Origin of the sequence: Streptomyces sp. NPDC028635 (assembly GCF_040637635.1) — a bacterium.
GTDB lineage: Bacteria > Actinomycetota > Actinomycetes > Streptomycetales > Streptomycetaceae > Streptomyces.
Map to the genome: position 1 here is coordinate 110,907 of NZ_JBEZWX010000005.1, position 192,417 is coordinate 303,323.

The following is a 192,417-nucleotide window of genomic DNA, read 5'->3' on the forward strand; positions in this document are numbered from 1 at the left end:
CCGCGAAGCCGCCCGCGAGCTCGACTACCGGCCCAACCTCGCCGCCCGCAACCTGCGCCTCGGCCGCACCCGCACCGTCCTGCTCGTCGTCCCCGCCCTCACCACCGAATTCTTCGCCGGCGTCTACACCGGCGCCGCCCGCGTCGCCGCCGACCACGGCTTCGGCGTCGTCCTCTACCCCTCCCCCGAAGGCATCGGCCCCGCCCGCGACCCCTTCGCCTCCGCCCAGGCCGCCCTCGACGGCGTCCTCGCCTCCTCCATGGCCGCCGACGCCCTCACCGCCATCCGCGGCGACCAACTGCCCCTCGTCATGCTCGACAGCGACCCCGCCGGCAGCCTCGGTGCCGCCACCGTCAACCTCGACATCGCCGACGGCGTCCGCCAGGTCGCCCGCCACCTGACCGGCCTCGGCCACCGCCGCTTCCTGCACCTCGCCGCCGACGTGCCGTCCTGGACCTTCGACGTGCGCGCACGCGAACTCGCCCGGCACATCGCCGCCACCCCCGGCGCGACCCTGCGCACCGCCCCCGCGGCAGCGCCCATCTCCATCGACGCCGGACTGCTCGCCACCGAGGCCGCGCTGGGCCCGGCGCACCCCCGTCCCACCGCGATCGTCTGCGACGACGACATGCTCGCCGCCGGCGCCTACAAAGCGCTGCGCCGGCTCGGCCTGCGCGTCCCCGAGGACGTCTCCGTCACCGGCGTCGACGACCTCGGCCTCGCCACCGCCGTCGACCCCGAGCTGACCACCGTCCGCCTCGACGCCGAACGCTTCGGAGAACACGGCATGCGCGCCCTCCTCGCCGTCCTCCAGGGCCGCACACCCGACGCCGGGGACATCCCCGTCGAACTCGTCGTACGCGGCTCCACGGCCCCGCCGAAGGCCCCCTGAGCACCACTGCGCCCCGGCCGTGGGCCGGCCGGGGCGCAGTGGTGCACGCGGGTGCTAGTCCTCGTCGCTGCTCTCGGCCTCCGTGGCCGTGCTGCCGGCCTGCAGCAACCGCCCGAGCTGCGCACCGACGATCCGCTTGAACTTGCGCTGCTGCGGCCGCGTACGGTCCAGCACCGCCACCTCCAGGCGCTCCGCGGGAATCTCCCGCTCCGTGCCGTTGGTGTCCCGCGACAGCGCCCGCACCGCCAGCTGGAGGGCCTCCGCCAGGCTCATGCCGTCGCGGTGATGCTGGTCCAGGAAGCCGCTGATCTGCTCGGCGTTGCCGCCGACCGCCACCGAACCGTGCTCGTCCACGATCGAACCGTCGTGCGGCAGCCGGTAGATCTGGTCGCCGTCCGGGGTCTCCCCCACCTCGGCCACCACCAGCTCCACCTCGTACGGCTTCTCCGCCGCGGACGAGAAGATCGTGCCCAGCGTCTGCGCGTACACGTTGGCCAGACCCCGCGCCGTGACATCGTCCCGGTCGTAGGTGTAGCCACGCAGGTCGGCGTAGCGGACACCGCCGATGCGCAGGTTCTCGTACTCGTTGTACTTGCCGGCCGCGGCGAAGCCGATCCGGTCGTAGATCTCGCTGAACTTGTGCAGCGCACGGGACGGGTTCTCACCGACGAACACGATGCCGTCGGCGTACTGCATGACGACCAGGCTGCGGCCACGCGCGATGCCCTTGCGGGCGTACTCGGCGCGGTCGGCCATCGCCTGCTGAGGTGAGACATAGAACGGCGTCGACACCGGTTATCCGTCCCTTTCTGTGGAAGTCACTCGATCACCTGACAACAAATCCGGGCCCGGCCCTCAGAGCAGGGCGGCCCGCGGGCCGTCCGGCTGCTCCAGGCGGCGCTGCAGCACCGAGCGGGCGATCTCGGAGGACTCGTCGTCGGTGAGCCGGCGGAAACCGTCCTCGGTGATCACGGTGACGATCGGGTAGATCCGGCGGGCGACATCGGGACCACCGGTCGCCGAGTCGTCGTCGGCCGCGTCGTACAGAGCCTGCACCACCAGCGTCGTGGCGTCGGACTCGGTGAGGTCGTCGCGGTACAGCTTCTTCATCGCGCCCCGGGCGAACACCGAACCCGAGCCGGTCGCGGCGAAGCCACGCTCCTCGGTACGGCCGCCGGTGACGTCGTAGGAGAAGATGCGGCCCTTGGCGCGGTCCACGTCGTACCCCGCGAACAGGGGCACCACGGCCAGGCCCTGCATGGCCATGCCCAGGTTGGAGCGGATCATCGTCGACAGGCGGTTCGCCTTGCCCTCCAGCGACAGCTGGGCACCCTCGACCTTCTCGAAGTGCTCCAGCTCCAGCTGGAAGAGCTTGACCATCTCGACCGCGAGACCGGCGGTGCCGGCGATGCCGACGGCCGAGTACTCGTCCGCCGGGAACACCTTCTCGATGTCGCGCTGCGCGATGACGTTGCCCATGGTGGCCCGGCGGTCACCGGCCAGCACCACGCCGCCCGGGAACGTCACGGACACGATGGTCGTCCCGTGCGGCGCCTCGATCACACCCTGCACCGGAGGCAGCGAGCGCTTGCCCGGCAGCAGCTCCGGCTGGTGCTCGGCGAGGAAGTCCATGAAGGAGGAGGATCCTGGCGTCAGGAAGGCAGCAGGTAGACGCCCGGTGCCACGAGAATTGGCTTCCACGAGGTTCCTTCCACGTATGCAGCAGCCCGCCTTATGACGTCGGGCCGATCCTTGAACTGCCCCAGTGCTGCATTGCAGCTGAAGCACAGTACGCCACGGACCCTACCCGTCTCGTGACAGTGATCCACATGAGCGGGCGGAGCGGCTAGACATATGCAGCAGACCCGGCACTGAGCGGCGATCAAGGCGTCTCGCTCGGCTTCGGTGATGCCGTACTGACGCTTCAGATGCTGCTCACGCCCCAGCGCCGCTCGGCACGCCTTGCACCGTGTGGCCAAACCGTCGGAGGCGGTGGCGTTGCGATGCCAGTCGCTGTGCGGCTTGATCTCCCCGCATGCCCGGCAGAGCTTGTGCCCTTGCGGGACGTCCGCCTTTTCCCGTACGGGGCTGCCCATGGCCTCCCGGCGCAGTCGGTAGCGGATGGCGCTGTATTCCGCCACGCACTCCCGGCAGTCGACCTGGAGGCCGTCACGCCGATTCTTGTCCCGAGCGAATGCGGCAAGAGGAAGGAGCCGCCGGCATTTCCGACACGGCTTCGCATCCGGTACGCCGGCCACTCCCATTCCCCCCGCCACCTTCGCTTCGAAGCTAGAAGACCAATGCGGCCTTCACTCTCCACCTTTTTGCACGAAGCTCCGCACGAAATCCTCGGCGTTCTCCTCAAGTACGTCGTCGATTTCGTCCAGGACGGAGTCCACGTCGTCGCTCAGCTTCTCGTGGCGCTCCTTGAGCTCCTCGGAGGCCTGCGCGTCCTGCGCCTGCTCCTCGACCTCCTCCGTGGAGCGCGTGGCCTTCTGCTGGCCGCCACCGGTGTCCTTGGTTGCCATAACCCTCACCCCGCTCTTTCGCCCGACATGGGTCGACAGGTCGGCATTCCTGCCGATCGGTGATGATCAGACCCTACAAGCCGGGTCCGACATCGGCCCCGCACTTTCCACAACGTGCGGGGGCCACCTCGATGATTCCCGGCCGGGGCCATTTCCACCCTGTTCCGGCCGGGGAGGCCGACGAGTACCCTCAGCTCCCCGAGAGCACCCTGACCAGGTCTTCCGCTGTGCGGCAGCGGTCCAGCAGCTCCTTGACGTGATTTCGCGTTCCGCGAAGCGGTTCGAGGGTTGGGACCCGCTGGAGGGAGTCCCGGCCCGGCAGGTCGAAGATGACCGAGTCCCAGGAGGCCGCGGCGACGTCGTCGGCGTACTGCTCCAGGCAGCGGCCGCGGAAGTACGCGCGGGTGTCCTCCGGGGGCTTGTGCATGGCCCGCTCGACCTCCGCCTCGTCCAGCAGCCGCTTGATGCGTCCGCGGGCCGCGAGGCGGTTGTAGAGGCCCTTCTCGGGGCGTACGTCGGCGTACTGGAGGTCGACGAGGTGCAGGCGCGCCGCGTCCCAGTCGAGGCCGTCACGGCGCCGGTAGCCCTCCATGAGTTCCCGCTTGGCGACCCAGTCGAGTTCGCCGGCCAGGCTCATGGGGTCGTTCTCCAGGCGCGTGAGGGTGTCCTCCCAGCGCGAGAGCACGTCCTTGGTCTGTTCGTCGGCGTCCGCCCCGAAGCGTTCCTCGACGTATTTGCGGGACAGCTCGAAGTACTCCATCTGGAGTTGCACGGCGGTGAGCGTGCGGCCGCTGCGCAGGGTGACCAGGCGCTTGAGGGTGGGGTCGTGGGAGACCTGGTGGAGGGTGCGGACCGGCTGGTCCACGGCGAGGTCGACCGCGATGAAGCCGTCTTCGATCATGGACAGGACGAGGGCCGTCGTGCCGAGCTTGAGGTAGGTGGAGATCTCCGAGAGGTTGGCGTCGCCGATGATCACGTGGAGGCGGCGGTACTTCTCGGCGTCGGCGTGCGGCTCGTCGCGGGTGTTGATGATGGGGCGCTTGAGGGTGGTCTCGAGGCCGACCTCGACCTCGAAGTAGTCCGCGCGCTGGCTGAGCTGGAAGCCGTGTTCGTGGCCGTCCTGGCCGATGCCGACGCGACCGGCGCCGGCGAAGACCTGGCGGGAGATGAAGAAGGGGGTCAGGTGGCGCACGATGTCCGAGAAGGGGGTCTCCCGCTTCATCAGGTAGTTCTCGTGCGTGCCGTAGGAGGCGCCCTTGTTGTCGGTGTTGTTCTTGTAGAGATGGATGGGCTGGGCTCCGGGGAGCTGTGCGGCCCGTTCGGCGGCCTCCGCCATGATCCGTTCGCCGGCCTTGTCCCAGAGGACGGCGTCGCGGGGGTTGGTGACCTCGGGGGCGCTGTACTCGGGGTGCGCGTGGTCGACGTAGAGGCGGGCGCCGTTGGTGAGGATGACGTTGGCCAGACCGATGTCCTCGTCGGTGAGCTGGCTGGAGTCGGCGGCTTCCCGGGCGAGGTCGAAGCCCCGCGCGTCGCGCAGCGGGTTCTCCTCCTCGAAGTCCCACCGGGCACGGCGGGCCCGGTGCATCGCCGCCGCGTAGGCGTTGACGATCTGGGACGAGGTGAGCATGGCATTGGCATTGGGGTGGCCGGGGACGGAGATTCCGTACTCCGTCTCGATGCCCATTACTCGCCGTACGGTCATGCGGCCCTCCTTGCCCGGCGGCACCCTCGGTCGTAGGCGCCGCTCAAGTACCGCGAATGCTCCGGTGCGTGTGCGGTGCCCCTCCCCGCACTGCGCGTTCGGGCGGTACGGAAGAGCCTAGAACGCCTTTGCGCTGGTGGGGAGATCATTTGCGTCTTTGCCTTGTGTGCTGTGCCCCGGATGTGCCCGGAAAAAACAGCGGGCTGCGGGTACCCGGTGAGGGCACCCGCAGCCGCCCTGTTTTTACAGGTACTGTCCGGTGTTCGCCACCGTGTCGATGGAGCGTCCGGTGTCCGCGCCCTGCTTTCCGGTGATGAGGGTGCGGATGTAGACGATCCGCTCGCCCTTCTTTCCGGAGATCCGGGCCCAGTCGTCCGGGTTGGTGGTGTTCGGAAGGTCCTCGTTCTCCTTGAACTCGTCCACGCATGCCTGGAGGAGGTGGGAGACGCGCAGGCCCTTCTGGTTCTTTTCCAGGAAGTCCTTGATCGCCATCTTCTTGGCCCGGCCCACGATGTTCTCGATCATGGCTCCGGAGTTGAAGTCCTTGAAGTACAGGACTTCCTTGTCACCGTTGGCGTAGGTGACCTCCAGGAAGCGGTTCTCCTCGGATTCCGCGTACATGTGCTCGACCGCGGTCTGGATCATGGCCTGGACCGTGGCGGACTTGTCGCTGCCGTGTTCGGCGAGGTCGTCGCCGTGCAGCGGGAGGCGCTCGGTGAGGTACTTGCCGAAGATGTCCTTGGCGGCTTCGGCGTCCGGGCGCTCGATCTTGATCTTCACGTCGAGCCGGCCGGGCCGCAGGATGGCGGGGTCGATCATGTCCTCGCGGTTGGAGGCGCCGATGACGACCACGTTCTGCAGGCCTTCCACGCCGTCGATCTCGGCGAGCAGCTGCGGGACGATGGTGTTCTCCACGTCCGAGCTGACGCCGGAGCCCCGGGTGCGGAAGAGGGACTCCATCTCGTCGAAGAAGACGATCACGGGGGTGCCCTCGGAGGCCTTCTCCCGGGCCCGCTGGAAGACCAGGCGGATCTGCCGCTCGGTCTCACCGACGTACTTGTTCAGCAGCTCGGGGCCCTTGATGTTGAGGAAGAAGCTCTTGCCGGCGGCCTGGCCGGTGACCTCGGCGACCTTCTTGGCCAGCGAGTTCGCGACGGCCTTGGCGATCAGCGTCTTACCACATCCGGGGGGACCGTAGAGCAGCACGCCCTTGGGCGGCCGCAGTTCGTGCTCCTTGAACAGGTCGGGGTACAGGTAGGGAAGCTCGACGGCGTCGCGGATGGCCTCGATCTGGCCGCCGAGGCCGCCGATGGCCTCGTAGCCGATGTCGGGGACCTCTTCGAGGACGAGTTCCTCGACCTCGCTCTTGGGCACGACCTCGTAGACGTAGCCGGAGCGGGGCTCGAGCAGGAGCGCGTCGCCGGGGCGGATGGTGACGTCCAGCAGCGGCTCGGCGAGCCGCACCACCCGTTCCTCGTCGGTGTGCCCGAGCACCAGGGCGCGCTCGCCGTCCTCGAGGATTTCCTTGAGGGTGACGATGTCGCCGACGCTCTCGTACTCCATGGCCTCGACCACGTTGAGCGCCTCGTTGAGCATGACCTCCTGGCCACGCCTGAGGTCGTCGAGTTCGACGTTGGGGCTGACGTTCACGCGGAGCTTGCGGCCGCCGGTGAAGATGTCGGCGGTGCCGTCCTCGTTGGCCTGCAGGAAGACGCCGAAGCCGGCGGGCGGCTGGGCGAGCCGGTCGACTTCCTCCTTGAGGGCCACGATCTGGTCGCGGGCCTCTCGCAGTGTGTTCGCGAGCCGCTCGTTCTGGGCGGACACGCCGGCCAGGTTGGTCTGCAGCTCGACGATCCGCTCTTCGAGAATCCTCGTGTGCCGCGGAGAGTCGGCGAGCTTGCGCCGCAGGACGGCGATCTCCTGCTCAAGGTAGGCAACCTGCCCGGTCGGGTCGTCGGACCCGCGTCCCGGGCGGATGCCGCGGTCAATGTCGTCGTCGTGGGCTGCCACGGTCCTCACCTCCTCCAAGGGGAGCTGGACGCTTCCAGACCCTACCTGGGCGGGTGTCGATTGAAACCCCTAGATCACAAAGACGGTCGGGGTGTGTCCGATCTTCACCCTTGCGCTCTCCCTCACGCCAGGGGAATACCCACCGAACATGATTGGAAAGCGGGCCCAGGTAGGGTCGAAGTGTTCAACACCCGTCAGAGCCTGCATCGTTCCCGTGCGGCTCGACCGTAAACGGCAGGAGAGGTGAGTCGTGCAGCAGGAGGCCGCGTCCGCGGACGAGGCGCTGGAGGTCTGGATCGATCAGGACCTGTGTACCGGCGACGGCATCTGCGCCCAGTACGCGCCGGAGGTGTTCGAGCTGGACATCGACGGTCTGGCCTACGTCAAGGGTGCGGGAGACGAGCTGCTGCAGGCGCCGGGGGCGACGACGCCGGTGCCGTTGCCGTTGCTGACGGACGTGGTGGATTCGGCCCGTGAGTGCCCGGGTGAGTGCATCCATGTGCGCCGGGTCGGCGACGGGGTCGAGGTCTACGGCCCCGACGCGGAGTGACCGTCCGGGCGCCGGGGGTTAAGTCGTCTTCAAGACGCTTTCGAGGGCGGTCTCGCGCGACGCGCGCGTGACCGCCCTGCGGTGTGTCTGGTTTCTCACAGCACAGTGACGTGGATCACACGCTGTGCGCCTGGGCCGGGGTGGAGCGGACGAACGTCCCGTCCTTCCACTGCCACTTCACGCTCCGGCGGACGTCGGGGCAGCAGGCGGGCACGTCGTCGGAGGAGTAGCCGAGCAGCGTGGCGTGCACGGCCCGGTCGTGTACGGCGATGTCGCTGACGTCGGTGCGGTCCTTGGGGTCGGCCAGGGTCGCGACGATGCGGGGCCGGCCGGTGCCGGACGCGTGCGTGAGGACGTAGACGCCGTCGGGCGGGGTGCCCATGGGGGCGTCGCAGTGCACGACGGCGACGGTCTCGGGCCGGTGGTCGCCGTCGAGGTCGCCGGTGGCCTGCTTGACGACGACGGCCTTGACGGGGCCGCAGTCCAGGGGGAAGGCCACACCGGTGGTGGCGGGGGCGGCGACGGTGGTGGTTTCCGCGCCCGGCGTCGGGGCAGCCGTGGCCGTGCGGGGTTGCAGCAGGGAGGACAGCGCGACGACGCCGGCGAGGGCGGTGGCGGTCGCGAGCCAGTGGATGGGACGGGTGTGCGTGTGGGCCAGTTCCGGGACGGCGGAGTGCTGCACTAGGAGTGTCTCCTGTGAGGGCTGTGCCGGTGGGGGTGGCCTGCATGGTGCCACACGTCACAGTGAGGCGGAACGGCGGGGTGCGCCCGGGTTCCCGCCGGTGTGACGCGGGCGCAAGACGACGGCGCCGTGGCCGAGTTCCGCGCGGGGTGCGGGAACTGGGCCACGGCGCCGGTGCGTTGCCGTGGTGGGGCGTGCCTCAGCGGCCGAGGCCGCCGTCGGCGTTGGGGCCGCTGTAGTCCTCGCCGTAGGCGCCCTTGGCGGGGCGGCGGCGGCGCATGGGCGGCTCGACGCCGTCGGCGAGGCGGCGGGCGGTGAGGAGGAAGCCGGTGTGGCCGATCATCCGGTGGTCCGGGCGTACGGCCAGGCCCTCGATGTGCCAGTTGCGGATCATGGTCTCCCAGGCGGTCGGCTCGTTGAAGCCGCCGAGCTCCCGGATGGATTCCACGGTCCGGGCGAGCTGGGTGGTGGTGGCGACGTAGCAGCAGAGGATGCCGCCGGGCACCAGCGCCTTGGAGACGGCCTCGAGGCACTCCCAGGGGGCGAGCATGTCGAGGATGACGCGGTCGACGTCGGTGTCGGACAGGTTGTCCTGGAGGTCGCCGACGGTGAGCTGCCAGGCCGGGTGCGGGCCGCCGAAGTAGCGTTCCACGTTCTGCTGGGCGATCTCCGCGAAGTCCTCGCGGCGCTCGTAGCTGTGCAGCATGCCCTGGTCGCCGATGGCCCGCAGCAGGAAGCTGCTGAGGGAGCCCGAGCCGACGCCGGCCTCCACGACGCGGGCGCCGGGGAAGATGTCGGCGAAGGCGAGGATCTGACCCGCGTCCTTCGGGTAGACGACGGCTGCCCCGCGGGGCATGGACAGGACGTAGTCGGGGAGCAGGGGGCGCAGCGCGAGGTAGGCGACGTTGCCGGTGGTGCGGACAACGCTGCCCTCGGGAGCGCCGATCAGTTCGTCGTGCGGGAAGCTCCCCTTGTGGGTGTGGAAGTTCTTCCCGGCCTCGAGCGTGAACGTGTAGTGGCGGCCCTTGGGGTCGGTCAGCTGTACCTGGTCCCCGACCTTGAAGGGCCCGCGTCGGCGGGCGGCACCGGTCGGTTCGGACATGTGACCAGCCTACCGGGGTTTGCGGGGGCCGAGGACCACACCCCGGCCGGGGTGCGCGGGGCTCAGCTGGGGCGGGCCATGGCCTTGACGAAGGCGCGCTCGACGTCGGCGGCGGACAGGACGCCGTAGATCTCGCCGGTGTCCTCGACCACGAGGTATTCGGTGGCGGGGGTGGCGCGCAGGACTTCCAGGAGGTCCTCGCCGGCCAGTTCGGCGGAGACGCGCATGCCGTCGGTGAGGTCCTGGGCGAGGTTGCCGGCCGTGACCCAGGGGCGGCGGTGTTCGGGTACGCCGACGATGGCGGCCTCGCGGACGAGGGAGAGGGGTTCGCCGTCGGTGTCGACGACGACGAGGGCGCGGGCGCCGGCCTCGTTGGCGCGGCGCAGGGCCTCGGAGAGCGGGGTGTCGGTGTGGACGGGGACCGCGCGGCGGGTGAGGTTGCGGGCACGCAGCTCGGGCAGGTGCTCGCGCAGGCGGGCGACGCGCAGGCTGTTGCCGGCGCCGGTCCAGATGATCGCGGCGAGGATGGCGGCGAGCAGGGCGTCGGTGACGGTGTCCATGCCGACGCTGTCCTCGGCGGTGGAGCCGAGGGCGCCGGACTGGGTGAGCAGCGGCAGGCCGATCAGGACGGAGACGGCGAGGGCGCGGCCGACCCAGGCGGCGGCGATGGTGCCGCTCATGGGCCTGCCGGTGATCTTCCAGACGACGGCGCGGAGCATGCGGCCGCCGTCGAGGGGCAGGCCGGGCAGGAAGTTGAAGATCGCCACGATGAGGTTGGAGACCATCAGGCCGGCGAGCAGGACGCCGGGGACGGTGCCGGGTTCGACGGGCTGCATGGCGAGGTAGAACACGCCGGCGAGGACGAGGGAGAGCAGCGGGCCGACGAAGGCCAGGACGAACTCCCGTCCGGGGCTCTCGGCCTCCTTCTCGATCTCGCTGACGCCGCCGAAGAACTGCAGCCGGATGCGGCGCACCGGGAGCTTGAAGCGCAGGGCGGCGACGGTGTGGGCCAGCTCGTGCACGAGCACGGAGGCGTAGAAGGCGACGGCGAAGAAGAGGGAGACGAGGTAGCGGGCGGCGCCGAGGTCGGGCAGCACGCGGTCGAGCTGGCCGCCGAAGACCCAGGTGATCAGCGCGGCGACGAGGAACCAGCTGGGCGCGACGTACACGGGCACGCCGAAGGGGCGGCCCATGAGCAGCCCGCTGCGCGGCTCCGGCGGCCGCGGGGGGCGTCCGCCGGGTCCCGCGTGGGCGTGGCTGCGGTCGGGGTGCTGATCCTGACCGGCGATGTGGTGGGCCCGCTCGGCATTGCGGGGGGTGTGCGGGTCGCGCCCGGGCGCGGCGGCCTCGCCGGGGGCGGGCGTCACGGGGGCGTCGGGGACCGGGGCCGCGCCGGAGGGCGCGTCGTCGCCGGCCGGCGCGGCGTGGGGCCGGGCCGGTGCCGGTTCGTCGCCGGAGGGCGCGGGCCGGGCCGGTTTCGTGGAGCCGTCCCGGGCGGGAGGCTCCCCGGGGGTCGGCTCGTCGCCGGAGTGGGTGGCGGAGGGGCCGGGGGCCGGGGCGTCGGCGGGGGTGGCGTCCTCCGGGCCGGCCTGGCCGGACGACCCGGGGGGATCGGCGGGGTCGGGGTGTGCGGGGGCGGCGGGCGGGGTGGGCAGGCCGGTGTGGGGCTCGGCCGCCTCGTCGTCGCCCGACCGCGGCTGCGCGCTCCGGCCGCTCTCGTCCACGTGGTCCCCTCGATCGCAGCGTCTTCCGAGCCGGCCGGCCGGAAGCGGTCTCGGGTCGATGGTATGCGTCCGTCGCGGCGTGTTCCGCCCCGGCACCCCCTGTGTTCGCCGTGCCGTACGCCACCGGCGGCGCCGCGGGTTGGGTCACTGTCAGTGGCGGGCCTTAAGGTCTTGGGGCATGGAGACGAGCAGCGAGGACACGGCCGGGCAGGGCGGCGGCGACACCGGTACGGTGGCGCCGCGCCCGGACGCGCCAGGCGTGGCGGGGGCGCACGGGCCCCTCGCCGCGACGGTGCCGGGCCAGGAGACGGGGCGCGGGGTCGCGGCGGCGGACATGCCGTCGATACGACCGGCAGCCGACGCGTCCCCGGAACCCGCAGCCGACGCGTCCTCGCAGCCCGACGCCCCGGCCGCTGCGCCCTCGGGCCCCGCAGAGGCGTCCGGCCCGGAGCCCACGGAGGTCGCGCCCTCGGGCCCCGCAGACACCGCCGACCCGGAGCCCACCGAGATCGCGCCCTCGGAGGCAGCTGCCCCCGTCGCGCCCTCGGAACCCGCAGAGGCCGCCGGCCCGGAGCCCACCGCCGTCGCGCCCTCGGAAGCCGCTGCCCCCGTGACGCCCTCGGAACCCGCAGACACCGCCGGCCCGGAGCCCACCGCCACCGCGTGCTCGGAGGCCGTTGCCGCCGGCGGGTCCTCGGAAGCCGCTGTCCCCTCCATCGCGTCCCCGGGAACCGTCGGCTCCGCCGCCGAGCCCGCCGTGCTCACGGCCGGTGATGACGTGCTGGCCGTGGCGGCTCTTCCCTCGTCCTCGGCGGAGGACGGGCATCCGGAGGCCGTCGCCCCCGTCGCACCGCGGCCGGACCGCACGGCGCCCGTCAGCCTGTCGCCCTCCCGCGCGGGTGACTTCATGCGGTGCCCGCTGCTGTACCGGTTCCGGGTGATCGACCGGCTGCCGGAGAAGCCGAGCGCGGCGGCCACGCGGGGCACGCTGGTGCACGCGGTGCTGGAGCGGCTGTTCGACGCCCCTGCGGCCGAGCGGACCGCGCCGCGCGCCAAGTCACTGATCCCGGGCCAGTGGGAGCGGCTGCGGGAGAGCCGCCCGGAGGTCACCGAGCTGTTCGCCGACGATCCGGACGGTGAGCGCCTGGCGCGGTGGCTGGCGGAGGCCGAACAGCTCGTGGAGCGCTGGTTCACGCTGGAGGATCCGACGCGTCTGGAGCCGGCGGAGCGTGAGCTGTTCGTCGAGGCGGAGCTGGAGTCGGGGCTGACCCTGCGCGGCATCATCGACCGGGTGGACGTCGCGCCCACCGGTGAGGTGCGGATCGTCGACTACAAGACCGGCAAGGCGCCGCGGCCCGAGTACGCCGAGGGCGCGCTGTTCCAGATGAAGTTCTACGCCCTCGTCGTGTGGCGGCTGAAGAACGTCGTTCCCCGGCGGTTGCAGCTGGTGTACCTCGGCAGTGGTGACGTCCTGACCTACGATCCGGTCCTCGCCGACCTGGAGCGGGTGGAGCGCAAGCTGCTGGCGCTGTGGGACGCGATCCGGCGGGCCACCGAGACCGGTGAGTGGCGGCCGCGGCCGACGAAGCTGTGCGGCTGGTGCGACCACCAGGCGCACTGTCCGGAGTTCGGCGGCACTCCCCCGCCGTATCCGCTGCCGGTGCGTACGGCCGGCTCCGGCGGCGCCTGAGCCGCCGGTCCGCCCCGCACGGCGCGGCGCGACCCCGGAGGATCGGCGCCGGCTGCCCCGGGGGCGGTCCGGGTGGCGGGTGCAGGGCAGAATGGGCCCGGACGAGCGAAGGAGACTTACGTGGCCATCCGTGTCCTACTGGTCGACGACCAGCCGCTGCTGCGTACGGGCTTCCGGATGATCCTGGAGGCCGAGCAGGACATCGCGGTCGTCGGCGAGGCCGGGGACGGCCTCCAGGCACTCGACCAGGTGCGCGCCCTGCAGCCCGACGTGGTGCTGATGGACATCCGCATGCCCCGCATGGACGGCGTGGAGGCGACCCGGCAGATCACCGGACCGGAGCGCAACGGTCCGGCGAAGGTGCTGGTGCTGACGACCTTCGACCTCGACGAGTACGTGGTGGAGGCGCTGCGTGCGGGGGCGAGCGGCTTCCTGCTGAAGGACGCGCCGGCGAACGAGCTGGTGCAGGCGATCCGTGTGGTGGCCGGCGGCGAGGCGATGCTCGCGCCGAGCATCACCCGGCGGCTGCTCGACAAGTACGCCACCCACCTGCCGTCCGGCGAGGAGCCGGTGCCGGACACGCTGCACACGCTGACCGACCGTGAGGTCGAGGTGCTGAAGCTGGTGGCGCGGGGGCTGTCGAACGCCGAGATCGCCGCCGACCTGTTCGTCAGCGAGACCACCGTCAAGACGCATGTGGGCCACGTGCTGACGAAGCTGGGCCTGCGCGACCGCGTGCAGGCCGCGGTGTACGCCTACGAGAGCGGCCTGGTGCGCCCCGGCGCCCAGTAGAACGCCCCTTCTCTCCACGCCTCGTGAGGGCGCCCCTCCCCCGGATGTCCGGGGCAAGGGGCGCTCTTTCGTTCGTGGCCGGGCGGCCGGCGCGGGGGCCGGCGCTCGGCGGGGGAGCCGGCGGTCAGCCCTTGTGCAGCTCCCAGAAGCGGAACACGGTCGAGGCGTCGAGGCAGGACTCGAGGCCGTAGACGCCGTCGCGCACCACCGCGTACTGCTTGCCCTGCCACACGGGCAGGACCGGCACGTCGTCGGCGACGATGTCCTGCAGCTCGCCGTACTCCTTGCCGGTGGAGGCGCGGTCGCTCTGGGCCGCGGTGCGCGGGATGAGCGTGCCGGTGATGGTCTTGTTGCCGTAGTTGTTGCCCAGCACGTTGCCCTTGCCGAAGAAGGGAGCGGTGAAGTTGTCGGCGTCCGGGTAGTCGGGCACCCAGCCCTTGACGTAGACGCCGTACTTGCCGGCCGCGATGTCCTTCTCGTACTGGTCGAAGGCCACCGACTTCACGTCGGCCTCGAACAGTCCGCTGGCGTTGAGCTGGCCGGCTATCGCCTTCAGTTCCGCGTCGGTGGCGGGGCCGTAGCGCGCCGGCGTGGACCACAGGGTGAGCTTGACCTTGTCGGTGATGCCCGCGGCGCGCAGTGCCTGCTTGGCCTTGGCCTGGGAGGGGCGGGCGCCGTAGGTGTTGAAGAACGATGTGGTGTGGCCCGCGATTCCGGCCGGGATGATCGAGTACAGCGGGGTCGCGGTGCCCTGGTAGACGTCCCGGATGAGGGCGTCGCGGTCGATGAGGTGGGCGATGGCCTTGCGCACGCCGGCCTTTCCGGCGACCGGGTCGTTCATGTTGAAGACCAGGTGCTGGACCTCGGCGCTGCTGCCCTCGACCACCTCGACGCCCGAACTGCCGCCGCTCTTCTGGATGTCGGCGATGTCGGTCGCGCTCAGGCCTCGGTAGGCGGCGTCGACCTTGCCGTCGAGGAGGGCCTGCTTCAGGGCCTTCTGGTCGCCGTGGAAGAACTTCAGCGTGACGCCGGAGTTCTTCACCTTGGCGGTGCCCTCGTAGTTGCCGTTGACCGAGAAGACGGCCTCTTCATCGTTGAAGGAGTCCAGCTTGTACGGGCCGGAGCCGACGGCCTTGCCGTCCTTGCGCAGACCGTTGGCGTCGTACTGGCTGTGGTCGACGATGGATCCGGCACCCGAGGCGATCTTGCTGGGGAAGGTCGCGTCGGAGGTCTTGAGCTGGAAGACGACCGTCTTGTCGTCCGGCGTCTCCACCGAGGCGAGCGAGGGGAACATGACCGCCGGGCCGGCCGCGTCGTTGATCTTCAGCATGCGGTCGAAGGAGAACTTCACGTCCTTCGAGGTGAGCGCGTCACCGTTGCTGAACTTCAGGTCGTCCTTGAGGGTGCACCGGTAGACCTGGGCCTGGGTGTCGGTGAAGCCGCACTGCTTCGCCGCCTCGGGCTGCGGCTCGGTGGCTCCCTCCGGGAAGCTGAGCAGCGACTGGAAGACGTTGTTGAACAACAGCCAGGAACCGGGGTCGTAGCCCGAGGCGGGGTCCGTGGCCAGGACGTCGTCGGACATCCCCATGACCACGGCGGACCCGGTGCCCCCGGAATCGCCGTTCTCCGTTCCGCATCCGGTCAACAGGCCGGAGGCCAGCCCGGCCACGATGGGCAGGACCGGCCACTGGTTGCGCATGTTCACGTACGTGTGCCTTGTCTTCGGTTCTCCGTCAACCCGGGGCCCTTCGACGGGCCCCGGGCACGGGGTGCGTCAGCCGCTCACACCGCGGCCGAGCTCCCACAGCTGCAGGGTCGAGGTGTTGTTGAGGGCGTAGGCGGTGCCCGTGATGTCGTCGCGCGCTGCGACGTACTGCTTACCCTGCCACAGCGGCAGAACGGGCACGTCGTCGGCCACGATGTCCTGGATGTCCGTCAGGCTCCGCCCGGCGGCGAGGCGGTCGGCCTCGCGCCGGGACTGCGGGATCAGGTGGTTGATGATCTCGCTGTTGCGGTACGGCGACTTGAGGAAGTTGTCCTTGTCGAGGAACGGCGCGAGGTAGTTGTCGGCGTCCGGGAAGTCCGGGAACCAGCCCATGCCCCACACGTCGTAGGCGCCCTTGCGCTCGGCGGGGACGAAGGCTTCCCAGGGCGTGCCCTGGAGCTGGACGTCGAACAGGCCGCTGGAGTTGAGCTGCTGCTGGAGCACCTCGAACTCCCGCTTGGTGACCGCGCCGTAGTGGTCGGTGGTGTAGTGCAGGGTCAGCTTGACCGGGGTGGAGATGCCGGCCTTCGCCAGCAGCGACTTGGCCTTGGTGGCGCTGGGCTCCCCGTACTTGTTGAAGAACGAGTTGGAGTGGCCGGTGACGGTCGCCGGGACCAGCGAGTACAGGGCCTCGGCCTGGGTGCCGTACACCTGGGAGACCAGGGCGCTGCGGTCGACGACCTGGGCGACGGCCTGGCGTACCGCCTTGTCCTTGACGGACGGGGCGTCGGTGTTGAAGGCGAGGTAGCGGATCTCCAGGCCGGGCATGTCGAGCAGGTCGATGTTCTTTCCGGAGCCGCCCTGCAGCTTGCGCACCTGGTCCGGGGACATGGTGCGGCTCATGAGGTCGATGTCGCCCTTCTCGAGGGCCGCGCCCATGGCGTCGGCGCTGTCGAAGGAGTCCAGTTCGACCTTGTCGTTGTTCACGGTCAAGGACCCCTTGTAGTCGGGGTTCTTGGTGAAGACGGCCTTGGTCATGGAGTCGCCGCTGGTCTCGGCCTTCAGGGTGTACGGCCCGGAGCCGTCCACCGTGAACCCTTCGCGCAGCTTGTCCTTGGGGTAGTCGGCGGGGTCGACGATGCCCGCGACGGGGGTGGACAGCTTGTAGGGGAAGGTCGCGTCGGCGGTCTTCAGGTGGAAGACGACCTCCTTGTCGCCCTGCGTCTCGACGGTGTCGATGGTGGACAGCAGGGCCGCGACGCCGGAGTCGGCCTGGATGGCGCGGGCCCGGTCGATGGAGTACTTCACGGCGTTCGCGGTGACGGCGTCGCCGCCCGCGAATGTCAGTCCGTCGCGCAGCTTGCAGGCGAAGCGCTCGTTGCCGCTGTCGGTGAAGCCGCAGCTCTGGGCCGCCTCGGGTACCGGCTGCCCGCCCCCCTTGGGCAGCGTCATCAGGGTCTGCACGGTCTGGCGCAGGATGTTCCAACTGCCGACGTCGTAGGCGTAGGCCGGGTCGAGCGGTGCCGGGGCGTCCTTCGTGGCGGTGAACCGGTCCGTGGTGCCGACGACGATGGCCTTCCCGCCGCTGCTGCTGCCGTCGGTGCTGCCGCACGCGGCGAGCACGGGAGCGAGCAGTCCGGCCACGGCCGGCAGCACCAAAGTCTTGCGGTTCATGCTCGAGTTTCTCCAGAGCGTCTGACTCCGTGTATCCGGCATGCAGGGGTGGCGCAGCGGAGCACGGGGGTAAGGGGCGATGTTCTCGCGATGAGATTAGTCCGCGCCCGCGAGGCGGTCCGCCGGCCGTGCAGCCGAGGCCCCATCACGCTGCGAAACCGGGCGGGGACACAACGAAAACCCGACAGGGGAAGGATTCGTGCAGGGTTTCATCAATCGGGACACAAGGGTGCGCCCTGCGGCCGCCGTTGGGGGTGAACGGCGGCGGGTCCACCCCTGTCCGCCGCTGTCGGGCGTGGGGAACGTCACACGCGCGCGGGGTGTGCGGGGGGTGCAATTCACCCGGCCGCGCGCCGTGAATTTCCGCCGGCGCGCCCCTGTCGTCCCCGAGTGGAATTTCCCGCCAATGGGGCGGGACACGCTGGGTGAACGGTTATCGCATTTCCGTCATCAGGCCGCGCAGAAAAGCGAGATCGACTTCTTCCAGCGAGGTCACGACGGTGCGCCGGGCGGCCGGGCCGATGGGGGCCACGGAGGGCACCGCGACGACGTGGCAGCCCGCGGCCTCGGCTGCCGCGACGCCGGTCGCGGTGTCCTCGACGACGGCGCAGCGCGTCGGATCGACGCCCAGGCCGGCTGCGGCGAGCAGGTAGGGGTCGGGGTGCGGTTTGGTGCGGGAGACCTCGTCCCCGGCGATGCTCAGCGAGAAGTGGTGGGGGCCGAGCGTGGTCAGCACGCGGTCGATGATGCGGCGGTGCGAGGCGGAGACCAGGGCCGTCGGCACGCCCTGCTCGTGGAGCTCCGCCAGCAGCCGGGCGGCGCCCGGCATCAGCGGCAGCGCCTCGCCGATACGGTCCTCGAAGCCCTGGTTGAGCAGGACGGTCAGCTCGGCGAGGGGGATGTCGGCGCCCGTCGCCTCGATCAGGAACCCCGCGCTGCGGGTCATGGGACCGCCGACCACGACATGGCGCCATGCGTCGTCGAGGGTGTGGCCGAGGGCGGCGAAGACCTCGACCTCGACGTCCCACCAGAAGCCCTCGGTGTCCACCAGAGTGCCGTCCATGTCCAGGAGCACGGCCTGCAGTGCGGAGCCTTCGGCCGTCTTGGTACCGGGTGCGGGGACCGTCGTCGTCATCCGGCGTACCTCCTTGGGGACGATCAGGCCGGTTCCCGACGGGAACCGGCCTGCGGTGGACCGACCAGTGTACGACGTTTTCGATCGACGTGCCCGAGATGCCGGTCACGGGCCGTCGAGCGGGGTCACCGTGCGTTGAAGTACTTCGCCTCCGGGTGGTGGATCACGATGGCGTCCGTGGACTGCTCGGGGTGGAGCTGGAACTCCTCGGACAGGTGCACGCCGATGCGCTCCGGCTGGAGCAGATCGGCGATCTTGGCGCGGTCCTCCAGGTCGGGGCAGGCGCCGTAGCCCAGCGAGAAACGGGCACCGCGGTACTTCAGCTCGAACATGCCCTCGATCTCGGCCGGGTCCTCCCCGGCGAAACCGAGTTCGGAGCGCACGCGTGCGTGCCAGTACTCGGCGAGGGCCTCCGCCAGCTGCACGGACAGGCCGTGCAGCTCCAGGTAGTCCCGGTAGGCGTTGGCCTCGAACATGCGCGCGGTTTCCTCGCCGATGCGCGAGCCCACGGTGACGACCTGGAAGCCGACGACGTCGGTCTCCCCCGACTCCTCCGGGCGGAAGAAGTCGGCCAGGCACAGCCGGCGGCCGCGGCGCTGGCGCGGGAAGGTGAACCGGGTCCGCTCGTTGCCGGCGTCGTCTAGGACGATCAGGTCATCGTCCTTGGACACGCACGGGAAGTAGCCGTAGACGACGGCCGCCTCCAGCAGGTTCTCCGTCTGCAGCCGCTCCAGCAGGCCGCGCAGCCGGGGCTGGCCCTCGGACTCGACCAGCTCCTCGTACGTGGGGCCCTCGCCGGTGCGGGCCTGCTTCAGCCCCCACTGGCCCTTGAACAGGGCGCCCTCGTCGAGCCAGGTGGCGTACTCCTTGAGCTGGATGCCCTTGATCACGCGGGTGCCCCAGAACGGCGGGGCGGGCACCGGGTTGTCGACGGCCACGTCGGAGCGCACATGCCCCTCCTGCGGCCGCTCCTCGACCTGCACGGTGGCCGCCTTGACCCGGCGCTGCTTCAGCTCCGGCAGCTTCGCCCCGGGCACCCCCCGCTTGATGCCGATCAGCGCGTCCATCAGACGCAGCCCCTCGAAGGCGTCCCGGGCGTAGCGGACCTCGCCCTGGTAGATCTCGTGCAGGTCCTGCTCGACATACGCCCGGGTCAGCGCGGCCCCGCCGAGGATGACCGGATACTTCCCGGCCAGCTCACGCTGGTTGAGCTCCTCCAGGTTCTCCTTCATGATCACCGTCGACTTCACCAGCAGCCCGGACATGCCGATCACATCGGCCCGGTGCTCCTCGGCGGCCTCCAGGATCGCGGAGACGGGCTGCTTGATGCCCAGGTTGACCACGTTGTAGCCGTTGTTGGACAGGATGATGTCGACGAGGTTCTTACCGATGTCGTGCACGTCCCCGCGCACCGTGGCCAGCACGATCGTGCCCTTGCCCGCCTCGTCCGTCTTCTCCATGTGCGGCTCCAGATGCGCCACCGCAGTCTTCATCACCTCGGCCGACTGGAGCACGAACGGCAGCTGCATCTGGCCCGAGCCGAACAGCTCACCGACCACCTTCATGCCGTCCAGCAGCGTCTCGTTGACGATGTCGAGGGCGGAACGGGAGGCCAGCGCCTCGTCGAGGTCGGCCTCCAGGCCGTTGCGTTCGCCGTCGATGATGCGCCGCTTGAGACGCTCCTCCAGCGGCAGCGCGGCCAGCTCCTGCGCCTTGGACGCCTTCAGCGACTTCGCCGTCGCACCCTCGAACAGCTGCATCAGCTTCTGCAGCGGGTCATACCCCTCGGCACGCCGGTCATGGATCAGATCCAGCGCCGTGCGCACCTGCTCCTCGTCGAACCGGGCGATCGGCAGGATCTTCGAGGCGTGCACGATCGCCGAGTCCAGCCCCGCCTTCACACACTCGTCCAGGAACACACTGTTCAGCAGGATCCGCGCGGCCGGGTTCAACCCGAAGCTGATGTTGGACAGGCCCAGGGTGGTCTGCACGTTGGGGTGGCGGCGCTTGAGCTCGCGGATGCCCTCGATGGTGGCGATGCCGTCCTTGCGGGACTCCTCCTGACCGGTACAGATCGTGAAGGTCAGGCAGTCGATGAGGATGTCCTCCTCACGGATGCCCCAGTTCCCCGTCAGGTCGGCGATCAGCCGTTCGGCGATCTCCACCTTCTTCTCCGCCGTGCGCGCCTGGCCCTCCTCGTCGATGGTCAGCGCGATCAGCGCCGCACCGTGCTCCTTCGCCAGAGCCGTGACCTTCGCGAAGCGGGACTCGGGACCGTCACCGTCCTCGTAGTTCACCGAGTTGATCACCGCACGGCCGCCCAGCTTCTCCAGCCCGGCCCGGATCACCGGCACCTCCGTGGAGTCCAGCACGACCGGCAGCGTCGAAGCCGTCGCGAACCGCCCCGCCAGCTCCTCCATGTCCGCCACGCCGTCCCGGCCGACGTAGTCCACGCACAGGTCGAGCATGTGCGCGCCCTCACGGATCTGCTCGCGGGCCATCTCCACACAGTCGTCCCAGCGGCCCTCCAGCATCGCCTCACGGAACTTCTTCGACCCGTTGGCGTTCGTGCGCTCACCGATCGCGAGGTAGGCGGTGTCCTGCCGGAACGGCACCGTCTGATACAGCGACGCCGCGCCCGGCTCCGGACGCGGATCACGCTCACCCGGCGCCAGCCCCCGCACCCGCTCCACGACCTGCCGCAGATGCTCCGGAGTCGTACCGCAGCAGCCACCCACCAGGGACAGCCCGTAGTCCCGGACGAAGTTCTCCTGCGCGTCCGCCAGACCCTCCGGCCCCAACGGGAAGTGCGCGCCGTCCTTGGTCAGGATCGGCAGACCCGCGTTCGGCATGCAGAGCAGCGGGATACGGGAGTGGCGGGTCAGATAGCGCAGGTGCTCGCTCATCTCCGCCGGGCCGGTCGAGCAGTTCAAACCGATCATGTCGATGCCCAGTGGCTCCAGCGCGGTCAGCGCCGCACCGATCTCCGAGCCCAGCAGCATCGTGCCGGTCGTCTCGAACGCCATCGACACCAGCAGCGGCACGTCGAGACCGGCCGTCTCGATGGCGCGGCGGGCGGCGACGACGGAAGCCTTGGTCTGCAGCAGGTCCTGCGTGGTCTCCACGATCAGGGCGTCGGCGCCGCCCGCGAGCAGGCCCTCGGCGTTCGCCTGGTAGCCGTCGCGGATGGTCGTGTAGCCGACGTGGCCGAGCGTGGGCAGCTTGGTGCCGGGTCCGACCGAGCCGAGCACCCAGCGGGGGCGGCCGTCGCGGGCGGCGAACTCGTCGGCCACCTCACGGGCGATGCGCGCACCGGCCTCGGACAGCTCGAAGACACGGTCGGAGATCTCGTACTCGGCGGCGGCCGTGTGGTTGGCGCCGAAGGTGTTGGTCTCCACGCAGTCCACGCCGGCCGCGAAGTACTCCTCGTGGACCGAGCGCACGATGTCCGGGCGGGTGACGTTCAGGATCTCGTTGCAGCCCTCGAGCTGCTGGAAGTCGTCCAGGGTGGGGTCCTGCGCCTGGAGCATGGTGCCCATCGCACCGTCGGCGACCACCACACGGGTGGCGAGCGCCTCTCGGAGCGCGGACACACGGGTCCGGCTGTCGGCGGAAGGGGTCAGCGGCGACGAGGCCATGAAGGGGCTCCCTTGGATGCGACGGCTGTCGGCTATGCGGCTTCGCGGCGGTTTTCAGGCGAGGCGCACGGCGCCAGCGTAACCGGGACGCATCAAGGATGGGCAGAGCGTCCACGAGGCGGACGGGCGGAGCCGGGAGACGCACGGCCGTGAGCAGCCGCGCGGGCGGGTCCGGGGGAGCGCGGCGAACGGGTGAAGAGGGGCCGGGCGGATGAAGTGAAGAGGGCCCGGGCGGCCGAGGTCAAAGGGGCCGCGCGGGCGAGGGGACGTGCACACCCGGCCCGGGTGGGCGCGGTGCGGGGCGCTCGAAGGGGGATGATGCGAGGCGTCCCGGGGACACCCCGTTGTGGCCGACACGCCGCGCATGGCGTAACAAGTACCGTCCGACCATTGGCGGGAGGTCGGCATGGACCGGTAGTGTTCGACATTGCCGAACGCCGGTGGGAGCACCGCGCGTGAGCGGTCGATGGGGACGGAGGCAGGACGGCGATGGCACGGAACATCCAGTCGCTCGAGCGGGCGGCCGCGATGCTGCGGCTGCTCGGGGGTGGCGAGCGGCGCCTGGGCCTGTCGGACATCGCCTCCGCGCTCGGCCTCGCCAAGGGCACCGCGCACGGCATCCTGCGCACCCTCCAGCAGGAGGGGTTCGTGGAGCAGGACGAGGCTTCCGGGCGCTACCAGCTGGGCGCGGAGCTGCTGCGCCTGGGCACGACGTATCTGGATGTGCACGAGCTGCGGGCGCGGGCCCTGGTCTGGACGGACGATCTGGCCCGTTCCAGCGGGGAGAGCGTCTACCTGGGCGTGCTGCACCAGCAGGGCGTGCTGATCGTGCACCACGTCTTCCGGCCCGACGACAGCCGGCAAGTGCTGGAGATCGGGGCGATGCAGCCGCTGCACTCCACGGCCCTGGGCAAGGTGCTGTCCGCGTACGACCCGGTGGCGCACAGCGAGGCACTGGAGTCCGACCGCAAGGCCTTCACGGACCGCACGGTGTGCGATCTGGAGAGCTTCGAGCGCCTCCTCGACGTCACCCGCGCGCGTGGCTACGCGGCCGATGTGGAGGAGACCTGGGAGGGCGTCGCGTCCATCGCCGCGCCCATCCACGACCGGCGGCGCATGCCGGTGGGCGCGGTGGGCATCACCGGCGCCGTGGAGCGGCTGCGCCGGGACGGGGAGCTACGGCCCGAGCTGATCGCGGCCGTGCGGGACTGCGCCCGCGCGGTGTCGCGGGATCTGGGCGCCGGGCGCTTCTGAGGCGCCGGGCTGCCCTGAGGCGCCGTACCGCCATGGACGCCGTGCCCCCATGAAGGGCGCACCGCCATGGACGCCGTACCCCCATGAAGGGCGCACCGCCATGGACGCCGTACCCCCATGAAGGGCGCACCGCCATGGACGCCGTACCCCATGGACGTCGCACCGCCATGGACGCCGTATCACCATGAGGGCCGGAGCGCCGGGAACGCGCTCCGGCCCTCGGTCGTGCCCTCGCGCGGCGGCGTCCGCGCGAGGCGATCAGTAACGATCAGGCTTTCGAACCCAGACCTCTCGCCCAGACCTCTTGACGCACCTGTGAAGGCGAAGCAAGACTCCCGTCCATCGGTCGGCATTGTCGAACACCTACCGGCAATACGCGCTAGAGTGTGACAACGCCAAGGGCCGGATTTCGCTCTCACCCCCGAGGGCGCCGCAACCCCGGCGGGACCCGGGAGTTCGGCTTCCCCCCTGGACGAAGGACAAAGGAGTCGCGGGTGTCCAGCTCCGACATCTTCATCGGCGAGACCATAGGTACCGCCGTTCTCATCCTCCTCGGCGGCGGCGTCTGCGCCGCCGTGACCCTGAAGGCCTCCAAGGCCCGCAACGCCGGCTGGCTCGCCATCGCCTTCGGCTGGGGTTTCGCCGTGATGACGGCGGTGTACATCTCCGGCCCGCTCTCCGGTGCCCACCTCAACCCGGCCGTGACGGTCGCCCTGGCGATCAAGGACAGTGACTGGACGAACGTCCCGCTGTACTTCGCCGGCCAGCTGCTCGGCGCCATGATCGGTGCCGCACTGGTCTGGGTGGCCTACTACGGCCAGTTCCAGGCGCACCTGACCGACAAGGAGATCGTCGGCGGTCCGGGCGCGCAGGCCACCACGGCCAAGGCCGTCGAGGCGCAGGAGAAGGGCGCCGGCCCCGTCCTGGGCGTCTTCTCCACCGGTCCGGAGATCCGGAACACGGTGCAGAACCTGCTGACGGAGATCATCGGCACCGTCGTGCTGATCCTCGCGGTCCTCACCCAGGGCCTCAACGACAAGGGCAACGGCCTCGGCATCCTGGGCGGTCTGATCACCGCGCTGGTGGTCGTCTCGATCGGTCTGTCCCTCGGCGGCCCGACCGGCTACGCCATCAACCCGGCCCGCGACCTCGGCCCGCGCATCGTGCACGCCCTGCTGCCGCTGCCCAACAAGGGCGGCTCGGACTGGGCCTACGCGTGGATCCCGGTGGTCGGTCCGCTGATCGGCGGCGCGATCGCCGCAGGCCTCTACAACGTCGCATTCGCGTAGGAGCCAGCTCAGGATGTCCGTGAGGAACAGCGAGACCTCCCCGCGGACCACCGAGCACCGCACGCGCCGTACCCATCAGCCCCCCAACGACGGATCCTCCAGGAGCACACAGTGACCGACGCGCACACCGCCGGCCCCTTCATCGCCGCCATCGACCAGGGCACCACCTCCAGCCGCTGCATCGTCTTCGACCGGGACGGCCGGATTGTCTCCGTCGACCAGAAGGAGCACGAGCAGATCTTCCCGAAGCCGGGCTGGGTCGAGCACAACGCCACCGAGATCTGGACCAACGTCCAGGAGGTCGTCGCCGGCGCGGTCGCCAAGGCCGGCATCACCCGCGACGACATCAAGGCCATCGGCATCACCAACCAGCGCGAGACGACCGTGCTGTGGGACAAGAACACCGGCGAGCCGGTGCACAACGCCATCGTCTGGCAGGACACCCGCACCGACGGCCTGTGCCGCGAGCTGGGCCGCAACGTCGGCCAGGACCGCTTCCGCCGCGAGACCGGTCTGCCCCTCGCCTCCTACTTCGCCGGGCCCAAGGCCCGCTGGCTGCTCGACAACGTCGAGGGCCTCAAGGAGCGCGCCGAGGCCGGGGACATCCTCTTCGGCACCATGGACACCTGGGTCATCTGGAACCTGACCGGTGGTGTCAACGGCGGCAAGCACGTCACCGACGTCACCAACGCATCCCGCACCATGCTGATGAACCTCCACACCATGGAGTGGGACGACAAGATCTGCGAGTCGATCGGCGTCCCGAAGCAGATCCTGCCCGAGATCCGCTCCTCCGCCGAGGTCTACGGCGAGATCACGGGCGGCAAGCTGGGCGACCTGCTCGGCGGCATCCCGGTCGCCTCGGCGCTCGGCGACCAGCAGGCGGCCCTGTTCGGCCAGACCTGCTTCTCCGAGGGCGAGACCAAGTCGACCTACGGCACCGGCACCTTCATGGTGATGAACACCGGCGACAAGATCATCAACTCCTACGCCGGTCTGCTCACCACCGTCGGCTACAAGATCGGCGACCAGGACACGGTCTACGCCCTGGAGGGCTCGATCGCCGTCACCGGCTCGCTGGTGCAGTGGATGCGCGACCAGATGGGCCTGATCTCCACGGCCGCCGAGATCGAGACCCTCGCGCTGTCCGTGGAGGACAACGGCGGCGCGTACTTCGTGCCGGCCTTCTCCGGTCTGTTCGCCCCGCACTGGCGCTCCGACGCCCGTGGTGTGATCGCCGGCCTGACCCGGTACGTCACCAAGGCGCACCTGGCGCGCGCCGTCCTGGAGGCCACCGCCTGGCAGACGCGGGAGATCGCCGACGCCATGGTGAAGGACTCCGGCGTCGAGCTGGTGACCCTCAAGGTCGACGGCGGCATGACCGCCAACAACCTGCTGATGCAGACGCTCTCCGACGTGCTGGACGCCCCCGTCGTGCGCCCGATGGTCGCCGAGACCACCTGCCTCGGCGCCGCCTACGCCGCCGGTCTCGCCGTCGGCTTCTGGAACAGCACCGACGACCTGCGCGCCAACTGGCGCCGGGCCGCCGAGTGGACCCCCCGCATGGACGCGGAGACCCGCGACCGTGAGTACAAGAACTGGCTCAAGGCCGTCGAGCGGACCATGGGCTGGCTCGAGGACGAGGAGTAATACCCGCTATGACCACGCAGTCCACCCTGAGTTCCGTACCTGCCCTGGGCACCCACCCGGCCACCGGCTCGAACCCGAGCCGAGCCGAGACCCGGGAGCAGCTCTCCAAGGCGTCGTACGACCTGCTCGTCATCGGCGGCGGCATCCTCGGCATCTCGACGGCCTGGCACGCCGCGCAGTCCGGCCTCAGGGTGGCTCTGGTCGACGCCGGCGACTTCGCCGGCGCCACCTCCTCCGCCTCCTCCAAGCTGCTCCACGGCGGCCTGCGCTACCTGCAGACCGGTGCGGTGAAGCTGGTGGCGGAGAACCACTTCGAGCGCCGTGCGGTCTCCCGTCAGGTGGCGCCCCACCTGGCGAACCCGCTCACGTTCTACCTCCCCGTGTACAAGGGCGGGCCGCACGGCGCGGCTAAGCTCGGCGCGGGCGTCTTCGCCTACTCCGCGCTCTCCGCGTTCGGTGACGGTGTCGGCCACCTGCTCTCCCCCGCCAAGGCGGCGCAGGACGTGCCGGAGCTGCGCACCGACAACCTCAAGGCCGTGGCCGTCTACGGCGACGACCAGATGAACGACGCGCGCATGGCGCTGATGACGGTCCGCGCGGCCGTGGACGCGGGCGCGGTCGTCCTGAACCACGCCGAGGTGACCGGTCTGCGCTTCACCAAGGGCCGGGTGACCGGTGCGGAGCTGCGCGACCGTCTCTCCGGCGACGAGTTCGGGGTCAGTGCCCGCCTGGTGCTGAATGCGACCGGCCCGTGGGTCGACCACCTGCGCCGGATGGAGGACCCGAACGCTGCGCCCTCCATCCGCCTGTCCAAGGGTGCGCACCTGGTCCTGAAGCGGACCTCGCCGTGGAAGGCGGCGCTGGCCACCCCGATCGACAAGTACCGCATCACCTTCGCCCTCCCCTGGGAGGACATGCTGCTGCTCGGCACCACCGACGAGGAGTACGAGGGCGACCCGGCGGACGTCGCGGTCAACGAGAAGGACATAGCGCAGATCCTGGACGAGGCGGCCTTCTCGATCCGTGACCAGCAGCTGAGCCGTGACCTGATCACGTACTCCTTCGCGGGGCTGCGGGTGCTGCCGGGCGGTCCCGGTGACACCGCCAAGGCCAAGCGCGAGACGGTCGTGACGGAGGGCAAGGGCGGCATGCTGTCCGTCGCGGGCGGCAAGTGGACCACGTTCCGCCACATCGGCCGGACCGTCATGCAGAAGCTGGAGTCGCTGCCGGGCCACCCGCTGGGCGACGACTTCGAGCCGATCGCCTCGCTGCCGAAGAAGCTGCCGCTGCCCGGTGTCGCCAACCCGCGCGCGGTCGCGCACCGGCTGCTGGTGGACCGTCCGGCGCCGGGCCCGCGCATGGCGGCGGACACCGCCAGGCACCTGGCGACGCACTACGGCTCGCTGGCGTTCGACATCGCCCGCCTGGCCAACGAGCACCCGGAGCTGGGCGAGCGGGTCCACCCCGACGCCCCGGAGATCTGGGCGCAGGTCGTCTACGCCCGTGACCACGAGTGGGCCGAGACCGCGGACGACGTGCTGCGCCGCCGCACCACCCTGACGATCCGCGGCCTGGCCACGGACGAGGTGCGGGGCAAGGTCCAGGACCTGCTCGACAAGAAGTAGGGCCGGCTCAGGTTCGACGGCCGGACGGCCCTGCGCCACGCAAGGGGCGGCTCCCCGCACGGGGCCGCCCCTTGAGGGCGTTCGGCAGATGACGGGTGATCAGGCGGCCGGGTACGGCGCCTTGATCGACGCGGGGTGTTCCGGGGTGGCGATCGGGGCAGTGTTCCGTTCACTCCCCCGTGCAAGGGGGCTGCGGGCGCCCCCGCCGCACGCCGTAAGGTTGGGTGGTCAAGCGAGGGCACGTCGGAAGGAGGCACTGGGTGATCGAGCTCGAGGGGGTTCCCGAGCTGATCGACCCGGTCATGGTGGCCGCGTTCGAGGGCTGGAACGATGCCGGCGACGCCGCCTCCACCGCGGTCGCGCATCTGGAGAAGGAGTGGAAGGGCGAGGTGTTCGCGGCGCTGGACGCCGAGGACTACTACGACTTCCAGGTGAACCGCCCCACGGTCTTCATGGACGGCGGCGTCCGCAAGATCACGTGGCCGACGACAAGGTTGTCCGTGGTCCGTGTCGGCGGTGACAAGCCCCGGGACCTGGTCCTGGTCCGCGGCATCGAACCGTCGATGCGCTGGCGCTCGTTCTGCAACGAGCTGCTGGGCTTCGCGCACGAGCTGGGTGTGGAGCTGGTGGTGATCCTGGGCGCCCTGCTCGGCGACACCCCGCACACGCGTCCGGTCCCGATCAGCGGGACGACGTCCGACGCGGACCTGGCACGCCGGATGGATCTGGAGGAGACCAAGTACGAGGGTCCCACCGGCATCGTGGGTGTGCTGCAGGAGGCGTGCACGCACGCGGGCGTGCCGGCCGTGTCGCTGTGGGCGGCCGTGCCGCACTACGTGTCGCAGCCGCCCAACCCGAAGGCGACGCTGGCGCTGCTGAACCGCCTGGAAGACCTGATCGACGTGCGGATCCCGCTGGGCGAGCTGCCCGAGGACGCGCGTGCCTGGCAGGTGGGCGTGGACCAGCTGGCCGCGGAGGACAGCGAGGTGGCCGAGTACGTCCAGACGCTGGAGGAGGCCCGGGACACCGCGGAGCTTCCGGAGGCGTCGGGCGAGGCGATCGCGCGGGAGTTCGAGCGGTATCTGCGACGCCGTGACGTGAGCCCTCCGGGCGGGAAGCCGAAGCCGCCGACCGCCGGGGGCGGCCCCAAGGGTGACGAGGACGACGCGGAGGACTGAGGCTCCACGAGGGCCGAGGACAAAGGCTCCGCGAAGAAGGGGCGCTTCCCGAGCCGGGAAGCGCCCCTTCTCTTCACGGGGCGCAGCCCCGCGTGAAGCTCACAGAGCCACCCCGAGCAGCGCGTCCACCGCGCGGGAGACGACGCCGGGTGCGCCGGCGTCCGTGCCGCCCTGCTCCTCCTGGAGCGCGACCCAGCGGTCGACGGCGGCCAGTGCGGCCGGGGCGTCGAGGTCGTGGGCGAGGGCGTCGCGAATCTCCTCGACGAGCGCGTCGGCGGACGGGCCGTCGGGCCGGGAGACCGCCGCGCGCCACCGGCCGAGCCGGGCGACGGCGTCGGCGAGGACCTGGTCGGTCCACTCCCAGTCGGCGCGGTAGTGGTGGGCGAGCAGCGACAGCCGGATGGCGGCGGGGTCGACGCCGTCGCGGCGCAGCTGGGAGACGAAGACCAGGTTGCCCTTGGACTTGGACATCTTCTCGCCGTGCAGGGCCACCATGCCGGCGTGGACGTAGGCCTGGGCCATGGGGAACTCGCCGGTGAGCACCTGGGCGTGCGAGGCGCCCATCTCGTGGTGCGGGAAGGCGAGGTCGGAGCCGCCGCCCTGGACGTCGAAGCCCATGCCGAGGTGGTCCAAGGCGATGGCGACGCACTCGATGTGCCAGCCGGGGCGTCCCCGGCCGAGGGAGGCGCCGTCCCAGCTGGGCTCGCCCTCACGGGCGGCCATCCACAGCATCGGGTCGAGCGGGTTCTTCTTGCCCGGGCGGTCCGGGTCGCCGCCGCGCTCGGCGGACAGCAGCCGCATGGCGGCGGCGTCCAGGTTGGAGACCTTGCCGAAGTGCGGGTCGGACTCGACGGAGAAGTAGATGTCGCCTTCCAGCTCGTAGGCCGCGCCGAGATCGCGCAGGCGCTCCACGAGCGGGACGATGCCGGGTATGGCCTCGACGGCGCCTATGTACTGCCGGGGCGGCAGCATGCGCAGGGCCGTCATGTCCTCACGGAAGAGGGCCGTCTCCTTCTCGGCGAGGGCGACCCAGTCGAGGCCGTCCCGCTCCGCGCGCTCCAGCAGCGGATCGTCGACGTCCGTGACGTTCTGGACGTAGTGAACCTGCCGCTTGGTGTCGAGCCACACGCGCTGCACGAGGTCGAACGCGTTGTAGGTCGCCGCGTGCCCCAGGTGGGTGGCGTCGTACGGGGTGATGCCGCAGACGTAGATACGGGCGACGGGACCGGGCTGGAGGGTGACCAGCTGGCCGGTCGCGGTGTCGTGGATCCTCAGGTCGCGGCCCTGACCGTGCAGGGCGGGGACTTCGGAAGCGGGCCAGGCATGCATGTCATGAGCCTAACCGGACCGGGGTTTCACATACGAACCGGAGCGGGCCGGATGGCCGGGAAGGCGCTCTTGTGTCTTCCCGGCGGATGTGCAGTCGACCGGAGCCGGACGCGACGGGCTGTGCCGGACGGCTGGCCGGCACGGCGGGACGGGCCGTGCCGGACGGACTGTGCCGGACGGGACGGGCCGTCGTGGACGGCCTGGGCCGCCGGACGGGCGGTGTCGGACGGGACGGGCCGCAGCGGACGGGCCGTGTCAGACGGGTGGCCAGGGAATCGCCGGCCATTCCCCGCTCGGCTCGGGATGTTTCCCCGAGGCGAGCAGCGCCTCGACACGCGCGCGTGTGGCGTCGGTCTCGGCGGGGCTGATCAGGCCCGCGAGCCGCTCGGCGAGGGGCCCGCCCTCCTTCAGCTCGGCGCACAGCCGGGTCAGGACCTGGGCGGCCTCCTCGGTCAGCGGCTCGCCCGCCCATCCCCACAGCAGGGTGCGCAGCTTGTTCTCGACGTGGAAGGTGACGCCGTGGTCGATGCCGTACAGCCGTCCTCCGGCGGCGGGCAGCAGGTGGCCGCCCTTGCGGTCGGCGTTGTTGATCACGGCGTCCATGACGGCGAGCCGCCGCAGCCGGGGGTCGTCGGCGTGCACGAGCAGGGCGGTACGGTCCTCGCCGACGTCCGCGAAGCCGATCGCCTTCCAGCCCGCCTCCGGCTCCTCGCCGTCGACGAGGGCGAGCAGCTCGGCGCCCTCGGGCTCGACGTCGATCCAGAGCTGGCACATGCCCTCGCCGTAGGGCCCGTCGCGCAGGACGGTCGGCGGGACCAGGTGCCAGCCGGTCGCCTCGGACACCTCGTACGCGGCGACCTCGCGGCGGGCCAGGGCGCCGTCGGGGAAGTCCCACAGGGGACGCTCACCGGCGACCGGCTTGTAGATGCAGGCGGCCTCCTGGCCGTCGAGGGCCACCGTGCAGTACAGGGCGGCGTTGGAGGCCTCGCGGATGCGCCCGCGGACGGTCAGCTCCCCCTCGGCGAGGAGCTGCGCCGCGGTCACGCTCCGCGGCGGTATCCGTTCTGGCGCGGACATACGTGTCCCTCCGGGTCGAGCGGCAGGCTGCACAGCGGGCAGGGCGGCCGGCCGGCGTTGACGACGTCGAGGGCGCGTTTGGCGAAGGCTCTGGCCTGGGCGCCGCTGAGGCGGACCCGCAGCATCGGAGGCCCGTTCTCCTCGTCCTGCAGCAGCCGTTCCTCGGCCTCGGCGAGGTCTTCGTCGGACTCGGCGTCGAGTTCCACGAGGGCCTGCGCCTCGACGATCATGCACTGCTCCTCGCCGTCCCAGGCGAGGGCCATGGTGCCCACCCGGAACTCCTCCTCGATGGGAGTCTCCAGCGGGGCGCTGTCGGCGATCTCGGCGGGCGCGACGGCCGGGACGGCGGCGTTGCCGCCGCTGCGGCGCACCACCTCGTCGAGGAGCTCGTCCATGCGCTCCGCGAGCGCGGCGACCTGGGTCTTCTCCAGCGCCACACTGGTCACCCGGGCGCCGGCGCTGGCTTGCAGAAAGAAGGTACGGCGCCCGGGCAGTCCGACCGTACCGGCCACGAAGCGGTCCGGTTGGTCGTAGAGGAACACCTGACGGGACACGTCCAGCTCCAAGAATCGTTAAGGGGCGATCGCTGCGCTACTGCGACCGCTTCACCCTACTGCGGCCGACGATCACGGTGCGCCCGCACCACCCCCCACGGTCGCGTCGTCGCCCGGCGGCTGCTCGCGGGGGGCCAGGGAGGCGAGGTCGCCGGTGTCGCCGAGGCGCACGAGGAAGGGACGCAGCCGGGTGTAGCGGATCGCGGTGATGGAACACGGTTCGACGGAGATCCGCTGGAAGAGGTCGAGATGCAGGCCGAGGGCGTCGGCCACGAGCGACTTGATGATGTCGCCGTGGGAGCACATCAGGTACACCGCGTCCGCGCCGTGGTCGCGCTCCACGCGCGCGTTCCACTCGCGGACCGCTTCGGCGGCGCGGGTCTGCATGGCGCGCATGGACTCCCCGCCGGGGAAGGCGGCCGCGGAGGGGTGGGACTGGACGACCTCCATCAGGGGCTCGTCGCTCAGCTCGGCGAGCTTGCGGCCCGACCAGTCGCCGTAGTGGCACTCGCCGATGCGGTCGTCGGTGTGCGGTGTCAGACCGGGGCGGGCCGCCAGCAGCGGCGCCACGGTCTCCTGGCAGCGCTGCAGCGGGCTGGTGACGATCTCGGCGAGCGGCAGCGCGGCGAGCCGGCCGGGCAGCTCCGCCGCCTGCGCGCTGCCGCGCTCGTCGAGGGCGACGCCGGGGGTCCAGCCGGCGAGGAGGCCCTCGCTGTTGGCGGTGGAACGTCCGTGCCTTACGAGGATCAACGTGGGCATGCGCCCCAGGGTAGGCGTACGCAGGGCTGCGCTGTCGGCCCGCAGGAAGGAGAATGCGCTCCGTGATCGTCGATTGCGCCATCTACAGCGAGGGCAGGCGGACCGAGGGGCCCGGGGACTTCTCCGACGCCCTGGAGGAGGCACGGGCCGCGGGCGGGTTCGTGTGGGTGGGCCTGTACGAGCCGTCCGAGGACGAGTTCGAGCACGTCACCCAGGAGTTCGCGCTGCATCCGCTGGCGGTGGAGGACGCCCTGAAGGCGCACCAGCGGCCCAAGCTGGAGGTGTACGACGACTCGCTGTTCCTGGTGCTCAAGCCGGTGGTGTACGAGCCGGAGAGCGACACCGTCTCGGCCGGCGAGGTCATGGTCTTCCTCGGTGACGGCTTCGTGGTGACCGTGCGGCACGGCGAGGGGTCGCCGCTGGGGGCGGTGCGCAAGCGGCTGGAGCACGAGCCGGAGCTGCTCGGCAAGGGACCGACGTCGGTGGTGTACGCCATCGCCGACGCCGTCGTGGACCACTATCTGGACGTGGCGACGGAGCTGCAGACCGATCTGGAGGAGCTGGAGACCGAGGTGTTCTCGCCGTCCAGCGGCGGCACCCGGCACACGGCGTCGCGGATATACACCTTCAAGCGGCAGGTGCTGGAGTTCCGGCGCGCGACGGGACCGCTGGCGAAGCCGCTGAGCCGGATGGCGGGCGCGGGCGAGTACGGCGGGAAGGTGCCGTTCGTGGACGACAAGGCGCGGCCCTTCTTCCGTGACGTCAGCGACCACCTCACGCGCGTGAACGAGTCCGTGGAGGGGCTGGACCGGCTGGTGTCGGACATACTCTCGGCGCACCTGGCGCAGATGAGCGTCCGGCAGAACGACGACATGCGGAAGATCTCCGCGTGGGCGGCCATGGCGGCGGTGCCCACGATGATCGCGGGGATCTACGGGATGAACTTCGACCACATGCCCGAGCTGCACTGGGTGTGGTCGTACCCGGCGGTGATCATCGTGATGGTGGGCCTAGTGGTGCTGCTGTACCGGCTGTTCAAGCGGCGGGGCTGGATGTGACACCGGCGCGGTGAGCGGGTGCCGGGGGCGGTCAGGCGAATTCGGGGGCCGTGGTGGGGGCGCCGCCGAGCGCGTCGCGGCGTTCGGGCATGCGCAGGGACACCATGCGGTGCCAGCCCGCGAACCGTTCCCAGGCATACACCGCGTGGATGCCGGCGGCGAGCAGCGCCGACCTGGCCCGGGACCAGCCCAGGATGCGTCCCATGTGCGCCATGACGGCGAGGCTGACGTCGCGGTAGACGCGGATCTCGGCTAGGGCGCACGCGCGCAGGGTGCGCTGGATGAGCCGGCCGTGTCCGGCGGCCGCGAGGCGCAGCAGTTCCTCGTGCGTGTACGCCAGGTGGTTGTCCTCGTCGGCGGAGATCATCCGGACGGCCTTGCCGAGGTCCGGGTGGTCGGCGAAGTACGCGCGGAGCATGAGCATCTGCTCCGCGGCGCGCTGCTCGGTGACCCGGCTGTGCGCGAGGTAGACGACGATGTCCTCCGTCGTGAGGGGCCGGTCGGCCTTGAGCTTGTCGTGCGACAGACCGATGCCGCGCTGCTCCAGGAGCATCGTGTAGTCGGTCTCGTCGGGCACCGGCACCGGTCGCAGGCCGCGCTTGCGCATGAGGGCGTTGAAGATGCGGCCGTGCTTGTCCTCGTCGGCTCCGTGCCGGGCGATCTTGGGAGCCATGGCGCGTTCGCCCGGCGGCACGAGCGCGGCGATACGGCCGTTCTCCCAGCCCCCCTGTGACTCCCCGCCGGCGGCGATGGAGCAGAACAGCGCGAAGGACTCGTCGTTGTCGAGGATCTCCTGGAACAGATTCTTCGCCGAAAGCATCTGGGGCACCTCTCTGAAGGCCTGCGCCAAGAACGAGTCAAGTGCGGTGCGAGAGGTGCTGCAACACGGGTGTCGGAACGCTGCTCCGGACGGGCGACGGTTCCGGGTCGGGAAAGGCCGTAACCCGGGGGCGCCGGGCGCGTTGTTCCGGATGACGGCCGTGGCGGGGAAGACCCCCGAGCCCCCACCACGGCCGTAGTGCTTGTCCGGACCCTGCCGGCTACGCCAGGCCGGCGCGCTCCAGGGCCTCCACACCGGCGCGCAGCGCGGCGACGCGCTCGTCCAGGGTGAAGCCGGCCGGGTTGAGGTTCAGGGTGGTGACACCGGCGGCCGCGTAGGCCTTCATGCGGTCGGCGATCCGGTCCACGGAACCGAGCAGCGTGGTGGCGTCGATGAGGTCGTGCGGTACGGCGGCCGCGGCGCCCTGCTTGTCGCCGGAGAGGTACTTCTGCTGGACCTCGTCGGCGGCCTGCTCGTAGCCCATGCGCCGGGCGAGCTGGTTGTAGAAGTTCTGCTTGGCGCTGCCCATGCCGCCGACGTACAGGGCGGTGTAGGGCCGGAAGGCGTCGGCGAGACCGGTCACGTCCTTGTCGTCGCCGAGGTGGAGCGGCAGGGTGGGCGCGACGTCGAAGCCGTCCATGGTCAGGCCGGCCTTCTCGCGTCCGGCGCGCAGATGCCGGATCGCGGTGTCCTCCAAGTGGTCGGCGGAGGGAAAGATCAGCAGGGCGCCGTCGGCGATCTCGCCGGTCTGCTCCAGGTTCCTCGGGCCGATCGCGGCGATGTACAGCGGGATGTGCTCGCGCTCGGGGTGCACGGTCAGCTTGATCGGCTTGCCCGGGCCGCCGGGCAGCGGCAGCGTCCAGTGCTCGCCCTCGAACGACAGGCGCTCGCGGCTCATCGCCCGGCGCACGATCTCGACGTACTCGCGGGTGCGGGACAGCGGCTTGTCGAACTTGACGCCGTACCAGCCCTCGGAGACCTGCGGGCCGGAGACGCCGAGACCGAGCCGGAAACGGCCGCCGGACAGGGAGTCCAGGGTCGCGGCGGTCATGGCGGTCATCGCCGGCTGGCGGGCCGGGATCTGGAAGATGGCCGAGCCGACGTCGATGCGCTCGGTCTGGGCGGCGACCCAGCTGAGCACGGTGGCCGCGTCGGAGCCGTAGGCCTCGGCGGCCCAGCAGACCGCGTAGCCGAGCCGGTCGGCCTCCTGGGCGACGGCGAGGTTGTCCGCGTCCATCCCGGCGCCCCAGTAGCCGAGGTTGATCCCGAGCTGCATCTGCGCTCCCCTTACCGATCAGTAATGTCCCGTGTGGGCCGACCTTAGCGCGGGGCCCGCCGCGGGGGCAGGGTGGTGTGGCGAGCGTCGCGCCCGCGTGCCGCGCCACCCCTGGGGAAAGCCGGGATTCTCGTTGTCCACAGGCAACCCACGGCGCATCCCTGGCCAGTAATCTCGGCGTTCATGGAGCAGAGGCATCTCGGCCGCACCGGCCTGCGTGTGTCCCGCGTCGGGCTCGGCACCCTGACCTGGGGCCGGGACACCGACGAGCACGACGCCGCGGACCTGCTGAAGACGTTCTGGGAGGCCGGCGGCACCCTCGTCGACACCGCGGACGTGTACGGCGACGGGGAGGCCGAATATCTGCTCGGGCGGCTCATGGAGGGGCTTATCCCGCGCCGGGATCTGGTCATCTCCACGAAGGCGGGCGGTGTGCCGGACCCGGACCGCCGGTTCGACGGCTCACGCGGGCACCTGCTGGCGGCGCTGGACGCCTCGCTGGCCCGGCTCGGCACGGACTACGTCGACCTGTGGCACCTGCACGCCTACGACCCCCACACACCGCTGGAGGAGACCCTCCAGGCCCTCGACATCGCCGTGAGCAGCGGGCGGGCCCGCTATGCCGGGGTGTCGAACTTCTGCGGCTGGCAGCTCGCCAAGGCGGGCACCTGGCAGCTGGCGGCGCCGGGCACGCGGACCCGGCTGGCCGGAACGCAGATGGAGTACTCGCTGCTGCAGCGCGGGGTGGAGCGGGAGGTGCTGCCTGCCGCGCTGGACCTGGGGATCGGGCTGCTGCCGTCCTCGCCGCTGGGCCGCGGGGTGCTGACCGGCAAGTACCGGGGCGACGCCCTGCCGCCGGACTCCCGCGCGGCCTCCGAGCATCTGGCGCCCTTCGTCGCGCCGTACCTCGACGACACCGCGAGCCGGATCGTGGACGCGGTGGCGACGGCCGCCGACGGGCTCGCCGTGACGCCGCTCCAGGTGGCCCTCGCCTGGGTCCGCGACCGGCCCGGCGTGACCGCGCCGATCGTCGGCGCGCGCACGGCGCAGCAGCTCACGGCCGCGTTGTCAGTGGAGGCCCTTAGTCTTCCTGACGAGATCTGCCGGGCGCTCGACGATGTGTCGGCGCCCGTGCACCGCTATCCCGATCACGACTGGAGCACGCTGTGAGCACGGAGCCGGAGACCACGGAGGACGCCGGGCCGGGGACGCCGGACACCGGGGCGGAGCCCGGCACTCCGCAGGAGGAGCCGGCCCGGGACACGCAGGAGGAGCCGGCCCCGGACACCCCGACCGCGGGCGCGGAGGACGCCGCCGGGGGCTCGGTGGGCGAGGGCGCTGCGGAGGCCGACGGAGAGGGCGCGGACGGCGCCGGGGGCTCGGTGGGCGAGGGCGCGGACGGCCCCGGGGGCAGCAGTGGCACCGGCGACGCCGAGGGCACCTCCGGGGAGGGCACCGCGGGGCTGTCGGAGGCGGAGGCCGAGCTGCGGGCGCAGCAGATCGAGCGGGAGCGGATCGAGCGGCGCAAGGCAGAGAAGCAGGGGCCGATCGAGAGCGGTACGAAGCTCAGCGGGACGGCGGCCGACCTGCTCGCCGCCGTACGGGCCGTGGAGAGCGGCCAGAAGCCCCCGAGGACCGTGTTCAGCGAACCGGCCGCACCCCGCCGTCCGGCCCCGGAGCCGGTACGGCGGCCGGAGCCGGCACGGCCCACGCCCGCGGCTCCGGCGGCCTCCTCCGCTTCCGTTTCCGCTTCCCCGGAGAGCGTCGCCGCCGTGGGACGCGTGCTGGCCGAAGGCGGCGCCCCGGAGGCGCTGGCCGCGCAGGCCGCCGCGGTACTCGGCGAGGGCGCGGCCGATGTGCTGCGCGACGACCCCTGGCAGCTGCTGCGGGTCACCGGGGTGCGCCCCGAGCAGGCCGACGGCTTCGCCCGGGCGCTGCTCGGCCCGGACTGCGGTCCGGACGACGAGCGGCGGGGCCGCGCGCTGACCGGCTGGCTGCTGGAGCAGGCCGCCGTCGCGGGGCACACGGCGCTGGAGCTGTCCGCGCTGACCGCCGCGCTGGGGCAGCGCGGGGTGCCCGACCCGGACGCCGCCGTGCAGGACGCCCTCGCCGAGGGTGAGGCGCTGGCCTTCCAGGACGCCCTCGACGAGCAGCCGTCCACGGCCGGGGAGGACGGCGACGAGGAGGAGACCGAGCGCCCGGTGCGCGTCCTGATCGGCCTGGAGCGGTACGCGCTCGCCGAGGAGAGCCTCGCGGACTCTCTGGCCCGCGTGGCCAACTCCCTGGCCAAGGAGGACGGCACCGACTGGACGTCGGCCGCCGCGTCGGCGTCCGGGAGCGCGGCGGAGCTGATCCGCGCCGTCGCCGGGCACGGACTGGTGCTGCACACCGGTGGGGAGGCGGCCCGCGCGGAGCCGGCGGCCCTCGTCGCCGCGGCCCGCACGCTGGGTCTGCGAGCCGTCGCCGCCTGCCACACGCCGGACGGCCGGCGCCGCTTCACCGCGCTGCTCCCCGGCGCCGACGCCGCGGCCGGTGCGGGCGTCGTCACCGTCGCCGGGCTGCTGTCCGGTACCGAGGGCCCCGGCCGGGACGCCGACGGTGCGCTCGCTCTCGATCTGCTGGTGGTGCTGGACGCTCCTCAACTGGACGTGGAGAGCGCGGCGATGGTGGCGGAGTCGCTGCCGGACGGGGCCCGGCTGGTGCTCAGCGGCGATCCCGCGGTGCTGTGGTCGGCCGGTCCCGGGCGGGTCTTCGCCGACCTGCTGGCCGCGCGGGTGTGCCCGCAGATCGCCTCCCGCGTCCCCGACCCCGGGCCCATCGGCGAGCTGGTGTCCGGGATCGGCGTCGGCGAGCTGAGCGAGGTCGAGGCGCCCGGCAAGGAGGTCGTGATCGTGCCGGTGCGGGACGCCGGTGAGGCCGTGCACCGTACCGTGCAGCTGGTCGCCGACTCGGTGCCGCGCGCCCTCGGCGTTCCCCCGGAGCAGACGGTCGTGATCACCCCGGGCCATGGCGGCGCCGCCGGTACGCGGGCGCTGAACGCCGCGCTCAAGGAGCGTCTGAACCCCGGTCCCGGCCGGTTCGGCGGCTTCGACGCGGGCGACCGGATCGCCTACTCCCCCGCGCCGGGGCGCACGGTGCCGGGTCAGGTGACGGGCGCCGACGCCGAGGGACTGCACCTGACCTGCGCGGGTGAGCCCGTCGTCGTACCGCGTGAGCGGGTGGAGCGCACTGTGCGGCACGGCTGGGCGCTGACCGCGCACCAGGCGGTGGGCAGCCGGTGGCCGGCGGCCGTCGTGGTGCTGCCGGGCGACGCCGCGCAGACCCTGAGCCGGCCGTGGGTCTACACGGCGTTCGGCCGGGGTGAGCGGCATCTGTCCGTGGTGCACGGCGTGGAGCAGGCACTGCCCAGAGCGGTCGCCGAGGTCCCGGCCAAGCCCCGCACGACCCGCCTGCCCCTTCTGCTGCGCACCCAGGTCCCGACCGCGGGCTGACCGGCCACCGGCCGCTGCCGCCCAGGGGGCGTCGCTGCGGAGGGCGGCCGGGAACGCGTGCGGCCCGGGACGTGTCGTCCCGGGCCGGTTGCGGGGGGGTGCGGGTCCGGTCGGCTGACGGTGGTCAGCGGTCGGCGTCCAGGGGTTCCAGGTCGTCGTCCTCGTCCGCGGTGAGATCCGGGTGCGGGTCGTCGTCCTCGTCGTCGAGGTCGTCGTCGAAGACGGCGCTGACGTCGAAGCGGCAGACCACCCGCTGCGGATCGATCTGCTCGAACGGCGCCTCCAGCCATTCGCCGGGATCAGCCGGTTCGTCGGCGGCGACCACCCACAGGGTGGAGTCGCCCTCCTCCAGGCCGAACTCCTTGTGCCGGGAGGCGATCTCGTCCGGTTCGAACTCGCCGAACAGGATGCCCAGCGCCCCGTGCACCGTGCCCGAGATCCCCTCGCCCGTGCGCTCCCCGTCCGCCGCCTCGATGCGCTGGGCGTGCGCCCGCAGCCGCTGCGGCTGCGCGACCGCGTAGTCGCGGCGGATCAGCACGCTGAGCGCGTTCGGCTCCTCGGGGCCCGTGTACGGCGGCAGGGAGTCGTCGGCTCCCGGGATCTCGAAGGGCGTGACCTCGTCGTAGCGGTCGTAGAGCAGCTCGTCGTACGCCTCGGCGGCCGCGGCCAGCTGGTTGAAGGCCTCGTAGACGTCCGGGTCGTCCTCGCCGGACCTGCGTTCGACCGCGGCCAGGTGGCGGTCGAGCGCGGTCTTGACCGCCTCGGCGGCGGCGCGTACCTCGGCAGCGGTGGGCTGCGCAGCATCAGACATAGTGCAGACGCTATCCGTACCGGGCCCCAGCCCGCACAATAGATGCGATGCCGGAATACGAATTTGTCGACGTGTATCTACCGCGCGGGGTCTCCCGCAAGGAGACGACACGTCTGCTGACCGACCATGCCGAGTACGGACACTGGGAGTTGTACCGTCTGAGTCTGCTGCGCGACGGCAGCCGCAGGGTGCGGCTGCGGCGGCGGATCATCCGCCAGGTGCGCGCCACGTGGTGACGTGAGGCAGACGGAGCGGGCCCCGCTGATGCGGGGCCCGCTCCGTTCGTGTGCCGCCGTGGCACCGCGCCGCTCAGACCGAGGCGCGCGCCTTGCGATACATCACCGCGCCTGCGAGCAGCGCGCCCGCGCCCACCGGCAGGACGACGCCCATGGGCAGGTCACTGCCGGTGTGGGCGAGCTGGTCCGAGCCCCCGGCCGGGCTGACCGACCGGGTGCCGGGGTGGTGGGAGTGGCCGGGTGCACCGGGCGTCTCGTGCCCCGGAGTGGTCGGGGTGGCCGGTGTGCCGGGGTGACCAGGGGTGCCGGGGTGACCCGGGGTGCCGGGGTGACCCGGGTGGCCAGGGGTACCCGGGTTGCCCGGAGTTCCGGGGTTTCCGGGCGTCCCCGGGTTGCCGGGCGGGGTGTCTCCGCCGCCCGGAGGCGTGGTGTGACCGCCCCCGTTGTTGGCGCAGTTGTTGCCCATGGCCGGATTGAGCGCCCCGACGACGTCGACGCTGTTGCCGCACACGTTGACCGGGACGTCGACCGGGGCCTCGACGTGGTTGCCGGAGCCGACACCGGGCGATCCGCTGGTGTGTCCGCCGGCGTGCGCGCCTCCCGAGCCACCGGAGCCGCCGGAGCCCGAGGAACCGCTGTGGCCGCCGGAGCCGCCGTGCCCGCCGGAGCCGCCGTGCGCGCCGTTGTTGGCGCAGGAGTTGCCCATCGCCGGGTTGAGCGCCCCGACGACGTCGACCGTGTTGCCGCACACGTTCACCGGGACGTGCACCGGCGCCTGGACCGAGTTGCCGGACAGCACGCCCGGCGAGTTGGTGGCGGCGCCGCTCGCGCCCGAGTCGGCGTGGGCGTAGCCGCCGGCGGCGGCGAGCACGCCGGTCGCGGCCGCCACCGTCATGAGGCCTTTGCGGGTGACCTGTCGCATTGCTGAATTCCTGCCTTCCGCGATGTCTCGCACATCAACTCGCAGATCAAGTCGCATTGTGAAACGCGCAAAAGACCGAACGGCCCCGGAGCGCATGGCGCGCGCTCCGGGGCCGACGGTGTGGACGACCCTCAGAGGACCGACCCGCGAAGGACCAACCCCCGGAAAGGGGACGTCAGTCGTTGACGCAGGTGTTGCCGAAGGCGGGGTTCAGGAGCCCGATCACGTTGATCGTGTTGCCGCACACGTTCACCGGGACGTGCACGGGCACCTGGATGACGTTGCCGGAGACGACGCCCGGGGAGTTCACGGCGGCACCCTGGGCACCGGCGTCGGCGACGGCGAGGCCCGCGCCCGCGAGAACCAGTCCACCGGTGGCAGCCGCAGCAGCGACGACCTTCTTGATCATTATTCCTCCTTGTTGGCAAAAGCGGTCCCAGTGTTGCGGACCGCATCACCTGTAACGAGGAGGGTGTAATGAGGCTACGAGCGTATCGTCGCATTCACTCTTCTCAGTGCTTGCCGCACGTACGCCCGAATTCAACGGCCTGATTCGGCAGGGTTTTTCAGGACGCGTCGATGAAGCGGTCGAGCACCCGTACACCGAACTTCAGCCCGTCCACCGGCACTCGCTCGTCGACGCCGTGGAACATCCCGGCGAAGTCCAGCTCCGGCGGCAGCTTGAGCGGCGCGAAGCCGAACCCGCGGATGCCGAGGTCGTCGAAGGACTTGGCGTCGGTGCCGCCGGAGAGCATGTACGGGATCGCCTTGGCGGCCGGGTCCTCGGCGACCAGCGCGGACTGCATGGCCTCCACCAGCGCGCCGTCGAAGGAGGTTTCGACGGCCTTGTCGGCGTGCACGTCCTCGCGGCGGACGTTCGGGCCGAGAAGCCGGTCCAGGTCGGTGAGGAACTCCTCCTCGTGACCGGGCAGGAAACGGCCGTCGATGTGCGCGGTGGCCTCGCCGGGGATGACGTTGACCTTGTAACCGGCGTTCAGCTGGGTCGGGTTGGCCGTGTTGCTCAGGGTCGCGCCGATCAGCTTGGCGATGCCTCCGAGCCGGGCGAGCGTGGACTCCATGTCCTCCGGGTCCAGCTCGGTGCCGAGGGCGTCGCCCAGCTCGTCCAGGAAGGCGCGGGTCGTCTTGGTCACCCGCACCGGGAACCTGTGGCGGCCGACGCGGGCGACGGCCTCGCTCAGCTCGGTGATCGCGTTGTCCCGGTGGATCATCGAGCCGTGCCCGGCGGTGCCGGCCACGGTGAGCTTCATCCAGTGCATGCCCTTCTCGGCCGTCTGGATCAGATACAGCCGCCGCTGCTCGCTGACGGTGAAGGAGAAACCGCCGACCTCGCTGATCGCCTCGGTGACGCCCTCGAAGAGGTCCGGGTGGTGGTCGACCAGGTGACGGGCGCCGTAGGTGCCGCCCGCCTCCTCGTCGGCGAGGAAGGCGACCACGATGTCGCGCGGGGGGCGGCGCCCGGAGCGCAGCCGGTCGCGCACGACGGCGAGCGTCATCGCGTCCATGTCCTTCATGTCGACCGCCCCGCGGCCCCAGACGCAGCCGTCGGCGACCTCTCCCGAGAAGGGGTCGTGGGTCCAGTCGGCGGCGTTGGCCGGTACGACGTCGAGGTGGCCGTGGATGAGCAGCGCGGGCCGGGACGGGTCCTCGCCCTCGATGCGGGCCACCGTGGAGGCGCGGCCGGGGTGGGACTCGAAGATCTTCGGCTCGAGGCCGACCTCGGCGAGCTTCTCGGCGACGTACTCGGCCGCCTTGCGTTCACCGGGGCCGGAGTGGTCGCCGTAGTTGCTGGTGTCGAACCGGATCAGCTCGCGGCAGAGGTCCACGACCTCGTCCTCGCCGGTGACGCCCCTGGCGGTGTCCGTCTCGCTCACGCTGCTTCCTCCCGGTGTCACTGCGGTGTCGTTGCTGGTGGTCCCCCTCATCCTCCCCCCGCCCCCCGCCGTGGCCCAAGACCGGTCCCGGCCCGTCACACCCCGTTCACGTGACGACGGCCGCACCGGGGGGTGATCGGCCACCCCGGAAAGCCTGGTAATGTTTATGTCGTCGCCGCGAGGGAAACCCCGCACGACAGACACCTTGTCCGGGTGGCGGAATGGCAGACGCGCTAGCTTGAGGTGCTAGTGCCCTTTATCGGGCGTGGGGGTTCAAGTCCCCCCTCGGACACAGCGAGAAGGCCCCTGCTCAGCAGGGGCCTTCGGCGTTCTCCCGCCCCTCGGCGACCGGGCACAATGGCGGACATGACGACGCGTTCCTGCCCCTGCGGTCTGCCGGAGCCGTACGCCGCGTGCTGCGGCCGCTACCACCGCGGCGAGGCGGCCGCGCCGACGGCCGAGGCGCTGATGCGCTCGCGCTACAGCGCCTTCGTGCAGGGCGATCCCGGCTATCTGCTGCGCACCTGGCATCCGCGGACCCGGCCCGGGCGGCTCGATCTGGATCCCGGGATGCGCTGGACGGGGCTGGAGATCCTCGCCACGAGCGACGGCTCGGCCTTCCACTCCACCGGGACCGTGACGTTCCGCGCCTCCTACCGGGGCGGTTCCCTGACGGAGCACAGCCGTTTCGAACGGGTCGACGGGGCGTGGGTGTACGTCGACGGGGACTTCCCCGACGTCTGACCTTCAGGGCGCCAGGATGTCCAGTTCCTGCAGCGCGCCCACTGTGATCTCCCGGGTCAGCTGTTCGGCGCGTTCGGCGTCGCGCGCGCGGACCGCCTCCGCGACCCGGACGTGGAGCGTGACGGCGGCCGGGTCCGGGTCCTCGAACATCACCTCGTGCTCGGTGCGGCCGGTGAGGACCTCGGCGACGACGTCGCCGAGGCGGGCGAACATCTCGTTGCCGGAGGCGGTGAGGATCACCCGGTGGAAGGCCACGTCGTGGAGGAGGTAGCCCTCCAGCCGGTGGCCGCGGGAGTTGGCGACCATACCGAGGGCGCACTCGGTGAGTTCGGCGCACTGCTCGGGGGTGGCGTTGCGGGCGGCGAGGCCGGCCGCGACCGGTTCGACGGCCGAGCGCAGCACGGTCAGTGAGCGCAGCTGGTGGGGCCGGTCGGCGCCGGCCAGTCGCCAGCGGATGACCTGCGGGTCGTAGACGTTCCACTCGGCCTTCGGGCGGACGGTCACGCCCACCCGCCGGCGTGACTCCACCAGGTGCATCGACTCCAGCACCCGTACCGCCTCGCGCATCACGGAGCGTGACACGTCGAAGCGCTGCGCGAGCTCGTCGGTGCGCAGGACGCTGCCCGGCGGGTACTCACCCGCGGTGATGGCGGGGCCGAGGGTGTCCAGTACATGGCCGTGCAGACCCCGGCCCGGAGTGGTCATGCACACAGAGTACGGGCCGGATCACGGGAACAAAAAGTCAGACTTATTTGTCACAGACTCTTGAATTCGTCGTACCTAATGGGTTTCAGTAGCCCGGCATCAACGTGTCGACGAAGACAGCGAGGCAGCGATGAACACCCCCCACGTCGTCGTGGTCATGGGCGTGGCAGGCACCGGCAAGACCACCATCGGTCCCCTGCTGGCCGCCCGGCTCGGCGTCCCGTACGCCGAAGGCGACGACTTCCACCCCGCGGCCAACATCGCCAAGATGTCGGCCGGCGTTCCGCTCACCGACACCGACCGGTGGCCGTGGCTGGACGCCATCGGCGACTGGGCGGACGGCCGGGCAGGGCTCGGCGGGGTGGTCAGCTGCTCGGCGCTGAAGCGGTCGTACCGCGACCGGCTGCGGGCCGCCGCGCCCGGGCTGGTGTTCGTGCACCTGACCGGTGACCGCACCCTCATCGCCGACCGGATGGCGCACCGCCAGGGTCACTTCATGCCCACGGCACTGCTCGACTCCCAGTTCGCCACGCTGCAGCAGCTCGGGGCGGACGAGGCGGGCGTCGAGGTGGACGTCGAGGGCAGCCCGGAGCAGATCACCGAGCGGGCCGTGTCCGCTCTGGCCGCGCTGCCCGAGCCGACGGCCCGGTAACCCCCCAACCCCCCTCCCCCGGGGTCCCGTCCCGGCCCTTCCACCGGAAGGGCCGCCGGCACCCGTTCCCTCCCCCATCCCCGTAACCGCAAGGGAAACCCCCGTGACCAGACTCAGCGTCGAGATGCTGGCAGCGGACAAAGTCGAGCCGATCACCTCGGCCGGCCACGCCCAGCTGGGCATCGCCGTGCTGGCGGGCATCGCCGTCATCGTCCTGCTGATCACCAAGTTCAAGCTCCACGCGTTCCTGTCCCTGACGCTCGGCACGCTCGTCCTCGGCGCGGTCGCCGGGGCGCCGCTCGACAAGGCCATCGCCAGCTTCACCACCGGGCTCGGATCCACGGTGGCCGGTGTGGGCGTACTGATCGCCCTCGGCGCGATCCTCGGCAAGATGCTCGCCGACTCCGGCGGCGCCGATCAGATCGTGGACACGATCCTGGCCAAGGCCGGCGGGCGGGCGATGCCGTGGGCGATGGTGCTGATCGCCTCCGTGATCGGACTGCCGCTGTTCTTCGAGGTCGGCGTCGTGCTGCTGATCCCGGTCGTGCTGATGGTCGCCAAGCGCGGCAACTACTCCCTGATGCGGATCGGCATCCCCGCCCTGGCCGGTCTGTCGGTGATGCACGGTCTGGTCCCGCCGCACCCCGGTCCGCTCGTCGCGATCGACGCGGTGAAGGCCAACCTCGGCGTCACGCTGGCGCTCGGCGTGCTGATCGCCATCCCGACGGTGATCATCGCCGGTCCGCTGTTCTCCAAGGTCGCGGCCCGCTGGGTGGACGTCCAGGCGCCGGAGCGGATGATCCCGCAGCGCGCCTCGGAGGACCTCGAGACGCGGCCGGGCTTCGGCCCGACGCTGGCCACGATCCTGCTGCCGGTCGTCCTGATGCTCTCCAAGGCGCTGGTCGACATCACCGTCGACGACCCCGACAAGACCGTGCAGCGGATCTTCGACGTCGTCGGCTCGCCGCTGATCGCCCTGCTCGCCGCCGTCCTGGTGGGCATCTTCACGCTGCTGCGGCCCGCCGGGTTCGGCAAGGACCGTGTCTCGCCGCTGGTCGAGAAGGGTCTCGCGCCCATCGCCGGCATCCTGCTGATCGTGGGCGCGGGCGGCGGCTTCAAGCAGACGCTGATCGACACCGGCGTGGGCCAGATGATCCTCGACATCTCCAAGGACTGGAACATCCCGGCGCTGCTGCTGGCCTGGCTGATCGCCGTGGCGATCCGGCTGGCGACCGGCTCGGCGACCGTCGCCACGGTCTCGGCGGCCGGCCTGGTCGCGCCGCTGGCTGCCGACATGTCGACCACGCACGCGGCCCTGCTCGTCCTGGCCGTCGGCGCGGGCTCCCTCTTCTTCAGCCATGTCAACGACGCCGGCTTCTGGCTGGTGAAGGAGTACTTCGGGCTGAACGTCGGCCAGACCATCAAGACCTGGTCGATCATGGAGACGATCATCTCGGTGGTCGCGGGCGGCCTGGTCCTGCTGCTCTCCCTGGTCATATAGGGGCCCACAGGGGTCGTACAGGCGTCCTACCGGGCTCCAGCACTACCGATGACGACACACCCGCTGTGGCCTACGGGCGCCACAGCGGGTGTTCGCGTTCCGCCCACCACCGGCCGACCAGACCCGTGCGCAGCCCGCGGCGGGCCTCCGGATCGCCCAGGGCCATACCGATGTGGCCGGCCAGGACGACGCCGATGGTCAGCGCCAGCCAGTCGTGCACGAAGGTCGCGCTGGTACGCCACTTCAGCGGGGTGAGATGCGTGAACCACATCAGCAGCCCGGTGCCGAGCATGACCAGCGTCGCCCCGGCGATCCAGGCGGCGTAGATCTTCTGGCCGGCGTTGAACTTGCCCGCCGGGCGCGACGCGTGCCGCTTGTCGCGCCGCAGGGCGGCGCGCAGCCAGCGGCGGTCGTGCGGGCCGAAGCGGTTGAGCCGGCCGAGGTCGGCGCGGAAGGCCCGGGAGGCGAGGCCGAGCAGCACCGGCACCGGCAGGGCGAGGCCGGCGCACTCGTGGACCCGGACCACCAGCTCGCGGCGGCCGACGACTTCGGCGAGCTGCGGGACGTACAGGAAGGCCGCGGTCACCACGCAGACGCCCATCAGGGCGGCCGTCGTGCGGTGGATCCAGCGTTCGGCTGGGCTGAAGCGCCGCACCTGCCCCGTGGCCGGGGCCGCCGGGGCGTCAGCTCGTAGGCTCATCGTCACGTCCGTTCGAGCGGCCCACCCAGGCGTCGACGTCGTAGCCGCGCTCCTCCCAGTAGCCGGGCCGGACCTCGTCGGTGACGGTGATGCCGGAGAGCCACTTGGCGGACTTGTAGAAGTACATGGGGGCGACGTAGAGGCGGACCGGGCCGCCGTGGGCGTGGACCAGGTCCTTGTCCTGCATGCGCAGCGCCACCAGCACGTCGGGGCGGCGGGCCTGGGCGAGGGTGAGGGACTCGCTGTAGGTGCCGTCGAAGCAGGTGAAGCGGACCGCCCGGGCGGTGGGGCGCACTCCGGCGGCGTCCAGCAGCCGGGACAGCGGGACGCCCTGGAAGGCGGTGCCGGGGACCCGCCAGCCGGTGACGCACTGGACGTCCTTGACGAGCCGGGTCTGCGGCAGGGCCCGCAGCTCGGCCAGGGTGTAGCTGCGGGGGCGGTCGACCAGCCCGTTCACGGTGAGGCGGTAGTCCCGGGCGCCGAGGTGCGGCACCGACGCGGCGACGGAGTAGTACCGGAAGCCGCCGCCGTTGGGCAGCAGTCCGGTCAGGCCGGTGGGGTCGCCGCTGGACAGGGACTCCAGGCCGCTCTGCAGCGCCGGCGCGGTGAGCAGGCCCAGCGCGCCCAGGCCCAGGGTGCCGAGCAGGACGCGGCGGCCGATCGGGCGGCCCTCCTCGTCGGGCGTCCCGGGCGGTCGTGGTTCGGGGTTCACCTCTTCATTCGAGCACCCGCGGCCCCTGAGGTGAAGGGTTCACGGGTGCTCGTCAGTCTTCCGTAATCACTGCTCGCCGGGTGCGGCCGTGGCGGCCGCCTTGTCCAGCTGGAACGCCTCGTTGCCGAGGCCGATGCGGGCGTGCGCCCGCGGGTTGCGCGAGCGCAGCAGCAGGCCCTGCGCCAGCCCGGCGACCAGGGCGAGGCCGATCACGGCGGGCAGCGCCCAGCTGAGGGCGGAGCCGGGGCCGGCACCGACCAGGACGTCGAAGTCCTTGACGGTGTACCCGGCGAGCACCAGCAGGGCGAGCCCGGCCAGCGCGGAGGTGAGCAGCCGCCAGCCCTGGGCGCGGGCGGCGCCGCGCCGGACGAAGAAGACGATCACGGACAGCGACGCGGCGGCCATCAGCAGGATCACCCCGAGGGCGCCGAGGTTGCCGCACCAGGTGAACAGGTGCAGCACCGGCGCGGTGGGGTCGCCCGCCGGCTTGCCGTCGGTGGCGGCGAAGAGGATCACGACGGCCGCGGACACGGCGGTCTGGAGCAGCGAGCCGGTGCCGGGTGCGCCGCTCGCGCCGGTCGTACGGCCGAAGGCGCGCGGCAGCAGGCCCTCGCGGCCCATGGCGAAGGCGTAGCGGGCGACCACGTTGTGGAAGCTGAGGGTGGCGGCGAACATGCCGGTCACGAACAGCACGTGCAGGACGTCGGTGAAGGTGGCGCCGAGCCGGGACTCGGTGAGCGTGAACAGCAGTCCGGCGCTCTCCTTCTGAGCGGTGCCCACGATCGCGGAGGGGCCGGTGGCGACGGTGAGCGCCCAGGAGCTGATGGCGAAGAACACGGCGACGGAGCCGACGGCGAGGAACATCACGCGCGGCACCAGGACGTGCGGGCGGCTGGTCTCCTCGGCGTAGACGGGCGCCTGTTCGAAGCCGGTGAAGGCGGCGATGCAGAAGCACAGGGCGGTCGAGACGCCGGCGCCGGTGAGGGTGCCGGGGTCGAAGGCGTGCAGGGACAGACCCTCCTTGCCGGGGTCGGAGATCGCCGCGACGTCGAAGATCACGACGAGGGCCACCTCGATGACCAGGAGGACGCCGAGCACGCGCGCGTTGACGTCGATCTTCAGCCAGCCGAGCGCTCCGACGACGGCGACCGCCAGCAGCGCCGGTATCCACCAGGCGACGGTGACGTCGGCGTAGGTGGCGAGCAGCCCGGAGACCTCGAAGCCGAAGATGCCGTAGATGCCGACCTGGAGGGCGCTGTAGGCGACGAGGGCGACCAGGGCCGCGCCGGCGCCGGCGGTGCCGCCGAGGCCGCGGGCGATGTAGGCGTAGAAGGCGCCCGCGTTGTGGACGTGCCGGCTCATCTCGGCGTAGCCGACGCTGAACAGGATCAGGACCGCGCCGAGCGCGACGAACAGCAGCGGCTGGCCGACGATGCCCATCACCGCGTACGTCGTCGGCATGACACCGGCGACGACCATGAGCGGGCCGGTCGCGGCGAGCACGGAGAGCAGCAGACCGGCGGTGCCCAGGCGGTCGGCGCGCAGGGCCCGGTCCGGGCCGAGGTAGGTGCTGATGCCGTCGGCGGCGGGTCTGGTGGTGCGGGGACTGCCGGTCGTCATGCGGGGTCCTTTCGGGGGCGGGGGCCTCGCGGGGCGGGGGCCCCGGGGGGCCGTGCGGGGACGTGTCAGCCGGTTCCGAGGGCGCGGTCGCGGGCGGCGCGGAAGGCTGCGTAGGGGTCGCGGTCGGGGTAGGACCAGGGCGCGGGGGTGGCGTGCTCGCCGATGCGGTGGAAGAGGGCGGCGGCCTCGGCGCCGCGGCCCTCGCAGACCTTGGCGTGGGCGAGGTGGTTGAGGTCGACCAGGCGCCGTGGGTGGCCCTCGTGCTCCCATTCCAGCCACCAGTCGAAGGCGGCCTTCATCACCTGCCGGGCGCGGCGGTCGGTCCAGTGGCCGGAGGCCGGCGGGTCGGCGGAGACGCGGCCGGCGGTGGCGAGCACCCGGTAGCGCTCGGCGTGGGCGATGACGGGGAGCATCGCGAGCGGGGAGTCGGCGGGTGCCTGTTCGGCGGCCCAGGCGGCGAAGTCGTACACCTCGTGCAGCGGGTCGGGGCCGAGGTCGGCGCGGCGCTCGGCGAGCCGGGCGACCATCAGGTGGTGGGCGTGGTGGTGGTCGGAGTGGCGGGCGCGCACGTGCTCGAACGTGCGGACGACCGCGGTGTCGTCCCCGTGGGTGCGTTCCAGCAGGAGCAGGGCCAGCCAGGGCGTGGGGTCGGCCGGGGCGAGCGCGGCGGCGGTGTGGCAGGCCTCGCGGGCGGCGTCGGGCTTGTCCTTGCCGCGCAGGGCGCGCTGGACGCGGGCGGCGGCGAGCAGTACGGCGGCGTCGACGGAGTCGGGTTCGGCGAGGAGCCAGTCCTTCGCCCAGGCGGCACTGTAGGACTCGGCGGCCAGGACGACGACGCGGTGGCCGCGGCGGTCGTGGTCGTCACCGGTGAGGGCCAGCAGCGAGCGCGCGGACTGCCACCGGCCCTGCGCCAGCGCGGCGCGGGTGGCGACGAGTTCGGCGTCGTCGAGGGCGGCGTCGAAGGCGTGGGCGGCGCGCCTGCGGGCGCGGCCCAGGGGAGGCGGGGGTGGGGGCACCGCGGGGCTACCTCGTGTTCCGTGTTTCCTGGTGCGTGATGGCGGTCCGCTGTCGGAGGGCTGGTCGGGCTCCTCCACGGACGGGCATGCACCTGCCACCGTGCGATCACGCACAGCCAACCGTCCACGGGTGAGGCGCGTCAAGGGCCGACGGGCCGATGACACGCGTCAACTGACCGGTGGTTGGCGGGATTTGAGCGGTGGGGCGGCGCCGGCGCGCGTAGGCCGGGCGCACGCCGCGCCCGCTTGTGCCGTTGTGCCGCCGTGACCGGCCGGGGGGGGCGCCCGGGTGGTACGGCCGGACGGCGCGCCGGGTCCGGACTGGAACGCCCTGGCGGGGGCATACGCAAGGGACCGTTCCGCGTACTCCGGGGGCGCCGTGAGTCCCGGGACGTTAGAGTCGGGCCTCACGACCCCGTGACCCGGCCGGACGATCGAGGGACGCAGCGTGTCGGTTCTGGTTCTTGTTCTCGCCGTGAGTGCCGCGTGCTGTCTGGGTTTTGGTTTCGTCCTTCAGCAGAGCGCCGCGCAACGGGCTCCGCTCGGTGACTTCCTCTCGCCCCGGCTGCTGCTGAACCTGATGCGGGTGCCCAGCTGGCTGGGCGGGCTCGCGCTGATGGTGGCCGGGATGGTCCTCGGCGCGATCGCGCTCGGCCGGGGCGAGGTGTCCCTGGTCGAGCCGCTGCTGGCGACCAATCTGCTCTTCGCGCTCGCCCTGTCCCGGCGCCGCACCCGGCAGCCGCTCGGCCGCCAGGGGTGGGCGGGTCTGGCCCTGCTGGCGGGCGGGGTCAGCGCGTTCATCCTGGCGGGTCAGCCGCGCGGCGGCAGCGCGGTGACCGATCCGGTGCGCCACTGGGTGATCATCGGCGTGATGACCGGTGCGGCGCTGCTGCTGGCCGCCTGCGCCAAACGCTCCCGGCTGAGCTGGGGTCCGGTCCTGCTCGCCCTCGCGGCCGGTCTGCTCTACGGCGTCCAGGACGCCCTGACCCGGGTCAGCGGGCAGCGCTTCGCCGACGGCGGCCTCGCCGCACTGCTCACCGGCTGGCAGCCGTACGCGGTGCTGGCGCTCGGGATCACCGGACTGGTCCTGGTCCAGAGCGCCTTCGAGACGGCTCCCCTGCGCATGTCGCTGCCCGCGCTCACCGCCGCCCAGCCGCTGGCCGGGATCGCCTGCGGCGTCGGCTTCCTCGGCGACCGGCTGCACACCGACACAGGGGCGCTGGCCTGGGAGGCGGCGGGCCTCGCGGCGATCGTCGCGGGCATCGTCCTGCTGGGCCTGCACCCGTGCCTGCCGCAGGGCACGGCGGGCGAGGAACGGGTGGACGCGCTCCAGGGACGCTGAGTCCCCGCGGGGCTGACGGTCCCTCACGCGGAGCCCGCGGCCGGGGTCGGCCGCGGGCTCGGCGCGTGGCCGGGCCGCGACACACGCAGGGACCCGTCAGACCTGGGCGAGCCCGGCGAGCATCCTCATGGCGGCCCCCTTCACACCACGAGCTGCGCCAGGTCCGTGCGCGCGCTCCATGACGTGGCGCGCCGGGAAGGGCCGCCCGCCAAGGTCCCCGGGGAGTGCGAGGGCCGGCCGCTTTGCCGGTGGCCCACCCGGGTGGGGACCGGGTGCCACTGGGGCCGGGGCCGGGTGCCGCCGGGAGCCCGGAGGGCCTGCTTGGATGGCTCCATGAACCCTGCTGACGAGATCCTCGACATCGTCGACGAGAACGACCAGGTCATCGGGCAGTCGCCGCGCGGCGAGGCGTACGCGGGAGGGCTGCGCCACCGGTGCGTCTTCATCCAGGCCCGGGACGCGGACGGCCGCGTCTTCGTCCACCGCCGTACCCCGACCAAGCTGGTCTTCCCCTCCCGGTACGACATGTTCGTCGGCGGAGTCGTCGGCGCGGGCGAGTCCTACGACGACGCCGCGCTGCGCGAGGCCGAGGAGGAACTGGGCGTGACGGGGCTCCCCCGCCCCACGTACCTGTTCAAGTTCCTCTACGACGACGGGGCCGGGTGCACCTGGTGGTCGGCGGTGTACGAGGTCCGCTGCGAGCTGCCGGTGCGGCCGCAGGTGGAGGAGGTCGCCTGGTACGCCTTCCTCACCGAGGACGAGCTGCGCGGGCGGCTCACCGAGTGGGAGTGGGTGCCGGACGGCATGGCGGCGTACGAGCGGCTCACGGAGCATCGCTCAGCGCACTGAGCGGGTGGCGCCGGCCGTGGGGATAGGGTCCTGCACGTGATCGAACTCGTACGGAACGTCCGGTTGTGGTTCGCACCGGAGCGGGTGCGGGAGGAGGGCGGGACGCCCGACTACCGGTTCTCGCTGGCCAACGAGCGCACCTTCCTGGCGTGGCTGCGCACCGCGCTCGCGCTGATCGGCGGCGGGTTCGCGGTGGACCAGTTCCTGCCCGACCTGCGCTGGGGCTGGCGCGTGGGGCTCGCGCTCGCGCTGCTCGGGGCGGGTGTGCTGTGCGCGCTGCGGGCCGTCAACCACTGGGTGCGCTGCGAGCGGGCCATGCGCCGCGGGGACGACCTGCCGGTGTCCCGGTTCCCCGTGGTGCTGAGCCTCGTTGTCGCCGTGGTCGCGGTGGCGATGGTCGTCGTCGTGCTCATCGGGTGGGCGGGGTGAGCGGTGCCCGTCCGGCGGCCGACGCGAGCGACGAGCGGGACCCCGGGCTGCAACCCGAGCGGACCCGCCTCGCCTGGCGTCGTACGACGCTGGCGTGCACGGTCGCGGCCGTGCTCGCCGTGAGGGCCACGCTGCACGGCGGCGCGACGGCGGGCGGTGTCGTCGCGGGGGCGCTGTGCTGTGTGCTGTGGGTGGGCTTCCTGCTCGTCGCCCATCACCGCATCCGTCTGCTGGCGGCGACGGGCCGCCCCCGGCCGATGCCGGCCCGGCTGGCGTCGGCGGCGGTGCTGTGCACGGTGGCGATGGCGGCGTGCGCGACGGCGCTGGTGCTCTGAGCCGGGCGCCAGCCGTCCACGCCGGTGCCGGTGCTCTGATGCTCAGAGCCGGGCGGCAGCCATCCACGCCGGTGCCGGTGCTCTGAGCCGGGCATCAGCCATCCACGCCGGTGCCGATGCCGATGCCGATGCTCTGAGCCGGGCGGCAGCCTCCCTCGCCGGTGCCGGAGCTCTGACGCCTGCGTCCGCCGTGCTTGCCGGCGGCGGCGCCGGTGGCCGGGAGGCCGCTTCGAGCCCCGGTACCTCAGGCGTCCTCGGCCACCGTCACCACGATCTTGCCGCGGGTGCGGCCCTCCTGACTGTGGCGGTGGGCGTCCGCCGCGCGCTCCAGCGGGTAGGCCGCGTCGACGTGCACGGAGAGCACGCCCTGGTCGGCCAGGTCCGACAGCTTGCGCAGGTCGTCGGCGTCGGGACGCACCCACGCGTAGCGGCCGCCGTAGGTCAGCACGTCCGGGTCGGCGATCGAGGCGAGCCGGCCGCCGGCGCTCAGGAGGGCCACGGAGGCCTGGAGGGCGTCGCCGCCGACGGTGTCGAAGGCCGCGTCCACGCCCTCGGGGGCCAGCCCCCGCACCCGGTCGGCCAGCCCCTCGCCGTAGCTCACCGGTTCGCCGCCCAGCGCCCGCACGAAGTCGTGGTTGCGTTCGCTCGCCGTGCCGATCACCCGGGCGCCGAAGTGCCGGGCGAGCTGGACGGCGATCGAGCCGACGCCGCCGGCCGCGGCGTGCACCAGCACCGTCTCGCCGCGCTTGACGCCGAGCGCCTTGACCAGCACCTGATAGGCGGTCAGCCCGGCCAACGGCAGCCCGGCGGCCTCCTCGAAGGAGAGGCCGCGGGGCTTGCGGGCGAGGGTGCGCACGGGCGCGGCCACGTACTCGGCGAAGGTGCCGCGGCACAGGAAGTCCTCACGGACGTACCCGATGACCTCGTCGCCCTCCGCGTACTCCGTGACGGACACACCGGGCCTGACGACCACGCCGGAGACGTCCCAGCCGGGCACCACCGGGAAGACGGTGTCGAACATGCCGTCGAGATAGCCTTCGCGGCACTTCCAGTCCACCGGGTTCACCGCCGCCGCCCGCACCTTCACCAGCACGGAGTCGGGGCCGAGCTTGGGCTCGCGCACCTCCCCGTACTCCAGCACCTCGGGTCCGCCGTACCGGCTGTAGCTGATCGCCTTCATGGCACCGACCCTCCGGGGTCCCCGGGCGCCGCGCAAGCCCGGCTGGACCACGCGTGCGGGGGGTGCGCGGCGGGGGCGGTTGGCTATCGTGGCACCGGTCACGTTCGGCCCGGGCACTGGACGACATACCGACCGGTCAGCATGATGGGGATGTCACGTTCACCTGCCTGTAGGAGCGACGATGAGCCCCGACCACCCGCCCGGACTCGATCTCGACCGGCTGCGCGGTCTGCTGGAGCGCGAGCGGCCCGGCCTGGTGACCGGTGCCCTGACCGGCCGGCTGGTCGAGGGCGGGCGGTCGAACCTCACCTATCTGGTCGGCGACGGCACGCGGCAGTGGGTCGTGCGCCGGCCCCCGCTCGGCCATGTCCTGGCCACCGCGCACGACATGAGGCGCGAGCACCGGGTGATCAGCGCCCTGCACCCGACGAAGGTGCCGGTGCCCGAGCCGCTGCTGCTGTGCGAGGACGAGGAGGTGCTCGGCGCGCCCTTCTACGTCATGGAGTTCGTCGAGGGCACCCCGTACCGCACCGCCGAACAGCTCGCGCCGCTCGGTCCGGAGCGCACCCGGCAGGTGGTGCTCTCGCTCGTCGACACCCTCGTCGACCTGCACGCCGTGGACCCCGAGGAGGTCGGCCTCAGCGACTTCGGCCGCCCGGAGGGCTTCCTCGACCGGCAGCTGCGCCGCTGGGGCAAGCAGCTGGACGCCTCCCGCAACCGCGAGCTGCCCGGCATCGACGAGCTCCACGCCGCACTCGGCCGGGAGCTGCCCCGCTCCCCCGCGCCGACGGTCGTGCACGGCGACTTCCGGCTGGACAACGTCCTGGTCGGCGCCGCGAGCGAGCCGGAACAAGGTGCCGACGAGATCAGGGCGGTGCTCGACTGGGAGATGTCCACGCTCGGCGACCCGCTCACCGACCTGGGCCTGCTGGTGATGTACAGCCAGCCGCTGGGGATGCCGGACTCCCCCGTCTCCACCACCGCGCAGGCCCCGGGCCACCCGGCGCCACGGGAACTGATCGAGCGGTACGCCGCGCGCTCGGGGCGCGACGTGTCGGAGGTGGACTGGTACACGGCGTTCGCGTGGTTCAAGCTCGCCGTCATCCTCGAGGGGATCCACTACCGCTACACCCTGGGCCAGACGGTCGGCCGCGGCTTCGACCGCATCGGCGAACTGGTCCCGGTCTTCATCGAGCACGGACTGACGACTCTACAGAAGGGCGAGTAGGCCATGGACTTCGCGTTCGACGCACGCACCGAGGAACTGCGCGCGAAACTGCTCGCCTTCATGGACGAGTACGTGTACCCGGCCGAGGCGGTGGCCGAGGAGCAGCGGGCCGCGCTCGCCTCGCCGTGGGACACCCCGCGGGTCGTCGAGGACCTCAAGGCCGAGGCCCGCCGCCAGGGCCTGTGGAACCTCTTCCTGCCGGACGGGGAGCACGGCGCCGGCCTGACCAACCTCCAGTACGCGCCGCTCGCCGAGATCACCGGCCGCTCCCCGCATCTCGCGCCCCCCGCGACGAACTGCGCCGCGCCGGACACCGGCAACATGGAGGTGCTCGCGCAGTTCGGAGACGAGCAGCAGAAGAAGCAGTGGCTGGAGCCGCTGCTCGCCGGGGAGATCCGCTCGGCGTTCGCGATGACCGAGCCGGAGGTGGCCTCCTCCGACGCCACCAACATCACCACGCACATCGAGCGGGACGGCGACGAGTACGTCGTCACGGGCCGCAAGTGGTACATCTCCGGGGCGATGAACCCGGACTGCAAGATCTTCATCGTGATGGGCAAGACCGACCCGGACGGCGCCGACATCCGCCGCCAGCAGTCCATGGTGCTGGTCCCGCGCGACACCCCGGGCGTCACCGTCAAGCGTGCGATGCAGGTATTCGGGTACGAGGACCACTCGCACGGCGGCCACGCCGAGGTGATCTTCGACCACGCGCGGGTGCCGGTGGCCAACCTGATCGGCGAGGAGGGCGGCGGCTTCGCCATCGCCCAGGCCCGGCTCGGCCCCGGCCGTATCCATCACTGCATGCGCCTGATCGGCATGGCCGAGCGGGCCATCGAGCTGATGTGCAAGCGGGCCGTGGGCCGCACCGCCTTCGGCAAGCCGCTGGCGCAGCAGGGTGTGGTCCAGAACTGGATCGCCGACGCCCGGGTGACCGTGGAGCAGCTGCGGCTGCTGGTGCTGAAGACGGCCTGGCTGATGGACACCGTCGGCAACCGGGGCGCCCACACGGAGATCCAGGCCATCAAGATCGCCACGCCGCGCGCGGTGGTCGGCATCCTGGACCGGGCGATCCAGCTCCACGGCGCGGGCGGCGTGAGCCAGGACTTCCCGCTGGCCGAGCTGTACGCGAGCGCCCGCACCCTGATGCTCGCGGACGGCCCGGACGAGGTCCACCAGCGCTCACTGGCACGGCGGGAGCTGAAGAAGTACGCCTGAGCTGCGCGGGCTCACAGCCGGCCGAGGGCCCAGCGGTACGGCGCCCTGATGACCGCCGGTTCCCCGCACCCCTCGAGGGGCGCGGGGAACTGCGCGACCAGCCACGAACGACCTGCGGACGGCGTCGACGGGCACCCGGTGTATCGGCGCCGCTCCCGCATGGCACCGGCGCGCTGCGGGCGGGGGAGCTGGATCCGGCCTTCCTCGCGTCGGACGCGTCCTCGCGCCGGACGCGCGGGAGTTGCCTGAGGGCCTCGTCGCGTACGCCGCCCGGCAGGAGGAGCTGGCGCTGATCACCGCGCCGGGGCATCCGCTCGCCCACCGGCGACGGCCGGCCCGCTGTCGGACGCGGTTCCCGACGGGGCCGGTCGTCAGGTCATGGGCGCAGGGCGCGCAGCAGCAGGTCGGCCAGGTGGTCGGCGACCTCCTGCGGGGTGAGCGGGCCGTCGGGGCGGTACCAGGTCGACAGGTGGTGGACCGAGCCGAAGTGGTAGTCCACGACGAGGTCGGCCGGGGTCGCCGTGGAGAAGACGCCCTCGCGCTGGCCCTCCTCGATGAGCGCGCGGAAGCGTTCGTGGTAGCGGCGGCGCTCGACGCGCACCTGCTTGTTCTTCTCCGGGCTGAGGTGGTGCATGGACCGGAAGAAGATCGACGCGTCGTCGAGGTTCTCGATGGTGGTCACGACGACGTCCGCCGCCGCGCCGCGCAGACGCTCGTCCACCGGCGCGTCCAGCCCGGCGAAGTGGTCGAGCCGCTCCTGCTGCACGCGCAGCACGCGCGCGTACACCTCGTGCAGCAGGTCGTCCTTGGAGCCGAAGTAGTGGTACAGCGCCCCCTTGGTGACGCCGGCCGCCTCCACGATCTCCTGCACCGAGGTGCGGTCGTATCCCTGCTCGGCGAAGAGCCGGGTGGCGGCGGCCAGGAGCCGCTGCGGCACCGGGGTGCCGTCTTTGTCCGTCGTCCTGGGCACTGCCGCCACCTGCCTTTCGGTGTGTCTACTGGCTGTCTCGCGCGCGGGAACGCAGTTCCCGACGGAGGATCTTGCCACTTGCCGTCTTCGGCAAGTCGGGCAGGATCTCGACCTGCCGAGGGTATTTGTAGGCGGCCAGTCTCTCCTTGCAGTACGCGGCGAGTTCACCCGGGTCGGTCTCGGCGCCCGGGCGCAGGCTGATGTAGGCCCGCACGGTCTCGCCGCGGTAGCCGTCCGGCACACCGACCACGGCGGCCTCACGGACGGCCGGGTGGGTGTAGAGCACGTCCTCGACCTCGCGCGGCCACACCTTGAAACCGGACGCGTTGATCATGTCCTTCTTGCGGTCGACGACGTACAGCCAGCCCTGCTCGTCCATGAAGCCGATGTCGCCGGTGCGCAGCTCGCCGCCGGGGAAGGTCTCGGCGGTGGCGTCGGGGCGGCGCCAGTAGCCGGGCACGACCTGCGGCCCGCGGACGGCGATCTCGCCCTGCTCGCCGAACGGCACGTCCTCGCCGCGCTCGTCGACGATCCGCACGACGGTGTCGGGGCCGGGCAGGCCGACCGCGAGGGTCCCGGAAGCCGGGTCGACGGGCGCCTGGAGGCCCGGCGGGACGGAGGCGCAGGGGGCGGTGCACTCGGTGAGGCCGTAGCCGTTGCGGATGTACGGGCCGAAGCCCGCCCGGAACTTCTCCACCAGCGCCGGCGGCAGCGGGGCACCGCCGGAGGAGATGACGGTGAAGGACGCGAAGTGCTCACGCGTGCAGGAGGGGTGGGCGGCCAGCGCCATGAACGCCGTCGACGGGCCGACGGTGTAGTGCGGGCGGTGCGCGGCGAACGCGTCGAGGACGACGCCCGCCTCGAAGCGGTAGGCCAGCACCAGCGTGCCCCCGCTGTTCAGGCAGGCGCCGAACTCGCAGACCATGCCGGTGATGTGGAACAGCGGCGCCAGCGCGAAGTACACGGGCTCCTCGGGCAGGCCGAGCCCGGTGCTCTGCCGCTCGGCGTTGTACATGATGTTGCCGTGCGTGTTGGTGGCGCCCTTGGGGGTGCCGCTGGTGCCGGAGGTGTAGCTGATCAGGGCGATGCCGTCGGGTGCGGGATCGCGGCCGTCGGGGGCGCGGTGGCCGGCGCGGGCGACGGCGGTCAGGTCGTCGGCGTCCGGGGCCTTCGGCAGCCGTTCGAAGGACAGCACGCGCGCGTCGTTCTCGGTCTGGAAGTCCAGCTCGCACGCCGTCAGCGCGATCCGCACCGGCGAGTCCGCGGCCGTGTCGCGCAGATACGCCTCCCACGCCCGGTCGGCGCACACCAGCGCCGCCACCTCGGCGTCCCGCAGGATGTGGGACACCTCGCCGGACTTGTACATCGGGTTGACGGGGACGACGACCGCGCCGGCCTTCCAGGCGCCCAGCACGGCGAGCACGAAGTGCGGCGAGTTCTGCAGCAGGACCGCCACCCGCTCCCCCGGCTCCAGGCCGCGCGCGGCGAGGTGCCCGGCGACGGAGTCGCTGAGCGCGTCCGCCTCGCGGTAGGAGAGCCGGCCGTCGAAGTAGGCGAGGAAGGTGCGTTCCGGGGTCTCGGCGACGGCCCGGCGCAGGGCGTGCACCAGGGAGTCGGCCGGCTCGACCGGGGCCTTCTGGGCATCGCTGAGGAGGGCCAGCCAGGGCTTGGCCGCGTAGCGCGCATCGGTCACTGGGCCGCCTCCCACTTGCGCTGGAGGTGGTTCATGTTCGCCAGCCAGCGGTCGGGGTCGGCGGCCCGTGCCTGGTAGTACCCGGCGACCTCGGCGTGCGGAAGGACGAGGAAGCGGTCCTCCTCGATGCCCTTGAACAGCGCGTCGGCGACGTCGTCCGGTTCGATCGCGGTGGGCTTCAGGACCAGGTCGCCGGCGCTTCCGGTGGCGGAGAGCATGTCGGTGCGCACGCCCTGCGGGCAGATGGCGTGCACCTTGACGCCGCGGTGGCGGTAGGTCAGCGACAGCCATTCGGCGAAGGCGTAGGCGCCGTGCTTGGTGACGCTGTAGGGGGCGGCGCCGATCATGGTGAGCAGTCCGGCGGCGGAGACGGTGGAGACGAAGCGGCCGCTGCCGCGCTCCAGCCAGCCCGGCAGGAGGGCGCGGGCCGCACGCACGTGCGCCATGACGTTGACGTCCCAGGCGAGCTCCCAGACGCTCTCCTCGGCCGCCTCCGAGCCGCCGGAGCCGACGCCGGCGTTGGCGCAGTAGACGTCGACCGTGCCGAGCGCGTCCAGGGCCGCCTCGACGATCGCGGAGGCGTCGCCGGGGACGGCGGTGCCGCCGATCTCGTCGGCGACGGCCCGCGCCTTCGCGGCGTCCAGGTCGTTGACGACGACCCGGGCCCCCTCGGCGGCGAAGCGGCGGGCCAGCGCGGCCCCGATTCCGCCTCCGGCCCCCGTGACGACCACTCCAGCTCCCTGAACGGCTTGCACCATCGGTCTCCTTCGACGCGGCTCGGCTCCCCCGGTGCGGCCACACTAACCGGTCGGTATGTCGAGGGGAAGGGCACGGCGGGTCACCCGGGCGACGCGGGCGGCCCGCCGCCGCCCGCACTCTCCCCACGAGCGGCCGGAGCGCCTACCGTGCACCCCATGCGCCTCTCCAGACGAGCCCTCCTAGCAGCAACGACCGCGGCGACGTCACTGGCCGCCGCTCCCCCTGCCGCCGCGGCCTCGGGCCGCAGGCGGTTACGGACCGGCTTCGAGCGCCTCGCCGACGACGGCTACGCGCCGCTGGCCGGACAGCGCGTCGGGATCGTCACCAACCCGACCGGCGTCACCCGGGACGCCCGCCACATCGTCGACGTCCTGCACGCCGACCCCCGCGTCGACCTGCGGGCCGTCTTCGGGCCCGAGCACGGCTTCCGGGGCACCGCCCAGGCCGGCGGCTCCGAGGGCCGCTACGACGACCCGGCGACCGGGCTGCCGGTGTACGACACCTACCTCAAGAGCGGCCGGCCGCTCGCCGACGTGTTCATCGCCTCAGGCGTGGACACGGTCGTCTTCGACATCCAGGACGTGGGCGCCCGCTTCTACACGTACATCTGGACGCTCTACGACTGCATGGAGGCCGCCCGGTTCGCGGAGAAGCGGTTCGTGGTGCTGGACCGGCCCAACCCGGTCACCGGGCGCGCCGCGCTCGGCCCGGTGCTGCACAGGGAGTTCGCGACCTTCGTCGGCCGGCAGCCGATCGCGCAGGCCCACGGCATGACGGTCGCGGAGCTGGCCCGGCTGTTCAACGGCGAGTTCCTGACCGCGCCGGTGCCCCTGGAGACGGTGACGATGACCGGCTGGAAACGGACGGAGTTCTACGACACCTCGGGGCTGCCGTGGGTGCCGCCGAGCCCGAACATGCCGACGCCGGACACGGCGCTCGTCTACTCCGGCACCTGTCTGTTCGAGGGCACCAACCTCTCCGAGGGACGCGGCACGACCCGCCCCTTCGAACTGCTGGGCGCCGAGGGCGTCGACGGGCGCTGGGCGGCGGCCGCGAACGACCTCGGTCTGCCGGGGGTGCGCTTCCGGGAGGCGTACTTCGCGCCGACGTTCTCCAAGTTCCAGGGGAAGACGATCGGCGGCGTGCAGATCCATGTGCACGACCGGGCGGCCTTCGACCCGGTGCGCACCGGCATCGCCCTGCTGGTGACCGCCAAGCAGGTCTTCGGCGGCTTCGCCTGGCGCTCCGACAACTGGATCGACAAGCTGACCGGTTCCACCGCGGTGCGCACGGCGATCGACGCGGGCGCCGACACGGACACGGTGGTGGCGGGCTGGCAGGACGAGCTGGCCGCCTTCCGGCGGGTGCGGGAGCGGTATCTGCTGTACCGGTGAGACGGCCGTTCCGGTGGCCGGGCCGGACCGGTGGCCGAGCCGTTCCGGTGGCCGAGCCGTTCCGGTGGCCGGGCCGGACCGGTGGCCGAGCCGTTCCGGTGGCCGAGCCGTTCCGGTGGCCGGGCCGGACCGGTGACGAAGGCGCGGCGGTGAACCACCCGTACCCGGGGAAAACCCGTCGAACGGGTGGTGCCGTGACGTATGGCCAATCTGCCCCTTTCGCAGGACGATGCGCCACAACGCGCAGCGCATGGGGGGACGAAGGAGTCCGTCATGGCAGAGCCGGCGATGAGTGTGACGCCGTACTGGGAGCTGACCTTCGACGCGGACGGCGACGTCGACCGCGCGGAGCGGGACCGGCTGCTGGCCCAGGTGGCCGAGCGCCGGGTGCGGGACCTGGTGGTCTTCGCGCACGGCTGGAACAGCGACCGCACCGGCGCCACCCGGCTCTACAGCCACTTCTTCGCGCCCTTTCCGGAGCTGACGCCGGGCGCGCGGACCGGCTACGTGGGTGTGATCTGGCCGTCGATGCGGTTCTCCGACGAGCCGATCCCGAACTTCCCGCGGGCACTCGCCGCCGAGCCGCCGCGCCGCCCGGCGCTCGACAAGGACACCCGGCACGCGCTGCTGGAGAGCTTCCCCGGGCGGGCGCCCATCGTCGAGCAGATCGGCAGGCTGCTGGAACAGCAGCCGGGCGACGAGGCCGAACTCGCGGAGTTCGGACGGCTGGTGCGGCTGCTGGTGGAGGTCGTGGCGCCCGGCCCGCAGGCGCTGTTCGCCGCCGACACGGTGGCGGAGGGGGTGCCGCAGGACGAGCCGGTGATGTTCACGCGGCCGGCCGCCGAGGTGTGCGCCGAGTTCGCGGGAGCGCTGGCGGGCGCGGAGGGGTTCTCGCTGCCCAACCCCTGGGACGGGGCCCATGAGCTGCTGCGGCAGGCGGCGTACTACGCGATGAAGCGGCGCGCGGGGACCGTCGGCGAGCGCGGGCTCGGGCGGGTCGTCGGGGAGCTGGCCGCCGCCGTGCCCGGGGTGCGGGTGCATCTGGTGGGGCACAGCTTCGGCGGGCGTCTGGTGTCGTTCGCGCTGCGCGGGCTGCCGGAGGGGGTGCGCACGGTGGCCTCGGTGACCCTGCTGCAGGGCGCCTTCTCGCACTACGCGTTCGCCTCCCGGCTGCCCTACGACCCGCGCGCGGGAGGGGTGCTGCAGGGCCAGCAGCACCGGGTGGACGGCCCCGTGGTGTGCTGTCACTCCCGGCACGACACGGCGCTCGGCACGTTCTACCCGCTGGCGTCGAGGATGGCGGGCGACGCGCAAGGCGCGGTGGAGGAGTCCGGCGTGGGGCAGCTGCTCGGCGTGAAGTGGGGCGCGATGGGCTACGACGGGGTCCAGGCGGTGCCCGGCACGCGCGCGATGCCGCTCGCCGAGGCGCTGTCCGGGCCGCTGCCCGCGTCGGGCTGTGTGAACGTGGACGCGGCGGCGGTGGTCTGCCACGGCGGCCCGCCGGCCGGGGCGCACGGCGACATCCTGCACCCCGAGCTGGCGCGGGTCGTGGTGGCGGCGGGCCGGATCGCCCGGCCCGCCGCCTGAGGACGTCACCTGTGTGAGGTGAACTCCACGACCTGCTGGTAGGTCGGCCGGTTCTGCCAGCCGATCTTCCCGTGCTTGATGCCGCCCAGGGTGCGCTGGACGATCGCGTCCGCGCACCACTGGTCGCCCGCGGAGCACTGGTCGTCGCCCGGGTAGACCTGGGCGGCGGTCTTGCCGGCTGCCTCCTTCAGCGTGCTGACGAGCAGGTCACGGCAGGCGCCGAAGTCGCCGCCGCCGCAGTACTTCCGCGCCAGCGGGCCGCGCACCGGCTCCCCGAGGACCGCGCGGACGTCCTTGTCGACGTAGCTCCACCAGCCGTACTGGAAGGAGCTTCCGGCGTGCGCCCCCGTGGGGCCGTGGCCGGCCGAGGGAGCCTCGTCGATCGGCAGGTTGCGGCTGAGGGCGCTGTACAGGTCCGCGCCGAGGCCCGGTTCGAACTCGGCCTTCACCAGCAGTGGCCACCAGGCGTCCAGGACGCGGATCGCGTCGGCGTCGGCGTACGTCTTCGACCCGGCGGAGGTCTCGGTGCGCCGGGCGCCCGAGGAGAGCCAGTTGCGCAGCTTCTCGACGGCCGCGGCGGCCGCCGGGTCGCTCACCGGGGCGCTGCCGATCACCTTCAGCAGGTCCGGTACGACGTCCTCGGCGCGCAGGTCGGTCAGGCCCGCCTCGGCCATCGCCCGGGTCAGGGACGCGCGGGTGACGCCGCCGGCCGCGACCAGCTTCTTCACCCGGTCGTCGAGCAGGTCGCCGCGGTGCACGGACCCCTCGCCCCAGGGCGCGGCGGCGTAGTCGGCGGCCTGCTTGTTGTTCCAGGAGATGTAGTAGTCCTGGTCGAGCGAGTTGGGGTGCGCGGAGGGCGGGGTGTAGGCGGCGGTGTTGCTCGCCGGGTCCCAGTCGCGCCACTCGTAGGCGGCCTGCGCCCACACCGGGAAGTCGGCGTCGACGCCGTTCGCGCGGACCGGGTTGTCGCCGCTGTTGTAGTACGCGGTGTGCGCGGCGTCGGCGTAGAACCAGTTGAAGGTGTAGTTGATGTGCTGCACGGCGCTCTGGAAGTCCTTCGGCCCCTTGACGTAGTCGGGGTCGTTGAGCATCTGGAAGCCGATGATGGAGTCGGCCTCGTGCAGATAGGACGAGCGCAGGGTGGTGTAGGCGACCTTCTTGCCGCCCACGGTGGCCCGGTACTGCACCGGCCCGTACTTGGTGCGCCACACCCGCATGGTGTAGGAGCCGGCCGCGGTGCCGTCGGCGACGGTCGGCTTCCAGGCGTTCTTCTGCTCGACCTGGTCCATCGGCGTGCAGGTGCCGCGGTAGAGGTAGTGGTGGTCGTCCTGGCACAGCTCGACGGCGTAGGTGTCGATGATGTCCTGGCCGGACGTGGTGGCGCTCCAGGCGTAGTCCTGGCCGCGGCCGAGTTCGACGTACATGCTCAGACCGGCGAAGGAGGCGCCGCGGGCGCTCAGGCCCGGGCCCTGGATCTCCTGGAGCATGAGCAGCTGGGGCGCGAAGTAGCCGGTCTGCGGGCCGAACACGGCGACGGGGTGACCGCTCGCGGTGTGCGCGCCGCTGACGACGAGGGCGTTCGACATGCCCCGGCGGGCCGAGGACAGGGCGTTGTTCACGGCCGTCCTCGAGGCGGTGCTCGCACCGGCCGTGGCGGCGCTGCCGGTGCGGTCGAAGACGAGCGGCTCCTCGGTGACCGAGCCGGCGTCGGGCAGGGCCTCGCCCTGCGGGTCGTCGGGCCGGGTGGCGTAGGGGAAGCTCTCGCCGTTGTGGAGGGTGAGGACGGCCTCGGGGTCGTTGCGTTCGCGGAAGGACTCCCACACCCGGGTGCCCTCCGCGGCGCCGTACTTCTCCTGTGCGGCGAGCAGGGAGAGCGCGTTGTTCACCTCACCGCCGCCGCCGGAGCCGAACAGCGCGCCGATCACGGAGGCCAGCGCGACCATGTCGGTGACCTTGAAGTGCTCGATGGTGCCGGCGTTGGTGATGGAGTCCTTGTGGCCGGTCAGGACGTACTCGCCGGGGAAGTACCGGCCGCTGTCGGAGGCGTCGATGTAGGCGTTGACGCCCGCCAGGTAGGCGTCGACGTCGGCGAGGGCCTGCCGGCCTCGGGTCCCCGCGGCGGCGACGGCCCGGTCGATCTGGGCCTGCAGCTCCGCCTCGGTGTACGGGGCGTTGCGCCAGAACTGCTGCTCCAGGCCCTGGTTGGAGGGGGCGCCGCCCGCGAAGGAGGTCAGCTGCCCTCGTCCGACGTGGCGGAAGACGTCCATCAGCCACAGCCGGTCCTGGGCCGCGGCGTAACCGGCGCCGAACTCGGTGCCGTAGCGGGTGGTGCCGGTGATGTGCGGCACGCCCGTCTTCTTGTCGCGGACGATGGTGACGTCCGTGCGGCCGGCCGGCTGGAGGGTGGAGGCGACCTGGTCGGCGGGGACGCCGAAGGAGCCGTCGTTGAAGAACGTGTTGATCTTGTCGGTGGTGAGGGACGGGTAGCCGGTGGCCAGGTTGGCGTAGGGGCCCAGCTGGTCCTCGGCATGGCTCGGCTGGGTGCCGAAGGCCTGGTTGAGCAGGATCTGGGCGAGGGTGGCGTTGCCGTTCTCGCCGGGCGGCAGGATGTCCGAACACTGGCCGCCGCAGTGGTCGTTGGCCGCCGTTGCGCCGGGGGCCGCCACCGCGGTTTGGGAAAAGGGTGACAAAAGCCCGGCAACGAGGACGCATACCGAGGCCGTCTTCAGGAACCCGGGGAATCTGCGGGGAGTTCTCAGTCTGTCCAGCGTGCTTCGTGGGGTGCGCCAAGACATGGGCGGCTCCTACCGACGTGGGGGTTGGCCGGATGTTACCGGCGGTATCCCCGCGTTTGAAGATGAACATGCGTCAAGTTTGGAGGTCAACTCCCGTGAGTCCGGGGGAAGTAGAGGGACCGACGGGAGGCGCTTATGGGAGGCATCGGAAAACGGATGGAGCCGAATCGCGTGTCGATACGTCTATTCGGCGACGTCCGCACGACGACGCCGACGTGACCGAAGTACAGGTGCAGGTGTGACGGAGGTGCAAGGCGATGGCCGGTTTCCGGAGTCTGGCGAGACAGGTACGTGATCCGCGGAGCGATCTGGCGCTACGCCGCTACTCGTTGCGCAAGTGCCTCGAGCGGTTCGCGCCCTACGGGCACAGGGCGACGTGGGACCACTTGTGCACCCGGTGGGGGTTCGGGCCCGAGGACAGGTCGGCCGACCCGGCGCGGCTCGTGGCCGCGCTGGGCGAGCTGGAGGAGGCGCGGTCGGTGTGGCTCGCCTACGAGGTGGAGTTCGCCGAGCGGCGCAGGAAGGAGAAGCACGACGGGCTGCGCAGGCCGGGCAGCGTGGACGACTGGCACCGGATGACCTGGGGCGGTTTCGGGGTCGCCTGGTGCGACGACCCGCGGGTGCACCCGCACGAGCCGCTGGCGGAGGTGCTGCGCCGGCTGATCGCGGCGCTGGAGCGTGAGCCGGGTGCGACGTGCCCGGTGTGCGACGGTTCCCGGCTGGTGTGGCGGTACGGCCTGGACCACGAGCCCTCGGCGGGACCGGTCTGTGTGCACTGCGGGATCCTGGTGCCGCGGCCGGTGCTCACGCAGGAGGCGCTGACCCAGGCCCGGTTCGGCCGGGTGCTCGTGTCCGCGTGAGTGGAGTGACTCCGTCGAGGGCGGATGACTCCGCAGGGGGCGGGTGACTGCGTCGGGCAGCGGGCGTGGGGGCCTGTGCGGCCTGCGCGGGTTCGTCGTGGCTGGTCGCGCAGCTCCCCGCGCCCCTTGAACGCCTGCGGCGACCCGTGCGGGTGTGCGGGCGGTTGCTCGCAGTTCCCCGCGCCCCTGAAACGCCTGCGGCGGGCGGACCCTCGGCGCCGGACGCTAGCAGGTGGTAATTCGTTCGATCCAGTGGTTTCGCTCGTGGAGAGTCGGAGGTGATGAACACCGCTGATCGAGCTGGGAGTTACGGATGTCGACGCTTCGCGTCACTGCTGAGGTGCTGACCGTTCACCCGCATCCCGACGCCGACGCGCTGGAGCTGGCCCAGGTGGGGCTGTACCGCGCGGTCGTCGCCAAGGGCGCGTACCGCACGGGAGAGGCCGCCGTGTACATCCCCGAGCAGGCCGTGCTGCCCGCCGGGCTGGTCGAGGAGCTGGGGCTGACCGGGCGGCTGGCGGGCGGCGCGGCGAACCGGGTCAAGGCGGTGCGGCTGCGCGGCGAGCTGTCGCAGGGCATCGTGTGCCGGCCGAAGGCCCTGGCCGGGGTCGACCTGGCGCGGGCCGCGAAGGACGGCACGGACTTCGCTGAGCTGCTCGGCATCACCAAGTGGGTGCCGCCGGTGCCGCCGACGATGAACGGCGAGGTGGAGTCCGCGCCCGAGCTGCTGCCGTGGGTCGACATCGAGAACATCCAGCGGTATCCGGACGTCTTCGCGCCGGGCGAGCCGGTGGTGCTCACCGAGAAGCTGCACGGGACCGCGTGCCTGGTGACCCATGTGGCCGACGAGGAGCGGGTGTACGTGTCCTCCAAGGGGTTCGGTGCCAAGTCGCTGGCCCTGAAGGAGGACGCGCGCAACCTGTACTGGCGGGCGGTGCGGGCGCACGGGGTCGCCGAGGCGGCGGCCCGGCTCGCGCGGCGGCTCGGGGCGCGCCGGGTCGGGATCTTCGGCGAGGTCTACGGCGAGGGCGTCCAGGACCTGTCGTACGGGGCCGACGGGCGGCGCGACCAGGCGCTCGGGTACGCCGTGTTCGACGTGTCCGCGGAGATCGACGGGGCGGTGCGGTGGCTGGACCCGGCCGGGCTGCTCGACGGGGAGCTGCCGCTGGTCCCACGGCTGTACGAGGGGCCGTTCGCCATCGAGCGGGTGCTGGAGTGGGCCAGTGGACGGGAGACCGTCTCCGGGAAGGGGCTGCACCTGCGGGAGGGCGTGGTCGTACGGCCCGCCCGCGAGCGGTACAGCCCGGTGACCGGGGGCCGGGCGATCGCCAAGGCGGTGAGCCCGGCGTACCTGACCCGCAAGGGCGGCACCGAGTTCGAGTAGGGGCTTCAGCGCTTCGGCTCCGCCATCAGGCGGGATCCGGTCAGTCGCTCGCCGAACACGTCGTCGGGGTTGGACAGCACGCAGTTCTCCAGGGACAGGCAGCCGCAGCCGATGCAGTCGGTGAGGTGGTCGCGCAGCCGGTTGAGCTGCTTGATGCGCTCGTCCAGTTCCGTACGCCAGGTCTCCGAGAGCCGCGCCCAGTCCTCACGGGTCGGGGTGCGCTCCTCGGGGAGCTGGGCGAGGGCGTCGCGGATCGTGGCCAGCGGGATGCCGACGCGCTGCGCGGCGCGGATGAAGGCGACCCGGCGCAGGGTGTCACGGGTGTAGCGGCGCTGGTTGCCCGAAGTGCGGCGGCTGCTGATCAGCCCCTTGGCCTCGTAGAAGTGCAGGGCGGAGACGGCGGCGCCGCTGCGGGCGGACAGCTGCCCGACGGTCAGCTCGTGGATCTTCTCGGGAATCTGTGGCACTCCTCGAAGCCTACCGACCGCGGCGGGCGGCCCGGCTGTCGTTGACAGCGGCCGCCCGCGCGACCATGCTAAGCAGTTGCTTAGAGATATGGGGTCGATTCCCCGACAGGCGACGCGAGAGGCCGGGACCATGGCAGAGCCGAGGATCTTCACGTCCACCGACGAGCTGAAGGCGGCGGTGGGCGAACAGCTGGGGTACACCGACTGGCTGGAGGTCGACCAGAAGCGGATCGACCTGTTCGCGGACGCCACCGGCGACCACCAGTGGATTCACGTCGACCCGGAGAAGGCCGCGTCCGGCCCGTTCGGGACGACCATCGCGCACGGCTACCTCACGCTGTCGCTGCTGCCGCTGTTCGGCCCCCAGCTGATCGCGGTCGAGGGCGTGAAGATGGGTGTCAACTACGGCACCAACAAGGTCCGCTTCCCCGCCCCCGTCCCGGTCGGCTCCCGGCTGCGCGCCACGGCGACGATCACGGGCGTCGAGGACGTGCCGGGCGGGGTGCAGGTGAGCGTCGCCTTCACCGTCGAGCGCGAGGGCGGCGACAAGCCGGTGTGCGTCGCCGAGTCGGTGTCCCGGTACTACGTGTAGGCCCGGGGCCCCCGGTACCGCGGGTAGGTCCGGGGCCTCACTTGGCCCCCACCATCCGGAGCACGAGGTCGGCGTAGAGCGCGCCGACCTCCTCCGGCGTGCGGGGCCCGTCCACGTTGAACCAGCGGGCGACGTCGATGCAGAGGGAGAGCACCGCCAGGGTGGTGCCGTGCACGTCGAGGACGTCGAACTCGCCGCTCGCGACGCCCTCTTCGATGATGCCCCGGACCTCGGCGTCGACCTGGCGGCGCAGCGCGAGGATCTCGGCCCGGGCCTCGGGGCCGAGCGCGTCCAGTTCGTACTGCACGACCCGCGCCGTGGTGCGCCGGCCCGCGTGCCAGCGGACGAAGGAGCTGACGCCCTCGGCCAGCCGCTCGGTGGCGGTGCCCTCTCCGCGGGCCGCCGTGCGCAGGATGCTCAGCGCGCGGTCGTGACCGATGCGGCTGATGCGGTGGAGGAGCTCCTCCTTGGTCTTGTAGTGGATGTAGAGCGCGGCCGGGCTCATCCCGGCGCGGCCCGCGATGTCGCGGGTGGTCGTCGCGTGGTAGCCCCGCTCGGCGAAGGCCTCCACGGCGGCGACCAGCAATCGCCGGGCCGCCTCAGGGGTGACCTCGTCCCACGGCTCGTTCTCGCCGCCGGCCGTCTCCTCCGCCGTACTCATCTGCTGTTCGCCCCTTCCGGTGACAGGGACACCACCATACCGCCGAAGCTGAGCGGCCGCTTAGAGCAGCCGGTCGCGCGGCGCCATGGTCAGAGCTTCTCGAACGGGTCGTGCTCGGCGAGCAGCTTCTCCAGCCGGGCCTGGTCGACACGACTGTGGATCTGCCCGGCCTCCTGCCGGTCGCGGATCACCTTGGCGAGGGTGAAGGCGGAGGTGACGAGGTACAGGACGGCGATGGCGAGGAAGCCGCGCACCCAGGCGTCGGCCTGGAGCCGGACGATGCCGATGGCGGTGGCCGCCATGGCCACGGCGAAGGAGGCCACGGCCTGACCGTGGAAGGCGGCCGTGCTCTGCTGCTTGACCGGTGTGTCACTCATGGGGACAAGCCTCGGCGGACGTGGCGCCCGCCACATCCGCCGGGATACTCAGGACGTACTCAAAAGCGTCTCAGAACGCCGACACACCGGTCAGCGCCCGCCCGATCACCAGCTTCTGGATCTGGCTGGTGCCCTCGTAGAGGGTCATCACCCGGGCGTCGCGCAGCAGCTTGCCCGCGGGGTACTCGTCGATGTAGCCGTATCCGCCGAAGACCTGCAGGGCGTTGTTGGCGGCGCGGACGGCGGCCTCGGAGGCGAACAGCTTGGCCTTGGAGGACTCGACGGCGAACGGCTGCCCGCGGTCGATCAGGCCGGCGACGCGCCAGGTCAGCAGCCGGGCCGCGTCGACGTCGACGGCGATGTCGCTGATCAGCTCCTGCACCAGCTGGTGGTGGGCGATGGTCTTGCCGAACTGCTCGCGCTCACCGGCGTAGCGCACGGCGACGTCCAGCGCGGCCTGGGCGATGCCGACGCAGCCGGCCGCCACCGACATCCGCCCCTTGGCCAGCGCGGACATCGCGACCTTGAAGCCCTTCCCCTCCTCGCCGAGCATGGCCGAGGCGGGCACCCGCACGCCTTCCAGGACCAGCTCGGCCGTGGCCTGGCCGCGCAGACCGAGCTTGCCGTGGATGGTGCGGCGGGTCAGGCCGGGCGTGTCGGTGGGTACGAGGAAGGCGGTCACGCCCTGGTGGCCGGGGGCGTCGGTGGAGCGCGCGAAGAGCAGCACGACGTCGGCCCAGGTGCCGTTGGTGATGAACATCTTGGTGCCGTCGAGGACGTAGTCGTCGCCGTCGCGCACCGCCCGGGTGGCGAGGCTGCCCGCGTCGGAGCCGGTACCGGGCTCGGTGAGGCCGAAGCAGCCGACCAGCTCGCCGGCGGTCACTCCGGGCAGCCACCGCCGCTTCTGCTCCTCGCTCCCCCAGGCCGCGATCGTCTTGGCGACCAGCCCCAGGGAGACGGAGACGATGCCGCGCACGGAGGAATCCCCGCGCCCCAGCTCCTCGGTGACCAGGCAGTACGTGAGGTGGTCGCCGCCGGAGCCGCCGTACTCCTCGTCGATCGTCAGGCCCAGGAAGCCGACCTCGCCGAGCTTCTTCACGATCGCCCGGTCGACCTCCTCGGCGCGGTCCCAGACGACGACGTGAGGGGCGATCTCCCGCTCCACGAAGTCCCGGGCGAGCCGGCGGACGGCCACCTGCTCCTCGCTCAGCTCCAGGTTCACCACGCGACCACCCCACAGACTAAGGACCTTGAAAGCTGCACATTTAAATTAGCACTGCTAGTTTCGATGCGCAGCCCTACTATGTGCGCCATGGCCCGACCGCGCAAGCCCCTGCTGAGCACCGACCGCATCGTTCGGACGGCGCGGGAACTCGTCGACACCGAGGGCCTCGCGGCCGTCTCCACCCGGCGCCTGGCGGCCGAACTGGGCGTGAGCGGACCGTCGCTGTACAACCACTTCCGCACCAAGGACGAGATCCTCGAGGCGGTCGCGGACTCGGTGAGCGCCCAGGTCGACCTGGCGATGTTCGAGGACGGCCGGGACTGGCGGACCGCGCTGCACGACTGGGCCGTCTCCTACCGGGCCGCCCTGCGCGACCACCCGAACATCGTCCCGGTCCTGGCCCGCGGCCCCGGCCGCCGGCCTGCGGGCCTGCGACTGGCCGACGCGGTCTACGGCGCGATGGTCGACGCGGGCTGGCCACCGGCCCAGGCGACCAGCATCGGCGCCTTGATGCGGTACTTCATCATGGGCTCCGCGCTCGGCTCGTTCGCCGCGGGCTTCGTCGAGGACCCGAGCGCCTACGACCCCGCCGACTACCCGCACCTGGGCCAGGCCCACCTCCTCGCCGAGCAGCAGGAGAAGATCGACCAACGGGCCTTCGAGACCGGCCTGACGGCCCTGCTGGACGGGCTGGCCCAGCAGTACGCGCTGCTGCCCTAGGGGGTGTCCCGCCGGTCGCGATACTTCGGTGGGAGCCGAAGCGTCGGTGCCGCATGCTGGAGCGCATGACCACCAGGGACCGCGCAACCACCCGGGATCCCCAGGCCCCGGCCCTGGCCCGGCTGGCCGCGCTGATCGCCGACGAGACCCGGGCCGCCTGCCTGCTCGCCCTGCTCGACGGACGGGCGTGGACCGCGGGCGAGCTGGCCCGGCACGCCGGTGTCGCCGCCTCCACGCTCAGCGAGCACCTCGGCAAACTCGTCGCCGGCGGCCTGCTCACCGAGGAACGCCAGGGCCGCCACCGGTACGTCCGGCTCGCCGACGCCCGGGTCGCCCAGCTCGTGGAGGACCTGGCGGCGCAGGTCGCGCAGGACGCCCTCGTACGGCCGCGGTCGCTGCGCGCGGCGAGTGCCGGGTCGGCCATGGCCCGCGGGCGCACCTGCTACGACCATCTCGCCGGACGGCTCGGCATCGCGGTCACGGACGCGCTCACCGCGCGCGGACTGCTGCGCCAGGACACCGGGTTCGCGCTCACGGACGCGGGGGTGGCCTGGTTCGAGAGCGCCGGCATCGGTCTGCGGCGCTCCGCCCGCCGCCCGCTCGCCCGGGCCTGCCTGGACTGGACCGAACGCCGGCCGCACCTGGCCGGGGTCGCGGGCGCCGCGCTGTGCCGGCACGCCCTGGACGCCGGCTGGTGTGTGCGGATCGGTTCCGAGCGTGCGGTGAAGGTGACGGCGAGCGGCGAACGCGCGCTGTCGGAACTGCTCGGCATCGAGCCCGCCACGCTGCACTGACCGTCCCTGCGGTCCACCCCCGCTGTCAGGTCCGAAAAGCGCGAGACTCCTGACCTTCCGTCCCCTAGTCTCGGGAGCATGATGAGCACCTCCTCGCCCCGCCGCCCCGAACTGCTCGCCGCGGCCGCGGCCACGGTGAGCGTCGTGCTGTGGGCCTCCGCCTTCGTCTCCATCCGCAGTGCGGGCGCCGCGTACTCCCCCGGAGCGCTGGCGCTCGGGCGTCTGCTGTCGGGGGCGCTGACGCTCGGCCTGATCTGCCTGATACGGCGGGAGGGGTGGCCGCCGCGGGCGGCCTGGCCCGGCATCGCGGTCTCCGGGGTGCTCTGGTTCGGTTTCTACATGGTCGTCCTGAACTGGGGCGAGCAGCAGGTGGACGCCGGTACGGCCGCCCTGGTGGTCAACATCGGCCCGATCCTGATGGCGCTGCTCGGCTCCCGGCTGCTCGGCGATCCGATGCCGCCGCGGTTGCTGGCGGGGATGGCGGTGTCGTTCGCGGGCGCGGTGACGGTGGGCCTGTCGATGTCCGGCGAGGGCGGCGCCTCGGCCCTCGGTGTCGTGTTGTGCCTGCTGGCCGCGATCGCCTACGCGGGCGGTGTCGTCGCGCAGAAGCCGGCGCTGGGGACGGCGACCCCGCTGCAGGCGACCACCTTCGGTTGTCTGATCGGTGCGGTGGCGTGCCTGCCGTTCGCCGGGCAGCTGGTGCACGAGGTGGCCGGCGCCCCGGTGCCGGCCACGCTCAACATGGTCTACCTGGGTGTCTTCCCGACCGCGCTGGCCTTCACGACGTGGGCGTACGCGCTGGCCCGGACGACGGCGAGCCGGATGGGCGCGACGACGTACGCGGTGCCCGCGCTGGTGGTGGGGATGTCGTGGCTGGCGCTGGGTGAGGTGCCGGGGCTGCTCACGCTGGCGGGCGGTGTGCTGTGCCTGGCCGGCGTGGCGGTGTCCCGCTCCCGGTCGCGGGCCGCCCGGGTCGTGGCGGCGGGGTCGTCACGACCCGAGAAGGCCCGCGAGTCAGCGTGAACGCGCGCGGGAGGCGAGCACCTTGATGGACAGCAGGGCGATGACCGACAGGCCGATGATGTAGCCGGCGACGGACATCGAGGTGCCGGTCGCCTCCAGCAGCAGCACCATCAGGAACGGCGCCAGGCCACCGCCGGCCACCGCGGCGATCTGGTAGCCGAGGGAGGCGCCGGTGTAGCGCATCTCCGGCGTGAACAGCTCGGCGAACAGGGCGGCCTGCGGGCCGTACATGATGCTGAGGAAGCAGCTGGCGACGAAGGAGCCGACGGCGAGCCACAGCAGCGAGCCGGTGTCGATGAGCAGGAACAGCGGGACCGCCCACAGGGCGATGCCGGCGGCGCCGAGGGCGTAGATCCGGATGCGGCCGACCCGGTCGGACAGCGCGGCGGAGGCGGGGATCAGCGCCAGCTGGGTGAGGCTGACGCACAGCGAGACGGTGAGCACGGCGCCGCGGTTCATGTGCAGTTCGCGGGTCGTGTAGTCGAGGACGCCGGTGATGAGGATGTAGAACGTCGCGGTGTTCACGGCGAAGGAGCCGCCGGCCAGCAGGACCGTGCCGAGGTGGTGGCGCAGGATCGTGCGCAGCGGTGATGCCGCGTCGGTCTTCTCCCGCTGCGCGAGCGCGTGTTCGGCCCGCTTGAACTCGGGAGTCTCCTCGACGCGGGTGTGGATGTACCAGGCGAGGACCAGCACGAGCAGGCCGGCCAGGAACGGCACGCGCCAGGCCCAGGACGCGAAGGCCGCGTCGGTCGTGAAGGCTCCGGCCAGCAGGAAGACGGTGTTGGCGGTCACCACGCCGATCGGGACGCCGAGTTGGACGACGCTGCCGTAGATCCCCCGCTTGCCCGCGGGGGCGTACTCGGTGGCCAGCAGCATGGCGCCGCCCCACTGCGCGCCCACGGCGACGCCCTGCACGACGCGCAGGACGACCAGCAGGACCGGGGCGGCGACGCCGATGGTGTCGTACGTCGGGAGCAGGCCGATGCCGGTCGTGGCCAGGCCCATCAGGGTGAGTGCGAGGACCAGCATGGGCTTGCGGCCCCGCTTGTCGCCCAGGTGCCCGGCGACGATGCCGCCGAGGGGGCGGGCGAGGAAGCCGACGGCGAAGGTGGCGAAGGAGGCGAGGACGCCGGCGGAGGAGCTGCCGGCGGGGAAGTAGAGATCGCCGAGCACGAGGGCCGCGGCGATGCCGAAGACGAAGTAGTCGTACCACTCGACCGCCGAGGCGAGGGCCGCGGCGGTGGCGACACGGCGGCGGTTGCCGGCGGGCGGTGCGGTGGTCGTGAGCGGCTGAGCGGAAGGTGCCGTGTCCATGCGTGCACACTCCGGTGGGTGCGGGGGACGGAACGGGGGGCGGCTCGAGTTCCCGGGACCGTACTGACCGGACGGTATGGCCGTCAACGGGTCGCGCACCCCGACTTTTACCTGTACGTGGCACTCGTTCCGGCCACGGGCACGCCGACGCCCCCGGCCGCCGCTCACGGCCGGGGACGGGGTGTCGGCGCCGGCGGACGACCGGCGCGCGGGCGGCGCTAGAAGACCACCAGGGCGCGGCCGCCCTTGCCCGCGAGCATGTTCTCGAAGGCCGCCGGGATGCCGTCCAGCGCGATGCGTTCGGTCACCAACGCGGACAGGTCCAGGCGGCCGGCCCGCACGTGCTCGGCCAGCACCGGCAGGTCGGCGGCGGGGTCGCAGTTGCCGTAGACGCAGCCGGACAGGGTGCGGCCCCAGTGGAAGATCTCCAGCGCGTTGAACGTGACCTGCTGGTCCTTGCCGCCGATGCCGACCACCGTGGTGCGCCCGCCGCGCCGGGTGGAGTCCCAGGCGGCCCGGATCGACACGGCGCGCCCCACGCACTCCACGGCCACGTCGACGCCCTGCTTGCCGGTGAGGGCGCGGATCTCGCGGCTGGTGTCCTCGGAGGCGACGACGTAGTGCGTGGCGCCCGCGGCGCGGGCCAGCTCCTCCTTCTCGGGGGAGACGTCCACGGCGACGATCGTCGACGCCCCGGCGATCCTTGCGGACTGGAGGGTGGCCAGCCCCACTCCCCCGACGCCGAACACGGCGACGCTCTCGCCCTGCCGCACCCGCGCGGAGTGGTGGACGGCGCCGTAGCCGGTGAGGACCGCGCAGCCGAGCAGGGCCGCGTCGGCGAGCGGGACACCGGCCGGCAGCGGCAGCACACAGGGAGCGGCGACCACGGTCTCCTCGGCGAAGGCGGCGACGTTGAGGCCGGGGTGCAGCTCGGTGCCGTCGGCCGTACGGGCGTGGACGTCCGCGGCGCCGTTGAGGGCGTTGGCGCACAGCCACACCTCTCCGCGAGCGCACGCGGGGCAGTGTCCGCAGGCCGGAGCCCAGTTGAGGACGACTCCGTCGCCGGGCGCCACATGCGTGACGCCCTCACCGACGGCGACGACCGTGCCGGCGCCCTCGTGGCCGAGCACGGCGGGCACCGGGACCCGCATGGTGCCGTTGGACAGCGACAGGTCGGAGTGGCAGACACCGGCGGCGGCGAGACGGACCCGGACCTGGCCGGGCCCGGGATCGGGCAGCTGGATCTCCGTGATCTCCAGCGGGGCGCCCACAGCGGGCAGGACGGCAGCGCGAACCACGTGAACTCTCCTAGAACTGCAGGGACTTGGTCTGGAGGTACTCGGTCAGGCCGTGGGCGCCCAGCTCGCGGCCGACGCCGGACTGCTTGTAGCCGCCGAAGGGGGCGAGCGGGTTGAAGCGGCCGCCGTTGATGTCGACCTGGCCGGTGTCCATGCGGCGTGCGAAGGCCACGGCCTCCGCCTCGTCGCCCGCCCACACCGCGCCGGCCAGGCCGTAGACCGTGCCGTTGGCGATGCGCAGGGCGTCGTCCTCGTCGTCGTAGCGCAGGATCGACAGGACCGGCCCGAAGATCTCCTCCTGCGCGATCGTCATCTCGGGGGTGACGTCGGCGAAGACCGTCGGGCTGACGAAGTAGCCGCGCTCGCGCGGGGCTTCGGGACCGCCGGCGACGAGGCGGGCGCCCTCGGCGATGCCCTTCTCGATGTAGCCGAGCACCCGCTCCTGCTGCTTGGCGTTGACGACCGGGCCGATGCGGTCGCCGTACTTGGCGGCGGCCGCCGCGGCGAGGGCGACGGCCTCGTCATACCGGTCGCGGTGGACCAGCATGCGCGTCCAGGCGCTGCACGTCTGCCCGGAGTTGGACATCACGTTGGCCACGCCCACGTTGACCGCCTTGGCGAGGTCGGCGGAGGGCAGGATCACGTTGGCGGACTTGCCGCCGAGCTCCAGGGCGACCTTCTTGATCGCGGCACCGGCCAGCGCGCCGATACGGCGGCCGACGGCGGTGGAGCCGGTGAAGGACACCATGTCGACGCCGGGGTGCTCGGCGAGGGCCTGGCCGGCGACCGGGCCGAGGCCCGTGACGAGGTTGAACACACCGGCCGGGACGCCCGCCTCGTGCACCGCCTCGGCGAAGAGCCGAGCGGTCAGCGGCGTGTCCTCGGCCGGCTTCAGCACGACCGTGCAGCCGGCGGCGAGGGCCGGGGCGACCTTGGCGACGATCTGGTGCAGCGGGTAGTTCCACGGTGTGATCGCGCCGACGACGCCGATCGGCTCGTGGTACACGGTGGAGTTGCCGGCCTTCTCCTCGAAGGGGTACGTCGCGGCCAGCTCCGCGTAGGAGCCGGCGACGGCGATCGGGACGGCCGCGTGCACGTTCTGCGAGAACGGCAGCGGGGAACCGAGTTCGGCGGTGACCGTCTCGGCGATCTCGTCCTTGCGCGCGGCGAGCGCGTCCCGCAGGGCGGCCAGGCGTGCGGCGCGCTCGGCGGGCGCTGTGGCGGCCCAGGCCGGCAGGGCGGCGCGGGCCGCTCGTACGGCGTTGTCCACGTCCGCGGCGTCGCCGGCCGGGACCTGGGCGATGACCTGCTCGTCGGCCGGGTCGACCACCTCGATCACGCCCTCGCCCGTGGCGGGGCGCCAGGCGCCGTCGAGGTACATGCCGTCGTGTGCCTTCATGGTGCTCCTCCGGGCGGGGGCTGTCGTCCGGCACACAAACTAGCGGCGATAGTTTTACTGCGCCAGACGCCGCCTCATGACATCACGTCGCGGGGAGCGCCCCGGCGCCGGGTGCGTGGCCGGGCACGGGCGCGTCGGGGCGGGTCGCGCCGTTCCCCGCGCCCCTTGTCCGCCTGCGGGGGTCCGTCGCGGTGGGCGAGGGCGCGGGAGGAGCCACGGGGCGGGTCGCTACTCGTCCAGGTCCGGGAGGTGGGACGGGGACGGGCAGATGCGTTCGCCGTGGTGGTCGAAGACGAAGAGGTGGGCCAGGTCGACCAGGAGCGGGACCTGCATACCGTGGCGCAGCCGCAGGTCGGGGGTGGTGCGGACGACCAGGTCGCCAGGGACGCGGGCGGTCGGCGCGGGGTCGGCCCCGGGCTCGGCGGGGCGGTCCAGGACCACGACCGGGCCGGCCCGCAGCGCCCCGGCCCGCTCGCGCAGCCGTTCCAGGACGGACCCGTCACGCCGGCGCCGGCGCGCCGGGCGCGTCACCGGGCGCGGGGCCTCGAGCTCCGGTACGACGGCGGGGCGGGACCCCGTGTTGAAGTGGACCAGGCTCTCGTGGCCCTGGAACTCGACGTGCTCGACGAGCCCGGTGAGCGCCACCTCGCCGGGGCGGGCCGCGCTGTGCTGGGCGACACGGACGGCCTCCGAGCGCAGGCCCACGATGACCTCGCGGCCCTGCTGGACGCGGAGCAACTGGTGGTCCAGGGAGAGCGGTTCGGGCAGGCGCAGGAACTGCTTGCCCAGGCTGATGGTCATCGCGCCGTCGAGCGGGGCGCGCACCAGGCCGCGCAGCAGGTTGATGCGCGGGGTGCCGATGAACGCGGCGACGAAGACGTTGCGCGGCAGGGCGTACACCTCGCGCGGGGTGCCGACCTGCTGGAGCACGCCGCCGCGCAGGACGGCGACCCGGTCGCCGAGGGACATGGCCTCGCCCTGGTCGTGGGTGACGTACACCGTGGTGACGCCCAGTTCGCGGGTGAGGGTGGAGATCTCGGCGCGCAGGTGGTTGCGGAGCTTGGCGTCGAGGTTGGACAGCGGTTCGTCCATCAGGAACGCCGACGGGTGCCGGGCGATGGCCCGGCCCATCGCGACGCGCTGCCGTTCGCCGCCGGAGAGCTGGGCGGGGAAGCGGTCGAGGAGTTCCTCGATGCCGAGCATCCGTGCGGTGGCGTCCACCCGGGGCCCCGGGTCGGTGCCCGGGGCCTCGATGCGCAGCGGGAAGCCGATGTTGTCGCGGCTGGTCATGCTCGGGTACAGGGCGAAGTTCTGGAACACCATCGCGATGTCGCGGGCGGACGGCGGCAGGTCGTTGGCCCACTCGCCGTCGAGCAGCAGCGTGCCCTCGGTGATCTCCTCCAGACCGGCGATCATGCGCAGTACGGTCGACTTGCCGCATCCGGAGGGGCCGAGCAGGACGAGGAACTCGCCGGGCGCGATGTCCAGCGTGAGCCGGTCCACCACACGGGCGCCTTTGGCGTAGACCTTGCTGATGTCGTGCAGGGAGATGGCGCGTGTCATGGTGTCGTCCCTGGGGCCTGACGGGGGCGCTGGTGCTCCGCGGTCGGACGCCCCGTCCGGATGCACGGGGCGTGTGAGTCACGGAAGTTAACGGAACGCACTCGGCCGAGGGAAGACACCGGGCGGCATCACGCGCTCCCGTCCGCCAGATGAGAAAGCGGACGGGAGCATTCAGGTCCCCGGGGGCCGGCGCCGGCCGGCCCGCGGTGCGGCGGGGGCGCCGCCACCGCAGGTCACTTGACGCCGGTCAGGTGGGCGAAGACGACCACGTTGCTGGTGTATCCGGTGCGCCGGCTGAACAGGCCGCCGCACGTGATCACGCGCAGCTCCGGGCGCCGGGACGGGCCGTACACCTCCTTGTCCGGGAAGCCGGACTTGTCGAACACCCGCACCCGGTCCACGGTGTAGACCGCGGTGCGGCCGTCCGCGCGCCGCACCTCGATGGTCTTGCCGGGCTTGACCAGGGCGAGCCCGGCGAAGACGGCGGGGCCCTTGGTGGTGTCGCGGTGCCCGACGGCGATCGCGGTGCCCGGCTCACCGGGCGTGGCGCCGCCCTGGTACCAGCCGACCAGCTTGGGCCGGTCGACCGGGGGCGTCTCCAGCTCCCGGTCGCCGTTCAGCCGCAGTCCGGTCACCGGGGCGTCGATCCCGAGCGACGGGACGCGGAACGTGGTGGGCCGGGACCTGGGCAGCGGGCCGGTCGGGGGCGTGGGGCGGGCCCGGACGCGGGCCACCTTGGGACCGGGCCGGGGACGGACCACCGGAGGAGAGCTGCGGGGCGTGGGCGTCCCGGCGCCCTCCCGGCCCGCGTCCGGTGCGCCGGCGACCGCCGCCGCGCCCGGTGCGCCCGCCCGCACCGGCGCGGCCGGGTGGCCGTGTCCCGAGCACCGGACCCCCGCCGTGACCAGGACGACCGTCAGCACGGCCGTCCTGGTGAGGCGGTAGGCGCGGGTCCGGTACCAGGGCCTGCGTCTGCGCCTAGGCGGCACCATGGGTGCGCCGGCGCATCATCCGGAAGTACACGGCGGCACCGATGGCGACCACACCGACGCCCGCCGCCGCGGTCACCGGCGTGTAGGCGGCCGCGGTGTCGACGAGGCCGCCGCCGCCCGCGTGCACGCCACCGCGCGGCCCGTTCTCGTCGTGACCGCCCCAGGCCGCGTCACCGCGCTGCTCGTGGTCCTCGATCTGGCCGGGCGCGTGCGCCCGGTTGTCCTTCTCGGGGCACTTGACGCGGAAGATCTTCTCCTTGGGCGTCCCGGCGATGATCCAGGTGAGCTTGTACTGACCGTCGGCCAGCCCGAGCACGTCGGTGTGACCGGCGCCCCCGGCCAGCGGGACGGTGCCCTGGGTGGTGGCCGCCGTGGGCAGCGGGGGCTGCGCCTCGATGGTGTAGGCGACGGTGGGCAGCCGGTCGAAGTTGACCGCGTCCAGGTAGAACTTGCAGACCACGGAGTCTTCCTTGGAGACGCCGTAGGGCACGTGCTCGTTGTGGATCCGGATGTCGCCGTTCTCGCCCTGAGCCACCGCGGCCGGCGCAACGACCCAGGACGCACCGGACGCCGCGAGGGCGGTGAGGAGGACGGCGGCGCCGGCACGGGAGCCGAAGGGACGTGGAAGTGTCAGGGTGGGCATACGGTTCCTCCGAGTCAGGACGATTTTCATACAAATCGCTCTTTCGCCCTGGACTCTGCGACACGGACCCTACGGGTCACGGCACCGCGCCCGGCGCGTCGTCAGATATCGCTCGTGCGGCGCAGCCCCGGCCGCCCGCGCGCCCTCCGCGCCGCTTCCCGGCCCCCGTCGGCCCCGGCCCCGCCGGACGGCGCCCGCAGCGCGACGCCCGCCGACACCAGCAGCAGCGCCCCGAGCATCACGAACGGCGCCGCCACCCCGGCGACGCCGGCGACCAGGCCCGCCGCCGCGGGCGCGGCCACCTGGCCCAGACGGTTGCCCGTCAGCCGCAGGGCGAGCGCGGTGGAGCGCGCCTCCTCGGGTGCCGCCTGCACGACGGTCGTCATGGACAGCGGCTGCCCCACTCCGAGGCAGAACCCGAGGACGACGAGCATCGCGCCGAGGGCCCACACGGGCAGCGGCAGCGCGATCCCGGCGCACAGCGCGCCCGCCGACAGACACGTCAGCGTCAGCAGCAGCGTGCGGCCGAGCAGCCGCAGCAGCGGCGTGAGCACCAGACGGCAGGCGATGGTGGCCGCCGCGCGCAGCGAGAGCAGGAGGCCGACGACGCTCGGCGCGATGCCGCGGTGCTCGCCGACCACCGGAAGGTAGGCGGTGAGGACGTCGGTCGCGGACAGCACCGCGAGGCTGACGAGGATGCCCGCCGGAACGCCCCGCGCGCGCAGGATGCGCCGCACCGGCACCGGCTCCCCCCGATCGGGACGGGACGAGGACGCCGTACGCCGGTGCTCGATGCGCCACAGCGACGTGAACGCGGCCGCGGCGCCGCCGCCCGCGACGAGCAGGGCCAGGGCGCTGCTGCCGGCCCGGTCCGCGCCGCCGATCAGGGCGCCCGCCGCGATCGGGCCGACGAGCTGGCCGAGGGAGGCGCCGATGGTGAAGTGGCCGAAGTTGCGGTCCTGTTCGTGCGGGGCCGACCGGCGGGCGACGAGCGACTGGGCGCCGATGACGAAGCACAGGTGGCCGAGGCCCATCACCCCGCTCCACACCGCCATCGCCCACAGTGACCCGGCGAGCCCGCTGAGCGCGCAGCCGCCGGCGATCAGGGCGACGCCGGCCGGCAGCAGCGGCGCGCACCGGCCGTGGTCGGTGCGCCGGCCGAGCGGTACGGCGGCGAAGAGCGGCAGCAGCGCGTACACACCGGCGATGACGCCGACCGCCCGCTCGTCGGCGCCCAGCGCGAGGGCCCGGTAGGAGACGGCGGGCCGGGCCATCGACACGGCCCCCTGCGCGAAGCCGAAGGCGATGACGAGGCGGAGCAGCCAGCCGCGTTTCCCACCGGGCGCCATGGGTTCTCCCTCCGGGAGTGGTCAGACGATGCCGAAGAGGACGGCCGAGCCGAGCACCACCAGCGAGGTCAGCGCGGCCCATTTGACGACGAACCGGGTGTGGTCGCCGAACTCGACCTTGGCCATGCCGACCAGGACGTAGACGGCCGGGACGAGCGGGCTGGACATGTGCAGCGGCTGGCCGATGATCGAGGCGCGGGCGACCTCCACCGCGGAGACGCCGTGCGCCTGTCCCGCCTCGGCGAGCACCGGCAGGATGCCGAAGTAGAAGCCGTCGTTGGACATGAAATAGGTCAGCGGGACGCTCAGCAGGCCGGTGACGAGGGCCATGTGCGGGCCCATGCCGGCGGGGATGTTGTGCACCAGCCACTTGGCCATGTGGTCGACCATGCCGGTGCCCTGGAGCACGCCGGTGAAGACGGCGGCGGCGAAGACCATGCCGGAGACGTTGAGGACGTTCTCGGCGTGCGCGGCGATCCGCGCCTTCTGGTCCGGCATGTGCGGGAAGTTGACGGTCAGCGCGAGCGCGGCGCCGAGCAGGAACAGCACCGGGATCGGCAGCCACTCCATGATCATGGCGGTGAGCAGACCGACCGTGAGCAGCGCGTTGAACCAGTACAGCTTGGGGCGCAGGGTGGCGCGGTGCGGGTCCAGTCCCTGGAAGCCGTCGTCCCCGGTCTCCTCGGGGAGGTCCGCGCCGCCGCCGGAGCCGCCGGTCACGCGCTGGGCGCCGGTGCCGGAGCCGGCGCCCACGAGCACGGCCTCCTGCTCGGCGGGCTCCTCCACCAGCACCTCGTCCAGCGTCAGCACACCGAGCCGCTTGCGCTCACGGCGGCCGAGGACGTAGGCGAGGGCGAACACGAACAGCAGGCCCACGGCGAGGGCCGGGATCATCGGTACGAAGATGTCGCTCGCGTCGAGCTTCAGCGCGGTCGCGGCACGGGCGGTGGGGCCGCCCCACGGCAGCGTGTTCATCACGCCGTTGGCCATGGCGGCCACGCCGGTCATCACGACCAGGCTCATCTTCAGGCGCTTGTACAGCGGGTACATCGCCGAGACGGTGATCATGAAGGTGGTCGAGCCGTCGCCGTCCAGCGACACGATCGCGGCGAGCACGGCGGTGCCCACGACGATCCGCAGCGGGTCGGCTTTGCAGAACTTGAGAATCCCGCGCACGATCGGGTCGAAGAGCCCGACGTCGATCATCACACCGAAGTAGACGATCGCGAACATCAGCATCGCCGCGGTGGGGGCGAGGCCGGTGACTCCGTCGATGACGTAGTCGCCGAGCTCGGCGCCCTTGCCCACGAAGACACAGAAGAGTGCCGGTATGAGCACGAGCGCCGCGATCGGCGACATCTTCTTCAGCATGATCAGGACCAGGAAGGTCGCGATCATGGCGAAGCCGAGGATGGTCAGCATGAGTGGATACCTAACGTTCGCCCTTGAACATCCCACCTGGGGCCGGCGGTGCGGACGACGTTAGGTCGCGTCAAACGGCGTTAACAAGACGTTGACGTGCGAGCAATAAGCGCAAAACTCCAGGTCACAGCTTTGCTCAGGTCAGCTGGGTGAGCTCTTCGGCCACCGCGGACACCTCGACGGGCACGCCGTTGAGGACCGCGTTGCCGGACAGCGGGTCGAGCAGGCTGCCGTCGAGGAGCTGGTTGACGTTGGCTCCGGGGTCGGTGACGGCGTGGCTGAGCCGGGTGCCGGGGCGGTCGTGGCCCCAGCCGTGGGGCAGGCTGACGACGCCGGTGCGGACCGCGTCGGTGACCTCGGCGGGGGCGGTGACCTCTCCCCCGGCGCCCTTGACGCGCACCAGGGCTCCGTCGCGGATGCCGAGCCGCTCGGCGTCGGCCGGGTTCAGGTGCAGGGTGCAGCGGTTGGAACCGCCGGTGAGGGCCGGGATGTTGTGCATCCAGCTGTTGTTGGAGCGCAGATGGCGCCGCCCGACCAGGACCAGCCCGTCCTGGCGCTCGCGCAGGCCCGCCCGCAGCCGGGGCAGGTCACCGGCGATCGGCTCGGGCAGCAGCTCGACCTTGCCGCTGACCGTCTTCAGCGGCTGCGGCAGACGGGGTCGCAGCGGGCCTAGGTCGATGCCGTGGGGGTGTGCGAGCAGCTTCTCCAGCGTCAGCCCGTCGGGCCGGGCGCCGAAGCCGTCGCCGTAGGGGCCTAGGCGCAGCATCGCATCGAGCCGGCGCTCGGGGCCGTTGTCGCCGGTGAGCTGTGCTGCCAGTTCCCCGGGGTCGCGGCCGTGCACGGGCGAGTGCGGGTCGCGGACGGCCTTCTTCAGTGTCTGCTCGATCACCGTCGTGTCGACGGCTGACGGATCGGTGCCGTGCAGGCCGGTGGCGGCCAGGATCAGCCGGGCGAGGATCTCCGTCTCCGCCATCCGGTCCGCCTCCAGCGGGACGGCGGGGCGGGTGTAGCGGACCTGGTTGCGCACGGCGAGGGTGTTGAAGGCGAAGTCGTGGTGCGGGCTCTGCGCGGGCGGGGGCGGCGGCAGGACCACATCGGCGTGGCGCGAGGTCTCGTTGAGGTACGGGTCGACGCTGACCATGAAGTCCAGCGAGGCGAGCGCCTTGTCGAGGCGGTCTCCGTCGGGGGCGGACAGCACGGGGTTGGCGGCGATCGCGATCAGCGCGCGCACGGGTACGCCGTCCTCGGTCGCGGTGTCGATCTCCTCGGCGAGCGCGGACAGCGGCAACTCGCCCTTGGCTTCGGGGTGCTTGCTCACGCGGGAGTGCCAGCGGCCCAGGTGGAAGCCGTGCCCGGGACCGGCGGGGCGGGGGGCCTTGTCGGTGGCGGCCTGCGGGAAGAGGGCGCCGCCGGGGCGGTCGAGGTTGCCGGTGAGGATCGTGAGGACGTCGACGAGCCAGCTGCCCAGCGTGCCGAACGGGACGGTGCAGCTGCCGATGCGGCCGTACACGGCGGCGGACTCCGCCGCGGCCAGTTCGCGGGCCAGGGTGCGGATGACGCCGGCGTCGATGTCACAGGCGGCGGCCACGGCGTCCGGGGTGAAGTCGCGCAGCGCTGCCGCGAGTTCCTCGACGCCCTGGACGTGCGCGGTCAGTTCGCCGAGCCGCACGAGCCCTTCCTCGAAGAGGACGTGGGTCATCGCCGCGAGGAGCAACGCGTCGGTGCCGGGGCGGATGGCGAGGTACCGGTCGGCGAGCCGGGCGGTGCGGGTGCGGCGCGGGTCGATCACCGTGAGGGTCCCGCCGCGGGCCTTGAGCGCCTTCAGCTTGCCGGGGAAGTCGGGGGCGGTGCACAGACTGCCGTTGGACTCCAGCGGGTTGGCGCCGAGGATCAGGAGGTGGTCGGTGCGGTCCAGGTCGGGGACGGGGATCAGGTTGGCGTCGCCGTAGAGGAGCCCGCTGGAGACGTGCTTGGGCATCTGGTCGACGGTGGAGGCGGTGAACAGGCTGCGGGTGCCGAGGGCGCCGATCAGGACCGGCGGGTAGAGGCCACCGGCCATGGTGTGCACGTTGGGGTTGCCGAGGACGACGCCGACGGAGTGCGGTCCGTGCCGCTCGGCCACGGGACGCAGGCCCTCGGCGACCGCGTCGAAGGCCTCCTCCCAGGTGGCTTCGCGCAGCTCGCCGTCGCGGCGCACCAGCGGGGCGCGCAGCCGGTCGGGGTCGGAGTCGACGGCCCCGAAGGAGGCGCCCTTGGGGCAGACGAAGCCCTTGCTGAACACGTCGTCGCGGTCGCCGCGGGCGCCGGTGACCCGGGTGCCCTCGATGGTCAGGGTCAGCCCGCAGGTGGCCTCGCACAGGGGGCAGATTCGCAGGGCGGTGCGGGGCACGGGTCCTCCCGGGGGTGCGGCGCGGCGCCACGGGGGCGCACGGACGTGGGTGAGCATACCGACCGGTATGGGCAAAGGGGAGGGCTGCGGCGGGGGCGGTGTTCGTCTGGGGGTGCCTGTAGCGCGGGGCGCGTTGTCGGCTGAGGGTTGCGCTGTGGCTGGTCGCCGTTGCCTGCGGCGCCGGGTGCGTTGTCGTCTGCGGGTTGCGCTGTGGCTGGTCGCCGTTGCCTGTGGCGCCTGTGCGGGTTGCATTGTGGCTGGTCGCGCCGTTCCCCGCGCCCCTTTTTTGCCTGCGGCGGCCCGTCGCGGTGCGTGGTCGGTTGCTGTCGCGCCAACGGTGCGTGGTGGGTCGGGACCGGGGCGGGGGGTGTCCGTCCTCGGTCCGGCCGGCCGTTCCCGACGAGGGCGCCCTGTGCCGGTGCCGGACGCTGCGGGCGGACACCCCCCGCCCCGGCCCCTTCCCGCCGTACGCGGGTGACAGCCGCCATCCGGCTCAGGTTCCGGCCGGAGGTGGCGGGGTGGGCCGGTCAGTCCAGGACTCGGCCCAGATAGGCCCGCAGCAGTTCGCGGGTTTCGGCGATGATGGCCTCGTCGCCCTGGGGGGTCATGCGGAACGCCAGCTGGACCAGGGTGTCGGCCGTCTCCACGGCGACCAGGAACGTGCGGCGCAGTGCCTCGTCCGGTTCGCGGTTCAGGAAGCCCGCCAGGAGGTCGGTCAGGCGGCCGGCGACCCGCAGGTTGGGCTCGGTGTGCGCGGCGCCGATGGGTATCTGGTTGCCGAAGTCGACGAGGGAGAAGCCGGGCGCCGTGCGCTTCATGGCCAGGTACTCGTCCAGCACCGCGTCCATCGCCGCGCGCCAGTCGCCCTGGGCCACCCCCTTGAGCCGCTCGACGGCGCGCTCGGTGTAGCGGTCGAGGTTGCGCTGGGCGAGCGCGTCGGCCATCTGCCGCTTGTTGCCGAAGAAGCGGTAGACCGAGCCGATGGGCACGCCGGCCCGCAGCGCGACCGCACGGGTGCTCAGGGCGTCGTAGCCGACCTCGTCGAGCAGGTCGGCGCACGCGTCGAGGATCCTGGTCAGCCGTTCGGCACTGCGCCGCTGCACGGGCGCGCGGCGAAGGGATGTCGCGTCGGGCACGGGCATCATGATGCCTTTCCGCCGGGGTCCGGTGAACCTCGCCCCCCGGTACGCGCGGAAGAGCCCCGACCGCTCACCGCGGGTCGCCGCACCCCGTGGCGTCCCGCCGCCGCAGCCCGCCGGCCGGCGCCTCCTGCCGCGCGATGCCGCAGGCCGTCGTCCCGCGCCCCTCGGCGCCGAGCGCTGTCGCCGGTTCGCGCGGCGCGGGCGCCCCGCGCTCCGTCGCCCGCCGTCACCGCCACGTCCGGGCGCCGCGGGGTGGAGCCCGCGGCTTGAGCCGACGCCGTGATGTCCGCCGTGCTCTGCACCGCCTTGCCGTCGACCGCCCAGACCGTGCCGTCGTCGGCGTACAGGCGCACCGTGACGTGGTGCAGGCCGTGCGGGACCAGGTGGGCGGGCAGCCGGTACGCCGGTGTGCGCAGGTCCGCGACGCGGTGGCCGTCCACCGACAGGCGCGCCGTACCGCGCCCGGCCACCGCCTCGGCCCGGCCACCGGCCGGCGAGAGGCGGAAGCGGCGCAGGATCAGCCGTACGTCCCAGGTGCCACCGGTGTGCGGCTGCACCACGACGTCCACCTCGGGCGCGTGTTTCGCGCCGATCTCCCGATAGTGCCGCCCCTCCTCGTCCGTGTCGTCGAGGACCTTGCCCACCGGGTGCGCGGTGTCCCCCGTGCCCTGTTTCTCCCGTCCTCCCGCCTCGCCCGAGCCGCAGCCCGCCGATGCGAGAAACACCAGCACAGCGACCACGAGCGCGCCGAGAAGCCCATGCCTCCACGCCATGTCCGGAGCGTAGAACAGCCGTCCGGGCCGCCGGATCCCCCTGAGGTCGGGTTCCGGCCGTAGTCCTCCAGTAGGGCCGGTATCCCCCTTGCGCCCGCGAAACCGCAATCCTACGGTGTTCCATAGGAATCCGGTCGCCGTACCGCGGCCATCGTGGTTCCGACGACGCAACAGCGGCGCACAAGAGCAGCGCAAGGGAGCGATGTGCATGAGCGGGGACGCGCGCAAGAGAGCCGAGGGGCTGACCTACCTGTCGGGATTCGGCAACGAGCACAGCTCGGAGGCCGTCCCCGGCGCGCTGCCCGTCGGCCGCAACTCACCGCAGCGCGCCCCCCTCGGGCTGTACGCGGAGCAGCTGAGCGGGACGGCGTTCACCGAGCCGAGGGCACACAACCGCCGCTCGTGGCTGTACCGCATCCACCCCTCGGCCGCCCACCCGGCGTTCACCCGCACCGGCAACGGCGCACTGCGCACGGCCCCCTTCACCCAGACCGCGCCCGATCCGAACCGGCTGCGCTGGAACCCGCTGCCCGAGCCCGGGCCCGAGACGGACTTCCTGGCCGGCCTGTGGACGCTCGGCGGCAACGGTGACGCCACCCAGCGCACCGGCATGGCCGTGCACCTGTACCACGCCAACACCTCCATGGACCGCGTGTTCAGCGACGCGGACGGCGAGCTGCTGATCGTCCCCGAGCGCGGCGGGCTGCTGCTGCACACGGAGTTCGGCCTGCTGCACGCCGAGCCCGGTCATGTGGCGCTGATCCCGCGCGGGGTGCGCTTCCGTGTGGAGCTCCTCGACGACAGCGCCCGGGGGTACGTCTGCGAGAACTACGGCGCGCCCTTCCGCCTGCCCGACCTCGGCCCGATCGGCGCCAACGGCCTGGCCAACGCCCGGGACTTCCAGGCGCCGGTCGCCGCGTACGAGGACGTCGAGGGGCCGGTGGAGGTGGTCAGCAAGTTCTGCGGCAACCTGTGGCACGCGGAGTACGACCACTCGCCGCTGGACGTCGTCGCCTGGCACGGCAACCTCGTGCCGTACGTCTACGACCTGCGCCGTTTCAATGTGATCGGGACGATCTCCTACGACCACCCGGACCCGTCGATCTTCACGGTGCTGACCTCGCCGAGCGACACCCCCGGGCTGGCCGGGGTCGACTTCGTCGTCTTCGCGCCGCGCTGGCTGGTCGGCGAGGACACCTTCCGGCCGCCGTACTTCCACCGGAACGTGATGAGCGAGTACATGGGCCTGATCGAGGGGGCCTACGACGCCAAGGCGGAAGGCTTCGTGCCGGGCGGCGGATCGCTGCACAACATGATGTCGGCGCACGGTCCGGACCGGGACACGTTCGACAGGGCCAGCAGCGCCGAGCTGAAGCCGCACAAGCTCGACGACGGGCTGGCGTTCATGTTCGAGACCCGCTGGCCGGTGACGCTCACGCCGCACGCGGCGCGCGCGGACCACCTCCAGCAGCGCTACGACGACGTCTGGCAGGGCCTCGAGCGTCACTTCCGCACACCTTCGTGATCTGGTTGCAGTGACCCCGCCCCGACCGGTACGGATGGCCCCGTGACCTCCTTCGCCCCGGATTCGATCGTCCTGAACCGCAAGCTGCCGCTGTGGTACCAGGTGTCGCAGTCGCTGCGCGCGTCGATACTCGGCCGCTCGCCGCAGGACCCGCTGCGCCTGCCCACCGAGGAGCAGCTGGCCGGACACTACGGCGTGAGCGTGCTGACCATGCGGCAGGCGCTGAAGGAGCTGGAGGAGGAGGGGCTGATCACCCGGCACCGGCGGCGCGGAACGTTCATCGAGCCCGCCGCACGGCGGGGCGCCCCGGTGCGGCTGCTGGGCTCGGTGGACGCGATCGTGGCCCAGCAGTCCGGCATGGTGACCGAGCTGCTGGAGCACGGCAGCGGTCCCGTCCCGGCCGAACTCGCGGGCTTCTTCCCGGAGCTGGCCGAGGCGGCGACGTACCACCGGCTGCGCAGCGACGAGAAGACCGGTGAGCCGACCAACCACGCCCGCAACTGGGTGCGGCCCGAACTGGCCGCCCGTATCGATCCCGAGGACCTGACCCGCTGGCCGATGACGAAGGTGCTGCGGGACGTGGTGGGGGTGGACATCAGCCGGATCACGGACACCGTGGAGGCCCGGCTGGCGGACCCGGACACCTCGCGGCTGCTCCAAGTGCCGCTGCTGAGCCCGATCCTGCACTACACCGGCGTCACCTACGACCAGCAGGGGCGGGTGCTGGACGTGGCGGTCATCCACTACCGCGGCGACCGCTTCTCCTTCACGGTCACCCTCGACGCCCACTGAGCGCGTCGTACGATGCCGGGCGTGACGTACGACGACGTTCCGTTGCTGGCGGACCTCATGCCGTGGTCCGTCGCACCGCCGCGGCTCGGCCGCGGCTGGCCGGCGGGTCCCGACGCCGCGTCCCTGAAGGCCCGCTGGGACGCCCTGCTGAAGGCCGGGGCCCCGGACCGGGAAGTGCTGTTCGAGCCGACGCGGGCGCGCACCCTGCACTCCGCGGTCGCGCAGCTGCCCGGGCAACGGGCGGGTACGGAGAGACTCGCGCGGGCGTCGGGTCCGTGCCCGGAGCCGGTGCGGGCACTGCTCGCGCCGTTCGACGAGCAGTGGCTGATCCCCGACCACCGGCTGATCGACGCGGCCCGGCCGGAGCTGTGGCGGGTGGCGGACGAGCGGCAGGTGTTCGTGGTCGAGCTGCCGGACACGCTGCTGGCCACGTCGTGCTTCCCGCTGCTGCGCGGCGCCCGGGTGCGTCCGCTGTACCGCCGCCCGGGCGGCACGGAACCCAATCTCGCTCCCGGCCTGACCACCCATCTCGCCGGTCTCCTCGGCCTGCCGGTGACCGCCGAGGACGTCCTGGCCTGGGCGCTCACGGCCGTCCGCCCCGACCTCGGAGTGCCGCTCACCGGGGATCCCGGGCTGTGGACGCGCGGGGTGGAGCTGGGCCGGCGGGCGCTGTGGCTGATGCGGCGCGACGGCGAGCGGCCGAAGCTGCCCGGCGGCCGCCGCCCCTACGTCCGCGCGCCGCTGCCGTCCCGCCCGCTCACGGTGCACTACGACCGCGAGGAGGAGGCCCTTCACCTGGAGGACGGCCGTGTCGCGCCGGTACCGGCGGCGGCCTGGGACTACGAGGTGGACGGCGTCCGGGTGCTGGAGCAGTGGTGCGCGGCGCGGATCGCGGAGGGCGAGCCCGGCACCCTGACCGCCATCCGGCCGGCGACGTGGCCGCAGGCGTGGACGTCGGAGCTGCTGGAGCTGATCACCGTGCTCGCCCTCCTGGCCGACGTCCGCTCCCGGCAGACCGGGTGGGAGATCTCCTCCCCCGTCACCGCTTCCGCCCTGCGCGCCGCGGGCGTGCTGCCGGTGCCCGCGTCGGCACGCCGCCCGGCCTCCGTCCTGGACCACCAGGAGGAGGGCCCGGAGGGCCAGTTCGCGCTGCTCTAGCTAGGTACGGGGATCGAACGCGTCCAGCACGCGTCCCAGCGCCCGCTCGAACACCGCCTCCAGGTCGATCGGGCCGGTGTCCTCCGTGAACGCCGCCGCCATCCGCGGGTACAGGCCGCTCGCCACCTGGGCGCCCAGGTAGGCGATCCGCACGGCGGTCTCCTCCTCCGGGGACCAGGGCAGGGCGCGGGTGCGCTCGGCGGTGGCCAGTTCGTTCGCCGTGTACGTCGTCACCACGCCGTTGATCATGGCGATGAGCTCCATCTTGGTGCCGTAGGACGCCCGCAGCGGGTCCAGGCAGGCCAGGCAGTGCTCCAGGTAGCGCAGGGCGTTCGGGCTGAAGCCGTAGACCGGGGACATCAGGCGCGGCACCCACGGGTGGCGGTGCATCAGCGCGCGGGTCTGGTGGGCGACCCGGAGCATGTCGGCGCGCCAGTCGCCGCTCGGCTCCCACATCTCGTGCTCGGCGCTGACCGCGTCCACCATCAGCTCGTACAGGTCCTCCTTACGGGGGACGTAGTTGTACAGCGACATGGTGCCGCAGCCCAGTTCGGCGGCCACCCGCCGCATCGACACCGCGTCCAGCCCCTCGGCGTCGGCGACGCGCACCGCGGCCTCGGCGATGCCGGACCGGGTGTACGCCGGTTTCGGCCCGCGCCCGGTGCGCTCGGGGCGCGCCCAGATCACTTCGGGTACGGCCGCTCGGCCCGCCATCGATCATCACCTCGCTCCCCATCGTAGTTACGTACACCGTACGTAGTGCGGTATGGTCCTGCCATGACTTCTACGTACGCTGTACTTAGTGAAGGTCTCGAAAAGCGTTTCGGGGAGGTGCGGGCCCTGCGCGGGCTTGATCTCGCGGTGCCCGCGGGCACGGTGTGCGGCCTGCTCGGGCCGAACGGCGCGGGCAAGACGACGGCGGTGCGCGTGCTGACCACACTGCTGCGGCCGGACGCCGGCTCCGCCCGGATCGCCGGGCACGACCTGGTCCGCGAGGCCGAGGCCGTACGCCGCCGGATCGGCGTCACCGGGCAGTACGCGAGCGTCGACGGGGATCTCACGGGGCGCGAGAACCTGCGGCTGTTCGCGCGGCTGCACCGGGTGCGGGGCCCGGCGGCACGGGCCGCCGAGCTGCTGGAGCGCTTCGGGCTCGCCGAGGCCGCGGACCGCCCGGCGTCCACCTACTCGGGCGGCATGCGGCGCCGCCTGGACCTCGCGGCGAGCCTGGTGTGCCGCCCCGACGTGCTGTTCCTGGACGAGCCGACGACCGGCCTGGACCCGGCCAGCCGCAACGGCATCTGGGACGCCGTGCGCGAGCTGAGGGCGCAGGGCACGAGCGTGCTGCTGACGACGCAGTACCTCGAGGAGGCCGACCGGCTCGCCGACGACATCGTCCTGGTCGACCGCGGGCGGGCCGCCCACACCGGCAGCCCCGCGGAGCTGAAGGCGATCGTCGGCGCCCAGGCCGAGGTCGTCGTGGCGGACCCGGACGCGCTGGCGAAGGCGGCGGCGGTGCTCGACCGGCTGACCGGCGCGGAACCGTCCTTCGACCACGACCGGCAGGCCGTCGCGGCGGTCACCCGGGACACCACCCTCACCCTGCCGCACCTGGTGCGCGCGCTCGACGCGGCCGGCGTCCCGCTGCTCGACGCGAGCATCCGGCCCCCCACCCTCGACGACGTCTTCCTCAGGCTCACCGACCGGACGGAGGTCGCGGCATGACCGCGCTGGTGCACGACGGAACCGCGATGACGGGCCGGCAGCTGCGCCGGCTGCGCAACAACCCGGGCCTGGTCGTCCTCACCCAGACCATGCCGGTCACGATGCTGCTGTTCTTCGGGTACGTCTTCGGCACGCGCTGGCGATGCCCGGGGCGCAGTACCGCGCCTTCCTGGTGCCGGGACTGCTGGTGGCGACCGCCGCCAACGGACTGATGACCGGCATGTTCCAGGCCGCGCAGGACGTGCACCGGGGAGTGACGGACCGGCTGCGCACACTGCCGGTGAGCCGGGCCGCCGTACCGCTCGGGCAGGCGGCCGCCGATCTCGCCGTCACGGCCGCCGGAACGGTGCCCTTCCTGCTGGTCGGGCTGCTGGTGGGCTGGCGGATCGAGGGCTCGGCGCTGCGGGCGGCGGGCGCGCTCGGACTGCTGCTGCTCTTCCGGTTCGCCTGCACCTGGGCCGGGATCTTCCTCGGGCTGCTGTCCCGCAGCGAGGAGGCGGCCGGGCAGCTGGGGAGCGCGACCTTCATGCTGCCGCTGCTGTCCAACGCCTACATCCCCGTCGACGGCATGCCGGGCTGGCTGCGCACGCTCGCCGAGTGGAACCCGATCAGCGCGGTGACGACGGCCCTGCGGGACCTGTTCGGCAACGCGCCCGTGCCCGAGGGCGCCGCCTGGCCGGTGGCCCACCCGGTGGCCGGCTCGCTGGCCTGGTGCGCGGCGCTGCTCGCGCTGTTCGTGCCGCTCGCCGTGCGCCGGTACGCGCGCGGGGAGAGCTGAATCACTGCTGACAAAGCGGGGGCAGCGGGTCATGATCCGGTCCATGGACCAGTTGCCGCCGCCCCTTGAGGGCATCACCGTCGTCGCCGTCGAGCAGGCCGTCGCGGCCCCGTTCGCCACCCGGCAGCTCGCCGATCTCGGCGCCCGGGTGATCAAGGTCGAACGGATCGACGGCGGCGACTTCGCGCGCGGCTACGACACCGCCGCGCGCGGCCTGGCCTCGCACTTCGTGTGGTGCAACCGCGGCAAGGAGTCCGTCGCGCTGGACCTGAAGGACCCGCGCGGCCTCGCCGTCGTACGGCGGCTGGTGGCAGAGGCGGACGTGTTCGTGCAGAACCTCGCGCGGGGCGCCGCCGCCCGGCTCGGCCTGGACGCGGCCACGCTGTGCGCGCTCCACCCGCGGCTGGTCGCCGTGGACATCTCGGGATACGGCGCGAGCGGCCCGTACGCCGACAAGCGGGCGTACGACATGCTCGTGCAGTGCGAGGCGGGGCTGGTGTCGGTGACCGGTACGCCGGAGCAACCGGTGAAGGCGGGCATCCCGGCGGCGGACATCGCGGCCGGGATGTACGCGTTCTCGGGCGTGCTGGCGGCGCTGCTGCGGCGCGGGACGACCGGCCGGGGCGGTCCGGTGGAGGTGTCGATGCTGGAGGCGCTCGCCGAGTGGATGGGGCATCCGCTGCACCACGTCCTGCACGGCGGCACTCCCCCGGCCCGCACCGGACTCGCGCACGCGGTCATCGCGCCGTACGACGCCTACCCGACGGGCGACGGCGGGCGGGTGCTGCTGTCGGTGCAGAACGACCGGGAGTGGCGACGGCTGGCCGAACGGGTCCTGGAAAAGCCCGGGTTGGGGACGGATCCGCGGTTCGCGACGAACGCCGCGCGGGTCGCCCGCCGGGAGCGGACGGACGAGCTGGTCGGCGCGGCACTGGCGAAGCTGGACACCGACGAGGCACTGGCGCGGCTCGAGGCCGCGGGCATCGCCTGCGCCCGGCTGCGGGACGTCGGGGAGCTGGCGGAGCATCCGCAGCTGGCGGCGCGTCAGCGGTGGCGTGAGGTGGGTTCGCCGGTCGGACCGCTGAGGGCGCTGCTGCCCCCGATCACGCTGCCGGGCGGGGCGGAGCCGCGGATGGGGGACGTGCCCGCGCTCGGCGAGCACACCGGGGCGGTGCTGCGTGCCGTGGGGATGACGGACGGCGAGATCGCAGCGCTGCGCCGGGACGGTGTGATCGCCTGAGCGCGAAGCCTCAGTGCCGGTTGGTGCCGAACAGCGAACGGCGCAGCCGGCGCAGCGGGGCGAACAGCGAGACGCCGCTCACCCGCGACCGCCTGCCGGTAGCGCCGCGCGCGGTGTCACGCGTCGTCAGTTCGCGCATCAGCGAGGTCGCCTCGACCGTCTCGCGTTGCGGTATGGCGGGGCCGCCGAGCACCGAGAGGTGGCGGTCCAGACGCGAACTGGTCGCGCTGCTCCCGCAGGTGATCGCAGGGACCCTGGCCCTGCTGCGCATCGTTATCTGATCCATGTCACTCCCCACCCGTACGAGTCCACCCGGCCCGGGCAGGGTAACCCTATCGCCCCGGTGAGGCACTCGTGTATCGCGGCCACAGGATTCACCTTCCCCGTAAGGGGGTTGACGATGCCTCCGTGATTACTCTCCGAATCCGAGTGAATCCAGGGCGAGTTGGACAACCGGCTGCCCGGTGGGCTGTGCCGACCCGCCGTCCGGCTCGACGGTTACAGCGAGTGATGTCGACGGCCGGGTGAGACCGGACGCCACCAAGGGCGTGTCGCCGTCGATCAGCCCGAGGGAGCGGGGCCGTGCGCCGGGGCGCATGAGCCACAGCTGCCGGACGCGCCCGGCGGGCGGGGTGCCGTATCCGCGGAGCGTGATCACCGCCCGCCGCTCGGATACGGAAGCGATCACTCCGATCGTGCGGCCCCGCGCGTCCCGCCCGGTCGCCGAGCGGGCGTCCGGCGCGGCCAGAACGTGGGCGATCTCACGCGCGCGGACCCGCTCGGCGGCCAGCCGGTCCCCGGTGCGGCCGGCCTGGACGGCGAACAGGGAGGCGACGACGAGCGCGGCGGCCGCGGTCGCGGTGGCCAGCGGCACCAGCAGGGGGCGCGGCCGGGGCGCACGGGAGCGCGCCGGAGGCGGCTGCGTCCCCCACACGTGCGGGGGCAGCCGGGGCGCGCGGACCGGTGCCGGTTCCTGCGGGGTGGCCCGGACGGCGGCCAGCACCCGTTCGCGCAGCGCGGGCGGCGCCGGGGCGGCCGCGGACCAGGCGAGCCGGACGGCGTCCTCGGCGAGTTCGCGCACCTCGGCGGCGCACCGGGCACAGCCGGCCAGGTGCTTGTCGAAGCGGGTCCGCTCGGCGCCGTCCAGGGCGTCAAGGGCGTAGGGCGCGGCGAGCGAGTGCGGATCGCCGCGCCGCACCAGGCGTCCGAACAGGCTCACAGGGCGCCCTCCGGGAGACGGAAGGTCCGCGCGCGATGGCTCATGCCGTCCCCCCGAGGCACTCGCGCAGCCGGGACAGGCCGTCGCGCATACGGGTCTTGACCGTGCCCAGCGGCAGCGACAGACGGTCGGCGACCTCGCGGTAGGTGTAGCCGTCGTAGTAGGCGAGGGTGACGGACTGGCGCTGAAGGGCCGTCAGGCGGTCCAGGCAGCGGCGCACCCACTCCCGTTCGAGGCCGGCCTCGACCTCCTCGGTGACCTGGTCGAAGGCGGGCGGGGCGGCGCGCAGGGCCTCGCGGCGCTCGCGTTCACCGGCCGCGCGGGCGCTGCGCACCCGGTCCACGGCCCGGCGGTGGGCGAGCGTGAGGACCCAGGCGAGCGCGCTGCCGCGCCGGGGGTCGAACCGGGCGGCGCAGCGCCACAGCTCCAGCAGCGCCTCCTGCGCCACCTCCTCCGCCTGCGCCGCGTCCCGCACCACCCGCCGCACCAGCCCGAACACCGGTCCGGCCACCAGGCCGTACAGCTCCTCGAAGGCGCGCTGGTCACCGCCCGCCACCCGCACCAGCAGCTCGTCCGCCGCCACCCCGTCCCCGTCCCGCCGGCCGCACCGGCCCCGTCCCCGCACTCCAGGCATCCGCACCGCACGCACCTCCGGACGGTGTTACGGATCAGCGGCCCGAAAACGCGGGTGGCGGAAGAGTTTCCGCACCGGACCCATCCGGCGGGCCGCCGGGTGCGAAGGAACCACGCCGGGGAAGTCCGCGCCGCGAGAGGCGGTCCGCCGGGAGCCCGGGTGCGTTACTTTCAGAAAAGGAGCAGGGATGTCCACCGGAGGCGAATGGGGGCGCCCGTGTCTTCAGAGCCGGGCCGTGAACGGCTGATCGCGCATCGCTACCGTCTGCTGTCCCCGCTCGGGCAGGGCGGCATGGGCACGGTGTGGCGGGCCCGCGACGAGCTGCTGCACCGCGAGGTCGCGGTCAAGGAGGTGCGCGCCCCGGCCGGGCTGCCGGGCTCCGACGTGGAGCGGATGTACGCCCGCCTGGAGCGCGAGGCATGGGCTGCGGCCCGGGTGACCAGCCGGAACGTGGTCACCGTGTACGACGTGGCCACCGAGGACGGCCGCCCGTGGATCGTGATGGAGCTGGTCCGCGGCATCTCGCTGGCCGAGCTGCTGGACGCGGAGGGGCCGCTGACCCCGCGGCGGGCCGCGCACATCGGCGCCGAGGTGCTGGCCGCGCTGCGCGCCGCGCACGACGTCGGGGTGCTGCACCGGGACGTGAAGCCGGCGAACGTGCTGCTCGCCAACGACGGCCGGGTGGTGCTGACCGACTTCGGCATCGCGCTGGTCGAGGGCAGCTCGGCGCTGACGATGACGGGAGAGGTCATCGGCTCGCCCGAGTTCCTCGCTCCGGAGCGGGCGCTGGGCCGCCGGCCGGGCCCGGAGTCCGATCTGTGGGCGCTCGGTGTGCTGCTGTACGCGGCGGTCGAGGGTCACTCCCCGTTCCGCCACGACACCCCGCTGAGCACGCTTCGGGCCATCGTCGACGAGGAGCTGCCGCCGCCGCACCGGGCCGGGCCGCTCGCCCCGGTGATCGCCGGGCTGCTGCGCAAGGACCCGGCCGAGCGGCTGCCGGCGGACGTGGCCGAGCGGGACCTCAGGGTGATCGGGGCGGGGGGCGATCCGGGCACGCCGACGGTGCCGGTCGGGGCGTACGCACCGGCGACGGCCGTGCACCGCGAGGATCCGGCGCCCACTCCCCCGCTGCCCCCGCCCGCGCCCGTGCCGCAGGAGGAGCCCGAGCCGGACCACCGCGGCCGGCGTGCCGCCGTGCTCGTCGCGGGACTGGCCGCGCTCGCGCTGGCGGCCGGCGGGCTGACGTACGCGCTGCTGCACGAGGGCGGCGGCCACGGGGGCGGGAGCGCCGCGGCCACCACGGCCGGGCAGAGTCCGTCGCCGACGCCCGGTCAGCAGCACACCCGGCGCCAGGACACGCCGACGCCCACGCCCAGCCGCAGCAGCGCGCCGCCGACGTCCTCGGCGCCGCCGCAGTCCGTCACGGTGACGGTGACGGGGCATCACACGGACTACACGGGGAACTGCCCGCCGCCGGGCGCGCAGGCGCCGTCGTTCACGGCGACGTTCACGGTGGGGCGGCTGCCCGCGCAGGTGGAGTACCGGTGGGTGGCGCGGGACGGCGAGGTCACGGACACCGGGTGGAAGACCCTGTCGTTCCCCGAGGGCGGCGGGCGGACGCGGCAGGACCGGGTCAGCGTGACGACGTACGACGCGAGCGGCACCTACCGCAACGCGCTCGGCGTGGAGGTGCGCGCCCCGGTGCGGGTCACGTCGGACCAGGTGCCGTTCTCGGTGAGCTGCGTGGAGGAGACCCCGACGGGCGGGACCTCCCCCACGCCTTCGGCCTCCGAATCCCCGTGAGGAGTGAGGACTCGGCCGGCCGGCCTCAGGAGTTGGTCAGGACCGGCAGGTAGCCGCCGGACTGGCCGGCTGCGGTGGGGTGGTAGGACTCGCCGATGCTGAGCCAGTTGACGCTGTGCAGCCAGGAACTGCCGGAGCAGATCTCGTGGCCGGTGAACGTGGTGCGCACGTCACCGAAGGTGAAGCCGTGTGCGGCGGCGCGGCGGGCGATGGCGGCGTCGATGTAGTCGGACGCGCCGTTGATGGCGGAGCGCTTGGTCTCGGACAGGCCGAGACAGGTGGTGCCGAGCTTGTAGAAGCGGGGGTAGCCGAGGACGACGACGTGGGCGTTGGGGGACTTGGAGCTGATCGCCGAGTAGACGGTGTCGAGCTTGCCGGGGAGCGTGGAGTCGACGTAGGCCTTGGCGGTGTCGATGCGGGCGAGGCAGTCGCTGTCGGACTGGAGCACGCAGGTCGTCATGACGTCGGAGAACCCGGCGTCGTTGCCGCCGATGGTGATCGAGACCAGTCCGGTGGAGGTGCTGAGCGAGCCGATCTGGTTCGCCATGACGTCATCCGTCCGGGCGCCCGAGCAGGCGACGAACGCGAACGACGAGGGGGCGTGGGTGGCGTTCCACAGGTAGGGGTACGCCTTCGTGCTGCGGTCGCAGTCACCGCTGGAGGAGATGTAGCTGCCGGCGCCCACCCCGGAGGAGTAGGAGTCGCCGAGGGCCACGTAGCCGGTGGCCGCGGCGGTGCCGGAGGCCTGTGCCGCGCCGGCTCCGGCGAGGGCGGCACCGGCGGCCAGGAGGAGCGAGCTGACGAATACGACAAGTCGGGAACGTCTCATGGAACCTCCCTTTAGCAGGATCTCTGCTGTAACCGTGGTACCAACTACGCGTGTTGACGGGAAGTGTCCATGTCAATAATTTCCGGAAGCCTTCACAACCGGGCCCCGGCGCTCCCCGGAAGGCCATCCACCGTTCAATCCCGAACAGATGTCCACACCCGCAGGGCCGTCTTGACGCCCCGTCACGGCTGCGCCACATTGAAGCGGGGCATCCGGCGCTTCGGGGGGCAAAGACGCCCATGCGGACCATACGTATCAAGACAGCTTCACCGGCTTCGGGGGACGAGGCGGGCAGAGCGCGGTCGGGACCGGGGAGGGACCTGACACCGCTGCTCACGGGCGCCGCGACGGCCGTCGCGGTCGCCGGGGCGACGCTCGCCCTCATGGACGCGGACACGCCGCTGCGCGGCCCGTGCACCGCCTTCTTCCTGCTCGCCGCACCGGGCTGCGCCATCGGCGCCGCCCTGCGCGGGCTGGATCCGTTCGGTCGCGTCCCGGGCGCCGTTGCGGGCGCGATCGTGGTGAACATGCTGGTGGCCCAGGCCATGCTCGCCGTGCACCGCTGGTCGGTGCCCGGCGGCGTCATCGCCGTGACCGTGCTCAGCGTCCTCACGCTCGCACTGGTGAGGGTCCGGCGCCGGCGCGATCGGGCGGGGGTGACGGTCAAAACACCAAAAACGTGAGATCTCCGTCAGGTCTTGCCATAGAGGTTCAACCGTAAATATCGTCTGACATTCACTCGCATCGGTCCGTCAGCACGCGGCTCATGGGGAGGGCTCAGGACCGCGACGTTCCGGGCGGGGCGCGGTAGGGGGGTGCTCGGTGACCGCTCATGTGACCGAGTCGTGCCGCGCGACCGGCTGCCGCCCACCCGCGGCGGCCCGGCCAGCTCCATCAGCTCACCCGCGAAGACCAGGTGCCGTGGCGCCCTTTCGTGCGTGAGGACCCCCCTTTCGAACCGGACACACAGCGGCCGCCCAGGGGCGGGCGGTCCGCCGGACGAGAGGGACACGACCATGAGCTCAGTTCTGCCTTCGCCCAGCGCAGCCGCGCAGACGACCGGCGAGCCCGGGGAGCACACCGCGGGAAAGTACCGGCCGATCTCGTCGCATCTGGCCATCACACCGCCGGTGAGCGTGGTGATACCGGCCATGAACGAGGCGGAGAACCTGCCGTACGTCTTCAAGACCCTGCCGGACTGGATCCACGAAGTGGTCCTGGTCGACGGCAACTCCACCGACGGCACCGTCGAGGTCGCCCGTGACCTCTGGCCCGGCGTCAAAGTCGTGCGCCAGCAGGGCAGGGGCAAGGGGGACGCCCTCATCACCGGGTTCGAGGCGGCCGGCGGCGACATCATCGTGATGGTCGACGCGGACGGCTCCGCCGACGGCAACGAGATCGTCTCCTACGTCTCCGCCCTCGTCTCCGGCGCCGACTTCGCCAAGGGCTCCCGGTTCGCCAACGGCGGCGGCACCGACGACATGACCTTCATCCGCAAGCTCGGCAACTGGGCGCTGTGCACGGCCGTCAACCGCAAGTTCGGGGCCCGCTACACCGACCTGTGCTACGGCTACAACGCCTTCTGGCGGCACTGCCTGGACAAGATCGACCTCGACTGCACCGGCTTCGAGGTCGAGACGCTGATGAACATACGCGTCGTCAAGGCCGGCCTGAAGGTGCAGGAGATACCCAGCCACGAGTACCTGCGCATCCACGGCACCAGCAACCTGCGGGCCGTCAGAGACGGGCTGCGCGTGCTGAAGGTGATCCTGAAGGAGCGCTCCAACCGGCGTGAGCTGCGCCGCCAGGAACGCCAGTCGCCGCTGCTCGACACCGCCGGCCCGGTCCGGGGCGAGGCGTCGTGAGCACGGCGGACGGCTCCTCGCACGCCCCGGGCATCTCGGTCGTCGTCTGCGTGTACACCGAGGACCGCTGGGAGGACATCCTCGCGGCGGTCTCCTCGGTCGGCGCCCAGTCGTATCCCGCACTGGAGACACTGCTGGTCGTCGACCACAACCCGGCGCTGCACGACCGGCTCGTCCTCGAGTACAAGGAGGCCCCCGGGGTCCGCGTCCTGGCCAACGCCGGGCCGCGCGGCCTGTCCGCCGGGCGCAACACCGGCATCGCCGCCGCGCGCGGCGAGGTGATCGCCTTCCTCGACGACGACGCCGTCGCCGAGCGGCACTGGCTGGCGTACTTCGCGCAGGGGTACGCGGACCCGCGGGTGATGGCCGTCGGCGGCCGTACCGTGCCGGTGTGGGCGTCCGGGCGGCGGCCGGCCTGGTTCCCCGAGGAGTTCGACTGGGTGGTCGGCTGCGCCTACAAGGGGCTGCCGCGCGGGCGCGCGGAGGTGCGCAACGTACTGGGCGGCAACGCCTCCTTCCGGCGTGCGGCGTTCGACGCGGCGGGCGGATTCGCCACCGGCATCGGACGCGACGGCGACCGACGGCCGCTGGGCTGCGAGGAGACGGAGCTGTGCATCCGGCTCGGCCGGGCCCGCCCCGACGCGGTACTGCTCCTCGACGACCGCGCCGTGATCCACCACCGGGTGCCCGGGGCCCGCGAGCGCTTCGCCTACTTCCGCAGCCGCACGTACGCCGAGGGCCTGTCCAAGGCGCTGGTGGCCCGCAGCGTCGGCGCGGGCAAGGGGCTGGAGTCCGAACGCCGGTACACCACCCGGGTGCTGCCCGCCGGGATCGCCCGCGGCCTGCGCGACGCGCTCCTGCGCAGGCCGGGCGGCGCGGCCCGGGCCGGCGCCATCGTCGCCGGCGTGCTCACGGCGGCCGGCGGCTACGTCGTCGGCGGCGCACGGGCGCGACGCGGCGAGGTGACGTTCTCGTCGGGGCCGATCGGGCGAACCTCCCCGGAGCGGGGCGGTGGTGACGCCGGTGTCTGAGCAGAGCGTGCCGATCCTCATGTACCACTCCGTCGCGGGCGCGCCCAACGACGCCACCCGCGCCCTGTCGGTGACACCGGAGGCGTTCGCCGAGCAGATGGCGGCCGTCGGCGCTCTGGGCTTCACACCCGTCACCACGGCGGCGCTGGCCGCGCACTGGCGCGGCGGCCGCCCGCTGCCGGCGCGGCCGGTGCTCATCACCTTCGACGACGGGTACGAGGGCGTGCACCGGCACGCCCTGCCGGTGCTGGCCGGGCACGGCTTCCCGGCGACCCTGTTCGTCTCCACCGGCTGGCTGCGCGGCGAGCACGACACGGGCGGCGGGCTGGACACCATGCTCGACTGGGACCAGGTGCGCGCCCTCACCGCCGCCGGGGTGGAGGTCGGCGGCCACAGCCACACGCACCCGCAGCTCGACCAGCTGGACGACGACGCCCTGGAGCGCGAGCTGAGCCGCTGCCGGGACATCGTCGCCGGGGAACTGGGCGCGCCGCCCGTGTCGTTCGCCTACCCCTACGGCTACTCCAGCCGGCGGGTGCGGCAGGCCGTGCGCCGGGCCGGGTACGCGCAGGCGCTCGCCGTGGGCAACGCCCTCGCACGGCGCCGCCAGGGGCCCTACGCCCTGCACCGGGTGACGGTACGCCGGGCCACCGGGGCCGACGAGTTCGAGCGGCTGCTCCAGGGCCGCGCGATCGCCCGCACGTATCTCGGGGACCGTGCCCTGACCAAGGGGTTCGCGATGGTCCGCAGAGCCCGCCAGATCCGCCGGAAGGCCAGCAGATCCCGTGTCTGACACGACGACCACAGCCAAGGAAGCGCCGAGCGAGGCACGCGAGCCGCAGCCGCCGGGGCGCCGGCTGCGACTGCCCGGCGGCGGCAGCCCGTTGTTCCGCAACGCGTACGCGCTGATGCTGAACACCGGCATCTCGGCGGTGCTCGGACTCGGCTTCTGGCTGGCCGCCGCCCGCTGGTACGACGCGTCGGCCGTCGGGCAGGGCTCCGCCGCGATCGCCGCGATGAAACTCCTCGCGGGGCTGACCGCGGTGACGCTCACCGGCGCCCTCGCCCGCTTCATCCCGGTCGCCGGGCGCGCCACCGGCCGGCTCATCTCCCGTACGTACGCGGCCAGTTCGGTCGTGGTGGCGCTGGCGGCCGGGGTTTTCCTGGTCACGCTGGACGTGTGGGGGCCGTCGTACCGCTTCCTGCACGGCACGCTCAACGGGCTCGGCTTCGTCGCCGCCGTCGTCGCCTGGAACGTGCTCACCCTCCAGGACGGGGTGCTCACCGGGCTGCGCAGCGCGCTGTGGGTGCCGGTCGGCAACACCGTGTTCTCGGCCGTCAAGCTCGCCCTGCTGGTCGCGTTCGCGGTGGCGATCCCGACGACCGGCGTGTTCGTCTCCTGGGTCGCCGCGATCGCCTTCTCGGTGCTGCCGCTGGGCTGGCTGGTCTTCCGCCGTCTGGTGCCCCGGCACGCGGGGGCCGCCGCGGAGCACGCGAAGCCGCCGACGCCGCGGGAGATCGGGCGGTTCCTGGCCGGCGACTACACCGGTTCGCTGTTCTCCCTCGCCGTCGTCTACCTCGTCCCGGTGATCATCGCCTCGCAGGTCAGCTCCCGGGACAACGCGTACTTCTACATCACCACCACCATCGGCGGCACCTGCAACCTGCTCGCCGTCAACATGGGCGCCTCGCTCACCGTCGAGGGCTCCCACGACCCGGGCCGGCTCGCCGCCGACACGCGGGCCGCGCTCCAGCGCATGACCCGGATCATACTGCCGGTCGCCGGGGTGCTGTTCGCCGGCGCGCCCTGGATCCTGGGCGTCTTCGGCCCCGGCTACGCCGACGCGGCGACACCGTTGCTGCGCTGGTTCGCCGTGGGCGCGGTGCTGCGGGTCGTGATGGAGACGTACTTCGCGGTGCTGCGCGCGCAGAGCCGCACCGCCGGACTGGCCTGGCTGCAGGGCCTGCTGTGCGTGCTGGTGCTCGGCCTGACCCTGCTACTCCTGCCCCGTATGGGCCTGACGGGCGCCGGGGTCGCCGAGATCTCCTCGCTCGCGGTGATCGTGGCGATCGCCGCGCCGAGGCTGTACCGGACGGTGAAGGCGCACCCCTACGTCCCCGACACGGCCGCCCCCGACGGCGACCTCTCCGACCTCGGCGCGCGCGAGGTGGCCGTCACCGGCCGGGCGCGCCGGCCCGCCTGGTCGCTGGACAGGGACACCCTCGGCCTGGGTGTGCACCTGGACTTCGACCACCAGGAACGGCGGCCCGACGTCCGCCCCGGCCCCGGCACTCCCCCGGCGGGCACGCCGGTGGTGCCGGTACGGGCACCGGGCCTGCCGGCCGATACGGGGGGCCCACCGGACGATCCTGTCCGGGGGCGGGGCCCGGCGCCCGGCTCGCAGACCTCCCCTGGGCCCGGCGAGATCGACGCGCCGTTCGGGGAGGCCTTCGACGCGGGATTCGGCGAGCAGGAGGCGGACGGCACGGCGGAAGGGGAGGAGGACCCCGTACGGCCAAAGGCGCCCCCCGCGGTGGAGGAGCCGGTGCCGGGGAGGCCGCCCGCGGGGCGCGGGCCGCTGAGGCCCACCCGTCCCGGTGTGATGCTCGGCGCTCTGCTCGTCGCCGCGCTGCTGCTGTACTGGGTGCCCGCGCTGCGGCTCGGCGACGCCGACCTGGACCGCATGGGCGGGCTGGGGCTGGTCTCGGTGCTGCCCGCACCGACGCTGGCCGGGGCGGCGCTGCTGGTGACCGTCTTCGCCTCGCTGCTGTGGCTGGGCCGGGAACACAAGGGCCTGCTGCTGGTCACCCTGCTCGCGACGGTCGTGTCGCTGCACGCGCTGCCGGCCGTGATCGAGACCGAGCCGCGCTTCCCGACCGCCTGGCAGCACCTGGGCTTCCTGGACTACATCGACCGCACCGGCTCCGCCGTCCCCGACCTGGACGCCCGCTGGAGCTGGCCGGGTTTCTTCGCGGCGGCCGCGTTCGTGCTGAAGGCGTGCGGGGTCGACGACGTCACGGAGGTCGTCCGCTGGTGGCCGACCGCGATCCAACTGCTCTACCTCGCGCCGATGTTCCTGCTGGTGCGGTCGATGCGGGCGAGCTGGCGGGCGAAGTGGACCGGTGTGTGGATCTTCGTGCTGGGCGGCTGGGTCGGCCAGGACTACTTCTCCCCGCAGGGCTTCACCTATCTGCTGTACCTGATGTTCGTGGCCGTCCTGCTGGTCTGGTTCCGCGCCCCGCGCGTGCTGTGGACGACGTACCGCCCCGGCGAGGCCGAGGTGGAACCCACGGACCGCCGTCAGCGGGCCGTCCTGCTCGGGGTGCTGATCGGCCTGTACGCGGCGAGCGTGCCGGCCCACCAGCTCACCCCGTTCATGATGCTGGGCGTCCTCGCCGCACTGGTGGTGGCCGGCAGGTCCGAACTGCGCGGCCTGCCGCTGCTGTTCGCCGTCCTGGTCGCGGTGTGGGTCGGCTTCATGGCCGAGCCGTACTGGTCGGGCCACTTCGACGACCTGTTCGGCGGCGTCGGCGGCGTCGGCGGCAACGTCTCCTCGTCCGTCTCCGGCCGCATCGAGGGCGGCAGCTCCACGCACAAGCTGGTGCTGTACACGCGTGTGCTGCTGGCCGGCGGTGTGCTGGCGGCCGCCTGCTGGGGCTGGTGGCGGCGGCGCGAACACAAGTACCGGGAGCGATCGCTGCTGATCCTCACCTTCGTGCCGTTCCTGGGCTTCGGCATGCAGTCCTACGGCGGTGAGATGGCGCTGCGCGTCTTCCTGTTCGCGCTGCCCGGCGCCGCACTGCTCGGCGGGCTCGCCCTGTTCCCGCGCACCGGCGTCACCGCGAAGGAGCGGGAGAAGGACCGGGTCAGCCTGGCCCCGCTGGCCGCGCTGCTGGCGGGACTGCTGCTGGTCGGCGGCTTCCTGGTGGCCCGGTGGGGCAACGAGCCCTTCGAGCGGACCCGGGTCGGCGAGGTCGCCGCCATGGACTGGGTGTACGCCCACGACGATCCGACGCTCCGGCTGCTGTGGCTGACCAGCGACCCGGTGAACGACGTGACACCGGCACTGCCGTGGGGCGCGAAGGACATGGAGAAGGTCACCTATGTGCCGACGCTCGCGCCGAGCGACCCGGTGCTGGTGTCCGGGCTGGTGAAGGCCCTGAAGGACGCGGGCCCGAACTCGTATCTGATGATCGGCCGCAGCCAGGTCACCTATCTGCGGCTGGACGTCGGCTACTCGGGGACCTGGCAGCCGCGGCTGATGCAGAGCCTCGGCAAGCGGCCGGAGCTGGCCGAGGTGTTCTCCGACGCGGACGTGACCCTGTACGCGCTGCGCGGGCGGTCCGCCGACACGGTGCCCAAGGCCGATCCGGGCCCGATCGGGCCGCAGATCACGTGGACGCCGTGGTCGGTGGTCGGTGCGCTCGCCGCCGTCGTGCTGATCCTGCTGCTCACGGCACGCGAGGTGGTCCGGGTCGCGGCACGGCCGGGGGTGCGGCGGCTGCGGTGGCTGCAGGGCACGTTCTGGTTCGCGCTGCCGCTGCTGGCGGTGGTGTCCGCGTCGCTGGTGCAGCGGTTCTGGACGATGAAGTGAGGGCCTGGCGCGCCGCGGACCGGCTCAGCGCGCCAGCCACTTCACCCCGTACGCCGGCAGGTCGAAGCGCCTGCCGTCGACCTGGGCGCTGATCGGGCGGCCCAGGGTGTTGACCACCAGCGCCGTACGGTCGCTCGCCAGCACCCGCACGTTGGGCACGTCGTCCGCGGCGACCTGCACGGAGGCGTAGCGGGTGCCCGGCGGGAAGGCGGCGGCGAACCGGGAGAGCAGGTCGTACAGGGGCAGGGGCGCGCCGCCGCCGGCCCTGTCGGTGGGCGTCCACAGGCAGCCGGGGCAGGCGGTGCCCCGCTCCTGCCCGGGGCCCGCTCGCCGCTTCTCCGGGTTCCAGTAGAAGCCGGAGGACGCCCCGCCCTTGACCAGCGCGATCATCCCGGCGGCCTGCAGGGCGACGCGGCGCTCCTCGGGCCAGTCCTTGCGCTCGTCCTGGGCGTCGGCCGGTTCGACGTAGTACTCGGCCCACCACAGCGGGAGGCCGCCGGTCTGCTGCCGCACCCAGCGGCTCACCGCCGTGAACTTGTCGGTGGCGGCGAACGCGTCCGGCAGCAGCTCGTCGTCGTTGGTGTAGCTGGAGCCGTCGACGACGACGAAGTCGGCGCCCGCCTTGTGCCGGTTCCAGTAGGTGAAGGCGTCCAGGACCCGCTGGTCCATGGCGCCCCACGGCCCCGTGAAGGTCTTCGAGGCCTCCGCCGCGCGCGGGTCGAGACTGTCCATCACGAGGTAGGGGCCGCCGACCATGATGTCCGGGTCGACCTTCTTCAGGGCCCGGTACACGAGGTTGTACATCCGTGTGTAGCCCTCGTGGTCCCAGCGGGCGCGGGCGTCGTTCCAGAAGCCCTTGAACTCGTTCCAGACGAGGAAGTGCTTCACGTCCGGGTAGCGCTCGGCGACCGTCGCGGCGAGCGCGGCGAAGTCTGCGTAGTGCTCGGGGCGCGGCGCTCGCTCCAGCGCGCTCCGGCTCCAGTCGGTGCTGTCCGCGCCGGGCTTGCCGCCCTTCATCCAGTCGGGGGCACAGCACAGGGTGATGACGGGAGTGGCTCCGGAGGCGCGCATGAAGTCGACGCGGCGGTCGAGGGCGGCGAAGTCGTAGCGGCCTGGCACCGGTTCGGGGTTGTCGGCGCCCCAGCCCATCAGCGCCTGGTTCTGCGGCAGCCGGCTCTGCTTCAGCCGGTCCCGCACGCGGGACACGGCGGCGGGGCTGCCCTCGTCGGCGCTGAACTGTGTGTGGGTGAAGCCCCAGCCGACGTCGGGCGCCGGACGCCCGCCCGGGCTCACGGGCGTGCCGTGCACCTTGTCGCCGTCGGGTGTCGTGCCGGCCGTGCCGCCCCCGCCCGGGAGGGTGCTGATCAGCGTCAGGATCAGGGCGAGCGCCACCGCGCCCACGCCGAGCAGCGCGGTGACCTTCCACCGCAGTTCCCCCGAATTCCACCCATGGCGTCCCCCCACGAGGGCAACAGTAACGGCGGCCGCAACGGGTGGAAACCACGTCCAGTCGGCCTCCTGCGGAGAATTGGGGAGGAAACCGGGTGCACGCCGGGTCCCGGTGCCGGATCATGGGCGCCATGCCTGCACACCCGCACGACGCCCTGCCGATCCGGCTCACCGTCGACGACTCCGACTCCCCCTCCGACGTCGTCGACGCGCTGTTCCTCGGCCGCTTCGCGACGGGCGAGCAGCCGTACGCGCACGCCGCGAACATCGACCGGGTGCGCTCGGGCGCGACGCTGCTGCCACCGGGCTCACGGGTGCTGCGCGTGGCCCGCGACGACGACCGCAGCGCCACCCTCGCCGAGGGCGACGGCTGGACGCTGCTGGTCTCCCGCTGGAGCCGCGGCGCCGATGTGACGGTGACCGCGACCAGCGCCGAACTCGCGCAGAAGGTCCTGGAGACGGCCACGGACGGCGCGGCGGACGAACCCGAGCCGCAGCCGGAGAACGTGACCATGGGCTTCTGGTACGTCTCCCCGCGCCGCGGCCCGTACCGCACGACCCGGCAGATCTCCGCCGGCACCTGGGAGGAGGTGCGGGAGAACTACACCGCGCCGGTCGCCGAGGCGATGGACCGGCTGATGAAGACGACGCCCGAGGACATCGCGGGGCGGCTGCTGCTGCTGCACGGACCGCCCGGCACCGGAAAGACGTCGGCGCTGCGCACGCTGGCCCGCTCCTGGCGGGACTGGTGCCAGGTGGACTGCGTCCTGGACCCCGAGCGGCTGTTCTCCGACGTCGGCTATCTGATGGACATCGCGATCGGCGAGGAGGACGCGGCGGGCAAGGGCCGCTGGCGGCTGCTCCTCCTGGAGGACTGCGACGAGCTGATCCGCGGCGAGGCCAAGCACACGGCGGGCCAGGCGCTGTCCCGGCTGCTGAACCTGACGGACGGGCTGCTGGGGCAGGGCCGCAACGTCCTGGTCGGCGTCACCACCAACGAGGACCTGGAGCGGCTGCACCCGGCGGTGGTGCGTCCCGGCCGCTGCCTGGCCCGGATCGAGGTCGGCCGGCTCACCCGCGCGGAGGCGGTGGCCTGGCTGGGCGACGAGGCGCAGGGCCGGGAGAACGAGGTCGGCCGGGAGGGGGCCACGCTGGCGGAGCTGTTCGCGCTGCGCCGGGGCTCCTCCCCCACGGCGGTGCCGGAGCCGCGGGGCGGGACGGACGCGGGGCTGTATCTGTGAGGCCGTGACGAGGGTGCTTTGATGGGGGTATGACCCTCTTCGTCGGTACGTCGGGCTGGCAGTACCGGGACTGGCGGGACGTGCTGTACCCGTCCGGCCTGCCGCAGCGGCTGTGGCTGGAGGAGTACACGGGCGCCTTCGCCACGGTCGAGGTGAACAACGCCTTCTACCGGCTGCCCGCGCGGGAGACCTTCGAGGCGTGGGCCGCGCGGGTGCCGCCGGACTTCGTGGTCGCGGTCAAGGCGAGCCGGTACCTGACCCACATCAAGCGGCTGAAGGAGCCCGAGGAGCCGGTGCGGCGGCTGATGAGCCACGCCGCCGGCCTCGGCGACCGCCTCGGCCCGGTCCTGCTCCAGCTGCCGCCGACGCTGCGGGCCGATCCGGCGCTGCTGGACGCCTGCCTGGCCTGCTTCCCCGCGGGGACCAGGGTCGCGGTGGAGCCGCGGCACGCGTCGTGGTGGACGCCCGAGGTGCGCTCGGTCCTTCAGTCACGGGGCGCGGCCCTGTGCTGGGCGGACGTCCTGGCCCGCCCGGTCACCCCGCTGTGGCGCACCACCGGCTGGGGGTACGTCCGCTTCCACCAGGGCCGCGCGGCGTCCTGGCCGCACTATGGCCGCCGCTCCCTGGAGACCTGGGTGGACCGCATCGCGACGACCTGGCCGGACGAGCACGACGTGTACGCGTACTTCAACAACGACCCGAACGCGGCGGCGGTGGAGGACGCGCGGGTCTTCGCGCGGGCGGCCCGGAAAGCGGGCCTGACGGTGACGCGGACGCCCGAGCCGGCGCACCGGCCGTGACATCGGCGCCGGGTCAGGCCCCGGTGCTCCCGTACGCCGCCCGCAGGGCGTCCCGTACGGCCTCCAGCGCGGCGTCCTCCGTGAGGCCGAGCCGCCGTGCCCGCTCGACGTACGCCTGCGCGGCGGCCGCCAGCTCACGCTCCGCGGCGGAGCCGGCGGCGGCCACATACGTGCCGTGCCGGCCGCGCGTCTCGATCACTCCGTCGGCCTCCAGCGCCCGGTAGGCCTTGGCCACCGTGTTCACGGCCAGCCCCAGCGACTCGGCGAGGCCGCGCACGGTCGGCAGCCGGTACCCCACCGGCAGCGCGCCGGAGCGCGCCTGTTCGGAGATCTGCGCCCGCACCTGTTCGTACGGCGGCGCGCTGTCATCGATGCGGATCTTCAGGCTCACGGGCCGATTGTCCCGTACCCGCCGGAAAATGAGAGGCATCCGCCCCGCCCCGCCCCGTAGCGTGCGCCTCCATGACAGTGATCGTCCGTGACCTGCGGCCCGAAATCCCGGCGGACCTCGAAGGGTTCGCCCGGGTCCGCCACGCCGCCCTGCCCTACATCCTGTTCACCGCCGACGCGGTGCGGCACAACCTGGCCCACATGCCGGCGGCCGCTCGCTTCGCTTCGCTGGTCGCCGAGGAGGACGGCGAGGTGATCGGCACCGCCCAGGTGGGACTGGCCCACGAGAGCGCGGAGCCGGGCCAGGGCTTCGTGAACGTCTACGTGCACCCGGACCGCGTCCGCCGCGGCGCGGGCGGTCTGCTCGTGCGCGCGGCGGAGGAGTACCTGGCGGGCCTCGGGGCGGTCAGGCTGTTCGCCTGGGTGCTGGACGAGCCGGCCAACCGCGCCTTCGCCGAGCGGCACGGCTACCGCGCCAGCCGTTCCGCGCACTTCCTGCGCCGTGACCTGGAGGACCCCGCGCTGCCGCCGGTGCCGGCGGTGCCGCCCGGCGTGGAGCTGCGCACGGCGGCCGACTTCGCCGACGACCCGCGCCCGCTGTTCGAACTGGACGCGGAGACCACGGCGGACGAACCGAGCGACGTCGACTCCTCGGTGTCGGAGTACGCGAACTGGCTCGAGCACTACTGGAAGCATCCGCTCCTGGACAAGGACCTGACCGTCGTCGCGGTCGCCGAGGGCCGGCCCGCGGCGTTCAGCGTGGCGTACACCGACGGCCGGGGCGGCTACTCCACGGCGATGACCGGCACCGCCCGCGCCTTCCGCGGCCGGGGCCTGGCCAAGCTGGCGAAGACCGCGTCCCTGCACCGTGCCCGGGCCGCCGGCTGCACGCGGGCCTTCACCGGCAACGACACCGGCAACGAGCCGATGCTCGCGATCAACAAGTGGCTCGGCTACGACATCTGCGCGACGGAGGTCAGGTATGTCCGCGAACTCGGCTGACGGCACCGCCCCGGTGGACGTCGTCCTCGTCAAGGCGGGCCGTACGAAGATCCGTTATCCGGCGGAGCTGCTCGCCGACGACGGCACCCGGATCGTCGTGCGGGCGCCCTGGGCGGGCGACACCGTGCGCGACTTCGGCTTCGTGCGCTTCGAGGCGGGGGACGTGTTCACGGAGTACTACTGGCGGGACCGCTGGTACTCGGTGAAGGAGGTCCGCGACGCGTCGGGCGCGGTGAAGGGCTGGTACTGCGACATCACCCGCCCCGCCACGCTGACCGGCACGGAGCTCGTCGTGGAGGACCTCGACCTGGACCTGTGGCGGTCCGCCGACGGCCGCGACGTACGCCGCCTGGACGAGGACGAGTTCGCGGCCAGCGGGCTGACGGAGGCGGATCCCGAGGCGGCGGCCGCCGCGGTGGCCGCGCTCGACACGCTGGAGGCCCTGGCCCTCGGCGACCGTTTCACGGACCTGCTCACCTAGCCTCCAGGGACCCGCACCGCCGCCCACCCGGCCTTCAGGGACCCGCGCGCCCCGCCGTGGCGAACCCGCCCGCCCGGCCGCTTCCGCCGGCCGGACGCCCCGGGTCAGACCACGGCCACCACCGCGTACCGCTCGTCGTCCACGGCGCGCCCCCACAGCGGCGACTCGTCCGACAGCCGCTCCAGGCGCACCTCGGCGGCGAGCGGGGCGAGCAGGGAGGTGAGCCGGTCCGCGGGTATGCCGACCGGGCTGAGCGTGCCCCACACGCCTTCCACCAGCACCAGCCGTCCGCCCGGGCGCAGCAGCCGCCGCCAGTGCGCCAGCACGCGCGCGGGGTCGGGCAGCGTCCACAGCACGTGCCGGACCAGCACCACGTCGTACGCCCCCTCCGCCACGGGCGGTTGCGCCGCGTCACCCAGCAGGAACCGCGCGTCATGGCCGGCGAGCTTGGCACGGGCCCGCTCCAGCATCGCGGGCGCACTGTCGACGCCGGTCACGCGATGTCCCTGTTCGGCGGCGAGGAGTGACAGGCTGCCGGTGCCGCAGCCGAGGTCCAGCACCTCGGACGGCCGGGGCGGCAGCCAGGAGCGCAGCCGGTCCGCCCAGGCCGCGCGCACCTCGGGGGCGCGCAGTCCGTGATCGGGTTCTTCGTCGAATTCGGCTGCCTGCGCATTCCAGTCGGCAGATGGGGGAATCACTGCGTCACTCGTGTTTTTCATGCAGCCGACGATGACACCCACCACTGACATCCCGGATCGTGACGGCCGCCACTGACAGGGCGGCGCCGATGAGGAACTCTCGCCGAAAGGGTCTATCTCCGTGAGAACGCGGAACCCGGTGGATCCTGAAGGAGGCAGCCATGCGCCGTATGACCGTGCAGAAGCCCCTGAAGAAGACGGACACCCGCCGGGTCCGTGAGGAGACCGACGAACGCCCCGCCGGCCGCCCCGAGGTGCGAAAGGACATCGCGCGCACCTGGTGGCCCGACGGGTGAGAGGGCCGCGCCCGGCCCCGCCCCTCGACCGAACCGGCCCACGCCCGTCTACGGAGCAGGCACACGCCTCTCAGGCGAGCCGTTTGCGGTAGTGGACGCGGTCGTAGGGCCCGTCCACCCGCCGCTCCACGACCTCGTAGCCGTACTTCGGATAGATCTTCTGGTTCTCCCACATCAGCGCGTTGGTGTAGAGCCTGACCTCGGGCAGCCCGAGCGCACGCGCGTGTGCGTCGACGAAGTGCAGCAGGCGCCGTCCCACGCCGCGTCCGTGTGCGTCGGGGTGGACGGCGATGCTGTCCAGGAAGAGATGGCCGGCGCGTGGCTCGACCACGACCAGTCCGGCCACCGGATCACCCGTCACGAACACCTTTCCCGCGGCCACCTCGGCCGCGTGGTCGGCCTCCATGGGTTGCGGCACCACGCCGATGCGTTCGATGTAGTGGTGGTAGGCCGCGTCGGTCACGGCCTTCACCGCGGGCACGTCGGCGGCGACGGCGGGCCGGATCTCGTGGTCGGTCATGGCGGAACGGTAGCTACCTGAGCGCAGACTGAGCACCTCCTTAACGCGACCATAAGGATCTCCCCCAGCCGCTCTCAGCAGGCGATTTCCCGCTGTGCCGGGGCTAGTTTCGGATCACCCCCACGGGTTCCCGGCCCAAGCCCCCGGTTCTTTCGAGGAGTTCCTTTCATGCCTGCTCGCCGCACGGCCGCCACCGCCGCAGCCCTCGGCCTGGCCCCGCTCGCCCTGACCGCCCTCGCGGCCGCGCCCGCCGCCGCGCACGGCACGATGGGGGACCCGGTCAGCCGGGTGTCGCAGTGTTACGCGGAGGGCCCCGAACGCCCGAAGTCGGCCGCCTGCAAGGCGGCGGTGGCGGCCGGCGGTACACAGGCGCTGTACGACTGGAACGGCATCCGCGTCGGCGACGCCGCCGGCCGCCACCGGCAGCTGATCCCGGACGGCAGGCTGTGCAGCGCGAACAACGAGGAGTTCAGGGGGCTGGACCTGGCCCGCGCCGACTGGCCCGCGACGGGCGTGCACAGCGGTGCGTACACCTTCAGGTACCGGGTGACGGCCCCGCACAAGGGCACCTTCACGGTGTACCTCACCCAGCCCGGATACGACCCCGCGCGGCCCCTGGGCTGGGACGATCTGGATCTCGGGCACCCGGTGGCACGGGCCACCGACCCGGTCGCCTCGGGCGGCTTCTACACGTTCACCGGCACCCTGCCCGAGCGTACGGGCCGTCAGCTGCTGTACGCGGTCTGGCAGCGCTCGGACAGCCCGGAGGCGTTCTACTCCTGTTCGGACGTCACGTTCGGCGCGGCCGCGTCCGGCGGAACGGCGCCCGGCGGCCCGGCATCCACCGGCACCGCCTCCGGTGGTACGGCCTCCGGTGACACGGCGTCCTCCGCCCCGGCGCCCGCACCGAGCGCGTCGGCGCCCTCCGATGAGCAGATCGCGGCCGGTGCCGGCAAGTCGACGGTCGGGCACCACGGGCACGGGAACGCCGGTCCGCGGACGCCGGCCGAGCCCACGGCGGAGCCGAAGGCCGCGCGGCCGAACCAGCCGCAGGCGGAGGGCGCCGGTGAGCACCTCGCCGAGACCGGCGGCGACGGCAGCACCCCGTACGCCGCGGTCGGCGGCGCGGCCGCGCTGGCGCTCGGCTCGGCGGCCCTGTTCGTGTCGGTGCGGCGCAGGGCGACGGTCCGCGAGTGAGCGGGGAAGGGGCCCGACCGGCGGCTCAGGCCGGTCGGGCCCCTTCCGGTCCGGGGCGTCAGCTGATGGCGGACGCGCAGGTGGTCGGGGTGGCGTGGGCCGGGTCGAGGGCGTTGGCCACCTCGTGGAAGGCGATCCGGTCGGTCAGCCCGACGAGGACGTGCTCGGACAGGTCGAGCGGGCACAGGTCCTGCAGCAGCACGTTCTTGACGTCGGGCCCGCTGAGGTACTGGCTGCGATACGGCGTGACGACCTCGTCGTACCGGGTGGCGAGGACGGTGTAGTGGACGCCGGGCACGGTGTCGCCGCCCGCGTTGAGCCTGGTCAGCAGGTCGGAGCCGACGACCTGCTGGGCGAGCGCGGGGGTGGCCGCGTTCAGCAGGTCCGCGGCGCCGGGGAAGTACGGCAGCAGCTGGGTGAGTCCGCTCAGGGTGGTGCCGTGATTGCTGGGCGCGATGCCCACGAGGGCGTTCACCCGGGCGGCCCCGCCGAGGAACTTGAGGTAGTAGCGGGGCATCATGCCGCCCTGGGAGTGGCCGACGAGGTCGGCCTTGGCGGCGCCGGTGGCGGTGAGGACCCCGTCCACGAACTCCTTCAGCTGCTGCGCCGACCGGTCGATGGGGCCGAGGCCGTGGAAGACGGGGACGCCGGGGAGTTGGCCGTAGTCGAGGGAGAAGACGCAATAACCGCGGTACTCCAGGTAGGGCGCGAGGCCGAGCCAGTTGTCGACGGAGTTGCCGAGGGTACCGTGCACGAGGACGACGGGGCGCGGATGGGCGGCGGACGGCTTGCAGGAGTAGTCGTTCCAGCCGGTGCTCGGTGCGGCGGCGTGGGCGGCGGTGGCCGGGACGGTGACGGCGGCGGCGGTCAGCAGCAGCGCGGCCAGTGGTCTGAGCAGGCGCTTCCAGGGCAGCATCGGGTGATCTCCTTGCGGCTCAAGGGAGTACGACGGCAGGACGCCCTGTGACCCGGATCACGAGGATGCTGTTCATTCGTCAAGTTACGAACGAGTAGCAGTCGTGTGAAGTTACGCGTCAGTAAAAACTTCCACCGACAGCCACACCAACGGCGGTCTCCTGATAACGCCTCACCAGGCGGGCCGCACCGGGCCTTCCACGGGAAGCCGCCCCAAGCGCTGCGCCATGAGCCGCACCTCGGACTCGCCCAGCACGTCCGCCCACGCCCGCACCGCTTCCACCGCGGCCTCCTCCGCCGCCCGGGTGCAGGCCCACCCGCGCTCGGTGAGCACGATCAGCCGGGCCCGCGCGTCCCCCGGGTGCGGCCGCCGCTCGGCGTATCCCTTGCGCACCATCTCGTCGACCAGCTGACTCGCCGCCTGCTTGGTGACCCCGAGGTGTGCGGCGAGATCGGTGACCATGGCCCCGTTCGGCGCGAGGCGCGCGAAGGCGAACCCGTGGGCGGGCCGCACATCGCCGAAACCGCGGGCGACGACACCCGCCTGGATGCGCTGCGTGAGGTCGCCGGCGGCGGCGAGCAGGGCGGCGGTCAGGGCGAGGGCGTCGGAATTCTGCACGAGGGCATTGAAACACCCTTGCCAAAGAGGTCAAGCTGCTTGACCATATAGTCAAGCAGCTTGACCATTGAAACGGAGAATCCCCATGCCCGTCGTCCGCTCGTCACAGACCCGCACCCATGAGATCCACGGCGCCCGCTTCGTCTCGTACGCCACCCCGCTGACCGGCAGCAAGGAGCTGTGCGCCTGGCGCGGCGAGATTCCCGCGGGCACCCGGGCGCCCGCGCACACCGTCAACCGGGAGGAGATCTTCCACCTCCTGGTCGGCGAACTGCTGATCACCCTCGACGGACACACCGACCGCATCACGGCGGGCGACACGGTGATCGTCAATCCGGGCGCGACCCTGACCGTCGAGAACCCGTCCGACCACACGGCGATCTCCTGGGTCACCACCTCGATCGGCCTGGAAGCCGAGCTGGCCGACGGCACCCGGCTCACCCCGCCGTGGGCGAACTGACCTGCCGCCGGGGCCCTCGAGACGCCAGGGCGCTCCGCACGACAGGCCCTACGCGGCGAGCGCCCCCGGCATCACCGCGCGGGGCCCGAACCTCGCTCGCGCGCGGTCCGCGACCTCCTCGATCCGGCGGACCCGGTCGTCCACCGGGTCGAAGGTGAGCTGGCGGGAAGCCGCTTCCGCCGGCCCGAGCCCCTCCGCGCGCAGGACGATCGCCCGCACCCGGGCGCGCTGCAGCCCGAGCGCCTCGTACATCCCGTACGCCGCCCTGGCCAGCGCCGGCGAGTGCGCGGTGGACTCGGGCAGGGTGCGGCTGCGGGTGGTCGCGGACCGGTCGGCATAACGCACGGTCAGGGTCACCGTGCGGCACACCTTCTCCACGGCGCGCAGCCGTGCGCCGATCTCGTCGGCGGCCGACAGCAGGGCGCGGCGGTGCCGTGCGGGGTCCAGTTCGTCGCGGTCGAAGGCGCGTTCCGTCGCCAGCGACCGGGAGACAGCGTTGGGCACCACCCGGCCGCGGTCGACGCCGTTCGCCTTCTCGTGCAGTTCGCGCCCGGCCTTCGCGCCGAGCAGCCGCTGAAGCGTGGACAGCGGCGCCGCGGCGACCCGGCCGAGGGTGTCCAGACCGTACGCGCACAGGGTGCGGGCGGTCGCCGCTCCCACGCCGGGCAGCGCGGAGACGGGCCTGCCGGAGAGGAAGTCCACGGCCTGCGCCTGCGAGATCGCGCACGTCACCCCGGGCCGGGCGTCCCGCAGGGCCATGCGGGCGAGCATCGGGCCCGGCCCGGCGCCGATCACGCAGTCGACGCCGTACCGGGCGAGGGCGCGCACCCGGATCACCGCGGCCAGTTCCACCGCGCTGCGCCCGAAGTACCGCTCGGCGCCCCGCAGATCGGCGAGCGCCCCGTCCGGTGGCAGCGCCTCGACGACCGGGGTGAACTCCTCCAGCAGCCCGAGCAGCCCCGGCAGGGCCGCCTCGTACATCGGCGGCAGCTGGAAACGTACGCAGAGGATGGTCATCCCGCACTCCCCGGACTCTGGTGCCACAACTTCCGTACGGCAGACGGCCCTTGTGAGGCCTCCTGCCCCGCGGGCCGCAGGTCGGCCCACGGATGCATCTCGTATCCGGTGGACAGCCTGATGCGCCGCCCGCCGGTCGGATCACCGCTCCCGTCGTCCTCGGCGGCCGGCGCCGCGAGCCGCGCCGCGACCTCCTCGAGTCCGCCCTCGGCGCGCAGTTCCACGAGTTCGGCGAGGTTCCAGGCGGCGGACCCCACCACGCTCAGGCTGCGCGGCCCGCGCCGCTGCACCACTCCCCGCACCAGCAGCAGCCAGGAGTGGAAGACGGTGTGGGCGCAGGCGTCGTGCGAGTCGTCGAAGAAGGCGAGGTCGACCAGGCCCGTGCCGTCGTCCAGGGTGGAGAAGATGACCCGCTTGCCGGACCGGATCGGCGGCGTCTGGGTGGCCGCCTTGGCGCCCGCGACCAGCACGGTCTCCCCGTGCCGCGCCTCGCGCAGCCGCCGCGCCGACACCACGCCCAGCTCCTTGAGGAACTCCCGGTGGTCGTCCATGAGATTGCGGGAGGCGTCCATCGACAGCACGCCCAGTTCGGCGCTGAGCCGCTCGGCGTCGGACAGGTCGGGCAGCCCCGCGGCGGCGGTCTTCCGCCCGCCCGCCAGGGGCAGTTGGGCCCCGCCGGCCCCCCGGGCCGACCGGTGCAGCTCGGTCAGATGCAGTTGCAGATCGCGCCGGTTGGCACCGAAGGCGTCCAGCGCGCCGACCTGGGCGAGCCGCTGGGCGATCGGCCGGCTGGGCCGGGCCCGCTCCCAGAAGTCCACCAAGGAGGCGTACGGCTGCCCGTCGGCGATCCGCGCGGCCTCGGCCTCGCTGATGCCGTGCACATCGGACAGGGCCAGCCGCAGTCCCCACACCGCCGCACCCCCTTGACCGGACACCAGTTCGATCCGATGGGCGGCCCCGGACGCGTTCACGTCCAACGGCAGGATCGGCACCCCACGCCGCCGCGCGTCCGCCAGCAGCAGCCGCTTCGGGTACATCCCCGGGTCGTGCGTGAGCAGCCCGGCGTAGAAGGCGGCCGGGTGATGCGCCTTCAGCCAGGCCGACTGATACGTGGGTACGGCGAAGGCGACGGCGTGCGCCTTGCAGAAGCCGTACGAGCCGAAGGCCTCGACGATCTCCCAGGTACGCCGGACGGTCTCGGCGTCGTAGCCGTTCTCCGTCGCCCGCTGCGCGAACCACACCTTGATCCGCCCCTGCGACTCCGGGTCGGACAGCCCGCGCCGCACCCGGTCGGCCTCGCCGCGCCCGCACCCGGTCATGATGTCGACGATGTCGATGATCTGCTCGTGGAAGACGACGACCCCGTACGTCTCCTTCAACGGCCCTTCCAGGTCGCGGTGCGGGTAGCGCACCGGCGCCCGCCCGTGCCGTGCCTCGATGAACGGACGCACCATGTCGGCGGCGACGGGCCCGGGCCGGAACAGCGAGATGTCGACCACCAGGTCCTGGAAGGTGGAGGGCTGCAGCCGTCCCACGAGGTCCCGCTGCCCCGGTGACTCGATCTGGAAGCACCCGAGGGTCTCGGTGGACCGGATGAGCCGGTACGTGGCGGGATCGCCCTCCGGCACCGCGTCGAGGTCGACCCGCTCCCCGCTCGCCCGCGCCACCTCGGCGACCGCGTGCGCCATCGCCGACTGCATCCGCACGCCGAGCACGTCCAGCTTGAGCAGGCCGAGGTCCTCCACGTCGTCCTTGTCGAACTGCGACATCGGGAAGCCCTCGCCGCTGGTGGGCATCACCGGCGTACGCGCGAGCAGGGAGGCGTCGGACAGCAGCACCCCGCACGGGTGCATGGCCACCCCGCGCGGCAGGGCGTCCAGCGCCTCGACCAGCTCCCACAGCTTCCCGTACTTCTCCCGCTCAGCCGCGAGCGGACGCAGCTCGGGCAGCTCGTCGAGAGCCGCCCGGGCGTCGCGGGCCCGGATGTGCGGGAAGGACTTGGCGATCCGGTCGATCTCGGCGGGGTCCATGGACAGCGCGGCGCCCACGTCCCGGATCGCGTGCCGCACCCGGTACGTCTCGGGCATGGCGACCGTGGCGACCCGCTCGGTGCCGAACCGGTCGATGATCGCGCGGTAGACCTCCAGCCGGCGCGCGGACTCCACGTCGATGTCGATGTCGGGCAGGACGACCCGTTCCCTGGACAGGAAGCGTTCCATCAGCAGCCGGTGCTCGACCGGATCGGCATGGGCGATCCCCAGCAGATGGTTGACGAGGGAACCCGCGCCCGACCCGCGGGCGGCGACGCGGATCCCCATCCCCCGCACGTCGTCCACCACTTGAGCGACCGTCAGGAAGTAGGAGGCGAAGCCGTGATGGGCGATGATGTCCAGCTCGTCGTGCATCCGCTCCCAGTACGCGGACCGCCCCGCGTACCCCAGCCGCAGCATGCCCGCGACGGCCCGCGAGGCGAGCGCCCGCTGGGCGGTGCGCCGTCCGGCGCCCACCAGGTGGGCCTCGGGGAAGCGCACCGTCCCGATCCCCAGGTCGTCCTCGGGATCCACCCGGCACCCGGCGGCGGTGGCGAGGGTCTGCTCCAGCAGCCGGTGAGCGGTGTCCCGCCGGTACCCGGCGGCCTCGACCACCCGCTCGGCGACCCCCAGCATGTCCTCCGCGCCCTTCAGCCAGGCCTCACCGGAATCCAGCTCCCCGGCGATGGGCACCAGCCGCCGCGCGGCGTCCAGCACGTCGGCGACCGGGCCCATCCCCGGATCGGCGTACCGGACGGCGTTGCTGAGCACGGGCCGCACGCCCTGCTCCGCGGCGAAGCCGACCGTGCGCGCGGCGAGCCGCAGCGACCCCGGGCCCGTCCCCTCCCGCCCGTGCCAGACGGCCTCCAGCCGCAGCGCGTCCCCGTAGACCTCACGCCACGGCCCCAGCAGCCGCGCGGCGCGGTCGGGCCGCCCGGCGGCGAGCGCCCGCCCCACATCGGAACCGGGCCCGAGCAGTACGACGAGCCCGTCCCCCCGGTTGTCGTCCCAGCTCAGCAGTGGTGTGCCGGCGTCCCCCCGGTGCGCCGCCGTGACGATCCGGCACAGGTCGGCCCAGCCGCGGGCCCCGTCGCCGGCGAGAAAGGTGACCCGGGGAGCCGACTCGTCCACGAAGGCACCGCCCCGCACGGGAGTGCGGCGCCTGACCTCATCGGGACCGCCCTCACGCGGACGCACGGCGAGATCCGCTCCGAACAGCGGGCGGACCCCCGCCTTGGCGCAGGCCTTGGCGAAACGCACCGCCCCCGCGACGGTGTCACGGTCGGTGAGCGCGAGGGTGTCCATGCCCCGCTCGGAGGCGCGCTCGGCCAGGCGCTCCGAGTGCGAGGCCCCGTACCGCAGGGAGAACCCGGAGACGGTGTGCAGATGCGCAAAGCCCGGCACACACACCTCCTCGAACATCAGTTCCCAACGAGACCACCATACCCCCATCCCCGAACACGTGTACGACATCCGTTCGGGCGTGTCCCACCTGCGCAAACGCCGTGCCACCGAAACGGTGGGACCATGACGCAGACCACCGACACCGACACGCCCCGTAGCCCCTCCGGAGGGTCCTTCCTCACCGAGGTGAAGGACGCCGTCACTCCTCGGGCCACCCTGTTGGTGATCGCCGTGCTCGCCCTCCAGCTCCTCTTCATCGCCTCCTATGTGGGGGCCCTGCACAACCCCAGGCCCAGGGACGTCCCGTTCGGCGTGGTCGCACCGGCCGCGGCGGCCGGCCAGGCGGTGACGCGCCTCGACCACCTTCCCGGTTCCCCGCTGGACCCCCGGGCGCTGCCGGACGCGGCGACGGCCCGCCGCCAGATCCAGAACCGCGACATCGACGGCGCTCTGGTGATCGACCCGTCCGGCAGCACCGACACCCTCCTGGTCGCCTCCGGCGGCGGCAGGGTTCTCGCCACGGTGCTGGAGAACCTGACGAGGGCCCTGGAAGCGTCACAGCACCGCACGTTCCGCACGGTCGACGTGGCCCCGGCGTCCCGGACGGACTTCAACGGTCTGACGTCGTTCTACCTGGTCGTCGGCTGGTGCGTCGGCGGCTACCTGTGCGCCTCGATCCTCGCCATCAGCACCGGCGCCCGCCCGGCGAACCCGCGCCGCGCGGTGATCCGCCTGGGCGCGATGGCCATGGTCGCCGTCGTCGGCGGCCTCGGCGGCGCGATCATCGTCGGCCCGATCCTGGACGCCCTGCCCGGCAGCATGGCGGCCCTGTGGGGCCTCGGCGCACTGATCACCTTCGCGGTCGGCGCCACGACGCTCGCCCTCCAGGGGCTCTTCGGCATCGTCGGCATCGGCCTGGCGATCCTGCTGGTGGTGATCGCCGGCAACCCGAGCGCGGGCGGCGCGTTCCCGCTGCCGCTCCTGCCCCCGTTCTGGCAGGCGATCGGCCCGGCCCTGCCACCGGGCGCCGGCACCTGGGCGGCCCGCTCGATCGCGTACTTCCAGAGCAACGCCATGACGTCGGCCCTGCTGACGCTGGGCGCCTGGGCGCTGGGCGGCATCGTGGTCACGCTGCTGGCAGCACGGACCCGAAGAAACCGAGCGACGTAGCCCTCCGGGAGCGAGGTCCTGTGCGGGCGCGTCGTGGCTGGTCGCCGTCGGCGTGACCGCAACCGGCCACCGGACGGCGACGGGCCGCCGCAGGCGAAAAGGGGCGCGGGGAACTGCGCGACCAGCCACGACGCGACCCGCGGACGACGACGCACCGCCGCAACCACCACACACCCGCAGAGCGAGTACGCCCCCGCACGCAGACCGCGCGCGGGGGCATGACTCCACACGAGCACCGGCGCGTGCGCCTCAGTACACGTGCACTCCGTACGCGCTGAGCGCCTCGGTCACCGGCTGGAAGAACGTCGTCCCGCCGGACGAGCAGTTGCCGCTGCCGCCGGAGGTCAGGCCGTAGGCCACACCGCTGTTGGAGTACAGCGGGCCACCGGAGTCACCCGGCTCGGCGCAGACCGTGGTCTGGATCAGACCGTAGACGATGTCACCGCCGCCGTAGTTGACCGTCGCGTTGAGCGCGGTGACCTGTCCGCTGTGGATGCCGGTCGTCGAACCGCGCCGGTAGACGGTCGTGCCGACCGACGGCGTGGCCGCGCTCTTGATGTCCACGCTGCCCACGGCGCCCGACTTGGTCACCGAGGAGTTCGTGTAGCGCACGATGCCGTAGTCGTTGCCGGGGAAGGACGAACCGGCGGTGGAGCCGAGCGTGGTCGAGTGGGAGGAGTTCGACCACCAGGTGCCCGCGCCGTCGGTGCAGTGACCGGCGGTCAGGAAGTAGTAGTTGCCGCTGGAGTCCTGGACGTTGAAGCCCAGCGAGCAGCGCCAGCTACTCGCATAGATGGCGTCGCCGCCGGAGATCAGCTTGTTGAACTTGCCCGGGGTGCGCTTGATGGTGAGCGCGCCGGCGTTGGCCCCGGCCTGCTCCTTGATCTTGGCGATCTCGGCCTGCGTCACCGTACTGTCGGCCGTGACGACGAGACGGTGGTTCTTGCTGTCGACGGCCCAGGCGGTACCCGGGATGTCGGCCTTCAGCACCGAGTCGCTCGCCTTGGTCAGCTGCGCCGCGCTGAAGGTGGTGGGGGCGTCGGACGCGTTCGCGCTGGGGATCGCGATCGCGGCCGCGGCCACGAGTCCGGTGGAGACGGCGATCAGCCGGGTCCGTCTCGAAAGGCCGCTGCGGTCAGTGGTGCGCTTGATCCTCACGTGTCGTTCCCTCCATGGGAAGTCGGGGGCCCGCGTGGGGTCGGGGCCCGTGAGGCGCAGCCAGGGCCAGGACGCCCGGGATCCCGGGCTTTCACATGCCCCTGACAAGCGCTGAGGGGGAGTATTCGGCCGAACGGCCGGTAGGCGCAAGGGCGCCTTTCGGCCGTCACGTTTTGAACCACCTTTACCCAACGACCGCCACGGGCGGAGTCGGCCGGCCCCCAACCGGCAGCCCCTCAGGCCGGGTTCAGCTCCCCCGCCGCCACGTCGATCCCCAGCCTGTTCCCCGGCGGCGGGAACGGGCACAGGAAGTGGTCCGCGAAGGCGCACGGCGGCAGCTGGGCCCGGTTGAGATCCACGACCGTGCGCCCCTGCGCGTCGGGGGCGGCCGCATACAGGAACCGGAAGCGGAAACTGCTCACCCCGCTCGTGCCGTCGGCGAACACCGCCCACAGCGTCCCGTCGTCCTGCACCGACACCTTCAGCGTCACCTCCCGCCCGTCGAACGCGAAGGCCAGCTCACCGCCCAGCCCCAGCCCCCGCTCACGCCCGTCGGCGTTCTCGACCCGCACGGTGCGGCTCTCGCCGTACGCCGTGAAGCGCGCCGGTAGGACGAAGCGCGGATCGTGGGGCGCGGCGTCGATGCCACGGAACCGCCGGCGCGTACCGGCGCCGGGATCGAAGTCCCGCACCCCCCATGCCCCTTCCCGCACCAGCACCACCAGGCGCCGCTCTCCGTACCCGACCCGTGCGTCGGCGACGGCTCCCGAGTCGGCACCGAGCCGTACCTCCCCGCTGAACGGCTGTCCGTCCAGCGTCAGCCCGTCCCCGGCAGCGGCGGCGAGCAGGACCCCGTCGTCCCTCGCGGTCCAGCGCCCCGGAATGTCCGGAAGTCGCCCCTCCGGATGGTCTTCCAGCCAGTACGTGCCGACGAGCGCGAGCGGCCCGTAGGGCGCACACACCGCCTCGACACGGCGCTCGTGCCACTGCTTCCACTCGGTCACCGCGTCCGCCACGTCCGGCGACACCTGATCCGTCATGTCCTCGATCCCTTTCCCGATCCGTTTTCCGCCGGGGCGCCGAGCCCCAGGTGCGAGCGCAGCGTCGCGCCCTCGTACTCCGTGCGGAACGCGCCACGCTCCTGCAGCAGCGGCACGACCCGGTCCACGAACTCCTCGAGGCCGGCGGACCCGAGGAGGAACCCGTCGGCGGCCTCTTCCCGCACATACGCGTCGAGTTCGGCGGCCCGCACCCCTGCGGGCGCACCACCGAGACCATCGCACCCCGCGAGCACCCTCAGCTCCCGAGCCTCCCGCCCGTACCGGGCCAGCCGCCGCTTGACGTCGGTGTACAGGGCGCGCCCGGCCGCCACCGGGCCGTACGCCGTGACGAGCACGTCGGCGCGGGCGGCGGCGAACTCCCGCTGGTCCTCGGACTCCCCCGCCACGATCACGACGGGCCGCCCCTGCGGTGAGGACGGCACCGCGAAGTCCGCTTCCCAGACCTCCCGCACGATGTCCACGCGCGGCGCGCCACCCGAGGCCACGTGCCAGCCGGCTCGTCCCCCGCTGAGCCCGTCCAGCGTGGCCAGGCGGCGCACGAGGTCGAACGGATCGCCGCCGGCCGCGTCGACCGTGGCGGCGAGCCCGGTGCGCGCGGTGACGGCCGCGAGCGCGTCCAGTACCGTCACCGGCTCGTCCGCCGCCACCAGCACGAAGTCGAACAGCCCCCGCTCAGCGGTCCGCGCGAGGTGCTCCACCACCGGGAACCCGGCACGGCCGCCGACGCCGTCCACCCGCACCGCGAGATGCATCCGCCGGCTCATCCCACACTCCCCGCGTACCTCACGGCCCGTGCGAGGCCCAGGTGTTCGCGCAGCGTCCCGCCCGGATAGAAGGTGCGGAACAGTCCCCGGTGCTGAAGCACCGCCACCGTGCCGTTGACCAGCCGTTCCAGGTCCCGGCGCGGCTCGACCGGCACGAGGTGGAAGCCGTCGACGGCCCCGTGCGCATGCCACCCGGTGATCAGTTCGGCGAGGTCGACCGGGCCGCCCCGGTACAGCGGGCCGTGGACGGTGGGCCGGGGTCCGCCGCCTCCGTGGCCGGGTGCGGCGGCGCGTTCGCCGTCCCCCAGGTCGATCCGCAGGCTCGCCAGCACCCGCAGGTCCCGCGGGTCACGGCCGTACCCGGTGGCGAGCGCGGCCAGTTCGGCGCGCAGGTCGGCGGCCTGGTCCGCGCCGGCCGCCCGGACCAGGGCGACGTCGGCGTGGCGGGCGGCCCCGGGCCGGTCCTGCCGGTCGGTGGCGTCGACGACGTGCACGGGATGCCCCGGCGAACGCCCCGGCGTGCCCGTGGTCCGGGCGAGCCGGCCGGCCCGGCCGGCGCTGATCCGGTCGAGGACCGCGACGGCGCCCGCCTCGCGGTCCGGGTCGGTCACCGCCGGCACCAGGCCGATGCGGGTGGTCTCGGGCGCGACGCGGGCCAGCACGCCCGCCGTGTCGAGGCCGGGTCCCGCGAAGCCGCCGTCCACGGTCACGAAGTCCAGTCCGCCGCGTTCGGCGAGGCGCGCCAGCTCGACGTAGGCACCGGCGTCGTACGCCCGCGGCTGGTCGATCGCGGCGCCGAGATGCAGCAGCCCTCCCATGTCGGAACTCCCCTCCCCCGCGCCCTCCTCACAGCACCTTCGACAGGAACGCCCGTGTGCGCTCGTGCCGTGGGGCGTCCAGCACCTCACCCGGCGGCCCCTGCTCGACGACTCGGCCGTCGGTCATGAAGACGACGGTGTCGGCGACCTCGCGGGCGAAGCCGATCTCGTGGGTGACGACGATCATCGTGGTGCCCTGGTGGGCCAGGTCCTTGATGACGTCGAGGACCTCGCCGACCAGCTCGGGGTCGAGCGCGGAGGTCGGCTCGTCGAACAGCAGCAGCCGCGGTTCCAGTGCGAGGGCGCGGGCGATGGCGACGCGCTGCTGCTGCCCGCCGGAGAGCTGGCGTGGGTAGGCGCCCGCCTTGTCGGCGAGGCCGACCCGGTCCAGCAGCCGCAGGGCCGTCTCCTCGGCCTCCTGCCGGGGGCGCCTCAGGGCGGCGACCGGTGCCTCCGTGACGTTCTCCAGGACGGTCAGGTGCGGGAAGAGGTTGAAGTTCTGGAAGACGAAGCCGATCCGGGTGCGCTGTTTGAGGATCTCGCGCTCGGGCAGCTCGTGCAGCCGGTCGCCGGAGCGGCGGTAGCCGACGAGGGCGCCGTCGACGCTGATCGCGCCCCGGTCGACCTTCTCCAGGTGGTTGATGGTGCGCAGCAGGGTGGACTTGCCGGAGCCGGAGGGGCCGAGGACGACGGTGACCTCGCCGGTGCGCACCTGCAGGTCGATGCCGTCGAGCACCTTCAGCGGGCCGAAGCTCTTGTGGACGGACTGGATGTCGACCATGACGCTCATGGGGATTCCTTCGATGTCTCGAGGAGGACGAACGGGAGGCGGGAGAGGGGCGGAAGGGGGGTCAGGCGGTGTCGGAAGGAGGGTCAGGCGGCCTCGCGCGCCGCGAGGGAGCGCAGGAAGGCCAGCGCGGCACGCGCGGTGGCGTCGTTCTGCCGGAACGCCGGCCCGCCGGTGCGGGGCCGGGTGAACGCGCCGGAGGAGCGCGCGTCGGTGTGGGGGCCGAGCGCGAAGCGGCGCGGGTGGGGCCGCCCGGCGCGGTCGAGGATCCGTCCGTCGGCGGGGTCGACGCGCAGCAGCCCGTCCGGGGTCTCGGCGGCGCCGTCGGCGTGCAGGTCCCGCAGCAGCGGTTCGCGGCTGTCGCGGACGGTCGGTGCGGGCAGCCGCGCCTCGACCAGCGCCCGGGCCTCGATCCGCACGCCCGGCACGCCGGGGCTGGAGGCCCAAAAGACCCCGTCCTCGGCGGCCAGCGCCATGTCGGGGCCCACGAAGCGGACGATCCCGGCGCGGGACAGCGCGAGCAGCTGGCGCAGCCGGGGGGCGGGCGGACCGGAGGCGAGGAAGCTGAAGAAGCCGTGCCACCAGGACCCGACGTCGCCGAGCCGCACCAGCTGCCCGTACACCGAGAGCAGGGCGTAGAAGACGGCCAGGTCCGGGCTGTGCGCCGGGTCGTGCCGGCGCCGCAGGTCCTCCTCCACGTGGGCCCGCAGCCCTTCCTGGAGGGCTTCGTGGGAGGCGTAGCGCACGCCGTCCAGCGGCCGGTCGAGGGCGTCGAGGTCGAGCCGGTCGCGTACGTCGGGCACGGCCGCGGCGACCAGGGCGTCCAGGTCGGCGCCGTCGGCCGCGGCGTACTTCTCCTCGAAGACGGCCCAGGACACGGCGGTCCGCTCGGGGTGCGCGGTGAACAGCCGGTGGTAGTGGGCGAATCCGATCTCCTTCGCCACCAGGGGCCACACGTCCCGGCGGAAGTCGTACCCCTCGGGCCGGGCAAGCAGCTCCGCGGTCTGCGCGGGACCGAGGAAGCGCGGCAGCGGCGGCCGCTCGCCGGTGAGGTCGTACCCGATCTTCGCGTGGTACGGCACTCCGCGCCGCGACCCGACGTACAGCACCGGCTCACGCCCGGACGGGAGGTAGGTGTCGCCGTCGTAGCGGCCGCCGCGGCCCTCCGTGAGCAGCACCATCAGGTCGACGAAGGCGAGGCCGAAGCCGCGCACCAGGACGTTCTCGCCGGGCGCGAGCGCGGACAGGTCGCTGTCGGCGGTGTAGTCCGGCGGCAGGTGGACCAGCCCGTGCTCCCGGGCGTACGCGGCCAACGCGCGCTGTTCGTCGTCGGGTTCGGCGTCGAGATGGCCGACGGTGAGCACCACCAGATCGGCGAGGAGGGGCCGGGGGCGCCCCTCCAGCCACACCTGCTGGCGGCCCTCGCGCGGACCGCTGACCCGCAGGGCGCGGCGGCGGTGGTGGTGGACGGTGATGCCGGGGGGCAGCGCGGCCAGGGCCTGCTGATGCACCCAGCCGAGGTAGGCGCCCTGCAGCTGCCGGCCGGCGAAGGTGCGGCCGTCGACGCCGGCCCATTCGTGCAGGGTGGGACCGGGGCGCACGGGGCCGGCCATGTCGACGGTGTCGTCGGTGAACATGGTGATGTCCGCGGCGTGCGAGTTCATCCAGAGCAGGGGTGACTGGGCGGCACGCCAGACGCGTCCGGCGCCCGGTGGGTACGGGTCCACGAGGTGGATGTCGAGGCCGGAACCGGCGTACAGCTCGGGCGCGTTGGCGGCGATCCGCTCGATGACACCGGTCCCGCGCGGTCCCGCGCCGACGATGACCAGGGCGGGCCTCATCGCCGCGGCTCCGTTCCGCGCGCGAAGCGCCTCTCGACGTACGTCTGGCCGATGCCGAGCAGCGAGGTGACGACGGTGTACCAGAGGGTCGCGACCATCAGCAGCGGGATCACCTGGTAGGTGCGGTGGTAGATCAACTGCGCCGAGAACAGCAGGTCGTTGACGGCGATGACGCTGACGATGGAGGTGCCCTTCAGGGTGCCGATCAGCATGTTGCCGGCCGGCGGCACGATGGAGCGCATGGCCTGGGGCAGCACGATGCGCCACCAGCGGCGCCTGCGGCTCAGACCGAGCGCCTGGGCCGCCTCGACCTGGCCGCGGTCGACGGAGAGGATGCCGCCGCGCACCACCTCGGCGGCGTACGCGGCCTCGTGCAGGGTCAGGCCGATGACGGCGACGGCGACCGGGCTGAGCAGGTCGACCGTCCGTACGCCGAGGATGTGCGGGTACAGCGCCCCGATGTTGAACCACAGCAGCAACTGCACCAGGATCGGGATGGACCGGAACAGCCACACGTACCCCCAGCTCACCGCGCGCAGTACGGGGTTGGCGGACAGCCGGGCGGCGGCGAGCAGGGTGCCGAGCGCGAAGCCGAGCACCATCACCACGGCGGTCAGCCACAGGGTGAGCCACAGGCCGCGCAGCACGGAGGCGGTGGTGAAGTACTCGGCGACGACGTCCCATTGGAAGGCGTCGTTGCGCAGGACCGAGGTGAGCGCGAGGGCGAGCAGGACCAGGACGACGACGGCGGCCGCCCACTGGCCGTAGCGGCGCCGGGGCACGATGCGCGGGACGTCGGCCGCTTGCGGGATGCCGGGTGCCGCGGGCACTTTGGCGAGGGTGTCGGAAGACATGCGAAGGCTCCGTGACCTGGTGGGTCGTACACGGGTGGTGCCTTCACACGGGGCGCGCCGAGCGGCGCGGTACGGCCGAGCCCCTCAGCAGGGCCGTCGCACGACTGTACGGGGCCGTTTCCCCTCACTGTCAAGGATGTCCAGAGTATGAGCCGTACGTCTCAAGCCGGTTGACGCAAAACCGGAGACCTGTTCCACTTGGCCCATGCATCCGCAGTGGCTGGTCTCGCGCTCCCACATCGACTTCGGTCGCGTGTGGTCCTCTTCCTGTTGAGCTGACCCCCTGCACGTCCCGCTGCCCTGATCCGGCGGGCGCTCTTCCGCGTTCCTCTCCGCATGCCTTCACACGCGCACCCCTCCCCTCGCGTTGTTCCCCCCGGCGTTCGTCACGCCCTTTCCGCTGCTCACAGGAGACCGCACCCCATGCGTACGTCCACGCGTACCCGCTTGAGGCATTTCGCCCCGTTCGCCCTGATCACCTCGGCTGCTGTCCTCCTCAGCGCGTGCGGTTCCGGCTCCACCGGCCCGGCGGACGCGGCCGGCGCCGCGGCGGCCGCGGACAAGATCCCCACCACGGATGTCGTCTCCGGCGTCCACAAGGACGCGGCGGCCGCGAAACTGCTGCCGGCCGGAGTACGGGAGGTCACCGTGGCGATCAGCGTCGGCGGCACCCCGCCCGGCACCACCTATCTGGACGACGGCAGGACGCTGACCGGTCAGGACGTCGACTTCACCAAGGCCGTCGCCCGCGTCCTCGGCCTGCGGCCGAAGGTGGAGCAGGCCGGGTTCGAGGCGATCCTGCCCGCGCTGGACAGCGGCAAGTACGACGTCGGCGCGAGCAACTTCGGCGTCACCGACGAACGCCGCAAGACCATCGACTTCGTCACCTACATCAACGACGGGCAGGGCTTCGCCACCCGCAAGGACAGCGATCTGGAGAAGATCACCGATCTGACGCAGCTGTGCGGTCTGAACGTCGCCACCGGCGCCGGCACCACGTTCGAGGCCACGCTGGAGAAGAACAAGCACCTGTGCACCGACGCCGGCAAGAAGCCGTACAAGGTGCAGACGTACGGCGAGTCGAGCGCGATCTGGTCGTCGGTGCAGCAGGGCCGCAGCGACGTGGTGATGTCCACCATCAACGGCCTGCGCTACGCCGTCGCCCACCAGCCGGGGCTGAAGTTCCTGAACGAGTACCACCGCCTCGACGTCGGCTTCGCCTTCAAGAAGGGCACGCCGCTGGCGCCCGCCTTCCGCGCCGCGGTGAACAAGCTGCTCGCGGACGGCACGTACGAGGCGATCCTGAAGAAGTGGGGGACCACGGGATCGGCGATCAAGACGTCACAGATCTCGCCGCCCGAGCTGCGGAGCTGACGGACCGACAGGGCCGACAGGGCCGACGGGGTGGCCTCAGCAGTCACACCCGCAGTCGCAGCAGTCGCATCCGTCGCCGCAGTCACAACAGCCGCTGCAATCACCGCAGTCGCTGCAATCGCACTGCGAGCACATTCCTTCTCTGCGCTCGCGGGTCCACGGGTCCTCGTAGGTGCCGCAGCACATCTGGCACGTGCAGGCCAGTCCCATCCACACCGCGCAGCCGGCGAGCAGTCCACGCCGGTCGCGGCGCGGGGGCTCGGGAGGCATCGGCGCCCCCGGACCGCCGGGCGGCGCGTACGGCCCGGCGGCGTGCGGGGCGTGGGCACAGCCCGCGGCACCGAACGCGCGGTCGACGGAGGAGCGCAGCTCGTGCACCAGCAGCCGGTGCGCGAGCCGTCCGTCGGTGAACTCCACGTCCCTCAGCGCCAGCCGGATGCCGTGCACGGCGTCGTCCGCGAGCCGGCGGACGTCGGTGAGCGGGGTGCCGGTGGCGGTCAGCGGGTTCCAGGCGCCCGACGCCGCGTCGGCGTGCCGGTCCTCGACCGCGTCCAGCAGGTGGGCGAGCCGCCCGAAGAGCCGGCCGGCCTCGGCGAGCGGTGCCGCGTTGCCGGGGCGGCCGGCCAGCACGGCGGTGTGGGCGAAGGCGGCGGCGGTGGCCGTCTCGGTGGGTTCGGTGACGGTCAGGATCGGTGTGCCGGGCCCGGCCAGCGCCTCCAGGCCAGTCTGCCGTTCGACGGCGTCGACGAGGACGGCGGTGTCGAAACCGACGGCGGCGCCGCCGCGTTCCCCGGCCCGGGCCCACCCCTCGGCGACCCGGCGGGCGGCGAGCGCCACCGGCCGCCGGCCCAGCAGGCCGTCACGGTCGGCGACATGGTCGTGGACCTTCGCGGAGGCGAGCACCAGCGACACGGCGGCGGCCAGCCGCGCGCCCTCGCCCCGGGCGACGGAGGCGGTGCGCATGCCGCGCAGCGGACACGGTCCGGCGGTACGCCTCCCACCAGCGCTCTTCCCCGCCTGAGCCTCCGTCAGAACCGATATGAGAAGCCCGTCATAGTTCGTCACGATTCGGGCGAACTGTCCGTGATCCTTGCGCAGCGCGAGACACAGCCCGCACAGATGAGCCATCCACTGAACGCCCAGCGCCTCGCCGAGCCGATGCCGGCAGGGCCTTACGATTCCGAACACCACGCGTCCCCGTTCACCCGTACGCCCCGCCCGTCACCCGGACGCCGGGAAGAATCATATTTCACTCACAGTCAGCAGCCGTTTGAGTCACGCCCCTTGGGAAACACGGGCTCTCGACGGATCGGCTGTGCACCAGTACCGTCACAAACCCCCCGCACGGCGTCTATCCACTTGGCGCGACATCCGCATCATGGACGACCATGGGGAATGCGGAAGGCAAGACAAGGCCGCTGTGAGAGGAGGCGTCCATGGGATCGGTGCGCAAGGCGAGTGCGTGGCTCGGCCTCGTCGACGACAACGATGACGAGCGCTACTACGACGACGACTACACCGAGGGGACCGAGTCCGGGGACGCCTGGGTCACCGACCCCCGGGTGAAGGTGGCAACGGACACGGCCGAGGAGAAGGGCCGGCGGATCGGCACGGTGACGCCGGACAGCTTCCGGGACGCCCGCGCGATCGGCGAGCTGTTCCGCGAGGGGGTTCCGGTCATCATGAACCTCACGGCCATGGAGCCCGGCGACGCCAAGCGCGTCGTCGACTTCGCGGCGGGGCTCATCTTCGGGCTGCGCGGCTCGATCGACCGGATCTCCACGCGGGTGTTCCTGCTGTCCCCGGCCGACACGGAGATCATCTGCGGCGAGCCCGCCGCGCACCGTTCGGACGGTTTCTTCAACCAGAGCTGAGGCGGGGCCGCTCACCGGCCCCGTCCCACCTCGGGGTCCGTCACCGGAACGCGTCGAGTCCGGTGAGCGCCTTGCCCAGCACCAGCTGGTGCATCTCGACGGTGCCCTCGTAGGTGAGCACCGACTCCAGGTTGGTCGCGTGCCGCATCACGGGGTACTCCAGCGAGATCCCGTTCGCGCCGAGGATGGTGCGCGCGGTACGGCAGATCTCGATCGCTTCCCGTACGTTGTTGAGCTTGCCGAAGCTGACCTGCTCGGGACGCAGGCGGCCGGCGTCCATGCGCCGCCCGAGGTGATGGGCGAGCAGAATCCCCTTGTGCAGCTCGACCGCCATGTCGGCGAGCTTGGCCTGCGTGAGCTGGAAGCCGCCGATGGGCCGGCCGAACTGCTCGCGCGTCCTGGCGTACTCCAGTGCGGCCTCGAACGAGGACCTGGCCGCGCCCATGGCCCCCCAGACGATCCCGTAGCGGGCGTGGGACAGACAGCTCAGGGGTCCGCGCAGCCCGGTGACCTCCGGCAGCACCGCGTCGGCCGGCAGCCGTACGTCGTCCAGCACCAGTTCGCTGGTGACGCTCGCGCGCAGCGACCACTTGTGCTTGATCTCGGGCGCGGAGAAGCCGGGGGTGTCGGTGGGCACGACGAAACCGCGGATGCCGTCGTCGGTCCGGGCCCAGACGACCGCGACGCCGGCGACCGAGCCGTTGGTGATCCACATCTTGCGGCCGTTGAGCACCCAGTCCGAACCGTCACGCTTGGCGTGGGTGCGCATGGCGGCGGGGTCGGAGCCGTGGTCGGGCTCGGTCAGCCCGAAGCACCCGATGACCTCGCCGGCGGCCATGCGGGGCAGCCAGGCCTGCTTCTGCTCCTCGCTGCCGAAGCGGTGGATGGCGTACATGGCGAGCGAGCCCTGCACCGACACCAGGGACCGGATGCCGGAGTCGGCGGCCTCCAGCTCCAGGCACGCGAGGCCGTACTGCACGGCGGAGGCACCGGCGCAGCCGTAGCCCTCCAGGGACATGCCGAGCGCGCCGAGGGAGCCGAGCTCCCTCGCCAGCTCACGGATGCCGGGCAGCTCGCCCTTCTCGTACCACTCGGCGATGTGGGGCAGCACGCGGTCCGCCGCCCAGCTGCGGACGGTGTCCCTGATGGCCAGGTCCTCGGCCTGAAGAAGGTCGTCGATTCCCAGGGGATCGATGGGGTCAAAGGACATGGCGCATCCTCCGGCGAACGCGAAAACTAGCACCGCTAGTTACGATTGGTGCCGCTGACGTTACGACGAGGTGTCCCGTACGTCCAGTCCCCCCGGGTGCGCCCCTCCGGACAGTCCGGCAGGTGGCCCTTGCGGCAGGTCCCCCGGACGGCCTCGTGCGGCAGCCCCGGGCAGGCTTCGCACGGCTGTCACGCCGAGACGCGCGGCCGCTCCGCCTCGCGGGGCGCGGGCAGTTCCACCGGCTCGGGCTCGCCGCACTGCATGACCCGGGGCAGGCGCAGCGCCATCACCGCGCCCAGCAGCAACAGGCCGGCGCTCACCAGCAGGGTCACGTGCAGTCCGTGGACGAAGGACGCGCGCGCCGCCGCCCGCAGGGCGTCCCCGGCATTCCCGCCGAGCCGGCCGGCGACGTCGTAGGCCTCCCCCAGCGAGTGGCCCGCCGCACGAGAGGCCGACGCCGGTACGCCGGGCACGTCCGCGAGGCCGGGCGCGTACGCCGCGTTCATCACACTGCCCAGCAGGGCGATCCCGATCCCGGCTCCCAGCTGGTACGACGTCTCACCGATCGCCGCCGCGCCGCCCGACTGCTCGGCCGGCGCCTCGCTCAGCATCGACTCGTACGCCCCGAACAGCGTCGTCTCCAGTCCGAAGCCGAGCAGGACGAAGCCGGCCAGCAGCAGGGGCACGTCGTCGGTCGCGCCCATCGCGGTGAGCGCCACCACCGCGGCCGCGGTCAGGCAGAAGCCGGCGCACACCATCCGGCGCGGCCCGAACCGGCGCAGCATCCGCGCCCCGAGCAGCCCGGCCGCCATCGCCGCGAAGGTCAGCGGCAGCAGCCGCAGCCCGGTCTCGAGCGGCGAGAGGCCCAGCACGAGTTGCAGATACTGCGCCGCGATCAGCTCCAGGCCGACCAGGGCGAGCATCGCCAGCACGATGCACCCCACGGAGGTGCTGAACGCCGGCCGGGCGAACATCCTGAGGTCGACCAGCGGGTGCCGGCGCCGCCGCTGCCGTCGTACGAACAGGACCAGCAGGACCGCGCCGGTGAGCAGGGGCAGCACGGTGAGCGCGCTGCCCGCCGGCTCTCCGCCGCCCAGCCGCTTGACGCCGAACACCGCGCCGAACAGACCGGCCGCGGCCATCAGCGCGCCGACGACGTCCCAGGGGCCGTCGTCGCCTCCGGTCGACTCGGGCAGCAGCAGCCGGCCCACCGGGATGCTGATCAGCATCAACGGGATGTTGACGAGGAAGACCGAGCCCCACCAGAAGTGCTCCAGCAGGAACCCGCCCAGCAGCGGGCCGACGGCCGCGCCGACCGCCGCCACCGCGCTCCACACACCGATCGCGAGCGCCCGCTCGCGCCGGTCGGGGAAGACCTGCCGCAGGATCGACAGCGTCGCGGGCATGATCATCGCCCCGCCCACCCCGAGGAGGGCCCGCGCGAGGATCAGCACCTGCGCGTCGGGCGCGAAGGCCGCGAGCGCGGAGGCGATGCCGAAGAGGCCGTAACCGAGCAGCAGGACGCGTCTGCGGCCGACCTTGTCGCCGAGCGTGCCGAACAGGATCAGCAGCGAGGCGCAGACGAGGGGGTAGGTGTCGACGATCCAGAGCAGCTCGATGGCGCCGGGCCTCAGGTCCTCGGTGACGGCGGGCACCGCCACGTGCAGCACGGTGGCGTCGACGGCGACGAGCAGCAGGCTGGCGCACAGGACGACGAGGACGACCCAGCGGTTGGCACCGGCCCCGGCCGCCCGACGGCGCAGCGCGGCGGCCGTGGTCGTCCCGGACATGTACGTACCTCCCAGATGAACCTCACGCCCGGCGGGCTCACGGGGGTGGGGACTCCCCCCGCGACTCGGCCGGAGAGAAGCGGTCGTCTCCGGCCCGCGCAGCGAACGCGAGTGACACGTCAGCGTACGCGCATTCGCCCGCCGCTCGCGTGGCGGAGGTCTCACCGGTTCCGGTGAACCCGTGTGGCGTACGCCACTCCTCGCCCGGTGCGCGCCGGCCCCGCCTCCCCGGCGGCGATCACGCTGCGACACGAGCGGGCGGCGAAATCCGGGCGGGCGCACGGTGAACGCATTCGGACACGCCATAAAACCCGCTCCGGAATGATCAAAGGAATTGCAGGACGCGATGCACTCCGATTACGGATTCACAGGAATTAAACCCGCCGTTGAGAGGAATCCCACATCACATCGTCATCACAAAGCCGTGGATTCGCAGGGGTTGACAGCTCACCCGCTGTAACGTCGATTGAGTGCGTATCGAACCGAACCTCACCCGTCTGGACCGGGTGTTCACCAGACTGGACCGGGAGCCGGAACGGCCGGCCCACATCGACGTACCGCGGATGACGCGGCACAGGGTCGTGCTCTTCGGCTCGACCCTGGCCTTCTACGCGGCGATCGTGTGGCTGGTCGTGACCACCTCGTGGCTGGTCCGGCTGGACTGGCAGGTCATGTTCTTCCGGCCCTACCAGCAGTGGGCGCAGATCCACTGGTTCGTCGACTACTACGTGGTGCTGGGCCAGCGCGGCCCCACCGCCGTGATGGTCGCCGCCTGGCTGGGCTGGCGCTCCTGGCGGCAGCACACGGTGCGCCCCCTGCTGACGCTGGGGGCGTCTCTGCTGTTGCTGAACATCACGGTGGGCGCGGCGAAGATCGGCATGGGCCGGCTCGGCCCCCACTACGCGACCGTCATCGGCTCGAACGAGATGGGTCTGGGCGGCGATATATTTCCCAGCGGCCACACCGCCAACGCCGTGGTGACCTGGGGAATCCTGGCCTATCTGGCCTCCACCCCGAGAGCCAGGCGCTGGCTGTCCGCCCTGTCGGCGCTGACCTCGCTGGGCGTGGGCATGTCCACGGTCTACCTCGGTACGCACTGGCTGAGCGATGTGCTCCTCGGCTGGGCCGCGGGTCTGCTGATCCTGCTCGCCCTGCCGTGGTGCGAGCCGCTGATCGCCCGCGCCGAGACCGGGCTGTTCGACCTGCGCGACCGCTGGCGCGCCCGCCGCGCCGGCACGGCGCCGGTCCCGGCCGCCCCGGTCACGCCGCCGGTCCTGGTCCCGTCGCGCCCCTCGGCGCAGGACGAGACCCCCGCGGGCCGCGCCGCGGCCTCCACGTCCCGCTCCCCGCGCGCGCCCGTCTACCTGGCCCCCGGCCCGCACACCACCCGCGCCGAGCGCACCCCGGTCACCCCGGCCGGCAGCCGCCGCCCGCCGCACGCGGACCGCGTCGCGCGCGGCACGACCCCGGCGGCCCGCCCCACGGGCGGCTGAGCGCCACGCGGCGGACCGGTACGCACACACCCCGCCGCGCACGCACCTCGCAGCGCACACGAAGGCCCCGGTTCCGGACAGGAACCGGGGCCTTCGTCGTCGCGTCGCCCGGGAGCCTCAGCCCTTCCAGGCGCGGACCACCCGGCCGTCGTCGACCTCGAAGTTCAGCCGGCCGGCGCGGTACTCCATGGTGATGACCGCCCCCGGCGGCAGGGGGCGCACCGTCGACCACCCGCGCTCACGCGCGAGACGCTCGGCCCGCTCGGCGTCGAGGCCGACGTAACCCTCGGGACTGTCCTGCGGCTCCCCCGGCGGGGAGGGAATGGGTGCCATACCGCCACGCTAGGCGGTGTCACGCTTCTGTCACAAGATCACACCGTTGCGTTTGATCGCGTCCGGTCATATCGGGGAGCGGTTCCCGGTGCCGTCATTAAGCCTTCCGGGTGTATCGGAACGCCATTCCGGTGGCCCGGACCGGCTCCTCCGGCCGCCTGCCGGAAATGCCCCGGCGAAGCTCCGGGCACCGCGATTTCCGGGCCGATTCCCCGAATGCCGTACGCATCGGCGTCCCATGGGAAATCCACGTTTCCCCCACACAATCTCCGTACGCCCCCTGTCGGAGCGTGCCGCGGCGTGCGCATCATGGCCTCGGCCCGCGCGCGGCTTGCGCCGCGGGCCTGCAGCGGACCCGGCACGCGACACGCGAAGGGGCGAGCGAACGATGGGCACCGAGACGGTACGGGCGGCGGCACGGCCGCGGCGAAGCGGGCGGCGCGGCCGGCTGGTCGTGGACTGGCTGACCACCACCGACCACAAGAAGATCGGCCACCTCTACCTGATCACCTCGTTCGCCTTCTTCCTCATCGGCGGGATCATGGCGCTGCTGATGCGGGCGGAGCTGGCCCGGCCCGGGCTGCAGATCGTCGACAACCACCAGTTCAACCAGCTGTTCACGCTGCACGGCACGATCATGCTGCTGCTCTTCGCCACCCCCAGCTTCGCGGGGTTCGCCAACGAGCTGATGCCGCTGCAGATCGGCTCGCCCGACGTGGCCTTCCCGCGGCTGAACATGTTCTCGTACTGGCTGTTCCTGTTCGGCGGGCTGACCGTGCTCGGCTCGCTGGTGGTGCCGGACGGCCCGGCCGCGTTCGGCTGGTTCGCCTACGCGCCGCTCAACGACGCGGTGCACTCCCCCGGCGTGGGGCCCGACCTGTGGATCATGGGGCTCGCGCTGTCCGGCTTCGGCACGATCCTCGGCGCGGTCAACTTCATCACCACGATCGTGGGGATGCGCGCCCCGGGCATGACGATGTTCCGGATGCCGATCTTCACCTGGAACACGCTGCTGACGTCGATCCTGATCCTGATGGCGTTCCCGGTGCTGGCGGCCGCGCTGCTGGTGCTGGAGGCGGACCGGCGCTTCGGCAGCCAGGTCTTCGACGCGGCCAACGGCGGCGCGCTGCTGTGGCAGCACCTGTTCTGGTTCTTCGGCCATCCCGAGGTCTACATCATCGCGCTGCCGTTCTTCGGCATCATCACCGAGATCATCCCGGTCTTCAGCCGTAAACCGATCTTCGGGTATCTCACGCTGGTCGGCGCGACGATCTCGATCACCGGGCTTTCGGTGGTCGTCTGGGCGCACCACATGTTCGCCACCGGCGCGGTGCTGCTGCCGTTCTTCTCCTTCATGTCGTTCCTGATCGCGGTGCCGACGGGAGTGAAGTTCTTCAACTGGACCGGCACCATGATCAAGGGCTCGCTGTCCTTCGAGACGCCCATGCTGTGGGCGACCGGCTTTCTGGTGACGTTCCTGTTCGGCGGGCTGACCGGGGTGATCCTGGCCTCGCCGCCGATGGACTTCCACGTCACCGACTCCTACTTCGTCGTCGCGCACTTCCATTACGTCGTCTTCGGCACGGTCGTCTTCGCGATCTTCGGCGGGCTGTACTTCTGGTGGCCGAAGTTCACCGGCAAGATGCTCGACGAGCGGCTCGGCAAGATCCAGTTCTGGACGCTCTTCACCGGCTTCCACACCACGTTCCTGGTGCAGCACTGGCTGGGCGCCGAGGGCATGCCGCGCCGCTATCCCGATTACCTGGCCGCCGACGGCTTCACCGCGCTGAACACGATCTCCACGATCGGCGCGTTCGTGCTCGGCCTGTCCACGCTGCCGTTCCTGTACAACGTGTGGAAGACCGCCAAGTACGGCGAGAAGGTCGACGTCGACGACCCCTGGGGCTACGGCCGCTCGCTGGAGTGGGCGACCTCCTGCCCGCCCCCGCGGCACAACTTCACCGCGCTGCCGCGGATCCGCTCGGAGTCCCCGGCGTTCGACCTGCACCATCCGGAGTTCGCGGCGCTGACCCCGCAGCCCGAGCCAGCGCCGCATCAAGCCGGTCCCGAGCGGTCCTGATCGCGTCGACCAGCCCGACCGGCTCGACCACCTCGAAGGGGAAGCCGAGCATCATCACGTGGATCACCATCACGTCCAGGTTCCCGGCCCCGGCGCGCAGCAGGCAGGCGCCGGGGCCGTCCGGCTCCAGCGTCCCGGCGGACGGTGAGATCCGCTCGGCGGCCTCGGCGAGGGGCACCAGCAGCCGGACGGTGGCGTGCGTGGCGTACGCGCGCGTGGAGACGCCCTGCGAGACGTAGGCGGCGAGGTCGTCGGCGGGCGGGGTGCGCGGGGTGAAACGCGGGCCGTGCGGCGGCCTGGGGCTGATGCGGTCGACGCGGAAGGTGCGCCAGTCGTGCCGCTCGACGTCCCAGGCGACCAGGTACCAGCGGCGCTCAGTGCACACCAGGCGGTGCGGTTCGACGGTACGGCGGCTCGGGGCGCCGTCGTGCGTGCGGTACTCGAAGCGCAGCCGCTCGGCGTCCCGGCACAGGTGCGCCAGCTCGGTGAGCAGCGCCGGGTCGACGGGGGCCGTCGGCGGGCCCGGGCGCAGCATCGGCACGGTGAAGGCGTTCAGCGCGCTCACCCGGCGGCGCAGCCGGTCCGGCAGTACCTGCTCCAGCTTGGCCAGGGCCCGCACGGAGGTCTCGCCGATGCCCTCGATGCCCTGTCCTGCGGCGGTGCGCAGACCGACCGCGACGGCGACCGCCTCCTCGTCGTCCAGCAGCAGCGGCGGCAGCTCGGCGCCGGCGCCGAGCTGGTACCCGCCTCCGGTGCCGGGGCTGGCGTTGACGGGATAGCCCAGCTCGCGCAGCCGGTCCACGTCCCGGCGCACCGTTCGCGGGCTCACCCCGAGCCGGTCGGCGAGGTCCGGGCCGGACCACTCGCGGTGGGCCTGGAGCAGGGACAGCAGGCGCAGCAGTCGTGCGGAGGTCTCCAGCATAGGCCGAGTCTGCCAGGGCTTGCGGACAGCCTGTGTCCGCGAGGGCACGGCCGCCCGGGGGTGCGTGTCCGGCGCGGCGGTCAGGCGTGTCCGGCCTCCCGGAGGTCGTGGGTGTGTCCGGCCTCCCGGACGTCAGGCGTGTCCGGCCTCCCGGAGAGCGGGGTGTGTCCGGCCCCTCGGGTCAGGGTGTGTAGGGCAATTGCGGCACCACGAAGCAGGTGCGGTTCATGTCGCCCTGTGTCACCCAGCCCTTGCCGTCCTGCCAGCGGGCCACCGACAGGCAGGTGCGGTGGTCCCGCGGCGGCTGCGGGAGCCGCGCGAACTCGACGGGGAGCAGCAGGCCGCGGGCGGTGTAGCCGTTGCCGTGACGGTTCATCCAGCCGTCCACGCACGCGCGCGTGATCCCTTGCCGCGCGCAGGAGCGGGCCGCGTCGGTGAACCACATGGCCGCCGCCCAGCCCTCCAGCTGCCACTGGGAGTGCGTCGAGAATCCCGCGGTGGCCTCCCGGAACTCCCGTACCGCGCTGTCGCCGGAGTCCTCGTAGTTGCGGCTCGCGCCGGTCGCCCACAGGGCGTTGCGGCAGTGCGGGGCGTCCCGGTAGTCCTGCGGGACGGTGGAGGTCCAGTTCTGCACGTTGGTCACCTTGGCCGTGACGTGCGCGCCCACCTCGTCCATCGCCCGGCACAACTGGGCGTTGCCGTGGGTGTCGATCGCGTCGAAGACCAGGTCCACGTCCTGCTGTTTCAGGTCGGCGGCGACGGCGCGGAAGTTGGGCAGCGCGAAGTCGACCTCCTCGGTGACCACCTTGTACCCCTCGGCCTTCAGCCCGCGCTGGACGAGCCGGGCGTAGGCGGCGGACGCCGACTGGTTGTACGACACCACGGCGGCCGTGCGGGCGCCCCGCTCGTGCCGGAAGTACCGGTAGACCTCCGTGCCGCCGTACAGCTTCCCGCCCCAGCCCGGCGTGCCGTCGCGCGGCGCCAGGCTGCCGTAGATGCCGTACAGGTGCGGCCAGGTGTCGTAGGCGGCGCCGATGGGCTGTCCGCCGATGTCGGGCACGCCCGCGTGGGACACGCGCGGGGCGCCCGCGTAGTCGAGGGCGGTGGTGGCGACCAGGGCGACGACCTTGTCCTCGTCGATCAGCTGGTGCACGCACGCGTTGTTGCCGATGCCGCTGCCGCCGTCGTCGCACAGGTGCACCTCGACGCGGCGGCCGGCGATGCCACCGCGCGCGTCGAGCCGGTCGAAGAAGGCCTTCGCGCCGTCGCGCGGTCCGGTGAAGGTGCTCCCGCCGACCGGGCTGGTGGCACTCGTGATGATGCCGACCCGGACCGGTGCGCCCTGGCTCGGCGCGGACGGGGACGCGCGCGTGCTCTGCTCGAAGTCGCGCTCCGGCAGGCGGCTGCCGCATGCCGCGGTCAGGGTGAGCAGCAGCGCCGCGGCCGCTGCCCCGGCCGTACGGCCGGCGCGGCGGTGGTCGTCAGCAGACCGGGATCGCCGACGCGGACGCATTGCCGCTCAGCTTGACCAGCGCGCACAGCGTGCTGACGGAGACCTTCCACGTGCCGCTCTGCTGGACCGAGACGCCGGCCGCGTTCGGCAGGGCGGTCGCGCCCTGGACGACGAGGTCGTACGTCACGGCCGCGCGGGTCGGCGACGTGAACGTCACCTTGGTCACCTTCGCGTGCGCCTGCCGGTTGCGCGGGTCGTTGCCGAAGGCGTACAGGACGGGGGCCATGCGGGTGCCGTCCTCCAGGACGGCCTGCTTGGCCTGGAGCGAGGTCGACGGGTCGAAGAACTTCTCCCAGTTCTGTTTGATCTCCTTCTGGGCCGCGGCCGGGTCCGCCGGTGCCACGGGCGCGGCGCTGGTCGTCTGCCGCGCGGACGGCGTGGCGGAGGGCGTGGCCTTGCCGCCCCCGCCGTTGTCGTCACTGCACGCCGCGAGGGCCGGGGCGAGAATGAGAGCGAGGGCGGCCGCCAGTGCCGTACCTCGTCCCGCCGCCCCTGGGCCGCGCCTGGTACGTGCCGTCCCCCGCCTGAGGTCGCTTCCCAGAACCATCTGGCTCACCACCGGGTGTCGGTCCGGGCGATCTACGCCCGGTGCTTTCAGGGTCGACGCACAACAGACATACTGCAAGCCATCGGTCGACATGGACATACCAGACGTGCCGGGTGGCTGCGTGACGTGTGGGAGCCAGCGATGCGGACAGCGAAGCTGCGGACCGTGCACCCCGTCCTGTGGGCCGGCTGGGCGGCGCTGGCCGCGGGCGCGGTGCTGTGCGTCATCGGCTGGTACGGCGTCTCCGGCGAGCGGTTCGCCGAGCGGCAGCTCCCCTATCTGGCCTCCTGCACGGTGCCGGGTGCCGCCCTGATCGTCGCCGGGGCGGTGCTGCTCAGCCACGGCCGGGACGCCCGCGCGGCCGCGCGCGTGGAGGAGCTGTACGGGCTGCTGGTGGCGGCCGAGGCCGACGGAGACGACGCCTCCGGGTCCGCCGCCGCGCCGGTCGCGGTCAGCGGGCGGACGCTGATGGTGCCGGGCGGCACGCTGTGGCACCGCGCGGACTGCCCGCTCGTCGCGGGCAAGGAGCAGGCGTTGCCGGTCGACGACCGGCTGCTCGCGGAAGGGGCGCTGGCTCCCTGCCCGATCTGCGAACCGGACACCGCGGAGGGCTGATGTCCTCCCTCACCTACGACCTCACGCTCGCCGGGCTGTCGGTCGGCAGTGCCGCCGCGCTCACCGGGATCGGGCTGATCGTCACCTACCGGGCGACCGGAGTGCTCAACTTCGCGCACGGGGCGATCGCGATGGTCTGCGCCTACGGGCTGCGGCAGTGCGTGGTGGTGTGGGGCTGGCCGCTGTGGCTGGGCGCGGTGGTGACGCTGGTGGTGCTGGCGCCGGCGATCGGCGTGCTGCTGGAACGGTTCGTCTTCCGGCCGCTCGCGGTGCTCGGCGGCGACCCGGCGCGCACCCTGGTGGCCTCCATCGGGGTGTTCGTGCTGCTGGTCGGGGGCGCCGTGCTGCTGTGGGGGCAGGGCGCGCGGGACGACGCGCCGCAACTGGTGTCGGCCGACCCGTGGGGACAGCTGGCGGTGGCGCTGCTGCTGGCGGCCGGGGTGTCCGCCGTCATCCGCTGGACCCGGTTCGGGCGGGAGCTGCGGGCCGTGGTGGACGACCGTCAGCTGGCCGTGCTCGGCGGCATCGACGCCGACCGGGTGGCCGCCGCGGGCTGGGCGTTCGGGGCGTTCACGGCCGGGCTGACCGGCGCGCTGCTGGCGCCGTACGTGCGTCTCGACCCGTACGGGCTGCCGCTGCTGGTGATGGAGGTGGTCGCGGTCGCGGTGGCCGCGCGGATGCGCAGCCTGCCCGTGGCGGTGGTGGTCGCGCTCGGGATCGGGGTGGCGCAGAGCCAGCTGACGCGGCTGCACCCCTCCGGCTGGGCGCAGCCGCTGCTCCAGGCGGTCGGCGCGAACCTCTTCGTGGTGGCGCTGCTGGTGGCGGCGCTGGCCCTGCCCGGCATCGGCCGCCGTGACGCGCTTCCCCGTCCGGTGGCCGCACGGGCCCCGGCCGTCCCGCACGGCGCCTGGATCGTCGCTGTCGTGCTGTTCCTGCTGCCGCTGGGCCTGGCCGGTGCGGACCTGCGGACGGCGGTGCAGGTGCCCGCGCTGGCCGTCGTGCTGCTGTCCCTGGTGGTGGTCACCGGCCGGGGCGGCCAGATCTCCCTCGGCCAGGCGGCGTACGCGGGCCTCGGCGCGCTGTTCACGGCGCTGCTGGCGGCGGGCCGCTTCCCCGTCCTGCCGCGGCTGCCGGAGCTGACGGCGCTCGCGGTCGCGGTCGTGCTGGTGGCGCCGCTCGGGCTGCTCACCGGCTGGCCGGCGATCGGCCGTCAGGGCCTCGCGCCGGCCCTCGCGACCTTCGCCGTCGGCGTCGGCGTGAGCCGTTTCGTCTTCGCCCAGCCGTACGCCACGGCCGGGCTGTCCCTGGACCGCCCGGCCGGTTTCGCCGGCGACCGCGCCTACTACCTCCTGGAACTGGGCCTGCTCGCGGCCGCGCTGCTGACCACACGACTGCTGCGCCGGGGCCGTACCGGTCGGGCCCTCGCGGCCATGCGGGACCACGAGGAGGGCGCGTGCGCGGCGGGCGTGCAGGTGCCCTCGCTGAAGCTCCTCGCCTTCGTGTCCGGTGCGGCGCTGGCCGCTCTGGGCGGCGGCCTGCTCGGCATGGGGCTGCGCGCCTTCGACCCGGGCACCTACGACCCGGTGCGGGGCCTGCTGTGGTTCGCCGCGGTGGTCGTGCTGGGCGCCGACAGCACCCTCGGCGCTCTCGTCGCGGCGGCCCTCCTGGTCGGCCTCGACGCGGGCGCGCGCGGCGGGGTGGCGGCGGCGCTGGTCGGCGTCCTGGCGGCGTTCGTCGGCCGCTTCCCCGGCGGCCCGTACGAGGCGCTGCGCGCGGCGGCGGAACGCCTGCGGCCCGGCGGCGGGGCCCGGCTGACGGCACTGGGCGCACGGGTACGCACACGGCTGCACCCGGCACCCGAACGGCCCCCGGGCCGCGCGAGGCCGACGGGGGCCACGGCGGTGTCGGCGGTGTCGGCGGACGGGGCGGGCGGTCAGGCCGCGCTGCCGGGGTGGAGGCGGGGCGGGTACGGCGGGAGACACCCGGTGGACGGGCCCACGCCGGACGGGAGCCGCGCAGCGGACGGGGCGACGCCGGACCGGAGCCGCGCGGCGGACGGGCCGACACCGGACCGGAGCCGCGCGCGCGTCACACCGGCGCCGGGCCGACATCACCCGCAAGGCACACCGGAGTCGGACCGGACCCGCCCCCAAGTCACACCGGCATGGGGCCCGGCCCGCCCCCGAGGCGCACCGGCGTCGGGGCTCGCCGCCCCTGGCACCGGTGGGCCGAGGGTTCGTCCGGGTGCCGGCGCCGCGTCCGTCCCCGTGCTCGCCGCCCGGGGGCTGCGCGTGCGGTACGGCGGGTTCACGGCGCTGGACGGGGTCGGTCTGGAGGTGGCCCACGGCCGGGTCACCGCGGTCGTCGGGCCCAACGGCGCCGGGAAGAGCACCCTGTTCCACTGCCTGGCCGGGACCGTGCGGCCGGAGCAGGGGCAGGTGCTGTTCGGACGACGGGACGTCACCCGGCTCCCGGCGTACGCCCGCACCCGGCTGGGGATCGCACGGACCTTCCAGCAACTGGCCGTCTTCCCCTCCCTCACCGTCGCCGAGAACGTCCGTATCGGCGCCGAACAGGGCAGGGTCACGGATGCGGAGGCGGTGGAGCGGGCGCTGCGGCTGTTCGGGCTGGACGGCCCCGTCCGGGCGCTGCCGGCCGCCGGGCTGCCCACCGGCACGCTGCGGCGCGTGGAGCTGGCCCGGGCGCTCGCGGGCGGCCCGCGGGTGCTGCTGCTGGACGAGCCCGCCGCCGGGCTGGACACCGCCGAGGTGACCGCGATGGCCCGGGTACTGCGCGCGCTGGCCGCGGACGGCACCGCGCTGCTCGTCGTCGAGCACGACCTCGACCTGGTCGCCGACCTCGCCGACGTGGTGCACGTGATGGCCGCCGGCCGGGTCGTCGCCTCCGGGCCGCCCGGCCGCGTCCTGGACGCCGTCGCCGCCCGGGCCGGACAGGACGCGGACGCATGACCCTCGCTCTGCGTCACGCGCGCGTGCGGTACGGCCCCCTGGAGGCCCTGCACGGTGTCACGCTGACGGCACCCGCCCCGGGCCTGACGGTCCTGCTGGGCCGCAACGGCTCCGGCCGCAGCACCGCTCTGCGCGCCCTGGCGGGGACGGTCCGGCTGGCCGCCGGAGCGGTGCTGTGGGACGGCGCGGACGTCACGCGGCTGCCGGCGTACGAGCGGGCCCGGCGCGGTCTGTGCCTGGTTCCGGAGCGGCAGGCGGTGTTCGGCTCGCTCACCGTCCGCGAGAACCTCGCCCTCGCCCCCGGCGCCCACGACGCCGCCCTCACCGCGTATCCGCAGCTGGAGCCCCTGCTCGCGCGCCGCGCCGGCACGCTCTCCGGCGGCGAGCAGCGCATGCTCGCACTGGCCCGGGCGCTCTCGGTACGCGCGCGTGCGGTGCTCGTGGACGAGCCCACGCAGGGCATGGCGCCCGACGTGGCCGCCCGCACCTACGAGGTGCTCGCCTCGCTCGACGCCTGCGTCGTCCTCGCCGAGCAGCGGCTGCCGCCCGCACCGGCCGTCCGCCGGACGGTGGTGGTGTACGAACTGCGGCGCGGCAGCGTCGTCTTCGCCGGCGAGGCGGCGGAGCTGGAACGGCGGGGATCCGCGCGGTGAGCGGCCCCACCGGGATCCCTGGTGCGCCGCGCGGTGAGCGGCCCCACCGGGGATCCCTCGGGACAGCCCTCGGGGCCCCATCCGGCCGGCTGACCGGATGGGGCCCCGAGGCGTGGCTCAGAGGTGGCGGAGCGCGAGTCGCATGCCCGGCTCGATCAGGTCCGGGTCGCCGCCGATGACGCTCTTGTTCGCGGCGTAGATCCGCTGCCAGCTCGTCCCGTTGTGCGCGGCGATCTCGCTGAGCGTGTCGCCCTGGCGCACGGTGTAGTCCCCGCCGCGCGCGGATCCGCGGTCGGCGTGGCCGTTGGAACGGGCCGGCGCCTCCACCGGCTTCGGCGCGGTGGACTTCGACCCGGTGGACTTCGACCCGGTGGACTTCGACCGCTTCGGCGCCGACTTCGCCGAGACGGGGTTCGCCGCGGGCGCGTCGCCGTACGCTCCGGCGTGGCCCGAGCAGACCGGCCAGGCGCCCCAGCCCTGGGCGTGCTGGACCTTCGTGGCGACCGCGATCTGCGCGGACCGGGAGGCCTGGTCGGCGGTCGGCGCGTAGGCCGTGCCACCGTAGGCGCGCCAGGTGCTCGCGGAGAACTGCAGGCCGCCGTAGTAGCCGTTGCCGGTGTTGATGTGCCAGTTGCCGCCGCTCTCGCACTGGGCGATGCGGTCCCACACTCCGCCGTCCGCCGCCGCGGCGCCGCCGGCCGAGGCGAGCAGGCCGAGGGGGGCGAGGAGCGCCGCCCCGGCGAGGACCGCCGTCGTCCGGGCCTGGCCCTTGGTCGGGGTCTTGCGGGCGGTGGTGCGGGTGTTATCGGCACATTCGGACATGTAGATCCCTCTCGAACGACTCGAGGTCCCCCAAGGCGGACCGCCACCCCTCAACGCATCGGCGCGGGGTCGCGCTCCGCCCCGCCCACCGGGGGTCGTGCTCCGCGACTCGGCGCGGACCGGTGGACGTACTCGAGCGGTGCTCGGTGCACACGGCGGAGGAATCTAGAGAGCCGGAGGGCCCGGCATCAACCAATTCGCCGTCATTCCAGGCCAGTTGAGAGTTACCCGGGGTATCGGCGATTTTCGGCCACCCACTACATCCCTGTATGTGACGACAAGTCACCCATGCGTCTCGTCCGCCTGTGAGCCACTTCACCGAGCCAAACTCCTTGACGGCTCGAACACTTGACGCTGAGTGACCGGTTCCGGCGCGGAGTTGACCGTACGCGTCGGTTGAGGGGATTCCGTTCCCGCGCGTGCGTGACCCCCACCACAGATCGCCCGTTGTGCTCTTCATGAGCCGGGGACCACCCGGCGCCGCCAACGCACCGCATCCCGAGGGAGCCACCCGTGCCGCGCATGCTCGACGTCAGCGACGAGGTACGCGCCGAGATCGGCGACGAAGAAGCCGACCGGCTGCTCGCCGGGGAGAACGCCCCCGGCAGTTACGACTGCACCTCCTGCCGCACCCCGGGCGACCCCGAGCACGAACGCACCAGCACCGTGCTGTTCGTGGGCGAGGAGACCGCCGTACTCGCCTTCGCCCACGCCGGCTGCCTGCCCTCGCAGGTCGTCCAGGTCACCGAGGAGCAGTTGCAGGGCGCGGTCCGCTCCATCGGAGGCGTCGCCGGTGGGCAGGGCGGCGCGGGTGAGCCGGTGAAGTCGGTGCCGGAGCAGGCCGTGCTCGGCGTGACCAGCGGACTGGTCCTGATCGCCGGGGAGCTGCACCCGGCGCTGGTCGTGGAGCCGACCGGGCCGGTCGTGCGCCCCGGCTCCACCGGCACCGGCGACGACTTCCTGCCGCTGCTGATCGAGCACGGCTTCATGCCGCTGCCGGAGCTGTCCGCCGTACCGCCGGTGCTGCACGGCTGGTCCGTGCTGCTGGCGATGGGACAGCTGCACGCGGTCCTCCAGCCCGGCATGGACGGCGGCCAGCCGGTCGCCTGGTGGCAGGCGCACCAGCCGCTGCAGGTCACCGAGGGCTGGCGCGCGGCCGCCAACAAGCACCAGCAGGTACTGATGTTCGCGGCCCCGGTCGGCTCCATCGGTCGCCAGCCCCGCGAGGACCTGCTGCGCGACGCCCTGGACAAAGCAGCGGCCACCGGCCACCTGGTCGCGGCCACTCTGCCGCTGGCCGGCACCTGACCTGACCCCCGAGCCGCCGCCGACCGCCCTCGCACCGGCCGGCGGCGTGCTCGGCCTTCGGCCGGCAGCCGACACGGGCCGAGGCCGGCCCAGGGCCGGGCCGGCACCGGCTGCGCCAGCCCGGACGGCACGGTCGCCCTCAGCGCGGGACGGGCTCGGACCGCCGTATCCGAGGCCTGCCGGTCACGGCGTCGAGGCGGCCGGTACCGGTCCGGCGGCGAAGGCCCGCAGCCGACACCCGCGCACCCTCGTCCGGACCCGACTCACCGCCGTGCCGGCCAGCAGGCCCCGACCACCCGCGGAGCGAGATGGGCCCCCGGCAGCGCGCCGGAGCCGAGCGGCCCCGGTCCACCGTCGGGGCAGGCAGGCCCGACCACCCGCGGAACCAGGTCGGCCCCAGCAGGAGGCCGGAGCCGAGCGGGCCCCGCCAGGGGGACGGAGCCGAGCAGCCCCGCCCGCTGCCGGGGGCAGCCGTGGCCGCATCCCATGACGTGCCGCATCGTTGGGACTTACGTGCACAACTACGACGTTCCCCGCCGCCAGAGCTTCTCCTCGGTTCCGCCTCCGCCGCGGGTGGGGCAGGAGTCGCACCGCGGCCCATCGGCCACGCCGATCTACGACGCGCTCTACGCCGAGTACGTCAAGTCCTTCCGCTCGCTGCCGGGTGACCGCAGCGGCGAGGAGGAGCTGGGGTTCACCGCCTTCGGCAGCATCCGGCACGGCGGCGGCCCGGCCGTCCCCCGGCCGGGGTCGTTCTCCAGCTCGTACAGCGCCTACAGCGCGGGAGCCCAGAGCGCCCGCGTGGGCCGGCAGTCGGCGTGGCAGCGGGTCGGCCCGGTGGGACAGCCCGGCGGCCCCACGCAGTTCGTGCCGGCGGCGCTGCCGCCCGGCCGGCCCGGCGGCAGCTGACGGCCGCAACCGCGAGGGGGCGGCCCCCAGGTCCGTGACGGACTCGGGGGCCGCCCCCTTCGGGCGCCCGGACTTACTTCTTCTTGCCGCGCTTCTCGCGCACGCGCACCGAGATGTGGATCGGGGTGCCCTCGAAGCCGAACTCCTCACGCAGCCGGCGCTCGATGAAGCGCCGGTAGCCCGCCTCGATGAAGCCGGAGGCGAAGAGCACGAACCGCGGCGGCTTGGTGCCGGCCTGCGTGCCGAACAGGATGCGCGGCTGCTTGCCGCCCCGGATCGGGTGCGGGTGGGCGGCGACCAGCTCGCCGAGGAAGGCGTTCAGCCGGCCGGTCGGGACGCGGGTTTCCCAGCCGGCGAGGGCGGTCTCGATCGCCGGGACCAGCTTCTCCATGTGCCGGCCGGTGCGGGCCGAGACGTTGACGCGCGGCGCCCACGCCACCTGGGCCAGCTCGGTCTCGATCTCCCGCTCCAGGTAGTAGCGGCGCTCCTCGTCGAGGGTGTCCCACTTGTTGAAGGCGAGGACGATGGCGCGGCCCGCCTCGACCGCCATGGTGACGATCCGCTGGTCCTGCACGGAGATGTTCTCGGAGGCGTCGATCAGGATGACCGCGACCTCGGCCTTCTCCACGGCGGCGGCCGTGCGCAGCGAGGCGTAGTAGTCGGCGCCCTGCTGGAGGTGGACGCGCTTGCGGATGCCTGCCGTGTCGACGAACTTCCAGGTCACCCCGCCCAGTTCGATCAGCTCGTCGACCGGGTCGCGGGTGGTGCCCGCCAGCTCGTTGACGACGACGCGCTCCTCGCCGGCCACCTTGTTCAGCAGGGAGGACTTGCCGACGTTCGGGCGGCCGATGAGCGCGATGCGGCGGGGACCGCCGACGGCGGTGCCGAAGGACTGCTCGGGCGCCTCGGGCAGCGCCTCCAGGACGGCGTCCAGCATGTCGCCGGTGCCGCGGCCGTGCAGCGCGGAGACGGGGTGCGGCTCACCGAGGCCGAGGCTCCACAGGTAGGACGCGTCGGCCTCGCCGCTCGGGCCGTCGACCTTGTTGGCGCACAGCACGACCGGCTTGCCGGCCTTGCGCAGCAGCCGTACGACGGCCTCGTCGGTGTCGGTGGCGCCGACCTTGGCGTCGACGACGAAGACGACGGCGTCGGCGGCCTCGATGGCGTACTCGGCCTGCGCGGCGACGGAGGCGTCGATGCCGAGGACGTCCTGCTCCCAGCCGCCGGTGTCGACGACCTTGAAGCGGCGGCCCGCCCACTCGGCCTCGTAGGTGACGCGGTCGCGGGTGACGCCCGGCTTGTCCTCGACGACGGCCTCACGGCGGCCGATGATCCGGTTCACCAGGGTCGACTTGCCGACATTGGGGCGGCCGACGACGGCGAGCACCGGCAGCGGGCCGTGCCCGGCCTCCTCGATCGCGCCCTCGACGTCCGTGACGTCGAAGCCCTCTTCCGCCGCGAGCTCCATGAACTCCGCGTACTCGGCGTCGCCGAGAGCCCCGTGATCGTGCTCGTGTACGTCCGAGCCGTCGGGCTGGATGTGGTCGTTCATGAAGTCCGTACCTCGTCGTTCATTCGTGGTGATCGGTGGAGCGGGCCACAGGCGGGCCTCATCCACTACTCAGTGTCGCCTGGCGGCCGGTCAGTCGCCTGGCGTTTTCCAGGTGCTCGGTGAGCTGCTTCTGGATGCGCTCGGTCGCCTCGTCGAGTGCCCTGCGCGTACGCCGCCCGCTTCCGTCGCCCGCGTCGAACGGGTCGCCGAAGACGACGTCGATGCGGGAGCGCAGCGGGGGCAGCGCCTTTATCAACCGTCCGCTCCGCTCGGAACTTCCCAGCACCGCCACCGGCACGATCGGCGCCCCGGAGCGCACCGCGAAGTAGGCGAGACCGGCGCGCAGGGAGGCGAAGTCGCCCTCGCCGCGGGTGCCCTCCGGGAAGATCCCGAGGACGCCGCCGGCCGTGAGGACGTCCAGCGCCTGGGTGATCGCGGTGCGGTCGGCCGTGGAGCGGTCGACCTTGAGCTGGCCGATGCCGGTCAGGAACGGGTCGAGCGGCCCGATGAACGCTTCCTTCTTGATCAGGAAGTGCACGGGCCGGGGCGCCACGCCCATGACCATCGGGCCGTCGACGTTGTGCGAGTGGTTGACGGCGAGGATCAGCGGGCCGCGCGCCGGCATCCGCCAGGCGCCCAGCACACGCGGCTTGAACAGGCCGTACATCAGGCCGACGCCGATGCGCCGTCCGATGTCCGCGCCCCGCTCGGACACAGCGGTCACTTCCCCGCCCGCTTCTCCTCGACGAGGGTGACCACGCACTCGATGACCTGGGCCAGGCTGAGGTCGGTGGTGTCCACCTCGACGGCGTCGCCGGCCTTGGCCAGCGGCGAGGTCTTGCGGCTGGAGTCGGCCGCGTCCCGCTTGAGCAGCGCCTCACGGGTGGAGTGCACGTCGGCGCCCTTCAGCTCACCGCTGCGCCGGGCGGCGCGGGCCTCCGGGGAGGCGGTGAGGAAGATCTTCAGGTCGGCGTCCGGCAGCACGGTCGTACCGATGTCCCGGCCCTCGACGACGATGCCGTTCTCCGCGCCGGTCGCGATGGAGCGCTGCAGCTCGGTGATCCGGGCCCGCACCTCGGGCACCGCGCTGACGGCGCTGACCCGGGAGGTGACCTCCTGGGTGCGGATCGGTCCGGAGACGTCGAAGCCGTCGACGGTGATCGTCGGCTTCTCCGGGTCGGTGCCGGAGACGATCTGCGGCTTGCCCGCGGCGGCGGCGATGGCGGCGGGGTCGTCGACGTCGACGCCGTTGGTCACCATCCACCAGGTGATCGCCCGGTACTGGGCGCCGGTGTCCAGGTAGCTCAGTCCGAGCTGCGCGGCCACGGCCTTCGACGTGCTCGACTTGCCGGTGCCGGAGGGACCGTCGATGGCGACGATCACAGGCGGCACAGTCTGGGCGGCGCCGTTTTCCACGGGGGGACACCTTCCTGGTGCGAGGCGGGGAGCGGGGTGCGGGGCGCACGGCCCTAGGGGGACGCCCCGCACAAGGTTACTGGCTCCGCGGCGCGCCTCTTACTGCCGGACGGCCCCAGCCGCTCACGCAGGCCCTACCGCCGGACGCCCTGCCGCTCCCGCACGCCTTGCCACCGGACGGCCCGGCCGCTCACGCCGGGCCACAGGGCCCTACTGCCGGATGGCCCAGCCCCGCTCGCGCAGCGCGGCCGCGAGCACCGGCACCGCCTTCGGCTCGACCATGAGCTGGACCAGGCCCGCCTGCTGCCCGGTCGCGTGCTCGATCCGCACGTCCTCGATGTTGACCCCGGCCCGGCCGGCGTCGGCGAAGATGCGGGCCAGCTGCCCGGGCTGGTCGTCGATGAGGACGGCGACGGTCTCGTAGACGCGCGGCGCGCTGCCGTGCTTGCCGGGGACGCGGACCTGGCCGGCGTTGCCGCGGCGCAGCACGTCCTCGATGCCGGCGGTGCCGTCGCGGCGCTTGTCGTCGTCGCTGGACTGCAGCGCCCGCAGCGCCCGGACCGTCTCGTCCAGGTCGGTGGCCACGTCGGAGAGCAGGTCGGCGACCGGACCGGGGTTCGCGGACAGGATGTCGATCCACATGCGCGGGTCGGAGGCGGCGATCCGGGTCACGTCCCGGATGCCCTGCCCGCACAGCCGTACGGCCGCCTCCTCGGCGTTCTCCAGACGGGCGGCGACCATGCTGGAGACCAGGTGGGGCATGTGGGAGACCAGCGCCACGGCCCGGTCGTGGGCGTCGGCGTCCATGACGACCGGCACCGCGCGGCAGTGCGAGACCAGCTCCAGGGCGAGGTTCAGCACCTCGGTGTCGGTGTCCCGGGTGGGGGTGAGCACCCAGGGGCGGCCTTCGAAGAGGTCCCCGGAGGCGGCGAGCGGGCCGGACTTCTCCCGGCCGGACATCGGGTGGGTGCCGAGGTAGGAGGCGAGGTCCAGGCCGAGGGCCTCCAGCTCGCGGCGCGGACCGCCCTTGACGCTGGCCACGTCGATGTAGCCGCGGGCCACGCCGCGGCTCATGGCGTCGGCGAGCACGGTTGCGACGTGGGCGGGCGGGGCGGCGACGATCGCCAGGTCGACCGGGCCCGCGGGCGGCTCGTCGGTGCCCGCACCGAGCGCGGCGGCGGTACGGGCCTGCTCCGGGTCGTGGTCGACGAGGTGGACGGTGACACCGCGCTGGGCGAGGGCGAGGGCGGCGGAGGTGCCGATCAGACCCGTGCCGATGACGAGTGCGGTCCTCACTGGGCGATGTCCTTGCGCAGGGCGGCGGCGGCGCCGAGGTAGACGTGGTTGATGTCGGCGCGCGGCTTGTCCGACTCGATGTGGGCGAGGACGCGCACCACACGGGGCATCGCGCCCTCGATGTCCAGCTCCTGCGCGCAGATCAGCGGCACGTCGACGATGCCGAGCTTGCGTGCGGCGGCCGCCGGGAAGTCGCTGTGCAGGTCGGGGGTGGCCGTGAACCAGATGCTGATCAGGTCGTCCGTGCTCAGGCCGTTCCGTTCCAGGATGGCGGTGAGCAGCGCCGACACCTGCTCGTCCATGTGCCCGGCCTCGTCCCGCTCCAACTGGACGGCCCCCCGGACCGCTCGTACCGCCACGGCGCTGCTCCTTGCCTGTCTGCGTATCGGGTCTGCTGTGCGACCAGCCTAGTCAGCCCGCGCCCCGGGGGCGTGCGGCGCCCGTCCGCTGAGACGCCGGCGTCAGGGGGCCTGCCTCCGGATGTGGTCCGCCGACGTCAGGAGGCCTGCCGCCGGACGTGGTCCGCTGACGTCAGGGGGCCCGCCGCCGGATCTGGTCCGCCGGCGCCCCGGTCCGTGGCACACGGCCTTGCGGGGTGAGCCGGTCGACGGCGTGCGGCAGCGCCTGGGCGAGGTCGTCGGCGGCCTGCGCCGGCGTGCTGCCGACCTCCCGGGCGACCCGTTCCATGGTGTCCGTGCCGAGCGCCGGACCTGGTCGCCGGTCAGGGACCGGTTCGGGCCGTCGCCGACCCGGGAGCGCGCCTGCTCACCCAGCTCCGCCCGGGTGAGCGTCTCCAGCACTCCGCCGAGCGGATCACCGCCGCCGACGCTCTTCGGCAGCGGCGCCCACCGGGAGGGCGCCGCTGCCGGTGCCGCCCCGGCCCCGAGAACGCCGCCGAGCAGATCGCCGATGCCGTCGCCCGTCATGGCCGCGCCCATTCGTCGTACGGCTCCCCCGGCGCCCGGGTACCCCCGGTGGAGCCGCCCGGTCAGGCGTCCCAGAGCGCGCCGAGGGCCAGCAGCTCGCCGCGGTACTCGATGCGGTCCGCCCACGCGGCCGGCCAGGCGTCGGCGCCCAGATAGGCTCCCGCGAAGGCGCCGGCCAGGCAGGCGATGGAGTCGGAGTCGCCGGCGGTGCAGGCGGCGCGGCGCAGGGCGGTCAGCGGCTCGTCGGGGAAGAGCAGGAAACACAGCAGCCCGGTGGCCAGCGCCTCCTCGGCGATCCAGCCCTCCCCGGTGGCCAGGCACGGGTCGGTCTCCGGCGAGACGGTCCGCACGGCGCCCTGGAGCCGTTCGAGGATCTCCAGGCACTCGTCCCAGCCGCGCGCGATGAAGTGTTCGGGCGTGGGGTCCTGGCTGCGGGTCCACAGGTCGCCGAGCCAGGTGTGGTCGTAGTGGGTGCGGTGGTCCAGCGCGTACGACCGCAGCAGCCCGACCAGCGCGGTGGGGTCGGCCCCCTGAGCGAGCAGGTGCACCGCGTGCGCGGTGAGGTCGGACGCGGCGAGTGCCGTGGGGTGGCCGTGGGTGAGGGCGGACTGGAACTGGGCGGCACCGGAGCGCTGCGCCTCGGTCAGCCCCGGCGCGAGCCCGATGGGCGCGACGCGCATGTTGGCGCCGCAGCCCTTGGAGTGGATCTGGCTGGCGTCCTGCCAGGCGCGGCCCTCCTCCTTGAGGAGGTCGCAGGCCCGCAGGCAGGTGTTGCCGGGGGCGCGGTTGTTGTCCGGCGAGTGGTACCAGTCGACGAACTCCTCCCGCACGGGCCGCTCCAGCCGCTTGGGCGCGAGGTACCCACGCTCCATGGCGGTACGCAGGCCCCGTCCGAGAGCGAGGGTCATCTGGGTGTCGTCGGTGACGAGGGCCCGTTGCGGCAGCTCCAGCTCCCGCCAGGGGCCGAACATCGACAGGATCAACGGCACGGTCTTGAACTCGGTCGGGTAGCCGAGGGCGTCCCCGAGGGCCAGGCCGATGAGTGCTCCGGTCGCGGCTCGCTTGGACATGCGATCACCATCCCCCTTTATCGTCACCATGACAATAAAGGGGGATGGTGATCATCGCAAGGCGCTCCGGGGAGCGGCGTACCGCGACTTACAGGTCGACTTCCTTCATCAGCATGCCGACCTCGGTGTTCGACAGGCGGCGCAGCCAGCCCGACTTCTGGTCGCCCAGGGTGATGGGGCCGAAGGAGACCCGGACCAGCTTGTCGACCGGGAAGCCGGCCTCGGCCAGCATGCGGCGCACGATGTGCTTGCGGCCCTCGTGCAGCGTGACCTCGACCAGGTAGTTCTTGCCGGTCTGCTCCACGACCCGGAAGTGGTCGGCGCGGGCGTACCCGTCCTCCAGCTGGATGCCGTCCTTGAGCTGCTTGCCCAGGTCACGCGGGATCGGGCCGACGATGTGCGCGAGGTAGGTCTTCTTCACGCCGTACTTCGGGTGGGTCAGCCGGTGCGCCAGCTCGCCGTGGTTGGTGAGCAGGATGACACCCTCGGTCTCGGTGTCGAGGCGGCCGACGTGGAAGAGGCGGGTCTCCCGGTTGGTGACGTAGTCGCCCAGGCACTGGCGGCCCTCGGGGTCCTCCATGGTGGAGACGACACCGGCCGGCTTGTTCAGCGAGAAGAACTGGTAGCGCTGGGTCGCGACGGTCAGACCGTCGACCTTGATCTCGTCCTTCTCCGGGTCGACCCGCTTGCCCTGCTCGGTGACGATCTCGCCGTTGACCTCGACGCGGGCCTCGTCGATCAGGTCCTCGCAGGCGCGGCGCGAGCCGAAGCCGGCGCGCGCCAGCACCTTCTGCAGCCGCTCGCCCTCCTGCTCGGCGCCGGGGAAGGTCTTGGGCAGCTTGATGTCCTTCTTGCCCGCGTAGCGCTCGCGGTTGCGCTCCTCGGTACGGGTCTCGTACTCACGCGAGCGCGAGGGGGCCGGACGGCCGCCGGAGCGCTGCCCCTGCTTGGGGCCGCCCTTGGCGCCGCCGCGGGCCGAGGGGCCCCGGCCGGACTTCGGGCCGTCCTGGGTGGCGCCGGGGCCGACGTCGTAGCGCCGCTCCTCGGGACGCGGCTTCTTGGGACGGCCTCCCTGCTTGTCGTCGCGGTTGTTGCCGGCGCCGCGGTAGTTCCCGCGGCCTCCGCTGCTTCCGCCGCGGCCGCCGCTGTTGCCACCACGGCTCCCGCCGTTGTTTCCGCTGCTGTTCCTGCCGCTGCTGCTTCGCATCAATGTTCCGTCTGGTCGTCTTCGTCGTCGGTGTCCGGGAGGCCCCGGACGGCGCCCGGCTCGTCATCGGGAGCGTCCGGGTCGAACGACGGAACCCCTTCCTGCGTCTCGGCCTCGATCGCCTCCGCCTCCGGGAGGAAGGGCGCGAGTTCCGGGAGCTCGTCCAGACCGCGCAGGCCCATCCGCTCCAGGAAGTAGTTCGTCGTCCTGTACAGGATCGCACCTGTTTCGGGTTCCGTGCCCGCCTCCTCGACCAGACCGCGCTGCAGGAGGGTGCGCATCACGCCGTCGCAGTTGACTCCGCGGACGGCGGAGACGCGGCTGCGGCTGACCGGCTGGCGGTAGGCGACGACGGCCAGGGTCTCCAGGGCTGCCTGGGTGAGCCGGGCGGTCTGGCCGTCCAGGACGAGGCGCTCGACGGCGGGCGCGTAGGCGGGGCGGGTGTAGAAACGCCAGCCGCCGGCGACGTAACGCAGCTCGAAGCCGCGCCCCTGCACCGTGTACTCGTCGGCGAGCTCGCGCAGCGCGTCGGCGATCTGCCGCTTCGGCCGCTCCAGGATCTTCGCCAGGTGCTCCTCGGTCGCGGGTTCGTCGACGACCATCAGCACGGCCTCCAGGGCGGGCTTCAGGTCGAGCCCGGCCACGGTCCGCAGGCCTGCCGGGGCCTCGCTGGTCTCCTCGCTCACGCCTTCCTCTCCTCCCGGGCCGCCTGCGTGGCCTGCTCGGCCTTCCCGGCCTTGCCGGCGGTCTCGGCCTTCTCCGGCGGGCGGTCGAACTCGTCCGTGACGGTCGGCGCCGCGTCCCCGTCCCCGCCCGTCCAGCGCACGGTCAGCTCGCCGAGGGCGGCCTCCTGCTCCAGGGCGACGGCCTTCTCGCGGTACAGCTCCAGCAGGGCGAGGAAGCGGGCGACGACGGTGAGGGTGTCATCGGTGTCCTCGACGAGCGTACGGAAGCTGGCCTCGCCCAGCTCCCTCAGCCGGGCGACGACGACCTGCGCCTGCTCCTGCACGCTGACCAGGGGCGCGTGGATGTGGTCGACGTACACCTGCGGCCTGGGCCTCGGTTGCATGGCCTTGACGGCGAGCCGGGCGAAGCCTTCGGGGCCGATGCTGATGACGACCTCGGGCAGCAGTTCGGCGTGGTGCGGCTCCAGTCCGACGGTACGGGGGTAGCGGCGGCCCTCGTCCTCGATGCGCGCGTTGAAGATGTCGGCGATCTGTTTGTACGCCCGGTACTGCAACAGCCGGGCGAACAGCAGGTCCCTGGCCTCCAGCAGGGCGAGGTCGCCCTCGTCCTCGACCTCGGCGGCGGGCAGCAGCCGGGCGGCCTTCAGGTCGAGCAGCGTGGCGGCGACGACGAGGAACTCGGTCGTCTGGTCGAGGTCCCAGTCGGCCCCCATCGCCCGGATGTGCGCCATGAACTCGTCGGTCACCTTGGAGAGCGCGACCTCGGTGACGTCGAGCTTGTGCCGCGAGATGAGCTGCAGCAGCAGATCGAACGGCCCCTCGAAGTTGTCCAGCCGGACCTTGAAAACCCCGTCGCCCGCATCGTCGGGAGCACCGTCCGATCCCCCGGCACCGGCTGCGCTCGCGCGGACACCGATCACGGCGGGGGCCACGGGACCGGGAACACCGGCGGTCATGGTCACGGAGCCGGGAGTACCGGCGGCCACGGTCACGGAGTCGGGAGTACCGGCGGCCTCGGCCGCGGAACCGGGAACACCGGCGGTCACCGTCGCGGAGTCGAGAGCACCGGCGGGGCCGACCTCCACGGTGCCCGTCGCACCGGCCGGGCCTCCCCGAGCGCTGCCGGCGTGTCCCGCCGCGACCGCGTCGCCCGGCGGGGCCGCGTCGGGGCGCGGGAGGTCCTCCGGGGCGTGGGATCGCGGGGATTCCTCCGCGGTGTCGGCCCGCGAGGGACCCGCTGCGGCCTCGGCCCCCGGTCCCTCCGCGGTGTCGGCCCGCGAGGCGCCCGCTGTGGCATCGGCCCCCGGGTGTCGGGCCGCGGCAGCGGCGTCCGTGGGCTCCTCGGCGGGCGGTGTCGCGTCCGGGGCACCGGCGGGCGCCCCCGCAGCGGCTCCGTCCGCGTCGGCGGCCGACTGCCCGGGCCGCCGTTCCGGTCCCCGGGACCCGGCAGGCGCGTCCGTCGCCGCCGGCGGCGCAGCGTGCTCGTCGTCCCGGCCCACCGGCTCGGGCGCAAGTGCCCTCTCCTGCGACGGCGAGGGCGACGCCCACGGTTCCGGCCGCCCCGGCGCCTCGGACGCGGTGGGCTCGCCGGAGGCGGTCCGGTCACCCGGCAGAGCCGCCGGCCCCCGGCCCAGTGGGCGTCGGCGGCCTGCGGGGGCGGAGGGGTCGTTCGAGGTCATGGCCCCCGCAGGGTACCGCTAGCGTCCGCGCAGACGGCGTACGAGGATGCTGGCGTCCCCGCGGGATTCCAGGTCGGCGAGGACGACGGCGACCGCCTCGCGGACGATGCGCCCGCGGTCGACGGCCAGGCCGTGCTCGCCGCGCAGCACCAGGCGGGCGTGCTCGAGGTCCATCAGCTCCTCGGCGGAGACATAGACCGTGATCTTCTCGTCGTGGCGCTCGCGCCCGCTGGGCCGCCGTGCGGCGCGCCCGCGCCGACGCGGCTGCGCGGCCTCGTCGGCCGCCGCAACGGCACCACTGGCAGAACCTTCCTGCTGTGTCGCTCTGCGGCGCGCGGCGCGTTCCGTGGCCGTGGAGGCCCGGCTGCGGGACTCCTCGCCCGCCTCGGCGTCGGCCGCGACGTGCTCCACGCCCTCGCCGTCCCCGCCCTGCGCCGGCACGGACTGCGGCGCGTCGTCGGTTGCGGTGGCCGCGGCGGCGTCGCTCTCCCCCGCGGGCGCGGGCACCCGGGCCTCGCCGCCCGGGCGCCGGGGAGTGGACGGCTGCAGCGCCATCCCCCCTGTCGTACGGAAGAGTTCGTCGGCCCCCGGCAGACTCACTCGGCGTGACACCGGGCGAGCACCTCCCTGGCGAGCTGGCGGTAGGCGGCGGCGCCGACGGAGTTGGAGGCGTAGGTGGTGATCGGCTCACCGGCGACCGTGGTCTCCGGGAAGCGGACCGTGCGCCCGATGACCGTGTGGTACACGTGGTCGTCGAACGCCTCGACCACACGGGCCAGCACCTCGCGGCTGTGGACCGTGCGCGAGTCGTACATCGTGGCCAGGATCCCGTCGAGCTCCAGGTCGGGGTTGAGCCGCTCCTGGACCTTCTCGATGGTCTCGGTCAGCAGCGCGACACCGCGCAGCGCGAAGAACTCGCACTCGAGCGGCACGATCACCTTGTGCGCCGCGGTGAGCGCGTTCACGGTGAGCAGGCCGAGCGAGGGCTGGCAGTCGATGACGATGAAGTCGTAGTCCGGCAGCAGCGGCTTCAGCGCGCGCTGCAGCGTGGACTCGCGCGCGACCTCGCTCACCAGCTGGACCTCGGCGGCCGACAGGTCGATGTTGCTGGGCAGCAGGTCCATGTTGGGGACCGCCGTCTTCAGCAGAACCTCGTCCGCGGACATCCCCCGCTCCATGAGCAGGTTGTAGACCGTCAGGTCGAGTTCCATGGGGTTGACGCCGAGACCCACCGACAGCGCGCCCTGCGGGTCGAAGTCCACGAGCAGCACGCGCCGGCCGTACTCCGCGAGCGCGGCACCCAGGTTGATGGTCGACGTGGTCTTGCCGACGCCGCCCTTCTGGTTGCACATCGCGATGATCTTCGCGGGACCGTGGTCGGTCAGCGGGCCCGGGATCGGGAAGTAGGGCAGCGGGCGCCCGGTCGGGCCGACACGCTCGCGGCGCTGACGCGCGGCGTCGGGCGCGAGGGTGGCCGCGTACTCGGGGTCCGGCTCGTACTCGGCGTCGGGATCGTAGAAGTGCCCTTCGGGCAGTTCGTCGTAGTCGGCGAAGTGGTTGTGGGGCGCGCCACTTCCGTCGCCGGCCATGGCGTTCACGTGATGACCGTCCATGCTCTGGTGTGCTGACAGAGCCGTATGGGGGCTGTTCTGGCTCTGGTGGGCTGCGAAGGTTCGGACAGCGACGGAGCCGACAGCCTCGAGCCCCGTGGGCCCCTGGCCCCGCGCAGGCATTCCTGGTTGACCACCCCCGGGAGAAAATGTCGACTCATTCACAAGTCGTCTTACCTCCTTGGTGACCAGGAAACTTCTAGACAAGGTCAGCGTGGCACCATGCCGACGGTTGGCGACTCTATGGCGTGTCGGGCGTCCGCAGCAACACAATCCGCCGGACCCGGCCCGATGTGTCGGCAATGAAACATCCCGCTGTCAAGGGCGTAAGGCCGTCGCACAGCAGGTTTCACCGGTGTGCGAATCGGTCGAAGGGTTACGTTCGAGGCGAGTTGACCGAGAGCCGCAAAGTGACCATACACACATCCGGCCGGACCTTGTCGGGCAAGGTCCGGCCGGATGCGTGGTGTTGACGACCTGTGTTGACGTATCGCCTTGTTCCTGCGGACGACTTGGCCCCGCGGTCGGGCGAGCCGTTCAGCCGGAAGGTCAGCCCAGGAGGGTGGAGAGCTCCACGTGCTCCAGACCGTGGGCCTCGGCGACCTCCTTGTAAACGACCTTGCCGTCGTGGGTGTTGAGGCCCTTGGCCAGCGCGGCGTCGCGGCGCAGCGCCTCGACCCAGCCGTTGTTCGCGAGCGAGACGATGTACGGCAGCGTCGCGTTGGTGAGGGCGTTGGTGGAGGTGTTCGGCACCGCGCCGGGCATGTTGGCGACGCAGTAGAAGACCGAGTTGTGGACCTTGAAGGTCGGCTCGGCGTGCGTGGTCGGGTGCGAGTCCTCGAAGCAGCCGCCCTGGTCGATCGCGATGTCGACAAGGACACTTCCGGGCTTCATGCGGGCCACCAGCTCGTTGGTGACGAGCTTCGGGGCCTTGGCGCCCGGGATGAGGACGGCGCCGATGACGAGGTCGGCGTCCAGGACGGCCTTCTCCAGCTCGAAGGCGTTGGACATGATCGCCTTGACCTTCGTACCGAAGATCTTGTCGGCCTCGCGCAGCTTGTTGATGTCGCGGTCGAGCAGGGTCACCTCGAAGCCCATGCCGACGGCGACCTGGGTGGCGTTCCAGCCGGAGACGCCGCCACCGATGACGACGGCCTTGGCCGGGGTCACGCCGGGGACGCCGCCGGGCAGCACGCCACGGCCGCCGGCCGCGCGCATCAGGTGGTAGGCGCCGACCTGCGGGGCCAGCCGGCCCGCGACCTCGGACATCGGGGCGAGCAGCGGCAGCGCGCGGTTCGGCAGCTCGACGGTCTCGTAGGCGATGGCCGTGGTGCCGGACTCGATGAGCGCGTCCGTGCACTCCTTGGAGGCGGCCAGGTGCAGGTAGGTGAAGAGGATCTGGTCCTTGCGGAGGCGGTGGTACTCCTCCGCGATGGGCTCCTTGACCTTCAGCAGCAGGTCGGCGGCGGCCCAGACCTCGTCGGCCGTCTCCAGGATCTGCGCACCGGCGGAGACGTACTCGTCGTCCGTGATCGACGAGCCGACGCCGGCGTTGCGCTCGATGACCACCTGGTGGCCGTTGCGCACCAGCTCGTGCACGCCGGCGGGGGTGATGGCCACCCGGAACTCGTTGTTCTTGACCTCGCGGGGGATGCCGACCTTCACGTCGATCACGGTCCTTGGCTCAGGGGAAACAGGGGCATTACTAGACATACCCAGGCATGCGGGGGCACACCGGGAGACACCGCAGGAGAACGTGCGGCAGAGCCAGTCTAATGAAGGCGTTCGCGCTGTCTAGCCTTTCATTGCATCAATCTTCAGAGGATGCACTACGGATTTCGCAGGCATTAACGGCGTATTCCCGCTGGTCGGGCCTCTCAGGGCCCTCCTGTTCCTCCTCCGCGAGCATGCGCTCGGCCGTCCCGCGGTGGATCCCGGCGGCCACCGGATCACCGAGGTGGTCCAGGGTGTCGGCGATCCGCAGGTGCAGCGCGGCCTGCAGCCGGGTGTCCTCCGCCCGGCGCGCCCACTCCACCGCCTCCTGGCAGGTGCGCAGCGACTCCGCCGGCCGTCCGGCGTACTCCTGCACGCGCGCCAGCTCGCTCAACGCCCGCGCGTGCGCGGCCACATCGCCGCACCGCCGGTGGCCGGCCGCGGCCGCCCGCCAGTTGCGCAGCGCCTCGCCGTAGCGGCCCGCGTAGGTGTGCGCCGTGGCGATACGGCCGTACAGCCGCGCGGCGTCCGCACGCTCGTCCCGGGCCAGGCGCTGACTCAGAGCCCGGCCGAACCAGTCGGCGGCCCGCTCGTAGTCCCCCAGCTCCAGATGCGCACCACCTACGGATTCCATTGCGCGACCGGTGGCGTACGGGTCATTTGCTCTGCGTCCGGCATCCAAAGCTGCGCGATATCGCAGCAGCGCCTCGTTGGTCCGGCCGGTCTGGGCGTCCAGGTCGGCCAGGTTCAGCAGGGCCGCGGCCTTCTCCCTGGGCAGCTCACGCCGCTCGGCCACGTCGAGGACGAGCCGGTGGACGCCGTACAGGTCGGGCGCGGCGGCCCGGGTGCCGAAGTGGGCGACCATCGCCCGCACCAGCTGGGACAGCAGCCGCCGGGCCAGGGTGTCCAGCTCCCCGTCGGCGACCGCGAGGCGGGCGGCGCCCAGCAGCGCGGGGCGGCGCACCCGCAGCCACTCCTCGGCCGCCCGGGGGCTGGGGAAGCGCAGGGCGCGCGGCATGCCGAGCAGCTTCTCGCGGGCCTGCGGACTGTCGGTCTCGGTGATCGTCCGGCAGGACTGCAGCAGCCGTACGGTCCGCTCGAGCATCCGGGCCCGGGCGAGCTGCAGCTCGGCGGGGCGGTCCTGGGTCTCGGCGAGGGCCTTGAGCAGCGGGTGCAGGCAGCCGGGGATCTCGTACTCCGGCAGCGGTGAGTCCACGGCCCGCAGCAGCCCGAAGCGGACGAAGTCGTCCAGGGTGGTGCGGGCGCCGCTCACCGAGCAGCCGGCCAGCGCGGACGCCGTGTGCGGGTCGACGGGCCCGGCCGGGGCGAGGGAGAGCAGACGCAGTATCCGGGCGGCCGGGGCGGGCAGCGCGGTGTAGGCGAGCTTGAAGACCCGGGCCAGCGGGGGTGTGTCGTCACCGTCGGCGCGCAGCTGCTTGGCGAGGTCCGCGACGGCCGCCTTCGGACGGGCGGTGAGCCAGCCGGCGGCCAGCGTCAGCGCGGCGGGCTGGCCCTGGCACGCCTCGACCAGGCCCTCGGCGGCCCGCGGGTCGACGGTCACCCGGACCGGGTCGATGCGGCGGGACAGCAGTTCGACGGCGGACTTGGTGTCCAGCCCGCCCAGCGTGCAGGGCCGCACATCGGCGATGCCGGTCAGGGGCCGCGCGGAGACGGCGACGACCAGGCACTCGGGGTTGTCCGGGAGCAGGGCGTCGACCTGCTCGGCGCCGGCCGCGTCGTCCAGCAGCAGCAGCGTCCGCCGGTCGGCGAGGGCGTCGCGCAGCGCCTCGGTCAGCTCGTCCTCGCCGGCCCCCGGCGGCACGGGCCGCTCCAGCGCCGCGAGCAGCTCACGGGCGGCACGCTCCACGGGGACGGCCGTGCCGTCGGCCTCGCCGAGCCGGGCGCGCAGCACCCCGTGCTCGTAACGGTCCGCGACCTGCCGGACCAGCTCCTCGGCGAGAGCGGTACGCCCGGAACCGGGGCGTCCGGCGATCAGCAGCACCCGTGCGCGGGGGGCCTTCTTCCCGCTGAGCGTGTCCAGCCCCGCGCGCTCGATGTCGGCGCGCAGTTCCTTCAACTCCCGTGTGCGGCCCAGGAACACATTCTCCGCCGTCGCGTCCGCCGACAGCCGCACGCCGCCCTCGTCCACCGCCTGTTCCGTCACGGGCCACGCTCCCGTTCCACCGCACGACTGTGCCCGACGGGACCGATCGACCGGGCGTCTCCAGAGCCTAGTTCACGCTCTGCGACGATCCGGGCCGAGCGCGGCGGTGCCGGACACAGTGTCCCCTGATCGGATCAGCGGATCGTACGACCACGAGGTGGATTCTCGCGGTGTCAGGCCTCGAACGGCCGCGCGGGCCACGGCGCCAGGGCGGGCCGCAGCGCGTCGAGCCGGCCCTCCTGCCGTGCCGCGACCAGCGACAGCACCCCGGTCACCAGACACGTGTTGTGCAGCTCACCGGCGAGGATCCCCCGCACCAGCTCCCCCACGGGCACCCGGGCGTGCTGCATGTCCGTCTCCTCGTGCTCCGCGGCGAACCGCTCGCCCTCGGCGTCGGACAGCCCGCGCGCGAGGAAGATCCGTACGGCTTCGTCGCAGCCGCCCGGCGTGGTGTACAGGTCGGTCAGCACCCGCCAGTCCTCGGCCTTGACGTGCGCCTCCTCGTACAGCTCGCGCTGGGCGGCGTGCAGCGGGTTCTCGCCGGGCACGTCGAGCAGACCGGCCGGGATCTCCCACAGCTTGTGCCGCACCGGGTGGCGGTACTGGTTGATCAGCAGCACCCGGTCGTCCTCGTCGAGGGCGAGGACGGCGACCGAGCCGGGGTGGACCTGGTAGTCGCGCGTGGCCACCGAGCCGTCGGGCATGACCACCTCGTCCGTCCTGACGGAGGTCTTGGCCCCGGTGAACGGGGTCCTGGTCGCCCGGATCTCCCACTCCTCGGGCGTGTCCTTGATCGTCATGCCGTTCCTTCCCCACGTGCGCATACGAAAGCCGGGGTGCTCCCTACTGAAAGGTATGCACCCCGGCCACCGTACTAGCCGGTGTGTTACTTCGAATTCTTCCGCTCGACCGCCGCCTTCACGAGACCGGCGAACAGCGGGTGCGGACGCGTCGGACGCGAGCGCAGCTCCGGGTGGGCCTGGGTGGCCACCAGGTAGGGGTGCGTGTCGCGCGGGTACTCGACGTACTCGACGAGCTTGCCGTCCGGGGAGGTGCCGGAGAACAGGATGCCCGCCTTCTTCTCCAGCTCCGCGCGGTAGGCGTTGTTCACCTCGTAGCGGTGGCGGTGACGCTCCTCGACGTACTCCTTGCCGTCGTACACCTCGCGCACGATCGAGCCCTCGGCCAGCTTCGCCGGGTACATGCCGAGCCGCATCGTGCCGCCCATGTCGCCCTCACCGGCGACGATGTCCATCTGCTCGGCCATGGTGGAGATGACCGGGTGGCCGGTGGCCGGGTCGAACTCGGTGGAGTTGGCGTCCGGGATGTCGGCGAGGTTGCGCGCGGCCTCGATCACGATGCACTGCAGGCCCAGGCACAGACCGAGCAGCGGGATCTTGTTCTCGCGGGCGTACTTGATCGCGCCGACCTTGCCGAGCACACCGCGGTCGCCGAAGCCGCCGGGGATGCAGATGCCGTCGACGTCCGACAGCTGCGCCTTGGCGCCGGCCGGCGTCTTGCAGTCGTCGGAGGTGACCCACTTGATCTTGACGCGGGCGCGGTTGGCGAAGCCGCCGGCGCGCAGCGCCTCGGTGACCGACAGGTAGGCGTCGGGCAGGTCGATGTACTTGCCGACCAGGGCGAGGGTGATCTCGTGGTCGGGGTTGTGGACGCGGTCCAGCAGGTCGTCCCACGTCGTCCAGTCGACGTCCCGGAACGGCAGGTCGAGCTTGCGCACGACATAGGCGTCGAGGCCCTCGCCGTGCACGGTCTTCGGGATGTCGTAGATGGAGCGGGCGTCGGGGCAGGCCACGACGGCGGCCTCGTCGACGTCGCACATCAGCGAGATCTTGCGCTTGATCGCGGTGGGCACCTCGCGGTCGCAGCGCAGGACAATGGCATCGGGCTGGATACCGATGTTGCGCAGCGCCGCCACCGAGTGCTGGGTCGGCTTGGTCTTCAGCTCACCGGACGGGCCGATGTACGGCAGGAGCGAGATGTGCACGACGAAGACGTTGTCGCGGCCGACCTCGTGACGGACCTGGCGGACGGTCTCCAGGAACGGCAGCGACTCGATGTCGCCGACGGTGCCGCCGACCTCGGTGATCACGACGTCCACCTCGTCGGTGGCCATGCGCCGGATGCGGTGCTTGATCTCGTTGGTGATGTGCGGGATGACCTGCACGGTGTCACCGAGGTACTCGCCGCGGCGCTCCTTGGCGATCACCGTGGAGTAGACCTGGCCGGTGGTGACGTTGGCGGAGCCGTCGAGGTCGCGGTCGAGGAAGCGCTCGTAGTGGCCGATGTCCAGGTCGGTCTCGGCGCCGTCGTTGGTGACGAACACCTCACCGTGCTGGAAGGGGTTCATCGTGCCCGGGTCGACGTTCAGGTACGGGTCGAGCTTCTGCATGACGACGCGCAGGCCCCGGGCCTTGAGCAGCATGCCGAGGCTGGAGGCCGTCAGCCCCTTGCCGAGGGAGGAGGCGACACCCCCGGTGACGAAGATGTGCTTGGTCGTCGTGGCTGTGCTGTTGCGAAAAGCAGCGGGCGGCATGGCCAAAGGGGGGCTCCCGTGGTCGCGGTCTGGGGGTTGCGGGTCGGCTGTCCGCTCCGGATTTCCGGGGGTTGCCGTCGCTGCGGTTCGGGGGTTTTGCTCCCACCGGTCCACGGGCTACCAGGGTATCAGCGACCGGCGCCGATGGCTTCCGGCCACGCTCCGCGCACGCGTCGCCACCCAGCAGGCATCCGTCACGTCTTTCTCACCCGATGCTCACTCGTTCGGTGGATGCCCGTTGCCCGGAGGGGCACGCGGATCATCTACGTGCGTCGTATCCTGCTCGGACACTCGCTGCCGAGCCCGGCCGGGTACCAGGCGCCACACAGCCCGTACATCACCGGAACAACGAGAGCTCGTCAGTTCGTTGAGCAGAGATTGCCGTTTTGCCATCGCGGTTGAGCGGCTGCTTTGCTTCACCGCTCAACGACGCACAACAACGACCCCTTGACCGCACTAGCGACAGCCCCGCACGCGGGGTGACGTGGCCGTTCGACTGGAGTTGCACGTGGCCGGGCGCATCGAAGACTACGCACTCATCGGAGACATGCAGACAGCGGCGCTGGTCTGCCGTGACGGCACGGTGGACTGGCTCTGCCTGCCGCGCTTCGACTCGCATGCCATCTTCGCCGGCCTGCTGGGTACCGAGGAGCACGGGTACTGGCGGCTCGGCCCGGCCCACGGGCCCGACCAGCAGCCTCCGACAGCCGCCCGGCGCAGCTACCGCGGCGACTCGCTGATCCTCGAATCGGAGTGGGACACCCCACGCGGCACGGTCCGCGTGACCGATTTCATGCCCCCGCGTGACGGCGCCCCGCAGCTGATCCGGATCGTCGAGGGCGTCTCGGGCCGTGTCCCGATGCGCTCGGCGCTGCGGATGCGCTTCTCCTACGGCCGGGTCGTGCCGTGGGTGCACAAGCACGAGGGCCGCACGGTGGCCGTGGCCGGCCCGGACTCGGTCTGGTACGACACGGAGGTCGAGACCTACGGCAAGTCGCTGACGACGTTCTCGGACTTCACGGTCGCACCCGGTGACCGGATCGCGTTCACCATCTCGTGGCAGCCCTCGCACAAGGAGCCGCCGCCGCTGCCGGAGCCCGAGCAGTCGCTGGTCGCGACGGAGGACTTCTGGCGCGAGTGGGTCGAGCAGTGCACGTACCACGGCCCCTACCGGGAGGCCGTGGTCCGCTCGCTGATCACGCTCAAGGCGCTGACGTACGCCCCCACGGGCGGCATCGTCGCGGCGCCCACCACGTCCCTGCCGGAGGACATCGGCGGCGTGCGCAACTGGGACTACCGCTACACCTGGCTGCGCGACGCGGCGATCACCCTGTCCTCGCTGCTGCGCACCGGCTACCGCGAGGAGGCCCGCGCCTGGCGCGAGTGGCTGCTGCGGGCGGTGGCCGGCGACCCCGAGAACCTGCAGATCATGTACGGCATCGCGGGCGAGCGCGAGCTGGGCGAGGCGGAGCTCGACTGGCTGCCGGGCTACGAGAAGTCCGCGCCGGTGCGGGTCGGCAACGGCGCCGCGCACCAGCTCCAGCTGGACGTGTACGGCGAGGTCACCGAGGCGTTGCACCTGGCCCATATGACGGGCCTGGCCCGCAACGACTACGCCTCGCTGCTCCAGCTGAAGCTGATCAGCTACCTGGAGAAGCACTGGCAGGAGCCGGACGAGGGCATCTGGGAGGTGCGCGGGCCGCGCCGGCACTTCGTGCACTCCAAGGTGATGGCCTGGGTCGCCGTCGACCGCACGATCAAGCTGCTGGAGTCCGGCGAGGCCGACGGCCCGCTGGAGCGCTGGCGGGAGCTGCGCGAGGAGATCCACCGCGAGGTGTGCGAGAAGGGTTACGACAAGGAGCGCAACACCTTCACGCAGTCCTACGGCTCGCGGGAGCTGGACGCCTCTCTGCTGCTGATCCCCCAGATGGGCTTCCTGCCGCCGGACGACAAGCGCGTGATCGGCACGATCGAGGCGATCCAGCGGGAGCTGTCCACGCCGGACGGGTTCATCCTGCGCTACCCCACCGAGGGCGAGCACGAGGGCGTCGACGGGCTTCCGGGCGACGAGGGCGCCTTCCTCGCGTGTTCCTTCTGGATGGCCGACGACCTGGCGATGATCGGCCGCGTGGACGAGGCCCGCAAGCTGTTCGAGAAGCTGCTCTCCCTGCGCAATGACCTGGGCCTGCTGGCGGAGGAATGGGACCCGCGGCTGAAGCGGCAGGTGGGGAATTTCCCGCAGGCCTTCAGCCATGTGCCGTTGATCGACACGGCCCTGCGGCTAACCGCGTCGGGCGCGTACGGGGGGTAGTGCCGGCGAGGCCGTCGGCGGCTGCGGGCTCGTTGTGGCCGGTCGCGCAGTTCCCCGCGCCCCTTCCGGGGCGCGGTGCCGGACGTCAGTCCGCCAGTGCCGTGAGTGTCCGCTCCCCTCCCGGGTCCCCCTCCGTGGCCGGTACCAGAGCGATCTCGTCCAGGCCCGCTTCGGCGTACGCGTCGATGCGGGCCTGGATCGTCTCGAGGCCGCCGACCAGGCCGACCGCGGACGCGGCCTCGGGTGGCAGGGCCTCGACCAGGGTCCGGCGGTCCGCGCCCGAGGCAGCCAGGTCCACCGCCTCGCCGAACCCGGCCGCCCGGACCATGTCGCTGTAGCCCGGCACCGTCAGGTATCCGGCGATGCTGCCCAGCACCTGCCGTACCGCCTCCGGAGAGGGATCGACCGCCGCGGGCAGCCAGGCAGCGAGCCGCGGCGGCGTACGGCCCGCCTTGTCCGCCGCCGCGTCCAGCTTGCCGCGCAGCACCCGCACCTGTTCCGGGGTGACCAGGTCGAGCAGCATCCGGTCGGCGTGCGCCGCGGCGATGCCGATCGCCCGGTCCCCGAAGGCCGCCACGGTCAGCGGGCCGCCGGGTGGGGCGAGGCGGCGGCGGAAGGGGCTGCCGGGCGTGACCGGCTCGCCGGGCACCGCGTGCAGCAGGTGGCGCAGTGCCGCCGCCGACTCCTCCAGCGCGGCCGCCGGCCGGGTCCGGGGCCGCCTGTGCACCCCCTCGACGACGCGTTTGCTGGCGGTGCCGATCGCCACGCCCACCGCCCGGCCACCGGTCACGGCGGCGGTGCCGGCCGCGCCCCGGGCGATGGTGTACGCGTCCCGCACGGACACCGGCACCGGACCCGCCGTCAGCGCGACCCGGCGTGTCGCCGCACCGATCGCGGTGGCCAGCACGAACGCGTCCCAGGTCGGCCCCTCGCCGACCCATACCTCCCGGTAGCCGAGCCGGTCGGCGAGCGCCGCGATGCGCGGCGGCTCGTCGACCGGGCTGTCGTCCTCGCGTGCCACGGCAACCACACTGAAGTCCATGCGGGCGCCGCTACCCGATGCACACGCATCTAACCCAGTGCGGCGATCACCTCGCGCGCCGCCCGCTCTCCCTCCGTCGCGCCGCCCTCCATGTAGCCCTGGAAGTCGTAGGAGCAGTGCTCGCCGCCGATGTGGATGTTGCCCTGCGCGGTCCCCTCGTAGCCCGCGTACCGGTGCAGATAGCCCACCGGCCAGTAGGAGTAGGCGCCGTAGGAGTACGGGTTGAGGTGCCACGCGGACAGTTGCGCGCGGCCGGTCCACGCGCCCGAGGTGCCGGGGAAGACGGCGTCGATGTCCTTGAGGTACTTCCCGGCGAGGCTCTTCACATAGGGGTCGCTCTCGTACGAGAACGGTCCGGCCGGGGTCAGCGACCTGGCGAGGCTGCCGCCGCCGTACTGGATGAGGATGCCGCCGGTGCCGGGCTGGACCTTGGTGGTGTCCCAGGTCTGCTGCACCCGGCCGTCGGTGAAGCACTCGCCCGCGGACACGCCCGGCCAGGGGCCGGTGCCGCGCCAGGGCCGGCTGGAGAACTGCATGTTGAGCTTGGTGCAGGCCCCCATGCGGGCGTCGCGCAGCAGGCCGGTCATCCGGGTGTCGAAGCCGGCCCGGCTCAGATCGAGCCGTTGCAGGATCGGCAGCGGTACGCACAGCACGGTGTGGTCGGCGGTGACGGTGCGGGTGCTGCCGGCCTCGCTGAAGGTCAGCGTCTGCGTGCCGTCGGCGTTGGCGCGTACCGCCTGCAGCGACCAGCCCTGCCGGATCGTCCCCGCGGGCAGGAAGTCGGCGATGGCGTGCGGGAGTCGGTCGTTGCCGCCGACGATGTGGTAGCGCTCGTCGGACAGGCCCCAGATGTTGAAGTCGCCCGGATTGGTCTGGTAGCCCATCAGCAGCACCAGGGAGAGCGAGGACTGGTCGGTGGTGTCGGCGCCGTACTCGACGTTGTAGGCGACGTCGAAGAGCTGTCCCAGCCGGGAGGCGTGGCCGCCGGGCACCCGGGACTCGATCCAGTCGTACAGGGACATGGTGTCCAGGGCGGTGCCGGCGGCGGTGGTCTGGTTCCACTTGACCTCTCCGGCGGCCTGGAGGTCGGTGTGCAGGGCCTGGTAGACGGCCTTGAAGTCCTCGTCGGCCTGGTCGCGCGGGTAGTAGGCGCCGTCGAACCAGAAGACCTCCTCGGCGCCGTTGGGGCCGCCGCCGAGGAAGTCCTCCAGGGGCAGGGAGAAGCGGCGGCACAGTTCCTGGATCTTCTTGTGGCCGGTGTCGATCAGTTCGCCGCCGATCTCGGAGGTCTGCCCCCAGGCCCAGTGGTCGCGCTGGGAGTACATGCGCCCGCCGACCCGGTCGGGGTTGGCCTCGTACAGGGTGCAGGCGTATCCGGCGTCGCGCAGGGTGAGCGCGGCGGTCAGCCCGGCGATGCCGGCGCCCACGACGGCGATGCGCGGTGCGGAGGCGGCGGCGGCTCTGGCCGGGGCCGCCACCGCGGTCACCGCGGCGGTGGCGAGGGCGCCCTTGAGGACGCTGCGGCGGCGGATCTGCCGTGCCTCGGCGACGGGGACGCCGAGCCGGTGGGCGGCGGCGTGGTCGGCGGTGAGGGAGCTCAGGGCGTGCATCAGCTGCGTACGGGACACGGTGCGGCTCCTCAGGCGTTGGCGGGGGCTTCCTCGATGTCGCTGTCCGTGCGCTCGGTTGCGTCCTCCAGGACGATCCGGCCGATGATCTCGTAGCGTTCCGGCCGGCGGGCCCGCAGATACAGGCCGAGGCCGAGGCCGCCGAAGAAGACCAGCCCGACGATCCACGGAATGGCCTTGAAGAAGAGCGAGCCGGCGGCCGTACCGGCCGCGGTGTCCATGTTGACCACGAGCAGCACCACCACGGCGGTCATGCCGATCCCGCCGAGCAGGGGCGCGGTGAAGGTGCGGAACCAGTGCCGGTCCTCGGGGTGGTTCTTGCGGAAGTAGCCGATGACGGCGAAGGAGCACAGGGTCTGCACGATGAGGATGGCCATCGTGCCGAGGATCGCGAGCAGCGTGTACAGGTGGATGTACGGGTCCTGTCCGGTCGCCCAGAACGCGCCGACGAGGGCGACGGCGATGACGGACTGCACGAAGGAGGCGAAGTACGGCGAGCCGTGCCGGGGGTGGGTGCGGCCGAGGGCCGGGTGCAGGAACCCCTCGCGGCCGATGGCGTACAGGTAGCGCGCGGCGCACTGGTGGAAGGCCATGCCGCAGGCGAACGAGCCGGTGATCAGCAGCCACTGGAAGGCGTCGACCGCCCAGGCGCCGATGAAGGTGTGGGCGGGGGCGAAGAAGAGGTCGAGCGGACTGGCCCCGGCGGAGAGCTTGACCGCGCCGTCCAGTCCGTTGCCGGCGATGGTCATCCAGGAGACGTAGATGTAGAACAGGCCGACGCCGACGACGGAGATGAGCGTCGCACGCGGGATGACCCGCTTGGGGTCGCGGGACTCCTCGCCGTACATCGCCGTCGACTCGAAGCCGACCCAGGACCAGAAGGCGAAGAACAGGCCGAGCCCGGCGGAGGCGCCGGTGAAGGCGTTCTTGGGGTTGACGGGTTCGACGGGGATGCCGTCGGGTCCGCCGCCGTGCAGGAGTACGGCGGTGGCGACCGCGAAGAGGACGGCGATCTCCGCGATCAGCATCACGCCGAGCGCCTTGGCGGTGAGGTTGATGTCGAAGTACGCGAGAACGGCCGTGACCAGCAGCATGGCGGCGGCGTAGACGATCCAGGGCAGGTCGACACCGAGCTGGTCGTGGACGGTGGTCTTCGCGAAGTAGGAGAAGACGCCGACGATGGACGCCTCGAAGACGATGTACGCGAGGACCGCGAGCATCCCGGAGGCCAGGCCGGCGATCCGGCCCAGGCCGTGCGAGATGTAGCCGTAGAAGGCGCCGGCCGCGGTGATCCGGCGGGCCATCGCGACGTAGCCGACGGAGAAGACCGTCAGCACGAGCGTGGCGAACAGATAGCCGGCCGGTGCGCCGGTGCCGTTGCCGTAGCCGACCGCGATGGGCAGGTTGCCGGTCATCGCGGTGATGGGTGCGGCGGTGGCCACCGCCATGAACACCACACCCACCAGTCCTACGGAATTCGCTTTGAGGCGATGCACCTCTCGCGTGGGAGTTTCTGCCATTCCCGCCCCTCTCACCGTGCAATCACAACGGAATCCGAAGATCACGTAGCGGTTTACCTACGGATGCGTCAGTGTGGCGGCGACGTGACGCAGGCCACAACAGACAGGCGGTCACGCTCTGGGGCGTCCGGGGCGACGCTGTGTCGCGCCAGGGGCGGCGGTGATCGTCCCTGTGACCGCCCGGAGATGTCGCCGCAACACGCGCCCGGGTAGCGTCCGCTGCATGGACAGCCGCACCGACCACCGATTCGACACCCAGGGCACCGGGATCACCGTGCAGCGGGCACTGGAGCTGCCCGGCCTGCGCAGCGGGCTGCCCGAGGTGCTCGCGGGCGCCGACCGGCTGGGGCGCACCGTGCGCTGGGTGCACGCGGGCGAGGTGCCCAACATCGCCTCCCTGCTCAAGGGCGGCGAACTGCTGCTGACCACGGGCTACGGCGTCGGCACCCGCCCGGCCGAGCAGCGGGCGTTCGTGCGCACCCTGGCCGAACGCGGCATCGCGGCGCTGGTGGTGGAGCTGGGCCCGCGCTTCGCCCGGCTGCCCGCACCCCTGGTGGAGACGGCGCGGGCGGCGGGGCTGCCGCTGGTCCAACTGCACCGCGAGGTGCCGTTCGTGACGGTCACCGAGGAGATCCACACCGAGATCGTCAACGGCCACTACGCGCTGCTGCAGCGGGCGGAGGAGGTGCACCGGCGCTGCACCCAGGCCCTGCTGGGCGGCGGCGGAGTGCCCCAGGTCCTCGGCATCCTCGCCGACTTCAGCGACAACCCCGTCTTCCTCGAGACGGCCGACGGCCGGCTGCTGTACGCCGCCGGAGCCGGACCGGAAGGCACCGATCCGCTCCAGGTGTGGGAGGGGCTGCGCGGCCCGCACAAGGATGCGCCGCCGCCGTCGGGTTCGGTGCTGGTGGACGTCCCCGGCGGCGGCCCGGGGACCGGCTCGGTGCGGGCACGGCTGGTGCTGCTGCCGGTGCGCTCACCGCTGGCGCCCGTGCACCGGATCGCCGGTGAGCGGGCCGCGGGCATCCTCGCGGTGGTGCTGATGCAGGCCCGTCAGGAGGAGGAGCTGGCCGCGCGCGGGCGCGGCGACTTCCTCACCGACCTCGCCGAGGGCCGGATCACCGCCGAGGACGCCCCGGCCCAGGCCCGCGTCCTCGGCTTCAAACCGGGCACCGGTCCCCTGCTGCCCGTGGTGATGCGGCTCGGCGACGCCCTCTCCCCCGGCGGTGGCTGGGCGGTGCTGGCCCGCGCGGTCTCGGAGGAGCTGGCGGCGGTGGGCGTGCCGGTGCTGATCGGCGTACGTCCCGTGGAGGGCCGCGTGCTGGTCCTGTTGGGCCTGCGCTCGGAGCCGGAGCGCGCGGCGGTCGCCGACCGGGCCGCGGCGGCCCTGCGGGCGGGTGTGGAGCGGGCCGGCATGCAGCGGCCGGGCGCCCAGCCGCCGGTCGTGGTGGTCGGGGTCGCCGGCGGCTGGGCGGCCGCCTCGGCGGGCCTGCGGCACGCGGCGGAGACGGCGACTGCGGCGCAGGGCCTCACGGACCGCCCCTGGTACGACGCCCGCCGGCTGGACATCGACCTGCTGCTGTGGCGGCTGCGCGACCATCCGGACCTCGAGGCCTTCGTGGACCGCGCGATCGGCCCCCTGCGCGACCACGACAGCCGCTCGCGCCCCCCGCTGCTGCCGACCCTGGAGACCTACCTGGCGCACGCCGGCCGCAAGGCGGAAACGGCCCGCGAACTGCACCTGAACCGCCAGACCCTCTACAACCGGCTCGCCCGCATCGGCGAACTCCTCGGCACGGACCTCGACGACCCCCAGACGGTCCTGGCCCTGAGCCTGGCCCTGCGGGCCCGCCGGCACGTGCCGTAGGTGCGACCGGACGCCACTGCCGCAGCGGGGGCCTACAGCCAGGGCGACGGCTTGGTCAACTCGTCGTAGACACTGAGCACTTGAGCGACCGTCTCGTCCTCCGAGGGCCAGGTGGCCGCCTGCCGGGCGCCCTTGCGCCGCAGTTCGTCGCGGCGGCCCGGGTCGTCGAGCAGGGCGACCACGCGTGAGGCGAGCGCCGCGGGGTCGCCGTACGGCACCAGTTCGGCGGCGTCGCCGACGAGTTCGCGGATGCCGCCGACATCGGTCGCCACGAGCGGTACGCGCGCGTGGAGCGCCTCCTGGGCGAGGACGGACCGTGACTCCCAGCGGCTGGGCAGCAGCGCGAGATCCGCGGCGGCGAGCAGCTCGCCGACGTCGTCGCGGCGCCCGAGCAGCCGCACCGGCAGCCCTTCGCCCTCGATACGGCGCTGCAGCTCTGCCCGCAGCGGCCCCTCCCCGGCGATCGCGACCAGTGGCACCGGGTCCGGGGAGCGCCACTCACGCGAGGCGTCCAGCAGGAGGTCGTATCCGCGGTGGCGTTCCAGGGAGCCGACCGCCAGCAGCAACGGGCGGCCGATGGCGCCGAGTTCGGCCCGTACCTTGGGCAGCCGGCGCTCCGCCTCCTCGTCCTCGGCTGCGGTGCGCGGCCGCGGCGCCGAGACCGCGGCCAGGCGGGCGTCCCGGGCACCGGTGCGGCGGGCGACGTCCACCAGGACGGAGCTGGTCCCGAGCACCACGGCCGCGGTCCTGGCCACCCGCCGCTCCAGCAGCCGCAGCAGCTGGGCGCGCGGCCCCTCGGCGTGCGCGCGGTCGTGCCAGGTGACGATGAGCGGGGTACGGCGCCCGCTGAGCGCGAGCACGGCCCGGAAGGAGGCGTGCAGCCCGTGCGCGTGCACCAGGTCGGCGTTGGCGCAGGCCGCCCGCAGCGCGGCCACGGACACCGGGTCGCTGCTGCGCGGGACGGCCACGTGGTCGGCACCGGCGCCGGTGAAGTCGTAGGCGTGATCGGCCTCGTAGGGGGCGCACACGGTGACCTTCACGCCCCGTGCGACGAGCCCGGCGGCCAGCGAGCGCACATGGGCGCTGCTCCCGGCGTTGCCTCCGCCGAGCACCTGCACGGTGCGCAGCGGCGGCCGGCCGTGCGGTGACAGGCTGCTCGCGGGGGTCACGTGGCCGGGCTCCTGGTTCGGCGTGGGACGGTCACGAAGAGAACGTACAGAACGATCGCGCGAAGGGGGTGGAGCACACCGTTTCCTCCGCCACTGACGCCAAGAATGCCAGCACGTACGGGCGTTCCGGGAACTTCGGGGGCGCACGCCGACCCACGAGCGCCCTCCCGACGTCGCACAGACCCCCTCCCCACGTCACCCACACGAGTGAACCCACCGCCTCACCGACAGCCTCCGGCGGAACCGACGTCCCGGGGCCCCGCCGCCCGACGCACCAGCGCCCCGGCGGGCCGGAGGCCTGGCGGCCCGGCGGCCCGGCGGCCCCGCCGCCCCAGCGGCCCTGCGTACCGGCGTACCGGCGTACCGGCGTACCGGCGTACCGGCGTACCGGCGTACCGGCGTACCGGCGTTCCAGCGTTCCAGCGTTCCAGCGTTCCAGCGTTCCAGCGGCCCAGCGTTCCGGCGGCCCGGGGCCCCGCCGCCCCAGCGGCCCGGCGACCCGGGGCCCAGCGGTCCGGCGGTCCGGCGGTCCGGCGGTCTGGCGGCTCGGCGACTCGGCGACTCGGCGACTCGGCGACTCGGCGGCCCAGCGTTCCGGCGGCCCGGCGGCCCGGGACCCCGCCGCCCCAGCGCCCCAGCGCCCCAGCGGCCCAGCGACCCGGGGCCCAGCGATCCGGCGGTCCGGCGGCTCGGCGGCTCGGCGGCTCGGCGGCTCGGCGGCTCGGCGGCTCGGCGGCCCAGCGTTCCGGCGGCCCGCCGCCCCAGCGGCCCAGCGGCCCGGGCCCCCGCCGCCCGGCGGCCCAGCGGCCCGGCGTTCCGACCGCCCGGGGTAACGGCACCCCAGCATCCCGGCTGCCCGGCGTTCCGGCCGCCCGCGGCCCCGGCGGCCCAGCGGCCCGGGGCCCCGGCGCCCGGCGCCCGGCGCCCGGCGCCCGGCGCCCGGCGCCCCAGCGTTCCGGCCGCCCGGGGCCCCGCCTCCGGGGCCGCCAGGACAGCCCGGACGCACCGCACGCACGCCCCGCACACCCCCGCCACACCACGACACCGACGTGGCACGACCGCACCCGGCCGGCACCGGCCGGCACGACGGCAGGACCGGTGGGACGGCGGGACGTGCGCCAGGACGCCGGACGCCAAAACGGCAGGCCCGGCGGAACCGGCGGCACGGCACGACACCGGGACAGCAGGACAACGGGACAGCAGGACGGCGGAACCGCCGGCACGGCAGCACGCCGGGATGGCAGGACGGCGGGACCGGCGGCACGGCACGACGCCGGGCAGCAGCACGCCGGGACGGCAGGGCTGACGTACGGTCCGGCAGTGTGCCCGGTGTACGGCTCCGCCTCCCACGCGGCCGGTCACCCCGTGCCGCGGCACGGGGACCGGCCGTGGCGGCACCGGTGAGGCCCGCTGCCGCGAGGGCCCGGCGACGAGGCCGGGCGCCTCTCAGACGTCCGCGCGGGCCGTCGCGAGGAGTTCCTCCGCGTGGGCGCGGGCCGTCTCGGAGTCCTCCTGGCCGGCCAGCATCCGGGACAGCTCGCGGATGCGGTCCTCGCCCTCCAGCACCTTCACGCCCGAGCGGGTCACCGAGCCGTCGTTGGTCTTCTCCACCAGCAGCTGCCGGTCGGCGAACGCGGCCACCTGCGGCAGGTGTGTGACGACGACGACCTGCGCCGACTTCGCGAGCCGCGCCAGGCGCCGCCCGATCTCCACCGCGGCCTTGCCGCCGACGCCCGCGTCGACCTCGTCGAAGAGGTACGTCGGCACCGGGTCCGTGCCCGCGAACACGACCTCCACGGCCAGCATCACCCGGGACAGCTCACCGCCGGAGGCCCCCTTGGCGATCGGCCGCGGCGGGGCGCCCGGATGCGGGGCGAGCAGCAGCTCGACCTCGTCGACGCCGTGCGGGCCGTAGGCCACCGTGCGTCCGTGCACCTCGACGCCCTCCGCGTCGTCGCTCTGCCGGATGTCGAAGGACACGCGCGCGTGCGGCATCGCCAGCGACGCCAGTTCCGCGGTCACGGCCGCCGCGAACCGCTCGGCGGCCTCCGTGCGCGCCTCGCTCAGCGCCTGCGCGAGCCCGCCCAGTTCGGCGCGCAGCCCGTCGCGTTCGGCGGTCAGTTCCTCGATCCGCTCGTCGTCGCCGTCGAGTTCGGTCAGCCGCTGCGCGCTGCGCTCGGCCCAGGCCAGCACGGCGTTCACGTCCTCGCCGTACTTCCGTGTCAGCTGGGTGAGCGCGGCCCGCCGCTCCTCCACCGCCGCCAGCCGCAGCGGATCGGCGTCCAGGTCGTCGGCGTACCCCGCCAGCTCCCCGGCGACGTCCCCGAGCAGGATGCCGATCTCGCCGATCCGGTCGGTGAGCGCGGCCAGCGCCGGATCGTGCGACCGGACGGCCTCCAGGGCCCGCTGGGCGCCCGCGACCAGCGTGGTCGCGTCGATGCCCTCGGGGTCCTCCGGGTTGCCCGCCAGCGCGGCGTGCGCGGCCGTCGCGGCCGACGACAGCGCCTCCGCGTGCCCGAGCCGCTCGGCCTCCTCGGCCAGCTCCGTGTCCTCACCGGCGCGCGGCTCGACCGCGGCGATCTCCTCGAGGCCGAAGCGCAGCAGGTCGGCCTCCTGGGCCCGCTCACGCGCGCGTGTCGTGATCTCGTCCAGTTCGGCGGCCACGGCCCGCAGCCGCTTGTACGCCTCGCGGTACTTGGTCAGCGGCACGGCGACCGCGTCCCCGGCGTACCGGTCGAGCGCCTCGCGCTGCCGGGACAGCTTCAGCAGCCCCTGCTGGTCGGTCTGCCCGTGCACGGCCACCAGGTCGTCGGCCAGCTCCGCGAGCAGCCCCACGGGTACCGACCGCCCGCCCACGTGGGCCCGCGACCGGCCCTCGGCGGACACGGTGCGGCTGATCAGCAGCGCGCCGTCGTCCAGCTCGGCCCCGGCCTCCTCGGCGCGCACGACGGCGGTGGCGTCCGCGGGTACGGTGATCCGGCCCTCGACGACCGCCTTCTCGGCCCCGAGCCGCACGAGCGCGGCGTCGGCGCGCCCGCCCAGCAGCAGCCCGAGGCTGGTGACCACCATGGTCTTGCCCGCGCCGGTCTCGCCGGTGACGGCGGTGAACCCGGGCGACAGCTCGACAACGGCGTCGTCGATGACACCGAGCGACCGTATCCGCATCTCTTCCAGCACGCACAAGACCATACGAGGTCCGGCAGGGCGATTGCGACCGCCCCGCCTTTGTCACCCACGCGAGGGAGGACCCGCCGTTCGGCCGGCCCGGCGCCGGCTAGTGCGGCGCCCCGCGCCAGCCGGACACCGGCAGCGCGAACTTCGCGACGAGCCGGTCGGTGAAGTTCGCGTGGTGCAGCCGCGCCAGCCGCACCGGCACGGCTCCCCGCCGCACCTCGACCCGCGCCCCCGGCGGCAGCTCCACGGTGCGCCGGCCGTCGCACCACAGCACTCCCGGAGGGACGTGCGGCAGCACCTCGACGGCCAGCACGGAGTCCGGCGCCGTCACGAGCGGCTTGGCGAACAGCGCGTGCGCCGAGATCGGCACCATCAGCAGCGCCTCGACCTCCGGCCACACCACCGGGCCGCCAGCCGAGAACGCGTACGCCGTCGACCCGGTGGGCGTCGCGCACACGATCCCGTCGCACCCGAACCCGGTCACCGGCCGCCCGTCGATCTCCAGCACGACCTCGAGCATCCGCTCGGCGGACACCTTCTGCACGGCCGCCTCGTTCAGTGCCCAGTCGGTGTGCACGATGTCGCCGTTGCGGTGCACGACGACGTCGACGGTCATCCGCTCCTCGACCTCGTAGGACCGCGCCACCACCCGGTCGACGACCTTCTCCAGGTCGTCCCGCTCGGCCTCCGCGAGGAACCCGACCCGCCCCAGGTTGACGCCGAGCATCGGCACCCCGGACGCCCGCGCGAACTCCGCGCCGCGCAGCAGGGTGCCGTCACCGCCGAGGACGATGAGCAGCTCGCACCCGTCGAGGCACTGCGGAGTCGCCTCCTTGACCAGCTGCACCTCGTCCGGCAGCGGCAGGTCGACCGCCTCCGCCTCGAGCACCCGCACCCCGATACCGGACCGCAGCAGGCCCTTGACCACGAGCTCGGCACTGCGCACGGCCGCCGGCCGTCCGGTGTGGGCGAGCAGGAAAACAGTACGAGCTCGGTTCTGCGTCAACGCGGCCCCTCCGCCACTGCACGGTCAACATCGGCCGGGTCCAGGGCGGGCGCCCCGGCACGCAGCCACAGAAAGTACTCGACGTTGCCGGACGGCCCGGGCAGCGGGGACGCGGTGACACCCTTCACCCCGAGCCCCAGCTCCCACGCCTTCTCGGCGACACCCCGCACGGCCTCCGCCCGCAGCTGCGGACTCCGCACGACACCCCCGCTGCCCAGTCGCTCCTTCCCCACCTCGAACTGCGGCTTGACCATCATCACCAGATCGGCGTCCGGCGTCACGCACCGCACCAGGGCGGGCAGCACCAGACCGAGCGGGATGAACGACAGATCCCCCACGACCAGATCCACGGGCTTGCCGTCGATCGCCTCCAGCGTCAACTCGCGTACGTTCGTACGGTCCTTGACGGTGACGCGTTCATCGCTCTGCAGCGTCCAGGCGAGCTGCCCGTACCCGACGTCCACGGCGACCACGTGCGCGGCCCCGGCCCGCAGCAGCACATCCGTGAAGCCGCCCGTGGACGCGCCGGCGTCCAGCGCCCGCCGGCCCTCGACGACCAGCCCCTGCGGCACGAAGGCCGCCAGCGCCCCGGCGAGCTTGTGCCCGCCCCGGGAGACGTAGTCGGGATCGCTGTCGTCGGCCGTGACGACGATCGCCGCGGCGGTCTCCACCTGGGTGGCGGACTTGGTCGCGACGGTCTTGCCGACGGTGACCCGCCCCGCGGCGATCAGCTGGCCGGCGTGCTCACGCGAGCGCGCGAGCTTGCGGCGGACCAGCTCCGCGTCCAGACGGCGACGTGCGACTCCTGCCACGGTGCGTTCAGCTCCTGTTTCCATACGGCGGATCACACGAGGTGACCCGAAGGGTCTCATTGAGGGGCGGCGGTCGGGTGACGCGTGGGAGCCGGAGGTCCCGGGCGGGCGTCGAGCGCGGTGAGCGCGTCACGCAGCCCCCGGTGTACATCCTCGTACACCTCGAGGTGTCCGTCCGTGGCGAGGTGGTCGGCGTCGGCGAGCCGGTCCAGCGCGGCGTCGACGTCGGCGTTGCCGGTGGGGGTGCGGTCCGCGTTCAGCGGGGCCGGGGCGGCGGGGTCGTACGCCGGCTCGTCCGGGCCCTCCTCGTGCGCCGCGGCGTCGGGGACGGTGTCGTGCATGCCCAGACGCTACCTCGAAGCCCTGCGGTACCGTCGAGCGCGATGGCCACGATCGAGGAGTGCCGTAGCGCACTCGACAGACTTTCGGACAACATGCAGCACGCCGAGGGCGACGTGCGCGAGGCCGCGGCCCTGGACCGTTCGGTGAGCTGCCACATCAAGGACCTGGACGTCACGTTCGCCGGGCGGCTGACCGGCGGCCGGATCCGGGTGGACGACACCCTTCAGGGGCCGCCGCCGGAGCGCGCCGAGATCCGGCTGGCGATGGCCGGCGACGACCTGGTGGCCCTGGTGAACGGCGAGCTGAACTTCGCGCGCGCCTGGGGCTCGGGCCGGGTGAAGCTGGAGGCGAGCCTGATGGACCTGTTCCGGCTCAGGAAGCTTCTGTAGCCCTCACCCGCACGCGTGCCGTGCGCGCCGCGGGCACCACCAGCGGCGTGCCCGTCTCCGGGTCGTCGATGACCTGGCAGCGCAGCTGGAAGACCTCCTCGACCAGCTCCGCCGTGACGATGTCCTTCGGCGCGCCCTGGGCGATGACCTCGCCGCCCTTGAGGGCGATCAGGTGCGTGGCGTACCGGGCGGCGTGGTTGAGGTCGTGCAGCACGGCGACCAGGGTGCGGCCCTGCGTCTCGTGCAGCTCGGCGCACAGGTCGAGCACGTCGATCTGGTGCTGGATGTCGAGGTAGGTCGTCGGCTCGTCGAGCAGCAGCAGCGGCGTCTGCTGGGCGAGCGCCATCGCGATCCACACCCGCTGGCGCTGACCGCCGGACAGCTCGTCGACGTACCGGTCGGCGAGTTCGGCGACCCCGGTCTGCGCCATGGACTCCTGGACGACCCGCTCGTCCTCGCCGGACCACTGCCGCAGCAGGCCCTGGTGGGGGTAGCGGCCGCGGCCGACGAGGTCGGCGACCGTGATGCCGTCGGGCGCGATCGACGACTGGGGCAGCAGGCCGAGGGTGCGGGCGACCTTCTTCGCGGGCATCGACTGGATGACCTGCCCGTCCAGCAGCACCCGGCCCCGGCTCGGCCTGAGCATCCGGGACAGCGCCCGCAGCAGGGTCGACTTGCCGCACGCGTTCGGGCCGACGATCACCGTGAAGGAGTGGTCGGGGATCTGCACCGACAGCTGCTCGGCGATGACGCGCTGGTCGTAGGCAAGGGTGACGTTCTCGGCGGACAGGCGGTTCACGGTGCTCCTATCGGGGTTCTGAGGCGTGCCGCTCACATCCGGCCCGCCTTGCGCTCGGTGACCAGCAGCCACAGCAGGTAGACCCCGCCGAGCACGCCGGTGACCACACCGACCGGCAGCTGGTCGGCGCCGAACAGCCGCTGCGAGGCGAGATCGGCGGCGAGCAGGAGGGTGGCGCCCATGCACAGTGACGGCACGAGGTTCGGCCCCGGCGAGCGGGTCAGCCGGCGGGCGAGCTGGGGCGCGGTGAGGGCGACGAAGCCGACGGGGCCGGCGGCGGCCGTGGCCGTGGCGGTGAGCAGGACGGCCGCCACCATCAGCAGCATCCGCACCCGTTCGACCCGCACCCCGAGGGCACCGGCCATGTCGTCGCCCATCTCCATCATCCGCAGGCCCCGGGCGTTGGCGAGGACCAGCGGCACCAGCACCGCGCACAGCGCGAGCAGCGGCCACACCTGCTCCCAGCCGCGGCCGTTGAGGGAGCCGGTCATCCACACGATGGCGCGGGCCGCGTCGACCAGGTCGGCCTTGGTGATGAGGTAGCCGTTGACGGCCGTGGCCACGGCGGAGACGCCGATGCCGACCAGGACCAGCCGGTAGCCGTGCACGCCCTGCTTCCAGGCGAGCAGATAGATGGCCAGGCCGGTCAGCAGGCCGCCGGCCAACGCGCCGAGGGTGACCTGCGCGGTGTTGCCGCCGACCAGGACGATCACCACGAGCGCCCCGGCCGTCGAGCCCTGCCCGAGGCCGAGGACGTCCGGGCTGCCCAGCGGGTTGCGGGAGACGGCCTGGAACAGCGCGCCGCCCAGGCCCAGCGCGGCCCCGACCAGCAGGCCGACCAGCACCCGCGGCAGCCGCAGTTCCCGGACGATGAACTCCTGGCCCGGGTTGCCGTCGCCGAGCAGCGTCCTGATCACGTCGCCTGCGGGGATCGGGAAGTCGCCGGTGCCGATCAGCACGACGCTCGCGGCGAGCGCGGCCACCAGCAGCAGGGCGACGACCACGAGCGCGCGCACGTCGAGGCGCAGCGACAGCCCGCCGGGCGTGCGCAGCGCACGGGGGCCACGCCCCTCGAGCGGGTGCGTGCTCGTCTTGTTCACTGCCGTGCTCACAGCTGCGCCGTCCTTCGCCGTCGGACCAGGAAGATGAAGACCGGGCCGCCCAGGACGGCGGTGACGACACCGACCTGGAGTTCCGAGGGCCGCGCGGCGATCCGGCCGAGCACGTCGGCGCCGATCAGCAGCACGGGCGACAGGACGGTGGCGTACGGCAGGATCCAGCGCAGGTCGGGTCCGGTGAAGGAGCGCACGACGTGCGGCACCATCAGTCCGACGAACAGGATCGGCCCGCAGGCGGCGGTGGCCGCCCCGCACAGCACGGTCGCGGCGAGCACGGCCAGCCCCCGGGTGCGGTCGAGGTGGGCGCCGAGCGCCGTGGCGGTGTCGTCGCCCATGGCCATCGCGTTCAGCGGGCGGGCGAGCGAGAGGGCCAGCAGGGTGCCGACCGCGAAGAACGGCAGCACCTGCCGGATGGTCCCGTCGGTCGCGGAGCCCAGCGAGCCGACGGTCCAGAAGCGCATCTTGCCGAGCGCCGCGTCGTCCGTGATCATCACGGCCTGTACGAATCCGTACAGCGCTGCGGTGATCGCGGTCCCCGCGAGCGCGAGCCGGACGGGTGTGGCGCCCCGGCTGCCGCCGAGGAACCACACCAGCGCGCCCACGACGGCGGCGCCGAGGAAGGCGAACCACACATAGCCGGTCAGGCTGGTGACGCCGAGATAGGTGATGGCGGTGACGACCGCGGCGGACGCGCCCGCGTTGATCCCGAGCAGCCCGGGATCGGCGAGCGGGTTGCGGGTGAGCGCCTGGAGCACGGCTCCGGACAGACCGAGCGCCGCGCCGGCGAGCAGCCCGAGCACGGTCCGCGCCAGCCGGTCGTCGACGACGACGTCGCCGTACGTCCCGGTGGCGTGGAACAGGCCGTGCCAGACCTGCCCCACGGACAGCTGTTTGGCGCCGACGGCGATGCTCGCCACGACGAGGAGCGCCAGGAGCGCCACGGCGAGCAGCAGCCCGGCGGCGCGTACCGCCCGGCGGCTCGGGGGCGCGGGAGCGGTCGCCGCGCGCTGTTCGGGAGGACTGTCGACCAACACGAGGTTAGGTTAGCCTACCCTCGCTCGGGTCCACGATCCCCGGTCGTAGCACCGCGTCCGCCGCCGTCTCCCCGACCCGGCGCCCCGCTCACGATTCCGGCGCCCCGCTCACAAACCCAGCCGGGCCAGCGCCTTCCCCCCGTCCAGCTCGCACACACCGTCCCCGGCCGCCGTCCAGGCCGCCGCGCACAGCGCCCGCAGACCCTCCAGCGCCTCACCGTCCCCGCTCAGCACCAGCTCCTCCGCCCCCGCCCGGGCCGTCCACCCGCCGCACCGGAAACCCTCACCCTCCTCGGTGACCTCCGGCTGCCCGGTGAGCATCCCGCGCAGATCCGCGTCGACATACGTCGGCCGGTGCTGCGGCGGCGCGGCGAGCAGCTGCGCGCCGTCGGTGACACCGGTCAGCACGAGCAGCGAGTCGACACCGCCGTTGAACGCCCCCTCGATGTCCGTGTCCAGCCGGTCCCCCACCACCAGCGGCCGCTTCGCCCCCGTGCGCAGGATGGTCTCCTTGTGCATGGGCGGCAGCGGCTTGCCCGCCACCTGCGGCTCGGCACCGGTCGCGATCCGCACGACCTCCACCGCCGCGCCGTTGCCCGGCGCGATGCCGCGCCCGCTCGGGATCGTCAGATCGGTGTTGGACGCGAACCACGGCACCCCGCGCGCGACCGCGTAGGACGCCTCGGCGAACCGGCCCCACGGCAGATCCGGCCCGCCGTACCCCTGCACCACCGCCACCGGGTCGTCGTCCGCCGACTCCACGGGCACCAGGCCGCGTTCACGCAGCGCCACCCGCAGTCCCTCCCCGCCGATCACCAGCACCCGCGCGCCGTCCGGCACCTGCTCGCTGATCAGCCGGGCCACCGCCTGCGCCGACGTGATGACGTCCTGCGCGCCCGTCGGTATGCCCAGCTCGGTCAGGTGCTCCGCGACGACGTCCGGCGTACGCAGCGCGTTGTTCGTGACATACGCGAGACGCATCCCGCCCGCACGTGCCGTCTCCAGCGACTCCACGGCGTACGCGATCGCGTTCCCGCCCGCGTACACCACCCCGTCCAGATCGAGCAGCGCCGTGTCGTACGCCTCGCTCAGGGCCTGCCCACTGCCCTCGGGCCTCGTCCTGACGCTCCGGCTCATTGCACATCGCTCCTCGGTTCGCCTGCTCTTTCCCCCGATCATCGCGCATAGCGGTGACACACGTACGATGCCGGGATGGACACAGCAGGTCACTCGGAAGCAACGGCGCGCCGGGGCCTCGAACTCACCCCGTTCCGAGGTCTGCGCTACGACCCGGAGCGGGTCGGCAGCCTGGCCGCCGTCACCTCACCGCCGTACGACGTCGTGGTCCGCCCCGACGGCCTGCACCACCTTCAGTCGTCGGACCCGTACAACATCGTCCGCCTCATCCTGCCCCAGGCCGGAACGCCGAGCGCCCGCAACGAGCAGGCCGCCGACACCCTGCGCCGCTGGCTCGACGAGGGCGTGCTCACCGCCGACCCCGAACCCTGTCTCTACGTCTACGAACAGCGCGACGGCGACGGCATGCTCCAGCGCGGCCTGATCGGCGCCCTGCGCGTGACCGACCCGGACGACGGCCTGGTCCTGCCGCACGAGGACGTCATGCCGCACGTGGTCGCCGACCGCGCCGCCCTGATGCGCGCGACCTCCGCCAACCTCGAACCGCTGCTGCTGACCTACCGCGGCAACGGTCCCACGGCCGCCACCACGCGGGCCGTCGAGAGCGCCGCCGAACAGCCACCGCTGCTGTCGACGACCACCGAGGACGGCTTCACCCACCGCCTGTGGGCCGTCACCGACCCCGCCGAACTGGCCGCGATCCAGGCCGACCTGGCCTCCCACCAGGCACTGATCGCCGACGGCCACCACCGCTGGGCCACCTACCGCCGGCTGCGCGAGGAACACCCGTCCCCCGGCCCCTGGGACTACGGTCTGGTCCTGCTCGTCGACACCGTCCGCTACCCGCTGCGGGTGCGCGCCATCCACCGGCTCCTGCACGGCCTGCCCGTCGCGGACGCGGTCGCCGCCGTCGAGGGCCACTTCCGGGTGCAGCGCCTGGAGGTGTCGCTGCCACAGGCCCTGGAGACCCTCGCGGACGCGGCCTGCGCGGGCAACGCCTTCCTGCTGGCCGGTGACGGCGCCTTCCACCTCCTGGACCGGCCCGACCCGGCCCTCCTGGCCCGCACGGTCCCCGCCGACCGCCCCGCCGCCTGGCGCACCCTGGACGCGACGGTCCTGCACGCCGCGCTCCTCGAGCACGTCTGGCACATCCCCGAGGACTCCCCGGCCCACATCGCCTACATCCACGACACGGCCGCCACCGTCACCAAGGCCGAACGCGACGGCTCCACGGCTGTCCTGTTGCACCCGGTCCGCGAGGAGGTCGTCCGCGACCTCGCCCGCCAGGGCGTCACCATGCCCCGCAAGTCGACGTCCTTCGGCCCGAAGCCGGCCTCCGGCCTGGTCCTGCGCGCCCTCGACCTCTGATCCACCCGACCGCCGCGGGCGGGCACAACGACGAAAGGGCGGGCCCCGGTGAATCCGGGGCCCGCCCTCTGCCGTCATGACCGTCAGTCGTTGTCGCGGTCGGCGTCCTCGTCGGAGCCGGCGTCGCCGTCCTTCGCCTCGGAGGTCTCCACGACCTCCGCGACCTGCGTGACCTGCGGGTCCGCCGCGACCTCGGTGTCCTCCGCGCCCTCGTCCAGGGCGTCGACGAACTCCACACCGTCCAGCTCGGCGAGCCGGTCGGACGCGTCGGTGCTGCCGTCGCGGTCCGCCTCCACGGCCTTGGCGAACCACTCGCGCGCCTCGTCCTTGCGGCCGGCCGCCAGCAGCGCGTCGGCGTAGGCGTAACGCAGCCTCGCGGTCCACGGCTGAATGGAGTTGGAGGCCAGCTCGGGGCTCTGCAGCGTCACGATGGCCGCGTCCAGCTGCTCCAGGTCCCGCCGGGCACCGGCCGCGACGAGCCGCATCTCGACCTGGCCGGCCTTGTCGAGCTTGTGCACCTCCGGGGCGCCGGCCATGTCCAGGGCCTTCTCCGGCCGTCCGAGCCCACGCTCGCAGTCGGCCATCACGGGCCACAGGTCGACGTTGCCCGTCATACGGCGGGCAGCGCGGAACTCCCCGAGCGCCTCGGCGTACTTCTGGCTGGCGTACGCCGCGAAGCCCGCGGCCTCCCGTACGGCGGCGACGCGCGACGCCAGCCGCAGGGCCACCCTGGAGTAGCCATAGGCACCCTCGGGGTCCTCGTCGATGAGCCGCGCGACCATCACCAGGTTCTTGGCGACGTCGTCCGCGAGCGTCTTCGGCAGGCTCTGCAGCTCCTGGCGTACGTCCTTGTCGATCTCCTCACCGGTGACGTCCGGCGGGATCGGCAGCCGCTTGATCGGCTCGCGGTCGCGGTCGCGCTCGTCACGGAAGCGTCCGCCGCCACGACGGTCATCGCGGCGGTCGTCCCGACGGTCGTCACGTCCCCGGAAGCCGCCCGGCCGGCCACCGCGGTCGTCACGACGGGGGCCGCGAGCGCCACGGTCGTCACGGCCACGGAAGCCACCACGGTCGCCGCCGCGGTCCCCACCACGGTCACCGAACCGACGCTCTCCGGTCCGCTCGCCGCCACGGTCCCCGAAACGCCGCTCGCCGGCACGGTCGTCCCGACGCTCGCCGAAGCGACGCTCACCGCCGCGGTCGTCACGGCGGTCATCGCGGCGGTCGTCACGCCGGTCATCCCGGCGGTCGTCGCGGCGGAACCCGCCACGGTCGCCCCGGTCGTCACGGCGGAAGCCGCCACGGTCACCACCGCGGTCGTCACGCCGGAATCCACCGCGGTCGCCACCTCGGTCGCCACCGTCGCGGCGGCCATAGCCGCCACGGTCCCGGTCGTCACGGGGGGCGTAACCGCCACGGTCCCGGTCGTCACGCCGGTCGTCGCGGCGGAACCCGCCACGGTCGCCCCGGTCGTCACGTCGGCCGAAACCACCGCGGTTGTCGTCACGACGGAAGCCCGGACGGTCGCCGCGCTCTCCACCACGGTCGTCACGACGGAAGGCCGGACGGTCGCCGCGCTCTCCACCACGGTCGTCACGACGGAACGAGGGGCGCTCACCCCGCTCCGCACCACGGTCGTCACGGCGGTCGTCACGGCGGTCGTCACGGCGGTCGTCACGGCGGAAAGCGGGACGGTCGCCGCGCTCTCCGCGATCGTCGCGACGGAAGCCGGGACGGTCGCCGCGGTCGTCACGGCGCGGGCCCCGGTCCCGGTCGTCGCGCCGGGCGAAACCGCCGCGGTTGTCGTCACGCCGGAACCCACCGCGGTCCCCACGGTCACCGCGCTCGCCACGGTCGTTGCGGTCGTCACCCCGGCGGTCGTCACGACGGAAACCGCCGCGGTCGCCGCCGTCCCGGCGGCCGAAGCCGCCACGGTCACGGTCGTTGCCGCGGCGGAAGCCACCACGGTCGCCTCGGTCCCCGCCCTCCCGGCGCCGCTGATCGCGCTCCGGACGGTCGTCGGGAGAGTTGGTGGACATGGGTGACTCCTGTCTTCGGTACTACAAGCATTGTAAAAACGAAAGGACCCCTGGTCCCAGCTGAACGCTGGTGACCAGGGGTCCTTCCCAAAGATTGTTCGGCGGCGTCCTACTCTCCCACAGGGTCCCCCCTGCAGTACCATCGGCGCTGTAAGGCTTAGCTTCCGGGTTCGGAATGTAACCGGGCGTTTCCCCTACGCTATGACCACCGAAACACTATGAAACTGTCGAACCATGCCACACCACCCGGAATCCCGGACGGGGCTGTTCGTGGTTTCAGAACCAACACAGTGGACGCGAGCAACTGAGGACAAGCCCTCGGCCTATTAGTACCGGTCAACTCCACACGTTAC

Annotated in this window: 165 protein-coding genes, 1 tRNA gene, 1 rRNA gene and 4 pseudogenes (1 of these 171 cut by a window edge); 64 read left to right on the plus strand and 107 right to left on the minus strand. The window is 72.7% G+C overall.

What is annotated here, in order from left to right; genetic code table 11:
• Nucleotides 1–892 carry the 3' portion of a LacI family DNA-binding transcriptional regulator gene (locus AB0E88_RS07685; RefSeq protein ID WP_361625468.1) on the plus strand. 131 nt of this gene lie to the left of the window's left edge, so the window shows 892 of its 1,023 coding nt (coding positions 132–1,023); the start codon falls outside the window, past its left edge; it ends in the stop codon at nt 890–892.
• A gap of 54 nt (nt 893–946) precedes the next feature.
• Here the strand turns inward: AB0E88_RS07685 and prcA are convergent, their stop codons facing one another.
• The 6 genes from prcA to arc form a co-directional block, all read right to left on the minus strand.
• The gene (gene prcA / locus AB0E88_RS07690; RefSeq protein WP_361625471.1) at nt 947–1,684 is read right to left on the minus strand and encodes a proteasome subunit alpha; all 738 of its coding nucleotides are present in this window, start codon (nt 1,682–1,684) and stop codon (nt 947–949) included.
• A gap of 63 nt (nt 1,685–1,747) precedes the next feature.
• Nucleotides 1,748–2,593: a proteasome subunit beta gene (prcB, locus tag AB0E88_RS07695; protein ID WP_361625474.1), complete on the minus strand. Its 846-nt coding sequence runs from the start codon at nt 2,591–2,593 to the stop codon at nt 1,748–1,750.
• Nucleotides 2,545–3,156 carry an endonuclease VII domain-containing protein gene (locus AB0E88_RS07700; RefSeq protein ID WP_361625477.1) on the minus strand — a complete coding sequence of 204 codons (612 nt, stop codon included), beginning with the start codon at nt 3,154–3,156 and terminating at the stop codon, nt 2,545–2,547. Before AB0E88_RS07700 ends, prcB begins: the two co-directional genes overlap by 49 nt.
• 45 nt (nt 3,157–3,201) lie before the next feature.
• Nucleotides 3,202–3,420, minus strand: a complete 219-nt coding sequence (locus AB0E88_RS07705; protein ID WP_355154257.1) for a ubiquitin-like protein Pup — start codon at nt 3,418–3,420, stop codon at nt 3,202–3,204.
• Between the two features lie 190 nt (nt 3,421–3,610).
• On the minus strand, nt 3,611–5,122 hold the full coding sequence (gene dop / locus AB0E88_RS07710; RefSeq protein WP_361625480.1) for a depupylase/deamidase Dop: 1,512 nt from the start codon (nt 5,120–5,122) through the stop codon (nt 3,611–3,613).
• Nucleotides 5,123–5,365: 243 nt separating this feature from the next.
• Entirely contained in the window at nt 5,366–7,132 is a 1,767-nt protein-coding gene (gene arc, locus AB0E88_RS07715) for a proteasome ATPase (RefSeq protein WP_361625483.1), read from the minus strand.
• Between the two features lie 250 nt (nt 7,133–7,382).
• On the opposite strand from arc, the gene AB0E88_RS07720 reads away from it, so the two are divergent.
• On the plus strand, nt 7,383–7,682 hold the full coding sequence (locus tag AB0E88_RS07720) for a ferredoxin (RefSeq protein WP_361625486.1): 300 nt from the start codon (nt 7,383–7,385) through the stop codon (nt 7,680–7,682).
• Between the two features lie 115 nt (nt 7,683–7,797).
• Here the strand turns inward: AB0E88_RS07720 and AB0E88_RS07725 are convergent, their stop codons facing one another.
• The 3 genes from AB0E88_RS07725 to AB0E88_RS07735 form a co-directional block, all read right to left on the minus strand.
• Nucleotides 7,798–8,364, minus strand: a complete 567-nt coding sequence (locus tag AB0E88_RS07725; protein WP_361625489.1) for a hypothetical protein — start codon at nt 8,362–8,364, stop codon at nt 7,798–7,800.
• 199 nt (nt 8,365–8,563) lie between these two features.
• Nucleotides 8,564–9,466: a tRNA (adenine-N1)-methyltransferase gene (locus AB0E88_RS07730; protein ID WP_361625492.1), complete on the minus strand. Its 903-nt coding sequence runs from the start codon at nt 9,464–9,466 to the stop codon at nt 8,564–8,566.
• Nucleotides 9,467–9,528: 62 nt separating this feature from the next.
• Nucleotides 9,529–11,190 (minus strand): site-2 protease family protein, encoded by a 1,662-nt coding sequence (locus AB0E88_RS07735; protein WP_361625495.1) that lies wholly within the window; start codon nt 11,188–11,190, stop codon nt 9,529–9,531.
• Between the two features lie 715 nt (nt 11,191–11,905).
• Here AB0E88_RS07735 and AB0E88_RS07740 point away from each other — a divergent pair.
• Nucleotides 11,906–12,880 carry a RecB family exonuclease gene (locus AB0E88_RS07740; protein ID WP_361625956.1) on the plus strand — a complete coding sequence of 325 codons (975 nt, stop codon included), beginning with the start codon at nt 11,906–11,908 and terminating at the stop codon, nt 12,878–12,880.
• Nucleotides 12,881–13,000: 120 nt separating this feature from the next.
• Nucleotides 13,001–13,672, plus strand: coding sequence for a response regulator transcription factor (locus tag AB0E88_RS07745; protein ID WP_361625498.1), 672 nt, complete (start codon nt 13,001–13,003; stop codon nt 13,670–13,672).
• 124 nt (nt 13,673–13,796) lie between these two features.
• Here the strand turns inward: AB0E88_RS07745 and AB0E88_RS07750 are convergent, their stop codons facing one another.
• The 4 genes from AB0E88_RS07750 to metH all read right to left on the minus strand — a co-directional run bounded on the left by AB0E88_RS07750 (nt 13,797) and on the right by metH (nt 21,824).
• Entirely contained in the window at nt 13,797–15,377 is a 1,581-nt protein-coding gene (locus tag AB0E88_RS07750) for an ABC transporter substrate-binding protein (protein ID WP_361625501.1), read from the minus strand.
• A gap of 69 nt (nt 15,378–15,446) precedes the next feature.
• Nucleotides 15,447–17,051 (minus strand): ABC transporter substrate-binding protein, encoded by a 1,605-nt coding sequence (locus AB0E88_RS07755; RefSeq protein WP_361625504.1) that lies wholly within the window; start codon nt 17,049–17,051, stop codon nt 15,447–15,449.
• 433 nt (nt 17,052–17,484) lie between these two features.
• Entirely contained in the window at nt 17,485–18,186 is a 702-nt protein-coding gene (locus AB0E88_RS07760; protein ID WP_361625507.1) for an HAD family phosphatase, read from the minus strand.
• A gap of 125 nt (nt 18,187–18,311) precedes the next feature.
• Complete coding sequence (metH, locus tag AB0E88_RS07765) at nt 18,312–21,824, minus strand: methionine synthase (protein WP_361625510.1); 3,513 nt, start codon at nt 21,822–21,824, stop codon at nt 18,312–18,314.
• 489 nt (nt 21,825–22,313) lie between these two features.
• On the opposite strand from metH, the gene AB0E88_RS07770 reads away from it, so the two are divergent.
• The 5 genes from AB0E88_RS07770 (at nt 22,314) to AB0E88_RS07790 (ending at nt 28,820) form a co-directional block, all read left to right on the plus strand.
• Nucleotides 22,314–23,078, plus strand: coding sequence for an IclR family transcriptional regulator (locus tag AB0E88_RS07770; RefSeq protein WP_361625513.1), 765 nt, complete (start codon nt 22,314–22,316; stop codon nt 23,076–23,078).
• Between the two features lie 494 nt (nt 23,079–23,572).
• Nucleotides 23,573–24,367, plus strand: a complete 795-nt coding sequence (locus AB0E88_RS07775; RefSeq protein ID WP_361625516.1) for an MIP/aquaporin family protein — start codon at nt 23,573–23,575, stop codon at nt 24,365–24,367.
• Nucleotides 24,368–24,478: 111 nt separating this feature from the next.
• The gene (glpK, locus tag AB0E88_RS07780) at nt 24,479–26,017 is read left to right on the plus strand and encodes a glycerol kinase GlpK (RefSeq protein ID WP_361625519.1); all 1,539 of its coding nucleotides are present in this window, start codon (nt 24,479–24,481) and stop codon (nt 26,015–26,017) included.
• Nucleotides 26,018–26,025: 8 nt separating this feature from the next.
• Nucleotides 26,026–27,642, plus strand: coding sequence for a glycerol-3-phosphate dehydrogenase/oxidase (locus AB0E88_RS07785; protein ID WP_361625522.1), 1,617 nt, complete (start codon nt 26,026–26,028; stop codon nt 27,640–27,642).
• A gap of 260 nt (nt 27,643–27,902) precedes the next feature.
• A complete protein-coding gene (locus AB0E88_RS07790; RefSeq protein WP_361625525.1) occupies nt 27,903–28,820 on the plus strand; it encodes a PAC2 family protein in 918 nt (305 codons plus the stop codon).
• A gap of 99 nt (nt 28,821–28,919) precedes the next feature.
• On the opposite strand, the gene mshC is transcribed toward AB0E88_RS07790, so the two are convergent.
• The 4 genes from mshC to AB0E88_RS07810 all read right to left on the minus strand — a co-directional run bounded on the left by mshC (nt 28,920) and on the right by AB0E88_RS07810 (nt 32,539).
• Nucleotides 28,920–30,149 carry a cysteine--1-D-myo-inosityl 2-amino-2-deoxy-alpha-D-glucopyranoside ligase gene (gene mshC / locus AB0E88_RS07795; RefSeq protein ID WP_361625528.1) on the minus strand — a complete coding sequence of 410 codons (1,230 nt, stop codon included), beginning with the start codon at nt 30,147–30,149 and terminating at the stop codon, nt 28,920–28,922.
• Nucleotides 30,150–30,404: 255 nt separating this feature from the next.
• Nucleotides 30,405–31,226, minus strand: coding sequence for an SCO1664 family protein (locus AB0E88_RS07800; RefSeq protein WP_361625531.1), 822 nt, complete (start codon nt 31,224–31,226; stop codon nt 30,405–30,407).
• Nucleotides 31,190–31,780 carry a DUF3090 domain-containing protein gene (locus tag AB0E88_RS07805; protein ID WP_361625534.1) on the minus strand — a complete coding sequence of 197 codons (591 nt, stop codon included), beginning with the start codon at nt 31,778–31,780 and terminating at the stop codon, nt 31,190–31,192. Before AB0E88_RS07805 ends, AB0E88_RS07800 begins: the two co-directional genes overlap by 37 nt.
• Before the next feature lie 72 nt (nt 31,781–31,852).
• Entirely contained in the window at nt 31,853–32,539 is a 687-nt protein-coding gene (locus AB0E88_RS07810; RefSeq protein WP_361625537.1) for a histidine phosphatase family protein, read from the minus strand.
• A 62-nt stretch (nt 32,540–32,601) separates the two neighbouring features.
• On the opposite strand from AB0E88_RS07810, the gene corA reads away from it, so the two are divergent.
• Nucleotides 32,602–33,597: a magnesium/cobalt transporter CorA gene (gene corA / locus AB0E88_RS07815; RefSeq protein ID WP_361625540.1), complete on the plus strand. Its 996-nt coding sequence runs from the start codon at nt 32,602–32,604 to the stop codon at nt 33,595–33,597.
• Between the two features lie 31 nt (nt 33,598–33,628).
• Here the strand turns inward: corA and AB0E88_RS07820 are convergent, their stop codons facing one another.
• Together AB0E88_RS07820 and AB0E88_RS07825 are read right to left on the minus strand one after the other, a co-directional pair.
• The gene (locus AB0E88_RS07820) at nt 33,629–34,417 is read right to left on the minus strand and encodes a ferritin-like domain-containing protein (protein WP_361625543.1); all 789 of its coding nucleotides are present in this window, start codon (nt 34,415–34,417) and stop codon (nt 33,629–33,631) included.
• 220 nt (nt 34,418–34,637) lie between these two features.
• A complete protein-coding gene (locus tag AB0E88_RS07825) occupies nt 34,638–35,693 on the minus strand; it encodes an LLM class F420-dependent oxidoreductase (protein ID WP_361625546.1) in 1,056 nt (351 codons plus the stop codon).
• Nucleotides 35,694–35,876: 183 nt separating this feature from the next.
• Here AB0E88_RS07825 and AB0E88_RS07830 point away from each other — a divergent pair, with 183 nt between their 5' ends.
• Together AB0E88_RS07830 and AB0E88_RS07835 are read left to right on the plus strand one after the other, a co-directional pair.
• Nucleotides 35,877–36,863, plus strand: coding sequence for an aldo/keto reductase (locus AB0E88_RS07830; protein WP_361625549.1), 987 nt, complete (start codon nt 35,877–35,879; stop codon nt 36,861–36,863).
• Nucleotides 36,860–39,184: a helix-hairpin-helix domain-containing protein gene (locus AB0E88_RS07835; RefSeq protein ID WP_361625552.1), complete on the plus strand. Its 2,325-nt coding sequence runs from the start codon at nt 36,860–36,862 to the stop codon at nt 39,182–39,184. Before AB0E88_RS07830 ends, AB0E88_RS07835 begins: the two co-directional genes overlap by 4 nt.
• Before the next feature lie 124 nt (nt 39,185–39,308).
• On the opposite strand, the gene AB0E88_RS07840 is transcribed toward AB0E88_RS07835, so the two are convergent.
• Nucleotides 39,309–39,995: a hypothetical protein gene (locus AB0E88_RS07840; protein ID WP_361625555.1), complete on the minus strand. Its 687-nt coding sequence runs from the start codon at nt 39,993–39,995 to the stop codon at nt 39,309–39,311.
• A 47-nt stretch (nt 39,996–40,042) separates the two neighbouring features.
• On the opposite strand from AB0E88_RS07840, the gene AB0E88_RS07845 reads away from it, so the two are divergent.
• Complete coding sequence (locus AB0E88_RS07845; RefSeq protein ID WP_190206279.1) at nt 40,043–40,231, plus strand: DUF5703 family protein; 189 nt, start codon at nt 40,043–40,045, stop codon at nt 40,229–40,231.
• Nucleotides 40,232–40,304: 73 nt separating this feature from the next.
• Here the strand turns inward: AB0E88_RS07845 and AB0E88_RS07850 are convergent, their stop codons facing one another.
• The 3 genes from AB0E88_RS07850 to AB0E88_RS07860 all read right to left on the minus strand — a co-directional run bounded on the left by AB0E88_RS07850 (nt 40,305) and on the right by AB0E88_RS07860 (nt 43,045).
• Nucleotides 40,305–41,153: a chaplin gene (locus tag AB0E88_RS07850; protein ID WP_361625558.1), complete on the minus strand. Its 849-nt coding sequence runs from the start codon at nt 41,151–41,153 to the stop codon at nt 40,305–40,307.
• Nucleotides 41,154–41,328: 175 nt separating this feature from the next.
• Nucleotides 41,329–41,562 carry a chaplin ChpH gene (gene chpH / locus AB0E88_RS07855; protein WP_361625561.1) on the minus strand — a complete coding sequence of 78 codons (234 nt, stop codon included), beginning with the start codon at nt 41,560–41,562 and terminating at the stop codon, nt 41,329–41,331.
• Between the two features lie 157 nt (nt 41,563–41,719).
• Complete coding sequence (locus AB0E88_RS07860; protein ID WP_361625564.1) at nt 41,720–43,045, minus strand: M20/M25/M40 family metallo-hydrolase; 1,326 nt, start codon at nt 43,043–43,045, stop codon at nt 41,720–41,722.
• Between the two features lie 207 nt (nt 43,046–43,252).
• Between AB0E88_RS07860 and AB0E88_RS07865 the strand changes: the two genes are divergently transcribed.
• Nucleotides 43,253–43,337, plus strand: a tRNA-Leu gene (locus AB0E88_RS07865).
• Between the two features lie 74 nt (nt 43,338–43,411).
• Nucleotides 43,412–43,789 carry a YchJ family metal-binding protein gene (locus tag AB0E88_RS07870; protein WP_361625567.1) on the plus strand — a complete coding sequence of 126 codons (378 nt, stop codon included), beginning with the start codon at nt 43,412–43,414 and terminating at the stop codon, nt 43,787–43,789.
• A gap of 3 nt (nt 43,790–43,792) precedes the next feature.
• Here AB0E88_RS07870 and AB0E88_RS07875 read toward each other — a convergent pair whose 3' ends face one another.
• Entirely contained in the window at nt 43,793–44,494 is a 702-nt protein-coding gene (locus AB0E88_RS07875) for a FadR/GntR family transcriptional regulator (protein ID WP_361625570.1), read from the minus strand.
• A gap of 130 nt (nt 44,495–44,624) precedes the next feature.
• Between AB0E88_RS07875 and AB0E88_RS07880 the strand changes: the two genes are divergently transcribed.
• Both AB0E88_RS07880 and AB0E88_RS07885 read left to right on the plus strand, forming a co-directional pair.
• Nucleotides 44,625–45,146: a gluconokinase gene (locus AB0E88_RS07880; protein WP_361625573.1), complete on the plus strand. Its 522-nt coding sequence runs from the start codon at nt 44,625–44,627 to the stop codon at nt 45,144–45,146.
• A 103-nt stretch (nt 45,147–45,249) separates the two neighbouring features.
• The gene (locus AB0E88_RS07885; protein WP_361625576.1) at nt 45,250–46,647 is read left to right on the plus strand and encodes a gluconate:H+ symporter; all 1,398 of its coding nucleotides are present in this window, start codon (nt 45,250–45,252) and stop codon (nt 46,645–46,647) included.
• A 70-nt stretch (nt 46,648–46,717) separates the two neighbouring features.
• On the opposite strand, the gene AB0E88_RS07890 is transcribed toward AB0E88_RS07885, so the two are convergent.
• The 4 genes from AB0E88_RS07890 to AB0E88_RS07905 all read right to left on the minus strand — a co-directional run bounded on the left by AB0E88_RS07890 (nt 46,718) and on the right by AB0E88_RS07905 (nt 50,695).
• A complete protein-coding gene (locus AB0E88_RS07890) occupies nt 46,718–47,347 on the minus strand; it encodes a cytochrome b/b6 domain-containing protein (RefSeq protein WP_361625579.1) in 630 nt (209 codons plus the stop codon).
• On the minus strand, nt 47,331–48,059 hold the full coding sequence (locus tag AB0E88_RS07895) for a molybdopterin-dependent oxidoreductase (protein ID WP_361625582.1): 729 nt from the start codon (nt 48,057–48,059) through the stop codon (nt 47,331–47,333). The genes AB0E88_RS07890 and AB0E88_RS07895 overlap by 17 nt, the downstream gene beginning before the upstream one ends.
• 66 nt (nt 48,060–48,125) lie before the next feature.
• Nucleotides 48,126–49,679: an APC family permease gene (locus AB0E88_RS07900; protein ID WP_361625585.1), complete on the minus strand. Its 1,554-nt coding sequence runs from the start codon at nt 49,677–49,679 to the stop codon at nt 48,126–48,128.
• 65 nt (nt 49,680–49,744) lie between these two features.
• Nucleotides 49,745–50,695 (minus strand): hypothetical protein, encoded by a 951-nt coding sequence (locus AB0E88_RS07905; RefSeq protein WP_361625588.1) that lies wholly within the window; start codon nt 50,693–50,695, stop codon nt 49,745–49,747.
• Nucleotides 50,696–51,143: 448 nt separating this feature from the next.
• On the opposite strand from AB0E88_RS07905, the gene AB0E88_RS07910 reads away from it, so the two are divergent.
• From AB0E88_RS07910 to AB0E88_RS07925, 4 genes are all read left to right on the plus strand, one after another.
• Nucleotides 51,144–52,037: a DMT family transporter gene (locus tag AB0E88_RS07910; RefSeq protein ID WP_361625591.1), complete on the plus strand. Its 894-nt coding sequence runs from the start codon at nt 51,144–51,146 to the stop codon at nt 52,035–52,037.
• Nucleotides 52,038–52,370: 333 nt separating this feature from the next.
• Nucleotides 52,371–52,886: an NUDIX domain-containing protein gene (locus tag AB0E88_RS07915; protein WP_361625594.1), complete on the plus strand. Its 516-nt coding sequence runs from the start codon at nt 52,371–52,373 to the stop codon at nt 52,884–52,886.
• A gap of 36 nt (nt 52,887–52,922) precedes the next feature.
• Nucleotides 52,923–53,315 carry a DUF202 domain-containing protein gene (locus AB0E88_RS07920; RefSeq protein WP_361625597.1) on the plus strand — a complete coding sequence of 131 codons (393 nt, stop codon included), beginning with the start codon at nt 52,923–52,925 and terminating at the stop codon, nt 53,313–53,315.
• Entirely contained in the window at nt 53,312–53,650 is a 339-nt protein-coding gene (locus AB0E88_RS07925) for a DUF202 domain-containing protein (protein ID WP_361625600.1), read from the plus strand. Before AB0E88_RS07920 ends, AB0E88_RS07925 begins: the two co-directional genes overlap by 4 nt.
• A gap of 244 nt (nt 53,651–53,894) precedes the next feature.
• Here AB0E88_RS07925 and AB0E88_RS07930 read toward each other — a convergent pair whose 3' ends face one another.
• Nucleotides 53,895–54,830 (minus strand): NADP-dependent oxidoreductase, encoded by a 936-nt coding sequence (locus tag AB0E88_RS07930; protein WP_361625603.1) that lies wholly within the window; start codon nt 54,828–54,830, stop codon nt 53,895–53,897.
• A 181-nt stretch (nt 54,831–55,011) separates the two neighbouring features.
• Between AB0E88_RS07930 and AB0E88_RS07935 the strand changes: the two genes are divergently transcribed.
• Both AB0E88_RS07935 and AB0E88_RS07940 read left to right on the plus strand, forming a co-directional pair.
• On the plus strand, nt 55,012–56,058 hold the full coding sequence (locus tag AB0E88_RS07935) for a phosphotransferase family protein (protein ID WP_361625606.1): 1,047 nt from the start codon (nt 55,012–55,014) through the stop codon (nt 56,056–56,058).
• A 3-nt stretch (nt 56,059–56,061) separates the two neighbouring features.
• Nucleotides 56,062–57,276, plus strand: a complete 1,215-nt coding sequence (locus AB0E88_RS07940) for an acyl-CoA dehydrogenase family protein (protein ID WP_361625609.1) — start codon at nt 56,062–56,064, stop codon at nt 57,274–57,276.
• Between the two features lie 376 nt (nt 57,277–57,652).
• Here AB0E88_RS07940 and AB0E88_RS07945 read toward each other — a convergent pair whose 3' ends face one another.
• The 3 genes from AB0E88_RS07945 to AB0E88_RS07955 are packed head-to-tail and all read right to left on the minus strand — an operon-like array spanning nt 57,653 to nt 60,697.
• The gene (locus tag AB0E88_RS07945) at nt 57,653–58,246 is read right to left on the minus strand and encodes a TetR/AcrR family transcriptional regulator (protein ID WP_361625612.1); all 594 of its coding nucleotides are present in this window, start codon (nt 58,244–58,246) and stop codon (nt 57,653–57,655) included.
• A gap of 25 nt (nt 58,247–58,271) precedes the next feature.
• Nucleotides 58,272–59,939, minus strand: a complete 1,668-nt coding sequence (locus AB0E88_RS07950) for an AMP-binding protein (RefSeq protein ID WP_361625615.1) — start codon at nt 59,937–59,939, stop codon at nt 58,272–58,274.
• Nucleotides 59,936–60,697, minus strand: a complete 762-nt coding sequence (locus AB0E88_RS07955; RefSeq protein ID WP_361625618.1) for an SDR family oxidoreductase — start codon at nt 60,695–60,697, stop codon at nt 59,936–59,938. Before AB0E88_RS07955 ends, AB0E88_RS07950 begins: the two co-directional genes overlap by 4 nt.
• Before the next feature lie 156 nt (nt 60,698–60,853).
• Here AB0E88_RS07955 and AB0E88_RS07960 point away from each other — a divergent pair, with 156 nt between their 5' ends.
• Nucleotides 60,854–62,092, plus strand: coding sequence for a DUF1343 domain-containing protein (locus AB0E88_RS07960; protein WP_361625621.1), 1,239 nt, complete (start codon nt 60,854–60,856; stop codon nt 62,090–62,092).
• A 273-nt stretch (nt 62,093–62,365) separates the two neighbouring features.
• Nucleotides 62,366–63,679 carry a serine-threonine protein kinase gene (locus AB0E88_RS07965; RefSeq protein ID WP_361625624.1) on the plus strand — a complete coding sequence of 438 codons (1,314 nt, stop codon included), beginning with the start codon at nt 62,366–62,368 and terminating at the stop codon, nt 63,677–63,679.
• A gap of 5 nt (nt 63,680–63,684) precedes the next feature.
• On the opposite strand, the gene AB0E88_RS07970 is transcribed toward AB0E88_RS07965, so the two are convergent.
• Complete coding sequence (locus AB0E88_RS07970; RefSeq protein WP_361625627.1) at nt 63,685–66,474, minus strand: penicillin acylase family protein; 2,790 nt, start codon at nt 66,472–66,474, stop codon at nt 63,685–63,687.
• 257 nt (nt 66,475–66,731) lie between these two features.
• Here AB0E88_RS07970 and AB0E88_RS07975 point away from each other — a divergent pair, with 257 nt between their 5' ends.
• Both AB0E88_RS07975 and AB0E88_RS07980 read left to right on the plus strand, forming a co-directional pair.
• Nucleotides 66,732–67,334, plus strand: a complete 603-nt coding sequence (locus tag AB0E88_RS07975; protein WP_361625630.1) for a hypothetical protein — start codon at nt 66,732–66,734, stop codon at nt 67,332–67,334.
• 313 nt (nt 67,335–67,647) lie between these two features.
• Nucleotides 67,648–68,718 carry an RNA ligase (ATP) gene (locus AB0E88_RS07980; RefSeq protein ID WP_361625633.1) on the plus strand — a complete coding sequence of 357 codons (1,071 nt, stop codon included), beginning with the start codon at nt 67,648–67,650 and terminating at the stop codon, nt 68,716–68,718.
• Nucleotides 68,719–68,723: 5 nt separating this feature from the next.
• Here the strand turns inward: AB0E88_RS07980 and soxR are convergent, their stop codons facing one another.
• Entirely contained in the window at nt 68,724–69,185 is a 462-nt protein-coding gene (gene soxR, locus AB0E88_RS07985) for a redox-sensitive transcriptional activator SoxR (RefSeq protein WP_361625636.1), read from the minus strand.
• Between the two features lie 130 nt (nt 69,186–69,315).
• Here soxR and AB0E88_RS07990 point away from each other — a divergent pair, with 130 nt between their 5' ends.
• A complete protein-coding gene (locus AB0E88_RS07990; RefSeq protein ID WP_361625639.1) occupies nt 69,316–69,777 on the plus strand; it encodes a MaoC family dehydratase in 462 nt (153 codons plus the stop codon).
• 37 nt (nt 69,778–69,814) lie between these two features.
• On the opposite strand, the gene AB0E88_RS07995 is transcribed toward AB0E88_RS07990, so the two are convergent.
• The 3 genes from AB0E88_RS07995 to AB0E88_RS08005 form a co-directional block, all read right to left on the minus strand.
• Nucleotides 69,815–70,438 (minus strand): TetR/AcrR family transcriptional regulator, encoded by a 624-nt coding sequence (locus AB0E88_RS07995; RefSeq protein ID WP_361625642.1) that lies wholly within the window; start codon nt 70,436–70,438, stop codon nt 69,815–69,817.
• An 89-nt stretch (nt 70,439–70,527) separates the two neighbouring features.
• Complete coding sequence (locus AB0E88_RS08000) at nt 70,528–70,815, minus strand: YiaA/YiaB family inner membrane protein (protein WP_361625645.1); 288 nt, start codon at nt 70,813–70,815, stop codon at nt 70,528–70,530.
• A 70-nt stretch (nt 70,816–70,885) separates the two neighbouring features.
• Nucleotides 70,886–72,037, minus strand: a complete 1,152-nt coding sequence (locus AB0E88_RS08005) for an acyl-CoA dehydrogenase family protein (RefSeq protein WP_361625959.1) — start codon at nt 72,035–72,037, stop codon at nt 70,886–70,888.
• A 90-nt stretch (nt 72,038–72,127) separates the two neighbouring features.
• Here AB0E88_RS08005 and AB0E88_RS08010 point away from each other — a divergent pair, with 90 nt between their 5' ends.
• The 3 genes from AB0E88_RS08010 to AB0E88_RS08020 all read left to right on the plus strand — a co-directional run bounded on the left by AB0E88_RS08010 (nt 72,128) and on the right by AB0E88_RS08020 (nt 74,577).
• Nucleotides 72,128–72,760 (plus strand): TetR/AcrR family transcriptional regulator, encoded by a 633-nt coding sequence (locus AB0E88_RS08010; protein WP_361625648.1) that lies wholly within the window; start codon nt 72,128–72,130, stop codon nt 72,758–72,760.
• A 65-nt stretch (nt 72,761–72,825) separates the two neighbouring features.
• Nucleotides 72,826–73,554, plus strand: a complete 729-nt coding sequence (locus AB0E88_RS08015; protein ID WP_361625651.1) for a winged helix-turn-helix domain-containing protein — start codon at nt 72,826–72,828, stop codon at nt 73,552–73,554.
• Nucleotides 73,555–73,632: 78 nt separating this feature from the next.
• Complete coding sequence (locus AB0E88_RS08020; protein ID WP_361625654.1) at nt 73,633–74,577, plus strand: DMT family transporter; 945 nt, start codon at nt 73,633–73,635, stop codon at nt 74,575–74,577.
• Here AB0E88_RS08020 and AB0E88_RS08025 read toward each other — a convergent pair.
• The 11 genes from AB0E88_RS08025 to AB0E88_RS08075 form a co-directional block, all read right to left on the minus strand.
• Nucleotides 74,569–75,891, minus strand: a complete 1,323-nt coding sequence (locus AB0E88_RS08025; protein ID WP_361625657.1) for an MFS transporter — start codon at nt 75,889–75,891, stop codon at nt 74,569–74,571. The genes AB0E88_RS08020 and AB0E88_RS08025 overlap by 9 nt on opposite strands.
• A 218-nt stretch (nt 75,892–76,109) precedes the next feature.
• On the minus strand, nt 76,110–77,189 hold the full coding sequence (locus tag AB0E88_RS08030; protein WP_361625660.1) for a Zn-dependent alcohol dehydrogenase: 1,080 nt from the start codon (nt 77,187–77,189) through the stop codon (nt 76,110–76,112).
• 10 nt (nt 77,190–77,199) lie between these two features.
• Nucleotides 77,200–78,588 (minus strand): aldehyde dehydrogenase family protein, encoded by a 1,389-nt coding sequence (locus tag AB0E88_RS08035; protein ID WP_361625663.1) that lies wholly within the window; start codon nt 78,586–78,588, stop codon nt 77,200–77,202.
• A gap of 228 nt (nt 78,589–78,816) precedes the next feature.
• Complete coding sequence (locus tag AB0E88_RS08040; protein WP_361625666.1) at nt 78,817–80,151, minus strand: ABC transporter ATP-binding protein; 1,335 nt, start codon at nt 80,149–80,151, stop codon at nt 78,817–78,819.
• Nucleotides 80,152–80,384: 233 nt separating this feature from the next.
• A complete protein-coding gene (locus AB0E88_RS08045; RefSeq protein WP_361625669.1) occupies nt 80,385–81,143 on the minus strand; it encodes a class F sortase in 759 nt (252 codons plus the stop codon).
• Nucleotides 81,130–81,786 (minus strand): hypothetical protein, encoded by a 657-nt coding sequence (locus tag AB0E88_RS08050; protein WP_361625672.1) that lies wholly within the window; start codon nt 81,784–81,786, stop codon nt 81,130–81,132. The genes AB0E88_RS08045 and AB0E88_RS08050 overlap by 14 nt, the downstream gene beginning before the upstream one ends.
• Before the next feature lie 101 nt (nt 81,787–81,887).
• On the minus strand, nt 81,888–83,135 hold the full coding sequence (locus AB0E88_RS08055; protein WP_361625675.1) for an MFS transporter: 1,248 nt from the start codon (nt 83,133–83,135) through the stop codon (nt 81,888–81,890).
• A gap of 21 nt (nt 83,136–83,156) precedes the next feature.
• Nucleotides 83,157–84,557 carry a CitMHS family transporter gene (locus tag AB0E88_RS08060; protein WP_361625678.1) on the minus strand — a complete coding sequence of 467 codons (1,401 nt, stop codon included), beginning with the start codon at nt 84,555–84,557 and terminating at the stop codon, nt 83,157–83,159.
• A gap of 136 nt (nt 84,558–84,693) precedes the next feature.
• The gene (locus AB0E88_RS08065; RefSeq protein ID WP_361625681.1) at nt 84,694–86,946 is read right to left on the minus strand and encodes a molybdopterin oxidoreductase family protein; all 2,253 of its coding nucleotides are present in this window, start codon (nt 86,944–86,946) and stop codon (nt 84,694–84,696) included.
• Between the two features lie 527 nt (nt 86,947–87,473).
• On the minus strand, nt 87,474–88,091 hold the full coding sequence (locus AB0E88_RS08070; RefSeq protein WP_361625684.1) for a TetR/AcrR family transcriptional regulator: 618 nt from the start codon (nt 88,089–88,091) through the stop codon (nt 87,474–87,476).
• Nucleotides 88,088–88,861 carry a nuclear transport factor 2 family protein gene (locus AB0E88_RS08075; RefSeq protein ID WP_361625687.1) on the minus strand — a complete coding sequence of 258 codons (774 nt, stop codon included), beginning with the start codon at nt 88,859–88,861 and terminating at the stop codon, nt 88,088–88,090. Before AB0E88_RS08075 ends, AB0E88_RS08070 begins: the two co-directional genes overlap by 4 nt.
• Nucleotides 88,862–89,069: 208 nt before the next feature.
• Between AB0E88_RS08075 and hmgA the strand changes: the two genes are divergently transcribed.
• From hmgA to AB0E88_RS08090, 3 genes are read left to right on the plus strand one after another with little or no spacing between them, the layout of a single operon-like run.
• The gene (gene hmgA, locus AB0E88_RS08080) at nt 89,070–90,386 is read left to right on the plus strand and encodes a homogentisate 1,2-dioxygenase (protein ID WP_361625690.1); all 1,317 of its coding nucleotides are present in this window, start codon (nt 89,070–89,072) and stop codon (nt 90,384–90,386) included.
• Between the two features lie 42 nt (nt 90,387–90,428).
• Nucleotides 90,429–91,178: a GntR family transcriptional regulator gene (locus tag AB0E88_RS08085; RefSeq protein ID WP_361625693.1), complete on the plus strand. Its 750-nt coding sequence runs from the start codon at nt 90,429–90,431 to the stop codon at nt 91,176–91,178.
• A 12-nt stretch (nt 91,179–91,190) separates the two neighbouring features.
• The gene (locus AB0E88_RS08090) at nt 91,191–92,336 is read left to right on the plus strand and encodes a type ISP restriction/modification enzyme (RefSeq protein ID WP_361625696.1); all 1,146 of its coding nucleotides are present in this window, start codon (nt 91,191–91,193) and stop codon (nt 92,334–92,336) included.
• Here the strand turns inward: AB0E88_RS08090 and AB0E88_RS08095 are convergent, their stop codons facing one another.
• A complete protein-coding gene (locus tag AB0E88_RS08095; protein WP_361625699.1) occupies nt 92,337–93,050 on the minus strand; it encodes a TetR/AcrR family transcriptional regulator in 714 nt (237 codons plus the stop codon).
• Between the two features lie 63 nt (nt 93,051–93,113).
• Here AB0E88_RS08095 and AB0E88_RS08100 point away from each other — a divergent pair, with 63 nt between their 5' ends.
• The 3 genes and pseudogenes from AB0E88_RS08100 to AB0E88_RS08110 all read left to right on the plus strand — a co-directional run bounded on the left by AB0E88_RS08100 (nt 93,114) and on the right by AB0E88_RS08110 (nt 96,076).
• Entirely contained in the window at nt 93,114–94,058 is a 945-nt protein-coding gene (locus AB0E88_RS08100) for an ATP-binding cassette domain-containing protein (protein WP_361625702.1), read from the plus strand.
• Nucleotides 94,055–94,836, plus strand: a pseudogene (locus AB0E88_RS08105) (ABC transporter permease). Before AB0E88_RS08100 ends, AB0E88_RS08105 begins: the two are co-directional and overlap by 4 nt.
• Nucleotides 94,837–94,879: 43 nt before the next feature.
• Nucleotides 94,880–96,076, plus strand: coding sequence for a CaiB/BaiF CoA-transferase family protein (locus AB0E88_RS08110; RefSeq protein WP_361625705.1), 1,197 nt, complete (start codon nt 94,880–94,882; stop codon nt 96,074–96,076).
• 10 nt (nt 96,077–96,086) lie between these two features.
• Here the strand turns inward: AB0E88_RS08110 and AB0E88_RS08115 are convergent, their stop codons facing one another.
• From AB0E88_RS08115 to AB0E88_RS08125, 3 genes are all read right to left on the minus strand, one after another.
• Nucleotides 96,087–96,362 (minus strand): hypothetical protein, encoded by a 276-nt coding sequence (locus AB0E88_RS08115; protein WP_361625708.1) that lies wholly within the window; start codon nt 96,360–96,362, stop codon nt 96,087–96,089.
• 126 nt (nt 96,363–96,488) lie between these two features.
• Nucleotides 96,489–97,295 carry an anti-sigma factor gene (locus AB0E88_RS08120; protein WP_361625711.1) on the minus strand — a complete coding sequence of 269 codons (807 nt, stop codon included), beginning with the start codon at nt 97,293–97,295 and terminating at the stop codon, nt 96,489–96,491.
• A 40-nt stretch (nt 97,296–97,335) separates the two neighbouring features.
• A complete protein-coding gene (locus AB0E88_RS08125; RefSeq protein WP_361625714.1) occupies nt 97,336–97,878 on the minus strand; it encodes a sigma-70 family RNA polymerase sigma factor in 543 nt (180 codons plus the stop codon).
• 267 nt (nt 97,879–98,145) lie between these two features.
• Between AB0E88_RS08125 and AB0E88_RS08130 the strand changes: the two genes are divergently transcribed.
• A complete protein-coding gene (locus tag AB0E88_RS08130; protein WP_361625717.1) occupies nt 98,146–99,732 on the plus strand; it encodes a serine/threonine-protein kinase in 1,587 nt (528 codons plus the stop codon).
• Nucleotides 99,733–99,757: 25 nt separating this feature from the next.
• On the opposite strand, the gene AB0E88_RS08135 is transcribed toward AB0E88_RS08130, so the two are convergent.
• Entirely contained in the window at nt 99,758–100,561 is an 804-nt protein-coding gene (locus tag AB0E88_RS08135; RefSeq protein ID WP_361625720.1) for an SGNH/GDSL hydrolase family protein, read from the minus strand.
• A gap of 383 nt (nt 100,562–100,944) precedes the next feature.
• Between AB0E88_RS08135 and AB0E88_RS08140 the strand changes: the two genes are divergently transcribed.
• The 5 genes from AB0E88_RS08140 to AB0E88_RS08160 all read left to right on the plus strand — a co-directional run bounded on the left by AB0E88_RS08140 (nt 100,945) and on the right by AB0E88_RS08160 (nt 108,052).
• Entirely contained in the window at nt 100,945–101,244 is a 300-nt protein-coding gene (locus AB0E88_RS08140) for a hypothetical protein (protein ID WP_361625723.1), read from the plus strand.
• A gap of 333 nt (nt 101,245–101,577) precedes the next feature.
• Nucleotides 101,578–102,426 carry a glycosyltransferase family 2 protein gene (locus tag AB0E88_RS08145; RefSeq protein ID WP_361625726.1) on the plus strand — a complete coding sequence of 283 codons (849 nt, stop codon included), beginning with the start codon at nt 101,578–101,580 and terminating at the stop codon, nt 102,424–102,426.
• Nucleotides 102,423–103,457, plus strand: a complete 1,035-nt coding sequence (locus tag AB0E88_RS08150; protein ID WP_361625729.1) for a glycosyltransferase family 2 protein — start codon at nt 102,423–102,425, stop codon at nt 103,455–103,457. The genes AB0E88_RS08145 and AB0E88_RS08150 overlap by 4 nt, the downstream gene beginning before the upstream one ends.
• Nucleotides 103,450–104,250, plus strand: a complete 801-nt coding sequence (locus AB0E88_RS08155) for a polysaccharide deacetylase family protein (RefSeq protein WP_361625732.1) — start codon at nt 103,450–103,452, stop codon at nt 104,248–104,250. The genes AB0E88_RS08150 and AB0E88_RS08155 overlap by 8 nt, the downstream gene beginning before the upstream one ends.
• Nucleotides 104,243–108,052: a polysaccharide biosynthesis C-terminal domain-containing protein gene (locus AB0E88_RS08160; protein WP_361625735.1), complete on the plus strand. Its 3,810-nt coding sequence runs from the start codon at nt 104,243–104,245 to the stop codon at nt 108,050–108,052. Before AB0E88_RS08155 ends, AB0E88_RS08160 begins: the two co-directional genes overlap by 8 nt.
• Nucleotides 108,053–108,076: 24 nt before the next feature.
• On the opposite strand, the gene AB0E88_RS08165 is transcribed toward AB0E88_RS08160, so the two are convergent.
• Nucleotides 108,077–109,516 carry a xylan 1,4-beta-xylosidase gene (locus AB0E88_RS08165; protein WP_361625738.1) on the minus strand — a complete coding sequence of 480 codons (1,440 nt, stop codon included), beginning with the start codon at nt 109,514–109,516 and terminating at the stop codon, nt 108,077–108,079.
• A gap of 116 nt (nt 109,517–109,632) precedes the next feature.
• Here AB0E88_RS08165 and AB0E88_RS08170 point away from each other — a divergent pair, with 116 nt between their 5' ends.
• Together AB0E88_RS08170 and AB0E88_RS08175 are read left to right on the plus strand one after the other, a co-directional pair.
• A complete protein-coding gene (locus AB0E88_RS08170; RefSeq protein WP_361625741.1) occupies nt 109,633–110,742 on the plus strand; it encodes a DUF5925 domain-containing protein in 1,110 nt (369 codons plus the stop codon).
• 29 nt (nt 110,743–110,771) lie between these two features.
• On the plus strand, nt 110,772–111,542 hold the full coding sequence (locus AB0E88_RS08175; protein WP_361625744.1) for a DUF72 domain-containing protein: 771 nt from the start codon (nt 110,772–110,774) through the stop codon (nt 111,540–111,542).
• Between the two features lie 13 nt (nt 111,543–111,555).
• On the opposite strand, the gene AB0E88_RS08180 is transcribed toward AB0E88_RS08175, so the two are convergent.
• Nucleotides 111,556–111,933 (minus strand): GntR family transcriptional regulator, encoded by a 378-nt coding sequence (locus tag AB0E88_RS08180; protein ID WP_361625747.1) that lies wholly within the window; start codon nt 111,931–111,933, stop codon nt 111,556–111,558.
• Nucleotides 111,934–112,004: 71 nt separating this feature from the next.
• Here AB0E88_RS08180 and AB0E88_RS08185 point away from each other — a divergent pair, with 71 nt between their 5' ends.
• On the plus strand, nt 112,005–112,934 hold the full coding sequence (locus tag AB0E88_RS08185) for a GNAT family N-acetyltransferase (RefSeq protein WP_361625750.1): 930 nt from the start codon (nt 112,005–112,007) through the stop codon (nt 112,932–112,934).
• Nucleotides 112,915–113,415: a DUF402 domain-containing protein gene (locus tag AB0E88_RS08190; RefSeq protein ID WP_361625753.1), complete on the plus strand. Its 501-nt coding sequence runs from the start codon at nt 112,915–112,917 to the stop codon at nt 113,413–113,415. Before AB0E88_RS08185 ends, AB0E88_RS08190 begins: the two co-directional genes overlap by 20 nt.
• 104 nt (nt 113,416–113,519) lie before the next feature.
• Here AB0E88_RS08190 and AB0E88_RS08195 read toward each other — a convergent pair whose 3' ends face one another.
• Nucleotides 113,520–114,134 carry a class I SAM-dependent methyltransferase gene (locus AB0E88_RS08195; protein ID WP_361625756.1) on the minus strand — a complete coding sequence of 205 codons (615 nt, stop codon included), beginning with the start codon at nt 114,132–114,134 and terminating at the stop codon, nt 113,520–113,522.
• A gap of 140 nt (nt 114,135–114,274) precedes the next feature.
• On the opposite strand from AB0E88_RS08195, the gene AB0E88_RS08200 reads away from it, so the two are divergent.
• Nucleotides 114,275–114,409, plus strand: a complete 135-nt coding sequence (locus tag AB0E88_RS08200) for a hypothetical protein (RefSeq protein ID WP_361625759.1) — start codon at nt 114,275–114,277, stop codon at nt 114,407–114,409.
• A 70-nt stretch (nt 114,410–114,479) separates the two neighbouring features.
• Here AB0E88_RS08200 and AB0E88_RS08205 read toward each other — a convergent pair whose 3' ends face one another.
• Complete coding sequence (locus AB0E88_RS08205) at nt 114,480–114,929, minus strand: GNAT family N-acetyltransferase (protein WP_361625762.1); 450 nt, start codon at nt 114,927–114,929, stop codon at nt 114,480–114,482.
• A gap of 168 nt (nt 114,930–115,097) precedes the next feature.
• Between AB0E88_RS08205 and AB0E88_RS08210 the strand changes: the two genes are divergently transcribed.
• Entirely contained in the window at nt 115,098–116,126 is a 1,029-nt protein-coding gene (locus AB0E88_RS08210; RefSeq protein WP_361625765.1) for a lytic polysaccharide monooxygenase, read from the plus strand.
• 58 nt (nt 116,127–116,184) lie between these two features.
• Here AB0E88_RS08210 and AB0E88_RS08215 read toward each other — a convergent pair whose 3' ends face one another.
• Both AB0E88_RS08215 and AB0E88_RS08220 read right to left on the minus strand, forming a co-directional pair.
• The gene (locus AB0E88_RS08215) at nt 116,185–117,042 is read right to left on the minus strand and encodes an alpha/beta fold hydrolase (RefSeq protein WP_361625768.1); all 858 of its coding nucleotides are present in this window, start codon (nt 117,040–117,042) and stop codon (nt 116,185–116,187) included.
• 171 nt (nt 117,043–117,213) lie between these two features.
• Nucleotides 117,214–117,660: a MarR family winged helix-turn-helix transcriptional regulator gene (locus tag AB0E88_RS08220; protein ID WP_361625771.1), complete on the minus strand. Its 447-nt coding sequence runs from the start codon at nt 117,658–117,660 to the stop codon at nt 117,214–117,216.
• Nucleotides 117,661–117,745: 85 nt separating this feature from the next.
• Here AB0E88_RS08220 and AB0E88_RS08225 point away from each other — a divergent pair, with 85 nt between their 5' ends.
• Nucleotides 117,746–118,120, plus strand: a complete 375-nt coding sequence (locus AB0E88_RS08225) for a cupin domain-containing protein (protein WP_361625774.1) — start codon at nt 117,746–117,748, stop codon at nt 118,118–118,120.
• Between the two features lie 48 nt (nt 118,121–118,168).
• Here AB0E88_RS08225 and AB0E88_RS08230 read toward each other — a convergent pair whose 3' ends face one another.
• A complete protein-coding gene (locus AB0E88_RS08230) occupies nt 118,169–119,137 on the minus strand; it encodes a hypothetical protein (RefSeq protein WP_361625777.1) in 969 nt (322 codons plus the stop codon).
• Nucleotides 119,134–122,571 carry a DNA polymerase III subunit alpha gene (locus AB0E88_RS08235; RefSeq protein WP_361625780.1) on the minus strand — a complete coding sequence of 1,146 codons (3,438 nt, stop codon included), beginning with the start codon at nt 122,569–122,571 and terminating at the stop codon, nt 119,134–119,136. The genes AB0E88_RS08230 and AB0E88_RS08235 overlap by 4 nt, the downstream gene beginning before the upstream one ends.
• A gap of 123 nt (nt 122,572–122,694) precedes the next feature.
• Here AB0E88_RS08235 and AB0E88_RS08240 point away from each other — a divergent pair, with 123 nt between their 5' ends.
• The gene (locus AB0E88_RS08240) at nt 122,695–123,741 is read left to right on the plus strand and encodes a DUF3533 domain-containing protein (RefSeq protein WP_361625783.1); all 1,047 of its coding nucleotides are present in this window, start codon (nt 122,695–122,697) and stop codon (nt 123,739–123,741) included.
• 249 nt (nt 123,742–123,990) lie between these two features.
• Here AB0E88_RS08240 and AB0E88_RS08245 read toward each other — a convergent pair whose 3' ends face one another.
• The 7 genes from AB0E88_RS08245 to AB0E88_RS08275 form a co-directional block, all read right to left on the minus strand.
• The gene (locus AB0E88_RS08245; RefSeq protein WP_361625786.1) at nt 123,991–124,899 is read right to left on the minus strand and encodes a S1 family peptidase; all 909 of its coding nucleotides are present in this window, start codon (nt 124,897–124,899) and stop codon (nt 123,991–123,993) included.
• 236 nt (nt 124,900–125,135) lie between these two features.
• Entirely contained in the window at nt 125,136–125,939 is an 804-nt protein-coding gene (locus AB0E88_RS08250) for a DUF1684 domain-containing protein (RefSeq protein WP_361625789.1), read from the minus strand.
• On the minus strand, nt 125,936–126,724 hold the full coding sequence (locus AB0E88_RS08255; protein ID WP_361625792.1) for an LLM class flavin-dependent oxidoreductase: 789 nt from the start codon (nt 126,722–126,724) through the stop codon (nt 125,936–125,938). The genes AB0E88_RS08250 and AB0E88_RS08255 overlap by 4 nt, the downstream gene beginning before the upstream one ends.
• Nucleotides 126,721–127,542 (minus strand): LLM class flavin-dependent oxidoreductase, encoded by an 822-nt coding sequence (locus AB0E88_RS08260; RefSeq protein WP_361625795.1) that lies wholly within the window; start codon nt 127,540–127,542, stop codon nt 126,721–126,723. Before AB0E88_RS08260 ends, AB0E88_RS08255 begins: the two co-directional genes overlap by 4 nt.
• A 28-nt stretch (nt 127,543–127,570) precedes the next feature.
• Nucleotides 127,571–128,332, minus strand: a complete 762-nt coding sequence (locus AB0E88_RS08265; protein ID WP_361625798.1) for an amino acid ABC transporter ATP-binding protein — start codon at nt 128,330–128,332, stop codon at nt 127,571–127,573.
• An 83-nt stretch (nt 128,333–128,415) separates the two neighbouring features.
• Entirely contained in the window at nt 128,416–130,170 is a 1,755-nt protein-coding gene (locus AB0E88_RS08270; protein ID WP_361625801.1) for an FAD/NAD(P)-binding protein, read from the minus strand.
• Nucleotides 130,167–131,024: an amino acid ABC transporter permease gene (locus AB0E88_RS08275; RefSeq protein WP_361625804.1), complete on the minus strand. Its 858-nt coding sequence runs from the start codon at nt 131,022–131,024 to the stop codon at nt 130,167–130,169. The genes AB0E88_RS08270 and AB0E88_RS08275 overlap by 4 nt, the downstream gene beginning before the upstream one ends.
• 423 nt (nt 131,025–131,447) lie before the next feature.
• Here AB0E88_RS08275 and AB0E88_RS08280 point away from each other — a divergent pair, with 423 nt between their 5' ends.
• Entirely contained in the window at nt 131,448–132,398 is a 951-nt protein-coding gene (locus AB0E88_RS08280; RefSeq protein WP_361625807.1) for an ABC transporter substrate-binding protein, read from the plus strand.
• Nucleotides 132,399–132,434: 36 nt separating this feature from the next.
• Here AB0E88_RS08280 and AB0E88_RS08285 read toward each other — a convergent pair whose 3' ends face one another.
• Nucleotides 132,435–133,586 (minus strand): DUF5685 family protein, encoded by a 1,152-nt coding sequence (locus AB0E88_RS08285; RefSeq protein WP_361625810.1) that lies wholly within the window; start codon nt 133,584–133,586, stop codon nt 132,435–132,437.
• 248 nt (nt 133,587–133,834) lie between these two features.
• Here AB0E88_RS08285 and AB0E88_RS08290 point away from each other — a divergent pair, with 248 nt between their 5' ends.
• Complete coding sequence (locus tag AB0E88_RS08290) at nt 133,835–134,272, plus strand: cell division protein SepF (protein ID WP_361625813.1); 438 nt, start codon at nt 133,835–133,837, stop codon at nt 134,270–134,272.
• Between the two features lie 40 nt (nt 134,273–134,312).
• On the opposite strand, the gene AB0E88_RS08295 is transcribed toward AB0E88_RS08290, so the two are convergent.
• The gene (locus tag AB0E88_RS08295) at nt 134,313–135,482 is read right to left on the minus strand and encodes an acyl-CoA dehydrogenase family protein (RefSeq protein ID WP_361625816.1); all 1,170 of its coding nucleotides are present in this window, start codon (nt 135,480–135,482) and stop codon (nt 134,313–134,315) included.
• Nucleotides 135,483–135,670: 188 nt separating this feature from the next.
• Complete coding sequence (locus tag AB0E88_RS08300) at nt 135,671–137,272, minus strand: MFS transporter (RefSeq protein ID WP_361625819.1); 1,602 nt, start codon at nt 137,270–137,272, stop codon at nt 135,671–135,673.
• 470 nt (nt 137,273–137,742) lie between these two features.
• On the opposite strand from AB0E88_RS08300, the gene AB0E88_RS08305 reads away from it, so the two are divergent.
• Nucleotides 137,743–138,765, plus strand: a complete 1,023-nt coding sequence (locus AB0E88_RS08305) for a phosphatase PAP2 family protein (protein ID WP_361625822.1) — start codon at nt 137,743–137,745, stop codon at nt 138,763–138,765.
• 117 nt (nt 138,766–138,882) lie between these two features.
• Here the strand turns inward: AB0E88_RS08305 and AB0E88_RS08310 are convergent, their stop codons facing one another.
• Nucleotides 138,883–139,098 carry an I78 family peptidase inhibitor gene (locus tag AB0E88_RS08310; RefSeq protein ID WP_361625825.1) on the minus strand — a complete coding sequence of 72 codons (216 nt, stop codon included), beginning with the start codon at nt 139,096–139,098 and terminating at the stop codon, nt 138,883–138,885.
• A 388-nt stretch (nt 139,099–139,486) separates the two neighbouring features.
• Between AB0E88_RS08310 and ctaD the strand changes: the two are divergent.
• Nucleotides 139,487–141,145 (plus strand): annotated as a pseudogene (gene ctaD / locus AB0E88_RS08315) (cytochrome c oxidase subunit I); the annotation flags it as partial.
• Here the strand turns inward: ctaD and AB0E88_RS08320 are convergent.
• The 3 genes from AB0E88_RS08320 to AB0E88_RS08330 all read right to left on the minus strand — a co-directional run bounded on the left by AB0E88_RS08320 (nt 141,057) and on the right by AB0E88_RS08330 (nt 144,160).
• Nucleotides 141,057–142,100 (minus strand): YafY family protein, encoded by a 1,044-nt coding sequence (locus AB0E88_RS08320; RefSeq protein ID WP_361625828.1) that lies wholly within the window; start codon nt 142,098–142,100, stop codon nt 141,057–141,059. The pseudogene ctaD and the gene AB0E88_RS08320 overlap by 89 nt on opposite strands.
• A gap of 181 nt (nt 142,101–142,281) precedes the next feature.
• Complete coding sequence (locus AB0E88_RS08325) at nt 142,282–143,613, minus strand: ABC transporter substrate-binding protein (protein ID WP_361625830.1); 1,332 nt, start codon at nt 143,611–143,613, stop codon at nt 142,282–142,284.
• Nucleotides 143,582–144,160 carry a hypothetical protein gene (locus AB0E88_RS08330; RefSeq protein WP_361625833.1) on the minus strand — a complete coding sequence of 193 codons (579 nt, stop codon included), beginning with the start codon at nt 144,158–144,160 and terminating at the stop codon, nt 143,582–143,584. Before AB0E88_RS08330 ends, AB0E88_RS08325 begins: the two co-directional genes overlap by 32 nt.
• A gap of 141 nt (nt 144,161–144,301) precedes the next feature.
• On the opposite strand from AB0E88_RS08330, the gene AB0E88_RS08335 reads away from it, so the two are divergent.
• Genes AB0E88_RS08335 through AB0E88_RS08345 form a run of 3 tightly spaced genes read left to right on the plus strand, consistent with a single transcriptional unit; the run spans nt 144,302 to nt 148,397 of the window.
• A complete protein-coding gene (locus tag AB0E88_RS08335) occupies nt 144,302–144,775 on the plus strand; it encodes a hypothetical protein (protein ID WP_361625836.1) in 474 nt (157 codons plus the stop codon).
• Nucleotides 144,775–147,744, plus strand: a complete 2,970-nt coding sequence (locus AB0E88_RS08340) for an ATP-binding cassette domain-containing protein (protein ID WP_361625839.1) — start codon at nt 144,775–144,777, stop codon at nt 147,742–147,744. The genes AB0E88_RS08335 and AB0E88_RS08340 overlap by 1 nt, the downstream gene beginning before the upstream one ends.
• Nucleotides 147,741–148,397 (plus strand): ATP-binding cassette domain-containing protein, encoded by a 657-nt coding sequence (locus tag AB0E88_RS08345; protein WP_361625842.1) that lies wholly within the window; start codon nt 147,741–147,743, stop codon nt 148,395–148,397. The genes AB0E88_RS08340 and AB0E88_RS08345 overlap by 4 nt, the downstream gene beginning before the upstream one ends.
• Before the next feature lie 117 nt (nt 148,398–148,514).
• Here the strand turns inward: AB0E88_RS08345 and AB0E88_RS08350 are convergent, their stop codons facing one another.
• Entirely contained in the window at nt 148,515–149,219 is a 705-nt protein-coding gene (locus AB0E88_RS08350; protein WP_361625845.1) for a transglycosylase family protein, read from the minus strand.
• A gap of 513 nt (nt 149,220–149,732) precedes the next feature.
• On the opposite strand from AB0E88_RS08350, the gene AB0E88_RS08355 reads away from it, so the two are divergent.
• Together AB0E88_RS08355 and AB0E88_RS08360 are read left to right on the plus strand one after the other, a co-directional pair.
• A complete protein-coding gene (locus AB0E88_RS08355) occupies nt 149,733–150,527 on the plus strand; it encodes a hypothetical protein (protein WP_361625848.1) in 795 nt (264 codons plus the stop codon).
• A gap of 513 nt (nt 150,528–151,040) precedes the next feature.
• Entirely contained in the window at nt 151,041–151,436 is a 396-nt protein-coding gene (locus AB0E88_RS08360) for a hypothetical protein (RefSeq protein WP_361625851.1), read from the plus strand.
• 73 nt (nt 151,437–151,509) lie between these two features.
• Here AB0E88_RS08360 and der read toward each other — a convergent pair whose 3' ends face one another.
• The 16 genes and pseudogenes from der to AB0E88_RS08440 all read right to left on the minus strand — a co-directional run bounded on the left by der (nt 151,510) and on the right by AB0E88_RS08440 (nt 169,309).
• The gene (der, locus tag AB0E88_RS08365; RefSeq protein ID WP_361625854.1) at nt 151,510–152,988 is read right to left on the minus strand and encodes a ribosome biogenesis GTPase Der; all 1,479 of its coding nucleotides are present in this window, start codon (nt 152,986–152,988) and stop codon (nt 151,510–151,512) included.
• Nucleotides 152,989–153,046: 58 nt separating this feature from the next.
• On the minus strand, nt 153,047–153,655 hold the full coding sequence (locus tag AB0E88_RS08370; RefSeq protein WP_361625962.1) for a lysophospholipid acyltransferase family protein: 609 nt from the start codon (nt 153,653–153,655) through the stop codon (nt 153,047–153,049).
• 53 nt (nt 153,656–153,708) lie between these two features.
• Nucleotides 153,709–154,404 (minus strand): (d)CMP kinase, encoded by a 696-nt coding sequence (cmk, locus tag AB0E88_RS08375; protein ID WP_361625857.1) that lies wholly within the window; start codon nt 154,402–154,404, stop codon nt 153,709–153,711.
• Nucleotides 154,405–154,614: 210 nt separating this feature from the next.
• Nucleotides 154,615–155,700 carry a prephenate dehydrogenase gene (locus AB0E88_RS08380; protein ID WP_361625860.1) on the minus strand — a complete coding sequence of 362 codons (1,086 nt, stop codon included), beginning with the start codon at nt 155,698–155,700 and terminating at the stop codon, nt 154,615–154,617.
• Entirely contained in the window at nt 155,697–156,059 is a 363-nt protein-coding gene (gene aroH / locus AB0E88_RS08385) for a chorismate mutase (protein WP_361625863.1), read from the minus strand. The genes AB0E88_RS08380 and aroH overlap by 4 nt, the downstream gene beginning before the upstream one ends.
• A 172-nt stretch (nt 156,060–156,231) precedes the next feature.
• Nucleotides 156,232–156,638, minus strand: a pseudogene (locus AB0E88_RS08390) (YidB family protein).
• A 50-nt stretch (nt 156,639–156,688) separates the two neighbouring features.
• The gene (locus AB0E88_RS08395; protein ID WP_361625866.1) at nt 156,689–157,696 is read right to left on the minus strand and encodes an ADP-ribosylglycohydrolase family protein; all 1,008 of its coding nucleotides are present in this window, start codon (nt 157,694–157,696) and stop codon (nt 156,689–156,691) included.
• Between the two features lie 88 nt (nt 157,697–157,784).
• The gene (locus AB0E88_RS08400; RefSeq protein ID WP_361625869.1) at nt 157,785–158,903 is read right to left on the minus strand and encodes a pseudouridine synthase; all 1,119 of its coding nucleotides are present in this window, start codon (nt 158,901–158,903) and stop codon (nt 157,785–157,787) included.
• Nucleotides 158,903–159,589, minus strand: a complete 687-nt coding sequence (scpB, locus tag AB0E88_RS08405) for an SMC-Scp complex subunit ScpB (RefSeq protein WP_361625872.1) — start codon at nt 159,587–159,589, stop codon at nt 158,903–158,905. Before scpB ends, AB0E88_RS08400 begins: the two co-directional genes overlap by 1 nt.
• Nucleotides 159,586–160,674, minus strand: a complete 1,089-nt coding sequence (locus tag AB0E88_RS08410; RefSeq protein ID WP_361625875.1) for a ScpA family protein — start codon at nt 160,672–160,674, stop codon at nt 159,586–159,588. The genes scpB and AB0E88_RS08410 overlap by 4 nt, the downstream gene beginning before the upstream one ends.
• 612 nt (nt 160,675–161,286) lie before the next feature.
• Complete coding sequence (locus AB0E88_RS08415; RefSeq protein ID WP_361625878.1) at nt 161,287–161,880, minus strand: hypothetical protein; 594 nt, start codon at nt 161,878–161,880, stop codon at nt 161,287–161,289.
• Nucleotides 161,865–163,001 carry a ParA family protein gene (locus AB0E88_RS08420; protein WP_361625881.1) on the minus strand — a complete coding sequence of 379 codons (1,137 nt, stop codon included), beginning with the start codon at nt 162,999–163,001 and terminating at the stop codon, nt 161,865–161,867. Before AB0E88_RS08420 ends, AB0E88_RS08415 begins: the two co-directional genes overlap by 16 nt.
• 426 nt (nt 163,002–163,427) lie before the next feature.
• Complete coding sequence (gene ald / locus AB0E88_RS08425; RefSeq protein WP_361625884.1) at nt 163,428–164,552, minus strand: alanine dehydrogenase; 1,125 nt, start codon at nt 164,550–164,552, stop codon at nt 163,428–163,430.
• Between the two features lie 136 nt (nt 164,553–164,688).
• Nucleotides 164,689–166,755 carry a tetratricopeptide repeat protein gene (locus tag AB0E88_RS08430; protein ID WP_361625887.1) on the minus strand — a complete coding sequence of 689 codons (2,067 nt, stop codon included), beginning with the start codon at nt 166,753–166,755 and terminating at the stop codon, nt 164,689–164,691.
• Between the two features lie 173 nt (nt 166,756–166,928).
• Nucleotides 166,929–167,555, minus strand: coding sequence for an NUDIX hydrolase (locus AB0E88_RS08435; protein WP_361625890.1), 627 nt, complete (start codon nt 167,553–167,555; stop codon nt 166,929–166,931).
• An 86-nt stretch (nt 167,556–167,641) separates the two neighbouring features.
• Nucleotides 167,642–169,309 (minus strand): CTP synthase, encoded by a 1,668-nt coding sequence (locus AB0E88_RS08440; RefSeq protein WP_361625893.1) that lies wholly within the window; start codon nt 169,307–169,309, stop codon nt 167,642–167,644.
• Nucleotides 169,310–169,817: 508 nt separating this feature from the next.
• Between AB0E88_RS08440 and AB0E88_RS08445 the strand changes: the two genes are divergently transcribed.
• Nucleotides 169,818–171,620, plus strand: a complete 1,803-nt coding sequence (locus tag AB0E88_RS08445; protein ID WP_361625965.1) for a glycoside hydrolase family 15 protein — start codon at nt 169,818–169,820, stop codon at nt 171,618–171,620.
• Between the two features lie 85 nt (nt 171,621–171,705).
• Here the strand turns inward: AB0E88_RS08445 and AB0E88_RS08450 are convergent, their stop codons facing one another.
• From AB0E88_RS08450 to AB0E88_RS08460, 3 genes are read right to left on the minus strand one after another with little or no spacing between them, the layout of a single operon-like run.
• On the minus strand, nt 171,706–172,662 hold the full coding sequence (locus tag AB0E88_RS08450; protein WP_361625896.1) for an LLM class F420-dependent oxidoreductase: 957 nt from the start codon (nt 172,660–172,662) through the stop codon (nt 171,706–171,708).
• 29 nt (nt 172,663–172,691) lie between these two features.
• On the minus strand, nt 172,692–174,290 hold the full coding sequence (locus AB0E88_RS08455) for an NAD(P)/FAD-dependent oxidoreductase (protein WP_361625899.1): 1,599 nt from the start codon (nt 174,288–174,290) through the stop codon (nt 172,692–172,694).
• An 11-nt stretch (nt 174,291–174,301) separates the two neighbouring features.
• On the minus strand, nt 174,302–175,810 hold the full coding sequence (locus AB0E88_RS08460) for an APC family permease (RefSeq protein WP_361625902.1): 1,509 nt from the start codon (nt 175,808–175,810) through the stop codon (nt 174,302–174,304).
• 223 nt (nt 175,811–176,033) lie between these two features.
• Between AB0E88_RS08460 and AB0E88_RS08465 the strand changes: the two genes are divergently transcribed.
• Complete coding sequence (locus tag AB0E88_RS08465) at nt 176,034–177,677, plus strand: PucR family transcriptional regulator (RefSeq protein ID WP_361625905.1); 1,644 nt, start codon at nt 176,034–176,036, stop codon at nt 177,675–177,677.
• A gap of 32 nt (nt 177,678–177,709) precedes the next feature.
• Here AB0E88_RS08465 and AB0E88_RS08470 read toward each other — a convergent pair whose 3' ends face one another.
• From AB0E88_RS08470 to AB0E88_RS08490, 5 genes are all read right to left on the minus strand, one after another.
• Nucleotides 177,710–178,846, minus strand: coding sequence for a glycosyltransferase family 4 protein (locus AB0E88_RS08470; protein ID WP_361625908.1), 1,137 nt, complete (start codon nt 178,844–178,846; stop codon nt 177,710–177,712).
• 1,446 nt (nt 178,847–180,292) lie between these two features.
• Entirely contained in the window at nt 180,293–182,035 is a 1,743-nt protein-coding gene (recN, locus tag AB0E88_RS08475) for a DNA repair protein RecN (RefSeq protein WP_361625911.1), read from the minus strand.
• An 85-nt stretch (nt 182,036–182,120) separates the two neighbouring features.
• Nucleotides 182,121–183,026 carry an NAD kinase gene (locus tag AB0E88_RS08480; protein ID WP_361625914.1) on the minus strand — a complete coding sequence of 302 codons (906 nt, stop codon included), beginning with the start codon at nt 183,024–183,026 and terminating at the stop codon, nt 182,121–182,123.
• Nucleotides 183,023–183,838, minus strand: coding sequence for a TlyA family RNA methyltransferase (locus AB0E88_RS08485; protein WP_361625917.1), 816 nt, complete (start codon nt 183,836–183,838; stop codon nt 183,023–183,025). The genes AB0E88_RS08480 and AB0E88_RS08485 overlap by 4 nt, the downstream gene beginning before the upstream one ends.
• A 56-nt stretch (nt 183,839–183,894) precedes the next feature.
• On the minus strand, nt 183,895–184,179 hold the full coding sequence (locus AB0E88_RS08490; protein ID WP_361625920.1) for a hypothetical protein: 285 nt from the start codon (nt 184,177–184,179) through the stop codon (nt 183,895–183,897).
• Nucleotides 184,180–184,221: 42 nt separating this feature from the next.
• Here AB0E88_RS08490 and AB0E88_RS08495 point away from each other — a divergent pair, with 42 nt between their 5' ends.
• Entirely contained in the window at nt 184,222–184,569 is a 348-nt protein-coding gene (locus tag AB0E88_RS08495) for an SCP2 sterol-binding domain-containing protein (protein WP_361625923.1), read from the plus strand.
• Here the strand turns inward: AB0E88_RS08495 and AB0E88_RS08500 are convergent.
• The 4 genes from AB0E88_RS08500 to AB0E88_RS08515 all read right to left on the minus strand — a co-directional run bounded on the left by AB0E88_RS08500 (nt 184,553) and on the right by AB0E88_RS08515 (nt 188,657).
• Entirely contained in the window at nt 184,553–185,404 is an 852-nt protein-coding gene (locus tag AB0E88_RS08500; protein ID WP_361625926.1) for an ABC transporter ATP-binding protein, read from the minus strand. The two genes, AB0E88_RS08495 and AB0E88_RS08500, sit on opposite strands and share 17 nt — an antisense overlap.
• Nucleotides 185,401–186,480, minus strand: coding sequence for an iron chelate uptake ABC transporter family permease subunit (locus tag AB0E88_RS08505; protein ID WP_361625929.1), 1,080 nt, complete (start codon nt 186,478–186,480; stop codon nt 185,401–185,403). Before AB0E88_RS08505 ends, AB0E88_RS08500 begins: the two co-directional genes overlap by 4 nt.
• Nucleotides 186,477–187,520 (minus strand): iron chelate uptake ABC transporter family permease subunit, encoded by a 1,044-nt coding sequence (locus AB0E88_RS08510; RefSeq protein ID WP_361625932.1) that lies wholly within the window; start codon nt 187,518–187,520, stop codon nt 186,477–186,479. Before AB0E88_RS08510 ends, AB0E88_RS08505 begins: the two co-directional genes overlap by 4 nt.
• Nucleotides 187,521–187,628: 108 nt before the next feature.
• The gene (locus AB0E88_RS08515) at nt 187,629–188,657 is read right to left on the minus strand and encodes an HAD hydrolase-like protein (protein WP_361625935.1); all 1,029 of its coding nucleotides are present in this window, start codon (nt 188,655–188,657) and stop codon (nt 187,629–187,631) included.
• Between the two features lie 75 nt (nt 188,658–188,732).
• Here AB0E88_RS08515 and AB0E88_RS08520 point away from each other — a divergent pair, with 75 nt between their 5' ends.
• Complete coding sequence (locus AB0E88_RS08520) at nt 188,733–190,025, plus strand: DUF1015 domain-containing protein (RefSeq protein ID WP_361625938.1); 1,293 nt, start codon at nt 188,733–188,735, stop codon at nt 190,023–190,025.
• Between the two features lie 83 nt (nt 190,026–190,108).
• Here the strand turns inward: AB0E88_RS08520 and AB0E88_RS08525 are convergent, their stop codons facing one another.
• The 3 genes and pseudogenes from AB0E88_RS08525 to rrf form a co-directional block, all read right to left on the minus strand.
• Complete coding sequence (locus tag AB0E88_RS08525; protein ID WP_361625968.1) at nt 190,109–190,915, minus strand: hypothetical protein; 807 nt, start codon at nt 190,913–190,915, stop codon at nt 190,109–190,111.
• A gap of 579 nt (nt 190,916–191,494) precedes the next feature.
• Nucleotides 191,495–192,034, minus strand: a pseudogene (locus AB0E88_RS08530) (tetratricopeptide repeat protein); the annotation flags it as partial.
• Between the two features lie 126 nt (nt 192,035–192,160).
• Nucleotides 192,161–192,277, minus strand: a 5S ribosomal RNA gene (gene rrf, locus AB0E88_RS08535).
• Nucleotides 192,278–192,417 lie beyond the last annotated feature (140 nt).

Bases quoted from the DNA above. Each gene is read 5' to 3' on its own strand.
- AB0E88_RS07700 (WP_361625477.1), bottom strand. From the start codon at position 3,156: ATGGGAGTGGCCGGCGTACCGGATGCGAAGCCGTGTCGGAAATGCCGG.
- AB0E88_RS07705 (WP_355154257.1), bottom strand. From the start codon at position 3,420: ATGGCAACCAAGGACACCGGTGGCGGCCAGCAGAAGGCCACGCGCTCC.
- dop (WP_361625480.1), bottom strand. From the start codon at position 5,122: ATGACCGTACGGCGAGTAATGGGCATCGAGACGGAGTACGGAATCTCC.
- AB0E88_RS07730 (WP_361625492.1), bottom strand. From the start codon at position 9,466: ATGTCCGAACCGACCGGTGCCGCCCGCCGACGCGGGCCCTTCAAGGTC.
- AB0E88_RS07755 (WP_361625504.1), bottom strand. From the start codon at position 17,051: ATGAACCGCAAGACTTTGGTGCTGCCGGCCGTGGCCGGACTGCTCGCT.
- AB0E88_RS07760 (WP_361625507.1), bottom strand. From the start codon at position 18,186: ATGACGACGACGGTCCCCGCACCCGGTACCAAGACGGCCGAAGGCTCC.
- metH (WP_361625510.1), bottom strand. From the start codon at position 21,824: ATGGCCTCGTCGCCGCTGACCCCTTCCGCCGACAGCCGGACCCGTGTG.
- AB0E88_RS07770 (WP_361625513.1), top strand. From the start codon at position 22,314: ATGGCACGGAACATCCAGTCGCTCGAGCGGGCGGCCGCGATGCTGCGG.
- AB0E88_RS07785 (WP_361625522.1), top strand. From the start codon at position 26,026: ATGACCACGCAGTCCACCCTGAGTTCCGTACCTGCCCTGGGCACCCAC.
- mshC (WP_361625528.1), bottom strand. From the start codon at position 30,149: ATGCATGCCTGGCCCGCTTCCGAAGTCCCCGCCCTGCACGGTCAGGGC.
- AB0E88_RS07800 (WP_361625531.1), bottom strand. From the start codon at position 31,226: ATGTCCGCGCCAGAACGGATACCGCCGCGGAGCGTGACCGCGGCGCAG.
- AB0E88_RS07810 (WP_361625537.1), bottom strand. From the start codon at position 32,539: ATGCCCACGTTGATCCTCGTAAGGCACGGACGTTCCACCGCCAACAGC.
- AB0E88_RS07820 (WP_361625543.1), bottom strand. From the start codon at position 34,417: ATGCTTTCGGCGAAGAATCTGTTCCAGGAGATCCTCGACAACGACGAG.
- AB0E88_RS07825 (WP_361625546.1), bottom strand. From the start codon at position 35,693: ATGCAGCTCGGGATCAACCTCGGCTACTGGGGCGCCGGGATGGACGCG.
- AB0E88_RS07830 (WP_361625549.1), top strand. From the start codon at position 35,877: ATGGAGCAGAGGCATCTCGGCCGCACCGGCCTGCGTGTGTCCCGCGTC.
- AB0E88_RS07840 (WP_361625555.1), bottom strand. From the start codon at position 39,995: ATGTCTGATGCTGCGCAGCCCACCGCTGCCGAGGTACGCGCCGCCGCC.
- AB0E88_RS07845 (WP_190206279.1), top strand. From the start codon at position 40,043: ATGCCGGAATACGAATTTGTCGACGTGTATCTACCGCGCGGGGTCTCC.
- AB0E88_RS07850 (WP_361625558.1), bottom strand. From the start codon at position 41,153: ATGCGACAGGTCACCCGCAAAGGCCTCATGACGGTGGCGGCCGCGACC.
- chpH (WP_361625561.1), bottom strand. From the start codon at position 41,562: ATGATCAAGAAGGTCGTCGCTGCTGCGGCTGCCACCGGTGGACTGGTT.
- AB0E88_RS07870 (WP_361625567.1), top strand. From the start codon at position 43,412: ATGACGACGCGTTCCTGCCCCTGCGGTCTGCCGGAGCCGTACGCCGCG.
- AB0E88_RS07875 (WP_361625570.1), bottom strand. From the start codon at position 44,494: ATGACCACTCCGGGCCGGGGTCTGCACGGCCATGTACTGGACACCCTC.
- AB0E88_RS07880 (WP_361625573.1), top strand. From the start codon at position 44,625: ATGAACACCCCCCACGTCGTCGTGGTCATGGGCGTGGCAGGCACCGGC.
- AB0E88_RS07890 (WP_361625579.1), bottom strand. From the start codon at position 47,347: ATGAGCCTACGAGCTGACGCCCCGGCGGCCCCGGCCACGGGGCAGGTG.
- AB0E88_RS07900 (WP_361625585.1), bottom strand. From the start codon at position 49,679: ATGACGACCGGCAGTCCCCGCACCACCAGACCCGCCGCCGACGGCATC.
- AB0E88_RS07915 (WP_361625594.1), top strand. From the start codon at position 52,371: ATGAACCCTGCTGACGAGATCCTCGACATCGTCGACGAGAACGACCAG.
- AB0E88_RS07930 (WP_361625603.1), bottom strand. From the start codon at position 54,830: ATGAAGGCGATCAGCTACAGCCGGTACGGCGGACCCGAGGTGCTGGAG.
- AB0E88_RS07935 (WP_361625606.1), top strand. From the start codon at position 55,012: ATGAGCCCCGACCACCCGCCCGGACTCGATCTCGACCGGCTGCGCGGT.
- AB0E88_RS07940 (WP_361625609.1), top strand. From the start codon at position 56,062: ATGGACTTCGCGTTCGACGCACGCACCGAGGAACTGCGCGCGAAACTG.
- AB0E88_RS07955 (WP_361625618.1), bottom strand. From the start codon at position 60,697: ATGGTGCAAGCCGTTCAGGGAGCTGGAGTGGTCGTCACGGGGGCCGGA.
- AB0E88_RS07960 (WP_361625621.1), top strand. From the start codon at position 60,854: ATGCGCCTCTCCAGACGAGCCCTCCTAGCAGCAACGACCGCGGCGACG.
- AB0E88_RS07965 (WP_361625624.1), top strand. From the start codon at position 62,366: ATGGCAGAGCCGGCGATGAGTGTGACGCCGTACTGGGAGCTGACCTTC.
- AB0E88_RS07970 (WP_361625627.1), bottom strand. From the start codon at position 66,474: ATGTCTTGGCGCACCCCACGAAGCACGCTGGACAGACTGAGAACTCCC.
- AB0E88_RS07975 (WP_361625630.1), top strand. From the start codon at position 66,732: ATGGCCGGTTTCCGGAGTCTGGCGAGACAGGTACGTGATCCGCGGAGC.
- AB0E88_RS07980 (WP_361625633.1), top strand. From the start codon at position 67,648: ATGTCGACGCTTCGCGTCACTGCTGAGGTGCTGACCGTTCACCCGCAT.
- AB0E88_RS07990 (WP_361625639.1), top strand. From the start codon at position 69,316: ATGGCAGAGCCGAGGATCTTCACGTCCACCGACGAGCTGAAGGCGGCG.
- AB0E88_RS07995 (WP_361625642.1), bottom strand. From the start codon at position 70,438: ATGAGTACGGCGGAGGAGACGGCCGGCGGCGAGAACGAGCCGTGGGAC.
- AB0E88_RS08000 (WP_361625645.1), bottom strand. From the start codon at position 70,815: ATGAGTGACACACCGGTCAAGCAGCAGAGCACGGCCGCCTTCCACGGT.
- AB0E88_RS08010 (WP_361625648.1), top strand. From the start codon at position 72,128: ATGGCCCGACCGCGCAAGCCCCTGCTGAGCACCGACCGCATCGTTCGG.
- AB0E88_RS08015 (WP_361625651.1), top strand. From the start codon at position 72,826: ATGACCACCAGGGACCGCGCAACCACCCGGGATCCCCAGGCCCCGGCC.
- AB0E88_RS08020 (WP_361625654.1), top strand. From the start codon at position 73,633: ATGATGAGCACCTCCTCGCCCCGCCGCCCCGAACTGCTCGCCGCGGCC.
- AB0E88_RS08025 (WP_361625657.1), bottom strand. From the start codon at position 75,891: ATGGACACGGCACCTTCCGCTCAGCCGCTCACGACCACCGCACCGCCC.
- AB0E88_RS08035 (WP_361625663.1), bottom strand. From the start codon at position 78,588: ATGAAGGCACACGACGGCATGTACCTCGACGGCGCCTGGCGCCCCGCC.
- AB0E88_RS08040 (WP_361625666.1), bottom strand. From the start codon at position 80,151: ATGACACGCGCCATCTCCCTGCACGACATCAGCAAGGTCTACGCCAAA.
- AB0E88_RS08045 (WP_361625669.1), bottom strand. From the start codon at position 81,143: ATGGTGCCGCCTAGGCGCAGACGCAGGCCCTGGTACCGGACCCGCGCC.
- AB0E88_RS08050 (WP_361625672.1), bottom strand. From the start codon at position 81,786: ATGCCCACCCTGACACTTCCACGTCCCTTCGGCTCCCGTGCCGGCGCC.
- AB0E88_RS08055 (WP_361625675.1), bottom strand. From the start codon at position 83,135: ATGGCGCCCGGTGGGAAACGCGGCTGGCTGCTCCGCCTCGTCATCGCC.
- AB0E88_RS08060 (WP_361625678.1), bottom strand. From the start codon at position 84,557: ATGCTGACCATCCTCGGCTTCGCCATGATCGCGACCTTCCTGGTCCTG.
- AB0E88_RS08070 (WP_361625684.1), bottom strand. From the start codon at position 88,091: ATGATGCCCGTGCCCGACGCGACATCCCTTCGCCGCGCGCCCGTGCAG.
- AB0E88_RS08075 (WP_361625687.1), bottom strand. From the start codon at position 88,861: ATGGCGTGGAGGCATGGGCTTCTCGGCGCGCTCGTGGTCGCTGTGCTG.
- hmgA (WP_361625690.1), top strand. From the start codon at position 89,070: ATGAGCGGGGACGCGCGCAAGAGAGCCGAGGGGCTGACCTACCTGTCG.
- AB0E88_RS08090 (WP_361625696.1), top strand. From the start codon at position 91,191: ATGCCGGGCGTGACGTACGACGACGTTCCGTTGCTGGCGGACCTCATG.
- AB0E88_RS08095 (WP_361625699.1), bottom strand. From the start codon at position 93,050: ATGGCGGGCCGAGCGGCCGTACCCGAAGTGATCTGGGCGCGCCCCGAG.
- AB0E88_RS08100 (WP_361625702.1), top strand. From the start codon at position 93,114: ATGACTTCTACGTACGCTGTACTTAGTGAAGGTCTCGAAAAGCGTTTC.
- AB0E88_RS08110 (WP_361625705.1), top strand. From the start codon at position 94,880: ATGGACCAGTTGCCGCCGCCCCTTGAGGGCATCACCGTCGTCGCCGTC.
- AB0E88_RS08115 (WP_361625708.1), bottom strand. From the start codon at position 96,362: ATGGATCAGATAACGATGCGCAGCAGGGCCAGGGTCCCTGCGATCACC.
- AB0E88_RS08135 (WP_361625720.1), bottom strand. From the start codon at position 100,561: ATGAGACGTTCCCGACTTGTCGTATTCGTCAGCTCGCTCCTCCTGGCC.
- AB0E88_RS08140 (WP_361625723.1), top strand. From the start codon at position 100,945: ATGGACGCGGACACGCCGCTGCGCGGCCCGTGCACCGCCTTCTTCCTG.
- AB0E88_RS08145 (WP_361625726.1), top strand. From the start codon at position 101,578: ATGAGCTCAGTTCTGCCTTCGCCCAGCGCAGCCGCGCAGACGACCGGC.
- AB0E88_RS08170 (WP_361625741.1), top strand. From the start codon at position 109,633: ATGCCTGCACACCCGCACGACGCCCTGCCGATCCGGCTCACCGTCGAC.
- AB0E88_RS08175 (WP_361625744.1), top strand. From the start codon at position 110,772: ATGACCCTCTTCGTCGGTACGTCGGGCTGGCAGTACCGGGACTGGCGG.
- AB0E88_RS08185 (WP_361625750.1), top strand. From the start codon at position 112,005: ATGACAGTGATCGTCCGTGACCTGCGGCCCGAAATCCCGGCGGACCTC.
- AB0E88_RS08190 (WP_361625753.1), top strand. From the start codon at position 112,915: ATGTCCGCGAACTCGGCTGACGGCACCGCCCCGGTGGACGTCGTCCTC.
- AB0E88_RS08195 (WP_361625756.1), bottom strand. From the start codon at position 114,134: ATGAAAAACACGAGTGACGCAGTGATTCCCCCATCTGCCGACTGGAAT.
- AB0E88_RS08200 (WP_361625759.1), top strand. From the start codon at position 114,275: ATGCGCCGTATGACCGTGCAGAAGCCCCTGAAGAAGACGGACACCCGC.
- AB0E88_RS08205 (WP_361625762.1), bottom strand. From the start codon at position 114,929: ATGACCGACCACGAGATCCGGCCCGCCGTCGCCGCCGACGTGCCCGCG.
- AB0E88_RS08210 (WP_361625765.1), top strand. From the start codon at position 115,098: ATGCCTGCTCGCCGCACGGCCGCCACCGCCGCAGCCCTCGGCCTGGCC.
- AB0E88_RS08215 (WP_361625768.1), bottom strand. From the start codon at position 117,042: ATGCTGCCCTGGAAGCGCCTGCTCAGACCACTGGCCGCGCTGCTGCTG.
- AB0E88_RS08225 (WP_361625774.1), top strand. From the start codon at position 117,746: ATGCCCGTCGTCCGCTCGTCACAGACCCGCACCCATGAGATCCACGGC.
- AB0E88_RS08230 (WP_361625777.1), bottom strand. From the start codon at position 119,137: ATGACCATCCTCTGCGTACGTTTCCAGCTGCCGCCGATGTACGAGGCG.
- AB0E88_RS08240 (WP_361625783.1), top strand. From the start codon at position 122,695: ATGACGCAGACCACCGACACCGACACGCCCCGTAGCCCCTCCGGAGGG.
- AB0E88_RS08250 (WP_361625789.1), bottom strand. From the start codon at position 125,939: ATGACGGATCAGGTGTCGCCGGACGTGGCGGACGCGGTGACCGAGTGG.
- AB0E88_RS08255 (WP_361625792.1), bottom strand. From the start codon at position 126,724: ATGAGCCGGCGGATGCATCTCGCGGTGCGGGTGGACGGCGTCGGCGGC.
- AB0E88_RS08260 (WP_361625795.1), bottom strand. From the start codon at position 127,542: ATGGGAGGGCTGCTGCATCTCGGCGCCGCGATCGACCAGCCGCGGGCG.
- AB0E88_RS08265 (WP_361625798.1), bottom strand. From the start codon at position 128,332: ATGAGCGTCATGGTCGACATCCAGTCCGTCCACAAGAGCTTCGGCCCG.
- AB0E88_RS08270 (WP_361625801.1), bottom strand. From the start codon at position 130,170: ATGAGGCCCGCCCTGGTCATCGTCGGCGCGGGACCGCGCGGGACCGGT.
- AB0E88_RS08275 (WP_361625804.1), bottom strand. From the start codon at position 131,024: ATGTCTTCCGACACCCTCGCCAAAGTGCCCGCGGCACCCGGCATCCCG.
- AB0E88_RS08280 (WP_361625807.1), top strand. From the start codon at position 131,448: ATGCGTACGTCCACGCGTACCCGCTTGAGGCATTTCGCCCCGTTCGCC.
- AB0E88_RS08290 (WP_361625813.1), top strand. From the start codon at position 133,835: ATGGGATCGGTGCGCAAGGCGAGTGCGTGGCTCGGCCTCGTCGACGAC.
- AB0E88_RS08295 (WP_361625816.1), bottom strand. From the start codon at position 135,482: ATGTCCTTTGACCCCATCGATCCCCTGGGAATCGACGACCTTCTTCAG.
- AB0E88_RS08300 (WP_361625819.1), bottom strand. From the start codon at position 137,272: ATGTCCGGGACGACCACGGCCGCCGCGCTGCGCCGTCGGGCGGCCGGG.
- AB0E88_RS08310 (WP_361625825.1), bottom strand. From the start codon at position 139,098: ATGGCACCCATTCCCTCCCCGCCGGGGGAGCCGCAGGACAGTCCCGAG.
- AB0E88_RS08320 (WP_361625828.1), bottom strand. From the start codon at position 142,100: ATGCTGGAGACCTCCGCACGACTGCTGCGCCTGCTGTCCCTGCTCCAG.
- AB0E88_RS08325 (WP_361625830.1), bottom strand. From the start codon at position 143,613: ATGCGTCCGCGTCGGCGATCCCGGTCTGCTGACGACCACCGCCGCGCC.
- AB0E88_RS08330 (WP_361625833.1), bottom strand. From the start codon at position 144,160: ATGGTTCTGGGAAGCGACCTCAGGCGGGGGACGGCACGTACCAGGCGC.
- AB0E88_RS08335 (WP_361625836.1), top strand. From the start codon at position 144,302: ATGCGGACAGCGAAGCTGCGGACCGTGCACCCCGTCCTGTGGGCCGGC.
- AB0E88_RS08340 (WP_361625839.1), top strand. From the start codon at position 144,775: ATGTCCTCCCTCACCTACGACCTCACGCTCGCCGGGCTGTCGGTCGGC.
- AB0E88_RS08345 (WP_361625842.1), top strand. From the start codon at position 147,741: ATGACCCTCGCTCTGCGTCACGCGCGCGTGCGGTACGGCCCCCTGGAG.
- AB0E88_RS08350 (WP_361625845.1), bottom strand. From the start codon at position 149,219: ATGTCCGAATGTGCCGATAACACCCGCACCACCGCCCGCAAGACCCCG.
- der (WP_361625854.1), bottom strand. From the start codon at position 152,988: ATGAACGACCACATCCAGCCCGACGGCTCGGACGTACACGAGCACGAT.
- AB0E88_RS08370 (WP_361625962.1), bottom strand. From the start codon at position 153,655: ATGTACGGCCTGTTCAAGCCGCGTGTGCTGGGCGCCTGGCGGATGCCG.
- AB0E88_RS08395 (WP_361625866.1), bottom strand. From the start codon at position 157,696: ATGTCCAAGCGAGCCGCGACCGGAGCACTCATCGGCCTGGCCCTCGGG.
- AB0E88_RS08400 (WP_361625869.1), bottom strand. From the start codon at position 158,903: ATGCGAAGCAGCAGCGGCAGGAACAGCAGCGGAAACAACGGCGGGAGC.
- AB0E88_RS08420 (WP_361625881.1), bottom strand. From the start codon at position 163,001: ATGCCTGCGCGGGGCCAGGGGCCCACGGGGCTCGAGGCTGTCGGCTCC.
- AB0E88_RS08435 (WP_361625890.1), bottom strand. From the start codon at position 167,555: ATGACGATCAAGGACACGCCCGAGGAGTGGGAGATCCGGGCGACCAGG.
- AB0E88_RS08440 (WP_361625893.1), bottom strand. From the start codon at position 169,309: ATGCCGCCCGCTGCTTTTCGCAACAGCACAGCCACGACGACCAAGCAC.
- AB0E88_RS08450 (WP_361625896.1), bottom strand. From the start codon at position 172,662: ATGGACTTCAGTGTGGTTGCCGTGGCACGCGAGGACGACAGCCCGGTC.
- AB0E88_RS08460 (WP_361625902.1), bottom strand. From the start codon at position 175,810: ATGGCAGAAACTCCCACGCGAGAGGTGCATCGCCTCAAAGCGAATTCC.
- AB0E88_RS08465 (WP_361625905.1), top strand. From the start codon at position 176,034: ATGGACAGCCGCACCGACCACCGATTCGACACCCAGGGCACCGGGATC.
- recN (WP_361625911.1), bottom strand. From the start codon at position 182,035: ATGGTCTTGTGCGTGCTGGAAGAGATGCGGATACGGTCGCTCGGTGTC.
- AB0E88_RS08490 (WP_361625920.1), bottom strand. From the start codon at position 184,179: ATGCACGACACCGTCCCCGACGCCGCGGCGCACGAGGAGGGCCCGGAC.
- AB0E88_RS08495 (WP_361625923.1), top strand. From the start codon at position 184,222: ATGGCCACGATCGAGGAGTGCCGTAGCGCACTCGACAGACTTTCGGAC.
- AB0E88_RS08515 (WP_361625935.1), bottom strand. From the start codon at position 188,657: ATGAGCCGGAGCGTCAGGACGAGGCCCGAGGGCAGTGGGCAGGCCCTG.
- AB0E88_RS08520 (WP_361625938.1), top strand. From the start codon at position 188,733: ATGGACACAGCAGGTCACTCGGAAGCAACGGCGCGCCGGGGCCTCGAA.